205 protein-coding genes, 1 tRNA gene and 6 pseudogenes (1 of these 212 cut by a window edge) are annotated in these 227,143 nt (G+C 71.6%); 130 read left to right on the top strand and 82 right to left on the bottom strand.

Annotated elements, in window-relative coordinates; translation table 11 throughout:
• From ACWDUZ_RS09115 to ACWDUZ_RS09100, 4 genes are all read left to right on the top strand, one after another.
• Positions 1 to 255: the 3' portion of an RluA family pseudouridine synthase gene (locus ACWDUZ_RS09115; protein WP_451631151.1), read on the top strand. Its footprint begins 690 nt before the window's first position; the window shows 255 of its 945 coding nt (coding positions 691-945); its start codon lies off the left edge, out of view; its stop codon occupies positions 253 to 255.
• Complete coding sequence (locus ACWDUZ_RS09110; protein WP_451631150.1) at positions 252 to 734, top strand: GNAT family N-acetyltransferase; 483 nt, start codon at positions 252 to 254, stop codon at positions 732 to 734. Before ACWDUZ_RS09115 ends, ACWDUZ_RS09110 begins: the two co-directional genes overlap by 4 nt.
• A gap of 89 nt (positions 735 to 823) precedes the next feature.
• Positions 824 to 2,401, top strand: coding sequence for a Na+/H+ antiporter (locus ACWDUZ_RS09105; RefSeq protein WP_451631149.1), 1,578 nt, complete (start codon positions 824 to 826; stop codon positions 2,399 to 2,401).
• Positions 2,402 to 2,534: 133 nt separating this feature from the next.
• Positions 2,535 to 3,275 carry an SDR family NAD(P)-dependent oxidoreductase gene (locus ACWDUZ_RS09100; protein WP_451631148.1) on the top strand — a complete coding sequence of 247 codons (741 nt, stop codon included), beginning with the start codon at positions 2,535 to 2,537 and terminating at the stop codon, positions 3,273 to 3,275.
• Here the strand turns inward: ACWDUZ_RS09100 and ACWDUZ_RS09095 are convergent.
• Entirely contained in the window at positions 3,247 to 4,335 is a 1,089-nt protein-coding gene (locus ACWDUZ_RS09095; protein WP_451631147.1) for a mechanosensitive ion channel family protein, read from the bottom strand. The genes ACWDUZ_RS09100 and ACWDUZ_RS09095 overlap by 29 nt on opposite strands.
• An 80-nt stretch (positions 4,336 to 4,415) precedes the next feature.
• Here ACWDUZ_RS09095 and ACWDUZ_RS09090 point away from each other — a divergent pair, with 80 nt between their 5' ends.
• Entirely contained in the window at positions 4,416 to 4,985 is a 570-nt protein-coding gene (locus ACWDUZ_RS09090) for a dienelactone hydrolase family protein (RefSeq protein ID WP_451631146.1), read from the top strand.
• A 24-nt stretch (positions 4,986 to 5,009) separates the two neighbouring features.
• Here ACWDUZ_RS09090 and ACWDUZ_RS09085 read toward each other — a convergent pair whose 3' ends face one another.
• The 4 genes from ACWDUZ_RS09085 to ACWDUZ_RS09070 all read right to left on the bottom strand — a co-directional run bounded on the left by ACWDUZ_RS09085 (position 5,010) and on the right by ACWDUZ_RS09070 (position 9,829).
• The gene (locus ACWDUZ_RS09085) at positions 5,010 to 6,680 is read right to left on the bottom strand and encodes an alkaline phosphatase D family protein (RefSeq protein ID WP_451631145.1); all 1,671 of its coding nucleotides are present in this window, start codon (positions 6,678 to 6,680) and stop codon (positions 5,010 to 5,012) included.
• A 92-nt stretch (positions 6,681 to 6,772) separates the two neighbouring features.
• Positions 6,773 to 7,615 (bottom strand): thioredoxin domain-containing protein, encoded by an 843-nt coding sequence (locus tag ACWDUZ_RS09080; RefSeq protein WP_451631144.1) that lies wholly within the window; start codon positions 7,613 to 7,615, stop codon positions 6,773 to 6,775.
• Positions 7,616 to 7,705: 90 nt separating this feature from the next.
• Positions 7,706 to 8,410 carry a hypothetical protein gene (locus ACWDUZ_RS09075; protein WP_451631143.1) on the bottom strand — a complete coding sequence of 235 codons (705 nt, stop codon included), beginning with the start codon at positions 8,408 to 8,410 and terminating at the stop codon, positions 7,706 to 7,708.
• Positions 8,411 to 8,479: 69 nt separating this feature from the next.
• On the bottom strand, positions 8,480 to 9,829 hold the full coding sequence (locus tag ACWDUZ_RS09070) for a DUF2252 domain-containing protein (protein ID WP_451631142.1): 1,350 nt from the start codon (positions 9,827 to 9,829) through the stop codon (positions 8,480 to 8,482).
• A 225-nt stretch (positions 9,830 to 10,054) separates the two neighbouring features.
• On the opposite strand from ACWDUZ_RS09070, the gene dnaE reads away from it, so the two are divergent.
• Complete coding sequence (dnaE, locus tag ACWDUZ_RS09065; RefSeq protein WP_451631141.1) at positions 10,055 to 13,594, top strand: DNA polymerase III subunit alpha; 3,540 nt, start codon at positions 10,055 to 10,057, stop codon at positions 13,592 to 13,594.
• Between the two features lie 159 nt (positions 13,595 to 13,753).
• Here dnaE and ACWDUZ_RS09060 read toward each other — a convergent pair whose 3' ends face one another.
• Positions 13,754 to 13,927 carry a hypothetical protein gene (locus ACWDUZ_RS09060; RefSeq protein WP_451631140.1) on the bottom strand — a complete coding sequence of 58 codons (174 nt, stop codon included), beginning with the start codon at positions 13,925 to 13,927 and terminating at the stop codon, positions 13,754 to 13,756.
• Positions 13,928 to 14,186: 259 nt separating this feature from the next.
• Here ACWDUZ_RS09060 and ACWDUZ_RS09055 point away from each other — a divergent pair, with 259 nt between their 5' ends.
• From ACWDUZ_RS09055 to ACWDUZ_RS09040, 4 genes are all read left to right on the top strand, one after another.
• The gene (locus tag ACWDUZ_RS09055) at positions 14,187 to 15,401 is read left to right on the top strand and encodes an NYN domain-containing protein (protein WP_451631139.1); all 1,215 of its coding nucleotides are present in this window, start codon (positions 14,187 to 14,189) and stop codon (positions 15,399 to 15,401) included.
• A 149-nt stretch (positions 15,402 to 15,550) separates the two neighbouring features.
• Positions 15,551 to 16,525 (top strand): ABC transporter ATP-binding protein, encoded by a 975-nt coding sequence (locus ACWDUZ_RS09050; protein WP_451631200.1) that lies wholly within the window; start codon positions 15,551 to 15,553, stop codon positions 16,523 to 16,525.
• Between the two features lie 50 nt (positions 16,526 to 16,575).
• Positions 16,576 to 17,445: an ABC transporter permease gene (locus tag ACWDUZ_RS09045; protein WP_451631138.1), complete on the top strand. Its 870-nt coding sequence runs from the start codon at positions 16,576 to 16,578 to the stop codon at positions 17,443 to 17,445.
• Positions 17,446 to 17,479: 34 nt separating this feature from the next.
• Positions 17,480 to 18,187, top strand: coding sequence for an AAA family ATPase (locus tag ACWDUZ_RS09040; protein WP_451631137.1), 708 nt, complete (start codon positions 17,480 to 17,482; stop codon positions 18,185 to 18,187).
• Positions 18,188 to 18,220: 33 nt separating this feature from the next.
• Here ACWDUZ_RS09040 and ybaK read toward each other — a convergent pair whose 3' ends face one another.
• The 4 genes from ybaK to ACWDUZ_RS09020 all read right to left on the bottom strand — a co-directional run bounded on the left by ybaK (position 18,221) and on the right by ACWDUZ_RS09020 (position 22,255).
• On the bottom strand, positions 18,221 to 18,718 hold the full coding sequence (gene ybaK / locus ACWDUZ_RS09035) for a Cys-tRNA(Pro) deacylase (protein ID WP_451631136.1): 498 nt from the start codon (positions 18,716 to 18,718) through the stop codon (positions 18,221 to 18,223).
• Positions 18,719 to 18,734: 16 nt separating this feature from the next.
• Positions 18,735 to 19,475 carry an LON peptidase substrate-binding domain-containing protein gene (locus ACWDUZ_RS09030; RefSeq protein WP_451631135.1) on the bottom strand — a complete coding sequence of 247 codons (741 nt, stop codon included), beginning with the start codon at positions 19,473 to 19,475 and terminating at the stop codon, positions 18,735 to 18,737.
• A gap of 45 nt (positions 19,476 to 19,520) precedes the next feature.
• Entirely contained in the window at positions 19,521 to 20,507 is a 987-nt protein-coding gene (locus ACWDUZ_RS09025) for a hypothetical protein (protein WP_451631134.1), read from the bottom strand.
• Between the two features lie 173 nt (positions 20,508 to 20,680).
• Positions 20,681 to 22,255 carry an oxidoreductase gene (locus ACWDUZ_RS09020; protein WP_451631133.1) on the bottom strand — a complete coding sequence of 525 codons (1,575 nt, stop codon included), beginning with the start codon at positions 22,253 to 22,255 and terminating at the stop codon, positions 20,681 to 20,683.
• 222 nt (positions 22,256 to 22,477) lie between these two features.
• Here ACWDUZ_RS09020 and hisD point away from each other — a divergent pair, with 222 nt between their 5' ends.
• The 10 genes from hisD (at position 22,478) to ACWDUZ_RS08970 (ending at position 30,251) form a co-directional block, all read left to right on the top strand.
• Positions 22,478 to 23,800, top strand: a complete 1,323-nt coding sequence (hisD, locus tag ACWDUZ_RS09015) for a histidinol dehydrogenase (protein WP_451631132.1) — start codon at positions 22,478 to 22,480, stop codon at positions 23,798 to 23,800.
• Positions 23,797 to 24,915, top strand: coding sequence for a histidinol-phosphate transaminase (locus tag ACWDUZ_RS09010; protein ID WP_451631131.1), 1,119 nt, complete (start codon positions 23,797 to 23,799; stop codon positions 24,913 to 24,915). The genes hisD and ACWDUZ_RS09010 overlap by 4 nt, the downstream gene beginning before the upstream one ends.
• On the top strand, positions 24,912 to 25,505 hold the full coding sequence (gene hisB / locus ACWDUZ_RS09005) for an imidazoleglycerol-phosphate dehydratase HisB (RefSeq protein ID WP_030783530.1): 594 nt from the start codon (positions 24,912 to 24,914) through the stop codon (positions 25,503 to 25,505). The genes ACWDUZ_RS09010 and hisB overlap by 4 nt, the downstream gene beginning before the upstream one ends.
• 3 nt (positions 25,506 to 25,508) lie before the next feature.
• Positions 25,509 to 25,673, top strand: coding sequence for a hypothetical protein (locus tag ACWDUZ_RS09000; protein ID WP_451631130.1), 165 nt, complete (start codon positions 25,509 to 25,511; stop codon positions 25,671 to 25,673).
• Entirely contained in the window at positions 25,673 to 26,314 is a 642-nt protein-coding gene (hisH, locus tag ACWDUZ_RS08995) for an imidazole glycerol phosphate synthase subunit HisH (RefSeq protein ID WP_451631129.1), read from the top strand. The genes ACWDUZ_RS09000 and hisH overlap by 1 nt, the downstream gene beginning before the upstream one ends.
• Entirely contained in the window at positions 26,314 to 27,039 is a 726-nt protein-coding gene (gene priA / locus ACWDUZ_RS08990; RefSeq protein WP_451631128.1) for a bifunctional 1-(5-phosphoribosyl)-5-((5-phosphoribosylamino)methylideneamino)imidazole-4-carboxamide isomerase/phosphoribosylanthranilate isomerase PriA, read from the top strand. Before hisH ends, priA begins: the two co-directional genes overlap by 1 nt.
• A gap of 16 nt (positions 27,040 to 27,055) precedes the next feature.
• Positions 27,056 to 27,448 carry a Rid family hydrolase gene (locus ACWDUZ_RS08985; RefSeq protein WP_451631127.1) on the top strand — a complete coding sequence of 131 codons (393 nt, stop codon included), beginning with the start codon at positions 27,056 to 27,058 and terminating at the stop codon, positions 27,446 to 27,448.
• A 59-nt stretch (positions 27,449 to 27,507) separates the two neighbouring features.
• Positions 27,508 to 28,263 (top strand): imidazole glycerol phosphate synthase subunit HisF, encoded by a 756-nt coding sequence (hisF, locus tag ACWDUZ_RS08980; protein WP_451631126.1) that lies wholly within the window; start codon positions 27,508 to 27,510, stop codon positions 28,261 to 28,263.
• Positions 28,264 to 28,392: 129 nt separating this feature from the next.
• The gene (locus ACWDUZ_RS08975) at positions 28,393 to 28,980 is read left to right on the top strand and encodes an ArsR/SmtB family transcription factor (protein ID WP_451631125.1); all 588 of its coding nucleotides are present in this window, start codon (positions 28,393 to 28,395) and stop codon (positions 28,978 to 28,980) included.
• 14 nt (positions 28,981 to 28,994) lie between these two features.
• Positions 28,995 to 30,251 carry an MFS transporter gene (locus ACWDUZ_RS08970; RefSeq protein WP_451631124.1) on the top strand — a complete coding sequence of 419 codons (1,257 nt, stop codon included), beginning with the start codon at positions 28,995 to 28,997 and terminating at the stop codon, positions 30,249 to 30,251.
• A gap of 48 nt (positions 30,252 to 30,299) precedes the next feature.
• On the opposite strand, the gene ACWDUZ_RS08965 is transcribed toward ACWDUZ_RS08970, so the two are convergent.
• Positions 30,300 to 30,935 carry a TIGR03085 family metal-binding protein gene (locus ACWDUZ_RS08965; protein WP_451631123.1) on the bottom strand — a complete coding sequence of 212 codons (636 nt, stop codon included), beginning with the start codon at positions 30,933 to 30,935 and terminating at the stop codon, positions 30,300 to 30,302.
• A gap of 82 nt (positions 30,936 to 31,017) precedes the next feature.
• Here ACWDUZ_RS08965 and hisI point away from each other — a divergent pair, with 82 nt between their 5' ends.
• From hisI to lgt, 11 genes are all read left to right on the top strand, one after another.
• Positions 31,018 to 31,419, top strand: coding sequence for a phosphoribosyl-AMP cyclohydrolase (gene hisI, locus ACWDUZ_RS08960; RefSeq protein WP_451631122.1), 402 nt, complete (start codon positions 31,018 to 31,020; stop codon positions 31,417 to 31,419).
• A gap of 11 nt (positions 31,420 to 31,430) precedes the next feature.
• Entirely contained in the window at positions 31,431 to 32,921 is a 1,491-nt protein-coding gene (locus ACWDUZ_RS08955) for an anthranilate synthase component I (RefSeq protein ID WP_451631121.1), read from the top strand.
• Between the two features lie 182 nt (positions 32,922 to 33,103).
• Complete coding sequence (locus ACWDUZ_RS08950) at positions 33,104 to 33,751, top strand: TIGR02234 family membrane protein (RefSeq protein WP_451631120.1); 648 nt, start codon at positions 33,104 to 33,106, stop codon at positions 33,749 to 33,751.
• A gap of 129 nt (positions 33,752 to 33,880) precedes the next feature.
• Positions 33,881 to 34,108, top strand: coding sequence for an HGxxPAAW family protein (locus ACWDUZ_RS08945; protein WP_451631119.1), 228 nt, complete (start codon positions 33,881 to 33,883; stop codon positions 34,106 to 34,108).
• 103 nt (positions 34,109 to 34,211) lie between these two features.
• On the top strand, positions 34,212 to 34,718 hold the full coding sequence (locus ACWDUZ_RS08940) for a DUF2752 domain-containing protein (RefSeq protein ID WP_451631118.1): 507 nt from the start codon (positions 34,212 to 34,214) through the stop codon (positions 34,716 to 34,718).
• A gap of 187 nt (positions 34,719 to 34,905) precedes the next feature.
• Positions 34,906 to 35,715, top strand: a complete 810-nt coding sequence (trpC, locus tag ACWDUZ_RS08935; protein ID WP_451631117.1) for an indole-3-glycerol phosphate synthase TrpC — start codon at positions 34,906 to 34,908, stop codon at positions 35,713 to 35,715.
• Positions 35,716 to 35,736: 21 nt separating this feature from the next.
• Positions 35,737 to 35,961: a tryptophan biosynthesis modulator TrpM gene (gene trpM, locus ACWDUZ_RS08930; RefSeq protein ID WP_451631116.1), complete on the top strand. Its 225-nt coding sequence runs from the start codon at positions 35,737 to 35,739 to the stop codon at positions 35,959 to 35,961.
• A 76-nt stretch (positions 35,962 to 36,037) separates the two neighbouring features.
• Complete coding sequence (gene trpB / locus ACWDUZ_RS08925) at positions 36,038 to 37,321, top strand: tryptophan synthase subunit beta (protein WP_451631115.1); 1,284 nt, start codon at positions 36,038 to 36,040, stop codon at positions 37,319 to 37,321.
• Positions 37,318 to 38,136 carry a tryptophan synthase subunit alpha gene (trpA, locus tag ACWDUZ_RS08920; RefSeq protein WP_451631114.1) on the top strand — a complete coding sequence of 273 codons (819 nt, stop codon included), beginning with the start codon at positions 37,318 to 37,320 and terminating at the stop codon, positions 38,134 to 38,136. Before trpB ends, trpA begins: the two co-directional genes overlap by 4 nt.
• 154 nt (positions 38,137 to 38,290) lie before the next feature.
• On the top strand, positions 38,291 to 39,064 hold the full coding sequence (locus ACWDUZ_RS08915) for a DsbA family protein (protein ID WP_451631113.1): 774 nt from the start codon (positions 38,291 to 38,293) through the stop codon (positions 39,062 to 39,064).
• Between the two features lie 98 nt (positions 39,065 to 39,162).
• Positions 39,163 to 40,215, top strand: a complete 1,053-nt coding sequence (gene lgt, locus ACWDUZ_RS08910; protein ID WP_451631112.1) for a prolipoprotein diacylglyceryl transferase — start codon at positions 39,163 to 39,165, stop codon at positions 40,213 to 40,215.
• 94 nt (positions 40,216 to 40,309) lie between these two features.
• Here lgt and ACWDUZ_RS08905 read toward each other — a convergent pair whose 3' ends face one another.
• From ACWDUZ_RS08905 to ACWDUZ_RS08880, 6 genes are all read right to left on the bottom strand, one after another.
• Positions 40,310 to 41,176, bottom strand: coding sequence for an HpcH/HpaI aldolase/citrate lyase family protein (locus ACWDUZ_RS08905; protein WP_451631111.1), 867 nt, complete (start codon positions 41,174 to 41,176; stop codon positions 40,310 to 40,312).
• Positions 41,173 to 42,387: a CaiB/BaiF CoA transferase family protein gene (locus tag ACWDUZ_RS08900; protein WP_451631110.1), complete on the bottom strand. Its 1,215-nt coding sequence runs from the start codon at positions 42,385 to 42,387 to the stop codon at positions 41,173 to 41,175. Before ACWDUZ_RS08900 ends, ACWDUZ_RS08905 begins: the two co-directional genes overlap by 4 nt.
• Positions 42,384 to 43,748 carry an ADP-ribosylglycohydrolase family protein gene (locus ACWDUZ_RS08895; RefSeq protein ID WP_451631109.1) on the bottom strand — a complete coding sequence of 455 codons (1,365 nt, stop codon included), beginning with the start codon at positions 43,746 to 43,748 and terminating at the stop codon, positions 42,384 to 42,386. Before ACWDUZ_RS08895 ends, ACWDUZ_RS08900 begins: the two co-directional genes overlap by 4 nt.
• A complete protein-coding gene (locus ACWDUZ_RS08890) occupies positions 43,736 to 44,926 on the bottom strand; it encodes an ADP-ribosylglycohydrolase family protein (protein ID WP_451631108.1) in 1,191 nt (396 codons plus the stop codon). The genes ACWDUZ_RS08895 and ACWDUZ_RS08890 overlap by 13 nt, the downstream gene beginning before the upstream one ends.
• A gap of 8 nt (positions 44,927 to 44,934) precedes the next feature.
• Positions 44,935 to 46,071, bottom strand: coding sequence for an ADP-ribosylglycohydrolase family protein (locus tag ACWDUZ_RS08885; protein ID WP_451631107.1), 1,137 nt, complete (start codon positions 46,069 to 46,071; stop codon positions 44,935 to 44,937).
• 80 nt (positions 46,072 to 46,151) lie between these two features.
• On the bottom strand, positions 46,152 to 47,261 hold the full coding sequence (locus ACWDUZ_RS08880; RefSeq protein WP_451631106.1) for an ADP-ribosylglycohydrolase family protein: 1,110 nt from the start codon (positions 47,259 to 47,261) through the stop codon (positions 46,152 to 46,154).
• Between the two features lie 273 nt (positions 47,262 to 47,534).
• Here ACWDUZ_RS08880 and ACWDUZ_RS08875 point away from each other — a divergent pair, with 273 nt between their 5' ends.
• From ACWDUZ_RS08875 to ACWDUZ_RS08860, 4 genes are all read left to right on the top strand, one after another.
• Complete coding sequence (locus ACWDUZ_RS08875; RefSeq protein WP_451631105.1) at positions 47,535 to 48,266, top strand: VIT1/CCC1 transporter family protein; 732 nt, start codon at positions 47,535 to 47,537, stop codon at positions 48,264 to 48,266.
• Positions 48,267 to 48,740: 474 nt separating this feature from the next.
• A complete protein-coding gene (gltB, locus tag ACWDUZ_RS08870; protein ID WP_451631199.1) occupies positions 48,741 to 53,252 on the top strand; it encodes a glutamate synthase large subunit in 4,512 nt (1,503 codons plus the stop codon).
• On the top strand, positions 53,245 to 54,708 hold the full coding sequence (locus tag ACWDUZ_RS08865; RefSeq protein WP_451631104.1) for a glutamate synthase subunit beta: 1,464 nt from the start codon (positions 53,245 to 53,247) through the stop codon (positions 54,706 to 54,708). The genes gltB and ACWDUZ_RS08865 overlap by 8 nt, the downstream gene beginning before the upstream one ends.
• Positions 54,709 to 54,806: 98 nt before the next feature.
• Positions 54,807 to 55,088, top strand: coding sequence for a hypothetical protein (locus tag ACWDUZ_RS08860; protein ID WP_451631103.1), 282 nt, complete (start codon positions 54,807 to 54,809; stop codon positions 55,086 to 55,088).
• A gap of 12 nt (positions 55,089 to 55,100) precedes the next feature.
• Here ACWDUZ_RS08860 and ACWDUZ_RS08855 read toward each other — a convergent pair whose 3' ends face one another.
• Positions 55,101 to 56,000 carry a hypothetical protein gene (locus ACWDUZ_RS08855; RefSeq protein ID WP_451631102.1) on the bottom strand — a complete coding sequence of 300 codons (900 nt, stop codon included), beginning with the start codon at positions 55,998 to 56,000 and terminating at the stop codon, positions 55,101 to 55,103.
• A 98-nt stretch (positions 56,001 to 56,098) separates the two neighbouring features.
• Here ACWDUZ_RS08855 and ACWDUZ_RS08850 point away from each other — a divergent pair, with 98 nt between their 5' ends.
• The 4 genes from ACWDUZ_RS08850 to ACWDUZ_RS08835 all read left to right on the top strand — a co-directional run bounded on the left by ACWDUZ_RS08850 (position 56,099) and on the right by ACWDUZ_RS08835 (position 62,386).
• Entirely contained in the window at positions 56,099 to 56,449 is a 351-nt protein-coding gene (locus ACWDUZ_RS08850; RefSeq protein WP_451631101.1) for a chorismate mutase, read from the top strand.
• Positions 56,450 to 56,773: 324 nt separating this feature from the next.
• Positions 56,774 to 59,284: an aminopeptidase N gene (pepN, locus tag ACWDUZ_RS08845; RefSeq protein WP_451631100.1), complete on the top strand. Its 2,511-nt coding sequence runs from the start codon at positions 56,774 to 56,776 to the stop codon at positions 59,282 to 59,284.
• Between the two features lie 223 nt (positions 59,285 to 59,507).
• Positions 59,508 to 60,932 carry a pyridoxal phosphate-dependent decarboxylase family protein gene (locus ACWDUZ_RS08840; protein ID WP_451631099.1) on the top strand — a complete coding sequence of 475 codons (1,425 nt, stop codon included), beginning with the start codon at positions 59,508 to 59,510 and terminating at the stop codon, positions 60,930 to 60,932.
• A complete protein-coding gene (locus ACWDUZ_RS08835; RefSeq protein WP_451631098.1) occupies positions 60,929 to 62,386 on the top strand; it encodes a lysine N(6)-hydroxylase/L-ornithine N(5)-oxygenase family protein in 1,458 nt (485 codons plus the stop codon). The genes ACWDUZ_RS08840 and ACWDUZ_RS08835 overlap by 4 nt, the downstream gene beginning before the upstream one ends.
• Before the next feature lie 48 nt (positions 62,387 to 62,434).
• Here ACWDUZ_RS08835 and ACWDUZ_RS08830 read toward each other — a convergent pair whose 3' ends face one another.
• Complete coding sequence (locus ACWDUZ_RS08830) at positions 62,435 to 64,252, bottom strand: bifunctional metallophosphatase/5'-nucleotidase (protein WP_451631198.1); 1,818 nt, start codon at positions 64,250 to 64,252, stop codon at positions 62,435 to 62,437.
• A gap of 269 nt (positions 64,253 to 64,521) precedes the next feature.
• Here ACWDUZ_RS08830 and pyk point away from each other — a divergent pair, with 269 nt between their 5' ends.
• Positions 64,522 to 65,958, top strand: coding sequence for a pyruvate kinase (pyk, locus tag ACWDUZ_RS08825; protein ID WP_451631097.1), 1,437 nt, complete (start codon positions 64,522 to 64,524; stop codon positions 65,956 to 65,958).
• A gap of 8 nt (positions 65,959 to 65,966) precedes the next feature.
• On the opposite strand, the gene ACWDUZ_RS08820 is transcribed toward pyk, so the two are convergent.
• Both ACWDUZ_RS08820 and ACWDUZ_RS08815 read right to left on the bottom strand, forming a co-directional pair.
• The gene (locus ACWDUZ_RS08820; RefSeq protein WP_451631096.1) at positions 65,967 to 66,755 is read right to left on the bottom strand and encodes a helix-turn-helix domain-containing protein; all 789 of its coding nucleotides are present in this window, start codon (positions 66,753 to 66,755) and stop codon (positions 65,967 to 65,969) included.
• A 79-nt stretch (positions 66,756 to 66,834) separates the two neighbouring features.
• Positions 66,835 to 66,921 (bottom strand) — tRNA-Leu (locus ACWDUZ_RS08815).
• A 101-nt stretch (positions 66,922 to 67,022) separates the two neighbouring features.
• On the opposite strand from ACWDUZ_RS08815, the gene ACWDUZ_RS08810 reads away from it, so the two are divergent.
• On the top strand, positions 67,023 to 67,697 hold the full coding sequence (locus ACWDUZ_RS08810; RefSeq protein ID WP_451631095.1) for an ANTAR domain-containing response regulator: 675 nt from the start codon (positions 67,023 to 67,025) through the stop codon (positions 67,695 to 67,697).
• A gap of 82 nt (positions 67,698 to 67,779) precedes the next feature.
• On the opposite strand, the gene ACWDUZ_RS08805 is transcribed toward ACWDUZ_RS08810, so the two are convergent.
• The 9 genes from ACWDUZ_RS08805 to ACWDUZ_RS08765 all read right to left on the bottom strand — a co-directional run bounded on the left by ACWDUZ_RS08805 (position 67,780) and on the right by ACWDUZ_RS08765 (position 78,173).
• Positions 67,780 to 68,496, bottom strand: a complete 717-nt coding sequence (locus ACWDUZ_RS08805; RefSeq protein WP_451631094.1) for an ABC transporter ATP-binding protein — start codon at positions 68,494 to 68,496, stop codon at positions 67,780 to 67,782.
• Positions 68,493 to 69,536, bottom strand: coding sequence for an ABC transporter ATP-binding protein (locus ACWDUZ_RS08800; protein ID WP_451631093.1), 1,044 nt, complete (start codon positions 69,534 to 69,536; stop codon positions 68,493 to 68,495). The genes ACWDUZ_RS08805 and ACWDUZ_RS08800 overlap by 4 nt, the downstream gene beginning before the upstream one ends.
• A gap of 5 nt (positions 69,537 to 69,541) precedes the next feature.
• Entirely contained in the window at positions 69,542 to 71,368 is a 1,827-nt protein-coding gene (locus tag ACWDUZ_RS08795; RefSeq protein WP_451631092.1) for a branched-chain amino acid ABC transporter permease, read from the bottom strand.
• 5 nt (positions 71,369 to 71,373) lie between these two features.
• A complete protein-coding gene (locus tag ACWDUZ_RS08790; protein ID WP_451631091.1) occupies positions 71,374 to 72,306 on the bottom strand; it encodes a branched-chain amino acid ABC transporter permease in 933 nt (310 codons plus the stop codon).
• Positions 72,307 to 72,416: 110 nt separating this feature from the next.
• Positions 72,417 to 73,649 carry a branched-chain amino acid ABC transporter substrate-binding protein gene (locus ACWDUZ_RS08785; protein WP_451631090.1) on the bottom strand — a complete coding sequence of 411 codons (1,233 nt, stop codon included), beginning with the start codon at positions 73,647 to 73,649 and terminating at the stop codon, positions 72,417 to 72,419.
• 287 nt (positions 73,650 to 73,936) lie between these two features.
• Positions 73,937 to 74,575 carry a hypothetical protein gene (locus ACWDUZ_RS08780; RefSeq protein ID WP_451631197.1) on the bottom strand — a complete coding sequence of 213 codons (639 nt, stop codon included), beginning with the start codon at positions 74,573 to 74,575 and terminating at the stop codon, positions 73,937 to 73,939.
• On the bottom strand, positions 74,572 to 75,003 hold the full coding sequence (locus ACWDUZ_RS08775; protein WP_451631089.1) for a hypothetical protein: 432 nt from the start codon (positions 75,001 to 75,003) through the stop codon (positions 74,572 to 74,574). The genes ACWDUZ_RS08780 and ACWDUZ_RS08775 overlap by 4 nt, the downstream gene beginning before the upstream one ends.
• A gap of 331 nt (positions 75,004 to 75,334) precedes the next feature.
• A complete protein-coding gene (locus tag ACWDUZ_RS08770; RefSeq protein WP_451631088.1) occupies positions 75,335 to 75,805 on the bottom strand; it encodes a PaaI family thioesterase in 471 nt (156 codons plus the stop codon).
• Positions 75,806 to 75,881: 76 nt separating this feature from the next.
• On the bottom strand, positions 75,882 to 78,173 hold the full coding sequence (locus tag ACWDUZ_RS08765) for an FdhF/YdeP family oxidoreductase (RefSeq protein ID WP_451631087.1): 2,292 nt from the start codon (positions 78,171 to 78,173) through the stop codon (positions 75,882 to 75,884).
• 167 nt (positions 78,174 to 78,340) lie between these two features.
• Here ACWDUZ_RS08765 and polA point away from each other — a divergent pair, with 167 nt between their 5' ends.
• Positions 78,341 to 81,067: a DNA polymerase I gene (polA, locus tag ACWDUZ_RS08760; protein ID WP_451631086.1), complete on the top strand. Its 2,727-nt coding sequence runs from the start codon at positions 78,341 to 78,343 to the stop codon at positions 81,065 to 81,067.
• 295 nt (positions 81,068 to 81,362) lie between these two features.
• Entirely contained in the window at positions 81,363 to 81,887 is a 525-nt protein-coding gene (locus tag ACWDUZ_RS08755) for a hypothetical protein (protein WP_451631085.1), read from the top strand.
• A gap of 182 nt (positions 81,888 to 82,069) precedes the next feature.
• Here the strand turns inward: ACWDUZ_RS08755 and ACWDUZ_RS08750 are convergent, their stop codons facing one another.
• A complete protein-coding gene (locus ACWDUZ_RS08750; RefSeq protein WP_451631196.1) occupies positions 82,070 to 83,041 on the bottom strand; it encodes a DUF4184 family protein in 972 nt (323 codons plus the stop codon).
• 284 nt (positions 83,042 to 83,325) lie between these two features.
• Between ACWDUZ_RS08750 and ACWDUZ_RS08745 the strand changes: the two genes are divergently transcribed.
• Complete coding sequence (locus tag ACWDUZ_RS08745; RefSeq protein ID WP_451631084.1) at positions 83,326 to 85,125, top strand: lytic transglycosylase domain-containing protein; 1,800 nt, start codon at positions 83,326 to 83,328, stop codon at positions 85,123 to 85,125.
• Positions 85,126 to 85,270: 145 nt separating this feature from the next.
• On the opposite strand, the gene hrpB is transcribed toward ACWDUZ_RS08745, so the two are convergent.
• Both hrpB and ACWDUZ_RS08735 read right to left on the bottom strand, forming a co-directional pair.
• The gene (hrpB, locus tag ACWDUZ_RS08740; RefSeq protein ID WP_451631083.1) at positions 85,271 to 87,862 is read right to left on the bottom strand and encodes an ATP-dependent helicase HrpB; all 2,592 of its coding nucleotides are present in this window, start codon (positions 87,860 to 87,862) and stop codon (positions 85,271 to 85,273) included.
• A gap of 29 nt (positions 87,863 to 87,891) precedes the next feature.
• Complete coding sequence (locus ACWDUZ_RS08735; RefSeq protein ID WP_451631195.1) at positions 87,892 to 88,713, bottom strand: class I SAM-dependent methyltransferase; 822 nt, start codon at positions 88,711 to 88,713, stop codon at positions 87,892 to 87,894.
• Between the two features lie 366 nt (positions 88,714 to 89,079).
• On the opposite strand from ACWDUZ_RS08735, the gene rpsA reads away from it, so the two are divergent.
• The 4 genes from rpsA (at position 89,080) to ACWDUZ_RS08715 (ending at position 92,851) form a co-directional block, all read left to right on the top strand.
• Positions 89,080 to 90,570, top strand: a complete 1,491-nt coding sequence (gene rpsA / locus ACWDUZ_RS08730) for a 30S ribosomal protein S1 (RefSeq protein WP_306183614.1) — start codon at positions 89,080 to 89,082, stop codon at positions 90,568 to 90,570.
• 173 nt (positions 90,571 to 90,743) lie between these two features.
• Complete coding sequence (locus ACWDUZ_RS08725) at positions 90,744 to 91,682, top strand: PAC2 family protein (RefSeq protein ID WP_451631082.1); 939 nt, start codon at positions 90,744 to 90,746, stop codon at positions 91,680 to 91,682.
• A 99-nt stretch (positions 91,683 to 91,781) separates the two neighbouring features.
• Positions 91,782 to 92,420, top strand: a complete 639-nt coding sequence (gene coaE, locus ACWDUZ_RS08720; protein ID WP_451631081.1) for a dephospho-CoA kinase — start codon at positions 91,782 to 91,784, stop codon at positions 92,418 to 92,420.
• Between the two features lie 50 nt (positions 92,421 to 92,470).
• Entirely contained in the window at positions 92,471 to 92,851 is a 381-nt protein-coding gene (locus ACWDUZ_RS08715) for a tetratricopeptide repeat protein (RefSeq protein WP_451631080.1), read from the top strand.
• A 101-nt stretch (positions 92,852 to 92,952) separates the two neighbouring features.
• On the opposite strand, the gene ACWDUZ_RS08710 is transcribed toward ACWDUZ_RS08715, so the two are convergent.
• Positions 92,953 to 93,219, bottom strand: a complete 267-nt coding sequence (locus ACWDUZ_RS08710) for a DUF6343 family protein (RefSeq protein ID WP_451631079.1) — start codon at positions 93,217 to 93,219, stop codon at positions 92,953 to 92,955.
• 158 nt (positions 93,220 to 93,377) lie between these two features.
• Between ACWDUZ_RS08710 and ACWDUZ_RS08705 the strand changes: the two genes are divergently transcribed.
• Entirely contained in the window at positions 93,378 to 93,821 is a 444-nt protein-coding gene (locus ACWDUZ_RS08705; RefSeq protein ID WP_451631078.1) for a DoxX family protein, read from the top strand.
• Between the two features lie 59 nt (positions 93,822 to 93,880).
• Here ACWDUZ_RS08705 and ACWDUZ_RS08700 read toward each other — a convergent pair whose 3' ends face one another.
• Entirely contained in the window at positions 93,881 to 94,426 is a 546-nt protein-coding gene (locus ACWDUZ_RS08700; protein ID WP_451631077.1) for an RNA-binding S4 domain-containing protein, read from the bottom strand.
• 66 nt (positions 94,427 to 94,492) lie between these two features.
• On the opposite strand from ACWDUZ_RS08700, the gene ACWDUZ_RS08695 reads away from it, so the two are divergent.
• The 4 genes from ACWDUZ_RS08695 (at position 94,493) to ACWDUZ_RS08680 (ending at position 97,519) form a co-directional block, all read left to right on the top strand.
• A complete protein-coding gene (locus ACWDUZ_RS08695) occupies positions 94,493 to 95,191 on the top strand; it encodes a uracil-DNA glycosylase (RefSeq protein ID WP_451631076.1) in 699 nt (232 codons plus the stop codon).
• A 48-nt stretch (positions 95,192 to 95,239) separates the two neighbouring features.
• Positions 95,240 to 96,241 carry a prolyl aminopeptidase gene (pip, locus tag ACWDUZ_RS08690; RefSeq protein ID WP_451631075.1) on the top strand — a complete coding sequence of 334 codons (1,002 nt, stop codon included), beginning with the start codon at positions 95,240 to 95,242 and terminating at the stop codon, positions 96,239 to 96,241.
• Positions 96,238 to 97,011 (top strand): nucleotidyltransferase family protein, encoded by a 774-nt coding sequence (locus ACWDUZ_RS08685; protein WP_451631074.1) that lies wholly within the window; start codon positions 96,238 to 96,240, stop codon positions 97,009 to 97,011. Before pip ends, ACWDUZ_RS08685 begins: the two co-directional genes overlap by 4 nt.
• Before the next feature lie 322 nt (positions 97,012 to 97,333).
• Positions 97,334 to 97,519 (top strand): hypothetical protein, encoded by a 186-nt coding sequence (locus ACWDUZ_RS08680; RefSeq protein ID WP_451631073.1) that lies wholly within the window; start codon positions 97,334 to 97,336, stop codon positions 97,517 to 97,519.
• A gap of 105 nt (positions 97,520 to 97,624) precedes the next feature.
• Here the strand turns inward: ACWDUZ_RS08680 and ACWDUZ_RS08675 are convergent, their stop codons facing one another.
• Complete coding sequence (locus ACWDUZ_RS08675; protein ID WP_451631072.1) at positions 97,625 to 98,116, bottom strand: hypothetical protein; 492 nt, start codon at positions 98,114 to 98,116, stop codon at positions 97,625 to 97,627.
• Positions 98,107 to 98,826 carry an ATP-binding protein gene (locus ACWDUZ_RS08670; RefSeq protein ID WP_451631071.1) on the bottom strand — a complete coding sequence of 240 codons (720 nt, stop codon included), beginning with the start codon at positions 98,824 to 98,826 and terminating at the stop codon, positions 98,107 to 98,109. Before ACWDUZ_RS08670 ends, ACWDUZ_RS08675 begins: the two co-directional genes overlap by 10 nt.
• A 252-nt stretch (positions 98,827 to 99,078) precedes the next feature.
• Here ACWDUZ_RS08670 and ACWDUZ_RS08665 point away from each other — a divergent pair, with 252 nt between their 5' ends.
• Positions 99,079 to 99,939: a helix-turn-helix domain-containing protein gene (locus tag ACWDUZ_RS08665; protein ID WP_451631070.1), complete on the top strand. Its 861-nt coding sequence runs from the start codon at positions 99,079 to 99,081 to the stop codon at positions 99,937 to 99,939.
• On the top strand, positions 99,940 to 100,230 hold the full coding sequence (locus ACWDUZ_RS08660; RefSeq protein ID WP_451631069.1) for a DUF397 domain-containing protein: 291 nt from the start codon (positions 99,940 to 99,942) through the stop codon (positions 100,228 to 100,230).
• Positions 100,231 to 100,423: 193 nt separating this feature from the next.
• Here the strand turns inward: ACWDUZ_RS08660 and ACWDUZ_RS08655 are convergent, their stop codons facing one another.
• A complete protein-coding gene (locus tag ACWDUZ_RS08655; RefSeq protein ID WP_451631068.1) occupies positions 100,424 to 101,911 on the bottom strand; it encodes a glutamate synthase subunit beta in 1,488 nt (495 codons plus the stop codon).
• 185 nt (positions 101,912 to 102,096) lie between these two features.
• Positions 102,097 to 102,858, bottom strand: coding sequence for a DUF2293 domain-containing protein (locus tag ACWDUZ_RS08650; RefSeq protein ID WP_451631067.1), 762 nt, complete (start codon positions 102,856 to 102,858; stop codon positions 102,097 to 102,099).
• Positions 102,859 to 102,923: 65 nt separating this feature from the next.
• On the opposite strand from ACWDUZ_RS08650, the gene ACWDUZ_RS08645 reads away from it, so the two are divergent.
• The gene (locus tag ACWDUZ_RS08645; protein WP_451631066.1) at positions 102,924 to 103,556 is read left to right on the top strand and encodes a uridine kinase; all 633 of its coding nucleotides are present in this window, start codon (positions 102,924 to 102,926) and stop codon (positions 103,554 to 103,556) included.
• A gap of 51 nt (positions 103,557 to 103,607) precedes the next feature.
• On the opposite strand, the gene ACWDUZ_RS08640 is transcribed toward ACWDUZ_RS08645, so the two are convergent.
• The 4 genes from ACWDUZ_RS08640 to ACWDUZ_RS08625 form a co-directional block, all read right to left on the bottom strand.
• On the bottom strand, positions 103,608 to 104,513 hold the full coding sequence (locus ACWDUZ_RS08640) for a carbohydrate kinase family protein (RefSeq protein WP_451631194.1): 906 nt from the start codon (positions 104,511 to 104,513) through the stop codon (positions 103,608 to 103,610).
• Positions 104,514 to 104,605: 92 nt separating this feature from the next.
• Entirely contained in the window at positions 104,606 to 105,511 is a 906-nt protein-coding gene (locus ACWDUZ_RS08635) for a pseudouridine-5'-phosphate glycosidase (RefSeq protein ID WP_451631065.1), read from the bottom strand.
• Between the two features lie 173 nt (positions 105,512 to 105,684).
• Entirely contained in the window at positions 105,685 to 106,248 is a 564-nt protein-coding gene (locus tag ACWDUZ_RS08630; RefSeq protein ID WP_451631064.1) for a methylated-DNA--[protein]-cysteine S-methyltransferase, read from the bottom strand.
• A 49-nt stretch (positions 106,249 to 106,297) separates the two neighbouring features.
• A complete protein-coding gene (locus ACWDUZ_RS08625) occupies positions 106,298 to 107,200 on the bottom strand; it encodes a glycerophosphodiester phosphodiesterase (RefSeq protein WP_451631063.1) in 903 nt (300 codons plus the stop codon).
• 281 nt (positions 107,201 to 107,481) lie between these two features.
• On the opposite strand from ACWDUZ_RS08625, the gene ACWDUZ_RS08620 reads away from it, so the two are divergent.
• From ACWDUZ_RS08620 to aroQ, 7 genes are all read left to right on the top strand, one after another.
• The gene (locus tag ACWDUZ_RS08620) at positions 107,482 to 108,351 is read left to right on the top strand and encodes an MHYT domain-containing protein (RefSeq protein WP_451631062.1); all 870 of its coding nucleotides are present in this window, start codon (positions 107,482 to 107,484) and stop codon (positions 108,349 to 108,351) included.
• 54 nt (positions 108,352 to 108,405) lie between these two features.
• Entirely contained in the window at positions 108,406 to 110,562 is a 2,157-nt protein-coding gene (uvrB, locus tag ACWDUZ_RS08615) for an excinuclease ABC subunit UvrB (protein ID WP_451631061.1), read from the top strand.
• Positions 110,563 to 110,735: 173 nt separating this feature from the next.
• Positions 110,736 to 111,314, top strand: a complete 579-nt coding sequence (locus ACWDUZ_RS08610; protein ID WP_451631060.1) for a TerD family protein — start codon at positions 110,736 to 110,738, stop codon at positions 111,312 to 111,314.
• A gap of 65 nt (positions 111,315 to 111,379) precedes the next feature.
• Complete coding sequence (locus ACWDUZ_RS08605; protein ID WP_451631059.1) at positions 111,380 to 113,374, top strand: TerD family protein; 1,995 nt, start codon at positions 111,380 to 111,382, stop codon at positions 113,372 to 113,374.
• A gap of 258 nt (positions 113,375 to 113,632) precedes the next feature.
• The gene (locus ACWDUZ_RS08600) at positions 113,633 to 114,634 is read left to right on the top strand and encodes a TerC family protein (RefSeq protein WP_451631058.1); all 1,002 of its coding nucleotides are present in this window, start codon (positions 113,633 to 113,635) and stop codon (positions 114,632 to 114,634) included.
• Between the two features lie 78 nt (positions 114,635 to 114,712).
• Positions 114,713 to 115,813, top strand: a complete 1,101-nt coding sequence (locus ACWDUZ_RS08595) for a calcium:proton antiporter (protein ID WP_451631057.1) — start codon at positions 114,713 to 114,715, stop codon at positions 115,811 to 115,813.
• A gap of 133 nt (positions 115,814 to 115,946) precedes the next feature.
• Positions 115,947 to 116,420, top strand: coding sequence for a type II 3-dehydroquinate dehydratase (aroQ, locus tag ACWDUZ_RS08590; RefSeq protein ID WP_451631056.1), 474 nt, complete (start codon positions 115,947 to 115,949; stop codon positions 116,418 to 116,420).
• 250 nt (positions 116,421 to 116,670) lie between these two features.
• Here aroQ and ACWDUZ_RS08585 read toward each other — a convergent pair whose 3' ends face one another.
• Entirely contained in the window at positions 116,671 to 117,327 is a 657-nt protein-coding gene (locus ACWDUZ_RS08585) for an MBL fold metallo-hydrolase (RefSeq protein WP_451631055.1), read from the bottom strand.
• A gap of 109 nt (positions 117,328 to 117,436) precedes the next feature.
• On the bottom strand, positions 117,437 to 118,123 hold the full coding sequence (locus ACWDUZ_RS08580; protein ID WP_451631054.1) for a maleylpyruvate isomerase family mycothiol-dependent enzyme: 687 nt from the start codon (positions 118,121 to 118,123) through the stop codon (positions 117,437 to 117,439).
• 234 nt (positions 118,124 to 118,357) lie between these two features.
• Here ACWDUZ_RS08580 and uvrA point away from each other — a divergent pair, with 234 nt between their 5' ends.
• On the top strand, positions 118,358 to 121,396 hold the full coding sequence (uvrA, locus tag ACWDUZ_RS08575) for an excinuclease ABC subunit UvrA (protein ID WP_451631053.1): 3,039 nt from the start codon (positions 118,358 to 118,360) through the stop codon (positions 121,394 to 121,396).
• A gap of 88 nt (positions 121,397 to 121,484) precedes the next feature.
• Here uvrA and ACWDUZ_RS08570 read toward each other — a convergent pair whose 3' ends face one another.
• Both ACWDUZ_RS08570 and ACWDUZ_RS08565 read right to left on the bottom strand, forming a co-directional pair.
• A complete protein-coding gene (locus tag ACWDUZ_RS08570; protein ID WP_451631052.1) occupies positions 121,485 to 122,396 on the bottom strand; it encodes a carbohydrate kinase family protein in 912 nt (303 codons plus the stop codon).
• Positions 122,393 to 123,445 carry a LacI family DNA-binding transcriptional regulator gene (locus ACWDUZ_RS08565; RefSeq protein ID WP_451631051.1) on the bottom strand — a complete coding sequence of 351 codons (1,053 nt, stop codon included), beginning with the start codon at positions 123,443 to 123,445 and terminating at the stop codon, positions 122,393 to 122,395. Before ACWDUZ_RS08565 ends, ACWDUZ_RS08570 begins: the two co-directional genes overlap by 4 nt.
• Before the next feature lie 230 nt (positions 123,446 to 123,675).
• Between ACWDUZ_RS08565 and ACWDUZ_RS08560 the strand changes: the two genes are divergently transcribed.
• Positions 123,676 to 124,101, top strand: coding sequence for a Rieske (2Fe-2S) protein (locus tag ACWDUZ_RS08560; protein ID WP_451631050.1), 426 nt, complete (start codon positions 123,676 to 123,678; stop codon positions 124,099 to 124,101).
• Positions 124,102 to 124,125: 24 nt separating this feature from the next.
• Here ACWDUZ_RS08560 and ACWDUZ_RS08555 read toward each other — a convergent pair whose 3' ends face one another.
• Positions 124,126 to 125,079 carry a hypothetical protein gene (locus ACWDUZ_RS08555; RefSeq protein ID WP_451631049.1) on the bottom strand — a complete coding sequence of 318 codons (954 nt, stop codon included), beginning with the start codon at positions 125,077 to 125,079 and terminating at the stop codon, positions 124,126 to 124,128.
• A 332-nt stretch (positions 125,080 to 125,411) separates the two neighbouring features.
• On the opposite strand from ACWDUZ_RS08555, the gene uvrC reads away from it, so the two are divergent.
• From uvrC to ACWDUZ_RS08505, 10 genes are all read left to right on the top strand, one after another.
• Entirely contained in the window at positions 125,412 to 127,451 is a 2,040-nt protein-coding gene (gene uvrC, locus ACWDUZ_RS08550; protein ID WP_451631048.1) for an excinuclease ABC subunit UvrC, read from the top strand.
• Positions 127,448 to 128,476 carry an RNase adapter RapZ gene (rapZ, locus tag ACWDUZ_RS08545; protein WP_451631047.1) on the top strand — a complete coding sequence of 343 codons (1,029 nt, stop codon included), beginning with the start codon at positions 127,448 to 127,450 and terminating at the stop codon, positions 128,474 to 128,476. The genes uvrC and rapZ overlap by 4 nt, the downstream gene beginning before the upstream one ends.
• Positions 128,473 to 129,585: a gluconeogenesis factor YvcK family protein gene (locus ACWDUZ_RS08540; RefSeq protein ID WP_451631046.1), complete on the top strand. Its 1,113-nt coding sequence runs from the start codon at positions 128,473 to 128,475 to the stop codon at positions 129,583 to 129,585. Before rapZ ends, ACWDUZ_RS08540 begins: the two co-directional genes overlap by 4 nt.
• Positions 129,576 to 130,565, top strand: coding sequence for a DNA-binding protein WhiA (gene whiA, locus ACWDUZ_RS08535; protein ID WP_218513052.1), 990 nt, complete (start codon positions 129,576 to 129,578; stop codon positions 130,563 to 130,565). The genes ACWDUZ_RS08540 and whiA overlap by 10 nt, the downstream gene beginning before the upstream one ends.
• A 688-nt stretch (positions 130,566 to 131,253) precedes the next feature.
• The gene (gene gap, locus ACWDUZ_RS08530) at positions 131,254 to 132,261 is read left to right on the top strand and encodes a type I glyceraldehyde-3-phosphate dehydrogenase (protein ID WP_451631045.1); all 1,008 of its coding nucleotides are present in this window, start codon (positions 131,254 to 131,256) and stop codon (positions 132,259 to 132,261) included.
• Positions 132,262 to 132,513: 252 nt separating this feature from the next.
• Positions 132,514 to 133,725 carry a phosphoglycerate kinase gene (locus ACWDUZ_RS08525; protein WP_451631044.1) on the top strand — a complete coding sequence of 404 codons (1,212 nt, stop codon included), beginning with the start codon at positions 132,514 to 132,516 and terminating at the stop codon, positions 133,723 to 133,725.
• Between the two features lie 5 nt (positions 133,726 to 133,730).
• Complete coding sequence (tpiA, locus tag ACWDUZ_RS08520) at positions 133,731 to 134,507, top strand: triose-phosphate isomerase (RefSeq protein ID WP_451631043.1); 777 nt, start codon at positions 133,731 to 133,733, stop codon at positions 134,505 to 134,507.
• 107 nt (positions 134,508 to 134,614) lie between these two features.
• On the top strand, positions 134,615 to 134,851 hold the full coding sequence (gene secG, locus ACWDUZ_RS08515; RefSeq protein ID WP_451631042.1) for a preprotein translocase subunit SecG: 237 nt from the start codon (positions 134,615 to 134,617) through the stop codon (positions 134,849 to 134,851).
• A gap of 314 nt (positions 134,852 to 135,165) precedes the next feature.
• Positions 135,166 to 135,453 carry an RNA polymerase-binding protein RbpA gene (locus tag ACWDUZ_RS08510; protein WP_004002138.1) on the top strand — a complete coding sequence of 96 codons (288 nt, stop codon included), beginning with the start codon at positions 135,166 to 135,168 and terminating at the stop codon, positions 135,451 to 135,453.
• 136 nt (positions 135,454 to 135,589) lie between these two features.
• Positions 135,590 to 136,867: an MFS transporter gene (locus tag ACWDUZ_RS08505; RefSeq protein WP_451631041.1), complete on the top strand. Its 1,278-nt coding sequence runs from the start codon at positions 135,590 to 135,592 to the stop codon at positions 136,865 to 136,867.
• Between the two features lie 139 nt (positions 136,868 to 137,006).
• On the opposite strand, the gene ACWDUZ_RS08500 is transcribed toward ACWDUZ_RS08505, so the two are convergent.
• From ACWDUZ_RS08500 to ACWDUZ_RS08490, 3 genes are read right to left on the bottom strand one after another with little or no spacing between them, the layout of a single operon-like run.
• Complete coding sequence (locus ACWDUZ_RS08500; protein WP_451631040.1) at positions 137,007 to 139,304, bottom strand: FtsX-like permease family protein; 2,298 nt, start codon at positions 139,302 to 139,304, stop codon at positions 137,007 to 137,009.
• Positions 139,305 to 139,308: 4 nt separating this feature from the next.
• On the bottom strand, positions 139,309 to 140,097 hold the full coding sequence (locus tag ACWDUZ_RS08495) for an ABC transporter ATP-binding protein (RefSeq protein ID WP_451631193.1): 789 nt from the start codon (positions 140,095 to 140,097) through the stop codon (positions 139,309 to 139,311).
• Positions 140,055 to 140,570, bottom strand: a complete 516-nt coding sequence (locus tag ACWDUZ_RS08490) for a PadR family transcriptional regulator (protein ID WP_451631039.1) — start codon at positions 140,568 to 140,570, stop codon at positions 140,055 to 140,057. The genes ACWDUZ_RS08495 and ACWDUZ_RS08490 overlap by 43 nt, the downstream gene beginning before the upstream one ends.
• Before the next feature lie 131 nt (positions 140,571 to 140,701).
• Here ACWDUZ_RS08490 and ACWDUZ_RS08485 point away from each other — a divergent pair, with 131 nt between their 5' ends.
• The 5 genes from ACWDUZ_RS08485 (at position 140,702) to ACWDUZ_RS08465 (ending at position 147,420) form a co-directional block, all read left to right on the top strand.
• A complete protein-coding gene (locus ACWDUZ_RS08485; protein ID WP_451631038.1) occupies positions 140,702 to 141,973 on the top strand; it encodes an ABC transporter substrate-binding protein in 1,272 nt (423 codons plus the stop codon).
• Positions 141,974 to 142,173: 200 nt separating this feature from the next.
• The gene (locus tag ACWDUZ_RS08480; RefSeq protein ID WP_451631037.1) at positions 142,174 to 143,835 is read left to right on the top strand and encodes a glycoside hydrolase family 13 protein; all 1,662 of its coding nucleotides are present in this window, start codon (positions 142,174 to 142,176) and stop codon (positions 143,833 to 143,835) included.
• 37 nt (positions 143,836 to 143,872) lie between these two features.
• The gene (locus ACWDUZ_RS08475) at positions 143,873 to 145,204 is read left to right on the top strand and encodes an ABC transporter substrate-binding protein (protein WP_451631036.1); all 1,332 of its coding nucleotides are present in this window, start codon (positions 143,873 to 143,875) and stop codon (positions 145,202 to 145,204) included.
• Between the two features lie 6 nt (positions 145,205 to 145,210).
• Positions 145,211 to 146,584: an ABC transporter permease subunit gene (locus tag ACWDUZ_RS08470; protein ID WP_451631035.1), complete on the top strand. Its 1,374-nt coding sequence runs from the start codon at positions 145,211 to 145,213 to the stop codon at positions 146,582 to 146,584.
• Entirely contained in the window at positions 146,581 to 147,420 is an 840-nt protein-coding gene (locus tag ACWDUZ_RS08465) for a carbohydrate ABC transporter permease (RefSeq protein WP_451631034.1), read from the top strand. Before ACWDUZ_RS08470 ends, ACWDUZ_RS08465 begins: the two co-directional genes overlap by 4 nt.
• 63 nt (positions 147,421 to 147,483) lie before the next feature.
• On the opposite strand, the gene pgl is transcribed toward ACWDUZ_RS08465, so the two are convergent.
• From pgl to tkt, 5 genes are read right to left on the bottom strand one after another with little or no spacing between them, the layout of a single operon-like run.
• Positions 147,484 to 148,224 carry a 6-phosphogluconolactonase gene (pgl, locus tag ACWDUZ_RS08460; protein WP_451631192.1) on the bottom strand — a complete coding sequence of 247 codons (741 nt, stop codon included), beginning with the start codon at positions 148,222 to 148,224 and terminating at the stop codon, positions 147,484 to 147,486.
• A gap of 38 nt (positions 148,225 to 148,262) precedes the next feature.
• A complete protein-coding gene (gene opcA / locus ACWDUZ_RS08455; RefSeq protein ID WP_451631033.1) occupies positions 148,263 to 149,324 on the bottom strand; it encodes a glucose-6-phosphate dehydrogenase assembly protein OpcA in 1,062 nt (353 codons plus the stop codon).
• Positions 149,321 to 150,859, bottom strand: coding sequence for a glucose-6-phosphate dehydrogenase (gene zwf / locus ACWDUZ_RS08450; protein WP_451631032.1), 1,539 nt, complete (start codon positions 150,857 to 150,859; stop codon positions 149,321 to 149,323). Before zwf ends, opcA begins: the two co-directional genes overlap by 4 nt.
• Positions 150,860 to 150,863: 4 nt before the next feature.
• Positions 150,864 to 151,982: a transaldolase gene (gene tal, locus ACWDUZ_RS08445; protein WP_451631031.1), complete on the bottom strand. Its 1,119-nt coding sequence runs from the start codon at positions 151,980 to 151,982 to the stop codon at positions 150,864 to 150,866.
• A gap of 36 nt (positions 151,983 to 152,018) precedes the next feature.
• Complete coding sequence (gene tkt, locus ACWDUZ_RS08440; protein ID WP_451631030.1) at positions 152,019 to 154,121, bottom strand: transketolase; 2,103 nt, start codon at positions 154,119 to 154,121, stop codon at positions 152,019 to 152,021.
• A 584-nt stretch (positions 154,122 to 154,705) separates the two neighbouring features.
• Between tkt and ACWDUZ_RS08435 the strand changes: the two genes are divergently transcribed.
• The 3 genes from ACWDUZ_RS08435 to ACWDUZ_RS08425 all read left to right on the top strand — a co-directional run bounded on the left by ACWDUZ_RS08435 (position 154,706) and on the right by ACWDUZ_RS08425 (position 157,317).
• Entirely contained in the window at positions 154,706 to 155,692 is a 987-nt protein-coding gene (locus ACWDUZ_RS08435; RefSeq protein ID WP_451631191.1) for a heme o synthase, read from the top strand.
• Positions 155,693 to 155,780: 88 nt separating this feature from the next.
• Positions 155,781 to 156,113, top strand: a complete 333-nt coding sequence (locus ACWDUZ_RS08430) for a hypothetical protein (protein ID WP_451631029.1) — start codon at positions 155,781 to 155,783, stop codon at positions 156,111 to 156,113.
• Positions 156,114 to 156,204: 91 nt separating this feature from the next.
• Entirely contained in the window at positions 156,205 to 157,317 is a 1,113-nt protein-coding gene (locus ACWDUZ_RS08425; RefSeq protein WP_451631028.1) for an amidohydrolase family protein, read from the top strand.
• Between the two features lie 98 nt (positions 157,318 to 157,415).
• Here the strand turns inward: ACWDUZ_RS08425 and ACWDUZ_RS08420 are convergent, their stop codons facing one another.
• The 4 genes from ACWDUZ_RS08420 to ACWDUZ_RS08405 are packed head-to-tail and all read right to left on the bottom strand — an operon-like array spanning position 157,416 to position 161,110.
• On the bottom strand, positions 157,416 to 158,426 hold the full coding sequence (locus ACWDUZ_RS08420) for a COX15/CtaA family protein (protein WP_451631027.1): 1,011 nt from the start codon (positions 158,424 to 158,426) through the stop codon (positions 157,416 to 157,418).
• Between the two features lie 56 nt (positions 158,427 to 158,482).
• Positions 158,483 to 159,292: an ABC transporter permease gene (locus ACWDUZ_RS08415; RefSeq protein WP_451631026.1), complete on the bottom strand. Its 810-nt coding sequence runs from the start codon at positions 159,290 to 159,292 to the stop codon at positions 158,483 to 158,485.
• The gene (locus tag ACWDUZ_RS08410; RefSeq protein ID WP_451631025.1) at positions 159,289 to 160,266 is read right to left on the bottom strand and encodes an ABC transporter ATP-binding protein; all 978 of its coding nucleotides are present in this window, start codon (positions 160,264 to 160,266) and stop codon (positions 159,289 to 159,291) included. Before ACWDUZ_RS08410 ends, ACWDUZ_RS08415 begins: the two co-directional genes overlap by 4 nt.
• A 31-nt stretch (positions 160,267 to 160,297) precedes the next feature.
• Complete coding sequence (locus tag ACWDUZ_RS08405; RefSeq protein WP_451631024.1) at positions 160,298 to 161,110, bottom strand: aminoglycoside N(3)-acetyltransferase; 813 nt, start codon at positions 161,108 to 161,110, stop codon at positions 160,298 to 160,300.
• A 161-nt stretch (positions 161,111 to 161,271) separates the two neighbouring features.
• Between ACWDUZ_RS08405 and ACWDUZ_RS08400 the strand changes: the two genes are divergently transcribed.
• The 15 genes and pseudogenes from ACWDUZ_RS08400 (at position 161,272) to ACWDUZ_RS08330 (ending at position 172,827) form a co-directional block, all read left to right on the top strand.
• Positions 161,272 to 162,027 (top strand): helix-turn-helix transcriptional regulator, encoded by a 756-nt coding sequence (locus tag ACWDUZ_RS08400; RefSeq protein ID WP_451631023.1) that lies wholly within the window; start codon positions 161,272 to 161,274, stop codon positions 162,025 to 162,027.
• Positions 162,024 to 163,445, top strand: a complete 1,422-nt coding sequence (sufB, locus tag ACWDUZ_RS08395) for a Fe-S cluster assembly protein SufB (protein WP_451631022.1) — start codon at positions 162,024 to 162,026, stop codon at positions 163,443 to 163,445. Before ACWDUZ_RS08400 ends, sufB begins: the two co-directional genes overlap by 4 nt.
• Positions 163,446 to 163,505: 60 nt before the next feature.
• Positions 163,506 to 164,690: a Fe-S cluster assembly protein SufD gene (gene sufD, locus ACWDUZ_RS08390; RefSeq protein ID WP_451631021.1), complete on the top strand. Its 1,185-nt coding sequence runs from the start codon at positions 163,506 to 163,508 to the stop codon at positions 164,688 to 164,690.
• The gene (locus ACWDUZ_RS08385) at positions 164,687 to 165,010 is read left to right on the top strand and encodes a non-heme iron oxygenase ferredoxin subunit (RefSeq protein WP_451631020.1); all 324 of its coding nucleotides are present in this window, start codon (positions 164,687 to 164,689) and stop codon (positions 165,008 to 165,010) included. Before sufD ends, ACWDUZ_RS08385 begins: the two co-directional genes overlap by 4 nt.
• A 7-nt stretch (positions 165,011 to 165,017) precedes the next feature.
• Positions 165,018 to 165,782, top strand: coding sequence for a Fe-S cluster assembly ATPase SufC (gene sufC, locus ACWDUZ_RS08380; RefSeq protein WP_451631019.1), 765 nt, complete (start codon positions 165,018 to 165,020; stop codon positions 165,780 to 165,782).
• Entirely contained in the window at positions 165,779 to 167,035 is a 1,257-nt protein-coding gene (locus tag ACWDUZ_RS08375) for a cysteine desulfurase (protein WP_451631018.1), read from the top strand. Before sufC ends, ACWDUZ_RS08375 begins: the two co-directional genes overlap by 4 nt.
• 20 nt (positions 167,036 to 167,055) lie before the next feature.
• Entirely contained in the window at positions 167,056 to 167,517 is a 462-nt protein-coding gene (gene sufU, locus ACWDUZ_RS08370; protein ID WP_451631017.1) for a Fe-S cluster assembly sulfur transfer protein SufU, read from the top strand.
• Positions 167,514 to 167,846 carry a metal-sulfur cluster assembly factor gene (locus ACWDUZ_RS08365; protein WP_451631016.1) on the top strand — a complete coding sequence of 111 codons (333 nt, stop codon included), beginning with the start codon at positions 167,514 to 167,516 and terminating at the stop codon, positions 167,844 to 167,846. Before sufU ends, ACWDUZ_RS08365 begins: the two co-directional genes overlap by 4 nt.
• Positions 167,847 to 167,954: 108 nt before the next feature.
• Positions 167,955 to 168,275, top strand: coding sequence for a DMT family transporter (locus ACWDUZ_RS08360; protein ID WP_451631015.1), 321 nt, complete (start codon positions 167,955 to 167,957; stop codon positions 168,273 to 168,275).
• Positions 168,275 to 168,811 (top strand): TetR/AcrR family transcriptional regulator, encoded by a 537-nt coding sequence (locus ACWDUZ_RS08355; RefSeq protein WP_451631014.1) that lies wholly within the window; start codon positions 168,275 to 168,277, stop codon positions 168,809 to 168,811. The genes ACWDUZ_RS08360 and ACWDUZ_RS08355 overlap by 1 nt, the downstream gene beginning before the upstream one ends.
• Positions 168,812 to 168,909: 98 nt before the next feature.
• Positions 168,910 to 169,526: pseudogene (locus ACWDUZ_RS08350) on the top strand (RNA polymerase sigma factor).
• Positions 169,527 to 169,528: 2 nt separating this feature from the next.
• A complete protein-coding gene (locus tag ACWDUZ_RS08345) occupies positions 169,529 to 170,602 on the top strand; it encodes a CU044_5270 family protein (protein ID WP_451631013.1) in 1,074 nt (357 codons plus the stop codon).
• Complete coding sequence (gene dapD / locus ACWDUZ_RS08340; protein ID WP_451631012.1) at positions 170,599 to 171,597, top strand: 2,3,4,5-tetrahydropyridine-2,6-dicarboxylate N-succinyltransferase; 999 nt, start codon at positions 170,599 to 170,601, stop codon at positions 171,595 to 171,597. Before ACWDUZ_RS08345 ends, dapD begins: the two co-directional genes overlap by 4 nt.
• A gap of 250 nt (positions 171,598 to 171,847) precedes the next feature.
• Positions 171,848 to 172,375 (top strand): hypothetical protein, encoded by a 528-nt coding sequence (locus ACWDUZ_RS08335; RefSeq protein WP_451631011.1) that lies wholly within the window; start codon positions 171,848 to 171,850, stop codon positions 172,373 to 172,375.
• A gap of 203 nt (positions 172,376 to 172,578) precedes the next feature.
• Complete coding sequence (locus tag ACWDUZ_RS08330) at positions 172,579 to 172,827, top strand: SCO4226 family nickel-binding protein (protein WP_451631010.1); 249 nt, start codon at positions 172,579 to 172,581, stop codon at positions 172,825 to 172,827.
• A 95-nt stretch (positions 172,828 to 172,922) separates the two neighbouring features.
• Here the strand turns inward: ACWDUZ_RS08330 and ACWDUZ_RS08325 are convergent.
• Positions 172,923 to 173,422 (bottom strand): annotated as a pseudogene (locus ACWDUZ_RS08325) (hypothetical protein).
• 246 nt (positions 173,423 to 173,668) lie between these two features.
• Here ACWDUZ_RS08325 and ACWDUZ_RS08320 point away from each other — a divergent pair.
• Positions 173,669 to 174,211 (top strand): DUF1707 SHOCT-like domain-containing protein, encoded by a 543-nt coding sequence (locus ACWDUZ_RS08320; RefSeq protein ID WP_451631009.1) that lies wholly within the window; start codon positions 173,669 to 173,671, stop codon positions 174,209 to 174,211.
• A 115-nt stretch (positions 174,212 to 174,326) separates the two neighbouring features.
• On the opposite strand, the gene ACWDUZ_RS08315 is transcribed toward ACWDUZ_RS08320, so the two are convergent.
• The 5 genes from ACWDUZ_RS08315 to dapA all read right to left on the bottom strand — a co-directional run bounded on the left by ACWDUZ_RS08315 (position 174,327) and on the right by dapA (position 181,102).
• The gene (locus ACWDUZ_RS08315; protein WP_451631008.1) at positions 174,327 to 174,752 is read right to left on the bottom strand and encodes a hypothetical protein; all 426 of its coding nucleotides are present in this window, start codon (positions 174,750 to 174,752) and stop codon (positions 174,327 to 174,329) included.
• Complete coding sequence (locus ACWDUZ_RS08310; protein ID WP_451631007.1) at positions 174,742 to 176,919, bottom strand: integrase; 2,178 nt, start codon at positions 176,917 to 176,919, stop codon at positions 174,742 to 174,744. The genes ACWDUZ_RS08315 and ACWDUZ_RS08310 overlap by 11 nt, the downstream gene beginning before the upstream one ends.
• Entirely contained in the window at positions 176,916 to 178,595 is a 1,680-nt protein-coding gene (locus ACWDUZ_RS08305) for a hypothetical protein (RefSeq protein ID WP_451631006.1), read from the bottom strand. Before ACWDUZ_RS08305 ends, ACWDUZ_RS08310 begins: the two co-directional genes overlap by 4 nt.
• Positions 178,585 to 180,018 (bottom strand): tyrosine-type recombinase/integrase, encoded by a 1,434-nt coding sequence (locus tag ACWDUZ_RS08300; protein WP_451631005.1) that lies wholly within the window; start codon positions 180,016 to 180,018, stop codon positions 178,585 to 178,587. The genes ACWDUZ_RS08305 and ACWDUZ_RS08300 overlap by 11 nt, the downstream gene beginning before the upstream one ends.
• 166 nt (positions 180,019 to 180,184) lie before the next feature.
• The gene (gene dapA / locus ACWDUZ_RS08295) at positions 180,185 to 181,102 is read right to left on the bottom strand and encodes a 4-hydroxy-tetrahydrodipicolinate synthase (protein WP_451631004.1); all 918 of its coding nucleotides are present in this window, start codon (positions 181,100 to 181,102) and stop codon (positions 180,185 to 180,187) included.
• Between the two features lie 135 nt (positions 181,103 to 181,237).
• On the opposite strand from dapA, the gene ACWDUZ_RS08290 reads away from it, so the two are divergent.
• The 6 genes from ACWDUZ_RS08290 (at position 181,238) to ACWDUZ_RS08265 (ending at position 184,826) form a co-directional block, all read left to right on the top strand.
• On the top strand, positions 181,238 to 181,429 hold the full coding sequence (locus tag ACWDUZ_RS08290) for a hypothetical protein (RefSeq protein ID WP_451631003.1): 192 nt from the start codon (positions 181,238 to 181,240) through the stop codon (positions 181,427 to 181,429).
• Positions 181,426 to 182,268, top strand: coding sequence for a hypothetical protein (locus ACWDUZ_RS08285; RefSeq protein ID WP_451631002.1), 843 nt, complete (start codon positions 181,426 to 181,428; stop codon positions 182,266 to 182,268). The genes ACWDUZ_RS08290 and ACWDUZ_RS08285 overlap by 4 nt, the downstream gene beginning before the upstream one ends.
• A 54-nt stretch (positions 182,269 to 182,322) precedes the next feature.
• Positions 182,323 to 182,760 (top strand): phage holin family protein, encoded by a 438-nt coding sequence (locus ACWDUZ_RS08280; protein WP_451631001.1) that lies wholly within the window; start codon positions 182,323 to 182,325, stop codon positions 182,758 to 182,760.
• Complete coding sequence (locus ACWDUZ_RS08275) at positions 182,757 to 183,311, top strand: DUF3618 domain-containing protein (RefSeq protein WP_451631000.1); 555 nt, start codon at positions 182,757 to 182,759, stop codon at positions 183,309 to 183,311. Before ACWDUZ_RS08280 ends, ACWDUZ_RS08275 begins: the two co-directional genes overlap by 4 nt.
• A gap of 170 nt (positions 183,312 to 183,481) precedes the next feature.
• Positions 183,482 to 184,078, top strand: a complete 597-nt coding sequence (locus ACWDUZ_RS08270) for an ArsR/SmtB family transcription factor (RefSeq protein ID WP_451630999.1) — start codon at positions 183,482 to 183,484, stop codon at positions 184,076 to 184,078.
• 13 nt (positions 184,079 to 184,091) lie between these two features.
• Positions 184,092 to 184,826, top strand: a complete 735-nt coding sequence (locus tag ACWDUZ_RS08265; RefSeq protein ID WP_451630998.1) for an SRPBCC domain-containing protein — start codon at positions 184,092 to 184,094, stop codon at positions 184,824 to 184,826.
• Between the two features lie 40 nt (positions 184,827 to 184,866).
• Here ACWDUZ_RS08265 and ACWDUZ_RS08260 read toward each other — a convergent pair.
• Positions 184,867 to 185,808: pseudogene (locus tag ACWDUZ_RS08260) on the bottom strand (endonuclease/exonuclease/phosphatase family protein); the annotation flags it as partial.
• A gap of 192 nt (positions 185,809 to 186,000) precedes the next feature.
• Between ACWDUZ_RS08260 and ACWDUZ_RS08255 the strand changes: the two are divergent.
• The 3 genes and pseudogenes from ACWDUZ_RS08255 to ACWDUZ_RS08245 all read left to right on the top strand — a co-directional run bounded on the left by ACWDUZ_RS08255 (position 186,001) and on the right by ACWDUZ_RS08245 (position 191,482).
• A complete protein-coding gene (locus ACWDUZ_RS08255) occupies positions 186,001 to 187,443 on the top strand; it encodes a hypothetical protein (RefSeq protein WP_451630997.1) in 1,443 nt (480 codons plus the stop codon).
• 482 nt (positions 187,444 to 187,925) lie between these two features.
• Positions 187,926 to 189,377 (top strand): alkaline phosphatase PhoX, encoded by a 1,452-nt coding sequence (locus tag ACWDUZ_RS08250; protein ID WP_451630996.1) that lies wholly within the window; start codon positions 187,926 to 187,928, stop codon positions 189,375 to 189,377.
• A gap of 523 nt (positions 189,378 to 189,900) precedes the next feature.
• Positions 189,901 to 191,482, top strand: a pseudogene (locus ACWDUZ_RS08245) (TROVE domain-containing protein).
• Positions 191,483 to 191,549: 67 nt separating this feature from the next.
• On the opposite strand, the gene ACWDUZ_RS08240 reads toward ACWDUZ_RS08245, so the two are convergent.
• Positions 191,550 to 191,975 carry a nuclear transport factor 2 family protein gene (locus ACWDUZ_RS08240; RefSeq protein ID WP_451630995.1) on the bottom strand — a complete coding sequence of 142 codons (426 nt, stop codon included), beginning with the start codon at positions 191,973 to 191,975 and terminating at the stop codon, positions 191,550 to 191,552.
• Positions 191,976 to 192,105: 130 nt separating this feature from the next.
• Between ACWDUZ_RS08240 and ACWDUZ_RS08235 the strand changes: the two genes are divergently transcribed.
• A complete protein-coding gene (locus ACWDUZ_RS08235; protein ID WP_451630994.1) occupies positions 192,106 to 192,678 on the top strand; it encodes a TetR/AcrR family transcriptional regulator in 573 nt (190 codons plus the stop codon).
• A gap of 32 nt (positions 192,679 to 192,710) precedes the next feature.
• Here ACWDUZ_RS08235 and ACWDUZ_RS08230 read toward each other — a convergent pair whose 3' ends face one another.
• The 7 genes from ACWDUZ_RS08230 to ACWDUZ_RS08200 form a co-directional block, all read right to left on the bottom strand.
• Positions 192,711 to 193,949 (bottom strand): TerD family protein, encoded by a 1,239-nt coding sequence (locus ACWDUZ_RS08230; protein WP_451631190.1) that lies wholly within the window; start codon positions 193,947 to 193,949, stop codon positions 192,711 to 192,713.
• Between the two features lie 157 nt (positions 193,950 to 194,106).
• Positions 194,107 to 195,096, bottom strand: coding sequence for a zinc-dependent alcohol dehydrogenase family protein (locus ACWDUZ_RS08225; protein ID WP_451630993.1), 990 nt, complete (start codon positions 195,094 to 195,096; stop codon positions 194,107 to 194,109).
• The gene (locus ACWDUZ_RS08220) at positions 195,093 to 195,953 is read right to left on the bottom strand and encodes a carbohydrate ABC transporter permease (protein ID WP_451630992.1); all 861 of its coding nucleotides are present in this window, start codon (positions 195,951 to 195,953) and stop codon (positions 195,093 to 195,095) included. Before ACWDUZ_RS08220 ends, ACWDUZ_RS08225 begins: the two co-directional genes overlap by 4 nt.
• Entirely contained in the window at positions 195,950 to 196,888 is a 939-nt protein-coding gene (locus tag ACWDUZ_RS08215) for a carbohydrate ABC transporter permease (RefSeq protein ID WP_451630991.1), read from the bottom strand. The genes ACWDUZ_RS08220 and ACWDUZ_RS08215 overlap by 4 nt, the downstream gene beginning before the upstream one ends.
• Positions 196,885 to 198,255 (bottom strand): ABC transporter substrate-binding protein, encoded by a 1,371-nt coding sequence (locus ACWDUZ_RS08210; RefSeq protein WP_451630990.1) that lies wholly within the window; start codon positions 198,253 to 198,255, stop codon positions 196,885 to 196,887. Before ACWDUZ_RS08210 ends, ACWDUZ_RS08215 begins: the two co-directional genes overlap by 4 nt.
• Positions 198,256 to 198,344: 89 nt before the next feature.
• Positions 198,345 to 199,124 (bottom strand): DeoR/GlpR family DNA-binding transcription regulator, encoded by a 780-nt coding sequence (locus tag ACWDUZ_RS08205; RefSeq protein ID WP_451630989.1) that lies wholly within the window; start codon positions 199,122 to 199,124, stop codon positions 198,345 to 198,347.
• 291 nt (positions 199,125 to 199,415) lie between these two features.
• A complete protein-coding gene (locus tag ACWDUZ_RS08200) occupies positions 199,416 to 200,225 on the bottom strand; it encodes an NAD-dependent epimerase/dehydratase family protein (RefSeq protein WP_451630988.1) in 810 nt (269 codons plus the stop codon).
• A 227-nt stretch (positions 200,226 to 200,452) separates the two neighbouring features.
• Between ACWDUZ_RS08200 and ACWDUZ_RS08195 the strand changes: the two genes are divergently transcribed.
• Positions 200,453 to 201,403: a 5-dehydro-4-deoxyglucarate dehydratase gene (locus ACWDUZ_RS08195; protein ID WP_451630987.1), complete on the top strand. Its 951-nt coding sequence runs from the start codon at positions 200,453 to 200,455 to the stop codon at positions 201,401 to 201,403.
• Positions 201,400 to 202,566 carry a hypothetical protein gene (locus ACWDUZ_RS08190; protein ID WP_451630986.1) on the top strand — a complete coding sequence of 389 codons (1,167 nt, stop codon included), beginning with the start codon at positions 201,400 to 201,402 and terminating at the stop codon, positions 202,564 to 202,566. The genes ACWDUZ_RS08195 and ACWDUZ_RS08190 overlap by 4 nt, the downstream gene beginning before the upstream one ends.
• Here the strand turns inward: ACWDUZ_RS08190 and ACWDUZ_RS08185 are convergent.
• The gene (locus tag ACWDUZ_RS08185; RefSeq protein WP_451630985.1) at positions 202,503 to 203,747 is read right to left on the bottom strand and encodes an MFS transporter; all 1,245 of its coding nucleotides are present in this window, start codon (positions 203,745 to 203,747) and stop codon (positions 202,503 to 202,505) included. The genes ACWDUZ_RS08190 and ACWDUZ_RS08185 overlap by 64 nt on opposite strands.
• Before the next feature lie 66 nt (positions 203,748 to 203,813).
• Here ACWDUZ_RS08185 and ACWDUZ_RS08180 point away from each other — a divergent pair.
• From ACWDUZ_RS08180 to ACWDUZ_RS08120, 13 genes and pseudogenes are all read left to right on the top strand, one after another.
• Positions 203,814 to 204,173: pseudogene (locus ACWDUZ_RS08180) on the top strand (TIGR03086 family metal-binding protein); the annotation flags it as partial.
• Between the two features lie 242 nt (positions 204,174 to 204,415).
• Complete coding sequence (locus ACWDUZ_RS08175) at positions 204,416 to 205,072, top strand: GntR family transcriptional regulator (RefSeq protein WP_451630984.1); 657 nt, start codon at positions 204,416 to 204,418, stop codon at positions 205,070 to 205,072.
• Complete coding sequence (locus ACWDUZ_RS08170) at positions 205,069 to 205,992, top strand: dihydrodipicolinate synthase family protein (RefSeq protein ID WP_451630983.1); 924 nt, start codon at positions 205,069 to 205,071, stop codon at positions 205,990 to 205,992. Before ACWDUZ_RS08175 ends, ACWDUZ_RS08170 begins: the two co-directional genes overlap by 4 nt.
• Positions 205,989 to 207,719 (top strand): L-arabinonate dehydratase, encoded by a 1,731-nt coding sequence (araD, locus tag ACWDUZ_RS08165; RefSeq protein ID WP_451630982.1) that lies wholly within the window; start codon positions 205,989 to 205,991, stop codon positions 207,717 to 207,719. Before ACWDUZ_RS08170 ends, araD begins: the two co-directional genes overlap by 4 nt.
• Positions 207,720 to 207,817: 98 nt before the next feature.
• The gene (locus ACWDUZ_RS08160) at positions 207,818 to 208,753 is read left to right on the top strand and encodes a carbohydrate ABC transporter permease (protein ID WP_451630981.1); all 936 of its coding nucleotides are present in this window, start codon (positions 207,818 to 207,820) and stop codon (positions 208,751 to 208,753) included.
• Positions 208,750 to 209,634 carry a carbohydrate ABC transporter permease gene (locus ACWDUZ_RS08155; protein WP_451630980.1) on the top strand — a complete coding sequence of 295 codons (885 nt, stop codon included), beginning with the start codon at positions 208,750 to 208,752 and terminating at the stop codon, positions 209,632 to 209,634. The genes ACWDUZ_RS08160 and ACWDUZ_RS08155 overlap by 4 nt, the downstream gene beginning before the upstream one ends.
• Positions 209,631 to 210,794: a Gfo/Idh/MocA family protein gene (locus ACWDUZ_RS08150; protein WP_451630979.1), complete on the top strand. Its 1,164-nt coding sequence runs from the start codon at positions 209,631 to 209,633 to the stop codon at positions 210,792 to 210,794. Before ACWDUZ_RS08155 ends, ACWDUZ_RS08150 begins: the two co-directional genes overlap by 4 nt.
• A complete protein-coding gene (locus ACWDUZ_RS08145) occupies positions 210,791 to 211,636 on the top strand; it encodes a DUF6807 domain-containing protein (RefSeq protein ID WP_451630978.1) in 846 nt (281 codons plus the stop codon). Before ACWDUZ_RS08150 ends, ACWDUZ_RS08145 begins: the two co-directional genes overlap by 4 nt.
• Entirely contained in the window at positions 211,633 to 213,207 is a 1,575-nt protein-coding gene (locus ACWDUZ_RS08140) for a family 43 glycosylhydrolase (RefSeq protein ID WP_451630977.1), read from the top strand. The genes ACWDUZ_RS08145 and ACWDUZ_RS08140 overlap by 4 nt, the downstream gene beginning before the upstream one ends.
• A gap of 62 nt (positions 213,208 to 213,269) precedes the next feature.
• Positions 213,270 to 214,613 carry an ABC transporter substrate-binding protein gene (locus tag ACWDUZ_RS08135; RefSeq protein ID WP_451630976.1) on the top strand — a complete coding sequence of 448 codons (1,344 nt, stop codon included), beginning with the start codon at positions 213,270 to 213,272 and terminating at the stop codon, positions 214,611 to 214,613.
• On the top strand, positions 214,592 to 214,789 hold the full coding sequence (locus tag ACWDUZ_RS08130; RefSeq protein ID WP_451630975.1) for a hypothetical protein: 198 nt from the start codon (positions 214,592 to 214,594) through the stop codon (positions 214,787 to 214,789). The genes ACWDUZ_RS08135 and ACWDUZ_RS08130 overlap by 22 nt, the downstream gene beginning before the upstream one ends.
• Before the next feature lie 17 nt (positions 214,790 to 214,806).
• Positions 214,807 to 216,129 (top strand): pectate lyase family protein, encoded by a 1,323-nt coding sequence (locus ACWDUZ_RS08125; protein WP_451630974.1) that lies wholly within the window; start codon positions 214,807 to 214,809, stop codon positions 216,127 to 216,129.
• A gap of 136 nt (positions 216,130 to 216,265) precedes the next feature.
• Positions 216,266 to 216,770, top strand: a pseudogene (locus ACWDUZ_RS08120) (pectinesterase family protein); the annotation flags it as partial.
• Positions 216,771 to 216,807: 37 nt separating this feature from the next.
• Here ACWDUZ_RS08120 and ACWDUZ_RS08115 read toward each other — a convergent pair.
• The 3 genes from ACWDUZ_RS08115 to ACWDUZ_RS08105 all read right to left on the bottom strand — a co-directional run bounded on the left by ACWDUZ_RS08115 (position 216,808) and on the right by ACWDUZ_RS08105 (position 218,041).
• Positions 216,808 to 217,056, bottom strand: a complete 249-nt coding sequence (locus ACWDUZ_RS08115) for a hypothetical protein (RefSeq protein WP_451630973.1) — start codon at positions 217,054 to 217,056, stop codon at positions 216,808 to 216,810.
• 282 nt (positions 217,057 to 217,338) lie between these two features.
• On the bottom strand, positions 217,339 to 217,776 hold the full coding sequence (locus tag ACWDUZ_RS08110; protein WP_451630972.1) for a hypothetical protein: 438 nt from the start codon (positions 217,774 to 217,776) through the stop codon (positions 217,339 to 217,341).
• 16 nt (positions 217,777 to 217,792) lie between these two features.
• Positions 217,793 to 218,041: a hypothetical protein gene (locus ACWDUZ_RS08105; RefSeq protein WP_451630971.1), complete on the bottom strand. Its 249-nt coding sequence runs from the start codon at positions 218,039 to 218,041 to the stop codon at positions 217,793 to 217,795.
• A 238-nt stretch (positions 218,042 to 218,279) separates the two neighbouring features.
• Here ACWDUZ_RS08105 and ACWDUZ_RS08100 point away from each other — a divergent pair, with 238 nt between their 5' ends.
• On the top strand, positions 218,280 to 219,083 hold the full coding sequence (locus ACWDUZ_RS08100; RefSeq protein ID WP_451630970.1) for an HAD family acid phosphatase: 804 nt from the start codon (positions 218,280 to 218,282) through the stop codon (positions 219,081 to 219,083).
• 144 nt (positions 219,084 to 219,227) lie between these two features.
• On the opposite strand, the gene ACWDUZ_RS08095 is transcribed toward ACWDUZ_RS08100, so the two are convergent.
• From ACWDUZ_RS08095 to ACWDUZ_RS08085, 3 genes are all read right to left on the bottom strand, one after another.
• On the bottom strand, positions 219,228 to 220,679 hold the full coding sequence (locus tag ACWDUZ_RS08095) for a peptidoglycan D,D-transpeptidase FtsI family protein (protein ID WP_451630969.1): 1,452 nt from the start codon (positions 220,677 to 220,679) through the stop codon (positions 219,228 to 219,230).
• A 124-nt stretch (positions 220,680 to 220,803) separates the two neighbouring features.
• Positions 220,804 to 221,274 (bottom strand): GNAT family N-acetyltransferase, encoded by a 471-nt coding sequence (locus ACWDUZ_RS08090; protein WP_451630968.1) that lies wholly within the window; start codon positions 221,272 to 221,274, stop codon positions 220,804 to 220,806.
• A 3-nt stretch (positions 221,275 to 221,277) separates the two neighbouring features.
• Positions 221,278 to 222,051 carry an IclR family transcriptional regulator gene (locus tag ACWDUZ_RS08085; RefSeq protein ID WP_451630967.1) on the bottom strand — a complete coding sequence of 258 codons (774 nt, stop codon included), beginning with the start codon at positions 222,049 to 222,051 and terminating at the stop codon, positions 221,278 to 221,280.
• 141 nt (positions 222,052 to 222,192) lie between these two features.
• Between ACWDUZ_RS08085 and ACWDUZ_RS08080 the strand changes: the two genes are divergently transcribed.
• From ACWDUZ_RS08080 to ACWDUZ_RS08060, 5 genes are all read left to right on the top strand, one after another.
• Positions 222,193 to 223,722: an aldehyde dehydrogenase (NADP(+)) gene (locus ACWDUZ_RS08080; RefSeq protein WP_451630966.1), complete on the top strand. Its 1,530-nt coding sequence runs from the start codon at positions 222,193 to 222,195 to the stop codon at positions 223,720 to 223,722.
• Between the two features lie 43 nt (positions 223,723 to 223,765).
• Positions 223,766 to 224,374: a DUF1349 domain-containing protein gene (locus ACWDUZ_RS08075; protein WP_451630965.1), complete on the top strand. Its 609-nt coding sequence runs from the start codon at positions 223,766 to 223,768 to the stop codon at positions 224,372 to 224,374.
• A gap of 73 nt (positions 224,375 to 224,447) precedes the next feature.
• Entirely contained in the window at positions 224,448 to 224,957 is a 510-nt protein-coding gene (locus ACWDUZ_RS08070; protein ID WP_451630964.1) for an N-acetyltransferase family protein, read from the top strand.
• 76 nt (positions 224,958 to 225,033) lie between these two features.
• Positions 225,034 to 225,750, top strand: a complete 717-nt coding sequence (locus ACWDUZ_RS08065; RefSeq protein ID WP_451630963.1) for a DsbA family oxidoreductase — start codon at positions 225,034 to 225,036, stop codon at positions 225,748 to 225,750.
• Between the two features lie 71 nt (positions 225,751 to 225,821).
• Positions 225,822 to 226,919, top strand: a complete 1,098-nt coding sequence (locus tag ACWDUZ_RS08060) for an aminotransferase class V-fold PLP-dependent enzyme (RefSeq protein ID WP_451630962.1) — start codon at positions 225,822 to 225,824, stop codon at positions 226,917 to 226,919.
• Positions 226,920 to 227,143 lie beyond the last annotated feature (224 nt).

Genomic DNA, 227,143 nt, shown 5'->3' with positions numbered 1-227,143 from the left:
GTGAAGCTGGAGACCGGGCGCACGCACCAGATCCGCGTCCACATGGCCGCCCACCGCCACCCCTGCGTCGGCGACCTCACCTACGGCGCCGACCCCACCCTCGCCAAGCGGCTGAAGCTGACCCGGCAGTGGCTGCACGCCGTGCGGCTCGGGTTCGAGCACCCCGGCGACGGCCGGTGGGTGGAGTTCACCAGCGACTACCCCGAAGACCTTCAGAAGGCCCTGGACCGGGTCCACGAGGAGACCTACGCATGAGCACACTGTCGGGCGGCACCCCGTACACGACCCGCCCTGCCGAGGACCCCGCCGACCGCGAGGCCTGCTTCGCGGTGCGCAAGGAGGTCTTCGTCCGGGAGCAGGGCGTCGACGAGACCATCGAGTACGACGCCTACGACGCGGTCGCCGTGCATGTGCTGGCGGTCCGCGAGGACGGCGTGCCGCTGGGCACCGGGCGGCTGCTGTACGGCGAGGTCGCGGCGGCGAAGACCGGCGGGGATCTCTCCGTGGGCTCCCTGGGACGGCTCGCCGTCCTGCCCGAGGCCCGCGGGCTGGGCGTCGGCGCCGCCCTGGTGCGCGCCATCGAGGACGCGGCACGCGCGCGCGGCCTCACGGCGGTGGACCTGCACGCGCAGACCCACGCCCTGGGCTTCTACGAGCGGCTCGGGTACGAGGCGTACGGCCCGGAGTTCCCGGACGCCGGCATACCGCACCGGGCGATGCGGCGCGCCCTGTAGGCCCCGGTGGCCGAAGGGGACGGCGGGGCGGATGACATGGCAGGCTTGACCCCTGCCGTGTGCACGTCCGACCCTCCGGAGCGCTGAGCGTGGACCAGTTGGCCCTGCTGTTCATCGTGTTGCTCGGGGCCGTGATCAGCGTCCCGGTCGGGGAGCGGTTCGGGCTGCCCGCGCCGGTGCTGATGACACTCCTCGGGATCGTCCTCGCGGTCCTGGAGTTCGTGCCCAACGTCGACATCCCGCCCGAGCTGATCCTGCCCGCCCTGTTGCCGCCGCTGCTCTACGCCGCGGTGCGGCGCACCTCCTGGCGGCAGTTCTCGGCGAACCGGCGGCCGATCTTCCTGCTGGCCGTGGCGCTGGTGTTCGTCACCACCGTCTGTGTCGCCGCCGTCGCCCACACCATCGTGCCCGGGCTGCCGCTCGCCGCGGCCGTGGCGCTCGGCGCGCTCGTCGCACCGCCCGACCCGGTCGCGGCGACCGCCGTCGCCGGGCAGCTCGGTCTGCCGCGCCGGCTGGTGTCGATCCTGGAGGGCGAGGGGCTGTTCAACGATGTCACGGCCATCGTGTTGTACCACGTGGCGATCGCCGCCGCCGTCAGCGGGGAGTTCTCGGCCTGGCGGGCCGGTCTCGACCTGGTGCTGTCCGCGGTGGTCGCGGTGGCCGTCGGCGTGGCGCTCGGCTGGGGGGCGAACAAGCTGCTGGGACTGCTGGGGGACGCGACCCTCCAGATCGGGCTGACACTGCTGGTGCCCTACGCGTCCTACGTCCTGGCCGAGGAACTGCACGGCTCCGGCGTCCTCGCCGTGCTCACCACCGCGCTGTTCCTGGCCGAGTACGCCGCCGACGCCGACGACGTGATGACCCGGCTGGCCGGGCACACGGTCTGGGACGTGGTCGACACGCTCGTCACCGGGGTGGCCTTCGGGCTGGTCGGCCTGGAGCTGCACCACGCCATCCGGACCGCCGCCAGCCACTGGAGCGAGCTGCTCGGCTGGGCGGCGGCGGTGGTGGGCGTGGTGGTGTTCGTCCGGCTGCTGTACCTGCTGCCGGCGACCTGGCTGACCCTGCGCCTGCACGCCCGGCGCGACACCGACGAGGACATTCCGACCAGCTGGCGGGAGACCGTCGTCATGTGGTGGTCGGGGATGCGGGGCGTGGCCTCGGTGGCGTTGGCGCTGGCCATCCCGCTGAAGACGGACAGCGGCGCCCCCTTCCCCCACCGGAACGAGATCGTGTTCATCGCCTTCGGCGTGATCATGGCGACGCTGGTGGTCCAGGGGCTGACCCTGCCGTGGCTGGTCAAGCGGCTCGGGGTGCAGGCGGACACCGAGCGGGAGCAGGCGTTCGAGCGGGAGCTGGCCGTGCGGGCGGCCAAGGCGGCCAAGCGGCGGCTGCGCGAGATCGAGTCGGTCGAGGACCTGCCGGACGAGCTGTCCGAGCTGATGCAGCGACGGGCCTTCGAGATCGGGCTGCGGATCAACCCGCAGATCGGGGACGAGGAGCGCCGGGAGGCCCGGGTGCGGCGGCTCAAGCGGCTGCGGCGGATCCAGGGCGAGATGCTCAGCGCGGCACGCCACGAGGTGCTGGCCGCGCGCAGCGAGCCCGGCGCCGACCCGGAGATCGTCGACCGGGTGCTGCGCCACCTCGACGTGCGCAGCCTGCGGTGAACTCCGGCCGCCGCGTCCCCGCGTTGCCTCGCGGCCCGTTCCCGCGGGCCTCAGGGCTGTCCCGCGACCCCCGGCGGGCGCGCGACGCGCGCTGATCCACCGCGGATTGCGGGACAGTCCTTAGGCTCGTGCCATGACTCGCAATGTGGTGATCAGCGGTGGCGGTACGGGGATCGGGCTGGCCACGGCGCAGGTGTTCGCGGCCCACGGGGACCAGGTCCTGCTGCTCGGGCGGCGGGAGGAGGCGCTGCGCAAGGCGGCGGTGCCCGGGGCGCTGGTCTGCGCCGCCGACCTCAGCGACGTGGACGGGGCGCGGCGGGCCGCCCGGTTCGCGGCTGACGAACTGAGCGCCGTGGACGTGCTGATCCACAGTGCCGGAGGGTCCGGCAGGCTGGAGCCCCACGTGGAGCGGGAGGATCCGCTCGAGCTCGTCGCCGACAACTGGCTGGTCAACTTCCGGATCAACACCCTGACCGCCGTGCTGCTCACCGAGGCCCTGAAGGACCACCTGGCCCTACCGGGCGGGCGTGTGCTGTTCCTGAGCTCCATCGCCGCCTACCGCGGCTCCGGCAGCGGCGCCTACGCCGCCTCCAAGGCCGCCCTGCACCCCTACCTCCACGACCTGGCACGTCAGTTGGGCCCGCGCGGGATCACGGTGAACGCGGTCGCCCCCGGATACGTCGAGGACACCGACTTCTTCGGCGACGCGATGGACGAGGCCCGCCGCGAGCGGCTCATCGCGGAGACCTCCACCCGGCGACCCGGCACCCCGGGCGACGTCGCCGCCACCCTGCACTGGCTGGCCTCCCCGGCCGCCGGTCACATCACCTCCCAGATCGTCCAGGTCAACGGCGGTGCGGAGCGCGGTCACTGACCGGACGGGCGATGCGCTGGTGCGGCGGCACCGCCTGGGCCGTGGTGACGCGCGGCAAGGCGTACGGGTGCTCCTCGCGCAGCCAGCGGACCATCTCCTCGCGCACCGCTACCCGCACGGTCCAGATGTCGTCGGCGTCCTTGGCCGTCACCAGGGCCCGGACCTCCACGGTGGTCGGTGTCGTGTCCGTGATGTGCAGGTTGCAGGCGCGGCCGTCCCAGGCCGGGCAGGCGCGCAGGATGTCGCGCAGCTTCTCCCGCATCGCCTCCAGCGGCACGGAGTGGTCGAGGTGCCAGAAGACCGTGCCGGTCATCTGCGGGGTGCCGCGGGACCAGTTCTCGAACGGGTTGGACGTGAAGTACGACACGGGCATCGTGATCCGGCGCTCGTCCCAGGTCCGTACCGTCAGAAAGGTCAGCGTGATCTCCTCGACCGTGCCCCACTCGCCGCCCACGACCACGGTGTCGCCGATGCGCACCATGTCGCCGAAGGCGATCTGCAGCCCGGCGAACAGGTTGCTCAGCGTGGACTGCGCGGCGACACCGGCGACGATGCCGAGGACGCCGGCGGAGGCCAGCAGCGAGGCACCGGCCGCCCGCATCGCCGGGAAGGTCAGCAGCATGGAGGCCGCCGCGACGACGATGACGATCGCCGAGACCACCCGCATGATCAGCTCGACCTGGGTGCGCACCCGGCGCACCCGGGCCGGGTCGCGGTGCGCACGGGCACTGGCGTAGCGCGAGTAGGAGGTCTCGACGACCGCCGCCGCGATCCGGATGGTCAGCCAGGCCGCCGACCCGATCAGCACCAGGGTCAGCGTCCGTCCCACACCGACCCGGTGCTCCTGAAGCAGTTCGGCCTGGTCGTAGGAGCCCCTGAGCAGCGCGCTGCACAGCACGAGCTGATAGGGCACCCGGGCCCGGCGCAACAGGCCCCACAGGGGTGTCTCGTGATGTCGTCCGTCGGCCTCGCGCAGCAGAAGGTCGGTGGCCCAGCCGATCACCAGGGTGAGGACGACGGAGCCACCGACCACGGTCAGCGGCCGGAGTACGTTCTCCATGCTCTGGGAAGTAACCGGCGGCGGCCGGGCCCGAACCTGTGACATGTGTCGCGCCGGCGCCCGGCTGGCACCATGGGCTCATGAACATCATGCTCTTCCACTCGACCCATGGCCTCAGACCCGCGGTGCGTCAGGCCGCGGACCGGCTGCGTGCGGCCGGACACGAGGTGTGGACGCCGGATCTCTTCGAGGGCCGTACGTTCGACACGGTCGAGGAGGGCATGGCCTTCAAGGACGGCATCGGCAAGGACGAGCTGCTCAGGCGGGCCGTGCTGGCCGCCGCGCCCTACTCGGAGCGGGGCCTGGTCTACGCCGGGTTCTCGCTGGGCGCCTCCATCGCCCAGACCCTCGCGCTGGGCGACGACAAAGCACGCGGGCTGCTGCTTCTGCACGGCACGTCGGACGTGGCGCCGAACGCGCGGGTGGACGAGCTGCCGGTGCAGCTCCACGTCGCCGAGCCGGACCCGTTCGAGACGGACGACTGGCTGAGCGCCTGGTACCTCCAGATGCGCAAGGCGGGCGCCGACGTGGAGGTCTACCGCTACGCCGGGGCCGGCCACCTCTACACCGACCCGGAGCTGCCGGACCACGACGCGGAGGCCGCCGAGGCCACCTGGCGGGTGGCGCTCGGCTTCCTCGAGTCCCTCTGAGCCCGGCCCCGGCCGGAAGGCTCCTCAGACCGGGTCGTACGTCCGCTCGACCCTCTGCGTGCCACTGCGCGTGCGGTACGAACGCGTCCAGGCGGAGGTCGCGTTCGCTCTGGTGCGGTCGGAGAGGACGTAGTAGTCCATCTGCGCCCGCTCGGCGGTGAGGTCCAGGACGCCATAGCCGTGCCGGTCGGTGTCGACCCAGTGGACGTGCCGGTTGGCGGCGCGGATCACGGGAGCGGCGACGGCCGAGGCCGTGCCCTCGGGGAGCTTGACGATGTCGTCGAGGTTGTCGGAGGTCATCGAGGTGACCACGAACTCCGTGGCGGCCGACGGCGACAGCGGGTACGTACCGGCGTCCACCGGCACGTCGTTGGCCCACGCCATGTGGATGTCACCGGTCAGGAAGACGGTGTTGCGGATGGCGTGGGAACGAAGGTGGGCCAGCAGCTCCCGGCGGTCGTCGGTGTAGCCGTCCCACTGGTCGGTGTCGAGGGCGAGGCCCTCCTGCGGCAGCCCGAGCAGCTTCGCCAGCGGCTTCAGCAGGGCCGCGGAGAGCGAGCCGACGACGAACGGGGAGATCATCACCGAGTTGCCGACCAGCCGCCAGGTGGTGTCGGACGCCTTCAGGCCGGCCTTGAGCCAGTCGAGTTGGGCGCGTCCGGTGATCGTGCGGTCCGGGTCGTCGACCGAACCGCTGGCGGTGGACGCCTGCTGGGAGCGGAAGGAGCGCAGGTCCAGCAGCGAGAGGTCGGCCAGCCTCCCGAAGCGCAGCCGCCGGTAGGTGGTGCCCTCGATGGCCGGACGCACCGGCATCCACTCGAAGTAGGCCTGCTTGGCAGCGGCCTGGCGGGCGGCCCAGGTGCCCTCGGCGCCCTCGGTGTGGTTGACCGCGCCGCCCGACCAGGCGTTGTCGGCGAACTCGTGGTCGTCCCAGATGGCGATGACGGGCGCCTTGTGGTGGAGGTCCTGGAGGTCGGGGTCGGTCTTGTACCGGGCGTGCCGGGTGCGGTAGTCGGCGAGGGTGATGATCTCGTGGGCCGGGACGTGCGGCCGGACGACCGTGCCGCGTGCGGTGTACTCGCCCGACTCGTACTCGTAGATGTAGTCGCCGAGGTGCAGCCAGGCGTCCAGGTCGCCGCGGGCCGCGAGATGGCGGTAGGCGGCGAAGTAGCCGGCCTCCCAGTTGGCGCAGGAGACCACGCCCAGGCGCAGGTTGCTCACGGCGGCGTCGTGGGCGGGGGCGGTGCGGGTGCGGGCCACGGGGGAGTCGGCGTCGCCGGCCGAGAAGCGGAACCAGTAGTCGGTGGCCGGTGCGAGGCCCCGGATGTCCGCCTTGACGGTGTGGTCGGAGGCGGCCATGGCGGTGGTGGATCCCTTGGCGACGACGTCCTTGAACGCCTTGTCCCGGGCCACCACCCAGCTCACCTCGGTGTCCGGGCCGAGCCCGGAGCCCGGCACCGCCTCGGCGGTGGGGGTCACCCGGGTCCACAGCAGGATTCCGTCGGGCAGCGGGTCACCGGAGGCGACGCCGTGCAGGAAGGCCGGTGCGTCCGCGGCGGCCTGCGCGGGAAGCGCGGCGGCGAGCGGTCCGGCCAGGACAGCCGTCGCCGCCGCGGCCTTGACGACCGTACGGCGGCGGGGCGAAAGGGAGTTGAGACCCTTGGATGTCTCGGAGAATCTGCGTCGACTGGTCACGACCGATCAGGTTACTGATCGGTACACGAAAGGGTGGGCGAACTCCGGAAGTTCGCCCACCCCTCACACGGCGGCCGGTGTCCGACGGTGCGTCAGGCCTTGAGCGCCGTGTCCACCACGCTGTTGAACTGCTCCACCGTCATCGGCGGGTTGTCCGAGCCGGGGACGGTGAGGATCTTGCCGTCCATCACGAAGCTCGGGGTGCCCTTGACGCCGTCCTTGTTGGTGTCCCAGGTCTTCGACATCGCCAGCGCCCAGGCGTCGTACGTGCCGTTCTTGACCGCCGTCTGGAACTTGGCGTTGTTCTTCAGCGCCGGAACGGTGTTCGCTATCTTGATCAGGTAGTCGTCGTCCTTGAACTTGTCGGTGGTCTCCTCCGGGTGCCACTTCGCCGAGTACATCGCGGTCTTGTACTCGAGGAAGGCCTCGGGGCTGACATCGAGTGCGGCGCCCAGGGCGCTCATGGCGTTCTTTGAACCCTCGCCCCGTGAGCCGATCGTGCCCTGGCCGAGCGCGTCGCCGTCGAGGAAGGTGCCCCCGACGAACTGCATTTTGAACTTGCCGTCGTCGATGTCCTTCTTCAGGGTCGATCCGGCGGTCTGCTCGAACTGCGCGCAGACCGGGCAGCGCGGGTCCTCGTAGACCTTGAGGGTCTTCTTGGCGGTGTCCTTGCCGATGACGACGGTGGTGCCGTCCTTGCCCGTGGTGTTGGCCGGGGCGACGACCTTCTCGTCCTTCATGGCGTCCCAGTGACCGGGCTTGTTGGCCTGGACGACCGCGTAGCCGATGCCGCCGGCCGCCGCCAGCACGGCGACGACCGAGCAGGCGACGATGATCTGCCGCCTGACCTTGGCGCGCTTGGCCTGGCGCTCGCGCTCGGCGCGCAGCCGCTCGCGGGCCGCCGTCTTCGCCTGCTGGCTGTTCCGCTTGCTCATGGTGGTGTTCTCCTGTGGGACGCGCGACTGTGCCGCGCGGGATGCGGAAGGGGGACTGCTCGTGCCCGGCGTGCGCCGCCCGGCCGTCGCTCAGACGAGGACGAGGGCGGGGCAGGGGGAGCACGGCGGTCCGCGCCGTCCCAGGGAGTACACGAGGAGGCGGGTGCGCGGCGCGCTGCCGTGGGGCGCGGTGCGGGCCGGCCGGCGAAGGCCGCGGGTCCGCCGGACCGTGACCGCGGCGACGGCCATCCGCAGCGGCCGGAACGTGGTCGCGGCCGCCGCCCGCAGCAGCTCGGCCAAAGCCCGTTCGCCGCGGCGCAGCCAGCCGGCCGCGAGGAGGCCGACGCCCAGGTGGGCGGCGAGCAGCAGCCAGGCGGTCGCCGGGTCGGCGTGGGCCAGCAGGGCGGCGAGCCGGTCGGTGTCCGTGCCGGTCATACGGGCCAGCGGGGTGCCGACGGCCGCGTCGTTGCCGCACAGCACGTCCCAGCCGACCGAGCGCAGCGGGCCGGCGACCGGGCCGCCGGCGGCGCCGTAGCAGACCTGCTGGCCGGTGGTGAAGACGGTGTCGGCGGCCAGCTCCAGCGGGATCAGCAGGGCGGCGATCCGCCCGAAGCCCCGCTCGCGGCCGGCCAGGGCGTAGGCGAGCAGGAACACGGCGGCCGCGACGGCGGCCACCGTGTTCAACGGCAGGGGGACCCGGGACAGCAGCACGTGCGACGTGGTGCTGAGCATCACGACCACGGCCGTGAACAGCGCCGCGCGCACGGTTCTGAGCTGGGTCCCGGATATGTCCATAGCGAGTGAAGAGTGTGTCACGTGGGCCGGTAAAGGGTCCTTAAAGGGATCCTGTGAGCGGCCCTCTTGTCAAAGACCCGGAATCCGCCCGTTGCGGAACAGGTCCAGGAAGATCTGGTGATCGGCACGCGCGCGGGCGCCGTAGCCGTGCGCGAAGTCCACCAGGAGCGGTGCGAAACCCTCCTCGTCGGCCGCGATCGCCGCGTCGATGGCCCGCTCGGTGGAGAACGGCACCAGGGACTCGCCCGAGGTGTCGTCCGCCGCCGCGTGCATGGCGGCGGTGGCCCGGCCGAGGTCGGCGACGACCTGTTCGATCTCCTCCGGGTCGTCGATGTCGCCCCAGTCCAGGTCGACCGCGTACGGGGACACCTCGGCGACCAGCTGCCCGGCGCCGTCCAGCTCGGTCCAGCCCAGCCACGGGTCGGCGTGCGCCTGGAGGGCGCGCTGGGAGATCACCGTGCGGTGTCCCTCGTGCTGGAAGTAGTCGCGGATCGCCGCGTCCGTGACGTGCCGGGAGACGGCCGGGGTCTGGGCCTGCTTGATGTAGATGACGACATCGTTCTCCAGGGCGTCGCTGTGGCCCTCCAGGAGGATGTTGTACGACGGCAGGCCGGCCGAGCCGATGCCGATGCCCCGGCGGCCCACCACGTCCTTCACGCGGTAGGAGTCCGGGCGGGCCAGGGAGGAGTCCGGCAGCGTCTCCAGGTAGCCGTCGAAGGCCGCGAGGACCTTGTAGCGGGTGGCCGCGTCCAGCTCGATGGAGCCGCCGCCCGGCGCGAAGCGGCGCTCGAAGTCACGGATCTCCGTCATGGAGTCCAGCAGGCCGAACCGGGTCAGCGAGCGGGCGTCACGCAGCGCGTCCAGCAGCGGACCCTGGGCGGTGTCCAGGGTGAAGGGCGGCACCTCGTCGCTCTTGGCGCCGGTGGCCAGGGCGTGGACCCGCTCCCGGTAGGCGGCGGCGTAGACCGTCACCAGCTCGGTGATCTGGGTGTCGCTCAGGGCCTTGGCGTAGCCGATGAGGGCGATGGAGGCGGCGAAGCGCTTGAGGTCCCAGGTGAAGGGGCCGACGTAGGCCTCGTCGAAGTCGTTGACGTTGAAGACCAGACGGCCGTTCGAATCCATGTACGTGCCGAAGTTCTCCGCGTGCAGGTCGCCGTGGATCCACACCCGCGAGGTCCGCTCGTCCAGGTACGGCCCGCTGATCCCCCTCCCGCCGCCCCACCCGGCGGTCTCGCTGTCCAGGTCGTGATAGAAGAGGCAGGCCGTGCCCCGGTAGAACGCGAAGGCCGAGGCCGCCATCTTCCGGAACTTCACGCGGAACGCGGCCGGGTCGGCGGCCAGGAGCTCGCCGAAGGCGGTGTCGAAGACGGAGAGGATCTCCTCGCCGCGCTGCTCGTCGCTGAGCTGGGGGACCGACATCGCTGGGTGCCTCCTGGTACGGGTGGTACGAGACGTATGGACTGATCCTTCGCGGATCCTCCCTCACCACCAACGTCCGGCGGGGTGAGGGAGTGCCCGCGTTTCTCCTCGCACGAAGGTACGCGGCGGACGGCTCCGAGTGTCAGCGCCGGGGCATAGACTTCGACGCTGTCCCCCAGACTGTCCGCAGCCCGTCGCCCAGAGCTCTCCTTGGAGGCCGAAGCCGTGTCGAAGCCGCCGTTCACGCACTTGCACGTCCACACCCAGTACTCGCTGCTGGACGGTGCCGCGCGGCTGAAGGACATGTTCGACGCGTGCAACGAGATGGGCATGTCGCACATCGCCATGTCCGACCACGGCAACCTCCACGGCGCGTACGACTTCTTCCACTCCGCGAAGAAGGCCGGAATCACCCCCATCATCGGCATCGAGGCGTATGTCGCCCCCGAGTCCCGGCGCAACAAGCGCAAGATCCTCTGGGGGCAGCCGCACCAGAAGCGGGACGACGTCTCCGGCTCCGGCGGCTACACCCACAAGACCATGTGGGCGGTGAACAGGACGGGCCTGCACAACCTCTTCCGCCTCTCCTCGGACGCCTACGCCGAGGGCTGGCTCCAGAAGTGGCCGCGCATGGACAAGGAGACCATCGCGCAGTGGTCCGAGGGCATCGTCGCTTCCACCGGCTGCCCCTCCGGGGAGGTCCAGACCCGGCTGCGCCTCGGCCAGGAGGAGGAGGCCCTCAAGGCCGCCGCCGACTACCAGGACATCTTCGGCAAGGACCGCTACTTCCTGGAGCTGATGGACCACGGCATCGACATCGAGCGCCGGGTCCGCGAGGGCCTGCTGGAGATCGGCCGGAAGCTCGGCATCCCGCCCCTGGTCACCAACGACTCGCACTACACCTACGCGCACGAGGCGGGTGCCCACGACGCCCTGCTGTGCATCCAGACCGGCAAGAACCTCTCCGACCCCGACCGCTTCAAGTTCGACGGCACCGGCTACTACCTGAAGTCCACGGACGAGATGTACGCCATCGACTCCTCGGACGCCTGGCAGGAGGGCTGCGCCAACACGCTCCTGGTGGCCGAGATGGTCGACACCACGGGTATGTTCGAGAAGCGCGACCTCATGCCCAAGTTCGACATCCCCGAGGGCTACACCGAGGTGACCTGGTTCAAGGAGGAGGTCCGCCGCGGCATGGAGCGCCGCTACCCGGGCGGCATCCCCGAGGACCGCCAGAAGCAGGCCGACTACGAGATGGACGTCATCATCTCGATGGGCTTCCCCGGCTACTTCCTCGTGGTCGCCGACTTCATCATGTGGGCCAAGAACAACGGCATCGCGGTCGGCCCCGGCCGTGGCTCGGCCGCCGGTTCGATCGTCGCCTACGCCATGGGCATCACCGACCTCGATCCGATCCCGCACGGCCTGATCTTCGAGCGGTTCCTCAATCCCGAGCGCATCTCGATGCCCGACGTCGACATCGACTTCGACGAGCGCCGGCGCGTCGAGGTGATCAGGTACGTGACCGAGAAGTACGGCGCCGACAAGGTCGCCATGATCGGCACCTACGGCACCATCAAGGCCAAGAACGCGATCAAGGACTCCGCGCGCGTGCTGGGCTACCCGTACGCGATGGGCGACCGCATCACCAAGGCCATGCCCGCCGACGTCCTCGGCAAGGGCATCCCGCTGTCCGGCATCACCGACCCCGAGCACCCCCGGTACTCGGAGGCCGGCGAGGTGCGCGGGATGTACGAGAACGAGCCGGACGTGAAGAAGGTCATCGACACCGCACGCGGTGTGGAGGGCCTGGTGCGGCAGATGGGCGTGCACGCGGCCGGCGTGATCATGTCCAGCGAGACCATCACCGAGCACGTCCCGGTCTGGGTCAGGCACACCGACGGTGTGACCATCACACAGTGGGACTACCCGAGCTGTGAGTCGCTCGGCCTGCTGAAGATGGACTTCCTCGGCCTGCGCAACCTCACGATCATGGACGACGCCGTGAAGATGGTGAAGTCCAACAAGGGGATCGACATCGATCTCCTCAGCCTGCCGCTGGACGACCCCACGACCTTCGACCTGCTCCAGCGCGGCGACACCCTCGGCGTCTTCCAGTTCGACGGCGGCCCCATGCGGTCCCTGCTGCGTCTGATGAAGCCCGACAACTTCGAGGACATCTCCGCCGTCTCGGCCCTGTACCGGCCGGGCCCGATGGGCATGAACTCCCACACCAACTACGCGCTGCGCAAGAACGGCCAGCAGGACATCACGCCGATCCACCCCGAGCTGGAGGAGCCGCTCAAGGAGGTCCTGGACGTCACCTACGGCCTGATCGTCTACCAGGAGCAGGTGCAGAAGGCCGCCCAGATCATCGCCGGCTACTCGCTCGGCGAGGCCGACATCCTCCGCCGTGTGATGGGCAAGAAGAAGCCCGAGGAGCTGGCGAAGAACTTCACCATCTTCCAGACCGGCGCCCGCAAGAACGGCTACAGCGACGAGGCCATCCAGGCCCTGTGGGACGTGCTGGTCCCGTTCGCCGGCTACGCGTTCAACAAGGCGCACTCCGCCGCGTACGGCCTGGTCTCGTACTGGACGGCCTACCTCAAGGCCAACCACCCGGCCGAGTACATGGCGGCGCTGCTGACGTCCGTGAAGGACGACAAGGACAAGTCGGCGATCTACCTCAACGAGTGCCGCCGCATGGGCATCCGGGTGCTCCCGCCGAACGTCAACGAGTCCGAGTCGAACTTCGCCGCCCAGGGCGACGACGTGATCCTCTTCGGCCTGTCCGCCGTCCGCAACGTCGGCACCAACGTCGTCGAGTCGATCATCAAGACCCGCAAGTCCAAGGGGAAGTACGCCTCCTTCTCCGACTACCTCGACAAGGTCGAGGCCGTGGTCTGCAACAAGCGCACCACGGAGTCGCTGATCAAGGCCGGCGCCTTCGACACCATGGGGCACACCCGCAAGGGTCTCACCGCGCAGTACGAGCCGATGATCGACAACGTGGTCGCGGTCAAGCGCAAGGAGGCCGAGGGCCAGTTCGACCTCTTCGGCGGGATGGGGGAGGAGACCAGCAGCGAGCCCGGCTTCGGACTCGACGTGGAGTTCTCGACCGACGAGTGGGACAAGACCTACCTGCTCGCCCAGGAACGGGAGATGCTCGGCCTGTACGTCTCCGACCATCCGCTCTTCGGCCTGGAGCACGTGCTCTCCGACAAGGCCGACGCCGGCATCGCCCAGCTGACCGGCGGCGAGCACGCCGACGGCGCGGTCGTGACCATCGGTGGCATCATCTCCGGCCTGCAGCGCAAGATGACCAAACAGGGCAACGCCTGGGCGATCGCCACCGTCGAGGACCTGGCCGGCTCCATCGAGTGCATGTTCTTCCCGGCGACCTACCAGCTGGTGTCCACCCAACTCGTCGAGGACGCGGTGGTGTTCGTCAAGGGCCGCCTCGACAAGCGCGAGGACGTGCCCCGGCTGGTCGCCATGGAGCTGATGGTTCCCGACCTGTCCAACGCGGGCAGCAACGCGCCGGTGATCCTCACCATCCCCGCCCTGAAGGTGACCCCGCCGATGATCAGCCGCCTCGGCGAGATCCTCAGCCACCACAAGGGCGACAGCGAGGTGCGGATCAAGCTCCAGGGCCCGCGCAAGACGACGGTCCTGCGCCTGGACCGCCACCGGGTGAAGCCCGACCCCGCCCTCTTCGGCGACCTGAAGGTCCTCCTCGGACCGTCCTGCCTGGCGGGCTGAGGCCGGACAACCGGCGTTCCCCCGCGGGCGAGCGTCCAGAAGGAGAACCGGACAAAAAAGAGGGGGCGTGCCCGTGGCCATCGGGCGCGCTCCCTCTTGTCACCAGGTTCTGGTTCGTCACCGGGTTCAGGGCTCGGTCAACAGCCCGGACACCGGGCCTCAGTTGTGGCCGAAGCGCTTCTGACGTCCCTTGCGGGACATGTCGGTCGGACTGACCTGCGGGGCGTGGTGTTCGGGCTGCGACTCCGTCATGGAGTGTTCCGTCTCCCGCGGGCCGTTCGCGGCCACGGACGCCTTCTGCCGGCTGCGGTCCTGCTTGCGGTTCTTGGCCATGGTGATGCCTCCTGTGGGGGATCTAGGGGCCAGGGCCGGGACCAGATTCACATATGCCGACAATGAACGCATGTCGGATAATTACCGTATGTAACAAGGGTCATCGGACCCCAAGTCCCGGAAACGCCACGCCGAAGATCGAGTTCGGGCCGTTAACCCCGGCGCGGTCGGGCAGACTCGAATCAAGCCCGAACCGAACCCGAAGCACCATCCCAAGCTCCAAGCCCGAAGCAACCTCCCCGGAAAGAGGGTGGAACGCGTGGACCGCTGCATCGTCCTGGTGGACGCCGGGTATCTGCTGGGGGCCGCCGCGAGCCTCCTCGCCGGGGAGCCGTCGCGGTCCCGGATCACCGTCGACCACACCGCGCTCATCCAGGGCCTGCGCGAACAGGCCGAGTCCGACACCGAGCGCCCCCTGCTGCGCATCTACTGGTTCGACGGCGCCCCCGACCGCGTCCCGCAGCCCGAGCACCGCAGGCTTCGTGTGATGCCCCGGGTCACCGTCCGGCTGGGCGCCCTGACCCGTAGCGACGGCCGCTGGGCGCAGAAGGGCGTGGACGCCGCGATGCACGCCGAACTGACCGAACTGGCCCGCAATCGCGCCTGCTCCGACGTGGTCCTCGTCACCGGCGACGGCGACCTGCTGCCCGGCATGATGGCCGCCAAGGAGCACGGCGTCGCCGTCCACCTGTGGGCCGTACAGGCCGCCGACGGCGACTACAACCAGTCCGAGGACCTGGTCGCCGAGGCCGACGAGCGGCGCGTCCTGGACCGTACCTGGATCACCAAGGCCGTACAGGCCAAGGAGTTCGGCGGCATCTGCGCGCCGCCGCCCGCGCCCCGGCCCGAGATCGCCGCGATCCTGTCCGCGCCGCTGCCGGAGTCCTCGCTGTCCCGGGCCGCCGAGCGACCCGCGGAGGATCGTCCGCTCCCGGCCGCCGCGGGTGCGCGGGGCGGGACGGAGGAGCGGATGCCCGGCAAGGGCGTCCCCACCCCCAAGGACCTCGCGGCCCTGCGCGCCCCGGGCGCCCATCCCGCCCAGCACCCCACCACCGCCACCCTGCGCTGGTCCTCCGACAAGGGCTGGGTCGACCGCTCCGGCGTGGCCGCCGAGCCCCCCGAGGCCGCCTCCATGCCGACCCTCGCCCAGCTGACCACGGCCGAGCAGCGGTGGGCGGACCGGGAGGAGGACATCACGACCGTCGGCGGCGACCCGTACGAGGTCGGGCAGGTCTTCGCACGGCGCTGGGTGGAGCGGCTGGGCGACCCGAGCCATCTGCAGAAGCTGTCGTCGATGTACCCGCGCGTCCCGCACCGCATCGACGGCGAGCTGCTGCGCTACGCCGCCCGGTTCGGGCTGCTCGCGCACAAGGACGACCAGATCGACGAGCACGACCGGTACGCCATCCGGGCCGGCTTCTGGCGGGAGATCGACGTACGCACGGGCACCGAGCACGCCCCGGTGGGCGACTGAGCCCTGGCCCGGCGGCGGTTCGCCGCGTACGGGCGGCACGGAGGAACCGGGAGAGGTCGCCCCAAGGGCGAGTAAAGCCCACGGACCCCGTAGGCTCGTCCCTTGTGAGTACGCGCGCGGCACAGGCACTTCGGCACGGGGACGACGTCGTGTGCGCGGTGCGCGGACTGACCAAGACCTACCCGGCGGCCCGCGGCCGGCGCGGCACCCCCGGCCTGCCCGAGGTCCTGGCCACCGACGATGTCGCGCTCGACGTGCGGCGCGGCGAGATCTTCGGGCTGCTCGGCCCGAACGGCGCCGGCAAGTCCACCCTGGTACGGCAGCTGACCGGCCTGATGCGCCCCGACCGCGGCACCGTCGAGATCCTCGGTCACGACATCGTGGCGCACCCCGAGCGGGCCGCGCGGATCCTCGCCTACCTCGGGCAGGAGTCCAGCGCCCTCGACGAGCTGACCGTCTCGCTGGCCGCCGAGACCACCGGGCGGCTGCGCGGCCTGGACGTCCGGCGGGCGCGGGCCGAGCGGGACGCCGTCCTCGACGAACTGGGCCTCGCACCGATCGCCGGCCGCCCGCTGAAGAAGCTCTCCGGCGGCCAGCGGCGGCTCGCCTGCTTCGCCGCCGCGCTGGTCGGCGAGCGTCCTCTGCTCGTGCTGGACGAGCCGACCACCGGCATGGACCCGGTGGCCCGGCGGGCGGTGTGGTCCGCCGTGGACCGGCGGCGCGCCGAGTACGGCACCACCGTCCTGCTGGTCACCCACAACGTCATCGAGGCCGAGACCGTCCTCGACCGGGTCGCCGTCCTCGACCGGGGCCGGGTCATCGCCTGCGACACCCCGGCCGGGCTCAAGGAGCGGGTCTCCGGTGAGGTGCGGGTCGAACTGGTGTGGCGGGACCGGGCGCCCCTGGAGGTGCCGGAGGTCGCCGCGCTGCGGGACCGGGCCGTCGAGTCCGGGCGCCGCTGGACGCTGTGGCTCGCCCCCGAGGAGGCCCGCGCCGCCGTCGCCACCGTCACCGGCGGTGCGGCTTTCGCCGCGCTGGACGACTTCACCCTCGCCACGCCCAGCCTGGAGGACGTCTACCTGGCGCTGGGCGGCGCCGCCCGGAAGGGGCTGGTGAAGGCGTGAGCGGCACTGGACTACGCCCTGGCGGACGTAGGGAAGAGGAGCAGTTCGACGTGAGTGTCGTATCCGCCGACGCGCCGGCCGGCCCGACTCCCGTGCAGGACGGCGCGACCGCCGGCCAGGACGCCGTGACCTCCGTGCGGGACAGCGGCGCGGCCCGGGCCGCGGCCGTCGAGCTCGGGCCGCGGGCGCGGCTGTGGCCGTCACTGGCGGCCGTGTACCGGGCACAGCTGTCCCGGGCGCGGGTGGCGCGCATCCCGCTGCTGTTCGTGGCGACCTTCCAGTCCGTCGGCATCATGATCATGATGCGGGGTGTGGTGAGCGGCGGCGGTGAGGCCCGGTCCGTGGTGGCCGGCGCGTCGATCGTCGTGGTCGCCTACGTCGCCCTGAACCTGCTCGCACAGTACTTCGGCCAGTTGCGGGCCAGCGGCGGGCTCGACCACTACGCGACGCTGCCGGTGCCGCCGGCGGCCGTGGTGCTGGGCGCGGCGGCCGCGTACGCGTCCTTCACCGTGCCCGGCACGCTGATCACCGCGGTCTTCGGCTGCCTGCTGTTCGGGCTGCCGCTGGGAAATCTGTGGGTGCTGGTGGCGGTGATCCCGCTCGCGGGAGCCGCGCTCTCCGGGCTGGGCGCCGCCTGCGGGCTGCTCGCGCCACGGCAGGAGCATGCCACCCTCCTCGGTCAGCTGGGCATGTCCGCGGCCCTGCTGTTGGGCGTGCTGCCGCCCGACCACATGCCGGGGATCGTACGGCTGGCCCGCGATCTGCTGCCGTCGACGTACGGCGTGGAGGCGTACGCGCGCACCTTCGCGGCCCGGCCCGACTGGGTGTACGTGGGTGTGGACATGGCCGTGTGCGCCGCGGTCGGGGTGGTTTCGCTGGCCGTGGCCACCTGGGCGTATCGCCGGGCGGCCGTCCGGTGACGCGGCTGACAGACTCACCTGGCACGATGACAGGGTGACCTCACCGTTGACTCCACCACCACCACCGCACGGGCGGCCCGCACAGCCCTCCCGGTCCGGCGAGGCCGAGCGGCAGTCCTGGCGGCCGCCCGCCCCGGGAGCCGCGGCGACCGGACCGACCGGAGCGACGGGGACCGTGTACGGACAGGACGGACAGTACGGACAGGACGGCCCCGGGATGAAGACCGAAGTCCGGGAGGCCGCCGTGATCACGGTGGCCGTGGCGCTCGGCGGGGTGCTGATGGGCCTGCTGTGGCTGTGGCTGGCGCCGCGGGTGCCGCTGGTCGGGGACGTCACCGGGAAGAACTGGGTGGTCTACCTCAAGGACTCCGAAGGGGAGCAGGCCATCGGCGTGGACGGAACGTTCACGCTGCTGGCGCTGGCCTTCGGGGCGCTCAGCGCGGTGGCCGTCTTCCTCGCGCGGCGGCGCGGGGGTGTGCCGCTGGTGGTGGCGCTGTGCGTCGGGGGGTTGCTCGGGGCGGTGCTGGCCTGGCGACTGGGGGTGTGGCTCGGTCCTGAGCACGACGTGATCGCCCATGCGCGCGCCGTGGGCAAGGGCGTGACCTTCTCGGCGCCGTTGGAGCTCGGGGCGAAGGGCGCGCTGCTGGCCTGGCCGTTGACCGCGCTGGTGGTGCATCTCGGGATCACGGCGCTGTTCGGTCCGCGGGATCCGGAGGGGTACGGGGAGTCCGTCGCGGCGTAGGTCTCCGGCGCGCGGGTGCGCGCGGCCGTGCCGTCAGCCGCGGCCGATCGGGGCCAGGACCGCCTCCGTCAGCGTGGCCAGGTCCTCCGGCTTCAGCTCGACCTCCAGGCCCCTGCGGCCCGCCGAGACGCAGATGGTGCGGTGCGCCGTGGCGGAGGCGTCGAGGACCGTGCGGAGTTTCTTGCGCTGGCCCAGAGGGCTGATGCCGCCGCGCACGTAGCCCGTGGTGCGTTCCGCGAGCGCGGGATCGGCCATGGCCGCGCGCTTGCCGCCCACGGCCGAGGCCAGGGCCTTCAGATCCAGGGAGCCCGAGACCGGGACCACGGCCACCGTCAGCGAGCCGTCGACGTCCGCGACCAGCGTCTTGAACACTCGCTCCGGCGATACGCCCATCGCCTCGGCCGCCTCCTCGCCGTAGGAGGGGTGGGACGGGTCGTGGTCATAGGAGTGGACGGTGTGGTCGACGCCCGCCGCGGTCAGGGCCACCGTCGCGGGGGTGCCCCCGGACTGCTTCTTGGTCTTCTTCGCCATCCCGGCCTGTTCTCCCTCAGTTGAAGCTCGTCGGGCCGCGCGTCAGGTCCGGCGCCGGCAACGAGGGCAGACTACGGATGATCGCCGTCTCCGAGCGAAGCAGTTTCAGCTCGTCACGCAGCCGTGAGGAAGTGTCGGGCGCCTGGAGCAGCCGCTGCTTCGTCGGGGTGTCCAGCACCATCGCCGCCGCCACCAGGTACGACACCACACTCGGCTCGTCCGGCAGCTCCGCCCCGGTGGACAGCGACCGCTCCCGCGCGCCCGCCAGCCGCTTCTGGTACTGCCGGAAGGACCGCAGCACACCCTGGGCCAGCGCGCCCGCCTCGTCACCGGGCTCCTCGGTCAGCTCCTGGAGCTCCGCGGTGAGGTAGGGGCCGGAGGCGTCCACCGACAACAGGCGTACCCGCGTCGTGCCGGTCGCCAGCACCTCGAAGGTGCCGTCGGCCCGCTCCCGTACGGTCGCCGCGTCGGCCACGCAGCCCACGGCGTGGAACGCCCTGGCCGGGTCGGGGCCGAAGCCGGCCGTGGGCCCGCGTTCGGGCACCGCCGTCGGATCGGGCATGCCGGGGGCGCTCGGCGCCACCTCGTGGCCGTCGCGGATCGCCACGACGGCGAACCGGCGCGGTGCGTCCTCGGGGGTTTTCGACAGGGCGCGCATCATGGCGCGATAGCGCTCCTCGAACACGTTCAACGGGAGCACCAGCCCCGGGAACAGCACCGAGTTCAGCGGGAAGAGGGGGAGCCGGACGGTCGTCACGGCGCAAAAGCCTAATGGTCGCGTGGAGGGGCCAGTCCGCCGCGCTCACTTTCGGGGGTGCGGGAGCGGCCCGGCGAGCGATGCCGCGCCCACATCGACGCGCAGTTTCAGGAACAGCCCCAGCGGATCGTCCGAGGCCCGGTCCCAGGGGAAGGACGTGGCGTACGGGCCGGTGAGGCGCAGTTGGACGCGGGCGTCCTCGCGGCGGTCGAGCCGGATCAGGACGTAGGTGAGCAGGTTGCGGATCTCCGCCGGCCAGGGCGTGGCCGCGGGGAGCCGGACGGAGAGCGCGATCGCCCGGTCCGCCGCCGCGTCCAGCCGCTCGCGCGGCACCTCGGGTCCGCAGCCGTCGGTCAGATAGGAGAAGGCGGCCCGCACGGGCAGGGCCTGCACCAGGGAGTCGGCCGGGGCGTCCTCGGCGGCCAGGTCGGCGAAGTCGAAGCACTCGCGGTGGGAGCCGTGCCAGGAGGCGGCCAGGTACCGCAGGGCGGCCACATGGCAGCCGTAGTGGTGCGGGTCCCGGCGGACCGCGGCCTCCCACAGCTCCTCGAAGTAGGTGTGCCCGGCGCCGCTGCCGCGCGCGTGGTCCAGCGCGACCCGCCACGGCACCGGATCCCGGTCGTCGGCGCGCGCGGCGGCCGTGATCAGCGGGCTGACCTCGCGCAGCAGCTCGGCCCGGCCCGGCGAGGGCCAGGCGCGGTCCACGGCGAGCTGGGCCGCGACCAGCAGCGCGTCCGGGTCGTGCGGGGCGGCGGCGCGCCAGGCGTCCAGCCATGGGGCGCGGGAGCGCGCGAACGCGGCCAGCCGCCGTGCGTACCGGTCGCGGTCCTCCCACCCGGCCCGCTCCCGGGTGGCGGCGAGCAGCGCGGCGGCGGGCTCGTACCGGCCCTGGGCGGCGGCCACCAGGGCCGGCCCCATCCGCTCGTCGGGCGCGTCGAGCAGCACCTCGTCGTCGGCGGGGAGCCCGGGGACGGGGTGGTTCACGGTTCTTGTCATCCGGGTGGGGCGGATGAAGGGGGGAAGCAGAGCCATGGTGCCGACCATTGAAAGTCCGCAGGTCGGGGGCGCGCCAGGGGGTGGCGGCAAGCCGGGGAAAGTTGTACGGCCAATGGTCAAGGCCGAGTAAAAAGACAAGGCTTCAACCATGTCTCTCGCGGCAGCACCCGGCGGCCCCACAGCTCCTTGCCTCACCGTGGCGGCCGGGTCTATCCCCGCCGCAGCAACCGGGTCGCGCCCGCCGCCACCGTCGTGGCCAGGGTCCAGCCCAGCAGGACCAGCACCGCCGCCAGCCACTGCCAGGCGCCGCTCAGCTGCCACTGCCCGGCCTGGCCCAGGTCGACGACCGGCAGCAGCAGGTCCAGCGCGAACAGGGCCGGGTTCCACTGCGGATGCTGGCCGGGGGTGACGGGGGGATGGGCGGCGTGCGCGAAGGCGAGCGAGCCCGCGGCCCACAGCACCGCCATCCACACCGCGGCCCGGCCCGGACGGTATCCGTAGGCCACCGCACCGTCCTGGACGTATCCCCAGAGCTTGCCGGCCGGCGGCAGGGTCTCGCGGCGGCGGCGCTGCTTGGCGAGCAACACCTCGCGCGCGTCCTCGTCCTCGCCGGCCTCGCGCAGCACCGCGGCCAGCCGCTCGTACGGCTCCGGGTTGTACTCGGCGGTCGCCGCCGCCACCCAGTTCAGCCGTTCGGCCAGCGGGAACGGGCCGCGCGGCACCAGGTTGCCGTAGACGAAGCCGCCCATGTGCAGTCCGCCCGGGCCGGGCCAGCTGGTCGCCCGGTCGACGAGGGTGACGATCCGCGCGCCCGACAGCAGCACTTGGCCACGCGGCGGCCGCTCGCCGAGGAAGCGCAGCTCGGGGGCCTGTATCCGGCGCAGCGACAGCACCTGGTCGTCGGTGAAGGTGAACCGGGCCCGGTCCAGGTCGACCGCGTCGCCGAAGCGCCCGTCGTCCAGCCGCACCCCGCCCTCGCACTCGAAGTTCTCGATCCGTGTCCCGCGCGCCGGGGTCACCCCGCTCGGCGCGCTGCCGACCCCGGCGGGCGTCAGGTACAGCGTGCGCTCCACGGTCAGCTGCGGCGCGTTCAGCGCCCACCGCGTGTACGGGCTGGCGAGCTTCGCGCCGCGCAGGCTCAGCGACACACCGATCTTCCCACCGCGCAGACTGATCTCGCCGTGCGACCGCAGCAGCTCCGCCTGGAGGTCCTGGCCCACCGTCATCCCGTCCGCGGAGATCGACCGGCCGGTGCGGTCGCGGTGCACGATCGCCTGGTTGAGCAGCAGGTCCGTGCCGATGTGCGCGTCGGTGAGCCGTATGCCGCCGAGGAAGCGGCAGCGGGGTAGGTGCAGGTCGCCCTCGGTGCGCACGCGGGCCGCCTCCAGCCGGGGCACCGAGCAGTCCACCAGCCGCACGGTCGTCAGGTGCGCCTCCGGCAGCCGTACCTCCTGCTCGAACCGGCAGCCCTTGAGCTCCACGTACGGCACCACCGTGCCCCCGGCCAGGTCCACGGTCCCCGCGATCCGCAGCCCGGTCAGCTTCAGGGACGACACCCGGCCGGCGAGCGCGGGCGGGCCGTCCAGCAGCAGCCAGCACACGACCCGCGCCCGGACCGTCCGCTCGGGCCCCCAGGGATGCCCGCCGTGCGGATCGTCCACCGCCGCGTCCCCGCTGCGCAGGTCGTACACGCTGCCGTTGCGGAAGGCCTGCCACATCCCGGCCTCGACATCGGTCAGGTCGTCCGGCAGGTCCCCGGCCCGGCCGCCGGTCCCCTCGGTCACAGATCTCCCCTTCTTCCCCGACTACTCGCGAGTTGGGTCGTGTCGTACAACCGGTGATGCCCGTTGGGTGACGATCTGAACGCGGAACGTGAATGGAGTCTTCCGCACCCGCGGCGCCCCCTGGAGGCCGCGATCCGAGTGGTTCTGTATCAGCCATTGATACGGACGGACGGGGCTCGTGCGCGGTCTGAGACAATCGGAACCGTGCTGCAATTTCTCCCTATGGCCCGAATCGATCTGCGCGGCGACGCCCTCCCCGACGGCCCCGCCCTGCGCGACCTGCTGCCCCGAGCCGAATTCGACGTCGCGGCCGCCCTGGAGAAGGTGCGCCCGATCTGCGAGGCCGTGCATCATCGCGGCGACGCCGCACTGATCGACTTCGCGGAGAAGTTCGACGGCGTCCGGCTGGAGTCGGTCCGGGTCCCGGCCCAGGCCCTCGAGGACGCGCTGGAGCGGCTGGACCCCGCCGTGCGCGCCGCCCTGGAGGAGTCCATCCACCGCGCCCGCCTGGTCCACCGCGAGCAGCGCCGCACCACCCACACCACCCAGGTCGTGCCCGGCGGCACGGTGACCGAGAAGTGGGTGCCGGTGGAGCGCGTCGGGCTGTACGCGCCCGGCGGCCGCTCGGTCTACCCCTCCTCCGTGGTCATGAACGTCGTGCCCGCCCAGGAGGCCGGCGTCCCGTCCATCGCGCTCGCCTCCCCGGCCCAGGCCGAGTTCGGCGGCCTGCCGCACCCGACGATCCTCGCCGCCTGCGCCCTGCTCGGCGTGGACGAGGTGTACGCCGCCGGCGGCGCCACCGCCGTGGCGATGTTCGCCCACGGCACCGAGTCCTGCCCGCCGGCCAGCATGGTCACCGGCCCCGGCAACATCTGGGTCGCCGCCGCCAAGCGGTACTTCACCGGCAAGATCGGCATCGACGCGGAGGCCGGCCCCACCGAGATCGCCGTCCTCGCCGATGCCACGGCCGACCCGGTGCACGTCGCCTCCGACCTGATCAGCCAGGCCGAGCACGACCCGCTGGCCGCCGCCGTCCTCGTCACCGACTCCGCCGAACTCGCGGACGCGGTGGCCAGGGAACTGGAGTCCCAGATCGCGGCCACCAAGCACGTCGAGGACCGGATCCGCCCCGCCCTGTCCGGCAAGCAGTCCGCGATCGTCCTGGTCGACGGCATCGACGAGGGCCTGCGCGTGGTCGACGCCTACGGCGCGGAGCACCTGGAGATCCAGACGGCCGACGCGGCGGCGGTCGCCGACCGGGTCCGCAACGCCGGCGCGATCTTCATCGGCCCCTGGGCGCCGGTCTCCCTCGGCGACTACGCGGCAGGCTCCAACCACGTGCTGCCCACCGGCGGCTGCGCCTGCCACTCCTCCGGCCTGTCCGTGCAGTCCTTCCTGCGCGGCATCCACGTCGTCGACTACACCAAGGACGCCCTCGCCGAGGTCGCGCACCACGTGGTGACGCTGGCGGAGGCCGAGGACCTGCCGGCGCACGGAGCGGCGATCAAGGCGAGGTTCGGCTGGAAGGTGCCCGAGAGCAAGTGAGCGACGTGAGGATCGACGATCTTCCCGTACGGGACGAACTGCGCGGCCAGTCCCCCTACGGCGCGCCCCAACTGGACGTCCCCGTACGGCTGAACACCAACGAGAACCCCTACCCGCTGCCCGAGCCGCTCGTCGAGCGGATCACCGAGCGGGTGCGCGAGGCGGCCCGCGGCCTGAACCGCTACCCGGACCGGGACGCGGTCGAGCTGCGCACCGAACTCGCCCAGTACCTGACGAAGACCGGCGGCCACCCGGTCGGCGTGGAGAACGTCTGGGCGGCCAACGGCTCCAACGAGGTCATCCAGCAGCTGTTGCAGGCCTTCGGCGGGCCCGGCCGCACCGCGATCGGCTTCGAGCCGTCGTACTCGATGCACGCGCTCATCGCGCGCGGCACCGGCACCGGCTGGATCTCCGGGCCGCGCCACGAGGACTTCACCATCGACGTCGCCGCGGCCGAGAGGGCGATCGCCGAGCACAAGCCGGACGTCGTCTTCGTCACCACGCCCAACAACCCCACCGGCAACGCGGTCGCGCCCGAGACGGTCCTCGCCCTGTACGAGGCCGCGCAGGCGGCGAAGCCCTCCATGGTGGTCGTCGACGAGGCGTACATCGAGTTCAGCCACGGCGCCTCGCTGCTGCCGCTGCTGGAGGGCCGCCCGCACCTGGTGATCTCGCGCACCATGTCGAAGGCGTTCGGCGCCGCCGGCCTGCGCCTGGGCTATCTCGCCGCGCATCCGGCGGTCGTGGACGCCGTCCAACTGGTCCGGCTGCCCTACCACCTGTCGGCGATCACCCAGGTCACCGCGCTGGCCGCGCTCGAACACACCGACACGCTGCTGAAGTACGTCGAGCAGCTCAAGAGCGAGCGGGACCGTCTGGTCGGCGAACTGCGCGCGATCGGCTACGACGTGACGGAGTCGGACGCCAACTTCATCCAGTTCGGCCGCTTCGCCGACGCCCACGAGGCCTGGCGGAAGATCCTGGACCGGGGCGTCCTGGTGCGGGACAACGGTGTGCCGGGATGGCTGCGGGTGACGGCCGGGACCCCGGCGGAGAACGACGCGTTCCTCGATGCGGTGCGCGATCTGAAGAAGGAACAGGAGTCGAGCGGATGAGCCGCGTCGGGCGCGTGGAGCGCACCACCAAGGAGACGTCCGTCCTGGTCGAGATCGACCTCGACGGCACCGGCAGGACCGACATCGCCACCGGTGTCGGCTTCTACGACCACATGCTCGACCAGCTCGGCCGGCACGGTCTGTTCGACCTGACCGTGAAGACCGACGGCGACCTGCACATCGACTCCCACCACACCATCGAGGACACCGCCCTCGCGCTCGGCGCCGCCTTCAAGCAGGCGCTCGGCGACAAGGTGGGCATCTACCGCTTCGGCAACTGCACGGTCCCGCTGGACGAGTCCCTCGCCCAGGTCACCGTCGACCTCTCCGGCCGCCCGTACCTGGTGCACACCGAGCCGGAGAACATGGCGCCGATGATCGGCGAGTACGACACGACCATGACCCGGCACATCCTGGAGTCCTTCGTCGCCCAGGCACAGATCGCCCTCCACGTGCACGTGCCCTACGGGCGCAACGCGCACCACATCGTGGAGTGCCAGTTCAAGGCCCTCGCCCGGGCGCTGCGGTACGCCTCCGAGCGGGACCCGCGGGCGGCCGGCATCCTCCCGTCCACGAAGGGCGCGCTGTAGAGCATGAACGGCCTGTCCACCATTCTGATCGTCGTCGGCCTCTTCCTGGTCGGCGGCATCGTCTCCTTCGTCAAGCAGCAGATGCCGAGGAGCCTGATCGTGCTCCTGTCCATCGGCGCCGGGATGTGCCTGGTCGCGGGCGTGATGCGGCTGGAGGTGTGGAGCTGATGAGCACCCCGAAGAAGGTCGTCGTCTTCGACTACGGCTTCGGGAACGTCCGCTCCGCCGAGCGCGCGCTGGCCCGCACCGGCGCCGAGGTCGAGATCACCCGTGACTTCGACGCGGCGATGAACGCCGACGGTCTGCTGGTGCCCGGCGTCGGCGCGTTCGCCGCCTGCATGCGCGGCCTGAAGGCGGCCCGCGGCGACTGGATCATCGACCGCCGGCTGTCCGGCGGACGCCCGGTCATGGGCATCTGCGTCGGCATGCAGATCCTCTTCGCGCGCGGCATCGAGCACGGTGTCCAGGCCGAGGGCCTGGACGAGTGGCCCGGCACGGTCGCGCCCCTGGAGGCCGACGTGGTGCCCCACATGGGCTGGAACACCGTCGACGCGCCGGCCGGCTCGGAACTGTTCGCCGGCGTGGACCCCGACGCCCGCTTCTACTTCGTGCACTCCTACGCGGTGCACGACTGGCAGTTCGAGACGGGCAATCCGGTGCTGCACCCGCCCAAGGTCACCTGGGCCACGCACGGCAGGCCCTTCGTGGCGGCCGTGGAGAACGACGCCCTGTGGGCCACCCAGTTCCACCCCGAGAAGTCCGGCGACGCCGGAGCGCAGCTGCTGAACAACTGGATCGGAACCCTGTGATGGCCTCGAAGCTCGAACTCCTCCCCGCCGTCGACGTCCGTGACGGCCAGGCCGTCCGCCTGGTGCACGGTGAGTCCGGGACCGAGACCTCCTACGGCTCCCCCCTCGAGGCCGCCCTCGCCTGGCAGCGGTCGGGCGCCGAGTGGCTGCACCTGGTCGACCTGGACGCCGCGTTCGGCACCGGTGACAACCGCGCGCTGATCGCCGAGGTCGCGGGGGCGATGGACATCAAGGTGGAGCTGTCCGGCGGCATCCGCGACGACGACACCCTCGCCGCGGCCCTGGCCACCGGCTGCACCCGAGTCAACCTGGGCACGGCCGCCCTGGAGACCCCCGAGTGGGTCGCCAGGGTGATCGCCGAGCACGGCGACAAGATCGCGGTCGGCCTGGACGTCCGCGGCACCACCCTGCGCGGCCGCGGCTGGACCCGCGACGGCGGTGACCTGTACGAGACGCTGGAGCGCCTCGACAAGGAGGGCTGCGCCCGCTACGTCGTCACCGACATCGCCAAGGACGGCACGCTGCAGGGCCCCAACCTGGAACTCCTGAAGAACGTCTGCGCGCGGACCGACCGTCCCGTGGTGGCCTCGGGCGGTGTCTCGTCCCTGGACGACCTGCGGGCCGTCGCCGGCCTCGTCCCGCTCGGTGTCGAGGGCGCCATCGTCGGGAAGGCCCTGTACGCGAAGGCATTCACTCTGGAAGAGGCCTTGGAGGCTACATCTTGAAAAAGGACAGAGTGTCATGACGTCCGATGCCGTACGGCGCGTGCAGAGCGGGGTTCCCTGGGAAGAGACGTTCGGCTTCGCACGCGCCGTGGCGGCGGGCGATCGGGTCCTGGTGGCGGGCACGACCGCCTTCCGGGGCGACGTACTGTACGGGGAGGGGGACCCGTACGAACAGGCCAAGGTGGCCTTCACCGGTGCGCTCGAGGCGATCGGCGAGTTCGGGCTCGGCGCGGACTCGGTGATCCGTACGCGGATGTATCTGAGCCACGCGCGGGACGTGGACGCGGTGGGGCGGGCCCACAAGGAGCTGTTCGACTCGGTACGTCCGGTCGCGACGCTGCTGATCGTGCAGGGCTTCATCGACTCGCGCGTGCTGGTGTCGGTGGAGCTGGAAGCCTGCAGAGGCTAGAAGGTCCTCAGATTGTTGTCCGTGTTCTTTGTCTGTGCTGGTTGAGGAGCCGTGAAGTCATGACCCTGGCGGTCCGAGTCATCCCCTGCCTGGACGTGGACGGCGGCCGGGTCGTCAAGGGCGTCAACTTCCAGAACCTGCGCGACGCGGGCGATCCCGTCGAGATGGCCAAGGTGTACGACGCCGAGGGCGCCGACGAGCTGACGTTCCTGGACATCACCGCGTCCTCGGGCAACCGGGAGACGACGTACGACGTGGTGCGCCGCACCGCCGAGCAGGTGTTCATCCCGCTGACGGTCGGGGGCGGCGTCCGCACGGCCGAGGACGTGGACCGGCTGCTGCGGGCGGGCGCCGACAAGGTGGGCGTCAACACGGCCGCGATCGCCCGCCCGGACCTGATCCGGGAGATCGCCGAGCGCTTCGGCCGCCAGGTGCTGGTCCTGTCGGTGGACGCCCGCCGCACGCCGTCCGGCGGCTTCGAGGTGACCACCCACGGCGGGCGCCGCGGCACCGGTATCGACGCGGTGGAGTGGGCGCACCGGGCGGCCGAGCTGGGCGCGGGCGAGATTCTGCTCAACTCCATGGACGCGGACGGCACGAAGGACGGCTACGACCTGGAGATGATCGCCGCCGTCCGCAAGCACGTCGCCGTCCCGGTCATCGCCTCCGGCGGCGCCGGCAGTCTCGCCGACTTCCCCCCGGCCGTCGCGGCCGGCGCGGACGCGGTCCTCGCGGCCTCGGTCTTCCACTTCGGCGACCTCCGCATCGGCCAGGTGAAGGAGACGCTGCGGGGGGCTGGGCATCCCGTGAGGTGACGCCCGCGCAGGGCAGCGCGCAGAGCCCCGGTCGCCTCGAGGTGGCCGGGGCTTTCTGCTCGGTCGATACAAAAGAGAAGTTGCGCAAATTCTATTGTGCAGTTTTTCTTTCGCGTCTACGGTGAGGGCATGTCGCGCGAGGAGAACCGCTACGTCACCGATCTGGGCACGCTCAAGGCGCTCGCCCACCCGTTGCGCATGAAGCTGTACCGGCTGCTGTTCGTCGCCGGGACGGCGACCGCCTCCCACCTGGCCGAACAGGTGGACGAGGCCGTGTCGCTGGTCAGCTACCACCTGCGCAAGCTCGCCGAGCACGGGCTGATCGAGGAGGCCGAGCCGCGCAGCGCGGACGCGCGGGAACGCTGGTGGCAGCCCGCCTCGGACGGTGTCTCCATCCGCGACAAGGACTTCCAGGACGCCCCGGAGAAGGTGGCGGCACACCTGGCGGCCTCCCGGCTCTTCCTGGAGCAGCGTGCCGAGATGTACCGCACCTACCTCGACGAGCGCCCCCACTGGGGGCCGGAGTGGAACGCGGCCTCCCACGACAGCGAGTCACTGCTGCGGCTCACCGCCGCCGAGCTGGCCGAGCTGAAGAAGGACCTCTTCGAACTCCTGAAGAAGTACGACGACGAGGGCCGCGCCCGAGAGGCGGCCGGAGACACCGAGGGGCGCGAGCACGTCGCGCTGCACGTGTACGCATTCCCGTTCCGCGTCTGAGAGAGGCCGCCCCCGTGACCACCGTGTCCACGACGACCGCCGACGCACCCGCCGTCGAACGCCCCGCGCACCGCGACGCCAACGTGCTGCGCTGGCTGACCGCCTACACCGCGTCCATGGCGGGGGACAACGTCTACTATCTCGCCCTGTCCTGGGCGGCGGTCCGGGAGGGATCGCCCGCGCAGGCCGGGGTCGTGATGGCGGTGAGCGCGCTGCCCCGGGCACTGCTGATGCTGGGCGGGGGAGTGGTCGCGGACCGTCTCGGCCCGCGCCGGGTCGTCATCGGCAGCGACGCCGTACGGTGCGCCGCCGTCCTCGCCGTGGCCGCGCTGCTGTGGATCGCCAGCCCCGGGCTGTGGCCGCTGACCCTGCTCGCCCTCGTCTTCGGCACCGTCGACGCCGTGTTCATGCCCGCCGTGGGCGCCCTGCCCGCGCGCGTGACGAGCCGGGGCCAGCTCGCCCGCGTCCAGGGCATGCGGGGCCTGGCGATCCGGTGCGCGAACGTCGCCGGTGCCCCCCTCGGCGGGCTGGGTGTCGCACTCGGGGGCGCGGCGGCCGCCTTCGGGCTCGCCGGGCTGCTGATCGGCGTCTCCGTGCCGCTGCTGGTCTCCGTACGGATGCGGGACCTGCCCCCGGACGAGACCGCCGGGGGGCGTGACACCACGCCGTGGCGCGACATGGTCGCCGGCCTGCGCTACATACGGCGCCACCGCGTCCTGGCCCCGCTGATGCTGGCCATCGCCCTCGGCGACCTCGGCTTCGTCGCCCCGCTCAACGTCGGTCTCACCCTGCTCGCCGACGAGCGCGGCTGGGGCGCGGCCGGCATGGGCTGGGTGGTGGCCGGATTCGGCACGGGGTCGGGTGCCGCCTCCCTGCTGCTGGCCGTGCGCGGGCGGCTGCCGCACGCGGGACGGCTGGCCGCGTACCTGATCTTCGCGGGTTCCGCGGCCATCGGCGCGCTCGCCTACGCCCCCGGCGTCGTCGCGGCCGTCGGGGTGGCCGTGCTCATCGGCCTCTTCGCGGGACTCAGCGGCGCCCTGTGCGGCGCACTGCTCCAGACGCAGACCGAACCGGCCTGCCTCGGGCGGGTCACCTCCGTCGCGAGTCTGGTCAGCCTTGGTCTCGCCCCGCTCAGCATGCCGGTGTCGGCCGCCGCGATCGGGGCCGTCGGAACGGGTCCGGTGTTCGTCGTCAGCGCGGCGGTGTGCGCTCTGGGCGGCGTCGTCGCGCTGGCCGCCCCCGGCCTGCGCCGCGCCCAACTGCCCCACTGAGCGCCGCGCCGGCCCGGGCCGCGGGCCGCACAGCGTCCCGTCCCCGGCTCAGAACCCCAGCTGCTTCGTCTCCGACACCTTCGAGATCGCGTCCTGCTCGCCCTCCAGCTCCACGCGGGCCGCGCTCTGCCGGCCGAACGCGAACAGCAGCAGCTCCGACGGCTCGCCCGTCGCCGTCACCACCGGCGTGCCCCGGTGCGCGACCGCCGTCTGGCCGTCGGGGCGGCGCAGCACCAGGCCGGTCGGGATGCCCCGCCCCAGCAGCCGGGCCGTGCGCTCCAGCCGGGACCACAGGGCGTCCTGGAAGACGGGGTCGAGCTCGCGCGGCGCCCAGTCGGGCTGGGCACGCCGGACGTCCTCCGCGTGGACGTAGAACTCGACCGTGTTGGCCGCCTCGTCGACCTGCTTGAGCTGGAAGGGGGAGAAGCGCGGCGGACCGGTACGGATCAACTGGATCAGCTCCTCGTACGGCTTCGCGGCGTACTCCTGGAGCACCTTCTCCAGACGGGACGCGAGCGGCTTGATCAGCGCGCCGCCGGCCGCGTCCGGGCGGCGCTCACGCACCACCACGTGCGCGGCGAGATCCCGGGTGAGCCATCCCTCGCAGAGGGTCGGCGCCTCAGGACCCGCGGTCTCCAAGAGGTCGGCGAGCAGAAGCCGTTCACGCTTGGCAAAGGTCGACATGGAGTCAGCCTACGACCACGGTCCGCGTCCGCACAGCGGACGCGCCCCCGGCCTGTCACCGCCGCGCGGCACAATGGCATCCATGACCAGCACGCCCGGTACCCCCCGGCCCAGCAGCCTCGACCCCGAGATCGCGGCCCGCCTCAAGCGCAGCACCGACGGACTCCTCCCCGCGATCGCCCAGCAGTACGACACCGGAGAGGTGCTGATGCTGGGCTGGATGGACGACGAGGCGCTGCACCGCACGCTCACCACCGGCCGCTGCACGTACTGGTCGCGGAGCCGCCAGGAGTACTGGGTCAAGGGCGACACCTCCGGCCACTTCCAATGGGTGAGGTCCGTCGCGCTCGACTGCGACGGCGACACGGTGCTGGTCAAGGTCGACCAGGTCGGCGCCGCCTGCCACACCGGCGACCGCACCTGCTTCGACGCCGACGTGCTGCTCAAGGACGGCGTCGGCGCCGTCCCGGCGTCCGGTCAGTAGGGTCGGCGGCCATGGACCTCGAGACCTTCCGCAAGCTCGCCACCGACCGGCGCGTCATCCCGGTCACGCGCAAGCTCCTCGCCGATGGCGACACCCCGGTCGCGCTCTACCGCAAGCTCGCCGCCGAACGGCCCGGTACCTTCCTGCTGGAGTCCGCGGAGAACGGCCGCTCCTGGTCCCGCTACTCCTTCGTGGGCGTCCGCAGCGCCGCCACGCTCACCGAGCGGGAGGGCCGCACCCACTGGCTGGGCACCCCGCCGGTCGGCGTCCCCGTCGAGGGCGACCCGTCGGCCGCTTTGCGGGCCACCGTCGAGGCCCTGCACACGCCCCGCGACCTGGCGCACGACCTGGGCCTGCCGCCCTTCACCGGCGGCATGGTCGGCTATCTGGGCTACGACATCGTGCGCCGCCTGGAGAAGGTCGGCCCGGGCGAGCGGGACGACCTGAAACTGCCCGAGCTGACCATGCTGCTCACCTCCGACCTCGCCGTCCTCGACCACTGGGACGGCACCGTGCTGCTGATCGCCAACGCGATCAACCACAACGACCTCGACACGGGCGTCGACGAGGCCTACGCGGACGCCGTCGCCCGCCTCGACGCCATGGAGGCGGACCTGTCCCGGCCGGTCGCGCAGCCCCCGGCCGCGCTGCCGCCCTCCGAACTGCCCGAGTACACCGCGCTGTGGGGCGGCGAGGACTTCCGGTCGGCCGTCGAGGACATCAAGGAACGCATCCGCGCCGGGGAGGCCTTCCAGGTCGTGCCGTCGCAGCGCTTCGAGACGCCGTGCACGGCGAGCGCGCTGGACGTCTACCGGGTGCTGCGGGCCACCAACCCCTCGCCGTACATGTACCTGTTCCGCTTCGAGGGCTTCGACGTCGTCGGCTCCTCCCCGGAGGCGCTGGTCAAGGTCGAGGACGGGCGGGCCATGGTCCATCCCATCGCCGGCACCCGCCCACGCGGCGCCACCCCGCAGAAGGACCAGGCCCTCGCGGAGGAGTTGCTCGCCGACCCCAAGGAGCGCGCCGAGCACCTGATGCTCGTCGACCTCGGGCGCAACGACCTGGGCCGGGTCTGCGAGCCGGGCTCCGTCGAGGTCGTCGACTTCATGTCCATCGAGCGGTACTCGCACGTGATGCACATCGTCTCGACCGTCACCGGGCGGGTCGCCGCGGGCCGTACCGCCTTCGACGTGCTGACCGCCTGCTTCCCGGCGGGCACGCTGTCCGGCGCCCCCAAGCCGCGCGCCCTGCAGATCATCGACGAACTCGAGCCGTCCCGGCGGGGGTTGTACGGCGGCTGCGTCGGCTACCTCGACTTCGCCGGCGACTCCGACACCGCCATCGCCATCCGCACCGCCCTGCTGCGCGGCGGCACGGCGTACGTCCAGGCCGGAGCCGGCGTGGTCGCCGACTCCGACCCGGTCGCCGAGGACACCGAGTGCCGCAACAAGGCGGCGGCGGTCCTCCGCGCGGTGCACACGGCCAACCGGCTCACCTCGTAGAGACGTCCAGGAGCCGCCCGGGCTGCCGCGCCGTCCGCCCCGCCGAGCCCGGACGGGCCGCCGTACCCGCCGGTTGCCGGTGCACAGGCACGGCCGCCGCCGCCCTCCCGGGCCGGCTCGGCGCGGGAGACGGCGGGCGTTGGCGAACCCCGGGTGACGGTTTCCCCGGGGTTGGGGTGATAGTGGAGTACGTGACTGCCGTACCTCACCCCCGCATCGAAGCCGCCGCCCCCGCCCGGTCCGGCCGCCGCAGCCTCGCCGTAGCCCTGCTGTGCGGCGCCCTCGGCGCGGCCGTGGCGCTGCTGGCCTCCCGGCAGCGCTGGGCGGAGGGCACCGCCGCGGTGGCCGGTGGCGACTACGCCCTGACCGCCAAGGGCAGCGAGGTCACGGGCGTGCCCGCGGCGCTCGCCATAGTGGGCCTGGCCGCGCTCGTCGCCGTGTTCGCCGTCCGCCGCTCCGGCCGCCTGCTGGTCGCGGGCCTGCTCGCGCTCTCCGGCGCCGGAACCGTCGGCGCCGCCCTGACCGGCGCCTCGGACCGCGCCGCGCTCGACGAGAAGGCGGCCCAGGCCTCCGGCGACACCGCGGCGACCGCCGCCTCGCTCACCCACACCGGCTGGCCCTACGTCGCGGCCGCCGGCGGGGTGCTGATCCTGCTGGCCGGACTTCTCGCCCTGTGCTACGGCCGGCTCTGGCCCGCCATGGGCGGCCGCTACGAGCGCTCCGGCGCTCCCCGCTCGCGTGCCACCCGTCCGGTCGATCCCGACCGCCCCGAGGACCTGTGGAAGGCCCTGGACCGCGGGGAGGACCCGACCGGCACCGATCCCGCCTGACCGCTGCGGCCCGCCCCGCGCCCGGCGGGTCACGCCAGGGACCACCCCCGCTCACGTCGCGTGCACGCGTGCGGGACAATGATTTCCGAGCGTCCGGCTCAGACAGGTACAAGCAACGAGGAGCAAGTCATGGCGGGCAGCAGCCACGGTCACACCCCGGCCGCCTGGACCGGTGTCATCATCGCCTTCATCGGTTTCTGCGTCGCGGGCGCCTTCATGGTGATGGCCCGGCCGGTCGGCTTCTGGGTCGGCATCGGTGTCGTGCTGCTCGGCGGTGTCGTCGGCGGCGTCATGCGCATGATGGGCCTCGGCCAGAAGGGCGAGCACCCGGTGCACCAGCTCGCCACCAAGAGCTGACGACCCGAACGCGAGGGGCGGCCGGACGGCCGTCCCTCCCTCTGGCGGCGGGCACCCGTGCCCGGACGCCCCGCCCGCGCGTGACCGGTCCGTGCGGGGCAGAATGCACAGTGTGAACGCCGACAGTCGCAGGGGGACGTACGGCCGCACGGCCGTACCCGGTCCGAGGCGTGCGTACCAGGACCCGGCGGGGACACCGCCGATGCGCCCCGCCGCCGTCCTGGGACGGCTGGCCGTCCCCGCCGCCGTACTGGCCGCCGTCGCCGGCGCCTTCGCCTACGTGGGCGCGGTGGATCCCGACGAGCCCGGCCACTACCCCGTCTGCCCGCTGCTGCGCTACACCGGCCTGTACTGCCCCGGCTGCGGAGGCCTGCGCAGCGCGCACGCCTTCGTCCACGGCGACCTCCTCACCGCCCTGCACGACAACGCCATGGCCGTCGCGGGCTATCTGGTCTTCGGCGTGGTGTGGATCGCGTGGGCGGCCGGCGCGGCGCGCGGGCGGCCGCCGAGGGCCGGGCTCGGCAGCGCGCACCTGTGGAGCCTGGGCGCGCTGCTCGTCGCCTTCACCGTTGTCCGGAACCTGCCGTTCGGTGGTCTGCTCCATCCGTGAACGGCCGGGCATTTGTCCAGGTGGTGGGACCGCCGTCCACCGGATGCGAGGCCTTCGCCCTCCTGCGGATACCATCGCAGTGACCGCCGGATTCCGACCCGCCAGATCCACCCGATCCGCTCGAGCGGGCCGCCGGGGGTCGATCGACCCGCTGGAACATCGCACCGTCTGGAAGGGGGCCGCTCGCGTGAGTGTGCTCGACGAGATCATCGACGGAGTCCGTGCCGACCTTTCGGAGCGGCAGGCGCGCGTCAGCCTCGACGAGCTCAAGGAGCGCGCGGCCAAGGCTCCGGCCGCCAAGGACGGAGTGGCCGCGCTCAAGGGCGACGGCGTCAAAGTGATCTGCGAGGTCAAGCGCTCCAGCCCCTCCAAGGGCGCCCTGGCCGCGATCGCCGACCCCGCCGGGCTCGCCGCCGACTACGAGGCGGGCGGCGCGGCCGTCATCTCGGTGCTGACCGAGCAGCGGCGCTTCGGCGGCTCGCTGGCCGACCTGGAGGCGGTCCGCGCCCACGTGGACATCCCGATCCTGCGCAAGGACTTCATCGTCACGTCGTACCAGCTGTGGGAGGCCCGGGCCTACGGGGCGGACCTCGTCCTGCTGATCGTCGCCGCCCTCGAACAGCCGGCTCTGGAGTCGCTGATCGAGCGCGCGGTGTCCATCGGACTCACCCCGCTCGTCGAGGTCCACGACGAGGACGAGGTGGAGCGCGCGGTCGACGCGGGCGCCAAGGTGATCGGTGTCAACGCGCGCAACCTGAAGACGCTCGAGGTCGACCGCGACACCTTCGAGCAGGTGGCCCCCGAGATCCCGGACACCGTCGTCAAGGTCGCCGAGTCCGGGGTCCGCGGCCCGCACGACCTGATCGCCTACGCCAACGCCGGAGCCGACGCCGTCCTGGTCGGCGAGTCGCTCGTCACCGGCCGCGACCCGAAGACGGCCGTCGCCGACCTGGTGGCCGCGGGCGCCCATCCCGCGCTGCGCCACGGCCGCGGCTGAGAAGCCGGTAGGCTGACGCCGATGACTCTCACCGTGACGACCGTGGACCGGCATGCCCGCCTCGCGCGCGGCTGCCGCCCGAGGGGCTGCCGCGCCCCCGCCAGGCGTGTCCACGGCCGTCGCGTGCGCTACGTCATCGGTGACGAGCCCGGGCAGGTGAACGGCCGGCGATGGCAGCGCCCCTCCAGGGGCGCGGGGCTCTGTCCGGTGCGCGGCCACCGCCGCGCGGGCGCGAGCCGCCACTGACGGCCCGCTGCTGACGGACCGGTCCCGCCCCCACGGCGAACAGTGTCTCTTCACACACTCACCGTGAGGTTCTGGCATGCCCAGCGATTTCTTCTTCCCTGACCAGGAAGGTCAGGTCCCCGGCGCCGACGGCTACTTCGGCGCGTACGGCGGCAAGTACATCCCGGAGGCGCTCGTCGCCGCCGTCGACGAGGTGGCCGTCGAGTACGACAAGGCCAAGAACGACCCCGCCTTCGCCCGCGAGCTGGACGACCTGCTCGTCGACTACACCGGCCGGCCCAGCGCCCTGACCGAGGTGCCGCGGTTCGCCGAGCACGCCGGCGGCGCCCGAGTGTTCCTCAAGCGCGAGGACCTCAACCACACCGGCTCCCACAAGATCAACAACGTTCTGGGCCAGGCGCTGCTCACCAAGCGCATGGGCAAGAGCCGGGTGATCGCCGAGACCGGCGCCGGCCAGCACGGCGTCGCGACCGCCACCGCCTGCGCCCTGTTCGGCCTCGACTGCACTATCTACATGGGCGAGATCGACACCGAGCGGCAGGCCCTGAACGTGGCCCGCATGCGCATGCTCGGCGCCGAGGTCGTCGCCGTGAAGTCCGGCAGCCGCACGCTGAAGGACGCCATCAACGAGGCCTTCCGCGACTGGGTCGCCAACGTCGACCGCACCCACTACCTGTTCGGCACCGTCGCCGGGCCGCACCCCTTCCCGGCCATGGTCCGCGACTTCCACCGGGTCATCGGCGTGGAGGCCCGCCGCCAGCTCCTCCAGCGCGCCGGACGCCTGCCCGACGCCGCGATCGCCTGCGTCGGCGGCGGTTCCAACGCCATCGGCCTCTTCCACGCCTTCATCCCCGACGAGCAGGTCCGGCTCATCGGCTGCGAGCCCGCCGGCCACGGCATCGACACCGGCGAGCACGCCGCCACCCTGACCGCCGGCGAGCCCGGCATCCTGCATGGCTCCCGCTCCTACGTCCTCCAGGACGACGAGGGACAGATCACCGAGCCGTACTCCATCTCGGCCGGCCTGGACTACCCGGGCATCGGCCCCGAGCACTCCTACCTCAAGGACTCCGGCCGTGGCGAGTACCGCGCGGTCACCGACGACGCGGCGATGCAGGCCCTGCGTCTGCTGTCGCGCACCGAGGGCATCATCCCGGCGATCGAGAGCGCCCACGCCCTGGCCGGCGCCCTGGAGGTGGGCCGGGAACTCGGCCCGGACGGCCTGATCGTCGTCAACCTCTCCGGCCGCGGCGACAAGGACATGGACACCGCCGCCCGCTACTTCGGCCTGTACGACACCGACGCCGAGGTCGCCGCCGACGAGACCGACACCGCCGAGATCGAGGGGGACGCCAAGTGAGCGGGAACATTCGGCTGCTGAACGACACCCTCGCCGGCGCGAAGGCGGAGGGCCGGTCCGCGCTCATCGCCTACCTGCCCGCGGGCTTCCCGACGGTGGACGGCGGCATCGAGGCGATCAAGGCCGTCCTCGACGGCGGCGCCGACGTCGTCGAGGTCGGGCTGCCGCACAGCGACCCGGTCCTGGACGGGCCGGTCATCCAGACCGCCGACGACATCGCCCTGCGCGGCGGCGTCAGGATCGCGGACGTCATGCGCACGGTCCGCGAGGCCCACGAGGCCACCGGCAAGCCGGTGCTCGTCATGACGTACTGGAACCCCATCGACCGCTACGGCGTCGAGCGTTTCACGGCGGAGCTCGCCGACGCAGGCGGCGCCGGGTGCATCCTGCCGGACCTGCCCGTCCAGGAGTCCGCCCTGTGGCGGGAGCACGCCGACAAGCACGGCCTGGCGACGGTCTTCGTCGTCGCCCCGAGCAGCAAGGACAAGCGGCTGGCCGAGATCACCCAGGTGGGCTCGGGCTTCGTCTACGCCGCCTCGCTGATGGGCGTCACCGGAACCCGCGCGTCGGTCGGCGCGCAGGCCGAGGACCTGGTGCGGCGCACCCGGGCCACCGGCACCGGCCTGCCCGTCTGCGTCGGCCTCGGTGTCTCCGACCGCGCCCAGGCCGCCGAGGTGGCCGGCTTCGCCGACGGCGTGATCGTCGGCTCCGCGTTCGTCAAGCGGATGCTGGACGCCCCGGACCAGGCGGCCGGCGTCGCGGCCGTCCGAGACCTGGCGGGCGAACTGGCGCGCGGGGTGCGCGGGCAGGCGTGACGCGCGTACGGCCGGGCGCCGTGCCGGCCGCGAGCGCCGGTGGCCGCCGCGCCGATACGAGTCCGCGGCCGTCATCACACACCACATGATCACCCGAACGGGTGGACCTGGGACCGGGGAGGCGCAATGCGCCTCCCCGGTTCGTTCTGGTGGTGTGAGCGAGAAGAATCATGAGGGAAAGCGCACCGCCCGCCAGCGACTGGCGGTCGAGCGCGAGAAGCAGAAGGCCTCGGAGCGGCGTCGGCGCGCGCTGATCGTGGCCGTCAGCGTGGTCTGCGTGCTGGGCCTGGCGACGGTGATCGGCGTGCTCGCGGCGAACTCCGGCAAGAAGAAGAGCGCCGGCAGCGGCCCGGTCGTGGCGCCCTCGGGGGCGCAGGGCAAGGACGCCCTCGCGATCCCGGTCGGCAAGGACGGCGCCACATCGACGCTCACGGTCTGGGAGGACTTCCGCTGTCCGGCCTGCAAGGCCTTCGAGGCGGCGTACCGCCCGACGATCCACCAGCTGACCGACTCCGGCAAGCTCAGAGTCGAGTACCACATCGTCCGCCTGATCGACGGCAACCTCGGCGGCACCGGCTCGCTGCGCGCGGGCAACGCCGCGGCCTGCGCCCAGGACGTCGGCAAGTTTCGCGACTACCACGACGTGCTGTTCGAGAACCAGCCCAAGGAGACCGACGACGCCTTCGCGAACAACGACAAGCTGATCGCCCTGGCCGGCAAGGTGAACGGCCTGGACACGCCGGCCTTCACCCAGTGCGTGAAGAAGGGCACGCACGACAGCTGGGTCGACAAGTCCCACAAGGCGTTCCAGGCCGCAGGCTTCTCGGGCACCCCGACGGTGCTGCTGAACGGCAAGAACATCGCCCAGGACCGCACCATGACCCCCGAGAAACTCAAGCAGATGGTGGAATCGGCCGCCAAGGGCTGAACCGCCTGGTGAAGCCCTGGAGCGGGCCGCCCGTTATGGACCCGTGTCCGGGCCGCCCCACGTGGCTTCGCTCCGGCTGCGGTAGCGTCGACCTTGCCATGGAACTTGCCTACATCCCCAGCCCGTCGCGCGGTGTGCTCTACCTCGGACCGATTCCGCTGCGCGGCTATGCGTTCTGCATCATCATCGGCGTCTTCGTCGCCGTCTGGCTCGGCAACAAGCGCTGGATCGCCCGCGGCGGACGGCCCGGCACGGTGGCGGACATCGCCATCTGGGCCGTGCCGTTCGGCCTGGTCGGCGGCCGGCTCTACCACGTGATCACGGACTACGAGCTGTACTTCAGCGCGGGCCGTGACTGGGTGGACGCCTTCAAGGTGTGGGAGGGCGGCCTCGGCATCTGGGGCGCGATCACCCTCGGCGCGCTGGGCGCGTGGATCGGCGCCCGCCGCCGGGGCGTGCCGATGCCCGCCTACGCCGATGCCGTCGCACCCGGCATCGTCCTCGCACAGGCGATCGGCCGCTGGGGCAACTGGTTCAACCAGGAGCTGTACGGGCGCGAGACGCACGTTCCATGGGCGCTGCACATCACCTCCTCGGCCGACGGCCGGTTGCCGGGGTACTACCACCCGACGTTCCTCTACGAGTCCCTGTGGTGCGTCGGCGTCGCCCTGCTGGTCATCTGGGCCGACCGCCGCTTCACACTGGGCCACGGCCGGGCGTTCGCGCTGTACGTCGCCGCGTACTGCGTGGGCCGCGGCTGGATCGAGTACATGCGCGTGGACGACGCCCACCACATCCTCGGCCTCCGCCTGAACGACTGGACCGCGATGGTCGTGTTCCTGCTCGCGGTGACCTACATCGTGGTGTCGGCGAAGATGCGGCCGGGCCGGGAGACCGAGGTCGAGCCGGCCCTGTCGGCGGCCGGTGAGGGAACCGGGGCACCGGCCACCACGGACACGGACACGGAGGCCGCCGCCCCGGACGCCTCCGACGCGAAGACGGACGCCGACACGAAGACGGACGCCGACACACAGGATCGGGCGATGGACCAGGCGCCGCAGGAGCCGGACGCCGAGGGCACCGGATCCGAGGACACCGGGTCCGAGGACGCCGGGGTCAAGGACGGGGCCGGATCGGCCAAGAAGGGCTGACGCCGGCCGCGCGGTCGCACGCACGAGGGCGCTCCCTGAGCCGGGGGGTGCCCTCGCCGCATGCGGGCCGCACGGACGCCGCGGTGTGGCACCGTCAGCATCTGCGGGCCAGCGCCAGGGTCCGCCGCGCCGCCGCCACCACCGCCGCGTCGACGAAACGCCCGTCGGCGAGCGCCTGAGCACCCTGGTCCACGCTGGCCGCCTTGACGATCGTCTCGGCCTCCTCCAGCTCCCGGTCGGTCGGCAGATAGGCGCGCTCGATGATCGGCAGCTGACGGGGGTGGATGGCCGCGCGGCCCAGGAAACCCAGGGCGCGGCCGTGGGCGCAGGAGGCCGCGAGCCCTTCCAGGTCCCGGATGTCGGGGTGGACGGACTGGGGAGGCGGGGCGAGACCGGCCGCGCGGGCGGCGACGACGACCCGGGCCCGGCACCAGTCCAGGCCCCCGTCCTGCCGTACCCCGAGATCGGCCCGCAGATCCGACTCACCCAGCGAGACACCCCGCAGCGACGGATGCGCACGGGCGATGGCGTAGGCGTGCTCGATGGCCAGGGCGCTCTCCAGCAGGGCGTACAGCGGCGGCCCCGACCCTCGGCAGGCGGGGGAGCGCCTCGCGGCTCCGGTCCCCTCCGTCCGCCGCGCGACCCGTACGACCTGCCGCGCCGACGTCACCTTCGGCAGCCGCAGCCCGGCCAGCCCCGGCCGGGAGGCCACCGCGTCCAGGTCGGCGGCTGCCAGCGGCCCGTCCACCGCGTTGACCCGCACGTGGACCGGGACCGGTGGCGGCTCGGAGAGCAGTTCGGCGGTGGCGGCGCGCGCGTACGCCTTGCGGTGCGGGTCGACCGCGTCCTCCAGGTCGATCACCACCACGTCCGCGCCCGAGGTCAGGGCCTTGGCGACCACATGGGGGCGGTCGCCGGGCGCGTAGAGCCAGGTGAGCGGGAAGGGGGCGGTGGCCGTCACAGCGCGCCCTCCGCGCGCAGCGCGGCCAGCTCCTTCGGGGTGAGGCCCAGCTCGGTGAGCACCTCGTCGGTGTCCGCGCCGTGCGGGCGGCCCGCCCAGCGGATCGCGCCGGGGGTGGCGGAGAGCCGGAAGAGGACGTTCTGCATGCGCATCCGGCCCAGCTCCGGGTCGTACAGCGTGGCGAAGGTGCCCAGGGCCTGGTACTGCGGGTCCGCGAGCACGTCCCGCACGTCCTGGACCGGCGCGATCGCCGCCTGGGCCTTCTCGAAGACGGCCAGGACCTCGGTGCGGGTGTGCCGGGCGATCCAGTCGCCGACCGCCTCGTCCAGGACGTCGGCGTGCGCGGCCCGCCCGGTGCCCGTCGCGAACCACGGCTCCTCGGTCAGCTCCGGGCGGCCCACCAGGCGCATCACCCGTTCGGCCACCGACTGCGCCGAGGCGGACACGGCGACCCAAGTGCCGTCGCGGGTCCGGTAGGTGTTGCGCGGGGCGTTGTTCTCGGTGCGGTTGCCGGTGCGCGGCTGGACGTAGCCGAGCTGGTCGTACCACAGGGGTTGCGGTCCGAGGGCGGTCAGGATCGGCTCGATGATCGCCAGGTCGACGATCTGGCCGGCGCCGGTGCGCTCCCGGGCCGCCAGCGCGGTCATCACCGCGTACGCGGTGGCCAGGCCCGCGATGGAGTCGGCGAGCCCGAACGGCGGGAGCGTCGGTGGCGCGTCCGGTTCGCCGGTGATCGCGGCGAACCCGCTCATCGCCTCGGCCAGGGTCCCGAAGCCGGGCCGGGACGCGTACGGGCCGAACTGGCCGAAGGCGGTGACCCGGGCGAGGACCAGCCGCGGGTTGGCCGCCGACAGCTCCGGCCAACCCAGTTCCCATCTCTCCAGCGTGCCGGGGCGGAAGTTCTCCACGATCACGTCGGCGCCGGCGGCCAGCCGCAGCAGGACGGCGCGGCCGCCGGGCGTGGACAGGTTCAGGGTGATGGTGCGTTTGTTGCGGCCCAGCAGCTTCCACCACAGGCCGACGCCGTTCTTCGCCGGGCCGTGACCGCGGGCCGGGTCGGGCTTGTCGGGGTGTTCGACCTTGATGACCTCGGCACCGAAGTCGCCGAGCATGGTGGCGGCGATCGGCCCGGCGAAGAGGGTGGCGAGGTCCAGGACGCGCAGACCGGCGAGGGGCGCCGGCGGCTGCGGCCCGGCTGTGCGCGGCGTCATGGGCGGGACGCCTCCCGGTGGGTGAGGTGCGCCAGGGTGTCGAAGCCGGTGCCGTGGAACTCGCCGACGGACGAGGCCAGCCGGTTCTTCAGCGGGGCCGTCCAGCGCTCGGGCAGCGCGGCGGGGGAGCCGGCCAGCAGACCGGAGACGGACCCGGCCGTGGCGCCGTTGGAGTCGGTGTCCCAGCCGCCGGAGACCACCCGGCAGACGGCGCCCTCGAAGTCGCCGTCGGCGTGGGTGAGGGCCGCGGCGATCAGCGCGGTGTTCGGCACGGCGTGCACCCAGTGGTAGGTGGCCGAGTGGGCGGCGTGCAGGGCGTCCACCACCATGTCGAAGTCCTCGTGGGAGCGGGCCAGGCGGACGGCCTGCCGGACCGCCCGGGCGAGCCGGGAGCCGGGCGGCACCACGGTGAGCCCGGTGGCCAGGCAGGCGTGCACGTCCTGGGCGCCGGCGGCCGCGGTGGCGACGGCGGCGGCGGTGAACATGGCCGCGTAGACGCCGTTCGCGGTGTGGGTGAGGGTGGCGTCGCGGTGCGCCTGCTCGGCGGCGGCCGCCGGGTCGCCCGGGTTGGTCCAGCCGTGCACGTCGGCGCGGATCAGGGCGCCGATCCACTCGCGGAAGGGGTTGCGGTGGCGGGCGGTGCGGGGAGGCTCGATGCCGAGCAGGAGGTTGCGGTAGGCGACGCGTTCGGCGGTGAAGGTGCGGCCGGCGGGGAGTTCCTCCAGCCAGAGCCGGGCGACGTCGGCGGTGGTGAAGGCCCTGCCGTGGCGTTGCAGCAGAAGCAGGTTGAGCAGCGGGTGGTCGAGGTCGTCGTCCTCGGGCATGCCGTCGATGTTCTCGGCGAGGCAGCAGGCCGCGGAGCGACGGTTCCACGGGTAGCGCGCCGCCAGGTCCTCGGGGACGCCGCGGGCGGTGAACCAGGTGCTCAGGGGCCAGTTGCCGGTGGCCTGGGCGAGTTGCCGGATGCCCTCCAGGGGGAGCTTCTCGACGGGTTTGCCGAGCAGACAGCCCGCCGCCCGGCCGAGCCAGGCGGCCTCGAAGCGGGCCTCGTCGGTCACCGCGGGACGGCCGGCCGGTGCCGGCCAGTTCGGGCACAGCGCCTTGATCGCCGCCAGTTCCGTCGGTTCGGCGTCGGCCAGCCGGCTCGGCAGCTCGGCCAGTTCGTCCAGGAGGTCCTCGGCGAGCAGACGCAGATAGCGTGAGGCGGGCTCCGGGGAGGCGCCCGCCCGCGTCGGCGCCTCGGGGCCGCCCGCCGCCCGCCACCGTGCCGCGATCGCCGACGGCTCCCGGCCGTCCTGCACCGCCTGGCGCAGCTCGTGACCCAGCAGGTCCTCCGGCTGGACCCAGGTCAGTCGGAGCATCCCGGACCTCCCATCTGCGCGAACGCCCGCTCGTGGGCGCGCCGCCGTCGTACGTCTGTGTCGAAGATCTCCCGGGTCACCCCGGTCAGCGTGCGCGCCGGCTCCCACAGGTCCAGCCGGCTGGCCTCCGCCACCGTCTTCGCCCAGTCCTCCGGAACCGGCGAGCCCAGCGCTCCCGCCAGTGCCCCGGCCATCGTCGCGATGGAGTCGCAGTCGCGGCCGTAGTTCACCGCGCCGAGGACGGCCTGCCGGAAGTCGCCGCGCGCCACGGTCAGCATGCCCAGCGCGACGGGCAGTTCCTCGATCGCGTGCAGCCGGGACGGCCGGCGGGCGCCGAGCGAGGGATTGCGGTAGTCCGGGCCGACCGTGTCGTACGGCGCGACCGCCGCCCGCAGCGGTTCCAGCGCCGACTCGAAGTCCATGTGGTCACGGGCGGCTTCGCACACCTTCTCGATCGCGGCCCGCGTGCCGTCCTTCGCCACGGACAGGCACGCCGCCACCACCGAGTCGGGTGTGGCCCCCGGCGTGCAGGCGGCCGCCACCCCGGCGGCCAGGACCCCGGCCGCCTCCCGTCCGTACGACGACTGGTGGGCGCCCGCGACGTCGAGGGCCTCGGTGTACGCGGCGGCCGGGTTGGCCGCGTTGACCAGGCCGACCGGGGCCATGTACATCGCGGCACCGCAGTTCACGATGTTTCCGACGCCTGCCTCACGCGGGTCCGCATGGCCGTAGTGCAGCCGGGCCACCAGCCACTTCTCCGCCAGGAACACCCGGTGCAGCGGCAGCGTCTCGACCTCCAGCTCCGGGATCCAGCGGGCGTTCGTCATCAGGTCGGGGACCAGGTGGTCGGCGATGGCGTGCGCGTCGAGATGGTCGCGGACCCGGGCGTACACGCGGACCAGCGCGTGCGTCATCAGGGTGTCGTCGGTGACGTGGCCGTCTCCCTTGTGGTACGGCGCGAGAGGACGGGCGGTCCGCCAGTCCTCGCCGTGCCAGGGGCCGACGACGCCCTGGATCCGGCCGCCGTGGCGCTGAAGGATCTGGTCGGGGGAGTAGCCCTCGACGGGCCCGCCGAGGGCGTCGCCGACGGCCGCGCCGACGAGCGCCCCGGTGATCCGTTCCTCCAGGCATGCCGTGCGGCGACCGGTTCCCCGGGTGTCTTCTGCTGTGGGCGTCATGCCCCGAATCATCCCCCTGGTGCGGCCGGTTGTGCGGCTTCCAGGAGCCCGGCGAGTTCCACCAGGTCGGTGCCGGTGAGACGGGGCAGCACACAGCCGGACAGGGTGCGGCAGGCGTCCCGCCAGGGCTCAGGGACGGCGTCGGCGCCGCCCAGAGCGCCGGTGAGCGCGCCCGCCAGGGCCGGGGCGGAATCGGCGAGCCGGGACAGGCACACCGCGGCGGGCAGGGCCCGGTCGATCCGGCCGCCGGCCGCCGCGGCCAGGGCCAGGGCGACCGGAACGGTCTCGGCGGCGGCGATGCCGTAGCTGTAGACGTGGTCGACGATCTGGTGCTCCAGCAGCGGCACCAGCGCGAACGCGCCGTCGCTGTCCTCGGCCAGCTTCAGCGCGTGCCGGGCGTTGCGGCCGATCTCCGTCCCCTCGGGGAGTTCGGCCAGCGCGGCCGTGACGCAGTGCTCGACGCCGGCGCCGCCGAGGGCCGCCGCGAGCGCCGCCGCCATCGCCCGGGCGCCGTGCACCCCGTCGCCGTCCTGGGTGTAGCGGGCGTCGAACTCGGCCAGTTCGGCGGCGCGAGCAGGGTCGCCCGGGTGGGCGACGGCCAGCACACACGCCCGTACACAGGCCGCGTCGTCGAAGTAGTGCGGGTTGTCGTGTCCGGTGGCGGGCGGGCGCAGGCCGGTGGCCAGGTTGCCGAGGCCGGCCCGCACCGAGATGCGGGCGCGCAGCGGCAGCACCGCCGACTCCACCTCGGGGGCGCGTTCGGCGGCCGCGGCGACCTCGCCGGCCACCGCGTTCCAGGTGAGGTCGATCGCGGCCCGCACCCGCCGCTCCCGGCTGAGGTCGCCGAGCGCGTCGTCGTCCCCGGCCCGCAGCAGGGCCTCCGCCGCGAACACCGCCCATTCGGCGTCGTCGGACGGGCCGAGGCACAGAGGCTCGGGCGGCTGGTTGAGGGCGATCGGGACGGGCAGCGTGGTCGTCGCGTTCTGCTCGGCGAAGGTGTCCAGCTCACGGGTGAGCCGCCGGGTCCACTCGGGCATCCGCGCGGCTCGGTGCCGCCCGGCCGGCCACCCGGCGGCATCGCCGGCGGCCAGCCCCAGCAACAGCCCTTCGATCCGTCCGGGACTTCCGCTGCTTCTCTTGCTCATGCGACCACCTCCATCTGGTCGTGGGTGAGGACGGGGGACCTGCGCGGCCGCACGGGAGCCTTCGACGCGCCGCCGGCCTGTCATGCTCCGATCTCGCTCTCGTCGCCCGTGAGGACGCGGGCGGCGGGGCAGGGGAGCGCGGCGCGCCGCACGGAGCCGTCCGGACGCAGCACGTCCCGCCGCTCCGCGGGCCCGGACTCCCGGGTCCCGCTCCCGCCCCTCTCCACCAGCAGGTCCGCCAGGTCCAGCACATGCCGTCCGGCCATGGACGGCAGGCAGCTGCCCCGTGCCGGGCCGATGGCCGCCGCCCACTGGGCCGGGACGGCGGCGGCGCCCTGGGTCGCTCCGGCCAGGGCGCCCGCGACCGCCGCCGTGGTGTCGGCGTCGCGGCCCATGTTGACGGCGGTGAGGACCGCCTCGCGGAAGTCGCCGTCGGCGGCGGCGTACGCGCCGAAGGCGAGGGCCACGGCCTCCGGGGCCAGGTCGGTCCACGGGTAGCCGCCGATGACCACCGCGCGGCGCACCGCCTGTTCGCCGCGGTGGGCGGCGGCCGTGGCCCGGCGCAGCGAGCGGGCCGTCCAGGAGTCGTCCGGTACGACGGCGAGGGCGGCGGCCACGACCGCGACCGGGGTCGCGCCCGCCATGGCCGCCGCGACGCCGGCCGCCACCGCCCGGCCGCCGTGGATGCCCTCGCCCTCGTGGCTGACCGAGCCGTCGATCGCGACCAGCCGGGCCGCCTCGGCCGGCCGGCCGGCGGCGAACACCCCGAACGGCGCCGCCCGCATGGCCAGGCCGTCGCTCCAGGCGTGCCGGTGCTGGGCCGAGACGGGCGCGGCCAGGCCCCGGCGGAGGTTCTCCAGCGTGCCCCGTTCACTGAACCCGGCGCCACGGAAGGGGCCGTCGGCGCGGTCGGCGATGTGCTCGTGCCAGGCCGCCTCCGCGTGGGCCGGGGTGAGCCCGGATCCGTGCCGGGCGAGCAGCAGCCCGGAGAAGAGGGCGTACTCGGTGTCGTCGGTGCCGGCCGGGTGCTCGGTGACGTAGCCGGTGATCCGGCCCCAGCGGGCGCGGATCTCGGAGGGCTTGAGGTTCTCCGCGGGAGCCCCGAGGGCGTCTCCGACGGCGAGGCCGAGCAGCGCGCCGCGCGCCCGGTCGCGAAGGGCGGCCGGAGGATCACCGGCGCTGGATGCCATCGCGGGCTCTCCTTCTCCAGGGCGCCGGTGCCGGCGCAGAACCCTTTGCGGAACTGTCCCCGGTCCGTGGGGTCACGCAGCCTCGTCGTCCGCAGCATCACCCGTACGACATCTGTGCAGTCTTGATCTCGTATGAGCGAATGAGGCGAAACCGCAGGTTAGCCCAGCCTTTCCTTGCTGGCGGCGGCGGAATTCGAGGCGTAGATTCGCTGTTGTCGAAAAGTAGAACTCGTCCAAAAGCAAGCTCGGCCCAAGCCGCCTGGGGGACTGAACATGGCCATCCTCGACACCGAAGCGACGCTGCACGAGGCGCACCGGGACAATCACACCCACCGAGACGTGAACGGCGGCTGGCTGCGCCCGGCGGTCTTCGGCGCGATGGACGGTCTGGTCTCCAATCTCGCCCTGATGACCGGTGTGGCGGGCGGTTCGGTGAGCCAGCAGACCATCGTCCTCACCGGGCTCGCGGGCCTGGCCGCCGGCGCCTTCTCCATGGCGGCCGGCGAGTACACCTCCGTCGCCTCCCAGCGCGAGCTGGTCCAGGCCGAGCTGGAGGTCGAGCGGCGCGAGCTGAGGAAGCACCCGCAGGACGAGGAGGACGAGCTGGCCGCCCTGTACGCGGCCCGGGGCGTCGAGCCGGAACTCGCCCGCGAGGTGGCCCGGCAGCTGTCGAAGGACCCCGAGCAGGCCCTGGAGATACACGCCCGCGAGGAGCTGGGCGTCGACCCCGGTGACCTGCCCTCCCCGCTGGTCGCGGCGGTGTCGTCGTTCGGCTCGTTCGCGCTCGGCGCGCTGCTTCCCGTGCTTCCCTACCTGCTGGGGGCCGGCGCCCTGTGGCCGGCCGTGCTGCTCGCCCTGCTCGGGCTGTTCGCCTGCGGCGCGGTGGTGGCCAAGGTGACCGCGCGGACCTGGTGGTTCAGCGGTTTGCGGCAGCTTGTCCTGGGTGGCGCCGCCGCCGGTGTGACGTACGCCCTGGGTACCCTGTTCGGAACGGCCGTAGGATGATGTGACTGGTCTTATGCGTGGTCTCGCATAAGTAACCATTACCCGCTGGTTTCGACCGCGTGACCACCGGGCATGAGCCGTAAGCGCTGTGGGCAATGAGGCCTACCGAGCACCCGCGGGGCGGGCGACGACGCCGTCCTCCCCGTCCTGCACGGGCCGGCGGGCGTCGCATCCAACCGATCCCGCCCCTCCCCGGCCCCCACACAAGCCTTCACCGCCGGGCGCGGAAACCCCCGCCGCCGACCCAGCGGTGTCCGCATGCTGGAACGGAACATCCCATTCCCGAAAACCGTTCCATCATGTAACCTGCACGAAATTTCGCACTTACGCAGAGGGCCAACGTCGTCCCTCGGCACCAGCACATGCCACATGACGACGACGGGAGAGCCGATGCGTACGCCGCGCCAGCCGTCCCAGCACTCCGCGAACGGCCGAAACTGGTCGTTCATGGATGCTCGCCCTGCTGCGCAGGGTATGTACGACCCCCGCAACGAGCACGACGCCTGCGGCGTCGGCTTCGTGGCCACCCTCACCGGCGAGGCGAGCCACACGCTGGTCGAGCAGGCACTCACGGTTCTGCGCAACCTGGAGCACCGCGGCGCCACCGGTTCCGAGCCCGACTCCGGTGACGGCGCCGGCCTGCTCTCCCAGGTGCCCGACGCGTTCCTGCGCGAGGTGGCCGGATTCCCGCTGCCCGCCGCCGGCTCCTACGCCGTCGGCATCGCCTTCCTGCCCGAGGACGGCACCGCCGACGCCATCTCGCGGATCGAGACCATCGCGACCGAGGAAGGCCTGACCGTCCTCGGCTGGCGCGAGGTCCCCGTCGCCCCCGAGCTGCTCGGCGCCACCGCCCGCTCCACGATGCCCGTCTTCCGTCAGCTGTTCGTCGGCGACGGCGTCAGCGAAGGCATCGCCCTGGACCGCAAGGCGTTCGTGCTGCGCAAGCGCGCCGAACGCGAGGTGGGCGTCTACTTCCCGTCGCTGTCCGCGCGCACCCTCGTCTACAAGGGCATGCTCACCACCGGCCAGCTGGAGCCGTTCTTCCCGGACCTGTCCGACCGCCGCTTCGCCTCCGCGATCGCGCTCGTCCACTCCCGGTTCTCCACCAACACCTTCCCGAGCTGGCCGCTCGCCCACCCCTACCGCTTCGTCGCGCACAACGGCGAGATCAACACCGTCAAGGGCAACCGCAACTGGATGGTCGCCCGCGAGTCCCAGCTCGCCTCGGACCTCTTCGGGGGCAAGGACACCCTGGAGCGGATCTTCCCGGTGTGCACCCCTGACGCCTCCGACTCCGCCTCCTTCGACGAGGTCCTGGAACTGTTGCACCTCGGCGGCCGCTCCCTGCCGCACTCCGTGCTGATGATGATCCCGGAGGCGTGGGAGAACCACGACTCCATGGACCCCGCCCGCCGCGCCTTCTACGGCTACCACGCCACGATGATGGAGCCCTGGGACGGCCCCGCCTGCGTCTGCTTCACCGACGGCACCCAGGTCGGCGCCGTTCTGGACCGCAACGGCCTGCGCCCCGGCCGCTACTGGGTCACCGACGACGGCCTCGTCGTCCTCGGCTCCGAGGTCGGCGTCCTCGACATCGACCCGGCCAGGGTCGTCCGCAAGGGCCGCCTGCAGCCCGGCCGCATGTTCCTCGTCGACACCGCCGAGCACCGCATCATCGAGGACGACGAGATCAAGGCGACCCTCGCCGCCGGGCAGCCGTACGCCGAGTGGCTCGAGGCCGGCGAGATCGAGCTGGGCGACCTGCCCGAGCGCGAGCACATCGTCCACACCCACGCCTCCGTCACCCGCCGCCAGCAGACCTTCGGCTACACCGAGGAAGAGCTGCGCGTCATCCTCGCGCCGATGGCCAAGGCCGGCGCCGAGCCGATCGGCTCCATGGGCACCGACTCGCCGATCGCCGCGCTCTCCGAGCGCCCGCGCCTGCTCTTCGACTACTTCACCCAGCTGTTCGCGCAGGTCACCAACCCGCCGCTGGACGCCATCCGCGAGGAACTGGTCACCTCCCTGCGTAGCTCGCTGGGACCGCAGGGCAACCTGCTGGAGCCGACCGCGGCCTCCTGCCGCAGCGTCGTCCTGCCCTTCCCGGTGATCGACAACGACGAGCTGGCCAAGCTCATCCACATCAACGCCGACGGCGACCTGCCCGGCTTCAAGGCCGCGACCCTCTCCGGCCTGTACCGGGTCTCCGGCGGCGGTGACGCCCTCGCCGCCCGCATCGACGAGATCTGCGCCGAGGCCGACGCCGCCATCGACAACGGCGCCCGCCTGATCGTCCTGTCCGACCGGCACTCCGACGCCGAGCACGCGCCGATCCCGTCGCTGCTGCTCACCGCGGCCGTCCACCACCACCTCATCCGCACCAAGCAGCGCACCCACGTGGGCCTGCTGGTCGAGGCCGGCGACGTCCGCGAGGTCCACCACGTCGCCCTGCTCATCGGCTACGGCGCCGCCGCGGTCAACCCCTACCTGGCCATGGAGTCCGTCGAGGACCTGGTCCGGGCCGGCACCTTCCTGCCCGGCATCGAGCCCGAGAAGGCCATCCGCAACCTCATCTACGCCCTCGGCAAGGGCGTGCTGAAGGTCATGTCCAAGATGGGCATCTCCACCGTCGCCTCCTACCGCGGCGCCCAGGTCTTCGAGGCCGTCGGCCTGGACGAGACCTTCGTCGAGAAGTACTTCAACGGCACCACCACCAAGATCGGCGGCGTCGGCATCGACGTCATCGCCGAGGAGGTCGCCGCCCGCCACGCCAAGGCCTACCCCGCCTCCGGCATCGCGCCCGCGCACCGCGCCCTGGAGATCGGCGGCGAGTACCAGTGGCGTCGCGAGGGCGAGCCGCACCTGTTCGACCCGGAGACGGTCTTCCGCCTCCAGCACTCCACGCGCACCGGTCGCTACGACATCTTCAAGAAGTACACCTCGCGGGTGAACGAGCAGTCCGAGCGCCTGATGACGCTGCGCGGCCTGTTCGGCTTCAAGTCCGACCGGAAGCCGATCCCCGTCGAGGAGGTCGAGCCGGTCTCCTCGATCGTCAAGCGGTTCTCCACGGGCGCCATGTCGTACGGCTCCATCTCCCGGGAGGCGCACGAGACCCTCGCCATCGCCATGAATCAGCTGGGCGGCAAGTCCAACACCGGTGAGGGCGGCGAAGACCCCGACCGCCTGTACGACCCGGCCCGGCGCAGCGCGATCAAGCAGGTGGCCTCCGGCCGCTTCGGCGTGACCTCCGAGTACCTGGTCAACTCCGACGACATCCAGATCAAGATGGCCCAGGGCGCCAAGCCCGGCGAGGGCGGCCAGCTGCCCGGCCACAAGGTGTACCCGTGGGTGGCCAAGACCCGGCACTCGACGCCGGGCGTGGGCCTCATCTCCCCGCCGCCGCACCACGACATCTACTCCATCGAGGACCTGGCGCAGCTGATCCACGACCTGAAGAACGCCAACCCGCAGGCCCGCATCCACGTGAAGCTGGTCTCCGAGGTCGGCGTCGGCACGGTCGCCGCCGGTGTGTCCAAGGCCCACGCGGACGTCGTCCTGATCTCCGGCCACGACGGCGGCACCGGCGCCTCCCCGCTGACCTCGCTCAAGCACGCGGGCGGCCCCTGGGAGCTCGGCCTGGCCGAGACCCAGCAGACCCTGCTGCTCAACGGGCTGCGCGACCGCATCGTCGTGCAGACCGACGGCCAGCTGAAGACCGGCCGCGACGTCGTCATCGCCGCGCTGCTGGGCGCCGAGGAGTTCGGTTTCGCCACCGCCCCCCTCGTCGTCTCCGGCTGCGTGATGATGCGCGTGTGCCACCTGGACACCTGCCCGGTCGGCATCGCCACCCAGAACCCGGTGCTGCGCGAGCGGTTCGCCGGCAAGGCCGAGTACGTGGTGAACTTCTTCCAGTTCATCGCCGAGGAGGTCCGCGAACTCCTGGCCGAGCTGGGCTTCCGCTCCATCGAGGAGGCCGTCGGCCACGCCGAGCTCCTCGACGTCACCCGCGCCGTGAACCACTGGAAGGCGCAGGGCCTGGACCTGGAGCCGCTCTTCCACGTGCCCGAACTGCCCGAGGGCGCCGTACGCCACCAGGTCGTCGGCCAGGACCACGGCCTGCAGAAGGCCCTCGACAACGAGCTGATCAAGCTCGCCGCCGACGCCCTGGCCGCCCCCGGAGCCGCCGACGCCCAGCCGGTGCGCGCCCAGGTCGCCATCCGCAACATCAACCGCACCGTCGGCACCATGCTCGGCCACGAGGTGACGAAGAAGTTCGGCGGCGCGGGCCTGCCCGACGACACCATCGACATCACCTTCACCGGTTCCGCCGGCCAGTCCTTCGGCGCGTTCCTGCCGCGCGGCATCACGCTGCGCCTGGAGGGCGACGCCAACGACTACGTCGGCAAGGGCCTGTCCGGCGGCCGGATCGTCGTCCGCCCGGACCGCGCGGCCGACCACCTCGCCGAGTACAGCGTCATCGCGGGCAACACCCTCGCCTACGGCGCCACCGGCGGCGAGATGTTCCTGCGCGGCAAGACCGGTGAGCGGTTCTGCGTGCGCAACTCCGGCGCACTGGTCGTCTCCGAGGGCGTGGGCGACCACGGCTGCGAGTACATGACCGGCGGTCACGCCGTCGTCCTCGGCGAGACCGGCCGCAACTTCGCGGCCGGCATGTCCGGTGGCATCGCCTACGTCATCGACCTCGACCGCGACAACGTCAACGTCGGCAACCTCGACGCGATCGAGGCGCTCGACGCGGCGGACAAGCAGTGGCTGCACGAGGTGGTGCGCCGTCACCAGGAGGAGACGGGCTCCACCGTCGCCGAGAAGCTGCTCGCCGAGTGGGACACCGCCGTCGAACGCTTCAGCAAGATCATTCCCAGCACGTACAAGGCAGTGCTCGCCGCCAAGGACGCCGCCGAGCGAGCCGGTCTGTCCGAGACCGAGATCACCGAGAAGATGATGGAGGCGGCGATCAATGGCTGACCCGAAGGGCTTCCTGAACCACGGCCGCGAGGCCGCCAAGACCCGTCCCGTCGGTGAGCGCGTCAAGGACTGGAACGAGGTCTACGTCCCCGGCTCCCTGCTGCCGATCATCTCCAAGCAGGCCAGCCGCTGCATGGACTGCGGCATCCCGTTCTGCCACAACGGCTGCCCGCTCGGGAACCTGATCCCCGAGTGGAACGACTACGCCTACCGCGAGGACTGGGCCGCCGCCTCCGAGCGGCTGCACGCCACGAACAACTTCCCCGAGTTCACCGGCCGCCTGTGCCCGGCACCGTGCGAGTCCGCGTGCGTGCTCGGCATCAACCAGCCGCCGGTCACCATCAAGAACGTCGAGGTCTCCATCATCGACAAGGCGTGGGAGACCGGGGACGTCGCCCCGCAGATCCCCGAGCGCCTGTCCGGCAAGACCGTCGCCGTCATCGGTTCGGGTCCGGCGGGCCTGGCCGCCGCCCAGCAGCTCACCCGGGCCGGTCACACCGTCGCCGTCTACGAGCGCGCCGACCGCATCGGCGGCCTGCTCCGCTACGGCATCCCCGAGTTCAAGATGGAGAAGCGGCACATCAACCGCCGTATCGAGCAGATGCGCGCGGAGGGCACCCGCTTCCGCACCGGCGTCGAGATCGGCCGCGACATCAAGGCGACCGACCTGAAGAAGCGCTACGACGCGGTCGTCATCGCCGCCGGCGCCACGATGGCCCGCGACCTGCCGGTGCCGGGCCGCGAGCTCAAGGGCATCCACCAGGCGATGGAGTACCTGCCCCTGGCCAACAAGGTCCAGGAGGGCGACTACGTCACCTCGCCGATCTCCGCCGAGGGCAAGCACGTCGTCGTCATCGGCGGCGGTGACACCGGCGCGGACTGCGTGGGCACCGCCCACCGCCAGGGCGCGGCCTCCGTCACCCAGCTGGAGATCATGCCCCGCCCGAGCGACGAGCGGCACCCGACGAACCAGCCCTGGCCGACCTTCCCCATCCTCTACAAGGTCACCTCGGCCCACGAGGAGGGCGGCGAGCGGATCTACTCGGCGTCCACGACCCACTTCGAGGGCGACGAGGACGGCAACGTGCAGTGGCTGCACCTGGCCGAGGTCGAGTTCGTCGACGGCAAGCTGACCCAGAAGCCGGGCACGGAGCGCAAGATCCCCGCCCAGCTGGTCACCCTCGCCATGGGCTTCACCGGCACCGACCGGATCAACGGCCTGGTCGAGCAGTTCGGCCTGGAACTCGACGAACGCGGTAACATCGCCCGCGACGCCGACTTCCAGACCAACGTGCCCGGTGTGTTCGTCGCCGGTGACGCGGGCCGCGGCCAGTCGCTCATCGTGTGGGCGATCGCCGAGGGCCGCTCGGCCGCCCGCGGCGTCGACCGCCACCTGACCGGCGTCACCGACCTGCCGGCCCCGATCCGCCCGACGGACCGCTCGCTGACGGTCTGACGCGCGGTCACGAAGAAACGTCCCGTACAACGGCGTACGGAACACAGTCGGCGCCTGCCCGCCCGTCCCCGACCGGACAACAGGGCAGGCGCCGTCGCATGCCGTCGCACGCCCCGGAAACCGTGCGCGCCCTCCCCGGCGTCCCCGTCCCCGACCGGCAGGACAGGAAACGGGACACGGCCGCGACCGGTCCGAGCACGAGGGAGGAGACCGCGCCCGCGCCGGTCAGCCTCTACACGAGCGCGGGAGCCCCGCTCGTCGAGCACGGCCTCGACGAGCAGCGGTCCGCCGTCCACCTCGAACTCGACCACCCCTCGCCGAGTTCCCGCTGTGGCCGGCGACGGCCCGTGCGCCAGGGCATCGGCACCCCGGCACGGTGACGGCCACCCCGCCTACGTGTCGCACTCCAGCACCGTCCGGCACAGCCCGCACCGCGCCCGCACCCGGCCGCGCACCGGCACCCTGATCCGCTGCCGGCACGTCGGGCACGGGAACGACACCCGCAGCGGCTCCGTCCCCGAGGACGTGAACGAGTACGGCGCTCCCGGCCCGGCCGGCGGCTCCCAGCCGGACTCCTGGGCATGCCGCCGGTCCCGGGCGTAACGGCGCCGGCCCGCCCAGCCGGCGGCCGTCAGCGGCGGCTGCTGCTCGTCACGGCGCGCCCGGGCCAGCCCCTTCACATACGCCTCGTAACCCTGCGGACTGGTGAACCACGTCGAGGGATCCTCACCGAAGAACAGCGCCCGCTTGGCCAGGACGTACCCGAACTCCTCCGGCGTGAGATAGCCGAGCTTCTGCGAGGACTCCCCGTGCTCCCGGAAGGCGTCCAGCAGCAGCCAGCCGGCGCCCAGATACGTCGCCGCCGTGTCCGTGAGGATCTCGTTGTCCCGCAGACCGGGGAAGGACAGATCCAGGCGGTGCAGATAGACGTGCATCACCTCGTGCGCCAGGGCCGCGCCGATGTCCCGGCGATGGGTGCGGAAACGGTCGTTCAGCTCGACGAAGTACTCCGGGCCCGCCGTCAGCTCCACGTTCGCCGCGTGCTTCATCTCCCGGAAGCTGACGATCAGACGCGCGTCCGGCAGCCCGTAGTGGCGCACCAGCTCCCGGGCCACCCGCTGGGCGCCCAGATGCAGGTCCTCGGTGTCGCAGAACGCCACGTCGGCGGGCGCCACACTGGTCGCGAACGTCTGCACGGTGTCGTACGACAGCCGCTTGAACAGCGCCGTGATCGCGGCACACACCGTCTCCAGATGCGGGAAACCGTGCTCGACCGGTCCGTCGTCCGCCACGTCCGTACCCCCAAAGACGCCCTGAACCCCTCCACTCTATGCACAGCCCACGCCGCACGTCGGGAACCGGGCGGCCCGGCCCCGTAAGGTGAACCCCCATGACCACCAGCAGCACCGGTACCGGCGACATGGACCCCGCCGTCCTCAACGAACTCGCACGCCTGCGCGACAGTATCGACAACATCGACGCCGCCGTCGTCCACATGCTCGCCGAACGGTTCAAGGCGACCCAGCAGGTCGGCCACCTCAAGGCGGCCCACCAGCTGCCGCCCGCCGACCCGGCCCGCGAGGCCCGCCAGATCGCCCGCCTGCGCGCACTCGCCGAGGACGCCAAACTCGACCCGGCGTTCGCCGAGAAGTTCCTCAACTTCATCATCGCCGAGGTGATCCGCCACCACGAACGCATCGCCGAGAACAACGCCAACGGCGACCCCGCCCGGACGAACTGACCCCGCCCGGCCTCACCTCTGCGAGGCCACCGCCCAGCCCCTGCCCCGGCATCACCCGACACACCCACCCGCGGGCCGCACCGGGGACCCGGGCGCGCCGCCACCACCGGCCCCGGGCGGCCGGAACCCGCCACGAACCCCCCGCGCGGGATCCAGGCGCACACCCCGCACCCCGCCCGCCGCAACACGCCACGTGCCCCACCTGACCCCGCGCGCCGGAACGGGCCGCGCGGACCGGCGCACACAGCCCCGGGTCACCGGCGTGGGAGCGATACACGTCACCCCCCGGAACTCCCTCGTGCCCCGCCCGCGGGATCAGGCACCATGGCGTCCATGTCCGTACTGACGCGCGACGAAGCGCAGACCCGTGCCCAGCTCCTCGACGTCCACCACTACAGCGTCGACCTCGACCTGACCCGTGGAGAGGACACCTTCGACTCCCGGACCGTCATACGGTTCACCGTACGCACCGGCACCGGCCAGGACACCACGGACACCTTCGTCGAGCTCAAGCCCGCCGAACTGCGCTCCGCCACCCTCGACGGACAGCCCCTCGACCCCCACACCCTCGACGGCAACCGCCTGCCCCTGACCGGCCTCACCCCCGGCGAACACGAACTGCGCATCGACGCCGCCATGCACTACTCCCGCACCGGCGAAGGCATGCACCGTTTCACCGACCCCTCCGACGGCGAAACCTACGTCTACACCCAGCTGTTCCTCGACGACGTCCAGCGTGTCTTCGCCGCCTTCGACCAGCCCGACCTCAAAGCCGTCTTCGACCTCACCGTCACCGCACCCGACACCTGGGCCGTCCTCGCCAACGGCATCACCCAGCGCACCGGCAACGGCACCTGGAAGGCCGCCACCACCCCGCTCATCTCCACCTACCTCGTCGCCGTCGCCGCCGGCCCCTGGCACACCGTACGCACCGAACACCGCGGCCTGCCCTTCGCCATCCACTGCCGCCGCTCCCTCGCCCCCCACCTCGACGCCGACGCCGACGAAATCCTCGACATCACCCGCGCCTGCTTCGACCGCTACCACGAGAAGTTCGAACAGCCCTACCCGTTCGACTCCTACGACCAGGCATTCGTCCCCGAATTCAACGCCGGCGCCATGGAGAACCCCGGACTGGTCACCTTCCGCGACGAGTTCGTCTTCCGGTCCGCCGTCACCGACACCCAACGCCAGACCCGCGCCATGGTCATCGCCCACGAAATGGCCCACATGTGGTTCGGCGACCTCGTCACCCTGCGCTGGTGGGACGACATCTGGCTCAACGAGTCCTTCGCCGAGTACATGGGCTACCAGACCACCGCCGAAGCGACCCGCTTCACCAACACCTGGACCGAGTTCGGCGTCTCCCGCAAGGCCTGGGGCTACGACGCCGACCAGCGCCCCTCCACCCACCCCGTCGCCCCCGAAAGCGTCGACGACACCGCCTCGGCCCTCCTCAACTTCGACGGCATCTCCTACGCCAAGGGCGCCTCCGCCCTGCGCCAGCTCGTCACCTGGCTCGGCGAGAAGGACTTCCTGGCCGGCATCAACATCCACTTCGACCGGCACAAGTTCGCCAACGCCTCCCTCGCCGACTTCATCGACTCCCTCGCCGCCGCCACCGACCGCGACGTCCACGCCTGGGCCGACGCCTGGCTGCGCACCACCGGCGTCGACACCCTCACCGCGTCCACCGACGCCCGCCCCGGCACATGGTCCCTCACCCTCGGCCGCGACGGCAGCCGCCCCCACCGCGTCACCATCGGCGTCTACGACCGCGACCTCGCCGACGGCCGCACCCTGACCCTGCGGGAACGCTACGAGACCGACGCACCCCACGAAACCGCACCCGAACCCCGCCCCGGCATCCGCCCCGCACTCGTCGTCCCCAACGACCTCGACCTCACCTACGCCAAAATCCGCCTCGACGACACCTCCCTGGAAACCGCCCTGCGCGGCCTGTCCGGCATCCCCGACGCACTCACCCGCGCCGTCGTGTGGAACACGCTGCGCGACATGGTCCGCGACGGTGAACTCGCCCCCGCCGACCACCTGGCCACTGCCGCGGCACACCTGCCGGAAGAAACCGACCTCGCCCTCGTCCAGGGCGTCCTCGCCTTCGCCCGCACCCACATCGCCGACCGCTACCTCACCCCCGACCAGCGTCCCGCCGCCCTCGCCACCCTCACCGACCTGTGCCGCGACCTCATCCGTCGCACCGAGGACGGCGACAACCCCGGCCTGCGCCTCATCGCCGTACGCCACTTCATCGACAGCGCCGCCCACCCCGACACCATCGCCTCCTGGCTCACCGACGGCACCGTCCCCGGCGGCCCCGAACTCGACCCCGAACTGCGCTGGCGCATCCTCGCCCGCCTCGCCGTCCTCGGCGCCACCGACGAGACCGCCATCGCCGCCGAACTCGACCGCGACCCCTCCGCCACCGGCCAGGAAGGCGCCGCCCGCTGCCGCGCCGCCCTGCCCGACCCCGACGCCAAACACGCCGCCTGGCACGCCATGTTCACCTCCGACGACCTGTCCAACTACCTGTTCACCGCCACCGCCCAAGGCTTCTGGCAGCCCGAACAGGCCGACCTCGTCCAGGACTACGTACCCCGCTTCTACCAGGACGCCGTCACCGTCGCCGCCCGCCGCGGCCCCGCCATCGCCCGCGCCGCCGGCCACTGGGGCTTCCCCGCCCACGCCGTCGACACCGACCACCTCCACCTCGGCCAGGCCTGCCTGCGCGACAACGACCCCGTACCCGCCCTGCGCCGCACCCTCGTCGACCAACTCGACGACCTCGCACGCGCACTGCGCGTCCGCACCGCCTGACCCCACAAGGCCAACCCCCAGAAGGAGCACCCACCACAGCAGCCCCCACGTGCGGGCCGGGCCACGACCCGGCCCGCACACCCACCCCACCGCGCCCGCCCCAACCCCCACCACCCGCACGGCGATACCCACTTTCGGGTTCCCCACGCACGGCATTCCGGGCGCGTCGCACCCCAGACGTACAAGCTGGAACCCCCAGGCCCCGCGCCCCGGAGGACAGCCGATGAGTACGCCACCCCCACCCCAGCCCCCAGCGCGCCTCGCCTCCGGCGCCGAAGGCCCCGACACCCTGCGCCCCCTGCTCGACACCGTCCTCGACGCCCTGCGCAGCGGCCACCAGGCCCGCGGAGGACCCCTGCCCGCCGGCGGCCCCGAAACCGTCACCGCCCGGCTGCGCGCCGCCGTCGCGGACATCCTGCCCGACCACGGCGACCCCGACGCGCTCCACACCCTCGTCCACGCCCTCGCCGAAGGCGCCGCCGACCCCGCCGACCCCCTGTGCGCCGCCCACCTGCACTGCCCGCCCCTCGCCGTCGCCGCCGCAGCCGACCTCGCCGCCAGCATCCTCAACCCCTCACTCGACTCCTGGGACCAAGCCCCCGCCGCCTCCGCACTCGAAGCACTCGTCACCCGCGAACTCGCCCACCTCACCGGCCTCGCCGACGCCGTCGTCACCACCGGCGGCACCGAATCCAACCAACTCGCCCTGCTCCTCGCCCGCGAAACCCACCCCACCGGCGTCCGCCTCGTCCACGGCGCCAACGCCCACCACTCCCTGCCCCGCGCCGCCTGGCTGCTCGGCCTGCCCGAACCCGTCGTCGTCCGCGCCCCCACCGGCACCCTCGACCCCGCCGCCCTCCACCAAGCCCTCACCCACCTCACCGGCCCCCACACCACCGGCAGCCCCCACACCACCGGCAGCCCCCGCACCCCCCTCGTCGTCGCCGCCACCGCAGGCACCACCGACGCCGGCCTCATCGACCCCCTCCCCGAGATCGCCGGACTCTGCGCCGCCCACGGCGCCCGCCTCCACATCGACGCCGCCCACGGCGGAGGCCTCCTGTTCAGCGACCGCCACCGCGACAAACTCACCGGCCTCGAAGCCGCCCACACCGTCACCCTCGACCTGCACAAACTCGGCTGGCAACCCGTCCCCGCCGGACTCCTCGCCGTCCGCCACCCCCGCGACCTCACCGCCCTGCACCACCACGCCGACTACCTCAACGCCGACGACGACACCGAAGCAGGCATCCCCGACCTCCTCGGCCGCTCCCTGCGCACCACCCGCCGCCCCGACATCCTCAAAATCGCCGCCACCCTCAAAACCCTCGGCCGCACCGGCCTCGGCGCCCTCGTCGACCAGGTCTGCACCCGCGCCCGCGAACTCGCCGACCTCATCCACGCCCACCCCCACCTCGAGCTCTACGACCGGCCCACCATCAGCACCGTCCTCTTCCGGCCCGCCGGCGCCACCGACGACACCGTCGCCGCCGTACGCCGCACCCTCCTCACCGAAGGCCGCGCCGTCCTCGGCCGAGCCCGCCTCGACAACCGGCTCTGGCTCAAGGCCACCCTCCTCAACCCCCACACCCGGCCCGAAGACCTGGCCACCCTCCTGAAACTGGTGGAAGGAAACACCCCCGCATGAACCCCCCGAACCACCTCAACCCCCACACCCGGCTCGACCGACCCCACCGACCCGGCCGGCCCACCCCCCACGACCTCGTCGGCATCGGCATCGGCCCCTTCAACCTCTCCCTGGCCGCCCTCGCCCACCCCCTCACCCACCTCCACACCGCCTTCTACGAACAACACCCCCGATTCCACTGGCACCCCGGCCAACTCATCCACGACACCCGCGTCCAAGTCCCCTTCCTCGCCGACCTCACCACCCTCGTCGACCCCACCAGCCAGTGGACCTTCCTCAACTACCTCAAAACCCACGACCGGCTCTTCCCCTTCTACTTCGCCGAACACCTCCACATCCGACGCACCGAATACGACGCCTACTGCCGCTGGGTCAGCGACAACCTCCCCACCGTCCACTTCGGCCACCACATCGACGCCGTCCGCTGGAACCCCGAACACCGCCTCTTCGAAATCGACTACACCCAACTCGGCACCGACGGCGAAGCCGAAGCACTCGGCCGCACCTACAGCCGCAACATCGTCCTCGGCATCGGCACCCAACCCCACATCCCCGAACCCCTCAAACCCCTCACCGACGCACCCGGAGCCCCCGTCATCCACGCCGCCGACTACCTCGACCACCGCGACACCCTGCTCACCGCGGCACACATCACCGTCGTCGGCACCGGACAATCAGGCGCCGAAATCTTCCTCGACCTCCTCCGCCACCGCCCCACCGGCCACGAAGGACTCCACTGGATCGGCCGCACCGAAGCCCTCGCCCCCATGGAGTACTCCAAACTCGGCCTCGAACACTTCACCCCCGACTACACCCACTACTTCCACGCCCTGCCCGAACCCGTCCGCGACCGACTCCTGCCCACCCAATGGCAGCTCCACAAAGCCATCGACACCGACACCCTCGCCGCCATCCACGACGAGCTCTACCACCGCACCCTCAACGGACACTGGCCCGACACCGTCCTCACCCCCGGTGTCCACGTCCGCACCGCCGGCCGCATCGCCGGCACCAAAATCGAACTCCACCTCGAACACACCCAGCAGGCCACCCGCACCCGCCTCACCACCGACGCCGTCGTCCTCGCCACCGGATACCGCCCCCGCCCCCTCACCCCCCTCCTCGCCGGCCTCGACCCCTACCTCCGCCGCGACAACAGCGAACGCCCCCGCATCGACGACCAGTACCGCCTCCTCCTCGACCCCACCATCACCGCCACCGGATGCCACGCCTACGTCCAGAACGCCGAACTCCACACCCACGGCGTCGGCACCCCCGACCTCGGACTCGCCGCCTGGCGCAGCGCCACCATCCTCAACGCCATCACCGGCACCAACCCCTACCCCCTGCCCCACCGCACCGCCTTCACCACCTTCGGCCTCACACAACAACGGCCCCAGATCCCGCCCGTGCGCCAGACCAGAACCCTGACACCCCTGGCAGACGGAATCTGAGGCCGCCACCACACCAGCCGCACCGCGCAACCGCGGGCAACCCAACCGCTAGAACACCGGCGAACCGTCCCGCGTCAGCCGCCAGTCCACCGAAGCGAAGTCCTTCGGATCCAACTCACCCTTCGCCGTCACCCACTCGGCGATCCGAGTACGGATCTCCGTCGACTCCGACCACAACTCCTTCGCCGACGCCACGAACGGAAACGCCCCACCACCATTGGCACGGTAGTTGTTCACCGCCAACACGAACTGCTGGCCGTCCTCCAGCGGCACCCCGCCGAACGTCAGATTCCTGATCCGCGAACCGGCCGGCTGCGCCACATCGATGTCGTACCGCAGACCCGACACATAGTCGTAGTTGTAGTCCGGACGGCCACCCGCGTTCGTCAGCTTCTCCACATCCACCGGCGCGCCCGGCGCCGTCTGCACGTAGTACCCGGCGGAATACTCCAGATACGCACGCACCTGAGCACCCGTCATCAACTTCGCCACCAGCGTGTTGTCGTACACGTACAGACCCGCCAGATCCCGGATCGTCACATCACCGGCCGGGATCTGAGACGTCCGCGAGAACGGCGAAGCCTGCGCGATCACCGGCAGCGAGGCGTACTCGGTACCGGCCAGCGCCGCCTTCACCACGTCCTCCTGCACCTTCGTGATCAGATCGATGATCGGCGCGTCCTTGTACCGCGCCTCCACCGTCGTCAGCGTCTGCGTCGCCCGGCCCACCACCTGATTGACGTACGCCACGACCTTCTCGTGCTCGTCGTCCAGCAGCTTCGCGATCGCCGGATCGTCGGCCACCGAGTTGGAGTTGCGCAGCGACGCCGACACCGACTCCACCTCCCACCGACCCCTGCCGAACACCAACTCGATGTCGAACAGGGCCAGCCGCTCGGCGAAACACAGCGGCTCGGACAACACCACCGTCTTCCCCGTCGCCTCGTTGACGACCTTCAGCTCCTCGATCTCCAGATGCGCGTGCCCCACCAGAATCGCGTCGATCCCCGGCACCTGCCGCGCCACGTTCGCCGCCGCATCCTCCACATACGGCAACTGGTCACCGTACGACGACTGACCCGACGTACCCGAATGCGCCGACACGATCACCACGTCCGCACCCATCGAACGCAGCTTCGGCACCCACTTCGCCGCCTGCTCCTCCAGCCCCGGAAACGTCAGCTTCCCCTGCACATACGCCTTGTCCCAGATCGCGATACCCGGATTCGTCAGACCCAGCACCGCCACCTTCACCGGCGGCGCACCATGCGGACGGAACTCCTTGATGAAGTACGGCGCGAACGCCGGCCGCTGCGTCCTCGCGTCCAGCGCGTTCGCACCCAACAGCGGGAAATCGCACTGCTGCTCGAACTTCCGCAGCGTCTCGATACCGTAGTTGAACTCGTGGTTGCCCAGCGCCGCCGCGTCGTACCCGATCGCGTTCATCGCCTGCGCCATCGGATGCACCGGACCACCCTCGGCCGTGATCGGATCCACCTTGGCGTAGTAGTACGTCAACGGCGTGCCCTGGATCGTGTCCCCCGCGTCCAGCAGCAGCGTGTTGCCACGGCCCTTCTCCTCGCGGACCTGGTTCACCAGCGTCGAGATCCGCGCCAGACCCTGCGCGTTGCCCGCCGCGTCCGCATACTCGGCGTTTTTGAAGTAGTCCCAGTTGAAGACGTGTCCGTGCAGATCCGTCGTGCCCATCACCGTCAGCGAGTACCGCTTGGGGTGCTTGCCCGGACCCGACGCGGAACCGGCCGAGGCCTCGGCCGCCCGCGCCGCCGGAGCCGCCGCACCCGCCAGCGCCACCCCCGCCCCCGTCACGGCCGACTTCTTCAGGAACTTCCGGCGGTCCAACGCCATGCTGGCTCTCCTCGCGAGAAGGGGGCAATAGTCTTCGCAACGCGCGTAGACACGCCCGCACAGACATACGGACGCGCGTAGATTCTGACCCGTGCATGCTGAACGGAACACCCCCCGCACGTTGCGATCTGATGACCAGCACCGACACCCGATCGGACGACCCCCGCCCCACACACTTCAACAAGTGTCAATAACACGTCACCCGAAGGACGTTGAGCAGACACACCACACCAAGCCCCTACCCACCGGTAAGCCCTAGGCTCGACACCATGCGCCGAGCAAAGATCGTCTGTACATTGGGGCCCGCCACAGCCACGTACGACCAGATCAAGGCACTGGTCGACACCGGAATGGACGTCGCCCGCCTCAACCTCAGCCACGGCGGACACGCCGAACACGAGGAGCGCTACCAGCACGTACGCACAGCCGCCGACGAAACCGGCCGCAGCGTCGGCACCCTCGCCGACCTTCAAGGCCCGAAGATCCGCCTCGGCCGCTTCCACGAAGGCCCCGTACTCCTCGAACGCGGCGACACCTTCACCATCACCGTCGAAGAAGGCATCGAAGGCGACCGCCACATCTGTGGCACCACCTACGCCGGCCTCGCCGACGACGTCACCCCCGGCGAACGCATCCTCGTCGACGACGGCCGCGTCACCCTCAAAGTCACCGCCGTCGAAGGCCCCCGTGTCCACACCCAAGTCATCGACGCCGGCATCATCTCCGACCACAAAGGCCTCAACCTCCCCGGAGTCGCCGTCTCCGTCCCCGCCCTCTCCAAAAAAGACGAGGACGACCTCCGCTGGGCCCTGCGCACCGGCTTCGACGCCATCGCCCTCTCCTTCGTCCGCAACGGCCGCGACATCCTCGACGTCCACCGCATCATGGACGACGAAGGCCGCCGCCTCCCCGTCATCGCCAAGATCGAAAAACCCCAGGCCGTCGAAGCCATGGACGACATCGTCGCCGCCTTCGACGGCATCATGGTCGCCAGAGGCGACCTCGGCGTGGAGATGCCCCTCGAACAAGTCCCCATCGTCCAAAAACGCGCCATCAAACTCGCCCGACGCAACGCCAAACCGGTCATCGTCGCCACCCAGATGCTCGACTCCATGATCGACAACGCCCGCCCCACCAGGGCAGAGGCATCGGACGTCGCCAACGCCGTCATCGACGGCACCGACGCGGTGATGCTCTCCGGCGAGACCAGCGTCGGCAACCACCCCGTCCAGGCCGTCCGCACCATGGCCAAGATCGTCGCCGCGGCCGAGGAAGACATCCTCGCCAAGGGCCTGCCACCACTGACCGAACGCAACAAACCCCGCACCCAGGGCGGCGCCGTCGCCCGCGCAGCAGCCGAGATCGGCGACTTCCTCGGCGCCACGTTCCTCGTCGCCTTCACCCAGTCCGGCGACACCGCCCGCCGCCTCTCCCGCTACCGCTCACCCATCCCCCTCCTCGCCTTCACCCCCGAACCGGCCACCCGCTCCCAGCTCAGCACCACCTGGGGCGTCGAAACCTTCCTCGGCCCCCACGTCGACTCCACGGACGCGATGGTCGCCCAGGTGGACGAACTGCTCCTGAGGTACGGCCGCTGCGAGCGGGGCGACACCGTGGTGATCACGGCGGGGTCCCCTCCGGGGGTGCCGGGCGCGACGAACATGGTCCGGGTGCACCACATCGGGGAGGACGACAGCCCCAAGTAGGGCGGTCGTCAGTATTTGGGGCCTACGTGGGCGTCCATGAGGGCTACGGAGGCTTTGCGGGCGATGGAGATGTTGAAGGGGTCGCTGCCGCGAGCCAATGTGGTCCACTCGACGCCGACCTTGTCGAGCGTGTCGCTGAAGAGCCTACGGATGTCGTCTGACTTGTTGCTGAAGAAGTACCGGGGGTATTCGTAACGCTTGCGCTCACCGCCGACGAGGCGGGTCGTCCAGTTGGTGATGCGACAGCCGTCGGAGTGGATGAGGCCCCGGATGAATTCCCAGGGGTGCTCGTCCACGATCTCCTGCTGCCAGGGCACAAGAATGATCCGGCGCTCGTGCTTCTTGCCGGGGCCGTGCTGTGGGAAAAGGCAGTGAAGGTGTTTCGAGTACACCTTGACGTCCCGGCATCCTGTCCGGCGGTTGTGGCACACCGAGTTGCTGGGGAACACAGCGAGCATGGCTTGTCTGCAGTCTTCGATGAGCCCCGGCCATGACTCGGCGCAAGTGATCATCAGGGTGGGTACGCGGTGTCCTGAGTAGTGGCTGATGTGTCCGTCTCCGAGATACAGACCGAGAAGGTAGCTGTACGCCGCGTGATCTAGTTCCCGCCCGTCGCAGCGGGGACATTCGGGGCTCCGCCTGCCAGGACACTCGCCACGCTTCGCGCGGTCCACGTGCTTCCAGTAGCTGATGGTTCCCAGCGGAACGCCGAGTCGACGAGCCACTTCGGCGTTCTTCGTGCCGTTGCGCAGCAGAGTCAGCGCCCTCTGTCGCACTTCTGTGCTGTGGTAGTACATGTGAACACGCTGGGTCACGGCTTGTGGCGACACGCAGCAAAAAGCGGAAGATCACGCGAACGTGACCTTCCGCTTTGACTGGTGCCGGGTGCGGGACTCGAACCCGCACGTCCTCACGGACAGATGTGTTTGAGACATCAGCGTCTGCCTGTTCCGCCAACCCGGCGACAGCACTGATCGGAGTGTACCCGGTGACCGCCACCGACTTCAGCTGGGTAGGCTGCATAGGCAGCAGACCTGCCCCGCCTGGAAGCTAGGAGCGCCCCCGTGACCGCCCCCGAGTCGCCCCAGCCCGTAGATGTGCCCGACGACGACAAGTCGCACGTGCCTCCCCTGACGACGCGTGTCGTCATCGCGGAGGACGAGGCGCTGATCCGGCTGGATCTCAAAGAGATGCTTCAGGAGGAGGGGTACTCGGTCGTCGGTGAGGCCGGCGATGGTGAGCGGGCGGTGGAGCTGGCGCGGGAGCACCGTCCTGACCTGGTGATTCTTGATGTGAAGATGCCGAAGCTGGATGGTATCTCGGCGGCGGAGCGGATCGCGGAGGAGCGGATCGCGCCGGTGTTGATGCTGACGGCGTTCTCGCAGCGTGATCTGGTGGAGCGGGCCAGGGACGCGGGTGCGATGGCGTATCTGGTGAAGCCGTTCAGCAAGAGTGATGTGGTGCCGGCGATCGAGATGGCCGTGTCGCGGTTCACGGAGTTGAAGGAGCTGGAGAAGGAGGTCGCGGACCTCTCTCAGCGTCTGGAGACGCGGAAGCTGGTGGATCGGGCGAAGTCGGTCCTGCAGACGGAGTACGGGCTGACGGAGCCGGCGGCGTTCCGTTGGATTCAGAAGACGTCGATGGATCGTCGTATGTCGATGCAGCAGGTGGCGGAGGCGGTCATCGAGGACAGTGCGGAGAAGAGGGCGGCGAAGGGTGGGAGGTCCGAGGAGGGCTGAGCGCCTGGTTTCTTCGTTGTGTGGCGAGGCCCGCATCCCTGTGTTGGGGTGCGGGCCTCGTTGTGGTGGTGCGGGGTGGGTGTCAGTCCTCGCCGAGGTAGGCCTTGCGGACGGATTCGTCGTGGAGGAGGTCTTGTCCGGTGCCGGAGAGGACGATGTTGCCGACTTCCATGACGTGGCCCTGGTCGGCGAGGGAGAGGGCGGCCTGGGCGTTCTGTTCGACGAGGAGGATGGTGGTGCCTTGGGCTTTGAGTTCCGCGATGGTGGCCATGATTTTTTGCATCATGATCGGGGAGAGGCCCATGGAGGGTTCGTCGAGCATGAGGAGTTTGGGCTGTGACATGAGGGCGCGGCCCATGGCGAGCATTTGTTGTTCGCCGCCGGAGAGGGTGCCTGCGGCTTGTTTTCTGCGTTCTCCGAGGATGGGGAAGAGGTCGTAGGCGCGCTGGATGTCCTTTTCGATGCCTTCTTTGTCTTTGCGGAGGAAGGCGCCGAGGCGGAGGTTGTCCTCGATGGTCATGCGGGGGAAGATGTGGCGGCCTTCGGGGGAGTGGGCGAGGCCGAGGGAGACGATGTCGTGGGCGGGGGTTCTTTTGATGGATTTGCCGTTGAATTTGATGTGGCCGCCGATGGGCTTGAGGAGGCCGGAGAGGGTGCGGAGCGTGGTGGTTTTGCCGGCGCCGTTGGTGCCGATGAGGGTGACGACCTGGCCGGCCTCGACCTTGAAGGAGATGCCTTTGACGGCTTCGATTTTGCCGTAGGCGACTCTGAGGTCTTCGACTTCGAGGAGTGTGGTCATCGGTCGTTCTCCTTGCCGGGCGCGTCGTCCGTCGTGGTGTCGGCGTTCGTCGCGGTGTCGGCGTCCTCCGTGGTGGCGTCCGTCCTGGTGTCGGCGTCCGTGGTGGCGGCCGTCGTCGTGTCGGCGTCCGTCGGGGTGCCGGGGTCCGTCGTCGTGGTGGCGGCGTGTGCCTCGGCCTGCGCCTCGGCGTGTGCGACTTCGGCGGCTTCCTGTTCGCCGGGGGCGCCTTCGAAGGGTTCGCCGAGGTAGGCGGCGATGACGCGTTCGTCGCCCTGGACGGTGGCGCTGTCGCCTTCGATGAGTTTTTCGCCTTGGACGAGGACGGCGACGCGGTCGCAGAGGTTGAAGATGAACCGCATGTCGTGCTCGATGACGAGGACGGCGATGCCCATGTCGCGGATGGCGAAGACGAGTTCTTCGGTGGCGCGGGTCTCTTGGGGGTTCATGCCGGCGGTGGGCTCGTCGAGGAGGAGGAGTCCGGGTTCGCTGGCGAGGGCGCGGGCGATTTCGAGTTTGCGTTGTTCGCCGTAGGGGAGGTTGCGGGCGAGGTGTTCGGCCTTGTCCGCGAGTCCGACGAATTCGAGCAGTTCCATCGCGCGTGCGCGGGAGGCGGCTTCGGCTTTGTGGAAGCCGGGTCCGCGGAGGACGGCGGACCAGAAGCCTTCTTTGGTGCGGGTGTGGCGGCCGACGAGGACGTTCTCGAGGACCGTCATGTTGGCGAAGAGGCGGATGTTCTGGAAGGTGCGGGCGATGCCGGCCGCGGTGACCTTGAAGGATTTGGGCGGCAGGACGTTGCCGTTGTAGCGGACTTCGCCTTCGGTGGGGACGTAGAGGCCGGTCAGGCAGTTGAAGAAGGTGGTTTTTCCTGCGCCGTTGGGGCCGATGAGTCCGACGATCTCGCCGCTGTTGACGGTGAAGTCGACGTTTCGTACGGCGGTGAGGCCGCCGAAGCGCATGGTGACGCCGCGGGCGTCGAGGACGGTGTGGCCGGGGGGGTTGGTGCCCGGTGCGGTGTCCTTGGTGGTGGTGTCGGTGGTCATGGTGGTCAGGCCCCTGTCTTGCCGAGGACCGTGGGCGCTTCGGCCTCTTCGTGGAATTCGAGCTGGCGGCGTCGGTTGGGGATGAGGCCTTCCGGCCGGAACCGCATGAGCAGGATGAGTGCGACTCCGAAGGCGAAGAGCTGGTAGTCGCCGAGGAACTGGAGCTTGTTGGGGATGAGGAAGAGCAGTGCGGCGCCGATGAGCGGGCCGGCGATGGTGCCCATGCCGCCGAGGACGACTGCGGCGAGCAGGAAGGCGGAGTTGGGGGGGATGGCTCCGGCGAAGAGGTACTGCTCGGGGGTGACGGTGTAGGTGACGTGTGCCTGGACGGTGCCGGCGAGACCGGCGAGGGAGGCGCCGACGGCGAAGGCGATGAGTTTGACGCGGAAGCCGTTGATGCCCATGGCGAGGGCGGCGGTTTCGTCTTCGCGGATGGCGACCCAGGCGCGGCCGATGCGTGAGTTGCCGCTGCGTCGGAAGACGAGGACGACGACGGCGGTGATGATCAGCATCAGGAAGAAGTAGTTGGCGAAGCGTCCGATGGTGTATCCGGCGATGTCGTGCTGGGCGCCGAAGTCGAATCCGAGGATGTCGAGGTTGGGGACGGAGGAGATGCCGTTGGAGCCGTTGGTGAGGTCGGGTCCGGAGGTGCCGTCGAGGTTGTTGGCGGTGATGCGGAAGATTTCTCCGAAGCCGAGGGTGACGATGGCGAGGTAGTCGCCGCGGAGGCGGAGGGTGGGGGCGCCGATGAGGACGCCGAAGACGAGTGAGGCGAGGGCGCCGACGATGACGGCGGCCCAGAAGGGGAAGTGGACGTGGAAGGGGGAGCTGGGGGAGCCGGAGACGAGGGAGGCGGCGTAGGCGCCGACGCCGAGGAAGGCGACGTAGCCGAGGTCGAGGAGTCCGGCGAGGCCGACGACGATGTTCAGGCCGAGGGCGACGGTGGCGAAGATGAGGATGTAGACGCCGATGGTGGCGTACTGGTCGTCGGTCTGGGTGAAGGGGAAGAGTGCGGCGGCGATGAAGGCGCCGAAGGTGGTGATGGTCTGGTGTCGTGCGGTGATCTGGGAGGCCTGGCCGACGAGTCCGGACTTGCTGAGGGCTGCGAAGCCGAAGCCGGCGGTGATGAGGAAGCCGACGAACAGCTCGTCGTACTCGGTGCCGATGCCGTAGGTGAAGACGACCAGGCCGAGTGCCAGGATGGCGACGATGATCAGAATCTCGGCGTAGGAGGGCAGGGCGGGGACGGGGCGGGGGGTCCCGGCGGAGTAGGCCGCCTTGACCGCCTGCATCCGGTGGGAGAAGCCGTGTTTGATGTGTGCCCAGCGGGTGTCGTCGGGGTCGATGGGATCCGGTTCGGGGCGCTCGAAGGGCAGGGATCGTGCGCCGATGTAGGTGACGAGCGCGGCGACGGCGGCGATGTAGCCGCCGGGTTCGAGGTTGACGACGCCGCCGAGCTTGGTGCTGATCGCGCCGACGGTGTACCAGGTGGTGTACCAGGTGGCCAGTGCGGCGAATCGGATGGCTCCGTCGGCACCGGCGGGGGTCAGCCACCGCAGGCCTTTCACTCCGTAGGAGGAGAGGCAGAGCAGGGCGGTGAGGGCGCTGCCGACGAGGACGAGCACCTGCAGGCCGCCCGGGTAGCCGTAGACGGTGAGGTCACCGGGGAACGCGGACGTCCAGGTCCAGGCGAGGAAGGTCGAGGCGAGGGTGAGGACGGCGCCGCCGGTGGTGAGCGCGCGGCCGACGTGCGGCGGGATGCCGGTGCTTGTGGCGGCAGGCCGGGGGGTCGGGGTGCCGGGGGTTTCGGGTGCGGTGGTCTGTGTGGTCATCGGTGTCACGCCCTGTCCGCGACGCGCTCGCCGAGCAGGCCTTGGGGTCTGAAGAGGAGTACGAGGATGAGGAGTACGAACGCCCAGACGTCCGCCCAGGACTGGCTGCCGAACTTTTCCATGCCGGGGAGGTCGGCGATGTAGGCGGTGGCGAGTGTTTCGGCGATGCCGAGGACGACGCCGCCGATCATGGCTCCGTAGATGTTGCCGATGCCGCCGAGGACGGCGGCGGTGAAGGCTTTGAGGCCGAGGATGAAGCCCATGCGGAATTCGATCTGGCCGTACTTGAGGCCGTAGGCGACGCCGCCGATGGCGGCGAAGGCGGCGCCGAGGGCGAAGGCGACCACGATGATGCGGTCGGTGTTGACGCCCATCAGTTTGGCGGTGTCGGGGTCCTGGGCGGTGGCCTGCATGCCGCGTCCGGTGCGGGTCTTCATGACGAAGTAGCCGAGGATGGCCATGCTGATGGGGGCGGCGAGGAGGAGGAAGATGTCGCCGGTCTGGATGGTGACGTTGCCGATGTGGAAGGGTCCGCCGGGGATCTGGGGGAAGGTGCGGGCGGACTTGGCGTCGGGGTACCAGGCCCAGACGGCCTGCTGGAGGGCGAGGGAGAGGCCGATGGCGGTGATGAGGGGGGCCAGGCGTGGGGCGGTGCGCAGCGGGCGGTAGGCGAACCGTTCCGCCCCTACGGCGACGAGGACGGCGACGATGATGGCGCCGACGAGCATGAGGGGGAGGGCGGCCCACATGGAGGTGCCGTCGGGCAGGATGTACACGTAGACCGTGAGGGCGCCGAAGGCGCCGGTCATGAAGATCTCGCCGTGGGCGAAGTTGATGAGCTGGACGATGCCGTAGACCATTGTGTAGCCGATGGCGACCAGCCCGTACATGGATCCTAGTAGCAGGCCGTTGACCAGCTGCTGCGGCAGTTCGTTCACCGCATGTCCTCCGAGACTTCGGATGTTCGACGGATGTGACCGGAATGCAGTCCGCGCGGGGCGCCTCTGGATCAGCGCCCCGCGCGGCTGGTGGGGTGGTGCGGGCGTGGTCAGCCGGTGAAGGTGCCGGACTTGACGGGGGCGAAGACGCCGTTCTTGATGGCGTAGACGGTGAGCTGCTTGTTGGTGGCGTCACCGTATTCGTCGAAGGAGACCTTGCCGGTCACACCGTCGAAGGAGACGTTCTGCATGGCCTCGGTGACCTTGGCGCGGGCGTCGGAGGGGAGCTTGCCGCCGTTGTCGTCGACGACCTTCTTGACGGCCTCGATGATGGCCCAGGCGGAGTCGTAGGCGTAGCCGCCGTAGGCGGAGTACTCGTCCGTGTAGCCGGCGGCCTTGTAGTCGGCGACGAACTGCTTGGCGGAGGGCAGGGTTTCGACGGGGGCGCCGACGGAGGTGGCCAGGTCGCCGGTGGCGTCGGGGCCGGCCAGCTTGCCGTAGGTGGCGTCGTTGATGCCGTCGCCGCCGACCAGCGGGATCTTGGCGCCGGCGGCCTTGATCTGCTTGCTGAGCGGGCCGGCCTGCGGGTATTCGCCGCCGTAGTAGACGACGTCGGCGCCGGAGCTCTTCACCTTGGCGGCGACGGCGGAGAAGTCCTTGGTGTCGGGGTTGATGTGCTCGGTGCCGACGACCTTGCCGCCCAGCTGCTTGAACTCGGCGGTGAAGGTGGCGGCGAGGCCGGCGCCGTAGGTCTTCTTGTCGTCGATGACGAAGACCTTCTTCTTCTTGGCGTCGTTGAAGACGTACTGGGCGGCGAACGGGCCCTGGATGGCGTCTGTGGTGGCGGTGCGGAAGTAGGACTTGTACTGGCGGACCTTCTTGTTCTGCCAGTCGGGGCCCTGGGTGAGGGAGGGGCCGGTGTTGGCGGGGGAGACCTCGACCAGTTTGGCGTCGTCGAAGACCTTCTGCATGGACTCGGCGACGGAGGAGTTGAGGGGGCCGACGACGCCGAGGACGCTCTTGTCGGCGACGAGCTTGGTGGCGTTCTGCTGGCCGGCGGACGGCTGTGCCTGGTCGTCGAGGGCTTGGATCTTGAAGGTGACGCCCTTGACGTAGCTCTTCTTGTTGGCGTTCTTGGCGGCGAGGTCGGCGGAGTTCTTGATGCCGAGGCCCATGGCGGACAGGTCGCCGGTCAGCGGGGCGTCGACGCCGATGGTCACGGTGGTGCCACCGTTTCCGGAGTCGGAGCCCTTGTCGCCGCCGTCCCGGGAGCCGCAGGCGGTGAGGGTGAGTGCTCCCGCCGCCAGCGCGGCGGTGATGGCGATGAGCGAACGTTGACGCACGATCAGTCCTTTCCCTGGCACGGCCCTCCCCCCTGGAAGCGGCCGAGTCGTTCGCCGGTCGGGAGGGGTGTTCCGACCGTGCGGTGACTGGCCGTGACTCTAGGCGTGTGGGTGGAACGTGGAGGAGAGTCTGACCAATGCTGTGACGTTCTTGTTATGACACGACGTAATGCAGAGCGGTACTGGGTGGGTGGATGAGCGGAATTCAGGCCGATTCGCCCGGTCCGCATTTCGAGAACCCGCAGGACGCGCAGCGCCGCGTTCAGGTGTCTCAGGTGTTTTGGTGATTACCGGGAATCGTTGTCGCAGGCGCGGTGCAGGGCCTCGCTGAGCGCCTGGGCGTAGCGGGAGCCGAGGATGAAACTCTGGACTTGCATTGCGCGCGTATTACGCAGAGTTACATCCAGGAAAGGGAGTCCGGCATTCCGCGGCACTGTCCCGCATTCCGAGACATGCATGGTGACGACGATCTTGCGGGCGGATCCGGCCCGGGTGCGAAAAGGCGGGCGGGGCGCGGAGGTGACGGAAAGGCCCGCGTACGGCTGGCCGATGCGGGTCACGGTGACCGGCGGGCCGGCGTTCACGCTCACCAGCAGCGCGAAACTGAAGCTTCCGGGCGCGGCGCCGGCGGGGGTGGGCGCCGGGTCCAGGTAGGAGACGTCGACCACTTGGGCGGGGAACGGCGGTGCGAGCGGCGGGGGTTGACGCTCCTGGGGCGGTGGCTGGTGCTCGTGGGTGGCGTAGAGGTAGCCGCCGCCCGCGAGGAGGGCGGCGAGCGCCGCGGAGGTGAGCGCGGTGCGCCGGCGACTCCGGGTCAGCCGGGGTGGACGCCGGGAACGGGGGCCGGGGCGGGGGGCTTCGGTCAGGTCCGGAATGTCCCGTGCGCGTGTGCCCTCGCCCGGTTCGAGGGGGCCGACCCCGGTCACCGCCACGGGCCTTCGCTCGGACCGCCGCCGCGGTACCGGTCGGCGCAGCCCGCCCGTGCCTGACGGTTGATCAATTCATCGGCGGCGCGCGCTCCCTGGCGCCGTTTCACCGGACGGGCGGCGTCCACGACCCGGCGCAGGATCTCGTACTGGCCGTTGGACAGTCCCATCGACTGGTAGTCACCGTAGGTGGTGCCGTCCAGCACCTGCCGGGCCCAGTGCGCGACGATCCGGGCGCACAGTTCTTCCCGGGAGGTCACCTGAGGTGACGGCGGGGGTGCGGTGCTGTGCCCGGCGCCGTGTCCGCTGCTGACCGCCGTGTCCGCGGCGCCGTTGCAGCCTGCCGTCAGCGCGCCTGCGAGGAGCACCGGGGCGAGCCAGGACCCGAGCGCCGCCGCCCCGGGCCGCGGGGCTCCTTGCGTTCCCATGCCATGACGCTAGGGCCACGCGCGCGGATCGGGCCAGGGGCAGGTCGCAACCTGCGTAGGAGGGGCCGTGCGCGGAGCGGGCGGGCGGGGCCGGGAGCGGTTCACGTGCCGGACCGTGGGCCGGGTGTGCGGGCCGGGCGCGGCGGCGGCGACGTGTGCGTGTGCGGGACCGTTGGCCGGGTGTCCGGGCCGGGCGTGGCGGCGACGGGTCGGTGGCGGAGCTTTGCGCCGGGCGTGAGTGGTGTGTCCGCGCGCCGGGTCGTGGCGCGGGGGTCCGCGCCGGACCGTGCGGCCGGACCCCGCGGTTCGGGTGGGGTCCGGCGGGCGGGCTCTATGCGCCGTCGCCGGGGCGTACGTCGCGCAGCAGGCAGGTCAGGCGGGCGCTGCACACGCGGCGTCCCTCCTCGTCACTGATCACGATCTCGTACGTGGCCGTCGAGCGTCCCCGGTGCACGGGTGTGGCGACGCCGGTGACGAGGCCCGAGCGCACCCCGCGGTGATGCGTGCAGTTGAGGTCCACGCCGACCGCGATCTTCGAGGTGCCGCCGTGCAGCATGGAGCCGACCGAGCCCAGCGTCTCGGCCAGCACGGCGGAGGCGCCGCCGTGCAGCAGCCCGTACGGCTGGGTGTTGCCTTCCACGGGCATGGTCCCGACGACCCGCTCCGCCGACGCCTCCAGGATCTGCACGCCCATCCGCGTCCCCAGGTGGCCGGCGGAGAACAGCGCCTGGAGGTCGACGCCGAGCGCGGCGTACTCGTCGAGGACCTCCTGCGGGAACTTCACGTGCTGCTGCTCACCCATGGGCCCGGCTCCGTTCCTTGTGCGCCTGGTTCGGCGCACACCTGGTTCGTCGTACGTCTGTGCGCTGAGCAAACGCTCAGTCGGTCGCCGATTGTTCCAGACGGGTCTCCAGGCGGACCACCACGGACTTGCTGGCAGGGGTGTTGCTGACGTCCGCGGTGGAGTCCAGCGGGACGAGCACGTTGGTCTCCGGGTAGTAGGCCGCCGCGCAGCCCCGGGCCGTCGGGTAGTGCACGACGCGGAAGCCGGGCGCCCGCCGCTCCACGCCGTCCTTCCACTCGCTCACCAGGTCGACGTAGGAGCCGTCCGGGACGCCGAGGGCCCGCGCGTCCTCGGGGTGCACCAGCACCACCCGGCGGCCGGCCGTGATGCCCCGGTAGCGGTCGTCCAGGCCGTAGATCGTGGTGTTGTACTGGTCGTGCGAGCGCAGTGTCTGGAGCAGCAGCCGGCCCTCGGGCAGTGCGGGGAACTCCACCGGCGCGGCGGTGAAGTTGGCCTTGCCGGTGGCCGTCGGGAAGCGGCGCTCGTCGCGCGGGGCGTGCGGCAGCGCGAAGCCGCCGGGGCGGGCCACGCGCGCGTTGAACTCCTCGAAGCCGGGGACCACGCGGGCGATCCGGTCGCGGATCGTGGCGTAGTCCTTCTCGAACTCCTCCCACGGCACCACGCTGCGCTCGCCCAGCACACGGCGCGCCAGGCGGCAGACGATGGCCGGCTCGGACAGCAGGTGCTCGCTCGCGGGCTCCAGGCGGCCGCGTGAGGCGTGCACCATGCCCATGGAGTCCTCGACGGTCACGAACTGCTCGCCGCCGCCCTGGAGGTCCCGCTCGGTGCGGCCGAGGGTGGGCAGGATCAGGGCGCGGGCGCCGGTGACGACGTGGGAGCGGTTGAGCTTGGTCGACACGTGCACGGTCAGCCGGGCCCGGCGCATGGCGGCCTCGGTGACGTCGGTGTCGGGGGAGGCGGAGACGAAGTTGCCGCCCATGGCGAAGAACACCTTCGCCTCGCCGTCGCGCAGGGCGCGGATGGCCCGGACGACGTCGTAGCCGTGTGCGCGCGGCGGCGCGAAGCCGAACTCCTTCTCCAGGGCGTCCAGGAACGCCGGGGCCGGACGCTCGAAGATGCCCATCGTGCGGTCGCCCTGCACGTTGGAGTGGCCGCGCACCGGGCACACGCCCGCCCCCGGGCGGCCGATGTCGCCGCGCAGCAGCAGGAAGTTGACCACCTCGCGGATGGTGGGCACCGCGTGCTTGTGCTGGGTCAGGCCCATCGCCCAGCACACGATGGTGCGCCGGGAGGCCAGGACCATCTCGAGCGCCTGGTCGATCTGCTCGCGGGTGAGGCCGGTCGCGGTGAGCGTCTCGTCCCAGTCGGCGGCGCGCGCGGCGGCGGCGAACTCCTCGTAGCCGTGGGTGTGTTCGCGGACGAACTGCTCGTCGACCGCGCCCTGTGTCTCGATGATCAGTTTGTTGAGGAGGCGGAAGAGGGCCTGGTCGCCGCCGATGCGGATCTGCAGGAACAGATCGGTGAGCGCGGCGCCGCTGGTCAGCCCCTTCGGCGTCTGGGGGTTCTTGAAGCGCTCCAGGCCCGCCTCGGGCAGGGGGTTGACGCTGATGACCTTCGCGCCGTTCGCCTTGGCCTTCTCCAGGGCGGAGAGCATGCGCGGGTGGTTGGTGCCCGGGTTCTGGCCGGCCACGATGATCAGGTCGGCCCGGTACAGGTCCTCCAGCAGGACGCTGCCCTTGCCGACGCCGATCGTCTCCGACAGGGCCGAGCCGGAGGACTCGTGGCACATGTTGGAGCAGTCGGGCAGGTTGTTGGTGCCCAGCTCGCGCGCGAACAGCTGGTAGAGGAAAGCGGCCTCGTTGCTGGTGCGGCCGGAGGTGTAGAAGACGGCCTCGTCGGGGGAGGAGAGGGCGGCGATCTCCTCGGCGACGATGCCGAAGGCGCGCTCCCAGGTGACGGGCTCGTAGTGGTCGGCGCCCTCGGGCAGGTACATGGGGTGGGTCAGGCGCCCCTGCTGGCCCAGCCAGTAGCCGCTGCGGCCGGCCAGGTCGGCGACGGAGTGGGCGGCGAAGAACTCCGGGGTGACCCGGCGCAGCGTGGCCTCCTCGGCGACCGCCTTCGCGCCGTTCTCGCAGAACTCCGCCTTGTGCCGGTGCTCCGGCTCCGGCCAGGCGCAGCCCGGGCAGTCGAAGCCGTCCTTCTGGTTGACCCGCAGCAGGGTCAGTGCGGTGCGGCGCACGCCCATCTGCTGCTGGGCGATGCGCAGGGTGTGCCCGACGGCCGGCAGCCCGGCCGCCGCGTGCTTCGGGTCGGCGACCCGCGGAGCGTCCTGAACCGGGTCGCCCTTGGGCGGCTTCGTCGCCATCGCGCCCTCCCCTTCGACTGCGCTGTTGAAGTCGTACGTCGCCGATCCTGCCACGGGGCAGCGACAAGGGGACCCTCCGGGCCGCGGGCCCGGTCGCTGTGAGGGCGCTCACGCCCGCCGGGGCCGGGCGGCCCCGGCTGTCAGTGGGGCGTGGCAGGATCGAGGGCGTGGCAGAGACAGCATCGAAGAAGACCGACACCACCTCCGGCGGTACCCGTCCCCGGCTCATGCTCATGGACGGGCACTCGCTGGCCTACCGGGCGTTCTTCGCGCTGCCCGCGGAGAACTTCACGACCGCGACGGGCCAGCCGACGAACGCGATCTACGGCTTCGCGTCGATGCTGGCCAACACTCTGCGTGACGAGGCGCCCACGCACTTCGCGGTCGCCTTCGACGTCTCGCGCAAGACCTGGCGCTCGGAGGAGTTCACCGAGTACAAGGCGAACCGCTCCAAGACCCCGGACGAGTTCAAGGGCCAGGTCCAGCTGATCGGCGAGCTGCTCGACGCGATGCGGGCCCCCCGCTTCGCCGTCGAGGGGTTCGAGGCGGACGACGTCATCGCCACCCTCGCCACCCGGGCCGAGGCCCAGGGCTTCGAGGTGCTGATCGTCACCGGAGACCGCGACTCCTTCCAGCTGGTCTCCGAGCACACCACGGTGCTGTACCCGACCAAGGGCGTCTCGGAGCTGACCCGGTTCACTCCGGAGAAGGTTTTCGAGAAGTACGGGTTGACGCCCGCCCAGTACCCGGACTTCGCGGCGCTGCGCGGCGACCCGTCGGACAACCTGCCCGGCATCCCGGGCGTGGGCGAGAAGACGGCCGCGAAGTGGATCAACCAGTTCGGTTCGTTCGCCGAGCTGGTCGAGCGCGTCGAGGAGGTCAAGGGCAAGGCCGGGCAGAATCTGCGCGACCACCTGGAGGCCGTCAAGCTCAACCGGCGGCTCACCGAGCTGGAGCGGAACGTGGAACTGCCCGGCGCGGCCACCGACCTCGCCCGGCAGCCCTACGACCGCAAGGGTGTCGCGACGCTCCTGGACAGCCTGGAGATCCGCAACCCCTCCCTGCGGGAGCGGCTCTTCGCGGTCGACCCCGGCGCCGAGGAGGCCGAGACCACCCCGATCGCCGCCGACGGCGTGGAGCTGGACGGCACCGTGCTCGTCACCGGCGAGCTGGCCGGCTGGCTCGCCGAGCACGGCACCCAGCCGCTGGGCGTCGCCACGGTCGACACCTGGGCGCTGGGCGCGGGCTCGGTCGCCGAGGTCGCGCTCGCCGCGGCCGGCGGCGCGGCCGCCTGGTGCGACCCCGCCGAGCTGGACGAGGCCGACGAGCGGGCGTTCGCGAACTGGCTGGCCGACGCCGAGCGGCCCAAGACCTTCCACAACGCCAAGGGCGCGATGCGGGTCTTCGCCGAGCACGGCTGGCGTGTCGAGGGCGTCACCATGGACACCGCGCTCGCCGCCTACCTGGTCAAGCCCGGCCGCCGCTCCTTCGACCTGGACGCGCTGTCCCTGGAGTACCTGCACCGGGAGCTGACGCCCGCCGCCGCGGCCGACGGGCAGCTGGCCTTCGGCGCGGACGACGCCGCCCAGGCCGACGCCCTGATGCTCCAGGCCCGCGCCATCCTCGACCTCGGGGAGGTGTTCGAGGACCGGCTGCGGGAGGTCGGCGCCGCGGATCTGCTGCGCGACATGGAACTGCCCACCTCCGCGCTCCTCGCCCGCATGGAACGGCACGGCATCGCCGCCGACCGCGCCCACCTCGAAGCGATGGAACAGACGTTCGCCGGTGCGGTGCAGCAGGCCGTGAAGGAGGCGCACGCGGCGGCCGGGCACGAGTTCAACCTGGGCTCGCCCAAGCAGCTCCAGGAAGTCCTCTTCGGCGAGCTGGCCCTGCCGAAGACGAAGAAGACCAAGACGGGCTACACCACCGACGCCGACGCCCTGGCCTGGCTGGCCGGCCAGACGGACAACGAGCTGCCGGTGATCATGCTCCGCCACCGTGAACAGGCCAAGCTCCGGGTCACCGTGGAGGGCCTGATCAAGACGATCGCGGCGGACGGCCGTATCCACACCACGTTCAACCAGACGGTCGCCGCCACCGGCCGCCTGTCCTCCACCGACCCCAACCTGCAGAACATCCCGGTCCGCACCGACGAGGGCCGGGCCATCCGCCGCGGCTTCGTGGTCGGCGAGGGCTTCGAGTCGCTGATGACGGCCGACTACAGCCAGATCGAACTGCGGGTGATGGCCCACCTCTCCGAGGACGCGGGCCTGATCGAGGCGTTCACCTCCGGCGAGGACCTGCACACCACGGCGGCCTCCCAGGTCTTCGGCGTCGAGCGGTCGGCGGTGGACGCCGAGATGCGCCGCAAGATCAAGGCGATGTCGTACGGCCTGGCCTACGGGCTGTCCGCCTTCGGCCTCTCCCAGCAGCTGAACATCGAGGCGGCCGAGGCCCGCGCCCTGATGGACGCCTACTTCGAGCGCTTCGGCGGCGTACGGGACTATCTGCGCCGGGTGGTCGACGAGGCGCGGGCCACGGGGTACACGGCGACGCTCTTCGGGCGCCGCCGCTACCTCCCCGACCTCAACAGCGACAACCGCCAGCGTCGCGAGGCGGCCGAACGCATGGCCCTGAACGCACCCATCCAGGGCACGGCCGCCGACATCGTCAAGATCGCCATGCTGAACGTGGAGCGGGCGCTGCACGAGGCCGGTCTTGCCTCCCGCCTGCTTCTCCAGGTCCACGACGAAATCGTCCTGGAGATCGCCCCCGGCGAGCGTGCGGCGGCGGAGGAGATCGTCCGCCGCGAGATGTCCGGCGCCGTGCGCCTCCGGGCGCCGCTGGACGTCTCGGTGGGCGTGGGCCCGGACTGGGAGTCGGCGGCGCACTAGGCACCGCACGGCACCCGGTGCCGCACGGGCGGAGGACCCCGGCCGGGGAAGCGAAACCGTGCCGGGGAGAAGCCTCTCCGTACGTCCCTGCCCGGCCGTGGCGGCTCCAGCACGTCCTCCGCCGCGGCCGCGGCACCCCGCGGTGTCCTGGTCATCGGGACCGGGCGGCCGTGCCCGGGGCGGGCGGTCGTGACCGCGGCCGACGGTGCGGGCGGCTCTGCGTGCCGTCGGCGGCCGTCACTCACGTGGCCCCCGCAGAGGCGCATCCACCACCCATGCCCGCCAGGATGCGGGCATGGGTATACGCATGCTCGACCACCGGCCGGCGGTATCCCAGCCGCCCCCGCCGGTCCCGGCCCTCGCGGCCGACGCAAGCACCGCCCGCATCCCCACCGATCTCGCGGCAGCCGTGCGCAGGGTTGTGACCGCCATGCGCCGTCCGGCCGTCCCCGGAGAGGCCCGTCCATGGCGGATGTGGGCCGATCTGACGCGCGGCTACGCCGCGCTCCTCCTCGCGCGCCTCCCGCAGCCGGCCCCGGCGCGCACCGTCACCGTCTTCGTGGCGCCCCCGATCCCCCGCGCCGACCGTGCGCACCGCACGGATCGCCCACTGGGCCCACCCGCGCACCGGCCACGCCCGGACAGCCGTCCCGTCCGGGACGAATCCACCCGCCGGGACGAACCAACCCGCCGGGACGAACCCGCCCGCCGGGACCAGCGATCCCGCCGGCGGGAGCCGTCCCTCCCGGACGAGCCCTCCCGCAACGACCGGCGCCCCCACCGGAACGGGCAGCACCGTCCGGGCCCCCGCGACTGGTAGCGCCGCCGGGCGAGCAGAGGGGCGTGACCGCCGGGACCGGCACTCCTGCCCCCTCCGGAGCAGCCCGTGCCTCACCGCCGCCCGTATCTCCCACCCCGGCCCGCCGCCGCGCCCCGGACCTTCGGCGCCCTCCCGGCCTTCCGGATCTCCCGGATCTTCCGGACCGATCCGGACCTCATCCCTCAGTCCGTGCGCGCGGCAACCCCCGCTTGGTCCGCGTCCCCGTCGGAGCGACCGGAGCGAGCGTTGCGATCGGAGTGGCCCGAGCGACCGAACCAGCCGGAGCCGGCGGAACCACTCACGCCACTCACAGGACCCACGCCATCCGCGCCGCCCAAGGCGGTGAAATCCGCGTACCCGGACGCCCGGCGCGTCCGGACCAACACCGCGTAGGCCGTCAGGCCGAGGGTGAGCCCCGCTCCCGCGCCGAAGCACAAGGCCGGGACGAGATCCCTCGGGCCCGCCGCCGAGGACGGCCCGGCCCAGGACCGCGCGAGGCGCTGCACCGCCCCGGCCGTCGCGCAGCCGCCGATGACAACCCCGGCCCACCACCGGTCCCGCGCCGACAGCGCAGGCACCGCGGCCGGCTCGCCCGACGGCGCCCGCCGCAACACGCGGACGAGGAACAGCACGATCACGCCCCCGGCCACCGCCGAGCCGCCGTACTGCAGGTACCAGTAGAGCGGAGTGCCCGCCAACCGCTGCCCCAGCACCGGAAACAGCCGCATCCCCCACCGGTCGAGATGCGTGAACGCGTCCCACACCACGTGCGTCAGCGCTCCCAGCGCGGCGGAGACGTACCACCACAGCACCGAGGCCGGCGACACGCGCGCGCGGGGCGCCCCGCACCGGGTCAGCGCCGCCGGCCGCCGCTGCCGGGCCCGCGGCAGCGGCGCCACCAGCGGCTCGCGCACCAGCAGCCACAGCCCCACCAACGCCCAGGCGATGAGCACATCGACGCCGAAGACCCCGGAGAAGGAGTGCGTGACCGCGCCGAACTCCATCGCCCCAGGCAGGGCATTCGCCAGGTAATAGGTCATGTCCGGCGAGAAGGATCCGGCCACCAGTACCGCCGGCACCAGCCGGCCCCGCCCCGATCCGTCACCGCGCACCGCGGGCAGCACCGCGGCCGCATGACTCAGAGTGAACGGCAACTCGGCCCCCCAGGACGGCGTGTTGACCGAGCCCGGCGGCCCGGCGATCACCGTGTCCAGTATGGGACAGGCCGACGGTGCGCCTCACCGCCCGACGTCCAGGGGCAATCGGTGAAAATCGGGCACGAACCGCTCCCGATACAAAGGAAGTTGTCGTAGGGTCACCTGGGTCGTATACACCCGAAGAGCTCCACAGAGGCAACCAGTACCGCGGGTCAACCGTCACAACAGGGCGAACGACAGGACAGAGGGACGCTCGGACGTCCACGGGAGGGGTTCACCGCATGGCGGCGCAATTCGGCAGGAGGCTCTATAAGGGGGCGGCGACCACGGCCGTGGCCGCGGCGGCGGTCGCGGCTCTCACCGCCTCCCAGGCTCCCGGCGCGACGACGGACGGTCCGGGCACCCCGACCGCCACCGGTGCGACACCCGCCCCCGACGTCAACGCCGACGGCGACGGCGCCGCGACCGGCAACTCGCCGTACTACACGGATCTGCCCCCGCTCAACAGCCCCGACCCCGCGCCCACCGCCGGCACCCCGTCCGCCGGGACGTCGTCCGAGGCGGGCATACCCGCCACCGTCCTCGACGCCTACAAGAAGGCCGAGGCGGAACTGCGGGCTTCCAAACCGGGCTGCAACCTGCCCTGGCAACTGCTCGCCGCCATCGGCAAGGTCGAGTCCGGCCAGGCGCGCGGCGGCCGCGTCGACGCGAACGGCAAGACGCTCTCGCCGATCCTCGGCCCGGTCCTCAACGGCAGCGGCTTCGCCCACATCAGCGACACCGACCACGGCGCCTACGACGGCGACACCAGGTACGACCGCGCGATCGGACCCATGCAGTTCATCCCGTCCACCTGGGCGTGGGCCGGGCGTGACGGTAACGGCGACGGCCAGAAGGACCCCGACAACGTCTACGACGCGGCCCTCGCCGCGGGCCACTACCTGTGCCGCAACGGCTGGGACCTGTCCGACGACGCCGACCTGCGCCGGGCGATCCTCAGTTACAACTACTCCGAGGACTATCTGAACACCGTCCTGTCGTGGCTGGAGTACTACCGCAAGGGCACCCACTCGATCCCCGACGGCACCGGCAGGATCCCCTCCGGCCGCAGCGACGACAGGGACGGGTTCCGTCCGGGGCCGTCGTCCTCCCCGGGCACGACCCCGCCGACGGCAACCCCCGAGCCCCGCGATTCCGGCAAGCCCGCCGAGCCGGCCGAGCCGGGCGGCGGCAGCCCGAGCACGAACCCGGCCTCGCCGTCGACGCCGACCACGCCGCCCCCGACGCACTCCACATCACCCACGCCCACCGACACCGTGGACCACCTGGAGGCCGCGGGCACCGGAGAGCTCACCGCCATGGCCGGGGACACGTTCGGCCAGAAGATCATCGCCCGCGCCGAGACGAAGGACGGCAAGGCGGTCGCCAGGGTCAGGATCCGGTTCACGATCCTCGGCGACACCGACGCCACCTTCACCGGCGGCGAGACGGTCGCCTCGGCCCTCACCGACTCCTCCGGCGTGGCCACCGCACCGGCACTCCAGGCGGGCGAACGGACGGGCTCCTTCACCGTCCGCGCCGTCGTCGTCGGCCGCGCGATCTCCGGCCTCGACCACACGGCCACCGTCACCGCGCGCGCCGCCGACACCCTGACCCGCACCGGCGACGCCGCGCTCACCTGCACCCCGGGCGGCGAGTTCGCCGACCAGGTCGAGGTCAAGGCCACGTACAAGGGCGCCGTCGCCGACAAGGTCGCGGCCACCGCCACCCTCGTCAAGGCCGCCGACGACGCGACCGAGAACGACAAGGGCCCCTACTTCAAGGACGCCGACGGCAACCCCGTGCGCACCCTGAAGGACCTTCAGACGGACGCCGACGGCCTGCTGAAGCTGCCGAAGCTGTACGCGGACGACACCACCGGCACCTTCCTGCTCCGGATCACCACCACCGGCGGCGCCACGCTGACCGTGGAACTGAAGGTGGCGGCCGCCGACTCCTCGGCGGAGCCGTCGCCCAGCCCCTCGACGGAGCCGTCGCCCAGCCCCTCGACGGAGCCTTCGCCCAGCCCCTCGGCCTCGTAGAGCCGCGACCCCGGCCGGCCCGACCGGCCGGGGCCGACGCGTCCGGTCCGACCTTCATGACCGGCCCGGCCGGTCCGCCGACTCCACCGCACCCGCGGGCCGAACCTGTCGGGCCGGGAGCTGCCGGGTCGTCGGACCGGAGCCGTCAGGCCCGCCGGAGCCGGGCGTTGGTGTGCCGGGTCGGCTCCGCCGTCGCCGGATCCTCGGGCCAGGGATGCTTCGGGTACCGCCCGCGCAGCTCCGCCCGTACGCCCCGGTAGCCGTCCCGCCAGAACGAGGCCAGGTCGGCGGTGACGGCGGCGGGCCGCCCGGCGGGGGAGAGCAGGTGCACGAGAACCGGCACCCCGGCGAGCACCGGCGACTGCCGCGCCCCGAACATCTCCTGCAGCTTGACCGCCAGCACGGGCCGGTCGGGGTCCGTGTAGTCGACGCGGATCCTGGACCCGCTGGGCACGGTGATCCGTTCCGGGGCCAGCTCGTCGAGCCGGGCGGCCGCACCGCAGGCCCAGGGCAGCAGCCTGGCCAGCGCCTGCCCGGCGTCGATCCGTGCCAGGTCCGCGCGCCTGCCGGCACGGCCCAGCTCCGGCTCCAGCCACTCCTCCACGCGCGCGTGCAGCGCCTCGTCCCGGACGTCGGGCCACGGCCGACCGAGATGCCGGTGCAGGAACGCGAGCCGCAGGCGCAGCGCCTCGGCCTCCGGCGACCAGCGCAGCAGCCGGAACCCTTCCTGCCGCAGACCGTCCAGCAGGGCGTCCCGCAGGCGGCCGGGGTCCGGGTCGGCCAGGGGGCGGACCGTCAGCTCCACCGCCCCCAGCCGCTCGACCCGCCGGGCCACCACGTCCCCGCCGGCCCAGCGGACCTCCTCGCGCTCCTCGTGCAGCGCCGCGGCCGCCCGTCGCGCGACGTCCTCGTCGACGGGCGCGGCGAGCCGCACGCGCGCGTGCCCCCTGCCGATCGGCCGGTCCGCCACGGCCACGGCGATCCAGGGCGCGCCCCGCAGACCCGATCCCTCGGCCAGTTCGGCGCGGGTACCGGAGACCATGAGATACGACCCCCCGTCCAGCCGGGCGACCCGCTCGGGGAAGGCGAGCGCGGCCACGGTCCCGACGACGCCGTCCTCGCCGGCACCCGGCCGGTCGCCGTCGGGCGGTCGCGTGTCCGTACCGTCGGCCGGCCGCCGGCCGGGACCGGCTCCGGTCCCGGCGGGGGGCTCGCCGGCCGCGCGGTCACCGGTGCCTGTCGCGGCGGCCCGCAGGCGCCGGCACTCCGTGCGCCAGCGTGACGCGTACGGGTCGCCGCCGCGCCGGGCGGCCCGCAGCGCGGCGGCGAGGTCGTCGCCGTACTCCCGGGGCGGCTCCTCGCTGAGCAGGGCGACCGCCTCCGCCACCCGCTCGGCCGCGAACGGGACCGTCGCGTCGAGCAGCGCGCGGCCCAGCCGCGGATGCACGCCCAGCCGCGCCAGCCGCAGTCCCCGAGGTGTGGCCCGCCCGGCCGGGTCCACGGCGCCCACGGCCCTCAGCACGTCCCGTGCGGCCGCCATGGCGCCCTGCGGCGGCGGATCCAGCAGGGCCAGCCCGGAGGCGTCCGGATCGCCCCAGCAGGCTGCCTGGAGGGCGAACGCGGTCAGGTCGGCCACCTTGATCTCCGGGGCGGGAAAACGCGGCAGCCGCCCGTCCTCGGCCTCCGCCCAGCATCGGTACACCGTGCCCGGCGCCTCGCGTCCGGCGCGGCCCGCCCGCTGCCGTCCGGACGCCTGCGAGGCCCGTACCGTCGCCAGGGCGCTCAACCCGCGCGCGTGGTCCACACGCGGCTCCCGGGCCAGCCCCGAGTCGACGACCACCCGCACCCCGGGCACCGTCAGCGACGACTCCGCCACGGAGGTGGCGAGCACCACCCGACGGCGCCGCCCCGGCGCCAGCACCGCGTCCTGCACGGCCGCCGGCGCCCGCCCGTGCACCTGGAGCACGTCCACGTCGCCGAGATCCCCCAGCTGTCCGGAGACCCGCGCGATCTCGCCGACGCCGGGCAGGAAGCACAGCACGTCCCCGGCCCGCTCGGCGAGCGCCCGCCGCACCACCGACGCCACGTGGGCCAGAAGCGCCGGGTCCACCCGCATCCCGTGCGGCGGCCGCACCGGGCGCCCGGGCGGCGCCCACACCACCTCCGCCGGATGCGACACGCCCTCGGCCTCGACCACCCGGGCTCCGCCCAGCAGCCGCGCCCAGCCCTCGGCGTCCGTGGTGGCCGACGCGGCGACCAGCCGCAGCTCGGGGCGCAGCGTCTCGCGCACGTCCCACAGGAACGCCGCCGCGGTGTCCGCGTCCAGATGCCGTTCGTGGCACTCGTCGAGCACCACCACGTCGACGCCCGCCAGCTCCTGGTCGCGCTGGAGCCGCTGGAGCAGCACACCGGTCGTGACGACCTCCACGCGCGTGTGCCGCCCGACGACCCGCTCCCCGCGGACGGTGTGACCGACGCTCTCGCCGGGCTTCTCGCCCAGCAGCCACGCCATCCGCCGCGCCGCCGCCCGCGCGGCGATCCGCCGCGGCTCCGCCACGACCACCCGCCGCGCCGGCCCCCCGCCCAGCAGGCCGGCCAGGGCGAGCGGCACCATCGTCGTCTTGCCCGTGCCGGGCGGGGCCACCAGGACGGCGGTCCCGGACCCGTCGAGAGCCTCGTGCAGCGCGGGCAGGGCGCCGCGCACCGGCAGCGCGTCCAGAGCGTCGTAACGGATCACGGTCGTCTCGGTCCCGCTCGTCCCGCTCCTCAGTCCCGCTCGCAGGCGAAGATCGCCGTCCCCGGGATCAGGTGCCCGCGCAGCGGGGACCAGCCGCCCCACTCGGAGGTGTTCCAGTCCGGCCACTCCGGCTCGACCAGGTCCACCAGGCGCCAGCCCGCGGCGACGACGTCCCGGACGCGGTCGCCGAGCGTGCGGTGGTGCTCGACGTAGACCGCGTTGCCGTCGTCGTCCTGCTCCACGTACGGCGTGCGGTCGAAGTACGAGGCGGACACGCTCAGCCCCTCCGGGCCGGGCTCGTCGGGAAAGGCCCAGCGGATCGGGTGCGTCACCGAGAAGACGAACCGCCCGCCCGGCCGCAGCACCCGGCGCACCTCCCGCAGCACCAGACGCGGGTCGGCGACGAAGGGCAGCGCCCCGTACGCCGAGCACGCCAGGTCGAAGGAGCCGTCCGCGAAGGGCAGGGCGCCCGCGTCGGCGCACACCAGAGGGAACGATCCGCCGATCCGCAGCGCGTGCTGGAGCTGCCGGTGGGACAGGTCCAGGGCGACGGGGCGAGCGCCCTGCGCGGCCAGCCAGCGCGCGCACTGGGCCGCGCCGGCGCCGATCTCCAGGACGTCCTTGCCCTTGAGCTCCTCGGCGGGGCCGAGGAGCTCCGCCTCCACCTCGTCCAGGCCCTCGGGGCACCACACGAAGCGGTCGTCGCCGAGGAAGGTGCCGTGCTCGGTCTGGTACTCGTCCGCGTTGCGGTCCCACCAGCCCCGGTTGGCCCGGGCGCTCTCGGTGACACCGGCCGCCCGGCGGGTGGCCTCCGGTTCGGACGATGCGAACGGTGCTGGCTCTTGGATGATGGGCTCCCTCGTCGTACTCTTCCGTCCAACCCGCCCACCGGTGTGCGCCCGATGGAGTGACGCCCTGGTGTCGGCGTGGCCTCGGGAGACAGGTTTTGTGCCGGATATGCGGCGATGCGCCCCGGGTGGGTGACTTCGCGCATTGACCCTGCCCGGCTGCCCCCGTATGCTACAAGTTGCGCTGCGGGCCTGCGCACCTCAGACGTAGCAGGCTGCGCTCGCATCTGTTGTATGTCCCCTCGGTTGTCGAGGCGCCATCGGATTTTTGTGGCGCTTCCTTGGCTGTCCGGCTTCTGCAGAGCGAAACGGGCTCCCGGCGTAAGCAGTACCTACGACTTCAATGTCCGTACCGGAGCCCTTTCCCACATGACGAGCAGCACCGAGACCACCGCCACCACCCCGCAGGTAGCGGTCAACGACATCGGTAACGAGGAAGCCTTCCTCGCAGCGATCGACGAGACGATCAAGTACTTCAACGACGGCGACATCGTCGACGGCGTCATCGTGAAGGTCGACCGGGACGAGGTCCTGCTCGACATCGGTTACAAGACCGAAGGTGTCATCCCGAGCCGCGAGCTCTCGATCAAGCATGACGTCGACCCGAACGAGGTCGTCGCCGTCGGTGACGAGATCGAGGCCCTGGTCCTCCAGAAGGAGGACAAGGAAGGCCGCCTGATCCTCTCGAAGAAGCGCGCCCAGTACGAGCGTGCCTGGGGCACCATCGAGAAGATCAAGGAAGAGGACGGCATCGTCACCGGTACCGTCATCGAGGTCGTCAAGGGTGGTCTCATCCTCGACATCGGCCTCCGTGGCTTCCTCCCGGCCTCTCTGGTCGAGATGCGCCGCGTCCGCGACCTCCAGCCGTACGTCGGCAAGGAGCTCGAGGCCAAGATCATCGAACTGGACAAGAACCGCAACAACGTGGTCCTGTCCCGCCGTGCCTGGCTCGAGCAGACCCAGTCCGAGGTCCGCCAGACGTTCCTCACGACCCTCCAGAAGGGTCAGGTCCGTTCCGGTGTGGTCTCCTCGATCGTCAACTTCGGTGCCTTCGTGGACCTGGGCGGCGTCGACGGTCTGGTCCACGTCTCCGAGCTGTCCTGGAAGCACATCGACCACCCCTCCGAGGTCGTCGAGGTCGGCCAGGAGGTCACCGTCGAGGTCCTGGACGTCGACATGGACCGCGAGCGCGTCTCCCTGTCGCTGAAGGCGACCCAGGAAGACCCGTGGCAGCAGTTCGCCCGCACCCACCAGATCGGCCAGGTCGTGCCCGGCAAGGTCACGAAGCTGGTTCCGTTCGGTGCGTTCGTCCGCGTGGACGAGGGCATCGAGGGTCTGGTCCACATCTCCGAGCTGGCCGAGCGCCACGTGGAGATCCCGGAGCAGGTCGTCCAGGTCAACGACGAGATCTTCGTCAAGGTCATCGACATCGACCTCGAGCGCCGTCGCATCAGCCTCTCGCTGAAGCAGGCCAACGAGTCCTTCGGTGCCCACCCGGAGGAGGTCGAGTTCGACCCGACCCTCTACGGCATGGCCGCGTCCTACGACGACCAGGGCAACTACATCTACCCCGAGGGCTTCGACCCGGAGACCAACGACTGGCTGCCGGGCTACGAGAAGCAGCGCGAGGAGTGGGAGCGCCAGTACGCCGAGGCGCAGACCCGCTTCGAGCAGCACCAGGCGCAGGTCATCAAGTCCCGCGAGGCGGACGCCGCTGCCGCCGCCGAGGGCGGCGAGGCCGCCGCTCCGGCCGCGACCGGCGGTTCGTACTCCTCCGAGGGTGGCGACACCTCCGGCGCCCTGGCCTCCGACGAGGCCCTGGCCGCCCTGCGCGAGAAGCTGGCCGGCGGCCAGAGCTGACCGCTCGCCGCAAGGCACCCAGCCGACGACCGCGGCCCGTACCCCTGCGAGGGGGTGCGGGCCGCGGCCGCGTTCCGGGCACACCGTCGCACCGGACGATTTGTCAGCAGTCGGGGAATGCCTGGGTCCCGTGCCTCGTTGTGAAGCTACGAACACGAGGAGGGGCGGTCACAGTGCTTGATCCGCAGGGTTTGTACGCATGGGAGCCGAAGGGCCTGGCGGTCGTCGACATGGCGCTCGCCCAGGAGTCGGCCGGTCTGGTCATGCTCTACCACTTCGACGGATACATCGACGCGGGCGAGACCGGCGACCAGATCGTCGACCGGCTTCTGGACTCACTGCCCCACCAGGTCGTGGCACGGTTCGACCACGACCGGCTCGTGGACTACCGGGCCCGCCGCCCGCTGCTGACCTTCAAGCGCGACCGCTGGACGGCGTACGAGGAGCCCGCCATCGAGGTGCGGCTCGTCCAGGACGCCACCGGCGCGCCCTTCCTGCTGCTCTCCGGACCCGAGCCCGACGTGGAGTGGGAGCGCTTCGCCGCCGCCGTACGGCAGATCGTGGAGCGCCTCGGCGTACGCCTGTCGGTGAACTTCCACGGCATCCCCATGGGCGTCCCCCACACCCGCCCCGTGGGCCTGACCCCGCACGGCAACCGCAGCGACCTCGTCCACGGTCGGCGCAGCCCCTTCGAGGAGGCGCAGGTGCCCGGCAGCGCCGAGGCGCTGGTGGAGTACCGGCTGATGAAGGCCGGCCACGACGTCCTCGGGGTCGCCGCGCACGTCCCGCACTACATCGCCCGCTCGCCGTACCCGGACGCGGCCCTGACCGCCCTGGAGGCCGTCACCGCGGCCACCGGCCTGGTCCTGCCGGGCATCGCGCACTCCCTGCGCAACGAGGCCCACCGCACCCAGACGGAGATCGACCGGCAGATCCGCGAGGGCGACGAGGAGCTCACCTCCCTCGTCCAGGGCCTCGAGCACCAGTACGACGCCGCGGCGGGCGCGGAGACCCGCGGCAACATGCTCGCCGAACCCGTCGACATCCCGTCGGCCGAGGAGATCGGCCGCGAGTTCGAGAGGTTCCTGGCGGAGCGCGAGGGCGAGAACTGAGGTCCGCCGGGCGGCCTGCCGGGGACGGCATCGCAGGTGACGCGTGGCAGACCCCGCCGCCGCGCCATGATCGGCCGGACAGGGCCTAAGCTTCCGCTCATGCTGAAGGTAGGCCTGACCGGGGGCATCGGAGCCGGTAAGAGCGAGGTGTCGCGGCTGCTCGTCGAGTGTGGAGCCGTGCTGATCGACGCCGACCGCATCGCGCGCGAGGTCGTCGCTCCGGGCACCCCCGGCCTCGCCGCCGTCGTCGACGCCTTCGGCCCGGAGGTGCTCGCCGCGGACGGCGGCCTGGACCGGCCCCGGCTGGGTTCCATCGTCTTCGCCGACCCGGAGAAGCTGGCCGTCCTGAACTCGATCGTGCACCCCCTGGTGGGCGCCCGCTCCCGCGAGCTGGAGGAGGCCGCCGCCGAGGACGCCGTCGTCGTCCACGACGTCCCGCTTCTCACGGAGAACGGCCTCGCCCCGCTGTACGACGTCGTGATCGTCGTCGACGCCGCCCCCGAGACCCAGCTGGACCGGCTGGTACGGCTGCGCGGCATGACCGAGGAGGACGCACGCGCCCGCATGGCCGCCCAGGCCACACGGGAGCAGCGCCGGAAGATCGCGGACATCGTCATCGGCAACGACGTACCGCTGGAGCACCTGCGCAAACGGGTGAGAGACGTCTGGGCCGAGCTCGTCCGCCGGGCCGCACACACCCCGCAGTCGGGGCCGGGAGCCGGCGCACCTCCGGAATAGGGGTGTCCGGCAGGGGCGTTGAACCCTTCCAGCAAGGGAAGGACTGTGCCGTGCCCGAAAACAGCGGTTCGCCCGGACGTACTCCGGAGACGCATGTCATCGACTTCCGCGCCGCCGAGCAACTGCTCGCCGCGCGGGACCCGCGGGGCGCCGTGAAGCTGCTCGACGCAGTCATTGCCGCCCATCCCGAGAACACGGCCGCCCGGCTGCTGCGCGCCCGGGCCTTCTTCGCCGCCGCGCAACTGCGGCCGGCCGAACTGGAGTTCAGCATCGTCCTGGAACGTGAGCCGGACAACGCGTTCGCGCACTTCGCGCTCGCCCGGACCTTCGAGCGCCAGGGCCGCACCGACCAGGCCAAACGCCACTTCCGGCTGGCCGCCGCGCTGGACCCGAACCCGGAGTACCTCCAGCGAGCCCGGTTCGACACCTGATCCGGGCCCGGGTCGGCACCCGATCCGGGCCCCGGTTCGACACCTGACCCCGGGAGTCCCCTGACCCCGGGCAGCTCCCAACGGCTGCCTCCGGGCAGTCCCTAGCGGCGCCGCCGATCGGGTGGCCAGTAGGGCGGTACATCGCGCCCCGGCTGGTAGTGCGGCCCCTGCCGCAGATGCCGGACGATCAGGGTGAAGTCGACGGCCATCACCAGCCACAGCACCCCGAACGCCGCCGCCCAGCCAGGCCGGCCGACCAGCACGAACACCGCCGTGCCGAGCATCGCCCAGATCAGCCCCCACACACTCAGCCAGAACCGCGCCCGCAGCGCACTGCGCGCGGTCGTCGGCTCGCTTCCCGTACGCATCGCCGATCACCACTCCTCCTTGCAACGTACTCCACGCCGGAGCCGGACGCGGAGCACGCGAAATCCGGTGCACGGGAGGCGATGAGTTTCACGGCCGAGGGCGGTCCACCTCTGCGACAGCACACGGCACACCGAACCGCTTTCCGGAGGAGACCCCCATGTCCGAGACCGCCGCTTCCGCCCCGTCCGTCGCCACCGGCCCGTCCACCGGGCCCGCCCGCGGCCGGCGCACCGGCCGCATCGCCCTGCGCACCGTGCAGGTGCTGCTCGGCCTGTTCTACGCGCTCGCGAGCGCACTGCCCAAGCTCATCGCGCATCCGTCGGCCGCCGAAGCCTTCGACAAGATCGGCTGGGGCAGCGCGGGCATGTACACCATCGGCGCGCTGGAGCTGGCCGGAGGCGTCGCGCTGCTGATCCCGCTGCTGCAGTCGCTGGCGGCGCTGGCACTGAGCGCGCTCATGGTCGGCGCGTTCGTCGTCCAGCTCACCGCCTTCGACGGGCAGAACGCGGCGACACCGATCATCCTGATCGTCCCGCTCGCCGTCATCGCCTGGGCCCGCCGCGAACACAACGCCGAGCTGCTGAGGCTGCTGCGGCGGTAGGGATGACGATCACCGAGTGGATGCCGTCCGGCTCCGGGGCCTCACCGGCCGTGCGAGCGTCACCGTTCGCGCGGCCGGCCGGCCGGGCCGCTGGGACCGTCCAGGCCGCCGAGGGCGCGCAGCCGCTCCAGTTCACGCCGGTCGCGCTTGGTGGGCCGGCCGGCACCCCGATCGCGTACGGCGATCGGAGCGACGGCCTCGCGGGGCGGGGGCGGCGGGGAGTTGTCGACGTAGCACTGCACGGCCACGGGCGCGCCGACCCGCTTGCGGATCAGACGCCTGACGACCACGATCCGCTCGCGGCCCTCCTGCCGCACGCGCACCTCGTCGCCGACCCGGACCGAGTGGGAGGGCTTGACCCGCTCGCCGTTGACCCGGACGTGCCCGCCCCGGCAGGCGGTGGCCCCGACGGAACGCGTCTTGACCAGACGCACGGCCCAGATCCAGCTGTCGATCCGCACGGTCTCACCACTCGCCGGACCGGCCGCCTCGGCGGCGGCGATGGCGGCGGCGACCTTCGGGTCCACGGCCGACGCGGGCGCCTCACCGGTTCCGGCCCCGCTCCCGTCCCCGTCGCGGGCCTTCACGTCGTCCTCGCTAGCCATGGCTCAGACCTTAGTCTCCTCGAGTGTCTTGGACCGGCCGCACCGGACCACTCTACGGTGGGGGGCATGGACAGCAGCAGCCTGTGCGCCCTCGACGAGCGGATCTCGCACTGCCGCGCCTGTCCGCGTCTGGTCGCCTGGCGTGAGGAGGTGGCCCGCACCAAGCGGGCCGCGTTCGCCGACTGGACGTACTGGGGCCGTCCGGTGCCGGGCTTCGGCCCCGCGGACGCCCGGCTGCTGATCGTGGGACTCGCCCCGGCCGCGCACGGCGGGAACCGCACCGGCCGCATGTTCACCGGTGACCGGTCCGGCGACGTGCTGTACCAGGCGCTGTACGACGTGGGGCTCGCCTCCCAGCCGACCTCCGTCGCCGCCGACGACGGGCTGGAGCTGTACGGGGTGCGGATCACCTCACCCGTGCACTGCGCCCCACCCGCCAACAAGCCGACGCCCGGCGAGCGGGACACGTGCCGGCCCTGGCTGGTCCAGGAACTACATCTGCTGCGGCCCACCCTGCGGGCGGTGGTCGTGCTGGGTGCGTTCGGCTGGCAGGCCGCGCTGCCGGCGTTCGCCGAGGCGGGCTGGACGGTGCCCCGGCCCCGCCCGGCCTTCGCGCACGGGACACGGGTGCCGCTCGACGGCCTCGACCTCTTCGGCTGCTTCCACGTCAGCCAGCGCAACACCTTCACCGGCAAACTCACCCCCGCGATGCTCCGCGACGTCCTGCGCACGGCGGCGGGGGCGGCGGGACTGACGGCGGTGTAAGGGGGAAAAGAGGCGACGCCGTCCTCGGGAGGCGGTTACGTTCCTGCCATGGGCCTGTATCCGGAGATCGAACCGTACGACCAGGGCATGCTCGACGTCGGTGACGGCAACCTCGTGTACTGGGAGACCTGCGGAAACCCGCGGGGCAAGCCGGCGGTGATGCTGCACGGCGGTCCTGGATCCGGCTGCACGCCCGCGCACCGGCGCTACTGCGATCCCGCCGCGTACCGGATCGTTCTCCTCGACCAGCGCGGCTGCGGACGCTCCACACCGCACGCGAGCGCGTACGACACCGACATGAGCGTCAACACGACCGGCCATCTGCTCGCCGACCTGGAACTGCTGCGGCACCACCTCGGCATCGAGCGATGGCTGGTGTGGGGTGCCTCCTGGGGTTCGGCGCTGGCGCTGCGCTACGCCCAGACGCATCCCTCGGCCGTGTCCGAACTCGTCCTGACGGGCGTCGCGACCGGTTCGAACGCCGAGGTCACGCTGCTGACCCATGGCCTGGGCAGGGTCTTCCCGCACGACTTCGCCCGACTCCTCGCCGAACTCCCCGAGGACACCGACCGGACCGGAAACCTCGCTGCCGCCTGCAACCGGCTGCTCGAGTCGCCCGACCCGGCCGTGCGCGAACGGGCGGCGCGCGCCTGGACCGACTGGGAGACCGCGATGATCCCCGCGCCCCCGCGCTCCGTCGCACGGTTCGAGGACCCCGCCTTCCGCATGGGCTTCGCGCGCACCGTCACCCACTACTTCGGCAACGACCACTTCCTCGGCCCGGGCGACGACGACGGCGTGGTGCTGCGCGACGCCCCTCTGCTGCGCGGCATCCCCGGCACTCTCGTCCAGGGCAGCCTGGACTTCGGCAATCTCCTCGGCATCCCCTGGCGCCTGCACCACGCCTGGCCGGACAGCGAGCTGATCGTCGTCGACGAGGCCGGGCACGACTTCGGAGCCCCGGGCGTGGCGGATGCGCTGGTCGCGGCGACGGACAGGTACGCACGGCACGAGGACACGCGCACCCGGCAGGAGGCGGGCCTGCGATGACTCACCCGGACCAGCTCTTCCTCGACGTCACCGCCGACCGCCTCGCCGCGCTCCCCGGAGTGAGGGCGGTGGCCCTCGGCGGCTCCCGCGCCCAGGGCACCCACCGCCCGGACAGCGACTGGGACGTCGCCGTCTACTACCGGGGCCGCTTCGACCCGGACGACCTGCGCGCCGTCGGCTGGGAGGGCGAGGTCTCCGAGCTCGGCGGCTGGGGCGGCGGCGTCTTCAACGGCGGCGCCTGGCTGACGATCGACGGTCGCCGCGTCGACGTGCACTACCGGGACCTCGACGTCGTCGAACACGAGTGGGCCCAGGCACAGGAAGGACGCTTCCGGGTGGAACCGCTGCTGTTCCATCTCGCGGGGATCCCCAGCTACCTGGTGGTCGCCGAACTCGCGGTCAACCGGGTGCTGCGAGGCGAACTGCCCCGCCCGGCGGCCTACCCGCCCGCGCTGCGGCGCACCGCACCCGAACACTGGTACGGCCTTGCCACCGCCACCCTCGGCTACGCGAAGGCGGGCCACGTCCCCAAGGGATCCGTCACCCAGGTGGCCGGCGCGATCGCCCTGGCCGCCACCCAGGCCGCCCACGCCGTACTCGCCGCACGCGGTGAATGGACCACGAACGACAAGGGGCTCGTGGCCCGCGCGAGCCTCCAGGAGGTCGACGCCATCATCGCCTCACTGCCCGCCGGCGCCGCTCCGGCGGACCTGCGACAGGCCGTCGAGGCGGCCGAGGAGCTCTTCAGGAGGAGGACCGGCGTTCACTGAACCGCGGGACGGAGCCCATAGGTGCACTGTCATCCTCGAAACGCGCCGGCGATCTCCGGGAAGGGTGAGCCGAGCCGTCTCCTCGAGCCTCTGCGGGAGAGGAAGCCGGGCCGACCGAGCGAACGGCTTGCCCTCGGACGTGTGAACACGAGATGTACGCGCGTTGACGCGGAAGGTGATCGAGTCGGTCGAAAACGTGAGGTGAGACGCACTTTTGGCATTGAACTCGTGTCGAGTACGTCTCAGTACCGTCACTGGACGAGGTGTTCGCCCCATGCTTGGCGTTTAACTTCACGAGTACAGCGCTACATGGAGGTGCAGGGTGAACGGGCGAACGGTGCTCGAGCGCTTTCCCGCCGGCGGTCCGCGCGGGTCGTGGCCGGCGGAGGAGTTCGCGCATGCGCGGCGCCTGGAAGGCCTGCCCGCAGAGGTTGTCATGGACCTCGCGACCGACACGTTCCTGGTGATCGTCCGGAGTGGCGAGACCGGCGGCGACGTCACCGCCTGAGGGCGGTGTCCCGGTCGGCTTTTGAGGTGACGTGAACACGACGTGAGTCGCCTCGCCGCCGCGGGACCCGGACGGCACCGGTCCGGTCCCGCCGCCGGCCCGCGCTCACGCGCTGACCGGACGGCACCATGACGGGGTCGTGCCCGTGACCCTGCACAGCGCGAGGTACAGGGGGATCGGCGGGGTGTACGGAACCGTCCCGTCCGGTCGGTGGATGAGGACGGGCAGCGGAGCCCGGCAGGTGTCGGGGAGGACCGCGCCGGTGGCGTAGTGCGCGGGCGAGGGCCACCGCAGGGCGTAGTCGGAGTCGGCCGGGACGATCCACCACCAGTGCGTCTCATCGGCGTAGACGCACCCCGCACGGGGCAACCGCGGCATCAGCAGAGGGCCGAAGCGAGCGGGCACCGCCACCGCGTCGCAGCCCAGCGGGACCACCATGCCGTCGGGAAGGGCCAGCCGCCGGGGCGCCGTGGAGCCGTCGTCCGGGGCGGTGCCGTCGGATTCGGCGAGCCTGCCCGTGGCGCGTCCGAGGCGTACGAGTGTGTCCAGGCTGAGCGCCTGGCCTGACCCGGAGGCGCGGGCGCCGCTCACAGCCATACGGCCCCCGATCCATGTGTGTCGTGCGCGTACGCCCGGTGCGGCTGTGCTCCTTGCGGGGTGTCCTCGTCGTCCGGGGGCGGAGCCGGATGCGGGGCCGAAGGAGCCGATGGCGCCGGATGAGGGTCCGGGGCCGGGTCCGGCTTCGGGCGGGCGCCCCAGCCGAGGTCGCCCCGGGCGTCGTGGCTGTCGTCACGGGCGCCGCGCGCCAGTTCCGCCCACACCACCAGCCCCTGGCCGTGCTGCTGTGCGCCCCAGGAGAGGCACATGGCCTCGACGAGGAGGAGCCCCCTGCCGTGCTCCTCCTCCGGCCGCTGCGGGGACGGGTGCGGTTCCCCCGGGGCGCGGCCCTCGTCGCGCACGGCTATGCGCACCAGCTCTCCGCCGTCGTGGAGTTCGCAGACGACCCGGCTGCTCGCGGTGTGCACGATGGCGTTGGTGACCAGTTCGGAGATGACGAGGTCGGCGGTGTCGCAGGTGTCCTCGCACACCGACCAGGCCGTCAGCCGGGCTCTGGTCAGACGTCTGGCCTGGGCGGGGGAACCCGGATGTGCGGCCAGCTCGAAGCGGAACCGGCGCTCGGCAGCGGCCCCGTCGGGGCCCGCTCCCGCGAGAGCGCCGGGGGCTACAAGGCCCTCGGCGGCGTCTGTTCCTAAAGGCGGGGACGGAATCACGCTTGCCACTATCTCCCCGCCGTGAACACTTGGCAAGTGGCACTCTGAAAAATGCAGAGTGCTGTGTGACGCGGTGAGAGGCCGTGGCACACTGCTCGCAACAGCATGTCGCGCGGCGCCAATTGGGATCGCCGGAGACCCGCGGGTCTTCGAGTGGATCTTCGAGTGGCGCCGTAGGGCTGTCAGGATTCCTTCAGTCCACGGGGGTTGGCTCCCCGTGCCTGCGGGACTCCTCCGGCCCGTCGGAACATCTCGGCAAAGTCCCGGATCCTTCGGTGGAGGTGGAGCGTGAGCGAACCGCGGTCGGCGCCGACCGTCGGGCAGGTCGTGCTCGGCCGGCGCCTGCACGACCTGCGGGAACGCGCAGGACTCAAGCGCGAGGAGGCCGCCCGCGTCCTCCGTGTCGCCCCGGCCACCGTCCGCCGCATGGAGACGGCCGAAGTCGCCCTCAAGATCCCGTACCTGCAACTGCTGCTCAAGGCGTACGGCGTCCCCGACGACGAGGCCGAGGCCTTCGTGCAACTGGCCGAGGAGGCCAACCGCCCCGGCTGGTGGCAGCGCTTCCACGACATCCTGCCGGGCTGGTTCTCGATGTACGTCAGCCTGGAGGGCGCGGCGGCACTCGTCCGGTCCTACGAACCCCACTTCGTACCCGGCCTGCTCCAGACCGAGGACTACGCGCGCGGAGTGCTCACCTCGGGCGCCATCGGACAGACCAGCCCCGACGACATCGAAGGCCATGTCGCCCTGCGCATGCAACGCCAGGAACTGCTCACCCGTCCCGACGCGCCGCGATTCTGGTTCGTGTTCGACGAGACGGCGCTGCGCCGCCCTGTCGGCGGCCCGGAGGTGATGCGTGCTCAGATCGACAGACTGCTCGACGCCACGAAGCTGCCCAACGTGACCCTCCAGGTCGCCCCGTTCTCCTCGGGGCCGCACCCCGGCACGTACGGGCCCTTCGTGCTGTTCCGATTCGCCATGCCCGAACTGCCGGACATGGTCTACAGCGAGTACCTGACCGGCGCCGTCTACCTGGACGCGCGCGAGGAGGTGGCGACCCACCTCGAGGTCATGGACCGCATGGCGGCGCAGGCCGCTACGGCACATCGCACGAAGGAGATCCTCCGGGATCTCCGCAAGGAGCTGTGAATGGATCGCATCACGTCCCAGCCCGCCGCACGAGGCCGCGGCGACCGGACCCGCGGCGAGCGGATCTACAACGGCATGCCCGCCGGGGAACTGGGCAGTGAAGGCTGGCACAAGCCGTGGAGCGGCGGCAACGGCGGCAACTGCCTGGAGGCGATGAAGCTGGCCGATGGGCGGATCGCGGTACGCCAGTCCACCGACCCGGACGGGCCGGCCCTCATCTACACCACCGACGAGATGACCGCGTTCATAGAAGGCGCCAAGGCGGGGGAGGCCGACTTCCTGCTCTCCTGACCGTGCCTGGCTTTTCCGCTGCCCCGACGCATTGATTCTGGTACCACCTTGAACACGTCGAACACCTCGAACACGTCCGTGACCGCTCCTCGGAACGAGGAGGAAAGCAGGACCGGGACCGAGTCCTGAACCAACGCCACGTCCGAGACCGAGTCCTGGCCCGGGACCACGCCCGAAAGCGCATCGGCGCCGGTCACACGGTCATCGGCCGGTCGTGCGGCCCGATCGGCGACGGCAGTCGCGAACTTCCCGTCAGGTAGTGGTCGACTGCCGCCGCCGCCGCGCGTCCCTCCGCGATCGCCCACACGATCAGCGACTGCCCGCGCGCGGCGTCCCCCGCCGCGAACACACCGGGAACGTTCGTCGCGAAGTCGGCACCCCGTGCGAGCGTGCCGCGCGGTGCCAGGTCGAGACCCAGCTGGTCGATCAGACCGTCCCGCCGGTCGGGCCCGGAGAAGCCGAGCGCGAGCAGCACCAGGTCGGCCGGGAGGGTCCGCTCGGTGCCCGGCAACCGGCGCCGCTCCGCGTCCACCTCGACCAGATGCACCTCGCGCACACGCCCCTCCGCGTCACCGGTGAACCGCAGCGTCGACGCCGCGAACAACCGCGCGTCGACGTCCGCGGCGGGCGCCGTGTGCAGCAGCCCCGCTTCCTCGTGCGCCGCCGACAGACGGTAGATCTTCGGATACGTCGGCCATGGTTCCGTGTCCTCGTCCCGCTCCTCGCCGGGCCGGCCGTAGATGTCCAACTGGGTCACCGACGCGGCCCCGTCCCGCACCGTCGTGCCCAGGCAGTCGGCCCCCGTGTCACCCCCGCCCACGATGACCACGTGCCGGCCCGCCGCGCACAGAGGCGAGACCGCGATGTCCCCCTCGCACACCCGGTTGGCCAGCGGCAGATACTCCATCGCCTGGTGGATCCCGGCCAACTCGCGCCCCGGTACGTCCAGTTCGCGCCAGGCGGTGGCACCCGTGGCGATCACCACGGCGTCGTAGCGCGAACGCAGCTCCGTCGCCCCGACGTCGCGCCCGACGGCCGTCGACGTACGGAACTTGGTCCCCTCGGCGCGCATCTGCTCCAGTCGGCGTTCCAGGTGGTGCTTCTCCATCTTGAACGTGGGGATGCCGTAGCGCATCAGCCCGCCGAGCCGGTCGTCCTTCTCGTACACGGCCACCGTGTGCCCCGCGCGGGTCAACTGCTGGGCGGCGGCCAGGCCGGTCGGCCCCGAGCCGATCACGGCGACGGTCCGGTCCGACAGCCGGTCCGGTGGCCGCGGCGGGGTGAAACCCTCCTCCCAGGCCCGGTCGGCGATGGCGCACTCGACGTTCTTGATGGTGACGGCCGGCTGGTTGATCGCCAGCACACATCCCGCCTCGCACGGCGCCGGACACAGCCGGCCGGTGAACTCCGGGAAGTTGTTCGTGGCGTGCAGCCGGTCGCTCGCCGTCCGCCAGTCCTCCCGTGCGACGAGGTCGTTCCACTCCGGGATCAGGTTGCCCAGCGGGCAGGCCTGGTGGCAGAACGGGACACCGCAGTCCATGCAGCGGTCGGCCTGTTCGCTGATGATCGGCAGCAGAGCGCCCGGAACATACACCTCGTCCCAGTCCCGGACCCGCTCCTCGACCGGCCTGCGGGGCCACTCCCGGCGGGGCGTGGTCATGAAGCCCTTGGGATCGGCCATGGCCGTCTCCCTTGCGTGCTCGCGCGGTCCTGCGTGTTCTCGCGCGTCCTCGTGCGTCCCCACGTGGTCCCGTCACGTTCTCGCGTGTCCACGGGCGGCGCTCTTCCGGCCACGATACGTCCGCCGGGGCGCGCGTGCAGAGCGGGTACGGGGGCCTTTCCGCCGGTGAGGCGGGCTCCGCTGGTTCAGGAGGCCTGCCGGCGTCCCCTCCCTGCTCGGCGGTCCGTTCCCGCCTCCCCGCCCTCCGGCCTCCGGCCCCCGTCCGCCCCCGCCTCCCGCCACGCCGCCAGCACCGACTCCACGTCCGCCGCTATGCGCCGGCGGGCCTCGTGCCGCGGCACTCCCTCCATCAGCAGCCGGTCGTACGGCGTGTCCGCATGCCGTACGGACGCCCTCACCGCCCACACGACCGCGCCCTCGGACAGCGCCCGTCCCGCCGCGCTGCGCCCCACCCGCCCGCTGCCGCGCACCGAGGCGTGCGCGGCGACGGCCCGGGCGCGCTCCGCCCGGCATCCGGGGAACAGCCGCCGGATCTCCGCCGCGAACGCGTCCGTGAACCGCGCGTCCTCCGCCGCCCGCCGCCGCGCGTCCCGGGCCCGGCGCCGGCGCCGCGCCTCGGCGTCCGCCAGACATCGTGCCTCCGCTCGGGCGAGCGCCGCCTCCTCGACGAGCACGCCCTGCCGCTCGTAGCGGCTCCTGCGCCGGTTGAACCGCACCACGACCGCCGACAGCGCGCTCTCCTCCCGTGATCGGCGGGTCAGCGCGGTGTCACCACGCGGCAGGAACACCAGGTGCCCGAGGTCGGCGCAGTCCAGGCAGCGGGGCACGCCCTCCTCCAGGACCAGCATGGGCAGCGGGCCCCGGCGGCACTCGGCACAGTGCTTGCGCCGCAGCGGCTGGACGACCAGAAGACCGGAGCGTGGCGGGGGAGTTGAGGGCAGCGCCATGCGAGGTTCATTCCCCGGCGCCCTCCGCGCCGCACCCGGACTCCGCCCTGGCGCATCATGGCGGTGTGCGACTCGAAGCGATCACCTGGGAACGGCTCGGCGACCTCCTGGCCGAACGGCTGCTCGACCTCGAACCGGCCGACGGCAGTCCCTGGCCGCGCATCGCCTTCGACGGCGCCCCCGCCGCCCGGCCGGGCGACCTGGCCGAGCGCGTCTCGCAGGCGTTGCGCGTGCGGGGCCGTCCGTCGCTGGTCGTCGGCGCGGAGGGCTTCCTGCGCCCGGCGTCCGTCCGGCTGGAGCACGGCCACCGGGACGTCGATTCGTACTACGACGGCTGGCTCGACACCGGCTCCCTCTGGCGTGAGGTGTTCTCCCCGCTGGAGACCGGCGGGGACGGACGGGTCCTGCCCGACCTGAGGGACCCGGTCACCGACCGCGCCACCCGCAGCGACTATGTCCGACTCCCGCCCGGCGGGCTGCTGTTGCTGCACGGTCCCCTCCTGCTGCGGCACTGGTTCCCCTTCGACCTGAGCGTCCACGTCCTCCTCTCCCCGGGCGCGCTGCGCCGCCGCACCCCGGAGGCGGAACACTGGACGCTGCCCGCCTTCGAGCGCTACGCGGGCGAGATCGATCCGGCCGGCACGGCGGACGTGCTGGTCCGCGCCGACGACCCGCGCCATCCGGCCTGGACCGGCTGAGGACCGGACGCCCGGAGCGGCCCTCAGCGCCCGGGGAGCAGCAGCACCGGCTCACAGGCCGCGGGCGGCGGCGCCCCGGGGAGGTCTTCCGCCCACCCTTTCCACCGCCAGGGCTCCGGCCCGGCAGCCGTCCGCCGCCGCGGCCCGAAGCGTGGCGCCGGTGAGCAGCGCGGCGAGGAACGTCCCCGTGAACGCGTCCCCGGCGCCCGTGGTGTCCCGAGGCAGTGCGGGTACGGCGGGCACGCGGGCGCACACGGCGCCCGCGCGGGCCACCAGCGCTCCCTCGGCGCCCTGCTTGGCCACCACCACAGGTACATGCCGACTCAGCTCGGCGGCCGCGTCCGCCGCGTCGGACAGGCCCGTCAGCAGACACGCCTCGTCGCGGCTGGGCAGCAGCACGTCCACCCCTTCGACGAGGGACAGGAACCGGCCCGCGCCCAGTGCGGCGAGGAACCCGGACGAGGCCGGATCCAGACTCACCGGCACTTCCCGCGCCCGGGCCGAGGCGACGGCCACCGACACGAGCGCCCGGCTCGGCTCGGAGAACAGCAGATAACCCGACAGATGGAGCCGGGCCACCCCGTCGAGCAGCGTCTCCGACCAGTCGCCGGGGTCGAGCCGCAGCGACGCGCCGCTGTCGGTGAGGAACGTGCGTTCGGCGTCGGTCGCCGTGTCGACCAGGCACACCACCGTCCCCGTCGGTGCGTCCGGGTCCACGACGAGCCGTGGACGCACCCCCGAGGCCACCAGCTCCCGCTCGTGCCAGGCAGCCGTCTCCGCGCCCACCCGGCCGAGCAGCCGTACGTCCGGACACCCGTGCCGGGCCGCCCAGCAGGCCACGTTGGCGCCCGCGCCACCCGGCAGGAGCCGGATCGAGGCGGCCGTGTCGGTACCGGAGGCGAGCGGACCGCGATGCCGTGCGACGACGTCCGTCACCACGTCGCCGACCACCAGCAACGCCCCACCCGCGCCACCGTCCTCGCCGCGTACCGCACCCTCGGCTGCCGTCGTACCCGCCGCTCCCGCCGCCGTGACCGCCGTGCCCGCCGTCACGTCCGGGTCCACGCCGCCGCGATGCGCGCCGCCAGGCGCACGTTGCCGCGTACGGCCGCGAGGTTCGCACGCAGTGAGGCTCCGTCGGTGTGCCGCACCATGTGGTCGAGCAGGAACGGAGTGACCGCCTGCCCCGTGATCCCCTGTTCCTCGCACGCCAGCAGGGCATCGGCGAGCACGCGCGCGTGCAGCTCCGGATCGAGCTGCTCGTCCAGGGACACCGGGTTGGCGACGATCAGCGCCGACTCGGGCGCACGCAGCAGGTTCTGCGCCCGCATGACCTCGGCCACCTCCTCCGGCGTCCGCAGTGTCCAGTCCACCGGATGACCCGAGTCGGCGAGGTAGAAGCCGGGGAAGCGGTCCGTGCCGTAGCCGGCCACCGCGACCCCCAGTGTCTCCAGCCGCTGCAGGGTGGCGGGAACGTCCAGGATCGACTTCACCCCCGCGCACACGACCGTGATCCGGGTGCGGGCCAGCAGCCCCAGGTCGGCCGACTCGTCCTGGGTGACCGTCCACTGCCGGTGCACACCGCCGAGCCCGCCCGTGGCGAACACGCGGACACCGGCCAGGGAGGCGAGCAGCGCGGTCGCCGACACCGTCGTCGCCCCACTGGCCCCGGCGGCCACGGCGAGTGGCAGGTCGCGGTGGCCCAGTTTGCGGATTCCGTCCTCGTTCGCGACCCGCTCCAGCTGGTCCTTGTCCAGGCCGATCTGCGGGCGCCCGTCCAGCACCGCGATCGTCGCGGGTACGGCACCCTCCCGCCGTACCGCCTCCTCCAGCTCCAGCGCCACCTGGAGATTGCGCGGGCGCGGCAGCCCGTGGGCGATGATCGTGGACTCCAGGGCAACCACGGGACGGCGCGCGGCGAGCGCCTCCCGTACCTCTTCGGACACCACCAGCACGTGCCTGCCTCCCGTCTGTCGCTCCTCCCTCATCTCTGGCGGGCCGCACCCCCGGTCAAACCCCCGCACGGCTGCGACCCGGACGGGAACGTCCCGGACGGCAGCCCCTTCGAGGCACGGCACGACGAGCGACACGGCATCGGCGACACGGACCGCCCGGGTGGCGCCGCGCCTCAGAACAGCGGCTCGGGCAGTACCCCTTCCAGGGCCAGCAGCGCACGCTTGGTCTCCAGACCGCCGCCGAAGCCGCCGATGCCCCCGTCGCTCTCGACGACCCGATGGCAGGGCACCACGACGGGCAGCGGGTTGGCGCCCATCGCCACGCCCACCGCCTGTGCGGCTTGGGGCTGTCCGACCCGCCCGGCGAGATCGCCGTACCCGACGACCGTGCCGTAGGGCACGCCGGACGCCAGTTCGCGCAGCACCTGCCGGTTGAAGCCCGAGATCAGGGACCAGTCCAAGGGCAGCTCGAAGCCCCGTCGTTCCCCCGCGAAGTAGGCCTCGAGCTGGCGTGTCGCCTCCGCCAGCAGCGGGGATCCGGGCGTCTCGACCGGCTCCGCGCCCAGCCGTGACGCCAGCCGGGACAGCGCCCGGTCGCGCACCGCGTCGGTGGCGTGGAACACGACGTTGACCAGGCCGTCCTCCGTCGCGGCGAGCAGCAGGGGGCCGATCTTGGTGGTGGCCACGGCCCACTCGACCTGCCGTTCGACGTGTTCTTCCCGCTCGTGGCTGTTCATGCGGCCCACCGTACGGCCCGCCGCTGACAATGCGTGCGGGCCTGCGTCTTCACCCGGCGAGGGAGGCCGCGGCCGGGGTTTCGGCGGCGCGCAGGGCCGTGCGCACCACGTCCGGCCTGTCGGTGATGATGCCGTCGACGCCGTACCCGGCGAGGGCCCGGGCCCGGGATGCGTCGTCGACCGTCCAGGCGAACACCTTCAGCGGCTTGCCGTGCGGTCCGGTGACCGCGTGGACGGCGGTGACGTACCCGGCGGAGAGCGTGCCGTGGGACGGGTTGATCAGGTCGGCGAAGCCGGCGTAGCGGGCCAGTTCCCCCTCCGCCGGCCGGCCGAGGAAGGCGGTCCTGACACCGGGCGCGAGGTCGTGGACCACGCGCACGCTGTCGGCGCTGAAGCTCTGCACGATCAGACGGCTCTCCAGGTGCCGGCGGTCGAGCCAGCCCCGCGCGCCGAGCACCCCGAGGGTCTGCCGCTCGATGCCCGGGTACAGGCCGGGGTTCTTGATCTCCAGAAGCAGCTTCTCGTGGTGGTGCTCGACCCGGCGCAGGTACTGGTCGAGCGTGGGCACGCGTGTGCCCGCGTACGCGGGGGAGAACCAGCTGCCCGCGTCCAGCCGTGCGATCTCGGCGGCGGTGAAGTCCTTCACCTTCCACGGCGCCCGGTCGGGGAACACCTGTTCGACGTTCGTGGTGCGCCGCAGACTGTCGTCGTGGAGGACGACGAGCTCACCGTCCTTGGTGCGCTGCACGTCGTTCTCCACCCAGCGGAAGCCCAGCGCCGCCGCCCTGTCGATGGCGGGAAGGGTGTTCTCCGGAGCGTGGGCGGAGGCGCCGCGGTGCGCGACGACCAGCGGCCGCTCACGGCCCCCTGCCGCCCGGGCCTCGGAGGCGGTCGACAGCATCAGGGCCCCCAGCAGGGCGGTCGTCGTGACGGCAACTGCGCGCGCGTGCATGCGTACTCCTCGCTTCGAATGATCACTGTGCGTACAGCAGTGACCGCACTGAGTCAACGAGGCGAGGGGTGCAGAAGGGACACGGACCGAACGAAGTCGCCCGAGCGCCCACACCGGTGCCGCACATCTGCGGCCAGGTCGTGTTTCTTTGCCGGATTGTCGTTCGACCCCTCCGGCGGGGGTCATACTCTCTGCGTCAAACCCGACCGAGGGGACGGTCGGGAGGCGGGGGGCGACGTCACCACATTCAGGTACGCAACAGGGCGGAAGGGCAGCTGCGCATGCACGACGGCACGGTCGACGGATTCAGCTACGGGCTCGTCACGCCGCTGGTGGCCTACCTCATGGCCTGCCTGGGCGGGGCGCTCGGTCTGCGCTGCACGACCCGCGCCCTGCTCGACGCCCGGAGCTGGCGCCCCGGCTGGCTCGCCCTCGGGTCCGCGGCGATCGGCTCCGGCATCTGGACCATGCACTTCGTTGCCATGATGGGCTTCACCGTCAAAGGAGCGCCGATCCACTACGACAGGCCGATGACGTACGCCAGCCTGGCCCTCGCCATTGTCATGGTGGGCGTGGGGATCTTCATCGTCGGCTACCGGGGCGCGACCGGCTCCGCCCTGTTCACCGGGGGCACGATCACCGGCCTGGGCGTCGCCTCCATGCACTACCTCGGCATGGCGGGCATGCGGCTCGACGCGACCTTTCAGTACGACACCCTCACCGTCGCCGCCTCCGTCGTCATAGCCGTCGTCGCGGCGACCGCCGCCCTGTGGGCGGCCGGCCAGGTCAGGGGCTTCTTGTGGAGCGTCGGCGCGAGCCTGGTGATGGGCCTCGCGGTCAGCGGCATGCACTACACCGGCATGGCCGCCCTGGACGTCCACGTGCACGGAGCCGGCGGCGGCGCCCCGGGAGAGTCGCCGGCCGCCCTGCTCGCCCCCATGCTGATCGGCCCGCTCGCCTTCCTGCTGCTGGCCGGTGTCGTCGTGATGCTGGACCCGATGATGGTCATGGGCAGGACCGACTGGACCCCGGTGGAGCACAAGCCGGGTGTACCGGCCCCCGAACTGGTCGCGCACTCCGCCCACCGCCCGGTGGCCCGCCTCCGGCGGACGGCGGTCCGGCGCACCTCGCGCACCCCCCAGAACCGCTGACCGCGAACCTGAGTACCAGCATCAATGTCAGTGGCCGGTCGTACGGTGGATGGCATGCGGCCCGTTTCCCAGATCGAACGCACGGTGGCGCCCTTCGAGGTCGTCAGCCCCTACCAGCCCAGCGGCGACCAGCCGCAGGCCATCGCCGAGCTCGCCCGGCGCATCGAGGCGGGCGAGAAAGACGTCGTCCTGCTCGGCGCCACCGGCACCGGCAAGTCCGCCACCACCGCGTGGATGATCGAGAAGCTTCAGCGCCCGACGCTGGTGATGGCGCCGAACAAGACCCTCGCCGCCCAGCTCGCCAACGAGTTCCGGGAGCTGCTGCCCAACAACGCCGTCGAGTACTTCGTCTCGTACTACGACTACTACCAGCCCGAGGCCTACGTCCCGCAGTCGGACACCTACATCGAGAAGGACTCCTCGATCAACGAGGAGGTGGAGCGGCTGCGCCACTCCGCTACCAACTCGCTGCTCACCCGCCGCGACGTCGTCGTGGTCGCCTCCGTCTCCTGCATCTACGGCCTCGGTACCCCGCAGGAGTACGTCGACCGCATGGTGCCCCTCAGGGTCGGCGAGGAGATCGACCGGGACGAGCTGCTGCGCCGCTTCGTGGACATCCAGTACACGCGCAACGACATGGCCTTCACCCGAGGCACCTTCCGGGTGCGCGGCGACACCGTCGAGATCTTCCCGGTCTACGAGGAGCTGGCCGTCCGCATCGAGATGTTCGGCGACGAGATCGAGGCGCTGTCCACGCTGCACCCCATCACCGGCGAGATCATCAGCGACGACCAGCAGCTGTACGTCTTCCCCGCCTCGCACTACATCGCCGGCCCCGAACGCATGGAGCGGGCGATCCGCGGCATCGAGGAGGAGCTCAAGGAGCGTCTGGCCGAGCTGGAGAAGCAGGGCAAGCTGCTGGAGGCCCAGCGGCTGCGCATGCGCACCACCTACGACATCGAGATGCTCCGCCAGATCGGTACCTGCTCCGGTGTGGAGAACTACTCGATGCACTTCGACGACCGTGCCCCCGGCACCGCGCCGAACACCCTGCTCGACTACTTCCCCGACGACTTCCTGCTCGTCATCGACGAGTCGCACGTGACGGTGCCGCAGATCGGCGCGATGTACGAGGGCGACGCCTCCCGCAAGCGCACCCTCGTGGAGCACGGCTTCCGGCTGCCCTCCGCCCTGGACAACCGCCCGCTGAAGTGGGAGGAGTTCCAGGAGCGCATCGGCCAGACGGTGTACCTGTCGGCGACCCCGGGACAGTACGAGCTGTCGCGTTCGGACGGCCAGGTCGAGCAGATCATCCGCCCGACCGGCCTCGTCGACCCCGAGGTCGTCGTCAAGCCCACCGAGGGCCAGATCGACGACCTGGTGCACGAGATCCGGACGCGGGTGGAGAAGGACGAGCGCGTCCTGGTCACCACGCTCACCAAGAAGATGGCCGAGGATCTTACCGACTACTTCCTGGAACTGGGCATCCAGGTGCGCTATCTGCACAGCGACGTCGACACCCTGCGCCGCATCGAGCTGCTGCGCGAGCTGCGCTCCGGCGAGTACGACGTCCTGGTCGGCATCAACCTGCTGCGGGAGGGCCTGGACCTGCCCGAGGTGTCCCTGGTGGCGATCCTGGACGCCGACAAGGAGGGCTTCCTGCGCTCGGGCACTTCGCTCATCCAGACCATCGGCCGCGCGGCGCGCAACGTCTCGGGCCAGGTCCACATGTACGCCGACAAGATCACCCCGGCGATGGAGAAGGCCATCGAGGAGACCAACCGCCGCCGGGAGAAGCAGGTCGCCTACAACAGGGCCAACGGCATCGACCCGCAGCCGCTGCGCAAGAAGATCAACGACATCGTCGCGCAGATCGCCCGTGAGGAGGTCGACACCGAGCAGTTGCTCGGCACCGGCTACCGCAAGACCAAGGACGGCAAGGGTGCCAAGGCCCCGGTGCCGTCGCTCGGCGACCGGACGGGCAAGGCCGCCAAGGCGGCGAAGCCCGCCAAGTCCGCCAAGGGCAGAACGAAGGAGACGGTGCCCACCGACCGTCCCGCCGCGCAGCTCGCCGAGCAGATCGAGGAGATGACCGAGCGGATGCGCGCCGCCGCGGCCGAGCTCCAGTTCGAGGTCGCGGCCAGGCTGCGTGACGAGGTCTCCGAGATGAAGAAGGAACTGCGCCAGATGCGGGAGGCGGGCCTGGCCTGACCCTGCCGGAGGTGCCCGCGCCCGATGCCGCGCGGGTACCTCCGTATGCGCTGTGTTGCAAGACCGCCACAATGTGCGGACGGGGGTGCGGCGATGTCAGTGCCCCTGCATAGGGTGCTGATCAACCGCGCGACGCGCGGCAGCCGGGGAGCAGTTCGAGAGGGGAATCAGCCGTGACCGTCAACTTGACCAAGGGTCAGGCCATCAGCCTGCAGAAGAACGACGGCGGCAGCCTGAACGCGGTGCGCATGGGTCTGGGCTGGCAGGCGGCGCCCCGCCGCGGCCTGTTCGGCTCCCGTACGCGCGAGATCGACCTCGACGCCTCCGCGGTGCTGTTCGCCGACAAGCAGCCGGTCGACGTCGTCTTCTTCCGCCACCTGGTCAGCGACGACGGCTCCGTGCGGCACACCGGTGACAACCTCGTCGGCGGCGCCGGCCAGGGCGGCGACGACGAGGCGATCCTGGTCGACCTGCAGCGCGTTCCGGTGCACATCGACCAGATCGTCTTCACCGTGAACTCCTTCACCGGCCAGACCTTCCAGGAGGTGCAGAATGCCTTCTGCCGCCTGGTCGACGAGTCCAACGGCCAGGAACTGGCCCGCTACACCCTGGCCGGCGGCGGCAACGTCACCGCCCAGGTCATGGCCAAGGTGCACCGCGCCGGGACCGGCTGGACGATGACGGCCCTCGGTGTTCCCGCCAACGGCCGCACCTTCCAGGACCTGATGCCGGCGATCCTTCCGCACCTGTAGGACGGCACGGCGAGCGGTACCGCACCACGGCACGGGAAACGGCACAGGCACAGGGGGACAAAGCCATGACGGCCGAGCTGGTGCGGGGACAGAACCACCCGCTCTCCGAGGCCCGCCTCGAGATCCGCATCTCGGCAGGCACACCGGTCGTGGCCGCCGCCACGACCGCCGACGAGAACGGCAAGGTGCGCGGCGCCGCCGGGGTGGCCCACCCCGGCGCCCCCGTCCTGCCCGGCCTCGAGGTCTCCCGGGCACCGGCCGCCGACCACCGGCTCGCCGTCGACCTGGGCGCGATACCGGAAGCGGTGCACCGGGTCAGTGTGCTGCTCGTCCTCCCCGGCGGCGGCCACGGCCCGACCCGGTTCGGCGCGGTCGCCGCCCCGTTCGTGGCCGTCACCGGCCTGGACGGCACCGAACTCGCCAGCTACACCGTCACCGGCCTGGACGCCGAGGCGGCCCTGATCGCCCTGGAGCTCTACCGCCGGCAGGGTGCCTGGAAGGTCCGCGCGGTCGGCCAGGGATACGCCGGTGGCCTCGCCGAACTCCTCACCGACCAGGGACTGTCCCAGGCCCACCAACTGGCGGACACGGTCGACGAGGCCGTGGCCCGCCACCTGGCCCGCTCGGTGTCCGCTCCTCCACCGCGCACGGCTGAGGCCGACCGCTCCCGGCAGCCCGCCGGTCCGGTCCCCGGCGGGAACCAGGGGCCCGGCACCCCCGCGCAGCCGGCACCGCGGCCCCCGTGTCCGGCGGGGGGGCCGCGGCGGCCCCCGTCTCCGGGAGCGACCGGAGCCCCGGACGCGACGGCCGGCCCGCAGCCGGCGGCGCCCGCGGGCGGGCCGATCGACTACTCCCACCCCCGGCGGCAGACGACGGCCCCGCCACCGCCCCCGCCGACCGCACCCCCCGCCCCGCCCGGGCGGCCCGCACCGCCCGTCGCCGGGGACGCGACCGGATGGTCCATGGAGGAGCGGCTCTACAACCAGGTCTGGGGCATGTTCGAGGACCTGGCACGCACGACGGCCGCCTACCGCAGCGCGATCGACTTCGCCGAGTCCCGCAGGGAGAAGGAGCTCGACCAGGCCCTGTCCGACCCGCGCAACCGGCTGGGCGGGCAGGGCGACGCCGCACGGCAGGCGGCCCAGGCCCGCCACGCCCAGCTCGTCGACCAGGCCGGCGCGGCCCTCGACCGCGACCTGACACAGCTCGTCGCCGAGTCCGAAGTGGTGGAACCCGCGCTTCCCCCCGCGTACGCGGGCTGGGACAACCCGGTCTGGCACGGCTACCGGGTGCCGATGGAGATCCCGATGGCCGTCCGGCTGGGCGACCTCCACCTGCCCGAGAAGCCGTCCCTGCGCATCCCCATGCTGGTCAGGCTGCCGCTGGAACGCGGTCTGTGGATCGACAGCGGCCGTTCCGGGTCGCCCGACGAGGCGTTCGCCGACGCCGGGCGACTGCGACGCCTGGCGATGGACGCTGCCGTGGCACACGCCGCACGGCTGCTCGCCGTCCACCCGGCGGGCGACTTCGCCGTGCACGTCATCGACCCGGCCGGGTCGGCGGCGCAGGCGCTCGCACCGCTGGTGCGGGCGGGGGTGCTCGCGGGCCCGCCCGCGACCGGCGCCGCGGGTGTCACGGACGTGCTGAGCCGGCTCACTCAGCGGGTCGACCTGGTGCAGATGGCCGTGCGCGGCGGCGCCCCCGACGCGCTGCCGCCGGATTTCGACACCGCCGAGCAGCTGCTGATCGTCAACGACTTCCCGCACGGCTTCGACGACCGCGCCGTGACCCGGCTGCGCTATCTGGCGGACGAGGGTCCGGGCGTCGGCGTCCACCTGATGATGGTCGCCGACCGCGAGGACGCCGCCGGCTACGGACCGTTGCTCGACCCGCTGTGGCGTTCGCTGCTGCGGCTCACACCGGTCGCCGACGACCACCTCGCCGATCCCTGGGTGGGGCATGCCTGGACGTACGAGCCGCCGCAGGTGCCGCCGGGCAGCCAGGTGCTCGAACAGGTGCTCGCGCAGGTGGCGCGGGCCCGCCGGGACGGGCGTCGGTGACCGCGGGCACACAGCGGACCAAGGCTCGGTAAAGCCAGCCTGACCTGGGGTAATGGTCTTTTCTTTACCTTGCTCTTTACCTTTTCTTGGCGAATCGGGTATCGTGGGCGGCACGGAGGGGAGTACTCCCCATCTGCTGCGGCGTACCCGTCAACACGGATCAGACCAGATCCCGGGGCGCCGGCCCTTCCCGGGCGGAAGAGACCTCCGGCAGCGACGACGCTGACTCATTGCCGTGACGTACTTGCTGGAGGCGCAATGGAAGTTTCCATGACCCTGTGGGTCCTGACCATCCTCGGCCTGGCCGCCCTGATCGCGGTCGACTTCTTCATCGGCCGCAAGCCCCACGACGTGTCGATCAAGGAAGCCGGGATCTGGACCGTCGTCTGGATCGCCCTGGCCGGCCTCTTCGGGTTCGGCCTGCTCGCCTTCGGCGGCGGGCAGCCGGCCGGGGAGTTCTTCGCGGGCTTCATCACCGAGAAGTCGCTGAGCGTCGACAACCTCTTCGTCTTCGTCCTGATCATGGCGAAGTTCGCCGTCCCCTCGCGGTACCAGCAGCGGGTGCTGCTGATCGGTGTCCTCATAGCCCTGGTGCTGCGGGCGGCGTTCATCGCGGCGGGTGCCGCGATTCTCGCGAGCTTCTCGTGGGTGTTCTTCCTCTTCGGCGCCTTCCTGATCTGGACCGCCTGGAAGCTCATCCAGGAGGCCCGGTCCGACGACGGAGACGAGGAGTACGAGGAGAACAGACTGCTCAAGGCGGTCGAGCGCCGCTTCGGCGTGGCCGACCGCTACCACGGCACCAAGCTGTGGCTCCGGCAGAACGGCAAGCGCGTGATGACGCCGATGCTGGTCGTGATACTCGCCATCGGCATGACCGACGTGCTCTTCGCCCTCGACTCGATCCCCGCGATCTTCGGCCTGACCCAGGACCCGTACATCGTCTTCACCGCCAACGCCTTCGCCCTGATGGGCCTCAGGCAGCTGTACTTCCTGATAGGCGGCCTGCTGAAGAAGCTGGTGCACCTGTCGTACGGCCTGTCCGTCGTCCTCGGGTTCATCGGCGTCAAGGTGGTGCTGCACGCACTGCACGAGTCCGGCGTCCACGTCCCGGAGATCGGCACCCCCGTCTCCCTCGGCGTGATCTGCGCCGTCCTGGCCGTCACCACGATCACCAGCCTCCTGGCCTCCAGGAAGCAGGCCGCGCAGGAGGCACGCGAACGGCAGGCCGACGGTGCCCTGAAGGACAGCGTCGACGCCTGACCACCCCGCACCGGACTGACGGTGCACCACGGCGGGCACCGGAATGCGAAGCCGGCGGGGCTCTGCGACGATCGCAGCATGGTCAGGCGGCTCAGGGTGGACACCACGGCCTGGTCGACCGTCGTGCCGGTGCTCGCGGTCGTCCTGCTGATCTTCACCTGGGGACGCAGCCTGCCCGCCGTGGTCGTCGTTGTGATTACCATGCTCCTCGCCGTCTCGGTGCTGGCCGCCGTGCACCATGCCGAAGTGGTGGCCCACCGCGTGGGCGAGCCCTTCGGCTCCCTCGTCCTCGCCATCGCCGTCACCGTCATCGAGGTCGCACTCATCGTCACCCTCATGGTCGACGGCGGCAGCAAGAGCGCGACCCTGGCCCGGGACACGGTGTTCGCGGCCGTGATGATCACCTGCAACGGCGTCGTAGGGATGAGCCTTCTCGTCGCCTCGCTCCGCCACCGCATCGCCGTCTTCAACGCCGAGGGCACCGGTGCGGCCCTCGCCACCGTGGCGACCCTGGCCACCCTCAGCCTGGTCCTGCCGACGTTCACCACCAGCAGGCCGGGGCCACAGTTCTCCGGGTTCCAGCTCACCTTCGCCGCGCTGTCCTCACTGATCCTCTACGGCCTGTTCGTGGCCACCCAGACCGTGCGCCATCGCGACTACTTCCTGCCCATCACCCGACACGGCGAGGTGATCACCACCCACAGTCACGCGGAGCGGCCCACCACCCGCAAGGCCTGGACGAGTCTGACCCTGCTGGGCCTCGCCCTCGTCGGCGTGGTCGGACTGGCCAAGGGCGTCTCGCCGACCATCGAGTCCACGGTCATCGCGGCCGGGCTGCACCAAGCCGTCGTCGGTGTGATCATCGCCCTGCTGGTGCTGCTCCCGGAGACCATCGCCGCACTGCGCTCCGCCCGGCGCGACCGCGTGCAGACCAGCCTCAACCTCGCCCTCGGCTCCGCGATGGCCAGCATCGGGCTGACCATCCCGGCCGTCGCGCTGGCCTCCGTGTGGCTCTCGGGGCCGCTCGTCCTCGGCCTCGGGTCCACCCACATGCTGCTGCTCCTGCTCACGGTGGTGGTCGCCTCGCTGACCGTGGTCCCGGGCCGGGCCACCCCGCTCCAGGGCGGGGTGCACCTGGTGATCTTCGCGGCGTACCTGGAACTGGCGATCAATCCCTAGACCGGCCGGGCGACATGCCCGGGGGGCGAGCCGGGCCCGCATCCCCGGCGGCGAGGCCGGCAGGCCGTGATAGACCGGATCCCGAGCAGCGGTCGTCGACCCACGGCCGTACCCGAACGGACCCGGAGGAACCGTGCCACGCAGCCTGGCCACCGCCCCGATCATGATCCTCAACGGCCCCAACCTGAACCTGCTCGGGCAGCGGCAGCCGGAGATCTACGGTTCCGACACGCTGGCGGACGTCGAGGCCCTGTGCGCGAAGGCGGCCTCCGCCCACGGCGGCACGGTGGACTTCCGCCAGTCCAACCACGAGGGCGAACTCGTCGACTGGATCCACGAGGCACGGCTGAACCACTGCGGCATCGTGATCAACCCGGCCGCCTACTCCCACACCTCCGTCGCCCTCCTGGACGCCCTCAACACCTGCGACGGACTGCCGGTCGTGGAGGTGCACATCTCCAACATCCACCAGCGTGAGTCGTTCCGGCACCACTCCTACGTGTCGCTGCGCGCCGACGGTGTCATCGCCGGCTGCGGAGTCCAGGGATACGCGTTCGCGGTGGAGCGGGTGGCGACGCTGGCCCGCGCGGGCCGGACCGAGGCGTAGTCGTCCCGGACCGAGGTGCGGGCGGCACGGGAACCGGGACGCGGACGGCGGAGGAGCCGCGCCCCGGTGTCGGGCCGGGCCGCCGGCCGAGGGCGGGCAAGGAGGACCGGCGGCCCGTGCCGCCCCAGGAGCCGTCGTCCTGTGCGGGGCTGCCATCAGTTGACCGCGTGGCGGACCGTGGGGGGGAGCGCACGCGTGCGTCCCGCGCGTGCGAAGGCTTCACACGGGGTGCGCGTAACCCCAGAGGGGCTCACCACCCGCGCGCGTGCCACTCCGGCAGATGCGGGCGCTCCGCGCCCAGTGTGGTGTCGTTGCCGTGTCCGGGGTAGACCCAGGTCTCGTCCGGGAGGACGTCGAAGATCTTCGTCTCGACGTCGTGGATCAGGCGGGCGAACGCCTTCGGGTCCTTGAAGGTGTTCCCCACGCCGCCCGGGAACAGGCAGTCGCCGGTGAACACGTGCGGGTGCCCGTGCGGGTCGTCGTAGACCAGCGCGATCGACCCCGGGGTGTGTCCGACGAGGTGGCGCGCGGTGAGCTCCACCTGCCCCACCCGGATGGTGTCGCCGTCGTCGACCAGGACATCGGTCGGCACCGGGATCCCCTCGGCGTCCTCCCGGCCGGCATACGTACGCGCGCCCGTGGCGGCCACCACCTCGGCCAGCGCCTGCCAGTGGTCGCCGTGCCGATGGGTGGTGACGACGGACGCGATGCCGTCGTCACCGATCATGCCGAGCAACGTGTGCGCGTCGTTGGCCGCGTCGATCAGCAACTGCTCGTCGGTGGCCCGGCAACGCAGCAGATAGGCGTTGTTGTCCATCGGGCCGACCGCGATCTTGGTGATCATCAGGTCCTTCAGCTCGTGCACGTCCGCCGGGCCGCCGACCGTCACCTCTCCGCTGTACGTCATGGCGGTCAGCCTATAGCGGGAGTGCCCCGGGGTCCGTCCGTCGCGAAGGCCCCCGAGGGTGCTCACATGCCCCGGGCACGGGGCCGTACGGCCGCCGCCGATGCGGGAGCTACAGCGGGGGGAGCGCCGGAAGCGCGCCGCCGGCCACCGTGAGCGCGGAGCCGTCGCGCCGTCCGGCGAGCCAGCCCAGCAGGTCGGCCCGGGCTCCGGTGACGGTGACCGCCGGCTCGGCCGCCTGCCGGCCCGTGCTCCACGCGCGCGTGCCGTCCGTCAGCCGGGTCGGCGGCACGTCCGGGTGACCCGAGAACCGCTGCGCGAGGAAGTCGATCTCCCGCTCCACGAACTCGGCCGGAACATCCTCCAACTCGTAGCCGACACCGAGGTCCACGTGGTGCAGCTCGACCTCCACCCAGCGGCGGAACGGCACGCGGGAGGCGGAGTCGGTGACTCCGTTGCGCAGCTCCACGGTGCGTGACCAGTCCGCCGGCGCCTCTCCGGCCTCCTGGAACCGGGCCGCGCTCGTGCGCACGTCGAAGACCTGGGTGTCGAGGTCGCGCGGGGCGTCCCGCTCGATCTCCGCGTCCCTCGCCTCGGCGGAGGCGTACATGGGGCGCCCCTCCAGGACGTTCACGAGCGCGTCCGCGTTGCGGGCGAGGTGGGCGAGGACGTGTCCGCGGGTCCAGCCGGGCAGCCGTGACTCATCGGTCACAGCCGCGTTGTCCAGTTTGGCGACCGCGTCGAGCAGTCGTTCGGTGGCGTCCTGTACAGATGCCAGGTCACGAGCGTGATCAATCATGGACCTGACCCTAGCCGCGCCACACGTTCGGGTGAAGGCGGCCGACCGAGGCCGTAAATCGAATGCACGTGCTATAAGGTCGAGCGTGGCGTCGGGCATGCTGGAGAGCCGGGGTTTGTTGACCCACACGGCGGATCCGGGAATCCCACCCGGCGTTGTCAGTGGCTCCCCCTAGTCTGAAGAAGCACGGGGGCCCCGCCCCTGTCACTTCTCTCAAGAAAGGTGCGGACCGGCGTGGCCGACCGTCTCATCGTCCGTGGCGCGCGCGAGCACAACCTGAAGAACGTCTCGCTCGACCTGCCTCGGGACGCGCTCATCGTCTTCACGGGCCTGTCCGGGTCGGGCAAGTCCTCCCTGGCCTTCGACACGATCTTCGCCGAGGGCCAGCGCCGCTACGTGGAGTCGCTCTCCTCGTACGCCCGGCAGTTCCTCGGCCAGATGGACAAGCCCGACGTCGACTTCATCGAAGGCCTCTCCCCGGCGGTCTCCATCGACCAGAAGTCGACCTCGCGCAACCCGCGCTCGACGGTCGGCACGATCACCGAGGTCTACGACTACCTCCGGCTGCTCTTCGCGCGCATCGGCAAGCCGCACTGTCCCGAGTGCGGCCGCCCGATCTCGCGTCAGTCGCCGCAGGCCATCGTCGACAAGGTGCTGGAGCTGCCGGAGGGGAGCCGCTTCCAGGTCCTGTCGCCGCTGGTGCGCGAGCGCAAGGGCGAGTTCGTCGACCTCTTCGCCGACCTCCAGGCCAAGGGCTACTCCCGCGCGCGCGTGGACGGCGAGACCGTCCAGCTCTCCAGCCCGCCCACCCTGAAGAAGCAGGAGAAGCACACCATCGAGGTGGTCGTCGACCGCCTCACGGTGAAGGACAGCGCCAAGCGCCGCCTGACCGACTCGGTGGAGACCGCCCTCGGACTGTCCGGCGGCATGATCGTGCTCGACTTCGTCGACCTTCCCGAGGACGACCCCGAGCGCGAGCGCATGTACTCGGAGCACCTCTACTGCCCCTACGACGACCTGTCCTTCGAGGAGCTGGAGCCCCGCTCCTTCTCCTTCAACTCGCCCTTCGGCGCCTGCCCCGAGTGCACCGGCATCGGCACCCGCATGGAGGTCGACCCGGAGCTGATCGTCCCCGACGAGGAGAAGACCCTCGACGAGGGCGCCATCCACCCTTGGTCGCACGGGCACACCAAGGACTACTTCGGCCGCCTGATCGGCGCCCTCGCCGACGCGCTCGGCTTCCGCACGGACATCCCCTTCGCGGGCCTGCCGCAGCGCGCCAAGAAGGCCCTGCTGTACGGCCACAAGACGCAGATCGAGGTCCGCTACCGCAACCGGTACGGGCGCGAGCGCGTGTACACCACGCCCTTCGAGGGCGCCGTGCCCTTCGTCAAGCGCCGGCACAGCGAGGCCGAGAGCGACGCCAGCCGCGAGCGCTTCGAGGGCTACATGCGCGAGGTGCCCTGCCCGACCTGTGAGGGCACCCGTCTGAAGCCGGTGGTCCTCGCGGTCACGCTCATGGGCAAGTCGATCGCCGAGATCTCCGCGATGTCGATCAGCGACTGCGCGGACTTCCTGCGCGGGCTCAAGCTCGACGCCCGCGACAAGAAGATCGCCGAGCGCGTGCTCAAGGAGGTCAACGAGCGGCTGCGGTTCCTGGTCGACGTCGGCCTGGACTACCTCTCGCTGAACCGCGCGGCCGGCACGCTCTCCGGCGGCGAGGCCCAGCGCATCCGCCTGGCCACACAGATCGGCTCCGGCCTCGTGGGCGTCCTGTACGTGCTGGACGAGCCGTCCATCGGCCTGCACCAGCGCGACAACCACCGGCTGATCGAGACCCTGGTCCGACTGCGCGACATGGGCAACACCCTCATCGTCGTCGAGCACGACGAGGACACCATCAAGGTCGCCGACTGGGTCGTCGACATCGGCCCCGGCGCCGGTGAGCACGGCGGAAAGGTCGTGCACAGCGGCTCCCTGAAGGGGCTGCTGGCCAACGCCGAGTCGCAGACCGGACAGTATCTGGCGGGCAAGAAGTCCATCCCGCTGCCGGGCATCCGGCGACCGCGCGACCTGTCCCGGCAGCTCACTGTGCACGGCGCCCGGGAGAACAACCTCCAGGACATCGACGTGTCCTTCCCGCTGGGGCTCTTCACGGCCGTCACCGGCGTCTCCGGTTCCGGCAAGTCGACCCTGGTCAACGACATCCTGTACACGCACCTGGCTCGCGAGCTGAACGGCGCGCGCAACGTCCCCGGACGGCACACGCGCGTGGACGGCGACGACCTCGTCGACAAGGTGGTGCACGTCGACCAGTCGCCCATCGGCCGCACCCCGCGGTCCAACCCGGCGACGTACACCGGCGTCTTCGACCACATCCGCAAGCTGTTCGCCGAGACCACCGAGGCGAAGGTCCGCGGCTACCTGCCGGGCCGCTTCTCCTTCAACGTCAAGGGCGGCCGCTGCGAGAACTGCGCGGGCGACGGCACCATCAAGATCGAGATGAACTTCCTGCCGGACGTCTACGTCCCCTGCGAGGTCTGCCACGGTGCCCGCTACAACAGGGAGACGCTGGAGGTCCACTACAAGGGCAAGTCCATCGCCGACGTGCTGAACATGCCCATCGAGGAGGCGACCGACTTCTTCGATGCCGTCCCGGCCATCTCCCGGCACCTGAGGACCCTGAAGGACGTCGGCCTCGGCTACGTCCGGCTCGGCCAGTCCGCGACCACCCTGTCCGGCGGTGAGGCCCAGCGGGTGAAGCTCGCCAGCGAGCTGCAGAAGCGCTCTACCGGGCGCACGGTCTACGTCCTGGACGAGCCGACCACCGGCCTGCACTTCGAGGACATCAGCAAGCTGCTGAAGGTCCTCTCCGGGCTGGTCGACAAGGGCAACACGGTCATCGTCATCGAGCACAACCTCGACGTGATCAAGACCGCCGACTGGATCGTGGACATGGGCCCGGAGGGCGGCGCGGGCGGCGGCCTGGTCGTCGCCGAGGGCACCCCCGAGGAGGTCGCCGGCGTGCCGGCCAGCCACACCGGCAAGTTCCTCCGGGAGATCCTGGGCGCCGACCGGATCAGCGACGCCGCGCCGGTGAAGGCACCGCGCAAGGCCGTCGGCAAGGCGGTGGCGGCGGCCTCGGCGACACCGCGGACGCGAACGGCGCGGACGAGCACGGCCAAGGCCGCGGACGGGACGGCGACCAAGAAGGCCGCGGGCGCGAAGAAGACGGTCCCCGCACAGAAGACGGCGCGGGCCCGCAAGGCCTGAGCGAGCGCTCCAGGAGCGCACGAACAGCCGCGACCGAGTGCTGGGCGCCTCACGGAAACCAACCCGTGAGGCGCCCAGCCGCATGTCGCTATGGCTCGCCCACCTCGGACGCGTACGGCGGCTCCGCGCCCGCGCGGGAGCAGGTGACCGCGGCCGCCCGGGCCGCGAACCGCAGCAGCCGGGTCCAGCCCTCGGCGCCGAGGCCGGCGAGGCCCTCCGGGGACAGGGCGTCGCGAGCGGCCAGGCCGTGCAGCAGGGCCGCGTTGACGGTGTCGCCCGCGCCGATCGTGTCGACGACGTCCACCTTCACGCCCGGCACGGAGTGCTCCGCGCCGTCCCGGGTGTACGCGGTGAGCCCGTCGCCCCCGTGAGTGATCACGACGGCCGAGGGCCCGGCGGCCAGCCACTCGCGCGGAGTGCCGCCCAGCCACCGCGCGTCCTCCTCCGAGAGCTTCAGCAGGGACACCGACGGCAGCCAGCCGCGGAACCGAGCCCGGTAGGCGTCCGGGTCCGGGATCAGCCCGGTCCGGATGTTCGGGTCGAGCGCGGTGAACACACCCTGGCCGGCCGCGCTCCGCATCAACTCCTCGTAGGCGCCGGAACCCGGCTCCAGCACCAGCGAACAGGTGCCGAAGGACACCGCGCGGGTCCCGGCGGGCAGCCCGGCGGGCACGCTGAACAGCCGGTCCGCGGTCCCGTCCACGTAGAAGGAGTACGCGGCGGAGCCGTCGGCGTCGACCGTGGCGACCGCCAGCGTCGTCGGTTCGCTGCCGCGCTGCACACCGGAGACGTCCACCCCCGCCCGGCGCAGCCCGTCGAGCAGGGCCTCGCCGAAGGCGTCGTACGACGTGCGGGAGCAGAAAGCGGTGGGGGAGCCGAGACGGCCGAGGGCGACGGCCGTGTTGTAGGGGCCGCCGCCGAGCGCCGGCTTGAGGTCCGCGAGGGCGCCCGCGCCCCGCGGTACCAGGTCGATCAGGGCCTCACCGGCGACGACGATCACGTGTCCGTTCCTTTCTCGGGCCGAGCGGGACAGCCGCAGGAGGTGCGGTGGACGAAGGTGCAGGGCAGCCGCACGGTGCGGGCGGGCCGGTCCGGCTCGGCCAGACGGTCCAGCAGCACCCGCAGGGCCCGGGCGCCGAGCTCTCTGCCGGGCTGGGCGACGGCGGTCAGCCGCGGGGAGAACAGGTCGGCCCAGTCGAAGTCGTCGAAGCAGCACAGCGCCATGTCTTCGGGCACCGACAGGCCGCGCTCGCGCAGCGCGCGCAGGGCACCGATGGTCATCGCGTTGTTGGCGGTGACGAGGGCGGTGGGCGGCACGGCGAGGGACAGCAGGGACGCCGTGGCATGCTCCGCCCCGTCCGCCGAGGAGTCGCCGTGCACCACGAGCCGTTCGTCGTGAGGGAGACCGGCGGCGGCCAGTCCGTGGCGGTACCCGCTGATCCGCTCGCTGGTCGTGCTCAGTCCGGGCAGGCCCGCGACCAGGCCGATCCGGCGGTGCCCGAGGGACGCGAGGTGGGTGACGAGTCCGGCCGTCGGTGCGGCGTTCTCGGCGCAGACCTGGTCGAATCCGGGTGCCTCCCGCTCTTCGGTGTCCATGCCGGTGTGCACCAGTCGGTCCAGGAACACGGCGGGTACGCCGTGCCGCGTGAGGTAGGCGACGAGCTCCCGCGGACGCGCGGACGGCGCGACGATGACGCCGTCCACCCGGCGCTCGTGCAGGAGCTGCACCACCGTGTGTTCGTGCGCGGGGTCGTCGTGCGGGTCGGCGATGAGCAGGCTGTAGCCGTGCTCCAGGGCGCTGGACTCGACCCCCTGGAGGATCTCCGTGAAGTACGGGTTGCTGATGGCGGACACCGCGAGACCGATGGACCGGGTCCGGGACGTGACGAGGGAGCGGGCGAGCCCGTTGAGCGTGTAGCCGAGCTCCTCCACGGCGGCCAGCACCGCCTGACGGGTGTGCGGCAGCACCGGACGGGTGCCGTTCAGCACATGTGAGACGGTCGCCACGGAGACGCCGGCGCTGCGCGCCACATCGGCCATGGTCGGCATCGCGTTCCCCTTCCGAACCGCCGTGCGGCCCCGGCTTCGTCCCACCGCCGCACGGCTGTTCGTCCTGTGCCGTGGCGGGACCTCGGGGCCTGTTGGCCGGGACCGTATCCCATTCCGCGTCGGACGTAAACGCTTGCGCAAACGTTTACGTCTCGCGGACCCCGCCCCGGGGTCCCTCGACGCGGTGGGTATCGTCGGCGTGCACAACCCTGCGACCAGTGGAGTTCCCCATGCCCGGCCGTCCGTCCGCGCGCCGCCGCACGATCCTTCGTGGAGCGGCCCTCACCCCCGTCGCCGGGCTCGGGCTCGTCGCCTGCGGACCCGAGGGCGGCGCCTCGGCCCCGGCCGCCCCCACCGCCCCGGTCGACCTCGGTCCCGAGAGCGAGGTCCCCAAGGGCGGCGCCAAGCTGTACCGGGACCACAACGTGGTCGTCAGCCGGGACGCGGGCGGCGCGCTGAAGGCGTTCAGCACCGTCTGCACACACGCGGGATGCCCGATCAACAAGCTCCAGGACACGACCCTGATCTGCCCCTGCCACGGCAGCCGGTTCGACGCCACGACCGGCGAAGTGGTGCAGTCCCCGGCCACGGAGCCGCTCGTCGCACTCCCCGTGCGCGCGGAGGGCGGCAAGATCGTCGCCGGTCCCGGCGCCTGACCGGCTCACCCCCGCGCAGGCGGGCTACCCCCAGTCCCAGCCGATCCCGAGGATCCCGCACCGGACCCGCGGCTCCACCAGGTGGACCGAACGGTGCCGTTCGCTCACCGGCAGCTCCTGCCGGTCGCTGCGCGGGGCCGCCGCCGAGTGCTGCGTGAACCGGTGGCAGCGCGCCGGGAGGGCGGCGGCGTCGAACCGCACCTGGAGGGCGTACTGCCCGCCCGCCGAGTCGAAGGCCCGGACGTACTCGCGCGACACCCCGGCCGTGCCGTCCTCGACGCCGTACCGGAACAGATACGTGTCGCCGGCCCGCAGACTGGTGTCGAAGAGCAGTTCGGCCACCAGGACCCCGGTGTCGTGGTGCCGGCGCACGCGTCCGGTGCGGCAGTTCTCCAGCGCCTGCACCGCCATCCGCTCCGGCGCGCAGCCCGGATCACCGTGGTGGACGGCGACGAACCGGTCCACACCGTCCCGCAGCGCGCGCACGATGTGCTGCGACTCGCGCCCGGCCAGTTCCCGGCGCGCCCCTATGCGCACGCGCTCGTGGTGGCCGAGGGTCTGCAGTCCGCCGTCGGGCGGGGCGTCCAGATCCGCCAGCAGCCCGCGCAGCACACCGGAGGCCTCGACGAAGGAGCGGTAGGAACGGGAGGCGGGCCGTCCGGCCGGATGCTCCCGGTCCCCGCCGTTCTCGGCCAGCAGCCGGATCAGGGACTCGTCCGGCAGCCGCAGTATCTCCTCCAGGGCCCGCACGGCCCGCAGCGACTCCGGGCGCTGCGGGCGCCGGGCGCCCTGCTGCCAGTAGCTCAGACTGGTGACGCCGACCCGGACCCCGTAGCGCGACAGATGGTGCTGCACGCGTTGCAGCGGCAGCCCGCGGGCGGCGATCGCGGCGCGCAGCGCCACGTGGAAGGGGCCGCCCCGCAGAGCCGTGTCCAGTTCCGCGGTAGCGACGTCCGTCTGCTGGGAGGCGTGCGGCATGCACGGGCCTTTCTGTGAAGGTGCGGGGTGCACAACGGCTGGTCAGACCGTTCACGCGAGTCGCAGGGACCACCCCCACGGCCCCGACTTCCCCCGCATTGAAGCGTGTAGCCCATGTCCCGACAACACCTGAGGCCGGACCGCCGCGTACTCCTGGCCGAGTCCGTACCCCTCGCGGGGCGGGCCCGCCCCGCCCGCGGTGGGGAGTCCGGACCCCGTCGAGCGCGGTCGGCACCCCGGTGCGAGGGCGGACTGCTCCCGGCGAGCCCGGCGCCGAGCGCGTTGTCCACAGGCTCGCCGCGCTGTCACTCCTCGCCAGTAGGGTGTGAGACATGGCCGACCCCTCCAGCTACCGCCCCAAGCCGGGAGACATCCCGGACTCTCCCGGGGTCTACCGATTCCGGGACGAGCACCGCCGGGTGATCTACGTCGGAAAGGCGAAGAGTCTGCGTCAGCGCCTGGCCAACTACTTCCAGGACCTGACGAACCTCCACCCGCGCACCCGCACCATGGTCACCACGGCCGCGTCCGTGGAGTGGACCGTGGTGTCCACGGAGGTCGAGGCCCTCCAGCTGGAGTACTCCTGGATCAAGGAGTACGACCCCCGGTTCAACGTCAAGTACCGCGACGACAAGAGCTACCCGTACCTCGCGGTGACGATGAACGAGGAGTTCCCGCGCGTCCAGGTCATGCGCGGCCACAAGAAGAAGGGCGTGCGCTACTTCGGTCCGTACGCCCACGCGTGGGCCATCCGCGACACCGTCGACCTCCTGCTGCGCGTCTTCCCCGTGCGCACCTGCTCGGCCGGCGTCTTCAAGAACGCCGCCCGCACCGGCCGCCCCTGCCTGCTCGGCTACATCGGCAAGTGCTCCGCCCCCTGCGTCGGCCGGATCTCCGCCGAGGACCACCGACAACTGGCCGAGGAGTTCAGCGACTTCATGGCCGGCCGCACGGGCACCTATGTGCGCCGCCTGGAACAGCAGATGACACAGGCGGCCGAGGAGATGGAGTACGAGCGGGCGGCCCGCCTGCGTGACGACATCGAGGCCCTGAAGAAGGCCATGGAGAAGAACGCGGTCGTGCTCGCCGACGCGACCGACGCCGACCTGATCGCCGTCGCCGAGGACGAGCTGGAGGCGGCCGTGCAGATCTTCCACGTGCGCGGCGGACGGGTGCGCGGTCAGCGCGGCTGGGTCACCGACAAGGTGGAGGAGGTCACCACCGGGGCCCTGGTCGAGCACGCGCTGCAACAGCTGTACGGCGAGGAGAGCGGGGACGCCGTACCCAAGGAGGTCCTCGTCCCCGCCCTGCCCGACCCCCTCGGGCCGGTCCAGCAGTGGCTCACCGACCGCCGCGGCTCGGGCGTGTCCCTGCGCATCCCGCAGCGCGGCGACAAGAAGGCCCTCATGGAGACCGTGCAGCGCAACGCCCAGCAGGCGCTCGCCCTGCACAAGACCAAGCGCGCCTCCGACCTGACCACCCGCTCGCGCGCCCTGGAGGAGATCGCCGAGGCCCTCGACCTGGACAGCGCCCCTCTGCGCATCGAGTGCTACGACATCTCCCACCTCCAGGGCGACGACGTGGTGGCCTCCATGGTCGTCTTCGAGGACGGGTTGCAGCGCAAGGGCGAGTACCGGCGTTTCCAGATCAGGGGCTTCCAGGGGCAGGACGACGTCCGCTCCATGCACGAGGTGATCACCCGGCGCTTCCGGCGCTATCTGGCCGACATGGAGAAGAGCGGCGAGTGGGTGGACGACGACCTCAAGGACGATGAAGGCCGTCCGAGAAAGTTCGCCTATCCACCGCAGCTTGTCGTCGTCGACGGCGGGCAGCCCCAGGTCGCCGCGGCCCGTCGGGCCCTGGACGAGCTCGGCATCGACGACATCGCCGTCTGCGGCCTGGCCAAGCGCCTGGAGGAGGTGTGGCTGCCCGGCGAGGACGACCCGGTGGTCCTGCCGCGCACCAGCGAAGGGCTGTACCTGCTCCAGCGCGTCCGTGACGAGGCCCACCGCTTCGCCATCACCTACCAGCGCACCAAGCGGGCCAAGCGGTTCCGCGCAGGCCCCCTGGACGACGTGCCGGGCCTCGGCGACACCCGCAAGCGGGCGCTCATCAAGTATTTCGGGTCGGTGAGGAAGCTGCGGTCCGCCACCGTCGACCAGATCTGCGAGGTGCCCGGCATAGGCCGCAAGACGGCCGAGACGATCGCCGGGGCCCTCGCCCAGGCGGCCCCGGCCGCACCCGCCGTGAACACGGCGACCGGAGAGATCATGGAAGACGTGGAGGAGACGGCATCCGGAGCGACGGCCGGTGCCGCAGGGGAGCCCGTTCCCGCGGGCGCCCGGAACGATCGACGGGGCCAGGAGACATGACCGAGCACGACGAGCAGCGCGCACAGCGGCGAGAACAGGCGCACCCCACCCAGCCGCGGGATCAGGCCCGCCAGGAGCCACGCGAGGACCAGGGGCAGCCCTCGGTCCGGGAAGACGGAGCACAGGTGAGTACGGGCATCGACACGGGCGGCGTCCCCGACGCGGCCATCCCCGAGCTGGTGATCATCTCCGGTATGTCCGGCGCCGGGCGGTCCACGGCCGCCAAGTGCCTGGAGGACCTCGGCTGGTTCGTCGTCGACAACCTGCCGCCCGCGCTGATCCCCACCATGGTGGAGCTCGGCGCCCGCTCGCAGGGCAACGTGGCGCGCATCGCGGTCGTCGTGGACGTCCGCGGCCGCCGCTTCTTCGACAATCTGCGGGAGTCCCTGGCGGACCTGGAGGCCCGGCAGGTCACCCGTCGGATCGTCTTCCTGGAGTCCTCGGACGACGCCCTGGTGCGCCGCTTCGAGTCGGTGCGCCGCCCCCACCCCCTCCAGGGCGACGGCCGCATCGTCGACGGCATCGCCGCCGAGCGGGAGCTGCTGCGCGAGCTGCGCGGCGACGCCGACCTGGTGATCGACACCTCCAGCCTCAACGTGCACGAGCTGCGCGCCAAGATGGACGCCCAGTTCGCCGGCGAGGAGGAGCCCGAGCTGCGGGCCACGGTGATGTCCTTCGGGTTCAAGTACGGGCTGCCCGTCGACGCCGACCTGGTCGCGGACATGCGGTTCCTGCCCAACCCGCACTGGGTGCCGGAGCTGCGCCCGTACACCGGCCTCAACGAGGAGGTCGCCGCCTACGTCTTCAACCAGCCCGGCGCCAAGGAGTTCCTCGACCGCTACGCCGAACTGCTGCGGCTGATCTCGGCCGGCTACCGCCGCGAGGGCAAGCGCTACGTGACCATCGCCATCGGCTGCACGGGCGGCAAGCACCGCTCCGTGGCCATGTCGGAGAAGCTCGCCGCACGACTCGCGGCCGAGGGCGTGGAGACCGTCGTCGTCCACCGGGACATGGGGCGCGAGTGACCGGACGTACTCCGCGGCTGAGCAGACTGCGCCGGGTGGTGCCGGAGGGACGTGCCGGCAGGCTGTCCGCCGCCTCGGGCCACCAGGCGGGTGAAGGGCGCGCGACCCGTCCCGAGTCCCGGGGCGCCCGGCCGCGTCGTCGCGGTGCCCAGCCCAAGGTGGTCGCCCTCGGCGGCGGCAGGGGCCTGTCCGCCTCGCTCGCCGCACTGCGCCGGATCACCGGCGACCTGACCGCCGTCGTCACCGTCGCCGACGACGGCGGCTCCAGCGGGCGCCTGCGCGACGAACTGGGCGTGCTGCCGCCCGGCGACCTGCGCAAGGCGCTGGCCGCGCTGTGCGGCGACGACGACTGGGGCCAGACCTGGGCACGCGTCATCCAGCACCGCTTCACCTCCCAGGGCGATCTGCACGACCACGCCGTCGGCAATCTGCTGATCGTCGCCCTGTGGGAGCAGCTCGGCGACCACGTCCAGGCCCTGGACCTGGTCGGCAAGCTGCTGGGGGCGCACGGGCGTGTGCTGCCCATGTCCGCCGTGCCGCTGGAGCTCCAGGCCCTGGTCAAGGGGCACGACCCGGAGCGCCCCGACGACGTGGACACCGTCCGCGGCCAGGCCACGGTGGCGCTCACGCCCGGCGAGGTGCAGTCCGTGCACCTCGTGCCGCACGACCCGCCCGCCGTCCCGGAGGCCGTGGCGGCGGTGCTGGACGCTGACTGGGTGGTGCTCGGACCCGGCTCCTGGTTCTCCTCGGTCATCCCGCACCTGCTGGTGCCCGAGCTTCTGGACGCGCTCACCGAGACGAAGGCACGCCGTGTGCTCTCCCTGAACCTCGCCCCGCAGCCAGGAGAAACCGAGGGCTTCTCCCCGCAGCGTCATTTGGAGGTTTTGGGACGACACGCCCCTAAACTCGCCCTGGACGTGGTGCTGGCCGACGAGGCCGCCGTGCCCGACCGCGAAGTGCTCACCGAGGCCGCCAAGCGGTTCGGCGCCGCGGTCGAGCTGGCGCCGGTGGCCCGGAGGGACGGAACTCCGCGGCATGACCCGGAGCTGCTGGCCGCCGCGTACGACCGTATTTTTCGGATGCATGGAAGGATCGGCCCATGGCGATGACGGCAGCGGTGAAGGACGAGATCTCCCGGCTCCCCGTCACCCGGACCTGCTGCAGGAAGGCGGAGGTATCCGCCATTCTGCGGTTCGCCGGCGGCCTCCACCTGGTCAGTGGGCGCATCGTGATCGAGGCGGAACTGGACACCGCCATGGCGGCGCGCCGGCTGAAGCGGGACATCCTGGAGATCTTCGGACACAGCTCCGAGCTGATCGTGATGGCGCCGGGCGGGCTGCGCCGCGGCTCGCGCTACGTGGTACGCGTCGTCGCGGGCGGTGACCAGCTGGCCCGCCAGACGGGTCTCGTCGACGGGCGGGGCCGCCCGATCCGCGGTCTGCCCCCGCAGGTGGTCTCGGGGGCCACCTGCGACGCCGAGGCCGCCTGGCGCGGGGCCTTCCTGGCGCACGGCTCGCTCACCGAGCCGGGCCGCTCCTCGTCGCTGGAGGTGACCTGCCCCGGACCGGAGGCCGCGCTCGCCCTGGTCGGCGCCGCCCGCCGGCTGTCCATCGCCGCAAAGGCCCGTGAGGTGCGCGGAGTGGACCGGGTCGTCGTCCGTGACGGTGACGCCATCGGCGCGTTGTTGACCCGTCTCGGCGCACACGAGTCGGTGCTGGCCTGGGAGGAGCGGCGGATGCGCCGCGAGGTCCGTGCCACGGCGAACCGGCTGGCCAACTTCGACGACGCCAACCTGCGCCGCTCGGCCCGCGCCGCGGTCGCCGCCGGTGCGCGGGTGGCCCGGGCCCTGGAGATCCTCGGCGACGACGTGCCCGAGCACCTCGCGGCGGCGGGCCGGCTGCGCATGGAGCACAAGCAGGCCTCCCTGGAGGAACTGGGTGCGCTCGCCGACCCGCCGCTGACCAAGGACGCCGTCGCCGGCCGCATCCGCCGGCTGCTGGCCATGGCCGACAAGCGCGCCGCCGACCTGGGCATCCCGGGCACCGAGGCCAACCTCACCGAGGAACTCGCGGACAATCTCGCGGGCTGACCCGCGTACACGCGACGGCGACCACGAACGCCCACAACCGACCGCCACGGTGCTGTCCGTGATCGTCGGAAGTGCACGAGAGTGGTCGCCGTCGGCCGTCGAGCCGCCGTCGGGCAGGGTGGTGCGGCGGCTGCTACCGCAACTCCCTTCGCGGGCCGCGCCCTGTTCGCAAATGGGTTCGCGACGACGACAGTTCGTCGTGCGTGCGGGAGCAACTGCCGCTTTGCCGCTCGCGGTCCGCAGCTCCCCCCGTCCGCAGCTCCGCCCCGCTCGCCGTCTGTCGCTCCGCCCCGCTCGCGGTCTGCCGCACGCCGCTCGCCACGTGCCGTCCGCCACCCCTGTCGACCGACCGGCCGGTGACGGCGGAGGCCCCGGGCGGCCCCTCCGCGCACCCGGTCCAGGGCCCGCGGAGCGGTCCAGGGACGCCCGTTCACAAGTGAGCCGAGGCCATCACGAAAGAGTGACCAATGCGGTCAACCCGGCAACGACATCCGTAGCGAAACAGGGTGATCCGGACGCTCGTGCGAGCGGCCTGTGTCTCTACTGACGCGTATGGATCGCCGCGTCTTTCCTGGAGCGTCCGAATGTCACTTCGGAGGCCCGGGAGGGGTAGGGTCGTGGGTGGTCGGGGACATCCCAATACAGCTCGCCGGAGTCGAAACCGGCGTACCAACGAGGAGATCGGTTCGTGACGATCCGCGTAGGCATCAACGGCTTTGGCCGCATCGGTCGTAACTACTTCCGCGCGCTGCTGGAGCAGGGTGCAGACATCGAGATCGTGGCTGTCAACGACCTGGGTGACACCGCGACCACCGCTCACCTGCTGAAGTACGACACCATCCTCGGCCGCCTCAAGCAGGAGGTCTCGCACACCGAGGACACCATCACCGTCGACGGCAAGACCATCAAGGTCCTCTCCGAGCGCAATCCGGCCGAGATCCCCTGGGGCCGGCTGGGCGTGGACATCGTCATCGAGTCCACCGGCATCTTCACCAAGAAGGAAGACGCCGAGAAGCACCTCGCCGGCGGCGCGAAGAAGGTCATCATCTCCGCGCCGGCGAAGAACGAGGACGTCACCGTCGTCATGGGCGTCAACCAGGACCAGTACGACGCCGCCAACCACAACGTCATCTCCAACGCCTCCTGCACCACCAACTGTGTGGCGCCGATGGCGAAGGTCCTCGACGAGAACTTCGGCATCGTCAAGGGCCTGATGACGACGGTGCACGCGTACACCAACGACCAGCGCATCCTGGACTTCCCGCACAAGGACCTGCGCCGCGCCCGCGCCGCCGCCGAGAACATCATCCCGACCACCACCGGCGCCGCCAAGGCCACCGCCCTGGTGCTGCCCCAGCTCAAGGGCAAGCTGGACGGCATGGCCATGCGCGTCCCGGTCCCCACCGGCTCGGTCACCGACCTCGTCGTCGAGCTCTCCCGCGAGGTCACCAAGGAAGAGGTCAACGCCGCCTTCCAGAAGGCCGCCGAGGGCGAGCTGAAGGGCATCCTCGAGTACACCGAGGACCCGATCGTCTCCTCCGACATCGTCAACGCCCCGGCGTCCTGCACCTTCGACTCCTCCCTGACCATGGTCCAGGAGGGCAAGAACGTGAAGGTCATCGGCTGGTACGACAACGAGTGGGGCTACTCCAACCGCCTCGTCGACCTGACGGTCTTCGTCGGCAACCAGCTCTGATCGACCCCAGCAGGCACCTCGATGTGAGTCCAGGGCTCGGGCAGCGCAACGTCGCGCGGTCCGAGCCCTGACGCACGTACGGCGTCAGGCGCGTGCGACGTGACGCACGCACCGCATGACGCGCGCCCGGCGGGCCGGACGTACCGGCAGCGGCCCGGCCGACGCCGGTACCGTGCCGGTCCACGACCCCGGCCGACGTGCGGATCGACCAGTCCTCGTACGATCAAGAGCCCCTCCTCAGGAGTCCCATCCATGAAGACGATCGACGAACTTCTCTCCGAAGGCGTGAACGGAAAGCGGGTCTTCGTCCGCGCCGACCTCAACGTGCCGCTGGCCGACGGTGTCATCACCGACGACGGCCGTATCCGTGCCGTGCTGCCCACCGTCAAGGCCCTTGCCGAGGCGGGCGCCAAGGTGGTCGTCGCCTCCCACCTCGGCCGCCCCAAGGGCGCCCCGGACCCCGCCTTCTCGCTGCTGCCCGCCGCCGAGCGGCTCGGTGAACTCCTCGGCGCGCCCGTGGCGTTCGCCCAGGACACCGTCGGCCCCGCCGCCCACGACGCCGTGGACGGCCTGCAGCCCGGCCAGGTCGCGGTCATCGAGAACCTGCGCTTCAACCCCGGTGAGACCTCCAAGGACGACGCCGAGCGCGGCGAGTTCGCCGACCGGCTGGCCGCCCTCGCGGACGTCTACGTCGGCGACGGCTTCGGCGCGGTGCACCGCAAGCACGCCTCGGTCTACGACCTCCCGGCCCGCTTGCCGCACTACGCCGGCTACCTCATCGCCACCGAGGTCGGCGTGCTGAAGAAGCTCACCGAGGACGTCAAGCGGCCGTACGTCGTCGCCCTCGGCGGTGCCAAGGTCTCCGACAAGCTCGCCGTCATCGACCAACTGCTCGGCAAGGCCGACCGGCTGCTCATCGGCGGCGGCATGGCGTACACCTTCCTCAAGGCCCAGGGGTACGAGGTCGGCAAGTCCCTCCTGCAGGAGGACCAGATCCCGGCCGTCCAGGAATACCTCGAGCGGGCCGAGAAGACCGGTGTCGAGCTGGTGCTCCCGGTGGACGCGCTGGTCTCGCCCGACTTCCCGGACCTGAGGACCAAGGCCCCGGCCCACCCGACCGCGGTCGCCGCGGACGCCATCCCGGCCGACCAGGAGGGCCTGGACATCGGTCCCGAGACCGGCGCCCTGTACGCCTCGAAGCTCGCCGACGCCGCCACCGTCTTCTGGAACGGCCCGATGGGCGTCTTCGAGCACCCCGACTTCGCCGAGGGCACCCGGGCCGTCGCCCAGGCCCTGGTCGACTCGAAGGGCTTCACCGTCGTCGGTGGCGGCGACTCCGCCGCTGCCGTCCGTACGCTGGGCTTCGACGAGTCGGCATTCGGCCACATCTCGACCGGCGGCGGCGCCTCCCTCGAATACCTCGAGGGCAAGACGCTCCCCGGCCTCGCCGCACTGGAGGACTGACCTCAATGACCACCCGCACGCCGCTGATGGCGGGCAACTGGAAGATGAACCTCAACCACCTCGAGGCCATCGCCCACGTCCAGAAGCTCGCCTTCGCCCTGGCCGACAAGGACTACGAGGCCGTCGAGGTCGCCGTCCTGCCGCCCTTCACCGACCTGCGCTCGGTGCAGACCCTGGTCGACGGCGACAAGCTGAAGATCAAGTACGGCGCCCAGGACATCTCGCAGCACGACTCCGGCGCGTACACCGGCGAGATCTCCGGCCCGATGCTGGCCAAGCTCAAGTGCACCTACGTGGTGATCGGCCACTCCGAGCGCCGTCAGTACCACAACGAGACCGACGAGCTGGTGAACGCCAAGGTCAAGGCCGCCTACAAGCACGGCCTGACCCCGATCCTGTGCGTCGGCGAGGAGCTGACGGTGCGCGACGAGGGCAACCACGTCTCCCACACCCTCACCCAGGTCGAGGGCGGTCTGAAGGACCTCCCGGCCGAGCAGGCCGAGTCGATCGTGATCGCCTACGAGCCGGTGTGGGCCATCGGCACCGGCAAGGTCTGCGGCGCCGAGGAGGCCCAGGAGGTCTGCGCGGCGATCCGCGGCAAGATCGCCGAGCTGTACTCCCAGGAGCTGGCCGACAAGGTCCGCATCCAGTACGGCGGCTCCGTGAAGGCGGGCAACGTCGCGGAGATCATGTCGCGGGCCGACATCGACGGCGCCCTGGTCGGCGGCGCCTCGCTGGACGCCGACGAGTTCGTCAAGATCGTCCGCTTCCGCGATCAGTGAGCCGGACGTGAGTAGGCGGTAGCGGCGATACGTCGTACCCTGGCGGGGGCACAGCCGAGGCGCCGTGCCCCCGTCGTCCATCCGAGTCCGAGGAAGTTGGTCCAGCCGTGGTTCTGGGGTTCTCGATCGCCCTGATCATCTTCAGCCTGTTGCTGCTGCTGCTGGTGCTGATGCACAAGGGGAAGGGCGGCGGCCTCTCCGACATGTTCGGCGGCGGCATGCAGTCCTCCGTCGGCGGCTCCTCGGTCGCCGAGCGCAACCTCGACCGCATCACCGTGGCGATCGGTCTGCTGTGGTTCGCGTGCATCGTGGTCCTCGGCATCCTGATGAAGTCCAGCAGCTGACCGCTGAAGTCCGGCAGCTGACCGGGTTCAGCGGCTGACGAGGTGCGCCGGCGCGCCGTCGGCCGGTGCACACCGCACATTCCGTACGTAAAGCCCCATGGTCGGTACGCGCTTCGGAGCGCGGCCTATCATGGGGCTTGCGTCTGTGGTGGGGGGCAGGTAACTCCAATCACTGGACGCGCGTTGGGCCTTACGTAGACTGAGGCGCTCGCAGCGAAGCGGAACGCCGACTCGCTTCGCGGCACCATCACGCAGGGAGTTACACCGTGGCAAGTGGCAACGCGATCCGAGGAAGCCGGGTCGGGGCGGGGCCGATGGGCGAGGCCGAGCGCGGCGAGTCCGCGCCGCGTCTGCGCATCTCCTTCTGGTGCTCCAACGGGCACGAGACACAGCCCAGCTTCGCCAGCGACGCGCAGGTCCCCGACACCTGGGACTGCCCGCGCTGCGGCTTCCCGGCCGGTCAGGACCGGGACAACCCGCCGGACCCGCCGCGCACCGAGCCGTACAAGACGCACCTGGCGTACGTGCGGGAGCGGCGCAGCGACGCGGACGGTGAGGCGATCCTGGCCGAGGCGCTCGCCAAACTGCGCGGCGAGATCTAGGACTTCACGTCCGGCCGGTGCCCGTGGGCATGGAGCCGGACCTGCTTCGTTCCCCGGCCGGCAGGTAGCCGCGGACCGATTGTCAGTGGTGCCCTCTACGGTTTGTGCATCGTACGAATCGCGAGGGGGCAAGGACATGACGACGGCCGGGGCGGTGCGGGCAGCCGGGACGGTGGTGGGCCCAGCGTGGCGTGGGGCGTTCGGGCGGCTGTGGAGCGCCGCCGTGCTGTCCAGCTTCGGTGACGCGCTGCGTACGGCGGCACTGCCCCTGCTGGCCGCCTCGCTGACCGATGACCCCCTGCTCATCGCCTCGGTCACGGCCTGCGGTTATCTGCCCTGGATCGTCTTCGGTCTGCTGGGCGGCGCCGTCGCCGACCGGGTGGACCAGCGGCGCGCGATGTGGACGGTGGACGCGGTACGCGGCGTGCTGGTCGGCGGCTTCACGGTGGCCGTCGCCCTCGGGCACGCCTCGATCGCCCTGCTGATCGCCCTGGCCTTCGCTCTCACCACGCTCCAGACGCTCTTCGACAACGCCGCCACGGCCCTGCTGCCCGCCCTCGTGGACCGCGAGGCGCTCGGCAGCGCCAACGCCCGACTGATGACGGGGCAGCGCGTCGCGGGCGGGTTGCTGGGTGGCCCGGCGGTCCCCCTGCTGATCGCCGCCGCGGCGTTCGCTCCCTTCGCCGTCGACGCCGTGACCTTCTTCGTGGCCGCCGCCCTGGTCGCCTCGCTGCGGACGAGCGCACCCGAGCAGAAGCCGAGACAGCCGGGCAGCACCCTGCGCCGCGAGATCGCCGACGGCCTGCGCATCCTCGGACGGGACCGGGCGCTCAGGGCCCTGTGCGCCGCCACGGCCCTGTGCAACGTCGGCATGGGCGCCCTCATCGCCACCCTGGTCGTCGTGGTGACCGGCTGGCTGCACGCCGGCCCCGGCGGATACGCGGCGGCGACGACCGCCTACACGGTCGGCAGCCTGGCCGGGGGAGCGGTCAACAGCCGGATCGTGGCGAGGCTGGGCCGCATACGGGCCGTGTTCCTGGCCGGCACCGTGCAGATCGCCGCCCTGGTGGTCATCGGCTCGGTGCGCAGCATGGTCGCCCTGGTGGCCGCGCTGGCCGTCTTCGGCCTCATGGGCATGGTGTGGAACGTCAACACCACGACGCTGATGCAGCAGCGCAGCCCAGCCGACATGCTCGGCCGGGTCAGCGCGGCCTTCCGGACCCTCGCGGTCGCCGGAGCGCCCCTCGGCGCGGTGCTCGGCGGCGTCGTCGCCACCGCCTGGGGCGCCAACACCCCGGCGCTGCTCACGGCGGCGTTCTTCGTCCTGTCCGTCACCGCTCTGATACCCGCACGCGGGCAGCACGCAGGAGCGGTCGCGCCGGAGCACCAGGTGCCCCCGCCGCCGACCGCGTGACACACACTCAGGTGCCGGGTCGTCAGTCAGGTGGGACCGGCGGCGGGGCAGGAGACAGCGGGGAACAGGGCAGGCCACCGGCTGACCCTGCCGCGGTCCCGCCTCCGGCGCGCCCCGGGACGGACCGCCGGGCCGGGGCTCAGGCCACCGCGCTCAGCGTGTCCGCGAGCCGTCGCCGCGCCGCCCGGGACGCGGGCAGGGCGGCGAGTCCCGCGGCACCGGCCACCGCCGCTACCCCGAACAGCAGCAGGAGCAGCGGGGAGGGGCCCGCGGCGATGCCGGCACCGATGCCGCTGGAGCGGCCCTGGGCGTCGATCAGCCAGTGGGCCAGGGGCAGACCGGCGGCCGCGGCGATCACCACGGCCGCCAGGGCGGTGCAGCCGGTGGCCGTCACGGTGATCGCGGTGATCTGGCGCGGCGAGAGGCCCATCGCCTTCAGGGCCAGCAGGTCCCGCTCGCCCTCGCGCACGGTGCCGCCGATCGCGGTCAGCAGCTCGACCAGGCCGATCAGCGCGAGCACACAGACCAGTCCGGCGACCACGGCCCGCAGCGGGGACAGCCCGTCGACCGGGTTGGTCACGGCGTGCACGTCCAGGTGTCCGTGACCGGCCGCGAGCAGGGCGGCGGCGACCTGGTGCGCGTCGGCGCCGGGGCGCAACCGCAGCTGGTAGAGGGTCGGGGCGAGGTGCGGGTCGTTCTCGCGGAGGGTGTCCAGTGAGGTGGAGATGACCCGGCCGCCGTTCTCCGGCTCGATGCTGCGGCCCACGATGTGCAGGATCTGCGGCTGCTCGCCGACCGTCATCCGCACCCAGTCGCCGACCCGCACGTCGAGGAGGTCGAGCAGGCCCTGCCCCGCGACCGCCTCGTCCGGGCCGTGGGCGAGGCGCCCCTCGGCGAGGGTGTACGGGTAGGGGTTCTGCCGAGTGCCCAGGCCCCGCAGGGCGATCGTCGCGGTCTGGCCCGGGACCAGCGCCGCCGTCTCCACACCCGGGTAGACGGCGGCGACCCGGGGCTCGCGGTCCAGCAGGGCCCGCGTCCCCCGGTCGCCGAGGGTGCCGTCCCCGCGCACGGTGAGCGCGGCGGGCAGCCCGAGGTGCTCGGGCCGGCTGTGGAACCGGTCGATGGTGGTCCAGGCGCTCATCGCCACCACGATCAGCAGCAGCGGCAGCGCGAGCCGGCCGATCGTGGCGAGGGTGCGCGGACGGCGGGCGAAGGCCTGGTGCCCGCCGAGGACCAGGGCGGGCGGCAGGCGCAGACCGAGCAGCCGCAGGGCCAGGGCCCGGCGTGCCGCGCCCGGCAGCCGCCCGCCGGGCACGGTCGCACGGCCCGGCCCCGGCACCGGAGGCACCCGGCCCGCCCGCCAGGCCGCGAGCCCGGTGACCGCACCGATGAACAGCACCGCGCCCACCGGCACCACGACCAGCGCCGCCGCGTGCCCCGGCAGCCCCTGCCACACCCCGACCGCGTCACCCAGCCGCCCCGGCACGCGGGCACCCAGCCCCTGGATGAGGGCCGCCGCGGCCACCGCGCCCAGCACGGCGTACGCCACGTGCTGGAGCAGGAAGATCCGGACCACCTGGCCGGGTGTGAAGCCGATCGCCTTCAGCACCGAGATGTCCCGCAGATGACCGCGGATCCGGGTGCCGATCGCCCCGTGCACCGCGAAGGCGGCGGCCACCAGCGCGCCCAGGCCGAACAGGCCCAGCACCTGGCCGAGCAGCCGGTTGTCGCCCTGCGCCTGGGCCTGTGCCTGCCGCCAGGTGGAGACCTCGGTGACCGAGCCGGCGCCGAGCACGGTGACGGCGCGCTGGACCGCGTAGTCGGTGTCGTCCGGGTCGGCCAGGCGCAGGCCCACGACCTGGCCGCGGGGATCGCGCACGGCGGACGGCACCGCCCAGACGAGTCCGGGCCGATCACCGGGGCCGTAGCGGGGTTCGGCGCTGTCGGCGATGCCCACGACGGTCAGCGTCCGGGCCGTGCCGGGCAGTGTCAGGGTGTCCCCGGGTTCGGCGAGCAGGGCACGGGCCAGGCTGTCCTGCAGCACCACGCCGTCGGGCCGGGCCGGGTCGAGCCAGTGGCCCGAGACGAGCAGCGGGCGGCCGACGGCGGGCCGCCCGGGAATGCCGCGCAGTTCGGCCGACGCGCGGGTGCCGCGGACGGAGACGGTGACGGACTCGGTGGCGTAGGGGCCGGCGACGGCGTCCACGCCGTCCAGCGCGGCCAGCCGGTGGGTGTCCGCGGACGGCAGCGCGTGGATCCACACATGCGCGCCGCGCGCCTGCGTGAAGACCCGCTGCCAGGGATTGGTGGCGTAGCCGAACAGCGCCGTGGCGAGCAGCAGCGAGGCGACGATGCCGGCGGTCGCCAGCACGAGGAACAGCGCCTCGCCGCGGTGCGTCCGCAGATCGGAGTGCGCCCAGCGCAGGGTGGCACGCATGGGGTCAGTCCCTCAGCTCCAGTACGCCGGACGTCCCGGCCCGGCGGGACGGCGTGCCGTCCAGCTCCGCGTCGTCGGCTATGCGGCCGTCGAAGAAGGAGATCACCCGGTCCGCGGCGCTCGCCAGCCGGGCGTCGTGGGTGACCAGGACGATGGTCTGGCCGCGCTGGTGGAAGCGGGACAGCAGCCGCATCACCTCACGGGTGCCCTTGCTGTCCAGGCTGCCGGCCGGCTCGTCGGCCAGCAGCAGCGGGGGCCGGTTGACCAGGGCACGGGCCAGCGCGACGCGCTGCTGCTCGCCGCCGGACAGCTCGCCCGGCATGCCGCGCTCCTTGCCCTCGAGTCCCAGCTCGGCCAGCAGTTCCTGCCGCTCGGCGCGAGCCTGCTTCGGGGAGCGGCCGGCGAGCAGGGCGGGCAGCTCGACGTTGTCGCCGACCGACAGGTTGGAGACCAGGTTGAAGAACTGGAAGACGATCCCGATGACCTTCCGGCGCTCCTCCGCCCAGCGGGCCTCGCTGTAGGAGTCGGTGCACCGGCCGTCCAGCCAGTAGCTGCCCTCGTCCGGCCGCTGGAGGCCGCCCAGCAGATGCAGCAGCGTCGACTTGCCGGCGCCGGAGGGACCGGTGACGGCCACGAATTCGCCGCGCGCCACCTGAAGATCCACCCCGCGCACGGCACGGGCGGGCGCACCTTCGCCGTAGTGCGTCCTGACGAGGCCCTCGGCGCGCAGCAGCGGGGTGGCATGGTCGCTCACCGCGGCTCCTCCAGTTCCTCCTGGCACCGTTCCAGCCAGTCCAGGTCGGCCTGGAGGTGCAGCATGGCGCCCTCGATCAGCAGATGGGCGATTCGGTTGTCCCGGTTCTCGGCCGCGGCCAGCTTCGACAGGTTGCGCATGGTGTTGAGGTACTGACGCCGCTGCTTGTTGATGAGGGCGATCTGGTCGGCGAGGCCGGTCTGCGGGGCGAGGGCGAGCTTCATGAAGAACTCGTCCCGCACCCGCGGCTCGTCCTCGGGCTCCGCGAACCAGGCGCGCAGCTCCTCACGTCCGGTGTCGGTGAGGTGGTAGATCTTCTTGTTGGGCCGGCTGGACTGCTCGACCTCCTCGCCCTCGATCAGTCCCGACTTCTCGAGGCGGCCGAGGGTCACGTAGATCTGGCCGACGTTCGGCTGAGGGTACGCGGAGCCCAGCAGTTGCTCAAGGTCCTGCTTGAGCTCGTAGCCGTGGGCGGGGCCGCGCGCGAGGAGTGCCAGGAGGGGCAGGCGCACTCGTGCTCTCCTCCTGTCCTCTCACAATGTGCTCCAGGCCCTAGTATCGCCCATACCTAACAGGTATACATGGCCTCTGACTCCCGGGCGAGGGTGCCCGGAGCCAGGCGTACGTGTTCAGGGAGGAACCTATGCGGTGGATACACGCCACCGGTAGGGGCCTTCTCGCACTCGTCGTGATCCTCACCGGGTACGTCGCCTCCGGCGCCCACGCCGAGGAGGGCGCGGACGACGGCCGCGGCCCGCTCACCCTGGCCACCGCCGGGGACCTCACCGGCTATCTCGGCCCCCTCCTCCAGGGCTGGAACCGCACCCACCCCGGCGAGCGGGTCACCCTCGTCGAGCTGCCCGACTCCGCCGACGAGACCCACGCGCAGATGACCACCGACCTGCGCGGCGGCGACCGCAGCCGCTTCGACGTGCTCAACATCGACGTCAACTGGACCTCGGAGTTCGCCGCCGCCGGCTGGATCCGGCCGCTGCCGCGCGACCGCTTCCCGCTGAAGACCTTCCTGCCGCCGGTCGTCGACACGGCCACCTACGACGGGCGGCTGTACGCCGTCCCCTATGTCACGAACGCCGGACTGCTCCTGTACCGCAAGGACATCCTCGCGAAGGAGGGTGTGCCGCCGCCGCGCACCTGGGCCGAGCTGGAACACGACGCGAAGACCATCGCGCCCAAGTACGGACTGGGTGGTTACGCGGGCCAGTTCCTGCCGTACGAGGGCCTCACCGTCAACGCGGCCGAGGCGGTGTACTCGGCGGGCGGCACGATCCTCGGCGACGAGGGCGCGCGCGTCACCGTCAACTCCGCCGCGGCCCGCGAGGGCATCGGATTCCTCGCGCGCGGCTTCCGGGAGGGCTGGATCCCCAAGGCGGCCCTCACCTACAAGGAGGAGGAGTCCAAGCAGGCCTTCCAGGACGGCCGGCTGCTCTTCCTGCGCAACTGGCCCTACGCGTACGCCGTCGCCGCCGCCCCGGGGTCCGAGGTCGCCGGGAAGATCGGCGCCGTGCCGCTGCCCGGCCCGGACGGCCCGGGCACGAGTGTCCTCGGCGGCTCCAACCTCGCCGTCAACACCCATGCGCGGCACCCCGACTCCGCCGCCCGCCTGATCGCGTACCTGACCAGTGAGCGCGTCCAGCGTCAGGTGCTCACACGGGGCTCGCTGCCGCCGGTGCGTGCCGCGCTCTACGAGGACCCCGCCCTCGTGGAGCGGTTCCCGTATCTGCCGACCTTGCGCGCCGCCGTCCTCTCGGCCGCGCCGCGTCCCAAGAGCCCGCACTACGACCAGGTAAGCCTGGTGGTGCAGGCCGTCGTGCACGACGCGCTGACCGGGCGTCAGACGCCCGAGCAGGCCGTGCGCCGGCTGGCGCGGGAACTCGACGCCATCGCCCGCCGATAGGGCCGTCCCCTTGGCCCGGGCTCCTCGCCTAGTTACTTGTTAAGTAACGCTGCCATCACTTCTGCGTCGATTCCGTCCGGACAAGTCCGGATTTCACAGGTCAACTGCCCAGTAGCTTGTGCCTGGTTCGTTGACATGCTCGTGAAACACCTACATAACATGCATGCATAACGACTGCTCGACAGAGACAAGGCAATGGGTTGAACAGGCATCGTTGGTGGCGCGACGCGGTGATCTACCAGGTGTACGTCCGCAGCTTCCTGGACAGCACCGGCGACGGCGTCGGTGATCTGGCCGGGGTCCGGGCCGGGCTGCCGTATCTGAAGAAGCTCGGTGTGGACGGGATCTGGCTGAGCCCCTTCTATCCCTCACCGCAACACGACCACGGCTACGACGTGGCCGACTACTGCGACGTCGACCCGCTCTTCGGGGACCTCGCCGAGTTCGACCTGCTGATCGCGACCGCCCGCCGGCTGGGCGTCAAGGTGCTGCTGGACATCGTCCCCAACCACTGCTCCACCGAGCACCCCTGGTTCCGTGAGGCGCTCGCCTCCCCGCCCGGCAGCCCGGCCCGCACCCGCTTCCACTTCGCCGACGGCCGCGGCCCCGACGGCACCGAGCCGCCGAACAACTGGCACGCCATGTTCGGCGGCCCCGCCTGGACCCGCGTCACCGAGGCCGACGGCCGCCCAGGCCAGTGGTACCTGCACATGTTCACGCCCGAGCAGCCCGACTGGAACTGGCGCGATCCCCAGGTCCCCGCCGAGTTCGACCGCGTCCTGCGTTTCTGGCTGGACCGGGGCATCGACGGCTTCCGCATCGACGTCGCCGCCGGCCTCTTCAAGCACCCGGAACTACCCGACTCCCCGGACCCGGAGGCCGACGCCCGCACCCGCGACTCGGTCAATCCGCTCGCCTGGAACCAGCCCGAGGTGCACGACGTGTGGCGGCACTGGCGTTCCGTCTGCGAGGAGTACACGGCCCGCGACGGCCGCGAACGCCTCCTCGTCGGCGAGGTGTCCGTACCGAACGCCCGTGAACACGCCCGGTACGTCCGCCCCGACGAGCTCCACCAGGCGTTCTTCTTCGACCTGCTCAGCGCGCCCTGGGACGCGGACGCCTTCCGCAAGGTCGTCTCCGAGGCCATGCAGGACATAGCCGGCACGGGTTCGACCGTCACCTGGGTCCTCAACAACCACGACCAGGTCCGCAGCGTCACCCGCTACGGCGAACCCGTCACCGAGGGCAGCGGCCGGGGGACCGTGCCCCTCCCGGAGCAGCCCCTGGGCGCGGCCCGCGCCCGCGCCGCGGCCCTGCTGATGCTGGCGCTGCCCGGAGCCGCCTACATCTACCAGGGCGAGGAACTGGGCCTGCCCGAGGTCGTCGACCTGCCCGACGACGTGCTCACCGACCCGATCTTCCGCCGCACCGGCAGCCGTGCCCGCATCCGCGACGGCTGCCGCGTCCCGCTGCCGTGGTCGGGCCAGGCCTCCCCGTTCGGCTTCACCTCCGGAGCCGAGGGCGCCAAGCCCTGGCTGCCGCAGCCCGAGTACTTCGCCGAGTACGCCACCGACCGCGCCCTCGCCGACACCCGCTCCTTCTGGCACCTGTACCGCGACGGTCTGCAACTGCGGTCCTCACTACCCCAGTTGGGCGAAGGCACGCTGCGTTGGCTGGACACCTCGCCCGGGGTCCTCGCCTTCGCCCGCGGTGACGGCCTGGTCTGCGCCGTCAACTTCGGCACGGCCCCCACGCCCGCCCCCGTCCCCGGCACCCCGCTGCTGGCCAGCGGTCCCTGCCCACCCGGAGTGCTCGCCGGGTCCACCGCCGCCTGGTGGATCGCCGACGACACCGACCTGTGAACCCGTCAGTTCTCCATCCCCCGAAGGGACATCCACGATGATGCGACGACGTACCGCCCTGCTCACCGGCTGCACCGCCCTCGTCCTCGCCCTCGGCGCCACCGCCTGCGGCGGCGACCCGGTCTCGGCGGGCGGCGGCGACAAGGAACTGAGCGGCCAGACCGTCACCGTCGCCGGCGTCTGGTCCGGCAGCGAGCAGAAGAACTTCCAGAAGGTGCTGGACGCGTTCACCGCCAAGACCGGCGCCAAGACCCAGTTCGTGTCCACCGGCGACAACGTCTCCACCGTCGTCGGCAGCAAGATCGAGGGCGGCAACGCCCCCGACGTGGTGATGGTCCCGCAGGTCGGCGTGCTCCAGCAGTTCGCGAAGAAGGGCTGGCTCACCCCGCTGTCCGCCACCACCCAGAAGGAGATCGACGCGGGCTACGCGCCGGTGTGGAAGAAGTACGGCAGCGTCGACGGCGCCCTGTACGGCCTGTACTTCAAGGCCGCCCACAAGTCGACCGTCTGGTACAGCCCCGACGCGCTCACCCAGGCCGGCGTCCAGCCGCCCACCACCTACGACGCCATGCTCAAGGCCGGGCACACCGTCTCCGACTCCGGGCTCGCCGCCTTCGCGGTCGCCGGGCAGGACGGCTGGACCCTCACCGACTGGTTCGAGAACATCTACCTCTCCCAGGCCGGCCCGGAGAAGTACGACGCCCTCGCCGCGCACCGGCTGAAGTGGACCGACGCCAGTGTGGTCAAGGCGCTCGGCACCCTCGGCAAGCTGTTCAAGGACAAGCAGCTGATCGCGGGCGGGCAGAAGGAGGCCCTCAACACCGACTTCCCCGGTTCGGTGGAGAAGGTGTTCGGGCCCAAGCCGCAGGCCGGCATGGTCTACGAGGGCGACTTCGTCGCCGGCGTCGCCCACGACCAGTTCGGCAGGACCATCGGCAAGGACGCGAACTTCTTCCCCTTCCCCGCCGTCGACGGCGGCAAGGCGCCCGTCGTCAGCGGTGGTGACGCCGCCGTCGTGCTCAAGGACGGCAAGAACGCCAAGGCCGGCATGAAGCTCCTGGAGTACCTGGCCACCCCCGAGGCCTCGGCCGTGTGGGCGAAGGCGGGCGGCTTCCTGTCCCCGAACAAGAAGCTCGACCTGGCCTCCTACGGCGACGACGTCACCCGGGCCACCGCCAAGTCCCTGGTCGACGCGGGCGACTCGGTCCGCTTCGACATGTCCGACCAGGCCCCGGCGGCCTTCGGCGGCACCAAGGGCACCGGCGAGTGGAAGCTGCTCCAGGACTTCCTGCGCGACCCGTCGGACCCGAAGGCCACCGCGGCGAAGCTGGAGGCCGCGGCGGCCAAGGCGTACCAGGGCCAGGGCTGAGCGGTCATGACCGCCACCACCGTCACCAAGAAGCGGGCGGCGAGCTCTGTGCCGCCCGCCGGTCCGGCCGGCCGCGCGCGCCGCGAGCGGCGGCGCGGCCGGATCGTCGCCCTGCTGTTCGCGTTCCCCGCGCTGCTGCTGCTCGGCGCGCTCGTCGTCTACCCGGTGCTGTTCTCCGTCGGCCGCAGCTTCTTCGACGCCTCCGGCACCCGCTTCGTCGGCGGCGACAACTACACCGAGATGTTCCGCGACCCGGCCACCCTCAAGGCCATCCGGAACACCGTGATCTGGGTGGTCGTCGCCCCGGCGCTGCTGACGGGACTGGGCTTGATCCTCGCCGTGCTGGTGGAGAAGGTCCGCTGGGCCACGGCGTTCAAGCTGCTGCTGTTCATGCCCATGGCGGTGTCCTTCCTCGCCGCCGGGATCATCTTCCGGCTCGCCTACGACCAGGACCCCGACAAGGGCGTGCTCAACGCCGCCGTCGTCTCCGTCCACGACGCCTTCTCCGGCACCTCTTCGTACCCGACGGCACGGGCCCGCACCGGACCGCACGGGCTCACCCAGGGCCGAGACGGCTCGTACACCACGAACGCGGCCGTGTCGCCGGGCGCGACCGTGTCGCTGCCGATGGTCGGCGTGCTGCCCGAGGACCTGCCGAAGGACGCCTCGCCCGCCTGGCCGGCGGCCGGACGCAAGGCCGCCGCCGGCGAGGTGCGCGGGGTCGTCTACCTGGACTTCACACCCGGCGGGTCGGGCACCCAGGGCAAGATCGACCGGCGCGAGAACGGCCTGCCCGGGATGAAGGTCGAGGCTGTGCGCGACGGGCGGACCGTCGCGTACGCCACCACCGCCTCCGACGGCTCCTTCCGCTTCTCCGGCCTGTCCGCGGGGTCGTACGCCCTCCGGCTCCCCGAGTCCAACTTCGCTCCGCCCTACCAGGGCGTCTCCTGGCTCGGGCCGACGCTCGTCACTCCGGCGATCATCGGTGCGTACCTGTGGATCTGGACCGGGTTCGCGATGGTGCTGATCGGCGCCGGACTGTCCACGCTGCCGCGCGACGCGCTGGAGGCGGCCCGGATGGACGGGGCCAACGAGTGGCAGATCTTCCGCCGCATCACCGTGCCGCTGCTCGCCCCGGTGCTGACGGTCGTCTTCGTCACGCTCGTCATCAACGTGATGAAGGTGTTCGACCTCGTCTACATCATCGCGCCCGGGCCGGTGCAGGAGGACGCGACCGTGCTCGCGACGCAGATGTGGCTGGTGTCCTTCGGCGGCGGCAACAACCAGGGACTGGGCAGCGCGCTGGGTGTGCTGCTTCTGCTGCTCGTCATCCCCGCGATGGTCTTCAACGTCCGCCGCTTCCGAAGGAGTCAGCGATGAACGCGGTCAGGAGGGGCCTGGGCAACGGGCTCGTGCAGGCCTTCCTCGTGGTGATCGGCCTGGTCTGGCTGACGCCGCTGGCCGGGCTGTTCGTGTCCTCGCTGCGGTCGGCCCAGGACACCGCCAAGGGCGGCTGGTGGACGGCGCTGACGAGCCCCGGCCAGCTGTCCTTCGACAACTACTCGGCGCTGCTGAAGAACGCGGGCATCACCCAGGCCTTCTGGAACACCGTGCTGATCTCGGTGCCGGCGACCGTGCTCGTCGTCGTCATCGCCGCGCTCGCCGGATACGCCTTCGCCTGGCTGGACTTCCCCGGCCGCGAGCCGCTGTTCCTGCTGGTGGTGGCGATGCTGGTGGTGCCGGTGCAGATCGGGCTGCTGCCGGTGGCCAAACTCTTCGGGCAGCTGGGGTTGTTCGGCACGATCCCCGGTGTCGTGCTGTTCCACGTGGCGTACGGGCTGCCGTTCGCGGTGTTCCTGCTGCGGAACTACTTCGCGGAGATGCCGAAGGAGATGCTGGAGGCCGCGCGGATGGACGGGGGCGGGGAGTGGCGCATCTTCGTACAGCTCGTGCTGCCCGTGGGCCGGCCGGCGATCGCCAGCCTCGCGATCTTCCAGTTCCTGTGGGTGTGGAACGACATGCTGGTGGCGCTGTTGTTCGCGGACAGTTCGTCGCAGCCGTTGACGGTTCAACTGCAGTCGCAGATACGGCAGTTCGGAAGCAACATCGATGTGCTGGCGCCGGGGGCGTTCCTGTCGCTGGTGGTGCCGGTGGCAGTGTTCTTCGCGTTCCAGCGGCACTTCGTGCAGGGGGTCATGGCCGGATCCGTCAAGTAGGGCCGGACCGCGGGACGGGCAGGGGGGTGGTGCGGAAACCGCGCCACCCCCCTGCCCGTGGGCTCACGCCGAGGCCGGCGGGTACAGCGACCTCGGGAGCTGGGAGGCCGCCGCCGTGTCCAGGAGCCACAGGGTGCGGGCGCGGCCGTGGGCGCCCGCCGCGGGGGCCTGGATCTCGCCGGCGCCGGAGAGGGCCATGGCCACCGCGTTCGCCTTGTCCTCGCCCGCCGCCAGCAGCCAGACCTCACGGGCCGAGCGGATCGCGGGCAGGGTGAGGGAGATACGGGTCGGCGGCGGCTTGGGGGAGCCGTGGACGCCGATCACCGTGCGCTCCGTCTCCCGGACCCCCGGGTGCTCCGGGAACAGCGACGCCACATGGGTGTCCGGGCCCACGCCGAGCATCAGCACGTCGAAGGTCGGCACCGCGCCGTGGTTCGCGGGACCGGCCGCACGGGCCAGTTCCTCGGCGTAGGCGTCGGCCGCGGCCTCGACGTCCGTGCCGTACGGGCCGTCCGAGGCGGGCATGGCGTGCACGCGCTTCGGATCCAGCGGCACCGAGTCCAGCAGCGCCTCCTCGGCCTGCGTGATGTTGCGCTCCGGGTCGCCCTCCGGCAGGAACCGCTCGTCGCCCCACCACAGGTCCAGACGGCCCCAGTCGATCGCGTCCCGGGCCGGAGCCGCGGCCAGCGCGGCCAGCACGCCGTTGCCGTTGCGGCCGCCCGTCAGGACCACGTTCGCCGCACCCGTCGAGGCCTGGGCGTCCACGATCTTCGTGATCAGCCGGGCCGCGGCGGCCTGCGCCATCAGTTCCTTGTCGCGGTGCACGACCAGCTGAGGAGTGCTCACTTCGCCGCCGCCTTCCGGCTCGTCGACTTCCGGGCGGTCCGGGAGGCCGCCCGCTGCGCGGGCGCCTTCGCCGTGTCCTCCTCGGCTGTGGCGACGGCGACCGGCCCCTCCTCGTCGAGCACCGGCCCGGTGGCGCCGGCCAGCCGGTCCACGCCGAAACGCAGTGCCGACGCGTAGGTGTCGTCCGGGTCGAGCCGCCGGAGCTCCTCCGCGATCAGCTCGGCCGTCTCCCGCCGCTTCAGCGCCACCGCACGCTCCGGCTGCCCCTGGATGGCCAGGGTCGCCAGCCTGCCGTCGCCCCGGTCCAGCTTGATCGGGCCGCAGTTGGTGTCCAGCCGGACCGCGGTCAGCCCGGGCCCGGCCGACGGCGAGCGCTTCACCGGGACCTCCAGCCGGTCCGCGAGCCACATCGCCAGCAGCTCGCAGCTCGGGTTGGACTCCTCGCCCTCCACCTCGACCGACCGGACCTCGCAGGTCACCTGGTCCAACGCGGCCGCCAGCATCGAGCGCCACGGCGTGATCCGGGTCCACGCCAGGTCGGTGTCACCGGGGTGGTAGGCCTCGGCGCGCGCCGACAGCTCGCGCAGCGGGTCCTCGCAGGCGTAGGTGTCGGTGACCCGGCGCTGGGCCAGCGCGCCCAGCGGGTCGTTCGCCGGGTCGAGCGGGGCGCTGACCGGCCACCACACGACGACCGGCGCGTCCGGCAGCAGCAGCGGGAGCACCACCGACTGGGCGTGGTCGCACACCTCGCCGTACAGCCGCAGCACCACCGTCTCGCCGGTGCCGGCCTCCGCACCCACCCGGACCTCGGCGTCCAGCCGCGACGACGTGCGGTCACGCAGGGTGCGCGAGACGCGCCGGATGACGACCAGGGTGCGCGAGGGATGCTCGCGGGAGGCGTCACCGGCGGCCTTGAGGGCGTCGTAGGCGTTCTCCTCGTCGGTGACGATGACGAGGGTCAGCACCATGCCCACGGCCGGGGTGCCGATCGCCCGGCGGGCCTGCACCAGCGCCTTGTTGATCTTCCCGGCCGTGGTGGCCGTCAGGTCTATCTTCATGGCCGGCGCCAGCTCCGTCCGTCTCGTGCGAGCATCTCGTCCGCCTCGGCCGGCCCCCAGGTCCCGGACGCGTACTGCGCGGGCGTGCCGTGCTTGTCCCAGTACTCCTCGATCGGGTCGAGGATCTTCCAGGACAGCTCGACCTCCTCCGTGCGCGGGAAGAGGTTGGCGTCGCCGAGCAGCACGTCCAGGATCAGGCGCTCGTACGCCTCCGGGCTGGACTCGGTGAAGGACTCGCCGTAGGCGAAGTCCATCGACACGTCCCGGATCTCCATCGAGGTGCCCGGCACCTTGGAGCCGAAGCGGACCGTCACGCCCTCGTCCGGTTGGACGCGGATGACGACCGCGTTCTGGCCCAGCTCCTCCGTCGCCGTGGTGTCGAAGGGGGAGTGCGGGGCCCGCTGGAAGACCACCGCGATCTCGGTGACCCGGCGGCCCAGCCGTTTGCCGGTGCGCAGATAGAAGGGGACGCCTGCCCATCGGCGGTTGTCGATCCCCAGCTTGATCGCCGCGTACGTGTCGGTCTTCGACTTCTTGTCGATGCCCTCTTCCTCGAGGTAGCCGATGACCTTCTCACCGCCCTGCCAGCCGCCCGCGTACTGCCCGCGCACGGTGGACTCGCCCAGGTCCTTCGGCAGCCGGACGGCACCGAGCACCTTCTCCTTCTCCGCGGCCAGCGCGTCCGCGCCGAAGGAGGCGGGCTCCTCCATCGCGGTGAGCGCGAGCAGCTGGAGCAGGTGGTTCTGGATGACGTCGCGGGCGGCGCCGATCCCGTCGTAGTAGCCGGCCCGGCCGCCGATGCCGATGTCCTCGGCCATGGTGATCTGCACATGGTCCACGAAGGACCGGTTCCAGATCGGCTCGAACATCTGGTTGGCGAAGCGCAGCGCCAGGATGTTCTGGACGGTCTCCTTGCCCAGGTAGTGGTCGATGCGGAAGACCTGCTCCGGCTCGAACACCTCGTGCAGGACCCGGTTCAGCTCCTCGGCCGACTTCAGGTCGTGACCGAAGGGCTTCTCGATGACCGCGCGCCGCCAGGAGCCGCCGGTCTGCTCGGCCAGGCCGTGCTTCTTCAGCTGCTGGATGACGACCGGGAACGACTTCGGCGGCACCGACAGATAGAAGGCGAAGTTGCCGCCCGTGCCCTGCGCCTTGTCCAGCTCCTCGATCGTGCCGCGCAGCCGTTCGAACGCCTCGTCGTCGTCGAAGGTGCCCTGCACGAAGCGCATGCCCTGGCTGAGCTGTTGCCAGACCTCCTCGCGAAACGTCGTGCGCGCGTGCTCCTTGACGGCGTCGTGCACGACCTGGGCGAAGTCCTCGTGCTCCCAGTCGCGGCGGGCGAAGCCCACCAGCGAGAAGCCCGGCGGCAGCAGACCCCGGTTGGCGAGGTCGTACACGGCGGGCATCAGCTTCTTGCGCGAAAGATCGCCCGTGACCCCGAAGATGACCAGGCCCGACGGCCCCGCGATGCGCGGGAGCCGTCGGTCCGCGGGGTCACGGAGCGGGTTCGCTCCGGTACCGGAAAGCGGCGACAAGGTGTCAGCCCTCCGTGGGAGCGAGGCGCTCCAGCTCCGCCTCGGTCGACTTCAGCAGGTCGATCCAGGACGCCTCGAACTTCTCGACGCCCTCGTCCTCCAGGAGCTGGACCACCTCGTCGTAGGAGATGCCGATCTTCTCCAGCGCGTTCAGGTCGGCGCGGGCCTGGTCGTAGGTGCCGCGGACGGCGTCGCCGCGGATCTCGCCCTGTTCCTCGGTGGCCTCCAGCGTGGCCTGCGGCATGGTGTTCACCGTGTTCGGCGCCGCCAGCTCCTCGACGTACATGGTCGGCTTGTACGCCTTGTCCTTCACACCGGTGGAGGCCCACAGCGGACGCTGCTTGTTCGCGCCCGCCTTCTCCAGCGCGTTCCAGCGGTCGGAGGCGAAGACCTCCTCGTACGCCTGGTAGGCCAGACGCGCGTTGGCCACGCCCGCCTTGCCGCGCAGTGCCTTGGCCTCGGGGGTGCCCATCTCGTCGATGCGCCGGTCGACCTCCGTGTCCACGCGGGAGACGAAGAACGACGCCACCGAGTAGATCTTCGACAGGTCCAGGCCGCGCTCCTTGGCCTTCTCCAGTCCGGTCAGGTAGGCGTCCATGACCTCGCGGTAACGCTCCAGCGAGAAGATCAGCGTGACGTTGACGCTGATGCCGTTGCCGATGGTCTCGGCGATCGCCGGCAGGCCCGCCTGGGTGGCGGGGATCTTGATCAGCGTGTTCGGGCGGTCCACCAGCCAGGCCAGCTGGCGGGCCTCGGCGACGGTCGCCTTGGTGTTGTGCGCCAGGCGCGGGTCGACCTCGATGGAGACCCGGCCGTCCTGGCCGTCGGTCGCGTCGTAGACCGGGCGCAGGATGTCGGCGGCGTCCCGGACGTCCGCCGTGGTGATCATGCGGAGGGCCTCCTCGACGGACACCTTCCGGGAGGTCAGGTCCGACAGCTGCCGTTCGTACCCGTCGCCCTGCGAGATGGCCTTCTGGAAGATCGTCGGGTTGGTGGTGACGCCCACGACGTGCTGCTGGTCCATCAGCTCGGCGAGGTTGCCGGACGTGATCCGCTTGCGCGACAGGTCGTCCAGCCAGATCGCGACGCCTTCGTCCGTGAGGCGCTTGAGTGCGTCTGTCATGGAAATTGCATCTCCTACGTGTCGTTTATGTGAGCGTCAGCGCTGGGCGGCGGCGATGGATTCCCGGGCCTTGGCGGCCACGTTCTCGGCGGTGAAGCCGAATTCGCGGAAGAGCACCTTGGCGTCGGCGGAGGCACCGAAGTGCTCCAGGGAAACAATGCGCCCCGCGTCTCCCACGTACTTGTGCCACGGCTGACCCACGCCCGCCTCGACCGCGACGCGCGCTCGCACGGCGGGGGGAAGGACGCTGTCCCGGTACCCCTGGTCCTGCTCCTCGAACCACTCCTGGGAAGGCATCGAGACCACACGGGTGGGAACGCCGTCGGCCTGGAGCTGCTCGCGCGCCTCGACGGCCACGTGCACCTCGGAACCGGTGGCGATCAGGATCACCTCGGGCTCCGCGCTCTGCCCGTCGGAGCCCTCCGCCTCGAAGAGGACGTAGCCGCCGCGCGCCGCGTCGTCGTCGGGCTCGTACGTGGGCACGCCCTGGCGGGTCAGCGCCAGACCGTGCGGGGCGCCCTTGCCGAACTCCTTGGTCCAGCGGCTGAGGATCTCCCGCCAGGCGATCGCGGTCTCGTTGGCGTCGGCCGGGCGGACGATGTTCAGGCCCGGGATCGCGCGCAGCGAGGCCAGGTGCTCGACCGGCTGGTGGGTGGGGCCGTCCTCGCCCAGGCCGATGGAGTCGTGCGTCCACACGTACGTCACCGGCAGGTGCATCAGCGCGGACAGCCGCACCGCGTTGCGCATGTAGTCGGAGAACACCAGGAAGGTGCCGCCGTAGACGCGGGTGTTGCCGTGCAGCGTGATGCCGTTCAGCTCCGCGCCCATGGAGTGCTCGCGGATGCCGAAGTGGATGGTGCGGCCGTAGGGGCTCGCCTCGGGCAGCGGGTTGCCCTCGGGCAGGAACGACGACGTCTTGTCGATCGTGGTGTTGTTCGAACCGGCCAGGTCGGCCGAGCCGCCCCACAGCTCCGGGATCACCTCGCCGAGGGCCTGGAGCACCTTGCCGGACGCGGCACGCGTGGCCAGGCCCTTGCCGGCCTCGAACACCGGGATCTTCTCGTCCCAGCCCGTGGGCAGCTCCGCCTTCGCGATCCGGTCGTACTCGGCGGCCCGCTCGGCGTTCGCCTCGCGCCAGGCCTGGAAGGACTTCTCCCACTCGGCCTTCGCCTGCCGGCCGCGCTCCAGGGCCTGGCGGGTGTGGCCGATGACCTCGTCCGCGACCTCGAAGTGCTGCTCGGGGTCGAAGCCCAGGACGCGCTTGGTGGCGGCGACCTCGTCCTCGCCGAGCGCCGAGCCGTGCGCGGCCTCGGTGTTCTGGGCGTTCGGGGCCGGCCAGGCGATGATCGAGCGCATCGCGATGAAGGACGGCCGGTCGGTGACGGACTTGGCCTTCTGGATCGCCGCGTAGATCGCCTGCGGGTCCAGGTCGCCGTCCGCCTTGGGCTCCACGCGCTGCACATGCCAGCCGTAGGCCTCGTAGCGCTTGACGGTGTCCTCGGAGACGGCCGTCTCGGTGTCGCCCTCGATCGAGATGTGGTTGTCGTCCCACAGCAGGATCAGGTTGCCCAGCTGCTGGTGGCCGGCCAGCGAGGACGCCTCGGCCGAGATGCCCTCCTGCAGGCAGCCGTCACCGGCGATGCAGTAGATGTAGTGGTCGAACGGCGACTCGCCCGCGGGGGTCTCGGGGTCGAACAGGCCGCGCTCGTAACGGGCGGCCATCGCCATGCCCACCGCGTTCGCCACGCCCTGCCCCAGTGGGCCGGTCGTGGTCTCCACGCCCGTCGTGTGCCCGTACTCCGGGTGACCGGGGGTCTTCGAACCCCAGGTGCGGAAGGCCTTCAGATCGTCCAGCTCCAGGCCGAAACCGGCCAGGTACAGCTGGGTGTAGAGGGTCAGCGAGGAGTGGCCGGCGGACAGCACGAAACGGTCGCGCCCCACCCACTGCGGATCCGCCGGGTCGTGCCGCATCACCTTCTGGAACAGGGTGTAGGCGGCAGGAGCCAGGCTCATCGCCGTACCGGGATGGCCGTTGCCGACCTTCTGTACGGCATCGGCGGCCAGGACACGCGCGGTGTCCACCGCGCGCTGGTCCAACTCGGTCCACTCGAGGTCTGTGGTGGTCGGCTTGGTGCTCACCCTGGGTCAGGGCTCCTCTCCACATGTCGGATGCCGGTACACGTGAGCGCGCACCGGCTGCCGGCGTTTCTCGCGTCGGCCGGCCATTGCTGAGCCTACCCCCGTAAGGACGTGCATTTTTTCGAGTCATTCCAGACTGCCGGGACTCTCCGAAATCCGCCTCCCGACCGGCCGGAACCATATTCGGCAACTGAATACGGAGCCGCTCATCCGATCGCTCAATCGAGCCGAGCCGCGCCCGTCGGAAGGGTGCGGAGAAGGGGCCCGTATGGGTGTCGGGAAGTGCGGTCGCAAGCGTGTCGGGAGGGATGGAGGAAGCTCATGCGGAAGGCTTTCCGAAAGACTGTTCCCTTCGCTATTGCGAAACACCGTCGCCCCGGCCGTTCCGGTCGCCGTTCTGCCGGGTCCGAGCCGCATCACCGCTTCGGTGGCCCGCGCCCCGCCGCGAGGACGGTCACCGCGGCCCGGCCAACACGACCGACCCCCGCGAAGGCCGGGGTCTGGGCAACGTCTACAGTGGCGTGGTACGCGCGGCCCTTACCGAACGTTCACGGTGCGGGTTCGCTGGGATGTCTCTGTCAGGGGTGTGCGTGACGGCCGTCGAATCCCGTCCTGGGGGTACCACCCAGGCCCTCGAGGCTCTGGGGGAGGGTGAGCTCGGTGCGAGCCAGAACCCGAGGCGCAGGCCGTTCGGGGCCCGGATCAAGGCGTTCGTGGCTCTGACGAAGCCGCGGATCATCGAGTTGCTGCTCATCACCACCGTTCCGGTGATGTTCCTGGCGCAGCAGGGGGTGCCGGACCTCGAGCTGGTGCTGCTCACCTGTGTCGGCGGCTACCTGTCCGCGGGCGGCGCCAACGCGCTGAACATGTACATCGACCGTGACATCGACGCGCTCATGGACCGCACCTCTCAGCGCCCGCTGGTCACCGGGATGGTCAGCCCCCGCGAGTGCCTGGTCTTCGGCATCACCCTCGCCGTCGTCTCGACGCTGCTGTTCGGTCTGACCGTCAACTGGCTGTCGGCGTGGCTGTCACTCGGAGCGCTGCTCTTCTACGTCGTCGTCTACACGATGATCCTCAAGCGGCGTACGTCGCAGAACATCGTCTGGGGCGGCATCGCCGGCTGCCTCCCGGTGCTCATCGGCTGGTCGTCCGTCACGAACTCCATGTCGTGGGCGCCGGTCATCCTCTTCCTCGTGATGTTCTTCTGGACGCCGCCGCACTACTGGCCGCTGTCCATGAAGGTCAAGGAGGACTACGCGCGCGTGGGCGTGCCGATGCTCCCGGTCATCGCCTCCAACAAGGTGGTCGCCCGGCAGATCGTTCTCTACAGCTGGGTGATGGTCCTGGTCTCCCTGCTGCTGACCCCGCTCGGGTACACGGGCTGGTTCTACACGGTGGTCGCGCTCGCCGCGGGCGGCTTCTGGCTCTGGGAGGCGCACGGGCTGCAGAACCGGGCGAAGGCCGAGGCGACCGGCGCCAAGCTGAAGGAGATGCGGCTGTTCCACTGGTCGATCACCTACGTGTCGATCCTCTTCGTCGCGGTCGCGGTGGACCCCTTCCTGCGCTGAGACGACCGCTCGGGACGGGCGGGGTGCGTGGTCAAGGCCACGCACCCCGCCCGTCGCCGTTCGATCTACTCGTCGGTAGGCTCCTGCCATGGCAGACACGCAGCAGGTTGACCCCAAGGCCGAGCGCAAGGCGACCCGTCTCGCCCGGCGGATCGGCTCCTTCTCCAAGGCCCACGGCGGCGCCGAGGGCCAGGTCGCGTACATCGGACAGCGCGGCGCCCGGATCGTCCTGGTGGGCGAGGACGGCGCCTGGGGCGACATCGTGGCTCCCACGTACGCCATCGCCGAGGAGGCCGTGCGGAAGTCCGGGATCACCGTCCACGAGGCGTTCGAGGGCGAGTTCGCCGCCAAGGTGAGGACGGGCCCCTACGAGTGGTCCCGCATGGCCGGCATCCAGCTGGGCGGCCCGAGCAACCGCTGACCGGGACGCCGGTCTCGGCACCAGCAACACCTGAGAGCCGGTTCACCCGTTAGGCCCCGTGGAGGAAGTGGTCCAGCCACGGGAGAACCGGATGATCGAGACGCCGACGCCGTCCCTCGTGGACCAGTACTGCCACGGCGTACTGAGAACGGAGCTGGGCCTCGGCACCTTCGAGGCCCAGCTGGCCCGGACCGAGGGCCCGCCCGCGCCCGGCACCACCCTCTTCGACACCCAGACCGGCTTCGCGGTACGCCGCTGGTGCCCCCCGCTGCTCGGCCTGGAGCCGCACTGTCCGCCGGCCCGTTACCTCGCCCGGCGCCGGGAACTGGGCGTCCTGGAGGCCGGGCGCAGACTGCTGCGCGGCAGCGGCATCACGACCTACCTCGTCGACACCGGACTGCCCGGTGACCTCACCGGTCCGGGCGAGATGGCCTCGGCCGGCGCCGCCGCCGCTCATGAGATCGTGCGCCTGGAACTCCTCGCCGAGCAGGTCGCCGACACCTCCGGCACCGTCGAGTCCTTCCTCGCCAACCTCGCCGAGTCGGTGCACGGCGCCGCCGCGCACGTCGTCGCCTTCACCTCGGTGGCGGGCGTACGCCACGGTCTGGCGTTCGCGCCGGAGCCGCCCGGACCGGGGGAGGTGCGGGGCGCCGCGGGGCGCTGGCTGGCCGGGCGGCGGGTCGGCGGGGAGCTGAGCGATCCCGTGCTGCTGCGTCACCTGCTGTGGATCGCGGTGGCCTCCGGGCGGCCTCTTCAGCTGCACGCGGGCCTCGGCGAGCCGGGCCTGCGCGTCGACCGCACCGATCCGGTGCTGCTCACGGACTTCGTCCGGGCGACGGCGGGGCTGGGCACGGACCTCGTCCTGCTGCACGGCTACCCCTACCACCGCCACTCCGCCCACCTCGCCGGCGTCTTCCCGCACGTGTACGCCGACTCGGGCGCCGCCCTGGTGCGCACCGGTGCCCGGGCCGCCACGATCCTCGCCGAGACTCTGGAACTCGCCCCCTTCGGCAAGATCCTCTTCTCCAGCGGCGCCCATGGCCTGCCCGAGCTGCACGTGGTGGGGGCGAGCCTGTTCCGCGAGGCGCTGGCGAGGGTGCTCGGGGCCTGGGTCGCGGAGGGCGCCTGGGCGCCGGGGGACGCACAGCGGGTCGCGGGGCTGGTGTCGGCGGGGAACGCGCGGCGGGTGTACGGGCTGGAGTGACGGCCCGAGGGTGGCCCCTCGAAGTGGCCTCTCAAGGGTGACCCTTGTCGGGCGGTCCCTGTAGGGCGGCGGCCGGGGGCAGGCCCTGGGCCGGGGCCCTACGCCTTGGCCAGGGAGGCGGGCTCGGCGGGCCGCTCCGGAAGGTCGGTCACCGTCCCGGGCCGTTCACGCAGCGACAGCAGCACCCGCAGCACCCCGATCCACATCAGGCACGAACCGAGCATGTGCAGGCCGACCAGGAACTCGGGGAGGTGCGTGAAGTACTGCACGTAGCCGATGACGCCCTGGCCGAGCAGGACCAGGAACAGATCCCGGGTGCGGTCCAGCGGTCCCTTCGGCGCGTCCACGGCCTTCAGCACGAACCACAGCGCGAACGTCAGCGTCACCACGATCCAGGCCAGCACCGCGTGCAGCTTGGCGACCGTCTCCCAGTCGATCGGGATGCGGGCCACCTCCTTGGAGTCGCCCGCGTGCGGACCCGCCCCGGTCACCACCGTGCCCACGGCCACCAGCAGGCCGCTCGCCGCGACCAGGAACCACACCAGCTGCTGCACCGCCTTGCCGACCAGCGGGCGCGGTGCCGTGTCACCCTCGCGGGAGCGCTGCCACATCACCGTTGCCACCGTGATCAGCGCCGTGGACAGCAGGAAGTGCGCCGCCACGGTGTAGGGGTTCAGTCCGACGAGGACCACGATGCCACCGAGCACCGCGTTGCCCATGACGATCCAGAACTGCCACCAGCCGTGCCGGGTCAGGCTGTGCCGCCACGGCTTCTGCGCGCGGGCCGCGATGATCGCCCAGCCGACGGCGGCGCACAGCACGTACGTCAGCATCCGGTTGCCGAACTCGATCACCCCGTGGAAGCCCATGGCCCGGGTGGTGGTCAGCGAGTCGTCGGTGCAGGTGGGCCAGGTCGGGCAGCCCAGACCGGAGCCGGTCAGGCGGACGGCGCCGCCGGTGACGACGATGACGACCGCCATGAGGAGCGCGGCGAGGGCCGCCCGCTGGACGGTCCGCGGGTGCGGGGTCCAGCGTTCGGCGATGAAGGCGAGCGGGTTGCGCACGACGGACACGGCGTCGTCGCGGGTCAGCTTTGGCACGCGTTCCATCGTAGGGCGCCGCTTGTGCACGCTTTCACGAGGGTCCATCGGATGCCTCTCCGTCCCTACTCCCAGCGGAAGAGCTTTCCGGCGGCGGCCAGCCCCACGACCGCCCATACGGCGAGGATCCCGAGGTCGCCCCACGGCGTGCCGGCGCCGTGCTGGAGGACGTCCCGGAGACCCTCTGAGAGGGCGGAGATCGGCAGCAGGCCGAGCACGTTCTGCGCGGCCGGCCCGAACTTCTCCAGCGGCACGATCACGCCGCCGCCGACGAGCAGCAGCAGGAAGACCAGATTGGCGGCGGCCAGCGTCGCCTCGGCCTTGAGCGTGCCCGCCATCAGCAGACCGAGGCCCGAGAACGCGGCGGTGCCGAGGACCAGCAGGAGCAGGACGGCGAACGGGTTGCCGTGCGGGGACCAGCCCAGCGCGAAGGCGATCACGGTCAGCAGGAGGATCTGGAGGACCTCCGTGACCAGCACCGACGCCGTCTTGGCGGTCATCAGGCCCCACCGGGGCAGCGGCGAGGAGGCCAGCCGCTTCAGGACGCCGTAGCGCCGCTCGAAGCCGGTGGCGATGGCCTGGCCGGTGAACGCCGTCGACATCACGGCGAGGGCGAGGATGCCGGGTGTGAGGAAGTCCACGGCCTTTCCGGCGCCGGTGTCCACGATGTCCACGGAGCCGAACAGCACCAGCAGCAGCGTCGGGATCACCACGGTCAGCAGCAGCTGCTCGCCGTTGCGCAGCAGCATCTTCGTCTCCAGCGCCGCCTGCGCCGCGATCATGCGGGGGAGCGGGGCCGCGCCGGGGCGTGGGGCGTAGGTGCCGGTGGGTGTGCCGGCGGGGGTGCCGGTGGACGTGCCGGTGGTGGTGGTCACGAGCGCAGCTCCTTGCCCGTCAGTTCCAAGAAGACGTCCTCCAGAGTGTGCCGTTCGACGGAGATCCTCTCCGGCATCACGCCGTGCTGCGCGCACCAGGAGGTGACCGTGGCGAGCAGCTGGGGATCGACCTCGCCGACCACCCGGTACGAGCCCGGCGTCAGCTCGGCGGCCGTGCTGTCGGCGGGCAGCGCCTTCAGCAGGGACGCGACGTCCAGGCCGGGCCGGCCGGTGAAACGCAGGGTGTTCTCCGCGCCGCCCCGGCACAGTTCCTCGGGCGAGCCCTGGGCGATGACCCGGCCGGCGTCGATGACGGCCACGTCGTCGGCGAGCTGCTCGGCCTCCTCCATGTAGTGCGTGGTGAGAATCACGGACACCCCGTCGGCGCGCAGGTCGCGCACCAGGTCCCAGGTGGCGCGGCGGGCCTGCGGGTCGAGCCCGGCGGTCGGCTCGTCGAGGAAGACGAGCTCGGGCCGGCCGACCACGGCCATGGCGAGTGCCAGCCGCCGCTGCTGCCCGCCGGACAGCCGGCGATAGCTGGTGCGCCCGCAGCTGCCCAGCCCCAGCCGCTCGATCAGCTCGTCCACGTCCAGCGGGTGCGCGTGCAGCTTGGCGACGTGCCGCAGCATCTCGTCGGCCCGGGCGCCCGAGTAGACGCCGCCGGACTGGAGCATGACACCGATCCGGGGCCGCAGCTCGGCGGACTGCCTGACCGGGTCGAGGCCCAGGACGCGCACCGTGCCGGAGTCCGGCTTCCGGTACCCCTCGCAGGTCTCGACCGTGGTCGTCTTTCCCGCACCGTTGGGGCCGAGTACGGCGGTGACGCCCGCCCGGGCCACCAGGTCGAGGCCGTCCACCGCGGTCTTCGTGCCGTACCGCTTCACCAGGGTCCGGACCTCGACGACCGGGTGCGACGCGAAGCGTCTCCCCGCGGGGTGGTGGTCGGGAGACGGGCGGGCGGGCTCACTTCGCATGGGTCCAGAGTCTAGGGACGCGCCGGGCGGATCAGGCGGCCGGGTGCGGGAAGTCGCCCTCACGGGGGCGGTGCACCGGAAGCCAGCGCTCGGCGTACGCCACCGCGTCCGCCAGCGCGAACAGGCGCGCGCCCGCCGCGCCCACCGTTCCGCGTGCCACCGGACGGTCCCGTTCGAAGTCGTGTCCGAGTTCGTCGAAGCGTTCGGAGGTGATGGACACCTCGGTCACCACCTCCCAGCCGTGCGGCCCCGGCCGGCCCAGTTCCACGAGCGGTGACGGGATCCGGTACTCGGCCAGGTGGAAGCAGGTGCAGGCGTGGTAACCGGCGCCCAGCAGCAGCACGCGGGCGCCGGCCGCCTCCAGCCGGGCGAGCGGGCTCCGCTCGCCGAGCCGGCAGTCCACGGCGTGTCCGTCCACGATCTGTGCCGCGCGCGGCCCGAGGGCCGCGAACGACGTGTGCGGGTGGGCGCTGCGCCGGGCGCCCGGCCAGGTGCGGACGGTCTCCGGTACCACGCCGACCCCCAGCGAGCGCGTGATCCGCGGGTCGTAGACGGGCATCGCGGCGCGGATCGTGTCCCACCACTCCGGCGGCACCGGGGGCCTGCTCCACCCCGCCGGGTCGGAGAGATCGCCCGTCTGGGTGGGGACCACGAGCGTGCCGTCCGGGCCGAGCGCGTCGAGCAGCCCCTGGACGACGGCGACGGCGCCGCCGCAGACCCAGCCGAGCGCACTGAGGGAGGAGTGGACGAGGAGGGTCTCGCCGGGGCGGACACCGAGTGCGCGCACCTGCTCGGCGATCATGGTCCGGGTGACAAGAGGGCCGGTCATAGGGGGTGTGGGCATGGTCCGGAAGTCTGGTGCACGACGCCGGGCGGTGCCACCTGTTCGCCCGGCCGGCCGTTGTTTCCGCAGGTGGGATTAGGTTCGCCTAAGTGACGCAGGGCACCGTCCGTCCGGACCAGGGTCGCTTGTCAGGCTCTCGGGAATTACGCAACAATGGCGTTGTGAAAAACGTCGGCGAGGCTCGGGAGACCCCCACGGGGGCCCCTCAGGAGGAGCTCGCGGCCGGGATGCGCTCGGATCGTTCCACGCGCAACCGGGTCGCGCGGTCCATCCTGGACCACGGCCCGTCGACCGTCGCCGAGCTGGCCGGCCGGCTCGGGCTCACCCAGGCGGCGGTACGACGCCATCTGGACGCCCTGGTCGCCGACGACGTGGTGGAGGCGCGCGAGCAGCGGGTGTACGGGGCGCGGACACGCGGTCGGCCCGCCAAGGTCTTCGCGCTCACGGACTGTGGCCGGGACGCCTTCGACCAGTCGTACGACGCACTCGCCGCGGACGCGCTGCGTTGGATCGCCGAGCGGGAGGGCGGGCAGAAGGCCGTCGCCGCGTTCGCCCGGGCCCGGATCGCCGCGCAGGCGAGCGCGTACCGCAAGGCGATCGAGGGCGTCAGCCCCGACAAGCGGGCCGAAGCGCTGGCCAAGGCGCTGAGCCGGGACGGGTACGCTGCTACGGCGCGCAGCGCGCCCCTCCCGCACACGGGTGAGCAGCTCTGCCAGCACCACTGCCCGGTGGCGCATGTCGCGGAACAGTTCCCGCAACTGTGCGAGGCGGAGACGGAGATCTTCGCCGAGCTGCTGGGAACCCACGTCCAGCGACTGGCGACCATCGCCCACGGCGACGGCGTCTGTACGACGTTCATCCCCCAGATTTCCACTGACGACGCATCCGCAAGCACGGCCGGGAGGAACCCCGCATGACTCTCCCCACGGAGACTGCCCACCCCGAACTCGAGGGCCTGGGCAAGTACGAATACGGCTGGGCCGACTCCGACGCGGCCGGTGCCTCCGCCAGGCGTGGCCTGAACGAGGACGTCGTCCGTGACATCTCCGGCAAGAAGTCGGAGCCGGAGTGGATGACCAAGCTGCGCCTGAAGGGCCTCAGGCTCTTCGAGAAGAAGCCGATGCCGAACTGGGGCTCGGATCTGTCGGGGATCGACTTCGACAACATCAAGTACTTCGTGCGCTCCACGGAGAAGCAGGCGGAGTCCTGGGAGGACCTGCCCGAGGACATCAAGAACACCTACGACAAGCTGGGCATCCCCGAGGCCGAGAAGCAGCGCCTCGTGGCCGGTGTCGCCGCCCAGTACGAGTCGGAGGTCGTCTACCACCAGATCCGCGAGGACCTGGAGGAGCAGGGCGTCATCTTCCTCGACACCGACACCGCGCTGAAGGAGCACCCGGAGCTCTTCAAGGAGTACTTCGGCACGGTCATCCCGGCCGGTGACAACAAGTTCGCCGCGTTGAACACCGCCGTGTGGTCGGGCGGCTCCTTCATCTACGTCCCGCCGGGCGTCCACGTGGAGATCCCGCTCCAGGCCTACTTCCGGATCAACACCGAGAACATGGGTCAGTTCGAGCGGACCCTGATCATCGTCGACGAGGGTGCCTACGTGCACTACGTCGAGGGCTGCACCGCTCCGATCTACAAGAGCGACTCCCTCCACAGCGCGGTCGTCGAGATCATCGTCAAGAAGAACGCCCGCTGCCGCTACACGACCATCCAGAACTGGTCGAACAACGTCTACAACCTGGTCACCAAGCGCGCCGTGGCCTACGAGGGCGCGACCATGGAGTGGATCGACGGCAACATCGGCTCCAAGGTGACGATGAAGTACCCGGCCGTCTACCTGATGGGCGAGCACGCCAAGGGCGAGACCCTGTCCATCGCCTTCGCCGGCGAGGGCCAGCACCAGGACGCGGGCGCCAAGATGGTCCACATGGCGCCGAACACGTCGTCCAACATCGTCTCGAAGTCCGTGGCGCGCGGCGGCGGCCGTACGTCCTACCGTGGTCTGATCGAGATCGGCGAGGGCGCCGCCGGATCGAAGTCGAACGTGCTCTGCGACGCGCTGCTGGTCGACACCATCTCCCGGTCGGACACCTACCCGTACGTCGACGTCCGCGAGGACGACGTGTCCATGGGCCACGAGGCCACGGTCTCCAAGGTCTCCGAGGACCAGCTCTTCTACCTGATGAGCCGCGGCCTGAGCGAGGACGAGGCGATGGCGATGATCGTGCGCGGCTTCGTCGAGCCGATCGCCAAGGAGCTGCCCATGGAGTACGCGCTGGAGCTCAACCGGCTGATCGAGCTGCAGATGGAGGGCGCGGTCGGCTGACCGCCACCGCAGCACCCCCGTCAAGCCCTTACGCAACGGAAAGCGAGCAATACGACAGCCATGGCTGAGGCCCAGAACATCCCCGTGGGGTCCACCACCGCGGGCTCGATCGCGGTCGCCGCCGAGTCGACCGTGGCCACGCGCATGAGCGCGCCCCCGTCCTACGACGTGGCGGACTTCCCGGTCCCGCACGGCCGCGAGGAGGAGTGGCGGTTCACCCCGCTGGAGCGGCTGCGCGGCCTGCACGACGGCACCGCCACCGCCACCGGCACCGGGGTGAAGGTGGACGTCCAGGCCCCGGACGGCGTCACCGTCGAGACCGTCGGCCGCGACGACGCCCGGCTCGGCCGGGCCGGCATGCCGGTGGACCGCGTGGCCGCCCAGGCCTACTCCTCCTTCGAGCAGGCCGGCGTCGTGACCGTCCCCAAGGAGACCGTCCTCACCGAGCCGATCCGCATCGCCGTGCACGGCGAGGGCGGGGTCGCCTACGGCCACCAGGTCATCGAGCTCGGGGCCTTCGCCGAGGCCGTCGTCGTCATCGACCACACCGGTGACGCGGTGCTCGCCGCCAACGTCGAGTACGTCCTGGGCGACGGCGCCAAGCTGACCGTCGTCTCCGTCCAGGACTGGGACGACAAGGCCGTCCACGTCGCCCAGCACAACGCGCTGATCGGCCGGGACGCCTCGTTCAAGTCGGTCGTCGTCACCTTCGGCGGTGACCTGGTCCGGCTGCACCCGCGCGTGACCTACGCGGGCACCGGCGGCGAGGCCGAGCTGTACGGGCTGTACTTCACCGACTCCGGGCAGCACCAGGAGCACCGCCTGCTGGTCACCCACAACACCCCGCACTGCAAGTCCAACGTCGCCTACAAGGGCGCGCTCCAGGGCGACGGCGCGCACGCCGTGTGGATCGGTGACGTGCTCATCGAGGCCAAGGCCGAGGGCACGGACACGTACGAGATGAACCGCAACCTGGTGCTGACCGACGGCGCCCGGGTCGACTCCGTGCCGAACCTGGAGATCGAGACCGGCGAGATCGTCGGCGCCGGACACGCCTCCGCCACCGGCCGCTTCGACGACGAGCAGCTCTTCTACCTGATGGCCCGCGGCATCCCGGAGCACGAGGCCCGCCGCCTGGTGGTCCGCGGCTTCTTCGCCGAGCTGGTCCAGCAGATCGGCGTCACGGACATCGAGGAACGCCTGCTCGCCAAGATCGAGGAAGAGCTGGAGGCGGCGGTCGCATGAGCGGCACCTTCGTACGCGTCTGCGGGCTGAGCGAGCTGGAGGACGACACCCCCAAGCGGGTGGAGATCGACGGCACGCCGATCTCGGTCGTGAGGACCGAGGGCGAGGTGTTCGCCATCTACGACATCTGCTCGCACGCGAACGTCTCGCTCGCCGAGGGCGAGGTCGACGACTGCCACATCGAGTGCTGGCTCCACGGCTCGCGCTTCGACCTCCGCTCGGGCAAGCCGGACGCCCTGCCCGCGACGCGCCCCGTCCCCGTATACCCCGTCAAGATCGAAGGGGACGACGTTCTCGTCTCCCTCACCCAGGAGTCCTGAGGCACCCATGGCAACGCTTGAAATCCGAGACCTGCACGTCACCGTCGAGGCCGACAACGCCACGAAGGAGATCCTCAAGGGCGTCGACCTGACCGTGAAGCAGGGCGAGACGCACGCCATCATGGGCCCCAACGGCTCCGGCAAGTCGACCCTCGCCTACTCGCTCGCGGGTCACCCGAAGTACACGATCACCGGCGGCACCGTGCTGCTCGACGGCGAGGACGTCCTGGAGATGTCCGTCGACGAGCGCGCCCGCGCGGGCCTGTTCCTGGCGATGCAGTACCCGGTCGAGGTTCCCGGCGTCTCCGTCTCCAACTTCCTGCGCACCTCCGCCACCGCGATCCGCGGCGAGGCCCCCAAGCTGCGCACCTGGGTGAAGGAGGTCAAGGAGACCATGGAGCGGCTCCACATGGACCCCGCCTTCGCCGAGCGCAACGTCAACGAGGGCTTCTCCGGCGGTGAGAAGAAGCGCCACGAGATCCTCCAGCTCGAGCTGCTCAAGCCGAAGATCGCGATCCTCGACGAGACGGACTCCGGTCTGGACGTCGACGCCCTGCGGATCGTCTCCGAGGGTGTCAACCGCGTCCGTGAGACCGGCGAGGTCGGCACGCTGCTGATCACGCACTACACGCGCATCCTGCGCTACATCAAGCCCGACCACGTCCACGTGTTCGCCGGCGGCCGCATCGTCGAGTCGGGCGGCCCCGAGCTGGCGGACAAGCTGGAGAGCGAGGGCTACGAGGCATACACGAAGGGTGGCGCATCCGAGTGACACAGCTGCCGGGCCTCCTCGACACCGAGGCGATCCGCAAGGACTTCCCCGTCCTGGACCGGCTGGTCCACGACGACAGGAAGCTCGTCTACCTGGACAACGCGGCGACCTCGCAGAAGCCGCGCCAGGTGCTGGACGCCCTGAGCGAGTACTACGAGCGCTACAACGCCAATGTCCACCGCGGTGTGCACGTGCTCGCCGAGGAGGCCACGGCGCTGTACGAGAACGCGCGCGACAAGGTCGCCGCGTTCATCAACGCGCCGAGCCGCGACGAGGTGGTCTTCACCAAGAACGCCTCCGAGTCGCTCAACCTCGTGGCGAACATGCTCGGCTGGGCCGACGAGCCCTACCGGGTGGACTCCGACACCGAGATCGTCATCACGGAGATGGAGCACCACTCCAACATCGTCCCCTGGCAGCTGCTGGCGCAGCGCACGGGCGCGAAGCTGAAGTGGTTCGGCCTCAGCGACGACGGCCGCCTGGACCTGTCGAACATCGACGAGATCATCACCGAGAAGACGAAGATCGTCTCCTTCGTGCTGGTGTCCAACATCCTCGGCACCGTCAACCCGGTCGAGGCGATAGTGCGCCGCGCCCAGGAGGTGGGTGCGCTGGTCTGCGTCGACGCCTCGCAGGCCGCTCCGCACATGCCGCTGGACGTGCAGGCCCTCCAGGCCGACTTCGTGGCCTTCACCGGCCACAAGATGTGCGGTCCGACGGGTATCGGCGTGCTGTGGGGCCGCCAGGAACTCCTGGAGGACCTGCCGCCCTTCCTGGGCGGCGGCGAGATGATCGAGACGGTGTCGATGCACTCGTCGACGTACGCCCCCGCCCCGCACAAGTTCGAGGCGGGCACCCCGCCGATCGCGCAGGCGGTCGGTCTGGGCGCGGCGATCGACTACCTCAACAGCATCGGCATGGACAAGATCCTCGCCCATGAGCACGCGCTCACCGAGTACGCGGTCAAGCGCCTCGCGGAGGTCCCGGACCTGAGGATCATCGGCCCGACCACGGCCGAGGACCGCGGCGCCGCGATCTCCTTCACCCTGGGCGACATCCACCCGCACGACGTGGGCCAGGTCCTCGACGAGCAGGGCATCGCGGTGCGGGTCGGCCACCACTGCGCCCGCCCCGTGTGCCTGCGCTACGGAATTCCTGCGACCACGCGAGCGTCGTTCTATCTGTACTCCACGCCGGCCGAGATCGACGCCCTGGTCGACGGCCTGGAGCACGTACGGAACTTCTTCGGCTGACGGGACGGACGAGCGATCGCATGAAGCTGGACTCCATGTACCAGGAAGTCATCCTGGACCACTACAAGAACCCACACGGGCGTGGTCTTCGGGATGGCGACGCCGAGGTGCACCACGTGAACCCGACGTGCGGCGACGAGATCACCCTTCGCGTGAAGTACGACGGCACGACGATCGAGGACGTCTCGTACGAGGGCCAGGGCTGCTCCATCAGCCAGGCCTCGGCCTCCGTGCTCAACGAGCTCCTCGTCGGCAAGGAGCTCGTGGACGCGCAGAAGATCCAGGAGACCTTCCTGGAGCTGATGCAGTCCAAGGGCAGGCTCGAACCCGACGACGCGATGGAGGACGTCCTGGAGGACGCGGTCGCGTTCGCCGGGGTGTCCAAGTACCCGGCCCGGGTCAAGTGCGCACTGCTGAGCTGGATGGCCTGGAAGGACGCGACGGCCCAGGCTCTGGACGGCGCCGAAAGGAAGACGGCATGACCGACACCGCAGAACTCAAGCCGGTCTCGGAGGAGGAACTCCGCGAGGCCCTGATGGACGTCGTCGACCCGGAGCTGGGCATCGACGTCGTCAACCTCGGCCTGATCTACGGCATCCACATCGACGAGTCGAACGTCGCGACCGTCGACATGACCCTGACGTCGGCGGCCTGCCCGCTGACGGACGTCATCGAGGACCAGGCCAAGTCCGCCACGGAGGGCCTCGTCAACGAGCTGCGCATCAACTGGGTCTGGATGCCGCCGTGGGGCCCCGACAAGATCACCGACGACGGCCGCGAGCAGCTGCGCGCGCTCGGCTTCAACGTCTGACGGGGACTCGAATCCCGGCACACGAGAACGGCGAGGTCCGCCCGGACCTCGCCGTTTTCCGTGCCGCCGATGTGTACGGGCGTACACACCCCTCGCTAGGCTCCGGCCATGGGATATGTGATGCTCGCGGGCGCCATCACCGCCGAAGTCACCGCCACCACGGCCATGAAGTACAGCGACGGCTTCAGCAGACTCGGACCGTCCCTGGTCACCCTCGTCGGTTACCTGCTGTCGTTCTTCCTGCTGGCCCAGACCCTCAAGAGCGTCTCCATCGGCACGGCCTACGCCATCTGGGCCGGTATCGGCACGGCCGCCGTCGCCGCGCTCGGTCTGGTCCTCTTCGGGGAGGGCCTGAGCCCGGCCAAGGTCACCGGCATCGTGCTGATCATCGGCGGAGTGGTGGTGCTGAACCTGGGCGGAGCCCATTGATGGCCCGCCGCTACGACCCCGAACGCCGGCAGCGGATCATCGACGCGGCGATCCGCGTGGTCGGACGGCAGGGCATCGCCGGCCTGAGCCACCGCTCGGTCGCGGCGGAGGCCGACGTCCCGCTGGGCTCCACGACCTACCACTTCGCCACCCTGGACGACCTCCTGGTCGCCGCGCTGCGCCAGGCCGAAGAGGGCTTCGCCAAGGCGGTCGCGACCCGCGGCGGCCTGACCGACCCGCACACCGACCTGCCCACGGAACTCGCCGGCCTGATGGGGGAGTGGCTGGCGGGCGATCGCACCGGCGTCGAGCTGGAGTACGAGCTCTACCTCGCGGCCCTGCGCCGCCCCGCCCTGCGTCCCGTCGCCGCCGAGTGGGCCGAGGACCTGGCCGTCCTCCTGGCCCACCACACCGATCCGCTGACGGCTCGGGCTCTGGTGGCCCTGATGGACGGCATCTGTCTGCAGGTGCTGCTCACGGACACGCCGTACGACGAGCGGTACGCGCGGGAGGTGTTGAGGCGGTTGGTTCCCTGACCGCCGGCAGCCCCGGCACCGCGCCCAGGGCGTGAACCTTTCGCCGCCCTTCGGGGAACAGGAGGTGACACACTCGGCACACAGCCAGCGGAGGGCTCCTGAGTGGACCACCGCCGCCGAGAGCGCAGTGGACAGGGACGAGCAGGACGACGCGGAGATCGTCGCCCGGTCGTTGGAACAGCCGGAGCTCTTCGCCCGGCTCTACGACCGGTACGCGCCCGACATCCACCGGTACGCCGCCCGGCGCCTGGGCGAGGGGGCCGCCGACGACATCACCGCCGACACCTTCCTCACCGCGTTCCGTATCCGCGCCCGCTACGACCTCGTGCGCCCCAGTGCGCGTCCCTGGCTGTACGGCATCGCGGGCAACCTCATCGGCGAGCAGCGCCGCGCCGAGGTACGGGCGCTGAAGGCACTGGCCCGCTCCGGGAGCGACCCCGTCGCCGCGTCCTGGTGCGCGTCCTGGGTCGAGGACGCCGACAGCCGGATCGCCACTCGGGGGCCGCTCGCCGGCGCCCTGGCGGCCCTCCCCGCGAGGGACCGCCACGTCCTGCTGCTGATCGCCTGGGCCGAGTTCACCTACCAGGAGGTCTCAGAGGCGCTGGACATCCCTGTCGGCACGGTCCGTTCCCGGCTGAACCGGGCGCGACGCAAGGTGCGTACCGCCCTGGGAGCGGATCCGGCATTCGTGGGCGACGCGGCGGGGGTGGCGTGACGATGGACGAGATGACACAGGTGCGCGACCTGCGCGCCGATGCCCCCGTGCCCGACCGGGCACGGCTCGCTCCGGGGCGCGGCCGGCTGGTGGACGCGGCGCGGGGCGGCGGACGGCCCCAGGGGCCGTGGGGCCGCCGCAGGTTCGTGGTCGGCGCCGCCGTGGCCGCGGTGACCGCAGTCGCCGTGACCGCGTCGGTACTGGTGAAGGGGGACGACTCCGGGCGCGAGGTCACTCCGGCGGCCTCGCCCGGCGTGCTCCGGACACTGGACCCGAAGGGGCTGAGCGCGGCGGAACTCCTGGACCGCGCGGCGGCCGTGCTGGAGCACGAGCCGCCGGTCGCGGAACCACGGGCCGATCAGTGGATCCACACCGAGACGAGGCAGGAGGCACAGGGCGCGAACGCGAAGGTCCCGGCGCCCGTGTCGGAGAAGTGGACCCGGTACGACGGCACCAGGGAGGCCGTCGAGACGCGGGGCGCGAAGGGGCACAAGCCCGCCCTTCGCTACGGGACGAGGCAGCCGGGTCGGGACGGGGAGCGCTCACCGCGCGAGCTGTACCGCTTCCTGTCCGCTCTCCCGGCCGACGGCGAGCAGGCGCTCGCCACGATCCGCAAGGCGAACGCCGTACCGGACGTGCCGGGCGAGCCCGGAACCCAGCGGGACTATGGCGAGATGAAGGCCCTTCTCACCGCCCCCGTGGTGCCGCACGACGGGCTGGCGGGGCTCTATCGCGCCCTCGCGACGCTCCCCGGCGGAGAGGTCGTCGATCACCTGCTGAAGACGGCCACCGGACGCCAAGTGATCGCACTGCGCTACCAGAGTGCCCAGACGCAGGGTCCGACCCAGGAATGGCTGATCGACCCTCAGACCTGCCGGATCGTCGGCTCGCGCGTCCTGGACGGCGGCGGGAAGCCGGTCATTGGCAGCTCCGTGTCGGCCGAGGGGACAAGGCCGGTGAGCGCGGCTGACGCCGCTCTGACCGAGACCGGAGGGGGGCCGGGGCGCCCGTACCCTGAGACGTCCCGCGGACCGGTTCGCACGGACGGCCCCCCGCCGGTTAGGTTTCCCCCATGACCGACACGACTGCCACTCGCACCACCGGCACGACCGGCGCCGTCGCCGCCGGCCTCGCCACGATCGCCTCCGACGGCACCGTCCTCGACACCTGGTTTCCCGCGCCCGAGCTGACGGACGAGCCCGGTCCGGCCGGTACCGAGCGGCTGTCCGCGGAGCGGGCCGCCGAACTGCTGGGCGGCGGCGCGACGGCGGCCGTCGGCCCGGACACCCGCCGGGGCGTCGAGGTCGTCGCGGTCCGCACGGTCATCGCCTCCCTGGAGGAGAAGCCGGTCGACGCGCACGACGTCTACCTGCGCCTGCACCTGCTCTCGCACCGCCTGGTCAAGCCGCACGGCCAGAGCCTGGACGGGATCTTCGGGCACCTCGCCAATGTCGCCTGGACCTCGCTCGGCCCGGTCGCCGTCGACGACGTGGAGAAGGTGCGGCTCAACGCCCGCGCCGAGGGCCTGCACCTCCAGGTGACCTCCATCGACAAGTTCCCGCGCATGACGGACTACGTCGCACCCAAGGGCGTGAGGATCGCCGACGCCGACCGGGTCCGCCTCGGCGCGCACCTCGCCGAGGGCACCACCGTGATGCACGAGGGCTTCGTCAACTTCAACGCCGGCACCCTCGGCACCTCCATGGTCGAGGGCCGCATCTCCGCCGGTGTCGTGGTCGGCGACGGCTCGGACATCGGCGGCGGCGCCTCCACCATGGGCACGCTCTCCGGCGGCGGCAACGTGATCATCTCCATCGGCGAGCGCTGCCTGGTCGGCGCCGAGGCGGGCGTGGGCATCGCGCTCGGCGACGAGTGCGTCGTGGAGGCCGGCCTCTACATCACCGCGGGCACCCGCGTGACCATGCCTGACGGGCAGATCGTCAAGGCCCGCGAGCTCTCCGGCGCGTCCAACATCCTCTTCCGCCGCAACTCGGTCACCGGCACGGTCGAGGCCCGCCCGAACAACGCGGTCTGGGGCGGCCTGAACGAGGTCCTGCACAGCCACAACTGATCACGGCCGCGCCCGGCGGCCGCTGGCCGATCCCTGTCCGGACGATCGGCAGTCGTCGTCGACGTCCGTCGTCGTCGAGCGCCCTCCACCGCCCCAGAACGGCCCGGAAGGGCGCTCGTGCCGTGTCCGGGGGAGAATCCCCCGGAACCGGCGGACCAGATGGACGGCAACGCCCCTCACGTGACCGTCACCCGCGGCTGCCGGGCCCCGGACACACTGCTCCGCCTCACTCCGACCGGAGGTCATCTCGGTGTTCCCCGCACGGGTACTTGTCGCCGCCCCGTCGGTTCTGGTGGTTCTCGCCCTGTCCGGCTGCTCCTCCTGGAGCTGCACCGACACGACGGCGGAGCGCGGTGAGGCCGGCGCGAGGGTGGCGGCCGAGGACGCCTCCGGGCAGCCTCTGGGCGTCACCGCCGAGGTCGTCGACTGGCGCCTCGAGCCCCACCCGCAGGTTCCCTCCGAGGGCGACCAGGTCCACTTCCGCTACCGCTTCGACGGCGCCGACGAGACGTCCGGCCCCGCACTGGAGGCCTGCGCGGTCGACGACGGGCGCGTGGCGCTGGGGTGTCGGACGGTCTATTCGTCCGGAGCGTTTCCCCAGCCGGACGGTGCCCTCACCGGGGACGACTGGCTCGCCGTCGAGCGCCCCGAGCAGGTCGCCGGCGTGTTGCTGATCCCCGATGACCGGTCCTACGACCCGCGAACCTGCGAGCAGGACGTCAAGGACGGCGGCGGCACGCATCCTCCCGAACCGGTCCGCGTCGGGGACCGGCTGTAAGAGGCCGAGGCGGTCGAGCCCGCGGCACGCGTCCGGTCCCGAGCGCGCAGTGCTCGATCGGCCGGACCGTGGCCGGCCCGTGGCGGTCGACGGCCTGGTCGCCGTCAGGGCCGTACGGGGACAGGATGGAGAGGACGGATCGGGCCCAGCGGACCCGGCGTCGCCGCACGCCGGGACGCGGCAGCGGAAGGAGGTGCGCCGCCATGCCCCAGTTCATGGATGTCCACCACGGGATGAAGGGCATCTCGGCCGACGCGCTGATCAAGGCGCATCAGGCCGATCTTGCCATCCAGGACGAAGAAGGCGTCCACTTCGAGAAGGCCTGGGCGGACCCGGAGTCCGGCACGGTCTACTGCCTCTCCGAGGCGCCCTCCGCCGAAGCGGTCCAGCGCATCCACGAGCGCGCCGGTCACCGGGCCGACGAGATTCACCCGGTGCCCCTGACCGCGTGACCGAGGCCCCGGCCACGGCCCCGCACCCTACGGCCTGCGGGACCCGTGGACGGGCCGTGGGCGGGAGCGGCCACCCGCGCGGACGGGTGCCCCGCTCATGTGGCCGTGCCGCGGCGCAGTGAGTCCGCGAACCGTGCGAGCGCCGTGAAGTCCGGCCCGCGCAGACCCACCCGCGGGTCGACGTGATGCAGCAGAGCGGGACCGTGATGCCCGGCCCTCACATACGCCGTGTCCGCCGGGGTCTGCTCGTCGTCCACCCAGGCGAAGGGGCGGCCCGCCGCGTACGCCACGATCGCCTCCGTCTTCCAGTGGACGCCGTCGGGCCGGAAGGCGAACAGTCCCTCGCCGAAGTCGACGTACGGCAGCTCGGGCAGGCCCAGGACCGGGGCGATCCAGCGGTTCGCCGCGTCCATCCAGGTGGGGCCCAGCACAGCTCATAGCCGAGCTCCAGCAGCGCGGAGCCGTGCGAAGGGTTCAGCCAGACCCGCAGCACCCGACCCGGGTGCAGCGCCGCCCGGATCGTCGTGTAGCCCTCGGGGCGCCGCTCCGGCTGGGCCGCCCACGGGTTGAGGGGGCTTATGCGGGCATGAGACATGTCCACCGGTCATCGGCGGCCGCCCATGGTGCTGAGGGTACGTCGGCTGCCCAGTACCAACTCAAGGTGGGCGAGGCCGAGCGGAAGGGGCTGGTCGAGTCCTACGCGCAGGGCGTCAAACGGATTCCGCGTAGTCCTCGCCGAGGAATGAGCCGGCGGCTCGGTTGGTGCTGTGACTGCACAGGTTCGCTGGGTTGGACGGGCTTTGGCGCGTTCGGATCGTCGGCACGGCAGTAAGGTGAAACGGTGACCTCCTTACCGGAAGAATCGCCGCCACTGATCGGCGAAGACGCCCGCGATACGGCCGTGCAGCGCCTGCAGGAGGCGTACACCGAAGGGCTCATCTCGCACGAGGAATTGGACGAACGCCTCGACCAGGTGCTCACCGCCGAGGTGCACGTTGAGCTCATGTCGGCTCTGGCTTCATTGCCGGAGGAGCACCCGAGTACGACGTCAACGATTGCCGCGGCCAGCGGACGGATCCAGCGGCGCGGCTTATGGCGGGTACCTCGGCTCCTCAAGGTCGAGTCCGCATACGGAAGAGTGCGCCTGGATCTGTCCCGGGCGATCATCGAGCATCCGGTCGTCGACGTCGAACTGCAACTCGGAACCGGCGGGGCCAGAATCAAGGTGCCTCGCGGCGCGGTCATTGATGTCGACGGCTTGCGCACTGAGTGGAAGGACCTGCGCTACAAAGCCCCGCGGCGTACCCGTCCCGGCGTGCCGAAGATCCGAATCTCGGGGAACATGGGATTCGGACGGTTGAAGATCCGCCACGCCCGGCGCTGAGGCTCCATCCGGTACGAAGACGGCCTGCACCAGCTGGGCGATCACTGGTACCCGGTTCCCGCCGACCGAGGCCAGGGCGTCATCGCGCGCCGATAACCCACCGAACTTACTCGCATCACGACCGGAGCACGCGCAGGTCGCCTGCGGTGGACTCGCTGAGCTGCCGTCTCAGAGAGATGATCTCCTCATGCTGGGCGGCCAGTCGGGACATGGCCGTGGCACGGAATTCGTCTCTCTCGGCGAGATCCTGGTTCATCCGGCTGATGCGTTCGCGAAGCTGGACCACCTCCTCCTTGAGCCGGCTGATCTGTGCGACGCGCGGATCCGGCTCTCCGCTGGCCTCCCGTAGCCTGCCCAGCCGCTGCTCGAACTCCCGCTTGAGGTGCGGGTAGGTGCGGTACAGCGTTGCTCTGGGGATCCCTGACAGGGTGCTCAGAGATTTGATGTCGCACCTCAACCCTTCAGGGATGTCCCCGCTCAGGAGCTGTTCCATCGCGGCCTGGATTCGGGCCTCTGCCTGGGCATGACGTTCACTGGCCACTGTCGGTCCCCTCGCTGTTCAATCCCTTCGATGCGGCATCGATGGCGCCCACGATCCGCATCGCTCTGTCGTAGGCGTCCTGAGCGCGTCTCCGCTCCAGCGGGGCGAGCCTCGGGTTGCCGAGGAATACCGCCTGCGTGTTCTTCGCCTGGTCCGCCCAGACCTGTCGGTGCTGAGGATGGTGGGTGGCCTGTGGGCAGCGTGCTGAGTCGCACATGCCGATCAGCGGCTCCGTCGCGTTCGGAGTGCCGGCCAGCGTCAGGCACAAAGCCTTCTTCGGGTCGTTGAACCAGCAGTAGTTCGCAGCCCCCACGTGCAAGGTCTTCGCCCTGGACTTGAGTAGCCGTTCCAGCCGCCGGTCGTCCGTCAGGACGGGGGCTCCCGCTTCATGCCCGGTCAACTGTTCATCCACCGCGCGGAAGGCCGCGATGAGGTCGCGTGATCCTCGGCCGGAGGGCAGCAGACCCTGCCGGTAGTTTTTGTATGCCGCGATGGTCAGCCGGGTGTGCTCGGCTTCCTCTTCGGCTTGTACCTCGGCAAGGAACGCTGCTTGGTGTCCGCCCGGCCGAGCGGTGTAACCCTCTGTCGTGGCCACGGATACGTGGTTGAGATGCCATTTCGCAGCCAGGAGACCGTGTGGGCGCTGGGCGATGGACATGGCGAGAGTACGGCGGAGAGCGCGCGGGTGCACGGGCCCGTCGGGGATGGGTGCGAGGCCCAGGCGCTGCCCGCAAGGTCCGTTGACCCAGTTCCGGAGAGAGGCATAGCGGTTGGCGGAGTTACTCCCCGAAGCGAAGAGGAGTTCGCCGGGTTCGGTGCCAGTGACTGCCTCGGCCGCGCCGAGGGCCCGGTGAACCTCTTCGATCACCACCCAGGAGTCGGGTACCCCTCCGAAGTCCTCTCCCTTGATACGGCGGGAGTCCACCCAGAACCGGGGCCCCTGGGAGCGCTCTTCGCGTCGACAGGCCCCGCCGGTGAGCTCCGCCAGCTCGGAGGCCCTCATACCGGAGAGCGCGGCGGTGAGGTAGAACGTGGCGTCGGCGACGACGTGGACCATGGTCTCCAGTCCGAAGTGGTCCACAGGGGTGGCGAACGGAACGGCGGATTGGTCATCGGCCCGGGGAACGGCGGTGGCATCCCGACACCATGGCGGCTCGGTGCCGCAGTGCCTGATCCAGGTTTCCAGGTGAGGCCGGAGACGTTCCAGGTCGCGCCTCATCGAGAGCGAGTGTGCAGTGTCTCTCACGAACGAGTCGAAGGCGAACGGCAGTAGTAGGTCGTCTTGCTCCCAGCCCGATGCGAGTCGCTTGCCGATGTGGCCGGGCGTTGTGCGTGGGGCGGGGACACCCGCTCTCATCTGTCGCTGGATTTCGCCAATGACCTGCGGATACTGGCCGACGCGCAGGGCGGATCTGATTCCTGCCCGTGAAGCGATGACTTGTCGGGCGCGTGTCGCTTCGGCTACGAGGTGAGGCCCGACCACGTCGATGAGGTAGATCGAGTTGGCGAGCAGGGGCCGCAGGATGTCGTCGGGCACGGGCGCGGTCTGATTGACGTCAGCGCGTTCGTAGCCGGCGACTTCGGCGGCGCTGCGGTCACCCCAGGGGCGGAAGCCGGGTGTGTAGCAGTCTGGAAGCAACGGCGAGTAAGCCATGAGAGCTTGGACTGTCAGGACGTACCCCGCGACGGTGCCGGGGGTGACGGACCGCTCCGGATCCGTGCGGCTGCGGGAGATGACGCTCAGGTAGGTGTCGCAATGGGGTTGTCTGACGAGCGAGAGGCTGTTGATCCCCGCCGCGGTGAGGTGGTTGAACCAGGCTGTCAGCCGGTTGACTTCGTGACGAAGGGTGGGGAGTGCCAGAGGTGTTCGGTAGGCCTGCGGAAGAACGGCGACGTCCGGGTGAGTGGGCAGGAGCCGGGCCATCAGGTAAGCGCGGGCGACGTTTCGCCAGTGAGGGTTGGCGATGGCGGTGAAGTCCAGGATCTTCTCGCTGCGGGGCCAGGACACAGGCGCCTCGGCGACCGACGTCAGGTCCCAGATGTCTTGATCGAAGCAGGGGCCGCGCGTCCCGGGCTTGGTGCGGTACCCGGCGGTTTGGAGGATGTCCATGCCCAGGAAGGGGTGCCGGTTCGGGTCGGTTGGGGACAGCGGGACAGCGTTGGTCATGGGGACTCCTCCGGGTGCAGAGGCGCGAACGCAGTGTCGGTGGCAGCTCGGATGGCCGCAGGGCTGAAGCGCGTCAGTACGTCGGCATCGAGTCGATCGACGTAGGGGCCGAAGACCGCCAGGAACTGCGGCGTCGTCATGTTCCGCGCCTGATCCGAGAAGTACTTCTTGAGGCGGAGCAGGTTGGGTAGGTGACGTGGAGCGAAGACCGCGAGCGGGCACAGCAGACAGACCCAGGGGCGTGCAGGGCACAGCGTTCCGGCTGGGGCGTGGGGGCTGTTGTAGGGGTTGGCACAGGAGGCCAGAAACACATCCTGTTCTCCGGCCAGCAGTCGCTTGACGGCGTCGGCATCGAGCCCGTTCTGACGGGCGAGGTGAGGGAAGTCGGCTACGAAGCGGGCGGCGTCCTGGTGAGTGACGACGACCGATGGTTCGGCTTTGCGTCGGATGTCTCGCTGGGCGTCTTCGATGATCCCCTCAATGGCGTCCACCTGCGCGGGGGTGTGGTGGGACAGGTAGTGGTCGCCTTCGACCGTTGGGGTGTGGTTGGGGTCGATCGTGGTACGGCCGGTCCAGGCGGAGCGGTCGCGACGGTGATGGTAGGTGGCACGGATCCGGCCGCTGTGCGGGACGAGTGGCTGTCCGTGGTCGTCGAGCAGGTCAGTCTCCTGCGCCCAACGTCTTCGCCACCACGGGGTACGTGGGGATGAGGACAGGCCGTGTCTGCCCGAATAGTGGATCCACATGTCATCGGCCGTGTCCGCAGCGTGTTCCCGGAGCCGCGCGGAGTGCTTGAGCCATTGGTCCAGGAGTCGCACCGCGGACCCGGTGATGTTGAGGGATTCACGGCCGGTGCGTCCCTTGAAGTAGGCCAGCAGAGCGGTGGAGGGGCTTGTACGGGTGAGGTTGGTGCAGTTCAGGGCGTCAACGCCGTCCGGGACGATGCCGGTCAGCATGGCCAGACGTAGGTTGTAGGCGAGTGCGACCGGGGCCGTGGGGTAGAAGGCATCGCGGATTTCGGCAATCGTCTTCTCCGCCGTTGCTGGAGCCGCAAGGATCATGGTGCGGATGGCCTTGGCTGTGAGAGGGCCGGTGCGGCGGACCATCCAGGCGAGGTTGTCGAAGGTGATGCCATGCGTCGCTGGGTCGGCTCCTCGGCCGGCGGCTTCCAGGATGCTGCGGTGGTCCCGCCATGCGGCGGTGATGGTGGCGTTGGTGGCCTCATCGAGGCGACGCCATTCGGCTTCGCTGTAGGGCCGGTTCGGGGTGGAGTCGCGCATCCGGTTGATGTGTCGTCCATCAAGGTGGGCTTGGATGCCGCCGTGGAGTTGTCCGCCGGCCGTCCTGTAGCCGGTCAGCATGATCCGGCTGTGCCGTTCGAAGGTGAACCCGGATGCAAGCCAGTACTGGGTGACCTGGGCGGGGGTGAGGTCGCTGAGACTGCCCCTGAAGCCGGCACCGCTCAAGTGCCGGGCGAAGTGGCGCGAGCAGCGGACGGCATGCCTGGCCTCGCGGTAAGTACGGATCGGCCCGACCGGGTGGGTCGCGGAGATGAGCCCCTGGGCGATATCGGCGGCGAGGACGGCATCGGGGAGCTCGTGGAGGGTGCCGAGGTACGGGCGCTGGCCAGGAAGAACGAAGTGGACGGCGAGAGGATGGCGGAGTTCAGCGGGCATCGCTGTCCTCGAATTCGGTGGCGGCCTCGATCTGTTCGTGTGGCGTGGGAGAGGTTTCCTCGTATGCCTCGCGGAAGATCCGCTGAGTGTCCAGCAAGTGGAGGTATGCCTGAGTGGTGGCGACGCTGGCGTGTCCCATCAGGTCCCGCAGAACCAGCAGTGGATCGGCCTTGGTGAGGTAGAGGGCCATGGCGTTGTCGCCGTCGGTGTCCACCACGAGCTGAGCGGCCCGCTGGTAGTAGCCCCGTACCAGCCGCTCCAGGGTGGCCATGGCAAAGGTGTGCCGGGTCATGTGGGGGAAGACGTGCGGGAACGCAGGATCGAACCGGTCGCGAACGCGGGCTGAGGTGCGTCGCAGCACAGTCGCCCAGTCCACGAAGGGGGAGCCGTCCGACTGCACGGCGAGCAAGGCGCTACCTCCGCCGGGGGCAACGAGACGGCGCCGTTCGTCTGGGGTGAGGACGTGCCACTGCCGGTACGTGCCATTCACGCGGGCACCTGCATATGTCGGTTCTTCGACGTACAGAGGCCCCCTGGGCAGCCAGCGGGAGCCGTCGACTGAAGCAGCCCGCTCCAGCGTCACGTAGTCATGGACACGGGCCAGAGCCTCGTAGTCGATCCACGTCTGTCGGCCCTTGCCGCCCTTCGCCGTGGGTGGGGCGAGCTGCAGCGGGACCGGCACGGTGGTCGGCAGACGCGGTAGCGGCGGAATCTCCCACACCGTGAGGTGCGACAGCTCTCGCAACCGTAGTCCCGTCGAGAGGGCCAGACCGGCTCCAGCCGTGTTCCGGCCGGTTTCCCGGCCCCGGAAGCTGTGGTCGGGCTCACCATCAGGATCGTTGCCGGCCAAGGCGTTCATCAGCAGCTCGGCGTAGGACCGCTCCAGGTACTTGCGGGTGGCGTGCGGCTTGGCACCTCGCACAGTCGCCAGATTGCGGACCGACTGCATGCGTACGCCGTCAGGCCGCAGGTATGAACCTTCGGTATAGCTGAACGGTACATCGGTGCAGTGCCCGTTACGCACGGACCACTCGTAGAAGGCGGCGATCGTCTTGACCGCCAAGTTCCAGCTCGTCCCCTCCAGCCGAGCCTCCAAAGGCCCCGACAGCCTGTGTTCGGCGTAGGCGGACAGCGCACCGCGGAGCCGGAACTGGTCGGCGAACACGCCGACGCTGTGCACGGCCAGGAACTCGGACCAGGACTTTAGCTGCTGGGCGTAAGCCCGCCAAGTGTTGGGGCTCGGGGCTCCGGTGATGGGTAACTCCTGGAGCCACCTGTTCATGGCGACGGTGGGGCGAGGGCCGTCCTCGTCTTCGAAGCGGAGGTCTTCATCGACGAGGACGGGCATTCCATGGCGGATGAGAGGCCGGGAGGCGAGGTCCCAACTCTCCCAGCCCGCAGAGGAGAAGAAGTGCAGGATCACGCCCGGCACGTTATGTGAGGCATCGCCGAGTACAGGGCGTAGAGACGGGTTTGGCACTCTTTCGAGTGAGACAAGGAGACACGCTCAAACTGCAAAGCTAAGGGGGCCGTCGACGTCGAGGAACAACAGCGGGCGGCTCACGAGCCCACCCTACGGCTCGTGCGGCTCAGCTCCCGGGCGCGGACGCCGACAGGCGCTCGTGGGCGGCCCGCAGCGCCTCCACCGTCTCCCTGTCGGCGGGCCGCAGGGGGGCGCGCACCGGGCCCGCGGGCAGCCCGAGCGCACCGAGCAGCCCCTTGACGGTCACGGTGCCGGGCAGCCCTGAGGCCATCGTCAACTCCACGAGCTCGATGGCGTGCTGCTGCAGGCGGGCCGCCAGGGCGGTGTCGCCCGCGTCGAACGCGTCCAGGACGGAGCGCAGTTGACGCGGCGCCACGTTCGCGACCGTGCTGACGTATCCGGTGCCGCCCACCGCGTACAGGGCGAGGATGTGCTCGTCGCAGCCGGCGTAGAACGCCAACTCGGTGCGGGCCAGCAGCTTCTGGACGCCGAGAAGGTCGTAGGAGCAGTCCTTGACCGCCACGATCCGTGGGTGCTCGGCCAGCCGGAGCATCGTGTCGGGCTCGATGCGGGTGCCGGTGCGACCGGGGATGTCGTACAGCACGACGGGGAGGTCGCAGGCGTCCGCGACCGTGCGGAAGTGTTCCTCCACGGCGTCCTGCGGGGGTCTGCTGTAGTACGGCGTCACCACCAGGACCGCGTCGGCGCCCGCCTTCCCGGCCGCCAGGGCGAGTTCGACGGTGTGCCGGGTGTCGGCCGTGCCCACGCCCGCCACGATCGAGGCCCGGTCCCCGACGGCCTCGCGCACGGCCTGGATCAGGGCCGTCTTCTCCGCGTCCGTCGTGGTCGGCGACTCGCCCGTGGTACCGCTCAGGACCAGGCCGTCGCAGCCCTCGCGCACCAGCCGGTCGGCGAGCCGCTGGGCGCCGTCGGGGTCGAGCGCCTCCGAGTCGGCGGTGAACGGTGTGATCATGGCGCACAGAGCGCGGCCGAGCGGAGGGGCGGAAGCGGCTGCGGTGGTCATGCAGGTAGTGTCGGCCACCTCACCGTGAAGCTCCACTTAAATCTTCTTTTCGATACCGTTGAGTGATGCTGCACAGTGATGCGCCCACGGCAGGGACGGCGCTTCCTCCGGCGCCCTGTGTCCAAGTGGCCGGTCATGCGTCACCATGGGAACGAGGTCCCCGACGGGCAGTCCATGGGAGGCGTCATGAAGCTCGGCAAGGCACTGGCCACCGGAGTCGCGGAGGAACAGCGGCAGCCGCGGGTCGCCGACGAGGAGATCGAGCGTCCCGAGGAGATCCAGGAGCCGCGGACCGCCGTGCCCGAAGAGGTCCCGGCCGCCCGATGAGGCTGCGGCTGCCGACGGAACACCCGACGGAGCCGCCGACCGGTTTCAAGATCGCTCACCCGCTGCTGTCCCAGGACGGTACCCGGGCCGGTTTCACCGGAGTGTCGCTCGGCGGCGCGCTGCCGTACGGCGTCGTCGCCGACGCGGCCTGCGTCTACGGTCGCCGGCATCGTCCGCCCGCCCGGCTGTGCGACTGCGGCTTCCACTGCGTCCACGAACGCACGGTGGCCGAGGCGCTGCTGTGCACGGCCGAGCACCGGTCCGCGGTGCTCCTCGAGGTGTCGGTGCTGGGTGCCTACATCCGCTTCGAGCGAGGGTTCCGCTACGCCCGTCAGCGCGTGCGGACGATGACGGTCGGCGCGTGCGCCTGCGGCGCGCCTTCCGTCGCGCTGGCCGACGCGGGCTGGGGGAGACCAGGACTGCGGGCCCTCGCCGCCGCGTGCGCGGGCTGCCTATGGGGACGTGTCCCGGTGACCCCCGCGAGCTTCGTCCGGCTGGCCGGGGACGGGCTGCGGGCCGTGACCGACAGCACGCTGGGCGCCGCCGCCCCCGGTGGCGTGCCGTCGGCACCGGGGGCCGGCGCGGGAGCGCCAGTGGGACCGGTGGGCAGGGGCCCGGGCGGAGGGTGGGCTCCCAGTGACGCCGAGGCGGCCGGCGTGCCCGGCGGACCGACCGGGCCCGGCGGGCTCGCCACGCCCGGAGGGATCGGCGCGCCCCAGGAGCTGGGCGTGCCCGAACTCGCCGCCGAAGCAGCCCTGTTGCAGGCGCGGCTCGACTGGTTCCAGGCCGAGTTGGCCCGGCTCGGGGAGCGCGGGACCGGCCCGCAGGGCCACGGGTAGCGGGGGCGACCCTGGGTACCCGGGGTGTTCCGGACCGAGAGGAGGCGGGACACCGTGACCGGGACCATCGAAGCCAGACCTGTGGACGAGCTGACCCACCCCGTGGGCGACCGCTCGGTGGGCGAACTCGTGCACCAGGCCACCGAGGACCTCTCCCTGCTCGTACGGCAGGAGGTGGCCCTCGCCAAGGAGGAGCTGACCGCGAAGGGCAGGCGCATGGGGCGTGGCGGCGGGCTGTTGGGTGCCGCGGGCGCCATCGCCTACGTCGGACTGATCGCGCTCGCCGGCACGGCGGTCGCCGCCATCTCCCTGGCGCTGCCCGTGTGGGCCTCGGCGCTCATCGTGACGGGTGCCCTGTTCGCCATCGCGGGTCTGCTGGCCGTGGTCGGCCGCTCCCAGTTGCGGCGAGCCGGACCGCCCACACCGCAGCGGACGATCGGCAGCGTCAAGGCGGACGTCGAGGAGATCAAGGAAAGGGCGCACCACCGATGACGGACAGGACGCAGGGCACGGGCGGCGCATCGAGGCGGTCCCACGGCGCCAAGGGCCCCGACGAACTGCGCGCGCAGATCGAACAGACCAGGAGCCGGCTCGGCGACACCGTCGAGGAGCTGGCGACCCGGGCCGATGTGAAGGGCCGGGCCAAGGCGCGCGCAGCGGATCTGCGCGACCGGGCCGGTGCGATGACGATCGGCCTGCGCAGCACGGCCGCGCAGGCCGGGCACCGCGCCCAGGAGAAGGCGACCCTGGTCGGGCACAAGGCGCAGGAGCGGGCCGGGACGGCCGGGCACAGGACGCAGGAGCGGGCCACCCTCGTGGGGCACCGCGCCCAGGAGAAGGCCACCGTCGTGGGGCACCGGGCGCAGGAGAAGGCCACGTCGATGGGGCACAGGGCCGAGCAGGCGGTCCCCGCGCCCGTGACCGACGCCGTCCAGGTCTGCCGGCGCAACCCGCGCCCCGTGATGATCGCGGGCGTGGTCTGCGCGGCAGCGGTGGCGGCCGGGCTGCTGGCACGCCGGTACAGGCGAAGGGCATGCCCGTAGGGCTTCCGCCGAAGGGTGCGCCGCCCTCCATCGGTCCGGTGGAGGGCGGCGGCCTGTCCGGACCCGGCCCGCGCCGGACGGGACGGGCGAACCGGGCGTGACGGGCGCGGCGTCGGTCCGAAAACTCAAATCGTCTGGACAAAAAAAGTTTTCGGTGAGACGGTGGACCCATGCTGGACGTGACCGTGATCGAGGACCCCGAAGCGGCGGCCGTCTCCCTGGACCCCGTCCGGGCCCGGCTGCTCGCCGAACTGGCGGCCGGACCCGCGTCGGCCGCCATGCTGGCCGGTCAGGTCGGCCTGCCCCGGCAGAAGGTGAACTACCACCTCAAAGCGCTGGAGCGGCACGGCCTGGTCGAACTGGCCGGCGAGCGCCGCAAGGGCAACGTCACCGAGCGGCTGATGCGCGCGACCGCCGCGTCGTACGTCATCTCGCCGCTCGCACTGGCCGCCGTGCAGCCCGACCCGGACCGCTTCCGTGACCAGCTGTCCGCGCGCTGGCTGCTCGCCCTCGGCGCCCGGCTGGTGCGCGACGTCGGCGCGTTGATCACCGGTGCGGCCAAGGCCCGCAAGCGGCTGGCCACGTACGCGCTGGACGGCGAGGTGCGCTTCGCCTCGGCCGCCGACCGGGCGGCCTTCGTCCAGGAGCTGACGGCGGGCGTGAGCGCCCTGATCCGCAAGTACGACGCCCCGGACATCGAAGCCGGGCGCGACCACCGGATCGTCGTCGCCGTCCACCCCACCCTCAAGGCAACCGAGCAGGACTAGTCAGGAGCCCGCCATGTCCAAGGAATTCGAGATCGCCCGCGAGTTCGAGGTCGACGCCACCCCGGAGCAGGTGTGGGAGGCCGTCACCACCGGCACCGGAGGGTATCTGTGGCCGATGGAGCCGCCCGAGCCCCGGGTCGGCGGCAAGGGCCCCTTCGGGTCCACGGTCACCGCGTGGAGCCCGCCGCACCGCTACACCAACCGCGTCGAGGACGTCGCGGGCATCTCCGAGCAGACCCTCAACCAGCTCGACTACACGATCGAACCCCGCGACGAGGGGCGACGGGCGTGGGTGCGGTACGTGCACAGCGGCATCTTCGTCGACGACTGGGACAACCAGTACGACGGCGCCGCCAAGCACACCGACTTCTACCTGCACACCCTGCGCGAGTACCTGGTCCACTTCGCGCCCCGGCCGGCCGCCTTCGCCACCTTCGACGGGCCCGAGGCGTCCGGGGCAGCCGACGCCCTCGCCGTGGTCGGGCGGGCACTCGGGGTCGGCGAGGACGTGGCGGCGGGCACGCGGCTGACCGTCCGGGGGCCGGACACGTTCGAGGCCGTGGTCGACTTCCGCGACCCGTACTTCATCGGGCTGCGCACGGACCGGGGCCTCACCCGCGTCTTCGGGCGCAACCACTGGGGGCACCGGGTCGGCATCTCCCTGCACGACTTCACGCCGGAGGCCGACATCAAGGAGTGCGAGGCCGCCTGGCAGGACTGGCTGAACGGCGTGTTCAGCCGGTCCTGAACCCGACGCGCCGTTCAGCCGGTCCCGAACCGGCGCGCCCCTACGGGCGGAACCGCAGCACCTGCGGGTCGTGGTCGCTGATCTGGTCGTGGAACTCCGAGTTGATGTGCACGCTGTCGTACTCGAAGCCGCCGCCGCGCCGGATCGCCGGGCTGATCAGAATCTGGTCCAGGACCTGCTGGTCGCCCTGATAGTCGTAGGTGTAACGCTCGCTCTTCGGCAGCGACTTGATCGCCGACCACAGCTCGCCGTCACCCTCCAGGATCTTCGCGGTGCCGGAGAACTCGAAGTCGTTCATGTCGCCGAGAACGATGACGTTCGCGTTCTTCTGCACGGACAGGATGTCCTTGACGAACGCGTTCAGCACGGCCGCCTGGGCGTGGCGCTGGATCTCGGAGCTGCGCACCGGCGGCTGGTACTGCGCGGTCAGGCCCTGGTCGCCGCCCTTGGAGTTGAGATGGTTGGCGATCACGAAGACCGTCCTGCCGCGGAAGACGAACTCGCCGGCCAGTGGCTTGCGGCTGTCGCTCCAGGCCGCGTCGGCCGGGTCGACACGGCCCGGGGAAGCGGTCAGCCGGGCCTTGCCGTGCACCTTGGTCACACCGACGGCGGTGGTGGAGTCGCCGCCCGGGCGGTCCACGAAGGTCACCCGCCGCGGGTCGAAGAGGAAGACCTGGCGGATGTTGCCGCCCGGCTCGCCGCCGTCCTCGTCGTTGACCGGGTCGATCCCGCGCCAGTCGTAGCTCGGGCCGCCCGCCGCGACGATCGCGTCGATCAGCTTGTTCACGGTCTCACTCGCGTCGACGGTGCCGTCGTCCTCGGCGCCGGTGTCGTCCTGGATCTCCTCCAGCGACACGATGTCGGGCGACCGGAGGTTGTTCACGATCGCGGAGGCGTGCCGGCCGAACGTGGTGTCCGACGGGTCGAGGTTCTCGACGTTGTAGGTCGCCACCGCGAGCTCGCGGCCCGACTGCTTCCGGGTCCCCCCGAACGTCTACGCGCGTCAATCTCCTGCCTGGCGCCAGCGGTTGTCAAGGTTTCGGCCATGTGCGGCCGCCCGCGACCAGATGAACCGGGCGGCATGGGGGGAAATCCGTCTAGGCTGAGCGGTTGAGTCGTCAGGCCCTCAGGCCGCCCACGTCCAGGCCCTCAGGCCCGCTAGGAGAACCAGCCGATGTCAGACAGGTCCCCGTTGCCGCCGGTGCGGCTCGCTTCCGAACCGGAACTGGCCCGGGACGCCCTCGCCACCCCCCTGCTCTCGCGCGCCGCCCGGCTCGCCCGCTGGGCCGGGCCCGCCACCCGGGTCGACGCCGGCGGCGCGCTGGCCGAGGAGCAACTGCCCGAGGCGGCCGGGATGCTGGGTCTGACCGGGGACGACGCCGCCGCGCTGGCGAGCGAGGCCTGGCGGATCGCCGTCGACACCGGGCTCGTGGAGATCACCGACGAGGACGAGGGCACCGTCGCCGCCGGCGCCGCGCTGCGCCTGCTCACCGGCGGCTCACCGCAGGACGTGCTCGGGGTGTGGCTGACCGCGCTGGAGGCCGTGCTGGCCGACGCGGGCGTGCCCGACCTGGACGGGTTGGTCGACGCGATGGACGAGGGCGCCCTCGACCTCTCCGCGCTCGGCTGGGACCCCGAGGCCGAGGCGGAGTTCCTGGACGGCGTGCTCGCCAACCTCTATCTGCTCACCGCCGGCGAGTACGGCCCCGCCGGCGGCCCGGTGCCGCTGCCCGCGCTGGCCGCCTCCATGATCGTTCCCAGTGACGTCGCCGAGCCCACCAACGACATGCTGGAACAGGTCTCCGATGCCATGATGCGGCTGGACGACCAGTTCCGGCTGCTGGAACCGGCCGGACTGGTGGAGTACCGGCCGGTGGACGAGGCGCTGCTGGCGGACGCCGAGCCCACCGAGGATTTCGCCGCCGACCCTGCGGCCCCCGAGGACGAGGTGGACGTCACCCGCTACGGCATGGTGCGACTGACCCCGCTCGGACTGTACGGGGTGCGGGCCCGGCTGCTGGAGACCGGCCATGAGGCCCCGGCGGTCGGCGACCTGGCGGACAAGGGGGCGGACGCACTGCTCGACGGCACCGCCGGCTACCCGCCCGCCGCCACCCACGCCGAGACCGAGCACTGGCTGGCACGCCGCGAACCCCTCGCCGCCGCACGCGAGTTGCTCGCCGCGGCACGCGGCGCGGACGCCGGTGCCCCGCTGCGGCGGCTGCGCTGCCAGCAGGCGCTGTCCCTGGTGGGCGCCGCGGCCGAACCGGCGCTGCGCGAGGTGCTCGACGACGCCGAACTGGGCGGGCTGGCCCGGGTCTGGCTGACCGAGCGGGGCCTGCCCGACGTACCGCCGCCGTCCCAGGACATGGTCTTCTGGCTCACCATCGACACCGTGGCCGCGCAGCTGGCGGCCGAGGGGGACTCCGAGGAGCTGCACGCCCTGGTGCAGGGCCTCGCCGAGCAGCACAGCGGGTTCTTCGCTGCGGCCTGGCGGGTGAACCACCCGCGGACGGCGGACGTCCTGGAGGCGATGGGACGGCTGCACCCGGACAAGAAGATCGCCAAGGAGGCCCGCAAGGCGGCCTTCAAGGCACGGTCGGCGCACGGGGACTGACCGCCGCCCCTTCGGCCCGGCGCCGGGACGCCGGTGGCCCGGCGGACGCCGCCGGGCCGGTACCGGACGCTGCCGGCCAGTGCTGGGACGCTGAGGGCCGGTACCGGGACGCTGTCGGCCAGTGCTGGGACGCTGAGGGCCGATGCCGGAGGCCCGTCCGGGCCGGTGCCGGCCGGGAGGCCCGCCGTCCGGGCCGCGGGAGGCCAGTCCGGGACGCCGTCGGGCCGATACCGGGGGCGCGCGTCGGGCCGGCGGTCCTCGGACGCGGTCGCGCCGGTACTGGGAAGCTGCCGGGCCGGGCACGGATGTGCCCGGCGAGTGACGTGGATCTTCCATGGGGTCGCGCACACGGATTCATGAACGGAGTCCGGTGACGTCGACCGGTGTTCAGCCGTGGTTCAGACACGGGCGGGACGGTTGCGCCGAACCGAGGCCCGTCACCCCCCACGGCAGCTTCCACCGTCTCAGGAGACACACACACCATGTCGCTCACCCGCAGGGACTTCACCAGGAGAAGCGCGATCACCGGTGCCGGCATCGCGCTGGCAGGCAGCGTCGGCGCGCTCGCCACCGCGCCGAACGCCCTTGCCGCCACGGACATCGACAGCGACGCGGCGGAGTCGGCGCGCGGTGGTCACCCCGGCGTCGGCTACGGCCCGTTGATCGCCGACCCGAAGGGCATCCTCGCGCTGCCCGCCGGCTTCTCCTACAAGATCATCACCTACAGCGGCAAGACCAAGCTGGAGTCCGGCGAGTTCACGCCGTCCAACCACGACGGCACCGCCACCTTCCGCGGCCCCCGCGACGCCGTCCTGCTGGTCAACAACCACGAGCTCGCCGGCGCCCGCGCCGAGTGGCCGCACCCGGTGCCGCTCACCGAGGGCCTGGTCTACGACCCGGCGGCGGCCGGCGGCTGCACCGTCGTCGAGGTCCGCCGCGGCGGCGAGGTCGCCGAGTGGGTCGGCATCGCCGGCACCTCCACCAACTGCGCGGGCGGCAGCACCCCGTGGGGCACCTGGCTGAGCTGCGAGGAGACCGAGGACAAGGCCGGCAAGAACGGCTTCACCAAGGACCACGGCTACGTCTTCGAGGTCGACCCGGAGGACCACCGGGCCAACCGCGACCCCAAGCCGATCAAGGCCTTCGGCCGCTACGCCCACGAGGCGGTCGTCATCGACCCCAAGCACGGGCACGCGTACCTCACCGAGGACGCCTCGGGCCCCAACGGCCTGCTCTACCGCTGGACCCCGCCGAAGGGCTTCCACCACGGCCGCGGCAAGCTGCGCACCCTCGCCGACGACGCGGGCGTCCTCCAGGCGTTCAAGTGCTTCGACTCCGGTGGCAAGTTCGTGGACGACCTCTCCCGCGCCACGAAGATCGGCACGGTCTACGGCGTCGACTGGGTGGACGTCCCCGACCGGGATGCCCGGCAGGTCTCCACCCGCAAGCAGTTCAAGGACGGCGAGATCACCCGCGCCCGCAAGCTGGAGGGCATGTGGTGGGGTGACGGCGGAGCCTACGTCGTCTCGTCCTTCGCCCGCGAGGAGAGCCCCGTCCAGCACGACGGCCAGGTCTGGTTCTACGAGCCCAAGCGCCGCACCCTCACCCTGAAGGTGCTGCTCGGCGTCAACCCCGACCCGGCGAAGGACGGCGCCTTCGACGGCCCGGACAACATCACCGTCTCCCCTTACGGCGGCCTCGTCATCGCCGAGGACGGCGAAGGCGTCCAGCACCTGTTCGGCGCCACCGAGAGCGGCCGCACCTACCCCATCGCCCGCAACGAACTGAACATCGGCACCGAGGAGGACCCCGAGTACAGCGAATTCACCGGCGTCACCTTCTCGCCCGACGGAAAGACCCTGTTCGCCAACATCCAGACCCCCGGCATCATGCTGGCCGTCAGCGGTCCGTGGAAGCGCCAGAAGCGCGGCTGAACACCCTTGTGACGACCGGAGATTAATTAGCTCGCCCGTCCCGCGGCCCCCTCATAGAGTGATGCACGTCCAGGTGCGACAGGCAGGACCTACTTCCACTCTTCATGGGGAGGCCGCGGGTTCGAATCCCGCCACCGGCTCGACATGCCGGTGTAGCTCAGTGGCAGAGCACCGACCGTCGGTTCAGCCGCCCTCGATCTCTGGACACCGAAGACTTCACGCACCTCCCGGTGCGCGGGCGACGGCTCCTTCCCTTCCAAGGAACGAAAAACAGCCGCCGCCGACCTGATCTCGGGAGGCGCGGCTCATGGTGGGTGCCCGGTGCGCAGGCAACGGTTACTTCCTCGGATCGGACGGTTGCGGGTTCGAACCCCGTCATCGACTTCGGGTCGGTGTAGCTCAATCGGAAGAGCATCTGACACAAAGTCCGTCGCCGACCCCTGATCTCGGGCACCCTCCTTCCGCCGCGCCTCCTCCCACCACGCGACGTCTCACGTCGCCGACGAATTCGGGGGAATTCAACATGGCGCGATTCAACTCCAGGGCCACCAAGCCGCAGCCCACCTCGCGGGTCACCTCACGGGCCGCGTGCTGCGCACCTACGAGGGCGGCCGGGGCCACGAGCGTGACGCGCGCTCGGAGCTCTTTCTGCTCGCGATCTCGAACATGGTCTCCCAGCAGACTTTCTACGAGTCCGGCGCCGACCGCGACGACCGGTTCGCGACGCTCGTGCGCGAGCTCGCCGTCGCCGACCCGTCCTGGACGGCCGGCCTGCTCGGCTGGCTGCGAGGCGAGGGCAACATGCGGACGGCCGCGATCGTGGGCGCCGCCGAGTACGTCCACGCACGGCTGGCGGCGGGCACGACCGACGGCCCGTCCAACCGGCAGGTCGTCGACAGCGTGCTCCAGCGCCGGACGAGCCCGGCGAGCTGCTCGCCTACTGGACGGCGACCTACGGCCGTGCCGTGCCCAAGCCCGTCAAGCGCGGCATCGCCGATGCCGTACGGCGGCTGTACCACGCCACGTCGCTGCTGAAGTACGACACCGCGTCCAAGGGCTACCGCTTCGGCGACATCCTCAACCTGGTGCACGCCTCGCCGGACCCGGACAAGCCGTGGCAGGGCGAGCTGTTCCGGTACGCCCTCGACCGGCGGCACCACCCCGAGTCCGCCGTGCCGCCCGAGTCCGTCCCGGTGCCGGCCGCGCATCGCGAGCTGATGGCGCTGCCCGTCGAGCGGCGCCGGGCGGTCGTCACCGCGCCCGGCGGCGCCGAGCGGCTGGCCGCGGCCGGGATCACCTGGGAGGCGCTGGCCGGCTGGCTCCAGGGCCCGATGGACAAGGCGGCCTGGGAGTCCGTGATCCCGTCCATGGGTGCGATGGCACTGGTGCGCAACCTGCGGAACTTCGACGAGGCCGGGGTCTCGGACGAGGTCGCCGCGCGGGTCGCGGCGAAGATCAGCGACCCGCGGCAGGTGGCCCGCTCACGGCAGTTCCCCTTCCGCTACCTGGCCGCCCACCGGCACGCCCCGTCGCTGCGCTGGTCCTACCCGCTGGAGCAGGCGCTCGCCCACTCGCTGGCCAACGTGCCGGCGCTGCCGGGCCGGACGCTCGTCCTGGTCGACCGCTCGGGTTCGATGTTCTGGTCGCAGGTGTCCGAGCGCTCGCAGCTCGACCGGGCCGACGCGGCGGCCATCTTCGGGACCGCGCTGGCGCTGCGCGCCGCGGACGCCGATCTGGTCGAGTTCGGCACCACCAGCAACGCGGTCACGTTCCGCAAGGGCGAGTCCGTGCTGAAGGTGCTGGACCGATTCGGCAACCTGGGCGGCACCGACACCACCGAGGCGGTGCGCCGGCACTACCGCAAGCACGACCGGGTACTGATCGTCACCGACGAGCAGTACGCCCCGAACCGCCACGGCGACCCGACGGCCCAGGTCCCGGCGCACATCCCGGTCTACACCTGGAACCTCGGGGGCTACCGGGCCGGCCACGGCCCGTCGGGGATGGGCAACCGCCATGTGTTCGGCGGACTCTCGGACGCCGCCTTCCGGATGGTCCCGTTGCTGGAGACGGCACGGCACGCCGACTGGCCGTGGGCGGTCTGACGGCCGCGCCGCCGGGTGCGGTCGACGGCCCGGCCGCCGGATGTCGTGTGACGTTCCGGCAGCCGGGTCATCGCGGCCGCGCGCCGGTCACCGCGAGGCCGTCCATGTAGTCGCGGACGTGGACGAGCAGGCCGTCGCGGACCCGCATCACCAGCAGGCCCGGGATCTCGAAGGGGGCGCCGGTGGTGGTCACGGTCCCGGCGACGGTCTGCTCGACGGTGATCACCTCCGGGTCGGTGGACTCGTGCACCGCGACCTCGCGGATGCTCTCCGCACGTGCGGGGCTCGCGCCCCACAACGCCCGGTAGCCCGCGCGTACCTCTTCGCGCCCCTGGTAGCGCGCGGGCAGGCCAGGGAAGCGGAAGGGGAACTCGTGCACCGCGTCCGGCGCGTAGAGGTCGGCGAGGTCGTCGGCGGACTTGTCGAGGATCGCGCGGCGGTAGCGGGCCAGTACGCCGCGCGGGCCGGGGTCAGGTGGGGCAGAGGTGGACATGGCCTGACTCCGTTCGGCGGACGGTGCGGACAACGGAGGACTGACAACCGGGATCAGGCAACCGGGGACGGTCTCCGCTTGGTGCCCGTTAACATACGGAGATGGTCTCCGGTTCGCAAGGAGTGTCTCGATGACGCGGGTCAGGCCCATGCGCGCGGACGCTCGCCGCAACTACGAGCGGTTGCTGGAGGTGGCGGCGGAAGCCTTCGCCGAACAGGGGGAGAACGCGTCGCTCGACGAGATCGCCAAGCGGGCCGGGGTCGGTTCCGGCACGCTGTACCGGCACTTCCCGAACCGACGGGCGTTGCTGGAGGCCGCGTACGTCGACCGGATCGAGGCGATCGCCGCCCGCGCGGACGAGCTCGCGGCCGGCCGGGCTCCGGGCGAGGCCCTGACGGAGTGGCTGTACGAGCTGTGCGTGGGCTCGATCCAGGTGCGCGGCCTGAAGGCGCTGCTCGGGTCGGCGGTCACGGACGGCTCACCCGGCGCGGTCACCGCCTGCGCCACCTCGATCAAGGGCGCCGCGACCCGGATGGTGGAGGCGGCCCGGCGGGACGGTGCCCTGCGCGCCGACGTCGAGCCGGTGGAACTGCTGCGGCTGGCGCACGGGGTGGCGACGGCCGCCGAGCTGGCGGACGGGCAGGGCAGGCAGATCCGCCGGTATCTGTCCCTGCTGATGGAGGGGGTGGGGACGCCCCGCTGACAGGGGCGCCCCGGCCGTCGTGCGGGCAGGGTCTACAGCGCCTGGGCCGCCGGCTTCACCATGTTGCGCACGGTGCGCGCCTTGACGAAGGCGCCCATGGCCGTCATATCCCACTCGCCGGAGAACTGACGGATCAGCTTGGCCATCATCACGCCGGTCTGGGCCTCGGCGTGGGTGAGGTCGAAGCGCACCAGTTCCTCGCCGCTGGTGGCGTCCATCAGGCGGCAGTAGGCCTTGGCGACCTCGGTGAACTTCTGGCCGGAGAAGGAGTTGACCGTGAAGACCAGACCGGTGACCTCCTGGGGGAGGCGTCCGAGGTCGACCGTGATCACCTCGTCGTCGCCGGCGCCCTCGCCCGTGAGGTTGTCACCGGAGTGCTTGACCGCGCCGTTCAGGATGGACAGCTTGCCGAAGTAGCAGCTGTCGATGTGGTTGCGCTGCGGGCCGTAGGCGATGACGGAGGCGTCCAGGTCGATGTCGGCGCCGCGGAACGCGGGCTCCCAGCCGAGGCCCATCTTCACCTGCGTCAGCAGCGGGCGGCCGCCCTTGACCAGGGACACGGTCTGGTTCTTCTGGAGACTGACGCGGCCCTTGTCGAGGTTGACCTTGCCGGTGCCGGGCGCGGGAGCGGCGGCGGCCGGCGGGGCCGGGGGAGCGGGCGGGGCCTGCGGGGTGACCTGCGGCTGCATGGCGGGCGGCGGCGGTGCCATCGGCTGCGGCGGCGTGCCCGGGTGCGGCGGCGCGACCGGCTGCTGCGGGGCCGCGGGGGCCGGCGCCGGTTCGTCCACCGTCACGCCGAAGTCGGTCGCGATGCCCGCGAGCCCGTCGGCGTACCCCTGGCCGACGGCCCGCGCCTTCCACTGGCCGTTGCGCAGGTAGATCTCCACGACCACCAGCGCCGTCTCGGAGCCGAGCCGCGGGGGCGTGAACGTGGCCAGGACGCTCTGGTCGTCCGCGTTGCGGATCGTGGCCGTCGGCTCGATGCCCTGGAAGGTCTGGCCCGCGGCGTCCGGGCTGGCGGTGACGACGATCTTCTCGATGCCGGGCGGCACGGCCGTGGTGTCGACGGTGATCGCGTCGGGCGCGGTGCCGCCGCCCGAGCGGTAGGTCACGCCGGGGCCCGACGGCTGGTTGTAGAAGATGAAGTCCTCGTCGGAGCGCACCTTGCCGTCGGCGGTGAGCAGCAGGCTCGAGACGTCCAGTCGCACCGGAGCGGCCACGTCCACCGAGACGCGGGCGGCGGCGAGGGGGATGTTCGAGCCGGGGGTCATAGCGGTCATGTGGGGATAACGAGCGGGGGCGCTTTACCGTTCCCTTACCTGACGCCGGGGCCCGGCGAACGGGTGACGCGCCGTGTCCCGGCCGCCGGACGGGTGACGCACCGTGCCTCCGGCCGCCGGACGGGCGGTGCGCCCCCGCCGCCGCGCGCTACGGCACCACGACGATCTTCCGTCCCACGCCCGCCGCGAACTGCTCCAGCGCCTGGGGGTAGCGGTCCAGCGGGATCCGGTCGCTGATGAAGACCTCCGGGTCCAGCACCCCGTTCGCGAACAGCTCCGCCGCGCGTTCGAAGCTGTGCAGTACGGCCATGGAGCCGGTGATGGTGATCTCCTGGTTGTAGATGCGGTACGGGTCGATCTTCACCCGCGTGGCGTAGTCGGCGACGCCGAACTGGAGGAAGGTGCCGGCCTTCGCCACCCGGTCCAGGCCGTCCTGGATGGCCGCCGCGTTGCCGGTCGCGTCGACCACCACGTCCCAGCCCTGCGGGCGGTCCAGTTCGTCGGCGCTCGCGGCCGACGCCGACACGCCCAGCCGCCGGGCCGTCTCGAGCCGGGCCGGGTTGAGGTCCACGACGTCCACGCTCGCCGCGCCCGTCCGCTTGGCCAGCTCCAGCATCATCAGGCCCATCGTCCCGGAGCCGTAGATCAGGACGTGCGCGCCGAGCCGTGCCTGGAGCACGTCGTAGCCGCGCACCGCGCAGGACAGCGGTTCCACCAGCGCGGCGTCCTCGGTGCGGACGTGCTCCGGCAGCTTGACGCAGTTGGCCACGGGGGCGACCGCGTACTGGGCGGCGCCGCCCGCCGTCGTCACGCCGATCGCCGCCCAGCGCTCGCACAGGTTGTTGTGGCCGACGCGGCAGTACCGGCATTCGTAGCAGTACAGGGACGGGTCCACCGCCACCCGGTCGCCGACCGAGACCTCCGTGACCTGGGCGCCGACGCCGACCACCGCGCCGGCGAACTCGTGTCCCGGCACGATCGGCAGCTTGGGCGCGAACTCGCCCTGGAGGATGTGCAGGTCCGTTCCGCACAGGCCGCAGGCGGCGACCTCCACGACGACCTCGCGCGGACCGGGCGTCGGGTCCGGGACCTCGGTGACGACGGCGCGGCCCACGGACTCGATGACGGCGGCCTTCATTTCACGGCTCCAAGCGACAGGCCCTGGACGAGTTTGTCCTGGGCGGCGAATCCCGCGGCGAGCACCGGCAGGGAGATGACGAGCGACGCGGCGCACACCTTGGCCAGGAACAGGCCCTGGCTGGTGATGAAACCGGTCAGGAAGACGGGGGCGGTCTGGGCCACCACGCCCGTCAGGACCCGGGCGAACAGAAGTTCGTTCCAGCTGAAGATGAAGCAGATCAGGGCGGTCGCCGCGATGCCGGGAAGCGCGATCGGCGCCACCACGCGGGCGAGGATCGTCGGCAGCCGGGCACCGTCGATCCGCGCCGCCTCGATCACCGCGACCGGCACCTCGGCGAGGAAGGACTGCATCATCCACACCGCGATCGGCAGGTTCATGGAGGTGTAGAGGATGACCAGCAGCCAGATGTTGTCGAGCATCCCGGCGTTCTTGGCGAACAGGTAGATGGGCAGCAGGCCCGCCACCACCGGCAGCATCTTGGTGGACAGGAAGAAGAACAGGACGTCGGTCCACTTCTTCACCGGGCGGATGGAGAGCGCGTAGGCCGCCGGGAGGGCCAGCAGGAGCACGAACAGGGTGGAGGCCACCGACGCCGTGACCGAGTTGATCAGTGCCGGCCAGGGGTTCGCGCCGCCGCCCGCGCCGAAGAACTCGCGGTAGCTGTCCAGGGTCAGTGAGGCGCCGAAGGAGGGTGGGTTCGTGGCGGCGTCCGCCTCGGAGTGCAGGGAGGTCAGGGCCATCCAGGCGACGGGCAGGAAGAACAGCAGCCCGACCAGCCAGGCGACCAGACCGAGCCCCGCTCCGCCGCGACGGCGCCGACGGACGGGCGCCGGCTGTGCTGCGAGCGTGCTCATGCGCGGGACACCTCCTCGCGGAACAGGGACGACACCACGCGCAGCGCGAAGGTCGCGATGACGATCGAGCCGATGACCACCAGGACGCCCGCGGCCGAGGCGAGGCCGTTCTCGTGCGCCTGGTAGAAGCTCTGGTAGACGGTGTAGGGGAGGTTGGCGGTGCCCAGGCCGCCGGAGGTGATGGTGAAGACCGCGTCGAAGTTCTGGACGATGTAGATCGAGCCCAGCAGCGCCCCGAGTTCGAGGTAGCGGCGCAGGTGGGGGAGCGTCAGGTGGCGGAAGACCTGCCAGTCGTTGGCGCCGTCCACCCGTGCGGCCTCCAACTGCTCGTTGTCGCGGCTCTGCAGGCCGGCCAGCAGGATCAGCATCATGAACGGCGTCCACTGCCACACCAGCGAGGCCTCGACCGCGAGCAGCGGAGAGTCGGAGATCCAGTCCGGCTGAGGGCCGCCGACATAGTGCAGCAACCCGTTGAGCAGGCCGTATTCGGGGTTGTAGAGCACATGCTTCCAGAGCAGGGCGGCGGCCACCGGGACGATCAGGAACGGGGCGATCATCAGGGTGCGGACCAGGCCGCGGCCGGGGAACCTGCGGTTGAGCAGCAGTGCGACGGCAAGGCCCAGGATCAGGCTGGCCAGGACCACGGTGACCGTCAGCAGGACCGTCGTCCAGACCGAATGGCGCAGGTCCGGGTCGGTCAGCACCTGGCGGTAGTTGTCGACGCCGGTGAAGTGACGGTCCTTCGGGTACAGGGCGTTCCAGTCGAAGAACGAGATCACCAGGGTCGCCACGAACGGCAGCTGGGTCACCACGATCATGAAGACCAGGGCCGGCAGCAGGGGGGCCCGGACGGCCCAGGCGCGCATACGGTTCGGGGGCCGGGTCGCCGGCCGCGCGGCGGCGGAGGCGACCCGGGCGGAGGTGGTGGCGGTCATGATCCCTCGTACTTCTTGCCGACGGCCTCGGCGAGCCGCTGCGACTTCTTCAGTGCGCTGTCCACGGACTGGCGGCCCGCGACGGCGGAGCTGAGCTCCTGCGAGACCTTGGTGCCGAGATCGGTGAACTCGGGGATGTCGACGAACTGGATGCCGGGCGCGGGACGGGGCTGCACACCCGGGTCGTTCGGCTTGGCACCGGCGATGGCGTCCCGGGTGACGTCCGCGAAGGCGGCCGCCTCCTCGCGGTACTCCGGGATGTCGTACGTCGAGCTGCGCTTGCCGGCCGGCACGTTGGCCCAGCCCGCCTTCTCGCCCACGAGCTTCTCGTAGTCCTTGCCGGACGCCCAGGAGATGAACTTCCAGGCGTCGTCGGCGTGCTTGGACGCCTTCTGGATGCCCCAGGCCCAGGTGTAGAGCCAGCCGGAGCTGGTGGTCTTCTCGACCGGGGCCGGGACATAGCCGATCTTGCCCTTGACCGGGGAGCCGGAGGCCTCCAGCGAACCGGCGCCGGACGTGGCGTCGTACCACATGGCCGTCTTGCCCTGGGTCATGTCGTTCAGGCACTCGGCGAAGCCGGCCTGCGGGGCGCCGGACTCCCCGTGCTTGCGGACCAGGTCGACATAGAACTGAGTGGCCTTCTTGAACTCGGGGGCGTCCAGCTGCGCCTTCCAGTCCTTGTCGAACCACGTGCCGCCGAAGGTGTTGACCACCGTGGTCAGCGGAGCCAGCATCTCGCCCCAGCCGGGCAGCCCGCGCAGACAGATGCCCTTCATACCGGGCTCGGCGCCGTCCGCCTTGGCGGCCAGGTCGGCGACCTGCTGCCAGGTGGGCTTGGGCGGCATGGTCAGCCCCTTCTTGGCGAAGACGTCCTTGCGGTACATCAGGAAGGAGGACTCGCCGTAGAAGGGCTCGCCGTAGAGCTTGCCGTCCGCCGCGGTCAGGGCCTGCCGCATCGGCTGGAGTATGTCCTGCTGGTCGAAGGCGGTGTCCTGCTTCACGTACGAGTCCATCGAGTGGAGCCAGCCGTTCTTGGCGTAGATCGGGATCTCGTAGTTGCTCAGCGTGGCGACGTCGTACTGACCCGCCTGGTTGGCGAAGTCCTGGCTGATCTTGTCCCGGACGTCGTTCTCGGGCAGGACGGTGAAGTGCACCGTGATCCCGGTGTCCTTGGTGAAGTTGTCCGCGGTGAGCTTCTGCAGCTCGACCATCTGAGGGTTGTTCACCATCAGGACGTTGATGGAGCGGGAGGAGGATCCGCCGCCGGCGCCGGCGCCCGAGCAGGCGGCGAGCAGGGGGGTGATCAGCGTTCCTACGGCGGCCACCGCAAGCAGGGCGCGGGGGCTTCGTCGGCTCTGGGGTCGCATGGAGTGCTCCTGGACGTATGGGAAGATAACGGGCGCACGCGGTGTCGGCGTGCCGTTACGGAAACTGTTGGGGGCGGTGTTCGGGTGGTTCAGACGCGGATGACCTGCGGTCCCAGCAGGCAGTAGCGGTGGGCCTCGGCCGACGGCAGCAGTGTGCTGGTGACGATCGTCTCCAGCGCCTCGATCTCGGCGAACCGGCAGAAGCTGACCGCGCCGAACTTGGTGTGCACGCCCACGAACACCGTGCGGCGCGCGGCCCGGATGGCCTGCGCCTTCACCTCGCTGACGGCCGGATCGGGGGTGGTCAGGCCGTGCTCGCGGGAGATGCCGTTGGCGCCGATGTAGGCGAGGTCGATGACGAAGCCGGCCAGCATCTTCGTCGTCCAGTGGTCCACGGTGGCGAGGGTGCCGGAGCGGACCCGGCCGCCGAGCAGCAGCACGGAGATGCCCTCGGCCTCGGCGAGGGCGCCCGCGACCGGCAGGGACGCGGTGACCACGGTCAGCCGCCGGTGCCTGGGCAGGGCCTCGGCGATGAGCTGCGGGGTGAAGCCCTCGTCGACGAAGACCGTCTCGGCGTCCCCGAGCAGGTCGGCCGCGGCGGCCGCGATCCGGCGCTTCTCGGGCACATGGCTGGTGGCGCGGAAGGCGAGGGTCGTCTCGAATCCGGCGCTCTCCACGGGATAGGCCCCGCCGTGCGTGCGGCGGACCAGGCCGTGGTCCTCCAGGGCGCGCAGATCCCGCCGTACGGTCTCCTTGGCCACGCCCAGTTCGGCGGCGAGCGCGGTGACGTCGACGGAGCCCGTGGCGCGTGCGACCCGCACGATCTCGCGTTGGCGTTCTTCTGCCGATCTCGCGGTGTTCGCCGTCATCGCCGCACCTGCTTCCGTGCTCACTGCCCGTTCGGGCCCGATCGGGCCGTGGGGGAAGTTCTACCTCCGGCGCGCGGCACTGACCAGGCCTCTTGCCCGCCCGATGCTGCCCGTATGTGCCCGTTTGCCAAGCGGAGTGCCCGGCGCGGACCTGCGTGGCTGTGCGTGGGGGCGTGAGATCGGGCAGGCGGGGTGCCCGAATGCGGGGGCGGGCGGGCCCGTTCGGTGCCCGCCCGCCCCCGCGAACGATCGTTTCCGGCCGGTTCGGCCCGGTCGGTTCGGCCGGTCGGTTCAGTACGGCCAGATCGGCGGGTCGGTCACGAAGTGGCCGCCGAGGCGGGTGTGCGCCGGGTTGTCCGGGTCGAGCTCGCCCTGCTCGGCGATCAGCTTCTCGGCGTACGGCTCGGAGTCGTCCTGCGGCTCGTAGCCCAGCGCCCGCGCGCTGGTGAGGTCCCACCACAGACGGGTGTTGGCGGAGGAGCCGTGGACGACGGTGTGGCCGACGTGCTCGGCGGTCAGGGCCGCGTGGAAGAGGCGGGCGCCGTCGGCGGGGCTCATCCACAGCGAGAGCATGCGCACGCTGGTCGGCTCGGGGAAGCAGGAGCCGATGCGCACCGAGACGGTCTCCAGGCCGTGCCGGTCCCAGTAGAGCTGGGCCAGGTCCTCGCCGAACGACTTCGACAGGCCGTAGAAGGTGTCGGGGCGGCGCGGGGTGTCGACGGGGATCAGCGGGTCGTCGCCCCGGGGGCGGGGGGTGTGGCCGACGGCGTGGTTGGAGGAGGCGAAGACGATCCGGCCCACGCCCTCCTCGCGGGCCGCCTCGTAGAGGTTGTACGTCCCCTCGATGTTGGCCCGGAGGATCTTCTCGAACGGGGCTTCCAGGGAGATGCCCGCGAGGTGGATGATCGCGTCGACGCCCCGGACGGCCTCGCGCAGGGCCGCCCGGTCCGAGAGGTCCGCGGTGATCGCGTCCGGCGCGTCCTCGATCGGCCGGACGTCGAGGAGGCGCAGCGTGTAGCCGTACTCGGGCAGCAGGTCCCGCATCAGGGTGCCGAGCCCGCCGGCGGCGCCGGTGAGCAGAACGGTGCGGGGAGCGGGCATCCTCGGATCTCCTTCAGTCGCCGGACCGCATGCATAGACGGCATTCACATGCGTGGACACGCTAGGGATGAGGGTCGCATGGCGTCAAGTGTGGCGTGCGGGCGGGGATTCCGCCTCCGTGTTGCCGGTTTGCGCGCTTGACCGGCCAGGATGAGGCCTTTAGCGTGGGATCGTTCATGAATATGGACACTAATCAGAAACGTGAGCGCCTGTTCTAGGGAGAGCCAGTGCCGTCAGCCCTACTCGCCGAACGACTCAGCATCCCCAGTGGGCCGCTGTTCTTCCCCGTCACCGCCTACGGCCCGGACGGCTCCGTCGACCTCGACGCCTACCGCACCCATGTGCGCCGCGGCGTCGAGGCGGGCGCCGCCGCCGTCTTCGCCTGCTGCGGCACCGGGGAGTTCCACGCGCTCACCCCCGAGGAGTTCGAGGCCTGCGTGCGCGCGGCCGTGGAGACGGCCGACGGGCGCGTCCCGGTCGTGGCGGGCGCCGGGTACGGCACGGCGCTCGCCGTCCGCTACGCCCGCGCGGCCGAGGCCGCCGGCGCGGACGGGCTGCTCGCCATGCCCCCCTACCTGGTGGTCGCCGGCCAGGAGGGACTGCTGCGCCACTACCGCGAGCTGACCGCCGCGACCGCCCTGCCGGTCATCGTCTACCAGCGCGACAACGCCGTCTTCACCCCCGCGACGGCCGTCGAACTGGCCCGCACCGACGGGATCATCGGCCTCAAGGACGGCGTCGGCGACCTGGACCTCATGCAGCGCATCGTCAGCGCGGTCCGCAGCGAGGCCCCCGGCGACTTCCTGTACTTCAACGGCCTGCCCACCGCCGAGCAGACCCAGCTCGCCTACCGCGGCATCGGCATCACTCTCTACTCCTCCGCCGTCTTCTGCTTCGCCCCCGAGATCGCCCTCGCCTTCCACCGTGCGCTGCGCGACGGTGACGACGCCACCGCGCACCGACTGCTGGACGGCTTCTACCGCCCCTTCGTCGAACTGCGCGCCCAGGGCAAGGGCTACGCCGTCTCCCTGGTCAAGGCGGGCGTACGGCTGCGCGGACTGGACGTGGGCGAGGTGCGCCCGCCGCTGCACGAACCGGCCGAGGACCACGTCAAGCAGCTCGCCCACCTGATCGAGCGGGGCCAGGCGCTGCTGCCGGAGGAAGGGGGCCGGGCATGAGGACGTCGGCGTTCGTCTACCCCTGGGACGTGGTCGGCGACCCGGCGGCACCGTCCCGCATCGCCGCGCTCGGCGCCGAGCAGGTGACGCTCGCCGCCGCCTACCACTCCACCCGCGCCCTGACCCCCCGTCACCCGCGTCACCGCGTGGTCACCGCCGGGCACGCCGCCGTGCTCTATCCGCCCGGAGGCCGCTGGGCGGGCCGCACGCTGCGGCCCCACCCGGCCGGCGCCTGGGCGCCCGGGGACGCCTACGGCGAGGCGGCGGAGGCCCTCGCCGAGGCCGGCCTGGACGTGCACACCTGGGTGGTCCTCGCCCACAACTCCCGCCTCGGCGCCGAGCACCCGGACACCTCGGTCGTCAACGCCTACGGCGACCGCTACCCGTGGGCGCCGTGCATCGCCCAGCCCGCCACCCGCGCCTACCTGGTCGACCTCGCCGCCGAGGCCGCCGTGCGGCCCGGCGCGCGCGGCACCGAACTGGAGTCCCTCGGCTGGTACGGGCTCGCCCATCTGCACGCCCACGACAAGACCGTGGGCGTCGCCCTCGGCGAGGCCGGGCAGTACTTGATGTCCCTGTGTTTCTGCCGGTCCTGCCGCGCGGGCTACGGCGAACGCGGCCTGGACCCCGGGGAACTGGCCGCCGCGGTGCGCACCGCCCTGGAACCGGTCTGGCGGGGCGCGGCGCCCTCCGACGGGGGCTGGGCCGGCGTCGAGAAACTGCTCGGCGGGACCATGGCGGCCGTCACCCGCGCCTGGCGCGACGACACCGCCCGCACCCTCCAGGAAGCGGCGGTCGCCGCCGTCCGCGCGGCGGCCCCCGCCGGCTTCCGGGTGCTGCTGCACGCCGACCCGGTCTCCTACCACTGCGGCGCCAACGCCGGCGTGGACCCCGCCCACATCCTGTCCGTCGCCGACGGCGTCGTGGTGCCCTGCACGGGCGGTGCGGGCCTGCTCACCCCGTTCGCCGAACACCACCGCGCCGGCGCCGTGCTCGCCGCCAACCTGACCGTCGTCTCCGGCATGGGCGGCCGACCGCACACCCTGGCCCAGGACGCCCACCGCGCCCGCGACCTCGGAGCGACCGAACTGCGCCTGTATCACGTCGGACTGGCGTCGGACGGCGACCTGGCGGCGGTGCGCTCGGGGCTCGCCGGGCTGTGAGCCAGGGCTGCCGCCGTCACCAGCAGTCCCGCACCCAGCAGGATCAGCAGCGCGCGCTGGTCGACGACCTCGACCAGTGCGGCGCCCGCCGCGAGACCGACGACGTTCGGCACGAAGACCAGCGTGTGGGCGGTCGCGGCCACCCGGCCGACCAGTTCGGCCGGTGTCTCGCGCTGCACGGCGGTGAACGCGGCGATCAGCACGCACGGCAGTCCCACGCCGATCGCCGCACCGCCGGCCAGGGCCGCCGGGTCGTACGGCACCGCCCGCACGGCCACCCCGACCGCCGTGAGAGCGATCCCGTACACCGCGAACCGACGCCCGCCCAGGCCGCGCAGCCCCGCACCCGAGAGCAGCCCGGCCGCGACCGACCCGGCGCCCTGGACGGCGTACAGCACCCCGGCGTACGCCGGGGCGTGCCCGAGGGCGTCGACGACCGCGTAGACCAGCGCCCCGTTCACGCCGGCGCACAGCATCGTGGCGCCCCCGGCCAGCACCAGGGGCCGCAGCCGCGGGTGCGTCCACAGCCGGCGGGCGCCGTCGGCGGTCTGCTCCCACCAGGAGCGGGCCGGCCGTACCGGCGGCTCCTCGCGCAGGCGCAACCGCGCGTACAGGATCGCGGCGAGCACGAACGTGGCCGCGTCCAGCAGGGCCACCGACCCACCGCCGTACGCCGCGTACAGGCCCGCGCCCGCCAGCGGCGCGACCAGCTTCATGCCCTCCGTCGCGGCCGTGCGCAGCCCGTTGAAGTCTCCGAGCAGCGACGGTGAGACCGCCGAGGCGACCAGCGCCGACCCCGCCGCGTCCTCCACGACGCCCGTGGCGCCGTAGAGCAGCAGGACCGCGTACAGCAGCCAGACGCGGCCGGGGGAGTCGACGCCGAGGAGGGCGGGCAGGACGGCCGCGAGCAGAAGGTTCGCCCCGATCAGCAGGGGCCTGCGGCGGACGCGGTCGGCGAGCGTGCCCAGCAGCGGTCCGGCCAGGGTCGGCGCCCACATCGCGAGCAGGCACAGCGCGGCGAGCCCGTCGGAGCCGGTGAGGTCCTTCACCCACACCCCGCAGGCCAGCCACAGCGCCGACGAGCCGAAGCCCGAGATCACCACCGCCGCCAGGCACAGCCCCGCCGCGCGGTCCCGCAGCACCCGGAGCACCGTCCACTCGGTCGTCCCGATCGTCCTCATGCCTGGCGATCGTGGTCCTAAGGCCCCCTCCTACGGATGGGGCAGATGCCGTAAGCCGGGGTGCCGCCGCCCCTTGGTCGGCGGTGGGCGATGAGTTCCGGGGCACTCGCCGACACCTGGCGCGACCCGGCCGCCTGGACCGGCATGACGCGCGCGGGCGGCGTGGATCTGCCCGGCGCGACCGCCGGCGCCGTCCTCGCCGACGAGCTGGTGGTCCACGGCTGGGACCTGGCGCGCGCCACGGCTCAGGAGTACGCGCCGGACCCGGCGGCGCTGCGGGCGGCGTACGGCTTCCTGCGCGCCGCGGCGGGCGACGGCCTCGCCCGCGGCCGTGGTGTCGTGGGCCCCGTGGTGCCCGTCCCCGAGGACGCCAGGCCCCTGGACCGCGCGCTGGGGCTGAGCGGCCGGGATCCGCGCTGGAGCCCGCGACTGCCCCGACCCGCCCCGCGAGCCGGTCCTCCGACGCGTCCGCGCTCCCCGCCCGGAGCCGTCTTCCGGCAGCGCGCGCCGGCAGCACGCCGAAAACCCCTGCCCGGCGCGCCTGTCGGAAACCTCCACCCCCATCTTCGTCAGAAGCATTGACGAAACATCGCGCCCCTCCTACCTTCATCGCGTCGTACTCCATACGTCATATACGAGACGTGATACGCGAGATCCGAGAGGCGCGCATGACCTCTGTGCCCACCCCGATCCCCTCCCGCACGCAGTTCGTGCTGGAGGAGATCAAACGCCGCATCCTCACTGGGCAGTTGACGCCGGGCCAGGCTCTGGTCGAGACGGAGCTCGCCGCACAGTTCGGGGTGTCCAAGACCCCGGTGCGCGAGGCGCTCAAGACCCTGGCCGGCACGGGGCTGCTGGTGATGAGCCAGTACAAGGGCGCCACGGTGCGCATGGTGGACGCGGACATGGCGCGCGAGGTCTACGACGTGCGGCTCCTGCTCGAGCCCGAGGCCCTGAAGCGCTCGGTCCGGCGCGGGGCCTCGTTGGACGCCGCCCAGGACGCGCTGCGCCGCGCCGACGAGGCCGCCGACACCGCCGAACGCTCTCTGGCCAACCGCGAGTTCCACCGCGCGCTGTACCTGCCGTGCGGCAACCCGCTGCTCGGCCGGATGCTCGACGAGGTCCGCGACCAGGCGGCCCTCGTCTCCGCCGTCGCCTGGTCCGCCGACCCCTCCTGGGAGCGGGAGGCCGCCGAGCACCGGGAGATCCTGCGGCTCGCCCTGACCGGTGACGCCGACGGCGCGGCCCGTGCCCTGCACTCCCACATCGCGTCGTTCGTGCACCGGGCCTTCCCCGAGGTCCTCGACGAGGAAGGCGGACGATGACCACCACCGCGTACGACACCCGGTTCGCGACCCAGCGGGCGGCCCTCGCCGACGTGGTGGCGATCCCGGTGACCCCGTTCGCCGAGGACGGCCGCGTCGACCAGGACACCCACCGGGCGCTGCTGCGCCGCCTCCTCGACGGCGGCGTCACCACCCTCACCCCGTGCGGCAACACCGGCGAGTTCTACGCCCTGACCCCGCCGGAGCGGCGGCTGGTCACCGAACTGACCGTCGAGGAGGCCGGGGACCGCGCGAGCATCCTCGTCGGGGTCGGTCACGACGTGCCCACCGCCGTCGCCTCCGCCCGGCACGCGCGCGAACTGGGCGCGCCGATGGTCATGGTCCACCAGCCCGTCCACCCCTACGTCTCCCAGGCCGGCTGGGTCGACTACCACCGCGCCATCGCGGAGGCCGTGCCCGAGCTGGGCGTCGTCCCCTACATCCGCAACGTCCAGCTGCCCGGCGCCCGCCTCGCCGAACTCGCCGACGCCTGCCCCAACGTGATCGGCGTGAAGTACGCCGTCCCGGACGCGGCCCGGTTCGCCGCCTTCGCCCGGGACGCGGGACTCTACCGCTTCGTATGGGTCGCCGGGCTCGCCGAGCCGTACGCCCCCTCCTACTTCTCCGCGGGCGCCACCGGCTTCACCTCCGGCCTGGTCAACGTCGCCCCCGCCGTCTCCCTGAACATGCTCCAGTCCCTGCGGGCCGGCGACTACCCGGCCGCGATGAAGGTGTGGGAGCGCATCCGCCGCTTCGAGGAGCTGCGCGCCGAGGGCGGCTCCGCCAACAACGTCACCGTGGTCAAGGAGGCCCTCGCCTCGCTCGGCCTGTGCCGCCGGGACGTGCGCCCGCCGAGCCGGCCGCTGCCCGAGAACGAGCGCGCCGAGGTCGCGGCCATCGCCGCGGGGTGGTCGATATGACCGCCCGCAAGCGCCCGGAGGAGCTGCGCAGCCACCAGTGGTACGGCACCGACGGCCTGCGCTCCTTCAGCCACCGCGCCCGCACCCGTCAGCTCGGCTACCTGCCCGAGGAACACCTGGGCAAGCCGGTCGTCGCGATCCTCAACACCTGGTCCGACATCAACCCCTGCCACGTCCATCTGCGCGACCGCGCCCAGGCCGTCAAGCGCGGGGTGTGGCAGGCCGGCGGCTTCCCGCTGGAGTTCCCGGTCTCCACCCTCAGCGAGACCTTCCAGAAGCCCACCCCGATGCTCTACCGCAACATGCTGGCGATGGAGACCGAGGAGCTGCTGCGGTCGTACCCGGTCGACGGCGCGGTGCTGATGGGCGGCTGCGACAAGTCAACACCGGCCCTCCTCATGGGCGCCGCCTCCGTCGACCTGCCCACCGTCTTCGTGCCGGCCGGTCCCATGCTGCCCGGCCACTGGCGGGGCGAGGTCCTCGGCTCCGGCACCGACATGTGGAAGTACTGGGACGACAAGCGTGCCGGACTGATCGGCGACTGCGAGATGACCGAACTGGAGGGCGGACTCGCCCGTTCCCCCGGCCACTGCATGACGATGGGCACGGCCTCCACCCTCACCGCCGCCGCCGAGGCCCTCGGCGTCACCGTCCCCGGCGCCTCCAGTATCCCCGCCGTGGACTCCGGGCACGACCGGATGGCGGCCCGGGCCGGTCTGACGATCGTCGAACTGGTCCACAAGGACCGCAAGCTGTCCGAGATCCTCACCCGTGAGGCCTTCGAGGACGCCGTCACCACAGTTCTCGGCCTCGGCGGCTCCACCAACGCGGTGATCCACCTGATCGCCATGGCGGGCCGGGCCGGGGTGACGCTGACCCTCGACGACTTCGACCGCATCGCCCGCACCGTCCCGGTCCTCGCGAACGTCCGCCCCGGCGGCGAGCGGTACCTCATGGAGGACTTCCACTTCGCGGGCGGCCTGCCCGGCTTTCTCTCCCGCATCACGGACCTGCTCCACCTGGACCGGCCGACCGTCTCCCACGACACCCTGCGCGAGCAGATCGCCGACGCTCAGGTGCACGACGACGACGTGATCCGCCCCCGGGACAACCCGGTCGCGGGCGAGGGCGGGGTCGCCGTGCTGCGCGGCAACCTCTGCCCGGACGGCGCCGTCATCAAGCACATCGCCGCCGAACCGCGCCTGCTGAAGCACACCGGACCCGCGGTCGTCTTCGACGACTACAGGACCATGCAGCGCACCGTCGACGACCCCGCGCTCGGCATCACCGCCGACAGCGTGCTCGTGCTGCGCAACGCCGGCCCCAAGGGCGGACCGGGCATGCCCGAGTACGGCATGCTGCCGATCCCGGACCACCTGCTCAAGCAGGGCGTGCGGGACATGGTGCGGATCTCCGACGCCCGGATGAGCGGCACCAGTTACGGCGCCTGCGTGCTGCACGTGGCGCCCGAGTCGTACGTCGGCGGCCCGCTGGCGCTGGTGCGCACCGGCGACCTGATCACCCTGGACGTCGAGGCCCGCACCCTGCATCTCCACGTGGACGACGAGGCGCTGGCGCGGCGCCGGGCCGCGTGGACGCCGCCGCCCACGCGCTACGAGCGCGGTTACGGCGCCCTCTACCACGACCAGATCACCCAGGCCGACACCGGCTGCGACTTCGAGTTCCTGGCCCGGCCGGGCACGGTGCCGGACCCGTACGCCGGCTGACCCACCCGTCCGGAGAGGTGAAGCGCCTCACCCATGTGGATGTAGCAAGCGCTTCCTACGACCCCTGCAAAAGCCCCCACTGCGAACGGAGAGCAGTCATGGCCCAAGCCGCAGCCGTGGCGAAACCGCCCGCGCCACCCCGGCGGCGCCGTGCCTCCGCCACGCCGCGCAGGCTCCCCTATCTGCTGATCGCCCCGGCCGCCCTGCTGATGCTGGGCTTCATCGCCTACCCGGTGCTCAGCGTCTTCTACTACAGCCTGCGGAACTACAACCCCACCAAGCCGTGGCGGAACGGCTTCGCGGGCCTCGACAACTTCACGCAGATCTTCTCGCACGACCCCCAGTTCTGGGACACGCTGACCTTCAGCGCCAAGTGGGTCGTGGTCGAGGTCGGGTTGCAGTTGCTGTTCGGCCTGGCCCTGGCCCTGATCGTCAACCAGACCTTCGTCGGGCGGGCGCTCGGACGCGCCCTCGTCTTCTCCCCCTGGGCCGTCTCCGGCGTGCTGACCTCGGTGATCTGGGTGCTGCTCTTCAACTCCCAGACGGGCATCACCCGCTACCTCGCCGACATGGGCATCGGCTCCTACGGCACCAGCTGGCTGTCGGACACCTCGACGGTGTTCCCGGCGGCCGTGGTCGCCGACCTGTGGCGCGGTGTCCCCTTCTTCGCGATCCTCATCCTCGCCGACCTCCAGTCCGTCCCCAAGGACCTCTACGAGGCCGCCGAGGTCGACGGGGCGAGCCGGCTCAAGCAGTTCTGGCACATCACCCTGCCCCATCTGAAGGACGCCATCGTCCTGTCCACGCTGCTGCGCGCGGTGTGGGAGTTCAACAACGTCGACCTGCTCTACACCCTCACCGGCGGCGGCCCGGCGGGCGAGACCACCACCCTGCCGCTCTACATCGCCAACACATCCGTCGACGCCCACGACTTCGGCTACGCCTCCGCCCTGACCACGGTGGCGTTCGTGATCCTGCTCTTCTGCTCGATCGTCTATCTGCGGCTGAGCAAGTTCGGAGGTGAGTCCAAGTGATCACCGAGATCGCCCCGGCACCCGAGCCTGCGGTGTCCCGGCACACCCGGCCGCGCACCCGGCGCCGCGCCTGGGACGAGGTCCCGCGCCGGCAGATCTATCTGCCGCTCTGCGTCTATCTGCTGTTCACCCTGGTCCCGTTCTACTGGATCCTGCTGTTCGCCCTGCGCCCGGCCGGTTCCACCTCCCTGGTCCCCTGGCCGGTCACCTTCGACCACTTCGAGAAGGTGTGGACCGAGCGGAGCTTCGGCACCTACTTCCAGAACAGCGTCCTGGTGGGTCTGGCCACCCTGGTCCTGACCACCGTCGTGGCGCTGGCCGGCGGCTACGCCCTGGCCCGGTTCGACTTCCGGATCAAGCGCGCCTTCATGCTGGCGCTGCTCTGCTCGCAGTTCGTCCCCGGCGCGCTGCTGCTGGTCCCGCTCTTCCAGATCTTCGCCCGACTGTCCATGATCAACTCGCTGGGCAGTGTCGTCATCGCCGAGACCGTCTTCCAGCTGCCGCTGTCGATGATCCTGATCAGTGGTTTCATCCGGAACGTGCCGCCCTCCCTGGAGGAGGCCGCCTGGGTGGACGGCTGCAACCGCTTCGCGGCCTTCCGGATCGTCGTGCTGCCGCTGCTGCGGCCCGGGCTGGTCGCCGTCGGCTCCTTCGCCTTCGTGCACGCCTGGAACCACTTCCTGTTCGCCCTGATGTTCCTCTCCGACCAGAGCAAGCAGACCATCCCCGTCGGCCTCAACACCCTGATGAACGCGGACAGCGTCGACCTCGGCGCGCTGGCCGCCGGCGGCATCGTCGCCGCCGTACCCGTGGTGATCGTGTTCGCCTTCATCCAGAAGTGGCTGATCACCGGCTTCAGCGCGGGGGCGGTGAAGGGATGACCACCGACAGGACGGCCACCCCGCTGCCCCTGGTGCTGGCCGGGGCCCGCGGCCACGGCCGCCGGCACCTGGACAACATCCGCCGGCTCCAGGCCGACGGAGTGGTGCGGCTGGCCGGCATCTGCGACCTGACCCCGCTCACCGAGGCGGAGCTCCCCGAAGGGATCGGCACACCGGCGCAGTCCACCGACTTCGGCGCCCTCCTGGACACCACGGGCGCCCGGATCGCCGTGATCTGCACACCCATCCCCACGCACACCGAGCTGGCGCTCGCCGCGGCCCGGCGGGGCGTGCACCTGCTGCTGGAGAAGCCGCCCGCCCCCTCCTACGCCGAGTTCCGCCGCATGGCCGACGGCGTCGTCGCGGCCGGTGTCGCCTGCCAGATCGGCTTCCAGTCGCTCGGCTCGCACGCCGTCCCCGCGATCCGCGAGCTGATCGGCCAGGGCGCGATCGGTGAGGTCGGCGGGGTCGGCGGGGCCGGAGCCTGGGCCCGTGACGAGGCGTACTACCGGCGCGCCCCCTGGGCGGGCCGGCGCCGCCTGAACGGCGCGGACGTGGTCGACGGGGTGCTCACCAACCCCCTCGCGCACGCCACCGCCACCGCCCTCGCCCTCATCGGCACCACCGGAGCCGACGACGTCACCGGCATCGAATCCGAACTGTGGCGGGCCAACGACATCGAGTCCGACGACACCTCCTGCGTGCGCGTCACCACCGCCCGCGGTCCGGTCACCGTCGCCGCGACCCTGTGTGCCGAGCGCCCGGACGAGCCGTACGTCGTGGTGCACGGCGACAGCGGCCGGATCACCTTCTGGTACAAGCAGGACCGCGTGCTGGTGCAGCGGGCCGGGCACGGCCCGCAGGAGCTCCACTTCGGCCGGACCGACCTGCTGGAGAACCTCGTCGCCCATCTGACCGCCGGCGCCGCGCTGCTGGTCCCGCCCGCGTCGACGGACGCGTTCATGCGGGTCGTCGAGGCGGTCCGCACCGCCCCCGACCCCGCGCCGCTGCCCGCCGGGGCCTGGCGGACCCTCCCCGGGGAGCGGCGCCGGGTCGTGCCGGGCGTCGACGGGCTCGTCGCGGCCGCCGCCGACACCCTCTCCCTCTACTCCGAGCTCGGCGCCCCCTGGGCCCCGTCGAAGGAGGTGACCGCCCGATGACGCCGAACGACTCCCTGGTGCTGCGGGTCGCGGGCCGCCCCGTCGCCCGCTGCGTCGCCCGCCCCGAGCTGCCCCTGCGGCTCTCCCCGCGCCCCTGTCTGCACCCCGTCACCACCCTGTCCGGCACGGTCGTCACCGAACTCGGCCCCGCCGACCATCCTCACCACCTCGGCGTCGGTGTCGCCGTCCCCGACGTCGAGGGGCACAACTTCTGGGGCGGCCGCACCTTCGTGCGCGGCCGGGGTCCGACCGAGCTGGACAACCACGGCACGCAGCGGCACGCCGGCTTCCCGCTGCGCGAGCCGGACGGTTTCGCCCAGGAGCTGCGCTGGGTGGCCGCGGGCCGCGAACTGCTGCGCGAGCGCCGTACCGTCGCGGCCCTCCCCCTCACCGACACCGCCTGGGCGCTGGACTTCGCCTTCTCGCTCACCAACGTCACCCCAGGACCCCTGTCGCTGGGCAGCCCGGCCACCAACGGCCGTCCCGGCGCGGCCTACGGTGGCTTCTTCTGGCGCGCCCGCAAGGAGGACGAGCCTCCGCAGGTCTTCACCCCGGACCGGGACGGCGAGGAGCAGGCGCACGGCACTCGCGCCGACTGGCTGGCCCTGGCCGGCTCCGGCTGGACGCTGGTGTTCGCCGGGGCCACCGACGCCACCCGCCGCGACGCCTGGTTCGTGCGCGCCGCCGAGTATCCGGGGGTGGGCTCGTCGCTGGCCCGGCACGAGCGGCTGCCGGTACCGGCCGGCGAGGCCGTCGTCCGCCGGATCGTCGCCGTCGTCGCCGACGGCCGCCTCGGCCGCGACGAGGCGTCAGCGCTGGTCCGCAAGGCGGTGACCCCATGAGCCTGCCCGGCGCCCACCGCGACGACGGCACCTACACCAATCCGGTGCTGGACGCGGACTGGTCCGACCCCGACGTCCTGCGCGTGGGCGACGACTACTACCTGACCGCCTCCAGCTTCGGCCGCGCCCCCGGCCTGCCGCTGCTGCACTCCCGCGACCTCGTCCACTGGACGCTGATCGGCCACGCCCTCCAACGCCTGGAGCCGGAGGCCGAGTTCCGCTTCCCGCGCCACGACAGCGGGGTGTGGGCGCCGTCGCTGCGCCATCACGACGACCGTTTCTGGATCTTCTGGGGCGACCCCGACCAGGGCATCTTTCAGATCAACGCCCCCTCGATCCGCGGCCCGTGGACCCGCCCGCACCTGCTGAAGGCGGGCAAGGGCCTGATCGACCCGTGCCCGCTGTGGGACGAGGAGACCGGCGAGGCCTACCTCGTGCACGCCTGGGCCAGGTCCCGCTCCGGGATCAACAACCGGCTCACCGGCCACCGGATGCACCCCGACGGCACCGAACTCCTCGACGAGGGCAAAATGATCGTCGACGCGGACCGCATCCCCGGCTGGTTCACCCTGGAAGGCCCCAAGCTCTACCAGCACGACGGCTGGTTCTGGATCTTCGCGCCGGCCGGGGGAGTGGAGACCGGCTGGCAGGGCGTCTTCCGCTCCCGCGGCTTCTTCGGGCCGTACGAGGAGAAGGTCGTCCTGGAGCAGAAGGACACCGACGTCAACGGCCCCCACCAGGGCGGCTGGGTGCGCACCCCGTCCGGTGAGGACTGGTTCCTGCACTTCCAGCAGCGCGGCGCCTACGGCCGTGCCGTGCACCTGCAGCCGATGCGCTGGGAGCCCGGCGGCACCTCCCGCTCCGGCGAAGCGGAGAGCGGGGGACCCTGGCCGGTCATCGGCGACGACGGCGCCCCCGTCGCCGTGCACGCACGGCCCGCGCTGCCGCCGCAGCCGCCCGCCGCGCCCGCCACCGACGACGACTTCCCCGGCGGACGGTACGGCCGGCAGTGGCAGTGGACCGCCAACCCCCGGCCCGGCTGGGCCACCGAGCACTCCGGCGACGGCCTGCGGCTGACCTGCGTCCGCACCGTCGGCACCCACGACCCGCGCGCCCTGCCGCACGTCCTCACCCAGCGGATGCCGGGCCGCCCCTGCGCGGTCGAGGCCGACCTGCGGCTGGACAGCACCGAGCCCGGCGCGAGGGCCGGGCTGGCCGTCCTCGGCGACGCCTACTGCTGGATCGGGCTGGAGCGGCAGGCGGACGGCACGGCCCGCCTGGTGCACCGGTTCGCCGAACGGGGCGCCGACCGGGAACGGGACGCCGGCCACCCGGCAGCCGCGCCCGAAGCGCGGGTCCGGCTGCGCGTCGAGGTCGGCGCGGGGGCGCGCTGCCGCTTCTCCTACGACCTCGGCGACGGCTTCCGGACCTCCGGCCAGGTGTTCGCCGCCACCCCCTGGCGCTGGGTCGGCGCCCTCCTCGGTCTGTTCGCCCTCGCGCCCGCCGGCCAGGGACACGCCGGCGCGGCCGGCTTCACACGGTTCCGCATCACCGCCCTGCCCGCCCACTGAGGCACGCCCGGTCCACCCACAGCTCCAAGCACCCGTTGGATCCAGAAGAAGAGAGCCGATCAATGAAGATCAACATTCGCAGAAGCAGGCGCCGCGCCGCTCTGGCCGCCGCCCTGGGTTCCGTGCTCGCGCTGACCGCCACCGCCTGCGGCGACGACGGCAGCGGCACCGGAGGGAGCAAGGGCTCCGAGGGCTCCGGCAAGGGCGAGATCACCTTCTGGGACAGCAACGGCGGTGTGCGCACCGACATCTGGAAGCAGATCATCGCCGACTTCGAGAAGAAGTACCCGGACATCAAGGTCAACTACGTCGGCATCCCGGCCGCGAGCGCCCAGTCCAAGTACGACACCGCGATCCAGGGCGGCGGGCTGCCCGACGTCGGCGGCGTGGGCACTGCGATGCTCGCCGAGATCGCGGCCCAGGGAGCCCTGGAGCCTCTGGACGGCCGGCTCGAGAAGAGCCCGCTGAACGGCAGGCTGAGCCCGGGTCTGCTGTCCGTCAGCAAGGCGGCGGGCGGCGGCGACACCCTCTACCAGGTGCCGACCTCGGCCAACAACGGCACGCTGTGGTACCGCACGGACCTGTTCCAGAAGGCCGGCCTGGACGCCCCGACCACCTGGTCGAAGTTCTACGAGGCCGCCGACAAGCTCACCGACAAGGACAAGAACGCCTTCGGCTTCACCATCCGCGGCGGCGCGGGGGCCATCGCGCCCGCCCTGGACGCGGTGTACGGCCAGACGGGCATCACCAACTTCTGGAACGGCGACAAGACCACCGTCAACGACCCGAAGAACGTGGCCGCGCTGGAGAAGTACGTCGCGCTGTACAAGAAGGACACGCCGTCCGCCGACGTCAACAACGACTTCACCAAGATGGTCGCCCAGTGGGACAGCGGCACCATCGGCATGCTGAGCCACAACCTGGGCTCCTACCAGGACCACCTGAAGGCGCTCGGCAACGACAAGTTCCGGGGCATCCCCAACCCCACCATGGACGACGGCACGCGCGTGCAGGTGTCCAACCCGGTCGACGGACTGGGCCTGTTCAAGGCGAGCAAGAACAAGGCGGCCGCCTGGAAGTTCATCGAGTTCGCCGTCTCGCACGAGGAGAACTCCAAGTTCAACGAGTCCGCCGGGCAGGTGCCGGCCAACACCGACGCCGCCAAGGACGCCTGGATCCAGCAGGCCGAGCCGACCAAGCTGGCCGCCGAGGCGCTCAACGGCGCCAACACCAAGATCGTGCAGCTGCCGTACTACCTGCCCGACTGGAACACCATCTCCAAGGCCGACAACGAGCCCAACTTCCAGAAGGTGCTGCTCGGCAAGATGACCGCCAAGGAGTTCCTGGACACGCTGGCCGACCAGTTGAACAAGGCGCAGGCCGAGTGGAAGCAGCAGAAGGGCTGATCTCCGCCGTGCCCCCGACCCTTGGACAGGCAGGGTCCGCGGCCCTCGCCGCCGTTCCGCTCGCCCCGGCGGCGACCGGAACGGCACGGGCCGCGGGCCGCCGCACCCCGTACATCACCGGCGACTCCACCGCCGCCATCACCTGGCCCGAGGCGAGCAGCGCCCCGGACGTGTAACCGAGGAGACCCGCACAGTGCGCAGATCAAGATGTCATGAGCGCGTCAGCACGGTGGCCGTGGGCTGCACCGCCCTCGTCCTCGCCGTCACCGGCACCGCCTCCGCCCAGCCCTGCCACCACCACACCCCCGACCCCGCCCGCCAGGTGCTGGCCGCCAAGGACGGCTGGGCCTCCCACGGCGCCGGCACCACCGGCGGAGCCAAGGCCGACGCCGCACGCGTCTACACCGTCACCACCTGGGACGCCTTCAAGGCCGCCCTCGCCGACGGCGGCGACCAGCCGAAGATCATCAAGGTGAGGGGGACGATCGACGCCGACGGACCGGACTGCGACTCCTTCGCCGCCCCCGGCTACGACTTCGACACCTACCTGACGACCTACGCCCCCGAGACCTGGGGCCGCGACCAGGACCTCTCCGCCGAACCCGACGACAGCCCCGAGGGCCTGCGCCGCGCCTCACAGGCACGGCAGGACGCCTACATCAAGGCCTACGTCCCCGCCAACACCACCGTCATCGGCGTCGGCAAGGACGCCGGCTTCAAGGGCGCCAGCCTCCAGATCAAGGACGTGGACAACGTCATCGTCCGCAACCTCTCCTTCGAGAGCCCGCTGGACTGCTTCCCGCAGTGGGACCCGACCGACACCGCCGACGGCAACTGGAACTCCGAGTACGACAGCGCGGTGGTCCACGGCGCGACCCATGTGTGGATGGACCACAACACCTTCACCGACGGCGACCACCCCGACAGCACCCTGCCGCACTACTACGGCCGGATCTACGAGCAGCACGACGGCGAACTGGACATCGTCAAGGGCGCCGACTATGTCACCGCCTCCTGGAACGTCTTCGCCGACCACGACAAGACGATCCTGATCGGCAACAGCGACAGCGCGGCCACCGCCGCCGTCGACCGCGGCCACCTGAAGGCCACCTTCCACCACAACCTGTTCTCGAACCTCGTCGAACGCGCCCCGCGCGTCCGCTTCGGCCAGGTCGACTCCTACAACAACCACTTCGTGGCGGGCGCCGACTACGGCTACAGCTACGGCATCGGCATGGAGTCCCAACTCGTCGCCGAGCGCAACGCGTTCACGCTGCCGAGCGGCGTCGGCGCCGGCACGATCCTGAAGAAGTGGAAGGAGGCGCCGGTCACCGCCGCCGACAACTACGTCAACGGCAGGCGCACCGACCTGATCGCCGTCCACAACGCCGAGGTCCCCACCGAGATCCTCCGGCCGGGCGCGGGCTGGACCCCCACCCTGCGCACCCGCGTCGATTCCCCGCGGGCCGTCCCCGCGCTCGTCGACCACGGCGCGGGCGCCGGCCACCTGCGCTGACGCCGTGAAGCGACCGGGCCGGGGCGGACCGGCACACCGCCCCGGCCCACCGGACAACGAACCCCGGCCCACCGGACACGAACCCCCGACACGGACCCCACCCCGACAGGCCTCTTACACGGCCCCCCGCATCCCCCGCCGGTACTTCGCGCACTGCTTCGTCGAGGGAGACGTCGACTTCGTCTTCGGCCGGGCCACGGCGGCCTTCTAGGGCTGCCACTTCCACACCCTGAACCGCACGGACCTGGCAGCCACCCCGTACGGTTTCGTCTTCGCGCCCTCCACGGCGGTCGCCAACCCGCGCGGCCACCTGGTCACGCACGGCCGCATCACCAGTGAGGCCCCGGACGGGTACTACAAGCCGGCCCGCCCCTGGGTGCCCAGCTCCGACATCATCGCCCACCCGATGCTCACCGTCCGGGAGACCTGGCTGGGGCCCGGCATCGACGCGGTGGCGCCCTGCACGAACATGCACGACACCCACCCCTGGCAGGCCCAGCGCTTCGCCGAGTACCGCAACACGGGCCCCCGGCGCGAAGATCACCGCGCCGGAGAACCGACCCCAGCTCACTCGGGCCGAGGCGGACTCGGCGACGCGGGAGGCCTATCTGGGCGACTGGGCCCCGTGGAGGGGCCGCTGACCCGAGGAGCGGTGCGGGGCGGGGCTCAGCCCGGATGTCACAGGGCGTAGGCGACGACCAGGAGGACAAGCCCCGCCCCCGCCATGAGCGTGCCCAGGAACCGCAGATACCCGGGCGTCGCGAAAAGCGTCGGCGCCCCGCCGAGACGCCCGCTCGCCGCCCACAGCCCCTCGTTCCTGCGGCGGATCCGCTCGGCCCGGCGCGTGGTGATGCCGCGCACGTCGAACGCCCAGTTCACACCGCACCACAGGGCGAGGAGGCCGCCCACGAAGACGGTGTCGATCACGATTCAGAACCACTTCCCCATACTGCTTCCAGGTCCCGGCAGCGCACTGTGATGGAGGCGCGGTCAGCGCGATCTCGTGCAGGCAGCCGCCGTCCTCGTCCGGGAGGATCTCGTCGAGGAGCACGGTGTCGACCAGCATCCGGTCAATGGCGTGGGCGTAGTCGATGGAGAAGTGCCGTACTCACGAATAGGTGATGCGCAGGCCGGACCCGTGCCTGAACTTGTTGGGCTTGAACTCCAGGACGAGCCGGCCACTCTTGTCCCAGACGGCCGTGACGTACTTCATGCACGGTCTTCCGAGGCGAGCGGGCGGAACTCCGACAGAGCGTCCTGGTAGTCGGACGATGCCGCATCCCGCGGTGGGAGAGTGCGGGACAGGGAGTCGGCAGCGGACACGATCGCGGCGACGAACTCGGGTGCGGTCGTGCGGGCGACGAGACCGCCCTTCGTGGCGACGGACAGGCCGTCCTTCGCGCGCCGGAAGACGAGGCCGAAGGAAGTGTCTGCGCCGGTGAACGCGTATGTCTTGGCGCTGCCTCGCAGAAAGGCACGCAGGCCGTCCAGGAGTTGTACGACAGACAGGTAGATCATCATGCCTTGGTCCGGGGAGTGTCCCGCCGACTGCGCCGTGCCGAGATCGCCGGTGACATAGATGTCTCCGAGGTCGAATCCGCTGGGTCGGCCCTGGCCGGGGCGAACGGTGAACTGCACGGTGATCACGGCGTGTGACTCTTTCCTACGGGGAAGAAGGTGATGATGCGGTTTCCGTCCTCCGAGTCGACGACCAGTCGGTACCGGGCTCGCATTCCGTTGACGACCATTCTCTGGCGTGACCCCAGGGCTCGCCCAGCCCGTCAAGGGACTTGACGAGGACGGTCAGGGCCTTGCTCAGGTCCTCGGTGCCCTTGTGGAAGTCCGGGGCCGCCCGTTTGATGTCGGCGGTCTTGATGTCCAGAACCCTGTTCGGGTCCTTGCCTTCGCCCACCTGACGGTCCTTTCCCCCGGTTCGCGATCGCGGCTCACGACCCTCGGGAAGGCGGGTCAAGGGGGAGTCATGTCGCAACCATGTGGGGGCAATGCCCCGCGTGAAGGAATTGCGTATCGATCGGGTAACGCCCCTCGCGGCTGGTGCGCAATGCGCGTAGACAGTCCGTGACCTGGTGCCGCGTCATGTGTCTGGCGCGATTTCGCCGGTCACGTCCATCGACAGATCCGGAGATCCCATGCGGAAGTCCCTCAGAGTCGCCGCGGTCGCCGCAGCCTGTGCCGTCGCCGGGGGTGCCCTCTACGGCGCCGGTGCCGCCACCGCCGGGCAGTCCACCGCCAACTCCACCCACGAGCCCTACAACATCGGGCTGCTGACCAAGGACATCGACACCTACTACGGCACCACGCAGGACGCCGACGGTGTCTACCAGGCGTCCCCGGACAGCCCGTACGCCAAGGACCTGGCGCGCATCGACGCCGACGCCAAGCGGTACATCGACAAGGCGGCCCGCCAGGCCGCGCACAAGGGGCACAAGGGCCACAAGCCGGCCGTCGTCTTCGACATCGACGACACGCTGCTGCTCAGCCTGGACTACGAGAAGAAGAACAACTACGGCTACAACAGCGCCACCTGGGCGGCCTACGTCGACCAGGCCGACCGGCCGGAGGTCTTCGGCAGCCCCGAGCTCGTGCGGTACGCCGCGAGCAAGGGCGTCACGGTCTTCTACAACTCGGGCCTGAGCGAGGCCCAGCGCTCCGCCGCCGTGGAGAACCTGAAGAAGGTCGGCGCCGACGTCAACCTCGACGCCGATCACATGTTCCTCAAGGACGCGGCCAACCCGCCGGCCTACCTGAGCGGCTGCGCCACCCCGGGCGCCTGGAAGTGCACCACCGTCCAGTTCAAGTCCGGTACCCGCAAGCACATCGAGGACCTCGGGTACGACATCGTCGCCAACTTCGGCGACCAGTACTCCGACCTCGACGGCGGCTACGCCGACCGCACCTACAAGCTGCCGAACCCGACGTACTTCGTCAGCTGAGCCGCGCGGCACACGGACGGCACGGCGTCCGGCGGCCGATCCGCTTCGGATCTGCGCCGGGCGCGGTGCCGCCGGGCGGGGCGACGCGGGACGCGGTGCCGCGGGGCGCGCCGCCGTCGCCGTCCCGTGGCGTGAAGCCGCCTGTCACCGGCGTGCGAGAGCCGCCCGCATCATCGCCTTGGCCACCGGCGCCGCCAGCCCGTTGCCGCTGACCTCCGACCGGGCCGCGTCCGACTGCTCGACGACCACCGCGACCGCGACCTGCCGGCCCGTCGCCGGCGAGGTGCCGTAGGACGTGAACCAGGCGTAGGGCACCTTGCTGTTGTTCTCACCGTGCTGGGCCGTGCCCGTCTTGCCGCCCACCGTCACACCGGGAATCCGGGCGTTGGTGCCGGTGCCCTGCTCGACCACCGTGCGCATCGCCGACCGCAGTTGCCCGGCGGTGCGGGAGCTGATGACCCGCTTGCTGTCAGTGGAGTCGTCGTAGTTCCGCAGGACGTCGCCGTCGCCGTCGGTGGTCCGCGACACCATGTGCGGGGAGACGAGCTCGCCGCCGTGGCCGATGGCCGCCGACACCATCGCCATCTGGAGCGGAGTGGCGGTGACGTCGAACTGGCCGATGCCGGTCAGCGCGGTCTGCGCCTTGTCCATGCCGGAGGGGTACACGCTCGGGTAGGCGCGCACCGGAACGTCCTGGGACTCGTCGTCGAAGCCGAACTTCTCGGCCATCGCCCGCACCTTGTCCTGGCCCAGGTCGACGGCCATCTTGGCGAAGACGTTGTTGCAGGAGTACTGCAGCGCGGTGCGGATGGTGGCGTTCTCGCAGGGGGCGCTCGGGTTCTCGTTGGACAGCACCCGTGTGGTGCCCGGCAGCGTGTAGGGGTCCCGGCTGTCCGTCCGCACGTCGACCGACGAGTACAGCCCGTCCTCCAGCGCGGCCGCCGCCACGACCAGCTTGAACGTGGAGCCCGGTGGCAGCGGTTGCCGCAGCGCGCGGTTGGTCATCGGCTTGTCGGGGTCCTGGGTCAGCTTCTTCCAGGCGTCGCCGTCCCCGGCGCTGAGCACGGTGGGGTCGTACGACGGCGTGGAGACCACCGCGAGGATCTTCCCGGTGGCCGGGTCGATCGCGACGGCGGCGCCCTTCTTGCCGCCGAGCGCCTCGTAGCCGGCCTTCTGCACGTCCGGGTCGATCGTCGTGATCACGTCGCCGGACGTGGCCCGCTTGCCGGTGAGGGTGTCGAGCGGGTTCTTCAGCCGGGTGTCCGTGCCGTCCAGGAGGTCCTGGTAGATGCCCTCCAGCTGGGTCGCGCCGTAGACCTGCGAACTGTAGCCCGTGACCGCCGCGTACAGCCGGCCGTCGAGGTACGTCCGCTTGTACTTCAGGTCGCCGCTGGTCTCGGCCGAGCCGGTGATCGCGCGGCCGGCCACGACGATGTTGCCCAGCGGCTGGGCGTACGTCTCGATCGCCCTGCGCCGGTTGTCCTTGTCGTCGGCGAGTGCCTTGCCGTCGTAGAACTGCACCCAGGTCGCCCTGGCCAGCAGCGCGAACACGAGCAGCAGCGTGAAGACGGACGCACGCCTGATCGTCTTGTTCATCCCGTTCATCCCCATGGATGACGAGGGAGCAGGGGCGGAACGTTCCCGTCCGTCCGGTTTCTCATCGGACGTTCATGAAGCCCGCCTCGTATGCGGCAGGCACGGCACACAGGCCGTGGTCGTGTCAGCCGCGGAGGGTGAGCACCGTCTCGTCGATCTCCTCCCCGCGCGCCTCGGCGTACCCCCGGGCCGTCGCGGTCCGGCAGAAGCCGCACTTCTCCAGCACCCGCAGCGAACCGGCGTTGTCCGAGGCCGCGCGGGCGTACAGCGGGCGTTCGGGGACCTCGGCCAGCAGGGCGCGCAGCGCGGCGGTGGCGACACCCTTCCCCCAGTAGGCGCGGTCCACCCAGTAGGTGACCTCCCGCTCGCCCGGCTCGCCGTACACCGCGGCGCTGCCCCCCACGTCACCGTCGGCCAGGATCGTGCGCAGCACGAAGGAGGAGGTGCGCACCTTGGCCCAGTGGGCGTCGAAGGCGTCCCGGTCGGCCGGGTCCTTCGGGGTGAAGGCGGCCATCCGCAGGGACTCGGGATCGTTCATCTGCCGGTAGAACACCGGCAGATCGCTGTCGTGGACCTCGCGCAGCACGACTTCCATGGCTCACAGCCTCCGGGTGGCGAGTGTCAGGCGGTCACGGGCGTCGAAAAGGGCATCCTTCACCATCTGTTCGTGCGCGGGCGTCAGGCGCGCCACGGGGATCGAGCAGCTGATGGCGTCGCGGGCCGGGGTGCGGTACGGGATGGCCACGCCGAAGCAGCGCAGGCCCAGTGTGTTCTCCTCGCGGTCGACGGCGTAGCCCTGCTCGCGGATCTGGTGCAGCTCCTCGATGAGCTTCTCGCGGTCGGTGATGGTGTGCTCGGTCAGCGCGGGCAGCGTCTCCGGGAGCATCTTGCGGACCTGCTCGTCGCTGTACGTGCTCAGCAGCGCCTTGCCCAGCGAGGTGGAGTGGGCGGGCAGGCGGCGGCCGACGCGGGTGAAAGGGCGCAGGTAGTGCTGCGACTGGCGGGTGGCCAGGTAGACGACGTTGGTGCCGTCCAGACGGGCCAGGTGGATGGTCTCGGTGGTGTCGTCGGAGAGGCGGTCCAGGGTCGGCCGGGCGGCCGCGACCACCTCGTCGCCGTCGATGTAGGAGGTGCCCACCAGCAGCGCGCGCACCCCGATGCCGTACCGGGTGCCGGTCGCGTCGGTCTCCACCCAGCCCAGCTCGACCAGCGTGCGCAGCAGCATGTACAGGCTGGACTTGGGGTACCCGACGGCCTCCTGGACCGCGGCCAGGGAGTGCATCCCGGGGCGGCCGGCGAAGTACTCCAGCAATTCCACGGTCCGCACCGCGGATTTGACCTGCGCCCCGCCGCCCGTCTCGCCTGCCGCCATCGCCCTTGACCCCTTCGTTCGACGAGGACCTGAAGATATAGTCTCCGAAAGCGTATTCATCATCAGAGACGGTGTTCAGTATATCGAACGTCTCTGAGGGATGACCCAGGTAATACCGCAAGACATGTGGAGGGACCCGCGGTGGCAGCAGCACCAGTCTGGAGCGTCGATCCCCGTACCGGGAAGCAGCGGGAGCAGGTTGCGGTGGAGGCCACAGCGGAGGAGATCGACGCCGCCGTCCGCGCCGCGCACGCGGCGCGCGGCGCGCTCGCCGACCGCACCGTGCGGGCCGCCTTCCTGCGCACGGCCGCCGACCGCCTCGAGGCGGCCCGGGAGCAGCTCGTGGAGGCCGCGGACGCCGAGACGGCGCTCGGCCCGGTCCGGCTCACCGGTGAACTCGCCCGGACCTGCTACCAGCTGCGGGCCTTCGCGGGCATCGTCGACGAGGGCGCCTTCCTCGACGTGATCATCAACCACCCCGACGACACCGCCACCCCGCCGGTCCCGGACCTGCGCCGCTACAAGGTGCCGCTCGGCGTCGTCGCCGTCTACTCCGCCTCCAACTTCCCCTTCGCCTTCTCGGTGGCCGGCGGCGACACCGCGAGCGCGCTCGGCGCCGGCTGCCCGGTCGTCGTCAAGGCCCACCCCGACCACCCGGCGCTGTCCGAGCTGGTCGCCAGGGTGCTGCGGTCCGCCGCCGCCGAGCACGGCATCCCCGAGGGGGTGCTCGGGCTGGTGCACGGCTTCGAGGCGGGCATCGAACTGATCAGGCACCCGCTGGTGGCCGCCGCGGGCTTCACCGGTTCCGTACGGGGCGGCCGGGCGCTGTTCGACGCGGCGGCGGCGCGGCCGGTGCCGATCCCCTTCCACGGCGAGCTGGGCTCCCTGAACCCGGTCCTCGTCACCGAGGCCGCCGCCGCCGAACGGGCGGAGGCCATCGGCGCCGGGCTGGCCGGGTCGATGACGCTCGGCGTCGGCCAGTTCTGCGTCAAGCCCGGCCTGGTGCTCGTCCCGGCCGGCGCGGCCGGCGACAACCTGGTGAAGTCCCTGACCGAGGCCGTCAGCGACACCGAGGCCGGCGTCCTGCTCGACCACCGCATGCGCGACAACTTCCTCGCCGGCATCGCCGAGCGCGCCGAACTGACCGATGTGGACTCGCCGGTCACCCCGGGCGCGGGCGGCGAGCACACGGTGAGCGCCGGGTTCCTCACCGTCCCGGCCGAGCGGCTGACCCGCGAGGGCGACCACGACCTGCTGCTGGAGGAGTGCTTCGGACCGGTCACCGTGGTGGCCCGCTACACCGACGACGGCGAGGCCACGGAGGTCCTCTCCCGGCTCCCCGGCAACCTCACCGCGACCGTGCACCTGTCCGCCGAGGAGGCGGCCGGTCAGGGACGCGGCGCGGAACTCCTCGCCGAGCTGACCCCGCTCGCCGGACGCGTCCTCGTCAACGGCTGGCCGACCGGTGTCGCCGTGGCCCCCGCCCAGCACCACGGCGGCCCCTACCCCGCGACCACTTCCACCTCCACCTCCGTGGGCGGCACGGCGATCGAGCGGTGGATGCGGCCGGTGGCCTACCAGAACGCCCCCGAGGCGCTGCTGCCGCCCGAGCTGCGCGACGACAACCCGCTGGGCCTGCCCCGCCGCCTCGACGGCCGACTGGAACGCTGACCCCTGGCCGTACGGTGCGGGGGAGAGCTGGGAGACTCCGGCCATGGACGTAGAACTCCCCGAACTCCCCTTCGCCCTGCGCACCTACGGCCCGGACGGCGACTGGTCCTACGAGGACGGAGTCCTCACCGGCTGGGCGGGTCCACGGCAGGACCGTTTCGTCCCGCCCGCCGGTGAGGCACTGGACCCCGCCTCGGACGCGCCCCGCCTCCTCGGCGCGCCCGAGGGCGACTTCCAGCTGATCGCCCGGGTCACCGTCGGGTTCAACGCGTCCTTCGACGCGGGTGTGCTCTACGTCCACGTCGGCGAGCGCTCCTGGGCCAAGCTCTGCCTGGAGTACTCCCCGGACGTGCCCACCATCTGCACCGTGGTCACCCGGGGGCACTCCGACGACGCCAACTCCTTCACCGTCGACGGCAGCTCGGTGTGGCTGCGGGTGAGCCGCACCGGCCGCGCCTTCGCCTTCCACGCCTCCCGCGACGGCGAGCACTGGACCTTCGTACGCCTGTTCACCCTGGGGGACGAGAAGGAGACGGGCGCCGCCCTGGTCGGCTTCATGACCCAGTCACCCCTGGGCGAGGGCTGCGTGGTGACGTACGACCATCTCGAGTTCCGCCCGGCCTGGCCGGACGACCTGCGGGACGGCAGCTGAGGGCCGCTCGTCCGGACCACGCGGCCGGGTCCGGCCCGCAACCGGCGGCGCCCGCCCGTACGTCCTCGACCACGTGATCAGAGAACGCACCACCGGCGCCCCCGTGATCCGCACCGCCCTGCCCGTCGAGGCCGAGGTCATCGCCGGCCTGCACCTGCGGGCCCGTTCGACGTACTACCCGGACGGCGTCCCGCAGGCCGACGCCGACTGGTGCGCGATCTGGCGCGGCGCCATCCGACGCCCCGACGGACAGGTGCTGTGCGCCGTCGAGCAGGGCCGGATCGCGGGCGTCGCCTCCTTCCGCACACCGGACGGCGCACCCGCGGACACGGTCCAGCTGTTCCAGTTCCACGTCGACCCCGGTCACTGGCGCCGGGGCATCGGCACCGCCCTGCACCGGGCCTGCCTGGAGCAGTGGCAGGCCGACGGCAGGCGTACGGCCGTCCTGGAGGTGCATGTGGACAACACCCGTGCCCAGGCCTTCTACGCCCGCCAAGGCTGGGTCCCCGACGCGGAGAAGCCGCCCGCCGCGGGGGACCACCATGTGTTCCTGCGGTACGCCGTGACCGGGGCCGGGGAATGAAAGCGGGCCGGTCGAAGGTTCAGACACCGGCGGAGAGAGCCTCCGTGCCCGTGCGAGCTGGAGAAGAGCCGAGAGTATGCGTGTCGAGATCTGGACCGATATCGCCTGTCCCTGGTGCTATGTCGGAAAGGCGCGGTTCGACAAGGCGCTGGCCGCCTTCCCGCACCGTGACCAGGTCGAGGTGGTGCACCGCTCGTTCGAGCTGGACCCGCACCGGGCCAAGGGCGACGTGACGCCCGTACTCACCATGCTCACCCGGAAGTACGGGATGAGCGAGGCGCAGGCGCAGGCCGGTGAGGACAACCTGGGCGCACAGGCCGCCGCCGAGGGCCTGGAGTACCGCACCCGGGGCCGCGACCACGGCAACACCTTCGACATGCACCGCCTGCTCCACTTCGCCGCGGAACAGGGCCGGCAGACCGCACTGCTGGACGCCCTCTACCGGGCGAACTTCGCCGAGGAACGGTCCGTCTTCACCGAGGGCGACGAGCGGCTGGTCGAGCTGGCCGTCGCCGCCGGGCTCGACGCCGACGCCACCCGCACGGTGCTCGCCGACCCCACCGCCTACGCCGACGAGGTCCGCGCCGACGAACGCGAGGCCGCCCAGCTCGGCGCCACCGGGGTGCCGTTCTTCGTGCTCGACCGGAAGTACGGCGTCTCCGGCGCCCAGCCCACCGAGGTGTTCACGCAGGCGCTCGACCAGGCGTGGGGCGAGCGCTCCCCGCTGACCCTGCTCGACGACGGCGGCGCCGAGGCCTGCGGCCCGGACGGATGCGCGGTGCCCCAGCGCTGACGCACCGCTTGATCGCGCAGGTCAGCGCCCATGCATAAGCGTTCCTTGGGAGAGCCGCGCAGAATCCCGCGATGGACTTCGACTTCGCGGGGCCGCACAGTGGTTCCATGGAGACCTTCGAGAGCCGCGTCCGCGCCGAGTTCTCCCCGGAGAACACCTACCTGAACACCGCGAGCAACGGCCTGCTCCCGGCCCGCACCGTCACCGCCCTGCACCGGGCGGTACGGCTACGGGCCGAGGGCAGGCCGCTCGGTTCCCTGTACGAGGACGTGGAAGCCGTCCGGACGTCCTTCGCCCGGCTGGCCGGCGTACCGGCGGAGCGGGTGGCCATGGGCACCTCCGTCGCCGAGTACGGCGCCCTGATCGCCGCGTCGCTGCCCGCCGGGGCCGAAGTCCTCACCAGCCAGGGCGACTTCTCCTCGCTGGTGAACCCCTTCCACACGCGCGCCGACCTCACGGTGCGCGTCGTCCCGCTGGAGCGGCTCACCGAGTCCGTCCGGTCCGGCACCGCGCTCGTCGCGGTCAGCGCCGCCCAGTCCGCCGACGGCCGCCTCGCCGACCTGCCCGCGCTGCGCGCCGCCGCCCGGGCGCACGGGGCCCGCGTCTACGTCGACGCCTCCCAGGCGCTCGGGTGGCTGCCCGTCGACCCGGACGGCTACGACTTCCTCGCCGCCGTGGGGTTCAAGTGGCTGCTGGGCCCGCACGGCGCCGCGTTCTTCGTCGCCCCGGGCGCCGCGGATGACTTCGGCGGGCTCACCCCGCTGCTCGCCGGCTGGTCCGCCGGTGAGCGCCCCTGGGACAGCTGCTACGGTCCGGTCACCGAACTCGCCCATGCCGTCCGGCGGTTCGACGTCAGCCCCGCCCTGTTCAGCTACGCCGGGCTGCGCGCGTCCCTGGAGCTCATCGAGGAGCTGGGCGCGGACGCCGTCCACGCGCACGACGTCGCGCTGGCCGACCGGTTCCGCAAGGGGCTCGACTCCCTCGGGCACGAGCCGGTGCCGGCGCCGGGCTCCGCGATCGTGTCCGTCCCCGGACTCGGCAGCCGACAGAGCGAGTTGAGTGCCGCCGGCATCGAGGTGTCCGACCGGGCGGGGAACCTGCGCGCCGCCTTCCACCTCTACAACACGGCCGCCGACGTGGACCGCCTGCTGGACGTGCTGGCCGGCTGAGCGGTTCCACGACGGAAAAGGGCAGGGGCCTCCCCGTCCCACACGAGGAGGCCCCTGCCCCGGGAAGAACTTAGGTCACCGCACCGGAGTGAAGTCCCTCGCCCCGATGCTGTGTTGCCCGGGGGGCGACCCCCGGACCCCCGGCCGGGTTCACCGCACCGGAGTGAAATCCCTCGCCCCGATGCTGTGTTGTCCGGGGGGCGACCCCCGGACCCCCGGCCGGG

This window comes from Streptomyces sp. NPDC003393, assembly GCF_053589015.1.
This window is presented reverse-complemented; position numbering and strand designations above follow the sequence as displayed.

Bases quoted from the DNA above. Each gene is read 5' to 3' on its own strand.
- ACWDUZ_RS09110 (WP_451631150.1), top strand. From the start codon at position 252: ATGAGCACACTGTCGGGCGGCACCCCGTACACGACCCGCCCTGCCGAG.
- ACWDUZ_RS09100 (WP_451631148.1), top strand. From the start codon at position 2,535: ATGACTCGCAATGTGGTGATCAGCGGTGGCGGTACGGGGATCGGGCTG.
- ACWDUZ_RS09095 (WP_451631147.1), bottom strand. From the start codon at position 4,335: ATGGAGAACGTACTCCGGCCGCTGACCGTGGTCGGTGGCTCCGTCGTC.
- ACWDUZ_RS09090 (WP_451631146.1), top strand. From the start codon at position 4,416: ATGAACATCATGCTCTTCCACTCGACCCATGGCCTCAGACCCGCGGTG.
- ACWDUZ_RS09080 (WP_451631144.1), bottom strand. From the start codon at position 7,615: ATGAGCAAGCGGAACAGCCAGCAGGCGAAGACGGCGGCCCGCGAGCGG.
- ACWDUZ_RS09075 (WP_451631143.1), bottom strand. From the start codon at position 8,410: ATGGACATATCCGGGACCCAGCTCAGAACCGTGCGCGCGGCGCTGTTC.
- ACWDUZ_RS09070 (WP_451631142.1), bottom strand. From the start codon at position 9,829: ATGTCGGTCCCCCAGCTCAGCGACGAGCAGCGCGGCGAGGAGATCCTC.
- ACWDUZ_RS09060 (WP_451631140.1), bottom strand. From the start codon at position 13,927: ATGGCCAAGAACCGCAAGCAGGACCGCAGCCGGCAGAAGGCGTCCGTG.
- ybaK (WP_451631136.1), bottom strand. From the start codon at position 18,718: ATGGCGAAGAAGACCAAGAAGCAGTCCGGGGGCACCCCCGCGACGGTG.
- ACWDUZ_RS09025 (WP_451631134.1), bottom strand. From the start codon at position 20,507: ATGGCTCTGCTTCCCCCCTTCATCCGCCCCACCCGGATGACAAGAACC.
- hisD (WP_451631132.1), top strand. From the start codon at position 22,478: ATGGCCCGAATCGATCTGCGCGGCGACGCCCTCCCCGACGGCCCCGCC.
- hisB (WP_030783530.1), top strand. From the start codon at position 24,912: ATGAGCCGCGTCGGGCGCGTGGAGCGCACCACCAAGGAGACGTCCGTC.
- ACWDUZ_RS09000 (WP_451631130.1), top strand. From the start codon at position 25,509: ATGAACGGCCTGTCCACCATTCTGATCGTCGTCGGCCTCTTCCTGGTC.
- hisH (WP_451631129.1), top strand. From the start codon at position 25,673: ATGAGCACCCCGAAGAAGGTCGTCGTCTTCGACTACGGCTTCGGGAAC.
- priA (WP_451631128.1), top strand. From the start codon at position 26,314: ATGGCCTCGAAGCTCGAACTCCTCCCCGCCGTCGACGTCCGTGACGGC.
- ACWDUZ_RS08985 (WP_451631127.1), top strand. From the start codon at position 27,056: ATGACGTCCGATGCCGTACGGCGCGTGCAGAGCGGGGTTCCCTGGGAA.
- hisF (WP_451631126.1), top strand. From the start codon at position 27,508: ATGACCCTGGCGGTCCGAGTCATCCCCTGCCTGGACGTGGACGGCGGC.
- ACWDUZ_RS08975 (WP_451631125.1), top strand. From the start codon at position 28,393: ATGTCGCGCGAGGAGAACCGCTACGTCACCGATCTGGGCACGCTCAAG.
- ACWDUZ_RS08965 (WP_451631123.1), bottom strand. From the start codon at position 30,935: ATGTCGACCTTTGCCAAGCGTGAACGGCTTCTGCTCGCCGACCTCTTG.
- hisI (WP_451631122.1), top strand. From the start codon at position 31,018: ATGACCAGCACGCCCGGTACCCCCCGGCCCAGCAGCCTCGACCCCGAG.
- ACWDUZ_RS08955 (WP_451631121.1), top strand. From the start codon at position 31,431: ATGGACCTCGAGACCTTCCGCAAGCTCGCCACCGACCGGCGCGTCATC.
- ACWDUZ_RS08945 (WP_451631119.1), top strand. From the start codon at position 33,881: ATGGCGGGCAGCAGCCACGGTCACACCCCGGCCGCCTGGACCGGTGTC.
- ACWDUZ_RS08940 (WP_451631118.1), top strand. From the start codon at position 34,212: ATGCACAGTGTGAACGCCGACAGTCGCAGGGGGACGTACGGCCGCACG.
- trpM (WP_451631116.1), top strand. From the start codon at position 35,737: ATGACTCTCACCGTGACGACCGTGGACCGGCATGCCCGCCTCGCGCGC.
- trpB (WP_451631115.1), top strand. From the start codon at position 36,038: ATGCCCAGCGATTTCTTCTTCCCTGACCAGGAAGGTCAGGTCCCCGGC.
- lgt (WP_451631112.1), top strand. From the start codon at position 39,163: ATGGAACTTGCCTACATCCCCAGCCCGTCGCGCGGTGTGCTCTACCTC.
- ACWDUZ_RS08900 (WP_451631110.1), bottom strand. From the start codon at position 42,387: ATGACGCCGCGCACAGCCGGGCCGCAGCCGCCGGCGCCCCTCGCCGGT.
- ACWDUZ_RS08895 (WP_451631109.1), bottom strand. From the start codon at position 43,748: ATGCTCCGACTGACCTGGGTCCAGCCGGAGGACCTGCTGGGTCACGAG.
- ACWDUZ_RS08890 (WP_451631108.1), bottom strand. From the start codon at position 44,926: ATGACGCCCACAGCAGAAGACACCCGGGGAACCGGTCGCCGCACGGCA.
- ACWDUZ_RS08885 (WP_451631107.1), bottom strand. From the start codon at position 46,071: ATGAGCAAGAGAAGCAGCGGAAGTCCCGGACGGATCGAAGGGCTGTTG.
- ACWDUZ_RS08880 (WP_451631106.1), bottom strand. From the start codon at position 47,261: ATGGCATCCAGCGCCGGTGATCCTCCGGCCGCCCTTCGCGACCGGGCG.
- ACWDUZ_RS08875 (WP_451631105.1), top strand. From the start codon at position 47,535: ATGGCCATCCTCGACACCGAAGCGACGCTGCACGAGGCGCACCGGGAC.
- gltB (WP_451631199.1), top strand. From the start codon at position 48,741: ATGTACGACCCCCGCAACGAGCACGACGCCTGCGGCGTCGGCTTCGTG.
- ACWDUZ_RS08865 (WP_451631104.1), top strand. From the start codon at position 53,245: ATGGCTGACCCGAAGGGCTTCCTGAACCACGGCCGCGAGGCCGCCAAG.
- ACWDUZ_RS08860 (WP_451631103.1), top strand. From the start codon at position 54,807: ATGCCGTCGCACGCCCCGGAAACCGTGCGCGCCCTCCCCGGCGTCCCC.
- ACWDUZ_RS08850 (WP_451631101.1), top strand. From the start codon at position 56,099: ATGACCACCAGCAGCACCGGTACCGGCGACATGGACCCCGCCGTCCTC.
- pepN (WP_451631100.1), top strand. From the start codon at position 56,774: ATGGCGTCCATGTCCGTACTGACGCGCGACGAAGCGCAGACCCGTGCC.
- ACWDUZ_RS08840 (WP_451631099.1), top strand. From the start codon at position 59,508: ATGAGTACGCCACCCCCACCCCAGCCCCCAGCGCGCCTCGCCTCCGGC.
- ACWDUZ_RS08835 (WP_451631098.1), top strand. From the start codon at position 60,929: ATGAACCCCCCGAACCACCTCAACCCCCACACCCGGCTCGACCGACCC.
- ACWDUZ_RS08830 (WP_451631198.1), bottom strand. From the start codon at position 64,252: ATGGCGTTGGACCGCCGGAAGTTCCTGAAGAAGTCGGCCGTGACGGGG.
- pyk (WP_451631097.1), top strand. From the start codon at position 64,522: ATGCGCCGAGCAAAGATCGTCTGTACATTGGGGCCCGCCACAGCCACG.
- ACWDUZ_RS08820 (WP_451631096.1), bottom strand. From the start codon at position 66,755: ATGTACTACCACAGCACAGAAGTGCGACAGAGGGCGCTGACTCTGCTG.
- ACWDUZ_RS08805 (WP_451631094.1), bottom strand. From the start codon at position 68,496: ATGACCACACTCCTCGAAGTCGAAGACCTCAGAGTCGCCTACGGCAAA.
- ACWDUZ_RS08800 (WP_451631093.1), bottom strand. From the start codon at position 69,536: ATGACCACCGACACCACCACCAAGGACACCGCACCGGGCACCAACCCC.
- ACWDUZ_RS08795 (WP_451631092.1), bottom strand. From the start codon at position 71,368: ATGACCACACAGACCACCGCACCCGAAACCCCCGGCACCCCGACCCCC.
- ACWDUZ_RS08775 (WP_451631089.1), bottom strand. From the start codon at position 75,003: ATGGGAACGCAAGGAGCCCCGCGGCCCGGGGCGGCGGCGCTCGGGTCC.
- ACWDUZ_RS08770 (WP_451631088.1), bottom strand. From the start codon at position 75,805: ATGGGTGAGCAGCAGCACGTGAAGTTCCCGCAGGAGGTCCTCGACGAG.
- ACWDUZ_RS08765 (WP_451631087.1), bottom strand. From the start codon at position 78,173: ATGGCGACGAAGCCGCCCAAGGGCGACCCGGTTCAGGACGCTCCGCGG.
- ACWDUZ_RS08755 (WP_451631085.1), top strand. From the start codon at position 81,363: ATGGGTATACGCATGCTCGACCACCGGCCGGCGGTATCCCAGCCGCCC.
- ACWDUZ_RS08745 (WP_451631084.1), top strand. From the start codon at position 83,326: ATGGCGGCGCAATTCGGCAGGAGGCTCTATAAGGGGGCGGCGACCACG.
- rpsA (WP_306183614.1), top strand. From the start codon at position 89,080: ATGACGAGCAGCACCGAGACCACCGCCACCACCCCGCAGGTAGCGGTC.
- coaE (WP_451631081.1), top strand. From the start codon at position 91,782: ATGCTGAAGGTAGGCCTGACCGGGGGCATCGGAGCCGGTAAGAGCGAG.
- ACWDUZ_RS08710 (WP_451631079.1), bottom strand. From the start codon at position 93,219: ATGCGTACGGGAAGCGAGCCGACGACCGCGCGCAGTGCGCTGCGGGCG.
- ACWDUZ_RS08705 (WP_451631078.1), top strand. From the start codon at position 93,378: ATGTCCGAGACCGCCGCTTCCGCCCCGTCCGTCGCCACCGGCCCGTCC.
- ACWDUZ_RS08700 (WP_451631077.1), bottom strand. From the start codon at position 94,426: ATGGCTAGCGAGGACGACGTGAAGGCCCGCGACGGGGACGGGAGCGGG.
- ACWDUZ_RS08695 (WP_451631076.1), top strand. From the start codon at position 94,493: ATGGACAGCAGCAGCCTGTGCGCCCTCGACGAGCGGATCTCGCACTGC.
- pip (WP_451631075.1), top strand. From the start codon at position 95,240: ATGGGCCTGTATCCGGAGATCGAACCGTACGACCAGGGCATGCTCGAC.
- ACWDUZ_RS08685 (WP_451631074.1), top strand. From the start codon at position 96,238: ATGACTCACCCGGACCAGCTCTTCCTCGACGTCACCGCCGACCGCCTC.
- ACWDUZ_RS08675 (WP_451631072.1), bottom strand. From the start codon at position 98,116: ATGGCTGTGAGCGGCGCCCGCGCCTCCGGGTCAGGCCAGGCGCTCAGC.
- ACWDUZ_RS08660 (WP_451631069.1), top strand. From the start codon at position 99,940: ATGGATCGCATCACGTCCCAGCCCGCCGCACGAGGCCGCGGCGACCGG.
- ACWDUZ_RS08655 (WP_451631068.1), bottom strand. From the start codon at position 101,911: ATGGCCGATCCCAAGGGCTTCATGACCACGCCCCGCCGGGAGTGGCCC.
- ACWDUZ_RS08650 (WP_451631067.1), bottom strand. From the start codon at position 102,858: ATGGCGCTGCCCTCAACTCCCCCGCCACGCTCCGGTCTTCTGGTCGTC.
- ACWDUZ_RS08630 (WP_451631064.1), bottom strand. From the start codon at position 106,248: ATGAACAGCCACGAGCGGGAAGAACACGTCGAACGGCAGGTCGAGTGG.
- ACWDUZ_RS08625 (WP_451631063.1), bottom strand. From the start codon at position 107,200: ATGCACGCGCGCGCAGTTGCCGTCACGACGACCGCCCTGCTGGGGGCC.
- ACWDUZ_RS08620 (WP_451631062.1), top strand. From the start codon at position 107,482: ATGCACGACGGCACGGTCGACGGATTCAGCTACGGGCTCGTCACGCCG.
- uvrB (WP_451631061.1), top strand. From the start codon at position 108,406: ATGCGGCCCGTTTCCCAGATCGAACGCACGGTGGCGCCCTTCGAGGTC.
- ACWDUZ_RS08605 (WP_451631059.1), top strand. From the start codon at position 111,380: ATGACGGCCGAGCTGGTGCGGGGACAGAACCACCCGCTCTCCGAGGCC.
- ACWDUZ_RS08600 (WP_451631058.1), top strand. From the start codon at position 113,633: ATGGAAGTTTCCATGACCCTGTGGGTCCTGACCATCCTCGGCCTGGCC.
- ACWDUZ_RS08595 (WP_451631057.1), top strand. From the start codon at position 114,713: ATGGTCAGGCGGCTCAGGGTGGACACCACGGCCTGGTCGACCGTCGTG.
- ACWDUZ_RS08585 (WP_451631055.1), bottom strand. From the start codon at position 117,327: ATGACGTACAGCGGAGAGGTGACGGTCGGCGGCCCGGCGGACGTGCAC.
- ACWDUZ_RS08580 (WP_451631054.1), bottom strand. From the start codon at position 118,123: ATGATTGATCACGCTCGTGACCTGGCATCTGTACAGGACGCCACCGAA.
- ACWDUZ_RS08565 (WP_451631051.1), bottom strand. From the start codon at position 123,445: ATGCCGACCATGGCCGATGTGGCGCGCAGCGCCGGCGTCTCCGTGGCG.
- ACWDUZ_RS08560 (WP_451631050.1), top strand. From the start codon at position 123,676: ATGCCCGGCCGTCCGTCCGCGCGCCGCCGCACGATCCTTCGTGGAGCG.
- ACWDUZ_RS08555 (WP_451631049.1), bottom strand. From the start codon at position 125,079: ATGCCGCACGCCTCCCAGCAGACGGACGTCGCTACCGCGGAACTGGAC.
- uvrC (WP_451631048.1), top strand. From the start codon at position 125,412: ATGGCCGACCCCTCCAGCTACCGCCCCAAGCCGGGAGACATCCCGGAC.
- rapZ (WP_451631047.1), top strand. From the start codon at position 127,448: ATGACCGAGCACGACGAGCAGCGCGCACAGCGGCGAGAACAGGCGCAC.
- whiA (WP_218513052.1), top strand. From the start codon at position 129,576: ATGGCGATGACGGCAGCGGTGAAGGACGAGATCTCCCGGCTCCCCGTC.
- ACWDUZ_RS08525 (WP_451631044.1), top strand. From the start codon at position 132,514: ATGAAGACGATCGACGAACTTCTCTCCGAAGGCGTGAACGGAAAGCGG.
- tpiA (WP_451631043.1), top strand. From the start codon at position 133,731: ATGACCACCCGCACGCCGCTGATGGCGGGCAACTGGAAGATGAACCTC.
- ACWDUZ_RS08510 (WP_004002138.1), top strand. From the start codon at position 135,166: ATGGGCGAGGCCGAGCGCGGCGAGTCCGCGCCGCGTCTGCGCATCTCC.
- ACWDUZ_RS08505 (WP_451631041.1), top strand. From the start codon at position 135,590: ATGACGACGGCCGGGGCGGTGCGGGCAGCCGGGACGGTGGTGGGCCCA.
- ACWDUZ_RS08500 (WP_451631040.1), bottom strand. From the start codon at position 139,304: ATGCGTGCCACCCTGCGCTGGGCGCACTCCGATCTGCGGACGCACCGC.
- ACWDUZ_RS08485 (WP_451631038.1), top strand. From the start codon at position 140,702: ATGCGGTGGATACACGCCACCGGTAGGGGCCTTCTCGCACTCGTCGTG.
- ACWDUZ_RS08475 (WP_451631036.1), top strand. From the start codon at position 143,873: ATGATGCGACGACGTACCGCCCTGCTCACCGGCTGCACCGCCCTCGTC.
- ACWDUZ_RS08470 (WP_451631035.1), top strand. From the start codon at position 145,211: ATGACCGCCACCACCGTCACCAAGAAGCGGGCGGCGAGCTCTGTGCCG.
- ACWDUZ_RS08465 (WP_451631034.1), top strand. From the start codon at position 146,581: ATGAACGCGGTCAGGAGGGGCCTGGGCAACGGGCTCGTGCAGGCCTTC.
- pgl (WP_451631192.1), bottom strand. From the start codon at position 148,224: ATGGCGCAGGCCGCCGCGGCCCGGCTGATCACGAAGATCGTGGACGCC.
- opcA (WP_451631033.1), bottom strand. From the start codon at position 149,324: ATGAAGATAGACCTGACGGCCACCACGGCCGGGAAGATCAACAAGGCG.
- tal (WP_451631031.1), bottom strand. From the start codon at position 151,982: ATGACAGACGCACTCAAGCGCCTCACGGACGAAGGCGTCGCGATCTGG.
- ACWDUZ_RS08430 (WP_451631029.1), top strand. From the start codon at position 155,781: ATGGCAGACACGCAGCAGGTTGACCCCAAGGCCGAGCGCAAGGCGACC.
- ACWDUZ_RS08425 (WP_451631028.1), top strand. From the start codon at position 156,205: ATGATCGAGACGCCGACGCCGTCCCTCGTGGACCAGTACTGCCACGGC.
- ACWDUZ_RS08420 (WP_451631027.1), bottom strand. From the start codon at position 158,426: ATGGAACGCGTGCCAAAGCTGACCCGCGACGACGCCGTGTCCGTCGTG.
- ACWDUZ_RS08410 (WP_451631025.1), bottom strand. From the start codon at position 160,266: ATGCGAAGTGAGCCCGCCCGCCCGTCTCCCGACCACCACCCCGCGGGG.
- ACWDUZ_RS08405 (WP_451631024.1), bottom strand. From the start codon at position 161,110: ATGCCCACACCCCCTATGACCGGCCCTCTTGTCACCCGGACCATGATC.
- sufB (WP_451631022.1), top strand. From the start codon at position 162,024: ATGACTCTCCCCACGGAGACTGCCCACCCCGAACTCGAGGGCCTGGGC.
- sufD (WP_451631021.1), top strand. From the start codon at position 163,506: ATGGCTGAGGCCCAGAACATCCCCGTGGGGTCCACCACCGCGGGCTCG.
- ACWDUZ_RS08385 (WP_451631020.1), top strand. From the start codon at position 164,687: ATGAGCGGCACCTTCGTACGCGTCTGCGGGCTGAGCGAGCTGGAGGAC.
- sufC (WP_451631019.1), top strand. From the start codon at position 165,018: ATGGCAACGCTTGAAATCCGAGACCTGCACGTCACCGTCGAGGCCGAC.
- sufU (WP_451631017.1), top strand. From the start codon at position 167,056: ATGAAGCTGGACTCCATGTACCAGGAAGTCATCCTGGACCACTACAAG.
- ACWDUZ_RS08365 (WP_451631016.1), top strand. From the start codon at position 167,514: ATGACCGACACCGCAGAACTCAAGCCGGTCTCGGAGGAGGAACTCCGC.
- ACWDUZ_RS08360 (WP_451631015.1), top strand. From the start codon at position 167,955: ATGGGATATGTGATGCTCGCGGGCGCCATCACCGCCGAAGTCACCGCC.
- ACWDUZ_RS08355 (WP_451631014.1), top strand. From the start codon at position 168,275: ATGGCCCGCCGCTACGACCCCGAACGCCGGCAGCGGATCATCGACGCG.
- ACWDUZ_RS08345 (WP_451631013.1), top strand. From the start codon at position 169,529: ATGGACGAGATGACACAGGTGCGCGACCTGCGCGCCGATGCCCCCGTG.
- dapD (WP_451631012.1), top strand. From the start codon at position 170,599: ATGACCGACACGACTGCCACTCGCACCACCGGCACGACCGGCGCCGTC.
- ACWDUZ_RS08330 (WP_451631010.1), top strand. From the start codon at position 172,579: ATGCCCCAGTTCATGGATGTCCACCACGGGATGAAGGGCATCTCGGCC.
- ACWDUZ_RS08310 (WP_451631007.1), bottom strand. From the start codon at position 176,919: ATGACCAACGCTGTCCCGCTGTCCCCAACCGACCCGAACCGGCACCCC.
- ACWDUZ_RS08305 (WP_451631006.1), bottom strand. From the start codon at position 178,595: ATGCCCGCTGAACTCCGCCATCCTCTCGCCGTCCACTTCGTTCTTCCT.
- dapA (WP_451631004.1), bottom strand. From the start codon at position 181,102: ATGACCACCGCAGCCGCTTCCGCCCCTCCGCTCGGCCGCGCTCTGTGC.
- ACWDUZ_RS08290 (WP_451631003.1), top strand. From the start codon at position 181,238: ATGCGTCACCATGGGAACGAGGTCCCCGACGGGCAGTCCATGGGAGGC.
- ACWDUZ_RS08285 (WP_451631002.1), top strand. From the start codon at position 181,426: ATGAGGCTGCGGCTGCCGACGGAACACCCGACGGAGCCGCCGACCGGT.
- ACWDUZ_RS08275 (WP_451631000.1), top strand. From the start codon at position 182,757: ATGACGGACAGGACGCAGGGCACGGGCGGCGCATCGAGGCGGTCCCAC.
- ACWDUZ_RS08270 (WP_451630999.1), top strand. From the start codon at position 183,482: ATGCTGGACGTGACCGTGATCGAGGACCCCGAAGCGGCGGCCGTCTCC.
- ACWDUZ_RS08265 (WP_451630998.1), top strand. From the start codon at position 184,092: ATGTCCAAGGAATTCGAGATCGCCCGCGAGTTCGAGGTCGACGCCACC.
- ACWDUZ_RS08255 (WP_451630997.1), top strand. From the start codon at position 186,001: ATGTCAGACAGGTCCCCGTTGCCGCCGGTGCGGCTCGCTTCCGAACCG.
- ACWDUZ_RS08250 (WP_451630996.1), top strand. From the start codon at position 187,926: ATGTCGCTCACCCGCAGGGACTTCACCAGGAGAAGCGCGATCACCGGT.
- ACWDUZ_RS08240 (WP_451630995.1), bottom strand. From the start codon at position 191,975: ATGTCCACCTCTGCCCCACCTGACCCCGGCCCGCGCGGCGTACTGGCC.
- ACWDUZ_RS08235 (WP_451630994.1), top strand. From the start codon at position 192,106: ATGACGCGGGTCAGGCCCATGCGCGCGGACGCTCGCCGCAACTACGAG.
- ACWDUZ_RS08230 (WP_451631190.1), bottom strand. From the start codon at position 193,949: ATGACCCCCGGCTCGAACATCCCCCTCGCCGCCGCCCGCGTCTCGGTG.
- ACWDUZ_RS08225 (WP_451630993.1), bottom strand. From the start codon at position 195,096: ATGAAGGCCGCCGTCATCGAGTCCGTGGGCCGCGCCGTCGTCACCGAG.
- ACWDUZ_RS08220 (WP_451630992.1), bottom strand. From the start codon at position 195,953: ATGAGCACGCTCGCAGCACAGCCGGCGCCCGTCCGTCGGCGCCGTCGC.
- ACWDUZ_RS08215 (WP_451630991.1), bottom strand. From the start codon at position 196,888: ATGACCGCCACCACCTCCGCCCGGGTCGCCTCCGCCGCCGCGCGGCCG.
- ACWDUZ_RS08210 (WP_451630990.1), bottom strand. From the start codon at position 198,255: ATGCGACCCCAGAGCCGACGAAGCCCCCGCGCCCTGCTTGCGGTGGCC.
- ACWDUZ_RS08205 (WP_451630989.1), bottom strand. From the start codon at position 199,124: ATGACGGCGAACACCGCGAGATCGGCAGAAGAACGCCAACGCGAGATC.
- ACWDUZ_RS08200 (WP_451630988.1), bottom strand. From the start codon at position 200,225: ATGCCCGCTCCCCGCACCGTTCTGCTCACCGGCGCCGCCGGCGGGCTC.
- ACWDUZ_RS08190 (WP_451630986.1), top strand. From the start codon at position 201,400: ATGAGGACGTCGGCGTTCGTCTACCCCTGGGACGTGGTCGGCGACCCG.
- ACWDUZ_RS08185 (WP_451630985.1), bottom strand. From the start codon at position 203,747: ATGAGGACGATCGGGACGACCGAGTGGACGGTGCTCCGGGTGCTGCGG.
- ACWDUZ_RS08175 (WP_451630984.1), top strand. From the start codon at position 204,416: ATGACCTCTGTGCCCACCCCGATCCCCTCCCGCACGCAGTTCGTGCTG.
- ACWDUZ_RS08170 (WP_451630983.1), top strand. From the start codon at position 205,069: ATGACCACCACCGCGTACGACACCCGGTTCGCGACCCAGCGGGCGGCC.
- araD (WP_451630982.1), top strand. From the start codon at position 205,989: ATGACCGCCCGCAAGCGCCCGGAGGAGCTGCGCAGCCACCAGTGGTAC.
- ACWDUZ_RS08160 (WP_451630981.1), top strand. From the start codon at position 207,818: ATGGCCCAAGCCGCAGCCGTGGCGAAACCGCCCGCGCCACCCCGGCGG.
- ACWDUZ_RS08150 (WP_451630979.1), top strand. From the start codon at position 209,631: ATGACCACCGACAGGACGGCCACCCCGCTGCCCCTGGTGCTGGCCGGG.
- ACWDUZ_RS08145 (WP_451630978.1), top strand. From the start codon at position 210,791: ATGACGCCGAACGACTCCCTGGTGCTGCGGGTCGCGGGCCGCCCCGTC.
- ACWDUZ_RS08140 (WP_451630977.1), top strand. From the start codon at position 211,633: ATGAGCCTGCCCGGCGCCCACCGCGACGACGGCACCTACACCAATCCG.
- ACWDUZ_RS08135 (WP_451630976.1), top strand. From the start codon at position 213,270: ATGAAGATCAACATTCGCAGAAGCAGGCGCCGCGCCGCTCTGGCCGCC.
- ACWDUZ_RS08100 (WP_451630970.1), top strand. From the start codon at position 218,280: ATGCGGAAGTCCCTCAGAGTCGCCGCGGTCGCCGCAGCCTGTGCCGTC.
- ACWDUZ_RS08095 (WP_451630969.1), bottom strand. From the start codon at position 220,679: ATGAACAAGACGATCAGGCGTGCGTCCGTCTTCACGCTGCTGCTCGTG.
- ACWDUZ_RS08090 (WP_451630968.1), bottom strand. From the start codon at position 221,274: ATGGAAGTCGTGCTGCGCGAGGTCCACGACAGCGATCTGCCGGTGTTC.
- ACWDUZ_RS08085 (WP_451630967.1), bottom strand. From the start codon at position 222,051: ATGGCGGCAGGCGAGACGGGCGGCGGGGCGCAGGTCAAATCCGCGGTG.
- ACWDUZ_RS08075 (WP_451630965.1), top strand. From the start codon at position 223,766: ATGGACGTAGAACTCCCCGAACTCCCCTTCGCCCTGCGCACCTACGGC.
- ACWDUZ_RS08065 (WP_451630963.1), top strand. From the start codon at position 225,034: ATGCGTGTCGAGATCTGGACCGATATCGCCTGTCCCTGGTGCTATGTC.
- ACWDUZ_RS08060 (WP_451630962.1), top strand. From the start codon at position 225,822: ATGGACTTCGACTTCGCGGGGCCGCACAGTGGTTCCATGGAGACCTTC.